Origin of the sequence: Kitasatospora sp. NPDC058048, assembly GCF_042885555.1 — a bacterium.
In the GTDB taxonomy this organism is placed as follows: domain Bacteria; phylum Actinomycetota; class Actinomycetes; order Streptomycetales; family Streptomycetaceae; genus Kitasatospora; species Kitasatospora lactacystinica.
Window position 1 is genome coordinate 1 of the sequence record NZ_JBHVRT010000001.1, and the last position, 224,425, is coordinate 224,425.

The 224,425-nt window shown below is 73.8% G+C and carries 184 protein-coding genes and 3 pseudogenes; 70 read left to right on the plus strand and 117 right to left on the minus strand.

The annotated features are described in order from the left end of the window. Nucleotides 1–228: 228 nt before the first annotated feature. From ACFVVA_RS00005 to ACFVVA_RS00020, 4 genes are all read right to left on the minus strand, one after another. Nucleotides 229–1,209 carry a hydroxyacid dehydrogenase gene (locus ACFVVA_RS00005; protein WP_387684773.1) on the minus strand — a complete coding sequence of 327 codons (981 nt, stop codon included), beginning with the start codon at nucleotides 1,207–1,209 and terminating at the stop codon, nucleotides 229–231. 122 nt (nucleotides 1,210–1,331) lie between these two features. Next, nucleotides 1,332–2,246 carry a carbohydrate ABC transporter permease gene (locus ACFVVA_RS00010; RefSeq protein WP_387684063.1) on the minus strand — a complete coding sequence of 305 codons (915 nt, stop codon included), beginning with the start codon at nucleotides 2,244–2,246 and terminating at the stop codon, nucleotides 1,332–1,334. Continuing rightward, nucleotides 2,243–3,202: a carbohydrate ABC transporter permease gene (locus ACFVVA_RS00015; RefSeq protein ID WP_387684065.1), complete on the minus strand. Its 960-nt coding sequence runs from the start codon at nucleotides 3,200–3,202 to the stop codon at nucleotides 2,243–2,245. The genes ACFVVA_RS00010 and ACFVVA_RS00015 overlap by 4 nt, the downstream gene beginning before the upstream one ends. After that, nucleotides 3,199–4,530, minus strand: a complete 1,332-nt coding sequence (locus tag ACFVVA_RS00020) for an ABC transporter substrate-binding protein (protein WP_387684067.1) — start codon at nucleotides 4,528–4,530, stop codon at nucleotides 3,199–3,201. The genes ACFVVA_RS00015 and ACFVVA_RS00020 overlap by 4 nt, the downstream gene beginning before the upstream one ends. A 253-nt stretch (nucleotides 4,531–4,783) precedes the next feature. Here ACFVVA_RS00020 and ACFVVA_RS00025 point away from each other — a divergent pair, with 253 nt between their 5' ends. Beyond that, complete coding sequence (locus ACFVVA_RS00025; RefSeq protein ID WP_387684069.1) at nucleotides 4,784–6,724, plus strand: DUF2264 domain-containing protein; 1,941 nt, start codon at nucleotides 4,784–4,786, stop codon at nucleotides 6,722–6,724. A 5-nt stretch (nucleotides 6,725–6,729) separates the two neighbouring features. Beyond that, a complete protein-coding gene (locus tag ACFVVA_RS00030) occupies nucleotides 6,730–7,509 on the plus strand; it encodes a sugar phosphate isomerase/epimerase family protein (RefSeq protein WP_387684071.1) in 780 nt (259 codons plus the stop codon). A gap of 88 nt (nucleotides 7,510–7,597) precedes the next feature. Here ACFVVA_RS00030 and ACFVVA_RS00035 read toward each other — a convergent pair whose 3' ends face one another. Both ACFVVA_RS00035 and ACFVVA_RS00040 read right to left on the minus strand, forming a co-directional pair. Continuing rightward, nucleotides 7,598–8,656, minus strand: a complete 1,059-nt coding sequence (locus tag ACFVVA_RS00035; protein WP_387684073.1) for a substrate-binding domain-containing protein — start codon at nucleotides 8,654–8,656, stop codon at nucleotides 7,598–7,600. A 249-nt stretch (nucleotides 8,657–8,905) separates the two neighbouring features. Then, on the minus strand, nucleotides 8,906–9,943 hold the full coding sequence (locus ACFVVA_RS00040; protein WP_387684075.1) for a LacI family DNA-binding transcriptional regulator: 1,038 nt from the start codon (nucleotides 9,941–9,943) through the stop codon (nucleotides 8,906–8,908). A 118-nt stretch (nucleotides 9,944–10,061) separates the two neighbouring features. On the opposite strand from ACFVVA_RS00040, the gene ACFVVA_RS00045 reads away from it, so the two are divergent. The 4 genes from ACFVVA_RS00045 to ACFVVA_RS00060 are packed head-to-tail and all read left to right on the plus strand — an operon-like array spanning nucleotide 10,062 to nucleotide 14,264. Further along, entirely contained in the window at nucleotides 10,062–11,228 is a 1,167-nt protein-coding gene (locus ACFVVA_RS00045) for a Gfo/Idh/MocA family protein (protein ID WP_387684077.1), read from the plus strand. Beyond that, entirely contained in the window at nucleotides 11,225–12,373 is a 1,149-nt protein-coding gene (locus tag ACFVVA_RS00050; RefSeq protein ID WP_387684079.1) for a dihydrodipicolinate synthase family protein, read from the plus strand. Before ACFVVA_RS00045 ends, ACFVVA_RS00050 begins: the two co-directional genes overlap by 4 nt. Beyond that, nucleotides 12,370–13,191 (plus strand): sugar phosphate isomerase/epimerase family protein, encoded by an 822-nt coding sequence (locus ACFVVA_RS00055; protein WP_387684081.1) that lies wholly within the window; start codon nucleotides 12,370–12,372, stop codon nucleotides 13,189–13,191. The genes ACFVVA_RS00050 and ACFVVA_RS00055 overlap by 4 nt, the downstream gene beginning before the upstream one ends. After that, nucleotides 13,188–14,264, plus strand: coding sequence for a glycerate kinase (locus ACFVVA_RS00060; protein WP_387684083.1), 1,077 nt, complete (start codon nucleotides 13,188–13,190; stop codon nucleotides 14,262–14,264). Before ACFVVA_RS00055 ends, ACFVVA_RS00060 begins: the two co-directional genes overlap by 4 nt. 57 nt (nucleotides 14,265–14,321) lie before the next feature. Here the strand turns inward: ACFVVA_RS00060 and ACFVVA_RS00065 are convergent, their stop codons facing one another. The 6 genes from ACFVVA_RS00065 to ACFVVA_RS00090 all read right to left on the minus strand — a co-directional run bounded on the left by ACFVVA_RS00065 (nucleotide 14,322) and on the right by ACFVVA_RS00090 (nucleotide 23,359). Beyond that, entirely contained in the window at nucleotides 14,322–15,389 is a 1,068-nt protein-coding gene (locus ACFVVA_RS00065) for a polyprenyl synthetase family protein (protein WP_387684775.1), read from the minus strand. A gap of 62 nt (nucleotides 15,390–15,451) precedes the next feature. Beyond that, nucleotides 15,452–17,836, minus strand: a complete 2,385-nt coding sequence (locus ACFVVA_RS00070) for a SpoIIE family protein phosphatase (RefSeq protein ID WP_387684085.1) — start codon at nucleotides 17,834–17,836, stop codon at nucleotides 15,452–15,454. A gap of 43 nt (nucleotides 17,837–17,879) precedes the next feature. Then, entirely contained in the window at nucleotides 17,880–21,737 is a 3,858-nt protein-coding gene (locus tag ACFVVA_RS00075; protein WP_387684087.1) for a HAMP domain-containing protein, read from the minus strand. A gap of 206 nt (nucleotides 21,738–21,943) precedes the next feature. After that, nucleotides 21,944–22,315, minus strand: coding sequence for an STAS domain-containing protein (locus ACFVVA_RS00080; protein ID WP_387684089.1), 372 nt, complete (start codon nucleotides 22,313–22,315; stop codon nucleotides 21,944–21,946). Between the two features lie 112 nt (nucleotides 22,316–22,427). Beyond that, nucleotides 22,428–22,913 (minus strand): ATP-binding protein, encoded by a 486-nt coding sequence (locus ACFVVA_RS00085; protein ID WP_387684091.1) that lies wholly within the window; start codon nucleotides 22,911–22,913, stop codon nucleotides 22,428–22,430. A gap of 11 nt (nucleotides 22,914–22,924) precedes the next feature. Beyond that, nucleotides 22,925–23,359, minus strand: coding sequence for an STAS domain-containing protein (locus ACFVVA_RS00090; RefSeq protein WP_387684093.1), 435 nt, complete (start codon nucleotides 23,357–23,359; stop codon nucleotides 22,925–22,927). Nucleotides 23,360–23,732: 373 nt separating this feature from the next. On the opposite strand from ACFVVA_RS00090, the gene ACFVVA_RS00095 reads away from it, so the two are divergent. The 7 genes from ACFVVA_RS00095 to ACFVVA_RS00125 all read left to right on the plus strand — a co-directional run bounded on the left by ACFVVA_RS00095 (nucleotide 23,733) and on the right by ACFVVA_RS00125 (nucleotide 29,933). Then, a complete protein-coding gene (locus tag ACFVVA_RS00095; protein WP_387684095.1) occupies nucleotides 23,733–24,404 on the plus strand; it encodes a phosphoribosyltransferase in 672 nt (223 codons plus the stop codon). 63 nt (nucleotides 24,405–24,467) lie between these two features. Beyond that, a complete protein-coding gene (locus ACFVVA_RS00100) occupies nucleotides 24,468–25,025 on the plus strand; it encodes a GNAT family N-acetyltransferase (protein ID WP_387684097.1) in 558 nt (185 codons plus the stop codon). Between the two features lie 329 nt (nucleotides 25,026–25,354). Then, complete coding sequence (locus tag ACFVVA_RS00105; RefSeq protein WP_387684099.1) at nucleotides 25,355–25,798, plus strand: hypothetical protein; 444 nt, start codon at nucleotides 25,355–25,357, stop codon at nucleotides 25,796–25,798. A 122-nt stretch (nucleotides 25,799–25,920) separates the two neighbouring features. Then, nucleotides 25,921–26,358, plus strand: a complete 438-nt coding sequence (locus ACFVVA_RS00110) for a hypothetical protein (protein WP_387684101.1) — start codon at nucleotides 25,921–25,923, stop codon at nucleotides 26,356–26,358. A gap of 60 nt (nucleotides 26,359–26,418) precedes the next feature. Continuing rightward, nucleotides 26,419–27,510 (plus strand): PLP-dependent cysteine synthase family protein, encoded by a 1,092-nt coding sequence (locus ACFVVA_RS00115; RefSeq protein ID WP_387684103.1) that lies wholly within the window; start codon nucleotides 26,419–26,421, stop codon nucleotides 27,508–27,510. Nucleotides 27,511–27,560: 50 nt separating this feature from the next. Beyond that, complete coding sequence (locus ACFVVA_RS00120; protein WP_387684777.1) at nucleotides 27,561–28,790, plus strand: MFS transporter; 1,230 nt, start codon at nucleotides 27,561–27,563, stop codon at nucleotides 28,788–28,790. A 240-nt stretch (nucleotides 28,791–29,030) separates the two neighbouring features. After that, nucleotides 29,031–29,933, plus strand: a complete 903-nt coding sequence (locus ACFVVA_RS00125) for a S1 family peptidase (protein ID WP_387684105.1) — start codon at nucleotides 29,031–29,033, stop codon at nucleotides 29,931–29,933. Nucleotides 29,934–30,010: 77 nt separating this feature from the next. Here ACFVVA_RS00125 and ACFVVA_RS00130 read toward each other — a convergent pair whose 3' ends face one another. Further along, nucleotides 30,011–33,217 (minus strand): bifunctional cytochrome P450/NADPH--P450 reductase, encoded by a 3,207-nt coding sequence (locus tag ACFVVA_RS00130; RefSeq protein ID WP_387684107.1) that lies wholly within the window; start codon nucleotides 33,215–33,217, stop codon nucleotides 30,011–30,013. 160 nt (nucleotides 33,218–33,377) lie between these two features. On the opposite strand from ACFVVA_RS00130, the gene ACFVVA_RS00135 reads away from it, so the two are divergent. Beyond that, nucleotides 33,378–34,043, plus strand: a complete 666-nt coding sequence (locus ACFVVA_RS00135) for a helix-turn-helix transcriptional regulator (RefSeq protein WP_387684109.1) — start codon at nucleotides 33,378–33,380, stop codon at nucleotides 34,041–34,043. Nucleotides 34,044–34,128: 85 nt separating this feature from the next. Here ACFVVA_RS00135 and ACFVVA_RS00140 read toward each other — a convergent pair whose 3' ends face one another. Then, nucleotides 34,129–34,941, minus strand: a complete 813-nt coding sequence (locus tag ACFVVA_RS00140) for an SAM-dependent methyltransferase (protein ID WP_387684111.1) — start codon at nucleotides 34,939–34,941, stop codon at nucleotides 34,129–34,131. A gap of 54 nt (nucleotides 34,942–34,995) precedes the next feature. On the opposite strand from ACFVVA_RS00140, the gene ACFVVA_RS00145 reads away from it, so the two are divergent. Together ACFVVA_RS00145 and ACFVVA_RS00150 are read left to right on the plus strand one after the other, a co-directional pair. Then, complete coding sequence (locus tag ACFVVA_RS00145; protein ID WP_380358054.1) at nucleotides 34,996–35,409, plus strand: MarR family winged helix-turn-helix transcriptional regulator; 414 nt, start codon at nucleotides 34,996–34,998, stop codon at nucleotides 35,407–35,409. Between the two features lie 157 nt (nucleotides 35,410–35,566). Continuing rightward, nucleotides 35,567–36,376 (plus strand): hypothetical protein, encoded by an 810-nt coding sequence (locus ACFVVA_RS00150; RefSeq protein ID WP_387684113.1) that lies wholly within the window; start codon nucleotides 35,567–35,569, stop codon nucleotides 36,374–36,376. A gap of 95 nt (nucleotides 36,377–36,471) precedes the next feature. Here the strand turns inward: ACFVVA_RS00150 and ACFVVA_RS00155 are convergent, their stop codons facing one another. From ACFVVA_RS00155 to ACFVVA_RS00170, 4 genes are all read right to left on the minus strand, one after another. After that, nucleotides 36,472–37,059, minus strand: coding sequence for a histidine phosphatase family protein (locus tag ACFVVA_RS00155; protein ID WP_387684115.1), 588 nt, complete (start codon nucleotides 37,057–37,059; stop codon nucleotides 36,472–36,474). A 127-nt stretch (nucleotides 37,060–37,186) separates the two neighbouring features. Beyond that, nucleotides 37,187–38,554, minus strand: a complete 1,368-nt coding sequence (locus tag ACFVVA_RS00160) for an aldehyde dehydrogenase family protein (protein WP_387684117.1) — start codon at nucleotides 38,552–38,554, stop codon at nucleotides 37,187–37,189. After that, entirely contained in the window at nucleotides 38,551–39,942 is a 1,392-nt protein-coding gene (locus ACFVVA_RS00165; protein ID WP_387684119.1) for a carotenoid oxygenase family protein, read from the minus strand. The genes ACFVVA_RS00160 and ACFVVA_RS00165 overlap by 4 nt, the downstream gene beginning before the upstream one ends. Before the next feature lie 134 nt (nucleotides 39,943–40,076). Next, nucleotides 40,077–40,280 carry a hypothetical protein gene (locus ACFVVA_RS00170; RefSeq protein WP_387684121.1) on the minus strand — a complete coding sequence of 68 codons (204 nt, stop codon included), beginning with the start codon at nucleotides 40,278–40,280 and terminating at the stop codon, nucleotides 40,077–40,079. Nucleotides 40,281–40,473: 193 nt separating this feature from the next. On the opposite strand from ACFVVA_RS00170, the gene ACFVVA_RS00175 reads away from it, so the two are divergent. The 4 genes from ACFVVA_RS00175 (at nucleotide 40,474) to ACFVVA_RS00190 (ending at nucleotide 42,915) form a co-directional block, all read left to right on the plus strand. Next, entirely contained in the window at nucleotides 40,474–41,844 is a 1,371-nt protein-coding gene (locus tag ACFVVA_RS00175; RefSeq protein ID WP_387684123.1) for an NUDIX domain-containing protein, read from the plus strand. Then, nucleotides 41,841–42,344, plus strand: coding sequence for an NUDIX domain-containing protein (locus ACFVVA_RS00180; RefSeq protein WP_387684125.1), 504 nt, complete (start codon nucleotides 41,841–41,843; stop codon nucleotides 42,342–42,344). Before ACFVVA_RS00175 ends, ACFVVA_RS00180 begins: the two co-directional genes overlap by 4 nt. A 77-nt stretch (nucleotides 42,345–42,421) precedes the next feature. Further along, entirely contained in the window at nucleotides 42,422–42,691 is a 270-nt protein-coding gene (locus ACFVVA_RS00185) for an NUDIX domain-containing protein (RefSeq protein ID WP_387684127.1), read from the plus strand. A gap of 5 nt (nucleotides 42,692–42,696) precedes the next feature. After that, nucleotides 42,697–42,915 (plus strand): hypothetical protein, encoded by a 219-nt coding sequence (locus ACFVVA_RS00190; protein ID WP_387684128.1) that lies wholly within the window; start codon nucleotides 42,697–42,699, stop codon nucleotides 42,913–42,915. A gap of 162 nt (nucleotides 42,916–43,077) precedes the next feature. Here the strand turns inward: ACFVVA_RS00190 and ACFVVA_RS00195 are convergent, their stop codons facing one another. From ACFVVA_RS00195 to ACFVVA_RS00210, 4 genes are all read right to left on the minus strand, one after another. Beyond that, on the minus strand, nucleotides 43,078–43,878 hold the full coding sequence (locus tag ACFVVA_RS00195) for an ADP-ribosyltransferase (RefSeq protein ID WP_387684130.1): 801 nt from the start codon (nucleotides 43,876–43,878) through the stop codon (nucleotides 43,078–43,080). A 144-nt stretch (nucleotides 43,879–44,022) separates the two neighbouring features. Next, on the minus strand, nucleotides 44,023–44,613 hold the full coding sequence (locus ACFVVA_RS00200) for an isochorismatase family protein (protein ID WP_387684132.1): 591 nt from the start codon (nucleotides 44,611–44,613) through the stop codon (nucleotides 44,023–44,025). A gap of 212 nt (nucleotides 44,614–44,825) precedes the next feature. After that, complete coding sequence (locus ACFVVA_RS00205; RefSeq protein WP_387684134.1) at nucleotides 44,826–44,996, minus strand: hypothetical protein; 171 nt, start codon at nucleotides 44,994–44,996, stop codon at nucleotides 44,826–44,828. Next, a complete protein-coding gene (locus tag ACFVVA_RS00210; RefSeq protein WP_387684136.1) occupies nucleotides 44,993–46,918 on the minus strand; it encodes an ABC transporter ATP-binding protein in 1,926 nt (641 codons plus the stop codon). The genes ACFVVA_RS00205 and ACFVVA_RS00210 overlap by 4 nt, the downstream gene beginning before the upstream one ends. 691 nt (nucleotides 46,919–47,609) lie before the next feature. Between ACFVVA_RS00210 and ACFVVA_RS00215 the strand changes: the two genes are divergently transcribed. Continuing rightward, a complete protein-coding gene (locus ACFVVA_RS00215) occupies nucleotides 47,610–47,777 on the plus strand; it encodes a hypothetical protein (protein ID WP_387684138.1) in 168 nt (55 codons plus the stop codon). Nucleotides 47,778–47,862: 85 nt separating this feature from the next. On the opposite strand, the gene ACFVVA_RS00220 is transcribed toward ACFVVA_RS00215, so the two are convergent. The 5 genes from ACFVVA_RS00220 to ACFVVA_RS00240 all read right to left on the minus strand — a co-directional run bounded on the left by ACFVVA_RS00220 (nucleotide 47,863) and on the right by ACFVVA_RS00240 (nucleotide 51,818). Beyond that, a complete protein-coding gene (locus tag ACFVVA_RS00220) occupies nucleotides 47,863–49,017 on the minus strand; it encodes a hypothetical protein (protein ID WP_387684140.1) in 1,155 nt (384 codons plus the stop codon). Nucleotides 49,018–49,451: 434 nt separating this feature from the next. Further along, a complete protein-coding gene (locus ACFVVA_RS00225; protein WP_387684142.1) occupies nucleotides 49,452–50,189 on the minus strand; it encodes a TNT domain-containing protein in 738 nt (245 codons plus the stop codon). Between the two features lie 464 nt (nucleotides 50,190–50,653). Further along, nucleotides 50,654–50,845: a hypothetical protein gene (locus tag ACFVVA_RS00230; protein WP_387684144.1), complete on the minus strand. Its 192-nt coding sequence runs from the start codon at nucleotides 50,843–50,845 to the stop codon at nucleotides 50,654–50,656. A 45-nt stretch (nucleotides 50,846–50,890) separates the two neighbouring features. Continuing rightward, nucleotides 50,891–51,226, minus strand: coding sequence for a hypothetical protein (locus ACFVVA_RS00235; protein ID WP_387684146.1), 336 nt, complete (start codon nucleotides 51,224–51,226; stop codon nucleotides 50,891–50,893). A gap of 175 nt (nucleotides 51,227–51,401) precedes the next feature. Next, complete coding sequence (locus tag ACFVVA_RS00240) at nucleotides 51,402–51,818, minus strand: hypothetical protein (protein WP_387684148.1); 417 nt, start codon at nucleotides 51,816–51,818, stop codon at nucleotides 51,402–51,404. A gap of 308 nt (nucleotides 51,819–52,126) precedes the next feature. Between ACFVVA_RS00240 and ACFVVA_RS00245 the strand changes: the two genes are divergently transcribed. Then, complete coding sequence (locus ACFVVA_RS00245; RefSeq protein WP_387684150.1) at nucleotides 52,127–52,993, plus strand: SAM-dependent methyltransferase; 867 nt, start codon at nucleotides 52,127–52,129, stop codon at nucleotides 52,991–52,993. Nucleotides 52,994–53,147: 154 nt separating this feature from the next. On the opposite strand, the gene ACFVVA_RS00250 is transcribed toward ACFVVA_RS00245, so the two are convergent. After that, nucleotides 53,148–53,879, minus strand: a complete 732-nt coding sequence (locus tag ACFVVA_RS00250) for a hypothetical protein (RefSeq protein WP_387684152.1) — start codon at nucleotides 53,877–53,879, stop codon at nucleotides 53,148–53,150. A 242-nt stretch (nucleotides 53,880–54,121) separates the two neighbouring features. On the opposite strand from ACFVVA_RS00250, the gene ACFVVA_RS00255 reads away from it, so the two are divergent. Continuing rightward, a complete protein-coding gene (locus ACFVVA_RS00255) occupies nucleotides 54,122–55,120 on the plus strand; it encodes a hypothetical protein (RefSeq protein ID WP_387684154.1) in 999 nt (332 codons plus the stop codon). Nucleotides 55,121–55,442: 322 nt separating this feature from the next. Here ACFVVA_RS00255 and ACFVVA_RS00260 read toward each other — a convergent pair whose 3' ends face one another. Beyond that, complete coding sequence (locus ACFVVA_RS00260; protein ID WP_387684156.1) at nucleotides 55,443–56,252, minus strand: alpha/beta fold hydrolase; 810 nt, start codon at nucleotides 56,250–56,252, stop codon at nucleotides 55,443–55,445. 396 nt (nucleotides 56,253–56,648) lie between these two features. Here ACFVVA_RS00260 and ACFVVA_RS00265 point away from each other — a divergent pair, with 396 nt between their 5' ends. The 3 genes from ACFVVA_RS00265 (at nucleotide 56,649) to ACFVVA_RS00275 (ending at nucleotide 59,814) form a co-directional block, all read left to right on the plus strand. Next, nucleotides 56,649–57,680, plus strand: a complete 1,032-nt coding sequence (locus ACFVVA_RS00265) for a YncE family protein (protein ID WP_387684158.1) — start codon at nucleotides 56,649–56,651, stop codon at nucleotides 57,678–57,680. 137 nt (nucleotides 57,681–57,817) lie between these two features. Next, entirely contained in the window at nucleotides 57,818–58,435 is a 618-nt protein-coding gene (locus tag ACFVVA_RS00270) for a hypothetical protein (protein WP_387684159.1), read from the plus strand. Between the two features lie 188 nt (nucleotides 58,436–58,623). Then, on the plus strand, nucleotides 58,624–59,814 hold the full coding sequence (locus tag ACFVVA_RS00275) for a CapA family protein (RefSeq protein ID WP_387684161.1): 1,191 nt from the start codon (nucleotides 58,624–58,626) through the stop codon (nucleotides 59,812–59,814). A gap of 129 nt (nucleotides 59,815–59,943) precedes the next feature. Here the strand turns inward: ACFVVA_RS00275 and ACFVVA_RS00280 are convergent, their stop codons facing one another. After that, the gene (locus ACFVVA_RS00280; protein ID WP_387684163.1) at nucleotides 59,944–62,709 is read right to left on the minus strand and encodes a SpoIIE family protein phosphatase; all 2,766 of its coding nucleotides are present in this window, start codon (nucleotides 62,707–62,709) and stop codon (nucleotides 59,944–59,946) included. A 418-nt stretch (nucleotides 62,710–63,127) separates the two neighbouring features. Here ACFVVA_RS00280 and ACFVVA_RS00285 point away from each other — a divergent pair, with 418 nt between their 5' ends. Beyond that, complete coding sequence (locus ACFVVA_RS00285; RefSeq protein WP_387684165.1) at nucleotides 63,128–64,288, plus strand: hypothetical protein; 1,161 nt, start codon at nucleotides 63,128–63,130, stop codon at nucleotides 64,286–64,288. Between the two features lie 176 nt (nucleotides 64,289–64,464). Here ACFVVA_RS00285 and ACFVVA_RS00290 read toward each other — a convergent pair whose 3' ends face one another. Beyond that, nucleotides 64,465–65,736: an alpha/beta hydrolase gene (locus ACFVVA_RS00290; RefSeq protein WP_387684166.1), complete on the minus strand. Its 1,272-nt coding sequence runs from the start codon at nucleotides 65,734–65,736 to the stop codon at nucleotides 64,465–64,467. A 111-nt stretch (nucleotides 65,737–65,847) separates the two neighbouring features. Between ACFVVA_RS00290 and ACFVVA_RS00295 the strand changes: the two genes are divergently transcribed. From ACFVVA_RS00295 to ACFVVA_RS00305, 3 genes are all read left to right on the plus strand, one after another. Beyond that, entirely contained in the window at nucleotides 65,848–66,306 is a 459-nt protein-coding gene (locus tag ACFVVA_RS00295) for a MarR family winged helix-turn-helix transcriptional regulator (RefSeq protein WP_387684168.1), read from the plus strand. A gap of 101 nt (nucleotides 66,307–66,407) precedes the next feature. After that, the gene (locus ACFVVA_RS00300) at nucleotides 66,408–66,836 is read left to right on the plus strand and encodes a hypothetical protein (RefSeq protein ID WP_387684170.1); all 429 of its coding nucleotides are present in this window, start codon (nucleotides 66,408–66,410) and stop codon (nucleotides 66,834–66,836) included. A 1-nt stretch (nucleotide 66,837) separates the two neighbouring features. Beyond that, on the plus strand, nucleotides 66,838–70,608 hold the full coding sequence (locus ACFVVA_RS00305) for a hypothetical protein (RefSeq protein ID WP_387684172.1): 3,771 nt from the start codon (nucleotides 66,838–66,840) through the stop codon (nucleotides 70,606–70,608). On the opposite strand, the gene ACFVVA_RS00310 is transcribed toward ACFVVA_RS00305, so the two are convergent. From ACFVVA_RS00310 to ACFVVA_RS00340, 7 genes are all read right to left on the minus strand, one after another. Beyond that, nucleotides 70,568–71,098 carry a hypothetical protein gene (locus ACFVVA_RS00310; protein WP_387684173.1) on the minus strand — a complete coding sequence of 177 codons (531 nt, stop codon included), beginning with the start codon at nucleotides 71,096–71,098 and terminating at the stop codon, nucleotides 70,568–70,570. The two genes, ACFVVA_RS00305 and ACFVVA_RS00310, sit on opposite strands and share 41 nt — an antisense overlap. A gap of 235 nt (nucleotides 71,099–71,333) precedes the next feature. Beyond that, nucleotides 71,334–73,436, minus strand: coding sequence for a hypothetical protein (locus ACFVVA_RS00315; RefSeq protein ID WP_387684175.1), 2,103 nt, complete (start codon nucleotides 73,434–73,436; stop codon nucleotides 71,334–71,336). Next, the gene (locus ACFVVA_RS00320; RefSeq protein WP_387684177.1) at nucleotides 73,423–74,520 is read right to left on the minus strand and encodes a hypothetical protein; all 1,098 of its coding nucleotides are present in this window, start codon (nucleotides 74,518–74,520) and stop codon (nucleotides 73,423–73,425) included. Before ACFVVA_RS00320 ends, ACFVVA_RS00315 begins: the two co-directional genes overlap by 14 nt. 188 nt (nucleotides 74,521–74,708) lie before the next feature. Then, nucleotides 74,709–75,545: a GntR family transcriptional regulator gene (locus ACFVVA_RS00325; protein ID WP_387684179.1), complete on the minus strand. Its 837-nt coding sequence runs from the start codon at nucleotides 75,543–75,545 to the stop codon at nucleotides 74,709–74,711. A gap of 138 nt (nucleotides 75,546–75,683) precedes the next feature. Then, nucleotides 75,684–76,559: a TSUP family transporter gene (locus tag ACFVVA_RS00330; protein ID WP_387684181.1), complete on the minus strand. Its 876-nt coding sequence runs from the start codon at nucleotides 76,557–76,559 to the stop codon at nucleotides 75,684–75,686. Further along, nucleotides 76,556–77,992 (minus strand): rhodanese-like domain-containing protein, encoded by a 1,437-nt coding sequence (locus ACFVVA_RS00335; RefSeq protein WP_387684183.1) that lies wholly within the window; start codon nucleotides 77,990–77,992, stop codon nucleotides 76,556–76,558. The genes ACFVVA_RS00330 and ACFVVA_RS00335 overlap by 4 nt, the downstream gene beginning before the upstream one ends. Nucleotides 77,993–78,215: 223 nt before the next feature. Next, nucleotides 78,216–79,415 carry an FAD/NAD(P)-binding oxidoreductase gene (locus ACFVVA_RS00340; protein ID WP_387684185.1) on the minus strand — a complete coding sequence of 400 codons (1,200 nt, stop codon included), beginning with the start codon at nucleotides 79,413–79,415 and terminating at the stop codon, nucleotides 78,216–78,218. 265 nt (nucleotides 79,416–79,680) lie between these two features. Between ACFVVA_RS00340 and ACFVVA_RS00345 the strand changes: the two genes are divergently transcribed. Both ACFVVA_RS00345 and ACFVVA_RS00350 read left to right on the plus strand, forming a co-directional pair. After that, a complete protein-coding gene (locus ACFVVA_RS00345) occupies nucleotides 79,681–80,595 on the plus strand; it encodes a hypothetical protein (RefSeq protein ID WP_387684187.1) in 915 nt (304 codons plus the stop codon). A gap of 156 nt (nucleotides 80,596–80,751) precedes the next feature. Next, nucleotides 80,752–84,039, plus strand: coding sequence for a BTAD domain-containing putative transcriptional regulator (locus tag ACFVVA_RS00350; protein WP_387684189.1), 3,288 nt, complete (start codon nucleotides 80,752–80,754; stop codon nucleotides 84,037–84,039). A gap of 92 nt (nucleotides 84,040–84,131) precedes the next feature. Here the strand turns inward: ACFVVA_RS00350 and ACFVVA_RS00355 are convergent, their stop codons facing one another. Further along, nucleotides 84,132–85,754: an alpha/beta hydrolase gene (locus ACFVVA_RS00355; RefSeq protein ID WP_387684191.1), complete on the minus strand. Its 1,623-nt coding sequence runs from the start codon at nucleotides 85,752–85,754 to the stop codon at nucleotides 84,132–84,134. 305 nt (nucleotides 85,755–86,059) lie between these two features. On the opposite strand from ACFVVA_RS00355, the gene ACFVVA_RS00360 reads away from it, so the two are divergent. Then, nucleotides 86,060–87,187 carry an NADH:flavin oxidoreductase gene (locus ACFVVA_RS00360; RefSeq protein ID WP_380549655.1) on the plus strand — a complete coding sequence of 376 codons (1,128 nt, stop codon included), beginning with the start codon at nucleotides 86,060–86,062 and terminating at the stop codon, nucleotides 87,185–87,187. A 340-nt stretch (nucleotides 87,188–87,527) separates the two neighbouring features. Then, nucleotides 87,528–91,091: a DNA polymerase III subunit alpha gene (dnaE, locus tag ACFVVA_RS00365; RefSeq protein ID WP_387684192.1), complete on the plus strand. Its 3,564-nt coding sequence runs from the start codon at nucleotides 87,528–87,530 to the stop codon at nucleotides 91,089–91,091. Nucleotides 91,092–91,174: 83 nt separating this feature from the next. Here dnaE and ACFVVA_RS00370 read toward each other — a convergent pair whose 3' ends face one another. The 6 genes and pseudogenes from ACFVVA_RS00370 to ACFVVA_RS00395 form a co-directional block, all read right to left on the minus strand. Further along, nucleotides 91,175–91,870 (minus strand): phosphatase PAP2 family protein, encoded by a 696-nt coding sequence (locus tag ACFVVA_RS00370; protein ID WP_387684779.1) that lies wholly within the window; start codon nucleotides 91,868–91,870, stop codon nucleotides 91,175–91,177. Between the two features lie 372 nt (nucleotides 91,871–92,242). Next, a pseudogene (locus ACFVVA_RS00375) lies at nucleotides 92,243–92,470 on the minus strand (IS3 family transposase); the annotation flags it as partial. Nucleotides 92,471–92,591: 121 nt separating this feature from the next. Further along, nucleotides 92,592–94,406 (minus strand): trypsin-like serine protease, encoded by a 1,815-nt coding sequence (locus tag ACFVVA_RS00380; protein ID WP_387684194.1) that lies wholly within the window; start codon nucleotides 94,404–94,406, stop codon nucleotides 92,592–92,594. Nucleotides 94,407–95,003: 597 nt separating this feature from the next. Beyond that, entirely contained in the window at nucleotides 95,004–95,546 is a 543-nt protein-coding gene (locus tag ACFVVA_RS00385) for a hypothetical protein (protein WP_387684196.1), read from the minus strand. Between the two features lie 267 nt (nucleotides 95,547–95,813). Then, nucleotides 95,814–96,200, minus strand: a complete 387-nt coding sequence (locus ACFVVA_RS00390) for a hypothetical protein (RefSeq protein WP_387684198.1) — start codon at nucleotides 96,198–96,200, stop codon at nucleotides 95,814–95,816. 113 nt (nucleotides 96,201–96,313) lie between these two features. After that, entirely contained in the window at nucleotides 96,314–99,628 is a 3,315-nt protein-coding gene (locus ACFVVA_RS00395; protein ID WP_387684200.1) for a hypothetical protein, read from the minus strand. 598 nt (nucleotides 99,629–100,226) lie between these two features. Between ACFVVA_RS00395 and ACFVVA_RS00400 the strand changes: the two genes are divergently transcribed. The 3 genes from ACFVVA_RS00400 to ACFVVA_RS00410 all read left to right on the plus strand — a co-directional run bounded on the left by ACFVVA_RS00400 (nucleotide 100,227) and on the right by ACFVVA_RS00410 (nucleotide 102,844). Next, nucleotides 100,227–100,574, plus strand: coding sequence for a hypothetical protein (locus ACFVVA_RS00400; RefSeq protein WP_387684202.1), 348 nt, complete (start codon nucleotides 100,227–100,229; stop codon nucleotides 100,572–100,574). Nucleotides 100,575–100,674: 100 nt separating this feature from the next. After that, nucleotides 100,675–101,982 (plus strand): aldehyde dehydrogenase family protein, encoded by a 1,308-nt coding sequence (locus tag ACFVVA_RS00405; protein ID WP_387684204.1) that lies wholly within the window; start codon nucleotides 100,675–100,677, stop codon nucleotides 101,980–101,982. Between the two features lie 88 nt (nucleotides 101,983–102,070). Continuing rightward, complete coding sequence (locus tag ACFVVA_RS00410; protein ID WP_387684206.1) at nucleotides 102,071–102,844, plus strand: maleylpyruvate isomerase family mycothiol-dependent enzyme; 774 nt, start codon at nucleotides 102,071–102,073, stop codon at nucleotides 102,842–102,844. Nucleotides 102,845–103,172: 328 nt separating this feature from the next. Here the strand turns inward: ACFVVA_RS00410 and ACFVVA_RS00415 are convergent, their stop codons facing one another. From ACFVVA_RS00415 to ACFVVA_RS00460, 10 genes are all read right to left on the minus strand, one after another. Continuing rightward, nucleotides 103,173–104,678, minus strand: coding sequence for a polymer-forming cytoskeletal protein (locus tag ACFVVA_RS00415; RefSeq protein ID WP_387684208.1), 1,506 nt, complete (start codon nucleotides 104,676–104,678; stop codon nucleotides 103,173–103,175). A gap of 27 nt (nucleotides 104,679–104,705) precedes the next feature. Further along, a complete protein-coding gene (locus ACFVVA_RS00420; protein WP_387684210.1) occupies nucleotides 104,706–108,188 on the minus strand; it encodes a hypothetical protein in 3,483 nt (1,160 codons plus the stop codon). 58 nt (nucleotides 108,189–108,246) lie between these two features. Continuing rightward, on the minus strand, nucleotides 108,247–110,520 hold the full coding sequence (locus ACFVVA_RS00425; protein WP_387684212.1) for a hypothetical protein: 2,274 nt from the start codon (nucleotides 110,518–110,520) through the stop codon (nucleotides 108,247–108,249). Nucleotides 110,521–110,527: 7 nt separating this feature from the next. Further along, a complete protein-coding gene (locus ACFVVA_RS00430; RefSeq protein ID WP_387684214.1) occupies nucleotides 110,528–113,716 on the minus strand; it encodes a DUF6603 domain-containing protein in 3,189 nt (1,062 codons plus the stop codon). Nucleotides 113,717–114,135: 419 nt separating this feature from the next. Next, nucleotides 114,136–114,651, minus strand: a complete 516-nt coding sequence (gene lspA, locus ACFVVA_RS00435; protein ID WP_387684216.1) for a signal peptidase II — start codon at nucleotides 114,649–114,651, stop codon at nucleotides 114,136–114,138. A gap of 242 nt (nucleotides 114,652–114,893) precedes the next feature. Beyond that, on the minus strand, nucleotides 114,894–116,618 hold the full coding sequence (locus ACFVVA_RS00440) for an ABC transporter ATP-binding protein (protein WP_387684781.1): 1,725 nt from the start codon (nucleotides 116,616–116,618) through the stop codon (nucleotides 114,894–114,896). Between the two features lie 101 nt (nucleotides 116,619–116,719). Next, entirely contained in the window at nucleotides 116,720–117,709 is a 990-nt protein-coding gene (locus tag ACFVVA_RS00445) for an ABC transporter permease (protein ID WP_387684218.1), read from the minus strand. After that, nucleotides 117,706–118,803, minus strand: coding sequence for an ABC transporter permease (locus ACFVVA_RS00450; protein WP_387684220.1), 1,098 nt, complete (start codon nucleotides 118,801–118,803; stop codon nucleotides 117,706–117,708). Before ACFVVA_RS00450 ends, ACFVVA_RS00445 begins: the two co-directional genes overlap by 4 nt. Before the next feature lie 32 nt (nucleotides 118,804–118,835). Next, on the minus strand, nucleotides 118,836–120,554 hold the full coding sequence (locus tag ACFVVA_RS00455; protein WP_387684222.1) for an ABC transporter substrate-binding protein: 1,719 nt from the start codon (nucleotides 120,552–120,554) through the stop codon (nucleotides 118,836–118,838). A gap of 162 nt (nucleotides 120,555–120,716) precedes the next feature. Continuing rightward, nucleotides 120,717–120,809, minus strand: coding sequence for an Ms4533A family Cys-rich leader peptide (locus ACFVVA_RS00460; RefSeq protein ID WP_317620150.1), 93 nt, complete (start codon nucleotides 120,807–120,809; stop codon nucleotides 120,717–120,719). A gap of 512 nt (nucleotides 120,810–121,321) precedes the next feature. On the opposite strand from ACFVVA_RS00460, the gene ACFVVA_RS00465 reads away from it, so the two are divergent. Next, nucleotides 121,322–124,969, plus strand: coding sequence for a hypothetical protein (locus tag ACFVVA_RS00465; RefSeq protein WP_387684224.1), 3,648 nt, complete (start codon nucleotides 121,322–121,324; stop codon nucleotides 124,967–124,969). 301 nt (nucleotides 124,970–125,270) lie between these two features. Next, nucleotides 125,271–125,651, plus strand: coding sequence for a hypothetical protein (locus tag ACFVVA_RS00470; RefSeq protein ID WP_387684226.1), 381 nt, complete (start codon nucleotides 125,271–125,273; stop codon nucleotides 125,649–125,651). A gap of 150 nt (nucleotides 125,652–125,801) precedes the next feature. Here the strand turns inward: ACFVVA_RS00470 and ACFVVA_RS00475 are convergent, their stop codons facing one another. Together ACFVVA_RS00475 and ACFVVA_RS00480 are read right to left on the minus strand one after the other, a co-directional pair. Further along, nucleotides 125,802–128,621 carry a hypothetical protein gene (locus ACFVVA_RS00475; protein ID WP_387684227.1) on the minus strand — a complete coding sequence of 940 codons (2,820 nt, stop codon included), beginning with the start codon at nucleotides 128,619–128,621 and terminating at the stop codon, nucleotides 125,802–125,804. Between the two features lie 165 nt (nucleotides 128,622–128,786). Then, nucleotides 128,787–130,136 carry a hypothetical protein gene (locus ACFVVA_RS00480; RefSeq protein WP_387684229.1) on the minus strand — a complete coding sequence of 450 codons (1,350 nt, stop codon included), beginning with the start codon at nucleotides 130,134–130,136 and terminating at the stop codon, nucleotides 128,787–128,789. Nucleotides 130,137–130,957: 821 nt separating this feature from the next. On the opposite strand from ACFVVA_RS00480, the gene ACFVVA_RS00485 reads away from it, so the two are divergent. Both ACFVVA_RS00485 and ACFVVA_RS00490 read left to right on the plus strand, forming a co-directional pair. Then, nucleotides 130,958–131,140 (plus strand): thiazolylpeptide-type bacteriocin, encoded by a 183-nt coding sequence (locus ACFVVA_RS00485; protein ID WP_387684231.1) that lies wholly within the window; start codon nucleotides 130,958–130,960, stop codon nucleotides 131,138–131,140. Nucleotides 131,141–131,623: 483 nt separating this feature from the next. Continuing rightward, complete coding sequence (locus ACFVVA_RS00490; protein ID WP_387684233.1) at nucleotides 131,624–132,823, plus strand: lantibiotic dehydratase C-terminal domain-containing protein; 1,200 nt, start codon at nucleotides 131,624–131,626, stop codon at nucleotides 132,821–132,823. Between the two features lie 71 nt (nucleotides 132,824–132,894). Here the strand turns inward: ACFVVA_RS00490 and ACFVVA_RS00495 are convergent, their stop codons facing one another. Together ACFVVA_RS00495 and ACFVVA_RS00500 are read right to left on the minus strand one after the other, a co-directional pair. Beyond that, the gene (locus tag ACFVVA_RS00495) at nucleotides 132,895–133,140 is read right to left on the minus strand and encodes a hypothetical protein (protein ID WP_387684235.1); all 246 of its coding nucleotides are present in this window, start codon (nucleotides 133,138–133,140) and stop codon (nucleotides 132,895–132,897) included. Beyond that, a complete protein-coding gene (locus tag ACFVVA_RS00500) occupies nucleotides 133,137–134,300 on the minus strand; it encodes an anion permease (protein ID WP_387684237.1) in 1,164 nt (387 codons plus the stop codon). Before ACFVVA_RS00500 ends, ACFVVA_RS00495 begins: the two co-directional genes overlap by 4 nt. 190 nt (nucleotides 134,301–134,490) lie before the next feature. On the opposite strand from ACFVVA_RS00500, the gene ACFVVA_RS00505 reads away from it, so the two are divergent. Next, nucleotides 134,491–135,222, plus strand: coding sequence for a hypothetical protein (locus tag ACFVVA_RS00505; protein ID WP_387684239.1), 732 nt, complete (start codon nucleotides 134,491–134,493; stop codon nucleotides 135,220–135,222). A 465-nt stretch (nucleotides 135,223–135,687) separates the two neighbouring features. On the opposite strand, the gene ACFVVA_RS00510 is transcribed toward ACFVVA_RS00505, so the two are convergent. Beyond that, complete coding sequence (locus ACFVVA_RS00510; RefSeq protein ID WP_387684241.1) at nucleotides 135,688–135,915, minus strand: hypothetical protein; 228 nt, start codon at nucleotides 135,913–135,915, stop codon at nucleotides 135,688–135,690. Nucleotides 135,916–136,032: 117 nt separating this feature from the next. Between ACFVVA_RS00510 and ACFVVA_RS00515 the strand changes: the two genes are divergently transcribed. Further along, nucleotides 136,033–137,124: a DUF5937 family protein gene (locus ACFVVA_RS00515; protein WP_387684242.1), complete on the plus strand. Its 1,092-nt coding sequence runs from the start codon at nucleotides 136,033–136,035 to the stop codon at nucleotides 137,122–137,124. A 120-nt stretch (nucleotides 137,125–137,244) separates the two neighbouring features. On the opposite strand, the gene ACFVVA_RS00520 is transcribed toward ACFVVA_RS00515, so the two are convergent. Further along, nucleotides 137,245–138,054: a hypothetical protein gene (locus ACFVVA_RS00520; RefSeq protein ID WP_387684244.1), complete on the minus strand. Its 810-nt coding sequence runs from the start codon at nucleotides 138,052–138,054 to the stop codon at nucleotides 137,245–137,247. 422 nt (nucleotides 138,055–138,476) lie between these two features. Between ACFVVA_RS00520 and ACFVVA_RS00525 the strand changes: the two genes are divergently transcribed. After that, nucleotides 138,477–138,641 carry a hypothetical protein gene (locus tag ACFVVA_RS00525; protein ID WP_387684246.1) on the plus strand — a complete coding sequence of 55 codons (165 nt, stop codon included), beginning with the start codon at nucleotides 138,477–138,479 and terminating at the stop codon, nucleotides 138,639–138,641. A 144-nt stretch (nucleotides 138,642–138,785) separates the two neighbouring features. Here ACFVVA_RS00525 and ACFVVA_RS00530 read toward each other — a convergent pair whose 3' ends face one another. The 3 genes from ACFVVA_RS00530 to ACFVVA_RS00540 all read right to left on the minus strand — a co-directional run bounded on the left by ACFVVA_RS00530 (nucleotide 138,786) and on the right by ACFVVA_RS00540 (nucleotide 141,048). Continuing rightward, nucleotides 138,786–140,411 carry a SulP family inorganic anion transporter gene (locus ACFVVA_RS00530; protein WP_387684783.1) on the minus strand — a complete coding sequence of 542 codons (1,626 nt, stop codon included), beginning with the start codon at nucleotides 140,409–140,411 and terminating at the stop codon, nucleotides 138,786–138,788. Between the two features lie 80 nt (nucleotides 140,412–140,491). Beyond that, nucleotides 140,492–140,848 carry an ArsR/SmtB family transcription factor gene (locus ACFVVA_RS00535; protein ID WP_387684248.1) on the minus strand — a complete coding sequence of 119 codons (357 nt, stop codon included), beginning with the start codon at nucleotides 140,846–140,848 and terminating at the stop codon, nucleotides 140,492–140,494. 2 nt (nucleotides 140,849–140,850) lie between these two features. Then, on the minus strand, nucleotides 140,851–141,048 hold the full coding sequence (locus tag ACFVVA_RS00540; RefSeq protein WP_387684250.1) for a hypothetical protein: 198 nt from the start codon (nucleotides 141,046–141,048) through the stop codon (nucleotides 140,851–140,853). 125 nt (nucleotides 141,049–141,173) lie between these two features. Between ACFVVA_RS00540 and ACFVVA_RS00545 the strand changes: the two genes are divergently transcribed. Further along, nucleotides 141,174–141,296 (plus strand): hypothetical protein, encoded by a 123-nt coding sequence (locus ACFVVA_RS00545; protein ID WP_387684785.1) that lies wholly within the window; start codon nucleotides 141,174–141,176, stop codon nucleotides 141,294–141,296. A gap of 51 nt (nucleotides 141,297–141,347) precedes the next feature. Here the strand turns inward: ACFVVA_RS00545 and ACFVVA_RS00550 are convergent, their stop codons facing one another. Beyond that, nucleotides 141,348–143,732 (minus strand): phosphoketolase, encoded by a 2,385-nt coding sequence (locus ACFVVA_RS00550; protein WP_387684252.1) that lies wholly within the window; start codon nucleotides 143,730–143,732, stop codon nucleotides 141,348–141,350. A 252-nt stretch (nucleotides 143,733–143,984) separates the two neighbouring features. On the opposite strand from ACFVVA_RS00550, the gene ACFVVA_RS00555 reads away from it, so the two are divergent. Continuing rightward, nucleotides 143,985–144,107: a hypothetical protein gene (locus ACFVVA_RS00555; protein ID WP_387684254.1), complete on the plus strand. Its 123-nt coding sequence runs from the start codon at nucleotides 143,985–143,987 to the stop codon at nucleotides 144,105–144,107. 46 nt (nucleotides 144,108–144,153) lie between these two features. Next, the gene (locus tag ACFVVA_RS00560; protein WP_387684256.1) at nucleotides 144,154–145,026 is read left to right on the plus strand and encodes a universal stress protein; all 873 of its coding nucleotides are present in this window, start codon (nucleotides 144,154–144,156) and stop codon (nucleotides 145,024–145,026) included. A gap of 284 nt (nucleotides 145,027–145,310) precedes the next feature. Here ACFVVA_RS00560 and ACFVVA_RS00565 read toward each other — a convergent pair whose 3' ends face one another. Further along, nucleotides 145,311–146,099, minus strand: coding sequence for an HPF/RaiA family ribosome-associated protein (locus tag ACFVVA_RS00565; RefSeq protein WP_387684258.1), 789 nt, complete (start codon nucleotides 146,097–146,099; stop codon nucleotides 145,311–145,313). Nucleotides 146,100–146,408: 309 nt separating this feature from the next. Here ACFVVA_RS00565 and ACFVVA_RS00570 point away from each other — a divergent pair, with 309 nt between their 5' ends. The 9 genes from ACFVVA_RS00570 to ACFVVA_RS00610 all read left to right on the plus strand — a co-directional run bounded on the left by ACFVVA_RS00570 (nucleotide 146,409) and on the right by ACFVVA_RS00610 (nucleotide 158,262). Next, nucleotides 146,409–147,056 (plus strand): hypothetical protein, encoded by a 648-nt coding sequence (locus tag ACFVVA_RS00570; protein ID WP_387684260.1) that lies wholly within the window; start codon nucleotides 146,409–146,411, stop codon nucleotides 147,054–147,056. A 176-nt stretch (nucleotides 147,057–147,232) separates the two neighbouring features. Further along, complete coding sequence (locus ACFVVA_RS00575; RefSeq protein ID WP_387684262.1) at nucleotides 147,233–147,604, plus strand: pyridoxamine 5'-phosphate oxidase family protein; 372 nt, start codon at nucleotides 147,233–147,235, stop codon at nucleotides 147,602–147,604. A gap of 406 nt (nucleotides 147,605–148,010) precedes the next feature. Further along, nucleotides 148,011–148,889, plus strand: a complete 879-nt coding sequence (locus ACFVVA_RS00580; RefSeq protein ID WP_387684264.1) for a universal stress protein — start codon at nucleotides 148,011–148,013, stop codon at nucleotides 148,887–148,889. Between the two features lie 179 nt (nucleotides 148,890–149,068). Then, on the plus strand, nucleotides 149,069–151,732 hold the full coding sequence (gene adhE, locus ACFVVA_RS00585; protein ID WP_387684266.1) for a bifunctional acetaldehyde-CoA/alcohol dehydrogenase: 2,664 nt from the start codon (nucleotides 149,069–149,071) through the stop codon (nucleotides 151,730–151,732). 12 nt (nucleotides 151,733–151,744) lie between these two features. Then, a complete protein-coding gene (gene pflB / locus ACFVVA_RS00590) occupies nucleotides 151,745–154,009 on the plus strand; it encodes a formate C-acetyltransferase (protein WP_387684267.1) in 2,265 nt (754 codons plus the stop codon). Nucleotides 154,010–154,115: 106 nt separating this feature from the next. Next, on the plus strand, nucleotides 154,116–154,868 hold the full coding sequence (pflA, locus tag ACFVVA_RS00595; protein ID WP_387684269.1) for a pyruvate formate-lyase-activating protein: 753 nt from the start codon (nucleotides 154,116–154,118) through the stop codon (nucleotides 154,866–154,868). A gap of 190 nt (nucleotides 154,869–155,058) precedes the next feature. Beyond that, on the plus strand, nucleotides 155,059–155,226 hold the full coding sequence (locus ACFVVA_RS00600) for a universal stress protein (protein ID WP_387684271.1): 168 nt from the start codon (nucleotides 155,059–155,061) through the stop codon (nucleotides 155,224–155,226). Beyond that, the gene (locus ACFVVA_RS00605; protein ID WP_387684273.1) at nucleotides 155,223–156,449 is read left to right on the plus strand and encodes a PP2C family protein-serine/threonine phosphatase; all 1,227 of its coding nucleotides are present in this window, start codon (nucleotides 155,223–155,225) and stop codon (nucleotides 156,447–156,449) included. The genes ACFVVA_RS00600 and ACFVVA_RS00605 overlap by 4 nt, the downstream gene beginning before the upstream one ends. Before the next feature lie 70 nt (nucleotides 156,450–156,519). Then, entirely contained in the window at nucleotides 156,520–158,262 is a 1,743-nt protein-coding gene (locus tag ACFVVA_RS00610) for a GAF domain-containing protein (RefSeq protein WP_387684275.1), read from the plus strand. 3 nt (nucleotides 158,263–158,265) lie between these two features. On the opposite strand, the gene ACFVVA_RS00615 is transcribed toward ACFVVA_RS00610, so the two are convergent. The 4 genes from ACFVVA_RS00615 to ACFVVA_RS00630 form a co-directional block, all read right to left on the minus strand. Beyond that, the gene (locus ACFVVA_RS00615; protein WP_387684277.1) at nucleotides 158,266–159,246 is read right to left on the minus strand and encodes an Acg family FMN-binding oxidoreductase; all 981 of its coding nucleotides are present in this window, start codon (nucleotides 159,244–159,246) and stop codon (nucleotides 158,266–158,268) included. A gap of 22 nt (nucleotides 159,247–159,268) precedes the next feature. Then, on the minus strand, nucleotides 159,269–159,556 hold the full coding sequence (locus ACFVVA_RS00620; RefSeq protein WP_387684279.1) for an SHOCT domain-containing protein: 288 nt from the start codon (nucleotides 159,554–159,556) through the stop codon (nucleotides 159,269–159,271). A gap of 195 nt (nucleotides 159,557–159,751) precedes the next feature. Beyond that, a complete protein-coding gene (locus ACFVVA_RS00625) occupies nucleotides 159,752–160,354 on the minus strand; it encodes a CBS domain-containing protein (RefSeq protein WP_387684281.1) in 603 nt (200 codons plus the stop codon). 9 nt (nucleotides 160,355–160,363) lie between these two features. Beyond that, nucleotides 160,364–161,059 (minus strand): CBS domain-containing protein, encoded by a 696-nt coding sequence (locus ACFVVA_RS00630; RefSeq protein WP_387684283.1) that lies wholly within the window; start codon nucleotides 161,057–161,059, stop codon nucleotides 160,364–160,366. A 630-nt stretch (nucleotides 161,060–161,689) separates the two neighbouring features. On the opposite strand from ACFVVA_RS00630, the gene ACFVVA_RS00635 reads away from it, so the two are divergent. The 5 genes from ACFVVA_RS00635 (at nucleotide 161,690) to ACFVVA_RS00655 (ending at nucleotide 164,817) form a co-directional block, all read left to right on the plus strand. Continuing rightward, nucleotides 161,690–161,932, plus strand: coding sequence for a DUF1918 domain-containing protein (locus tag ACFVVA_RS00635; protein WP_387684285.1), 243 nt, complete (start codon nucleotides 161,690–161,692; stop codon nucleotides 161,930–161,932). A gap of 12 nt (nucleotides 161,933–161,944) precedes the next feature. Further along, a complete protein-coding gene (locus ACFVVA_RS00640) occupies nucleotides 161,945–162,523 on the plus strand; it encodes a cation-transporting P-type ATPase (protein WP_387684286.1) in 579 nt (192 codons plus the stop codon). Then, the gene (locus tag ACFVVA_RS00645; protein WP_387684288.1) at nucleotides 162,520–163,398 is read left to right on the plus strand and encodes a universal stress protein; all 879 of its coding nucleotides are present in this window, start codon (nucleotides 162,520–162,522) and stop codon (nucleotides 163,396–163,398) included. The genes ACFVVA_RS00640 and ACFVVA_RS00645 overlap by 4 nt, the downstream gene beginning before the upstream one ends. Before the next feature lie 121 nt (nucleotides 163,399–163,519). Continuing rightward, nucleotides 163,520–164,053, plus strand: coding sequence for a flavodoxin family protein (locus tag ACFVVA_RS00650; RefSeq protein WP_387684290.1), 534 nt, complete (start codon nucleotides 163,520–163,522; stop codon nucleotides 164,051–164,053). Nucleotides 164,054–164,205: 152 nt separating this feature from the next. After that, entirely contained in the window at nucleotides 164,206–164,817 is a 612-nt protein-coding gene (locus ACFVVA_RS00655) for a hypothetical protein (protein WP_387684292.1), read from the plus strand. A 28-nt stretch (nucleotides 164,818–164,845) separates the two neighbouring features. On the opposite strand, the gene ACFVVA_RS00660 is transcribed toward ACFVVA_RS00655, so the two are convergent. Beyond that, nucleotides 164,846–166,000, minus strand: a complete 1,155-nt coding sequence (locus tag ACFVVA_RS00660) for an NAD(P) transhydrogenase subunit alpha (protein ID WP_387684294.1) — start codon at nucleotides 165,998–166,000, stop codon at nucleotides 164,846–164,848. Between the two features lie 139 nt (nucleotides 166,001–166,139). On the opposite strand from ACFVVA_RS00660, the gene ACFVVA_RS00665 reads away from it, so the two are divergent. The 3 genes from ACFVVA_RS00665 (at nucleotide 166,140) to ACFVVA_RS00675 (ending at nucleotide 170,831) form a co-directional block, all read left to right on the plus strand. Continuing rightward, nucleotides 166,140–169,694, plus strand: coding sequence for a hydantoinase B/oxoprolinase family protein (locus ACFVVA_RS00665; protein ID WP_387684296.1), 3,555 nt, complete (start codon nucleotides 166,140–166,142; stop codon nucleotides 169,692–169,694). Between the two features lie 63 nt (nucleotides 169,695–169,757). Next, nucleotides 169,758–169,892 carry a hypothetical protein gene (locus tag ACFVVA_RS00670; protein ID WP_387684298.1) on the plus strand — a complete coding sequence of 45 codons (135 nt, stop codon included), beginning with the start codon at nucleotides 169,758–169,760 and terminating at the stop codon, nucleotides 169,890–169,892. A gap of 114 nt (nucleotides 169,893–170,006) precedes the next feature. Further along, a complete protein-coding gene (locus tag ACFVVA_RS00675; protein WP_387684300.1) occupies nucleotides 170,007–170,831 on the plus strand; it encodes a hypothetical protein in 825 nt (274 codons plus the stop codon). A gap of 70 nt (nucleotides 170,832–170,901) precedes the next feature. On the opposite strand, the gene hypE is transcribed toward ACFVVA_RS00675, so the two are convergent. From hypE to ACFVVA_RS00750, 15 genes and pseudogenes are all read right to left on the minus strand, one after another. Then, entirely contained in the window at nucleotides 170,902–172,038 is a 1,137-nt protein-coding gene (gene hypE, locus ACFVVA_RS00680) for a hydrogenase expression/formation protein HypE (protein ID WP_387684302.1), read from the minus strand. Then, nucleotides 172,031–173,185 (minus strand): hydrogenase formation protein HypD, encoded by a 1,155-nt coding sequence (hypD, locus tag ACFVVA_RS00685; protein ID WP_387684304.1) that lies wholly within the window; start codon nucleotides 173,183–173,185, stop codon nucleotides 172,031–172,033. Before hypD ends, hypE begins: the two co-directional genes overlap by 8 nt. Continuing rightward, entirely contained in the window at nucleotides 173,182–173,508 is a 327-nt protein-coding gene (locus ACFVVA_RS00690; RefSeq protein ID WP_387684305.1) for a HypC/HybG/HupF family hydrogenase formation chaperone, read from the minus strand. Before ACFVVA_RS00690 ends, hypD begins: the two co-directional genes overlap by 4 nt. A gap of 6 nt (nucleotides 173,509–173,514) precedes the next feature. Continuing rightward, nucleotides 173,515–175,860, minus strand: coding sequence for a carbamoyltransferase HypF (gene hypF, locus ACFVVA_RS00695; RefSeq protein ID WP_387684307.1), 2,346 nt, complete (start codon nucleotides 175,858–175,860; stop codon nucleotides 173,515–173,517). Next, nucleotides 175,857–176,717, minus strand: coding sequence for a hydrogenase nickel incorporation protein HypB (gene hypB, locus ACFVVA_RS00700; RefSeq protein ID WP_387684309.1), 861 nt, complete (start codon nucleotides 176,715–176,717; stop codon nucleotides 175,857–175,859). Before hypB ends, hypF begins: the two co-directional genes overlap by 4 nt. Before the next feature lie 161 nt (nucleotides 176,718–176,878). After that, nucleotides 176,879–177,229, minus strand: a pseudogene (hypA, locus tag ACFVVA_RS00705) (hydrogenase maturation nickel metallochaperone HypA); the annotation flags it as partial. A gap of 146 nt (nucleotides 177,230–177,375) precedes the next feature. Then, a complete protein-coding gene (locus ACFVVA_RS00710; protein ID WP_387684311.1) occupies nucleotides 177,376–177,480 on the minus strand; it encodes a DUF6893 family small protein in 105 nt (34 codons plus the stop codon). Next, a complete protein-coding gene (locus ACFVVA_RS00715) occupies nucleotides 177,474–177,986 on the minus strand; it encodes a hydrogenase maturation protease (RefSeq protein ID WP_387684313.1) in 513 nt (170 codons plus the stop codon). The genes ACFVVA_RS00710 and ACFVVA_RS00715 overlap by 7 nt, the downstream gene beginning before the upstream one ends. Then, nucleotides 177,983–179,356 (minus strand): hypothetical protein, encoded by a 1,374-nt coding sequence (locus ACFVVA_RS00720; protein ID WP_387684315.1) that lies wholly within the window; start codon nucleotides 179,354–179,356, stop codon nucleotides 177,983–177,985. Before ACFVVA_RS00720 ends, ACFVVA_RS00715 begins: the two co-directional genes overlap by 4 nt. Then, nucleotides 179,353–179,997 carry a DUF6084 family protein gene (locus tag ACFVVA_RS00725; protein ID WP_387684317.1) on the minus strand — a complete coding sequence of 215 codons (645 nt, stop codon included), beginning with the start codon at nucleotides 179,995–179,997 and terminating at the stop codon, nucleotides 179,353–179,355. The genes ACFVVA_RS00720 and ACFVVA_RS00725 overlap by 4 nt, the downstream gene beginning before the upstream one ends. Beyond that, entirely contained in the window at nucleotides 179,994–180,641 is a 648-nt protein-coding gene (locus ACFVVA_RS00730) for a DUF5947 family protein (protein WP_380542586.1), read from the minus strand. Before ACFVVA_RS00730 ends, ACFVVA_RS00725 begins: the two co-directional genes overlap by 4 nt. Beyond that, entirely contained in the window at nucleotides 180,638–181,105 is a 468-nt protein-coding gene (locus ACFVVA_RS00735) for a thioredoxin (RefSeq protein WP_387684319.1), read from the minus strand. The genes ACFVVA_RS00730 and ACFVVA_RS00735 overlap by 4 nt, the downstream gene beginning before the upstream one ends. Further along, nucleotides 181,102–182,889, minus strand: a complete 1,788-nt coding sequence (locus ACFVVA_RS00740) for a nickel-dependent hydrogenase large subunit (protein WP_387684321.1) — start codon at nucleotides 182,887–182,889, stop codon at nucleotides 181,102–181,104. The genes ACFVVA_RS00735 and ACFVVA_RS00740 overlap by 4 nt, the downstream gene beginning before the upstream one ends. Before the next feature lie 115 nt (nucleotides 182,890–183,004). Further along, nucleotides 183,005–184,078, minus strand: a complete 1,074-nt coding sequence (locus tag ACFVVA_RS00745) for a hydrogenase expression protein HypE (protein ID WP_387684323.1) — start codon at nucleotides 184,076–184,078, stop codon at nucleotides 183,005–183,007. 132 nt (nucleotides 184,079–184,210) lie between these two features. Next, nucleotides 184,211–185,899 carry an enoyl-CoA hydratase-related protein gene (locus tag ACFVVA_RS00750; RefSeq protein WP_387684325.1) on the minus strand — a complete coding sequence of 563 codons (1,689 nt, stop codon included), beginning with the start codon at nucleotides 185,897–185,899 and terminating at the stop codon, nucleotides 184,211–184,213. A gap of 146 nt (nucleotides 185,900–186,045) precedes the next feature. On the opposite strand from ACFVVA_RS00750, the gene ACFVVA_RS00755 reads away from it, so the two are divergent. Both ACFVVA_RS00755 and ACFVVA_RS00760 read left to right on the plus strand, forming a co-directional pair. Next, nucleotides 186,046–186,477: a GNAT family N-acetyltransferase gene (locus ACFVVA_RS00755; protein ID WP_387684327.1), complete on the plus strand. Its 432-nt coding sequence runs from the start codon at nucleotides 186,046–186,048 to the stop codon at nucleotides 186,475–186,477. A gap of 82 nt (nucleotides 186,478–186,559) precedes the next feature. Beyond that, entirely contained in the window at nucleotides 186,560–187,018 is a 459-nt protein-coding gene (locus ACFVVA_RS00760; protein ID WP_387684329.1) for a hypothetical protein, read from the plus strand. An 89-nt stretch (nucleotides 187,019–187,107) separates the two neighbouring features. Here ACFVVA_RS00760 and ACFVVA_RS00765 read toward each other — a convergent pair whose 3' ends face one another. The 4 genes from ACFVVA_RS00765 to ACFVVA_RS00780 form a co-directional block, all read right to left on the minus strand. Continuing rightward, entirely contained in the window at nucleotides 187,108–189,063 is a 1,956-nt protein-coding gene (locus tag ACFVVA_RS00765; RefSeq protein WP_387684331.1) for a PIG-L family deacetylase, read from the minus strand. Nucleotides 189,064–189,189: 126 nt separating this feature from the next. Further along, a complete protein-coding gene (locus tag ACFVVA_RS00770; protein ID WP_387684333.1) occupies nucleotides 189,190–189,765 on the minus strand; it encodes a TetR/AcrR family transcriptional regulator in 576 nt (191 codons plus the stop codon). An 86-nt stretch (nucleotides 189,766–189,851) separates the two neighbouring features. Next, entirely contained in the window at nucleotides 189,852–191,243 is a 1,392-nt protein-coding gene (locus ACFVVA_RS00775; protein ID WP_387684335.1) for an amidase, read from the minus strand. Continuing rightward, complete coding sequence (locus tag ACFVVA_RS00780) at nucleotides 191,230–191,457, minus strand: hypothetical protein (RefSeq protein ID WP_387684337.1); 228 nt, start codon at nucleotides 191,455–191,457, stop codon at nucleotides 191,230–191,232. Before ACFVVA_RS00780 ends, ACFVVA_RS00775 begins: the two co-directional genes overlap by 14 nt. A gap of 148 nt (nucleotides 191,458–191,605) precedes the next feature. On the opposite strand from ACFVVA_RS00780, the gene ACFVVA_RS00785 reads away from it, so the two are divergent. Beyond that, nucleotides 191,606–192,496 carry an MBL fold metallo-hydrolase gene (locus ACFVVA_RS00785; RefSeq protein ID WP_387684339.1) on the plus strand — a complete coding sequence of 297 codons (891 nt, stop codon included), beginning with the start codon at nucleotides 191,606–191,608 and terminating at the stop codon, nucleotides 192,494–192,496. 73 nt (nucleotides 192,497–192,569) lie between these two features. On the opposite strand, the gene ACFVVA_RS00790 is transcribed toward ACFVVA_RS00785, so the two are convergent. Next, a complete protein-coding gene (locus ACFVVA_RS00790) occupies nucleotides 192,570–193,691 on the minus strand; it encodes a PP2C family protein-serine/threonine phosphatase (RefSeq protein ID WP_387684341.1) in 1,122 nt (373 codons plus the stop codon). Nucleotides 193,692–194,125: 434 nt separating this feature from the next. Here ACFVVA_RS00790 and ACFVVA_RS00795 point away from each other — a divergent pair, with 434 nt between their 5' ends. Then, the gene (locus ACFVVA_RS00795) at nucleotides 194,126–194,617 is read left to right on the plus strand and encodes a signal peptide protein (protein WP_387684343.1); all 492 of its coding nucleotides are present in this window, start codon (nucleotides 194,126–194,128) and stop codon (nucleotides 194,615–194,617) included. 84 nt (nucleotides 194,618–194,701) lie between these two features. Here ACFVVA_RS00795 and ACFVVA_RS00800 read toward each other — a convergent pair whose 3' ends face one another. From ACFVVA_RS00800 to ACFVVA_RS00925, 26 genes and pseudogenes are all read right to left on the minus strand, one after another. After that, nucleotides 194,702–196,756 (minus strand): transglycosylase domain-containing protein, encoded by a 2,055-nt coding sequence (locus ACFVVA_RS00800; RefSeq protein ID WP_387684344.1) that lies wholly within the window; start codon nucleotides 196,754–196,756, stop codon nucleotides 194,702–194,704. A gap of 98 nt (nucleotides 196,757–196,854) precedes the next feature. Beyond that, the gene (locus ACFVVA_RS00805) at nucleotides 196,855–197,166 is read right to left on the minus strand and encodes a hypothetical protein (RefSeq protein WP_387684346.1); all 312 of its coding nucleotides are present in this window, start codon (nucleotides 197,164–197,166) and stop codon (nucleotides 196,855–196,857) included. Between the two features lie 27 nt (nucleotides 197,167–197,193). Next, nucleotides 197,194–198,483, minus strand: coding sequence for an NADase-type glycan-binding domain-containing protein (locus ACFVVA_RS00810; RefSeq protein WP_387684348.1), 1,290 nt, complete (start codon nucleotides 198,481–198,483; stop codon nucleotides 197,194–197,196). A gap of 3 nt (nucleotides 198,484–198,486) precedes the next feature. After that, complete coding sequence (locus tag ACFVVA_RS00815) at nucleotides 198,487–199,050, minus strand: phage tail protein (RefSeq protein WP_387684350.1); 564 nt, start codon at nucleotides 199,048–199,050, stop codon at nucleotides 198,487–198,489. Between the two features lie 34 nt (nucleotides 199,051–199,084). Beyond that, on the minus strand, nucleotides 199,085–201,046 hold the full coding sequence (locus ACFVVA_RS00820) for a putative baseplate assembly protein (protein ID WP_387684352.1): 1,962 nt from the start codon (nucleotides 201,044–201,046) through the stop codon (nucleotides 199,085–199,087). Further along, a complete protein-coding gene (locus ACFVVA_RS00825) occupies nucleotides 201,046–201,483 on the minus strand; it encodes a GPW/gp25 family protein (protein ID WP_387684353.1) in 438 nt (145 codons plus the stop codon). The genes ACFVVA_RS00820 and ACFVVA_RS00825 overlap by 1 nt, the downstream gene beginning before the upstream one ends. Nucleotides 201,484–201,485: 2 nt before the next feature. After that, on the minus strand, nucleotides 201,486–201,797 hold the full coding sequence (locus tag ACFVVA_RS00830) for a PAAR domain-containing protein (protein WP_387684355.1): 312 nt from the start codon (nucleotides 201,795–201,797) through the stop codon (nucleotides 201,486–201,488). 112 nt (nucleotides 201,798–201,909) lie between these two features. Further along, complete coding sequence (locus ACFVVA_RS00835) at nucleotides 201,910–203,688, minus strand: VgrG-related protein (RefSeq protein WP_387684357.1); 1,779 nt, start codon at nucleotides 203,686–203,688, stop codon at nucleotides 201,910–201,912. Further along, nucleotides 203,685–204,443 carry a LysM peptidoglycan-binding domain-containing protein gene (locus tag ACFVVA_RS00840; RefSeq protein WP_387684359.1) on the minus strand — a complete coding sequence of 253 codons (759 nt, stop codon included), beginning with the start codon at nucleotides 204,441–204,443 and terminating at the stop codon, nucleotides 203,685–203,687. Before ACFVVA_RS00840 ends, ACFVVA_RS00835 begins: the two co-directional genes overlap by 4 nt. A 136-nt stretch (nucleotides 204,444–204,579) precedes the next feature. Then, a complete protein-coding gene (locus ACFVVA_RS00845) occupies nucleotides 204,580–205,005 on the minus strand; it encodes a phage tail protein (RefSeq protein ID WP_359897847.1) in 426 nt (141 codons plus the stop codon). A 105-nt stretch (nucleotides 205,006–205,110) separates the two neighbouring features. Next, entirely contained in the window at nucleotides 205,111–205,635 is a 525-nt protein-coding gene (locus tag ACFVVA_RS00850) for a hypothetical protein (protein WP_387684361.1), read from the minus strand. A gap of 3,026 nt (nucleotides 205,636–208,661) precedes the next feature. Next, entirely contained in the window at nucleotides 208,662–208,820 is a 159-nt protein-coding gene (locus ACFVVA_RS00855) for a DUF6760 family protein (protein WP_181970396.1), read from the minus strand. Next, nucleotides 208,817–209,299 carry a hypothetical protein gene (locus ACFVVA_RS00860; RefSeq protein ID WP_387684363.1) on the minus strand — a complete coding sequence of 161 codons (483 nt, stop codon included), beginning with the start codon at nucleotides 209,297–209,299 and terminating at the stop codon, nucleotides 208,817–208,819. The genes ACFVVA_RS00855 and ACFVVA_RS00860 overlap by 4 nt, the downstream gene beginning before the upstream one ends. Next, nucleotides 209,296–209,736: a phage tail protein gene (locus ACFVVA_RS00865; protein WP_030290301.1), complete on the minus strand. Its 441-nt coding sequence runs from the start codon at nucleotides 209,734–209,736 to the stop codon at nucleotides 209,296–209,298. Before ACFVVA_RS00865 ends, ACFVVA_RS00860 begins: the two co-directional genes overlap by 4 nt. Nucleotides 209,737–209,817: 81 nt before the next feature. Then, nucleotides 209,818–211,350 (minus strand): phage tail sheath family protein, encoded by a 1,533-nt coding sequence (locus ACFVVA_RS00870; protein ID WP_387684365.1) that lies wholly within the window; start codon nucleotides 211,348–211,350, stop codon nucleotides 209,818–209,820. Nucleotides 211,351–211,525: 175 nt separating this feature from the next. Further along, entirely contained in the window at nucleotides 211,526–213,757 is a 2,232-nt protein-coding gene (locus ACFVVA_RS00875; protein WP_387684367.1) for an ATP-binding protein, read from the minus strand. Beyond that, on the minus strand, nucleotides 213,754–214,518 hold the full coding sequence (locus tag ACFVVA_RS00880; RefSeq protein WP_387684369.1) for a DUF4255 domain-containing protein: 765 nt from the start codon (nucleotides 214,516–214,518) through the stop codon (nucleotides 213,754–213,756). The genes ACFVVA_RS00875 and ACFVVA_RS00880 overlap by 4 nt, the downstream gene beginning before the upstream one ends. Beyond that, nucleotides 214,515–217,793 (minus strand): hypothetical protein, encoded by a 3,279-nt coding sequence (locus ACFVVA_RS00885; RefSeq protein WP_387684371.1) that lies wholly within the window; start codon nucleotides 217,791–217,793, stop codon nucleotides 214,515–214,517. The genes ACFVVA_RS00880 and ACFVVA_RS00885 overlap by 4 nt, the downstream gene beginning before the upstream one ends. A gap of 166 nt (nucleotides 217,794–217,959) precedes the next feature. Continuing rightward, complete coding sequence (locus ACFVVA_RS00890) at nucleotides 217,960–218,592, minus strand: AAA family ATPase (protein WP_387684373.1); 633 nt, start codon at nucleotides 218,590–218,592, stop codon at nucleotides 217,960–217,962. A gap of 54 nt (nucleotides 218,593–218,646) precedes the next feature. Then, the gene (locus ACFVVA_RS00895) at nucleotides 218,647–219,408 is read right to left on the minus strand and encodes a hypothetical protein (RefSeq protein ID WP_387684375.1); all 762 of its coding nucleotides are present in this window, start codon (nucleotides 219,406–219,408) and stop codon (nucleotides 218,647–218,649) included. 567 nt (nucleotides 219,409–219,975) lie between these two features. Then, nucleotides 219,976–220,947, minus strand: a complete 972-nt coding sequence (locus tag ACFVVA_RS00900; RefSeq protein WP_387684377.1) for a ribosome-inactivating family protein — start codon at nucleotides 220,945–220,947, stop codon at nucleotides 219,976–219,978. Nucleotides 220,948–221,054: 107 nt separating this feature from the next. After that, nucleotides 221,055–221,281 (minus strand): annotated as a pseudogene (locus tag ACFVVA_RS00905) (IS5/IS1182 family transposase); the annotation flags it as partial. A 147-nt stretch (nucleotides 221,282–221,428) separates the two neighbouring features. Continuing rightward, nucleotides 221,429–221,872 carry a hypothetical protein gene (locus ACFVVA_RS00910; protein ID WP_387684379.1) on the minus strand — a complete coding sequence of 148 codons (444 nt, stop codon included), beginning with the start codon at nucleotides 221,870–221,872 and terminating at the stop codon, nucleotides 221,429–221,431. 274 nt (nucleotides 221,873–222,146) lie between these two features. Then, on the minus strand, nucleotides 222,147–222,329 hold the full coding sequence (locus ACFVVA_RS00915; RefSeq protein WP_387684380.1) for a hypothetical protein: 183 nt from the start codon (nucleotides 222,327–222,329) through the stop codon (nucleotides 222,147–222,149). Further along, nucleotides 222,317–222,577, minus strand: a complete 261-nt coding sequence (locus ACFVVA_RS00920) for a hypothetical protein (protein ID WP_380357261.1) — start codon at nucleotides 222,575–222,577, stop codon at nucleotides 222,317–222,319. The genes ACFVVA_RS00915 and ACFVVA_RS00920 overlap by 13 nt, the downstream gene beginning before the upstream one ends. Further along, complete coding sequence (locus ACFVVA_RS00925) at nucleotides 222,574–222,942, minus strand: ATP-binding protein (protein WP_387684381.1); 369 nt, start codon at nucleotides 222,940–222,942, stop codon at nucleotides 222,574–222,576. Before ACFVVA_RS00925 ends, ACFVVA_RS00920 begins: the two co-directional genes overlap by 4 nt. A gap of 288 nt (nucleotides 222,943–223,230) precedes the next feature. On the opposite strand from ACFVVA_RS00925, the gene ACFVVA_RS00930 reads away from it, so the two are divergent. Together ACFVVA_RS00930 and ACFVVA_RS00935 are read left to right on the plus strand one after the other, a co-directional pair. Further along, a complete protein-coding gene (locus ACFVVA_RS00930; RefSeq protein WP_387684382.1) occupies nucleotides 223,231–224,079 on the plus strand; it encodes a helix-turn-helix transcriptional regulator in 849 nt (282 codons plus the stop codon). Beyond that, nucleotides 224,076–224,297 carry a DUF397 domain-containing protein gene (locus ACFVVA_RS00935; RefSeq protein WP_387684384.1) on the plus strand — a complete coding sequence of 74 codons (222 nt, stop codon included), beginning with the start codon at nucleotides 224,076–224,078 and terminating at the stop codon, nucleotides 224,295–224,297. Before ACFVVA_RS00930 ends, ACFVVA_RS00935 begins: the two co-directional genes overlap by 4 nt. The last annotated feature ends 128 nt before the right edge of the window (nucleotides 224,298–224,425 follow it).

Sequence of the window (224,425 nt, forward strand, 5' to 3'; positions counted from 1 at the left end):
TTTACACCCCCCCCCCGGGGGCCGCCCCCCCCCCCCCCCCTCCGCCCCCCCCGCCCCCGGGGCCCCCCCCCCCCCCCCCCGGCCGGGGGGGGGCCGGCCCCCCGGGGCGGCCCCCCGCCCCCCGACTGCTGTTCCAGGCAGGGGAGTTGGCCACAGAACGCCGAGGGCCGCAGGAGTCGGGGACTCCTGCGGCCCTCGGCGCACGGCCGGACGGGGGTCGTCGCCCGGTCAGGCGGTGCGGTCCAGGTCGCCGCGCAGCACCGGGTGGGCGAAGGGGGTGCCGTCCGCGTAGCGGGCCAGCTCGTCCGCCGCCGCGGCCGCCATCCGCCGCAGTTCGCCGCCGAGCGAGCCGGCGACGTGCGGGGTGAGCAGGACGTTGGGCAGGTCGTAGAGCGGCGAGTCGGCGGGCAGCACCTCCGGGACGGTGACGTCCAGGACCGCGTGGAGGCGGCCCGAGACCAGCTCCTCGACCAGGGCGTCCTGGTCGATCAGCGAGCCGCGGGAGGTGTTCACCAGCGTCGCCCCGTCGCGCATCAGGGCGAGCCTGCGGCGGTCGATCATGTGCCGGGTGCCGGGCAGTTCGGGCGCGTGCACGCTCACCACGTCGCTGAGCCCGCACAGTTCGTCGAGCGTCACCGAGCGGGCGCCCAGCGCGGCCGCCTCGGCCTCGTCCACGTACGGGTCGTGGAGCAGCAGCTCCAGGTCGAAGGGGCGGAGCAGTTCGAGGACCCGCCGACCGATCCGGGAGGCGCCGACGATGCCCGTGGTGCGCCGGTAGTTGCCGGCTCCGGGGTAGGCGGCCTGCCAGTCGTGCGGGGCCCGCCGTTCGCGGTAGTCGGCGCTGAGCCTCAGCACCTGCTTGTTGGCGAACAGCACGTTGGCGACGGTGTACTCGGCGACGGGCAGGGCGTTGGCCCAGGCGGCCGAGGAGACCTTTATGCCGCGCTCCCAGCAGGCGTCGGTGACATGGTGCTTGACCGATCCGGCGGCGTGGACGACGGCGCGCAGCCGGGGCGCGGCGGCGAGGACGGCCTCGTCGAGCGGGGGGCAGCCCCAGCTGCTGACGATCACCTCGGTCTCGGCGAGGACGGCGGCCGCCTCGGGGCCGGTGAAGTCGTCGACGACGAACACCGGGTCGAGTCGGGCGAGGGTGGTGAGCCGCTCCATGGTCTCGTCGTCGACCAGCCGGTCGACGAGGTCCGGGGTCATGGCCAGCAGGGCGCGCGGGCGCCGGCGCGGCGCGTCGGGTGAACTCCCGTTCGCAGCGGTCGGGTTCGGCGGATTGGACACGTGGTTCTCCGGCGCGGTCGTGGAGTTGGCGGTCTGGTGGGTCACTTGACGCTTCCCGCGGTCAGTCCGGCCTTCCAGTGGCGCTGGAGGGCGACGAACGCGACGACCAGCGGCACGACGGCCAGCAGCGAACCGGTGACGACCAGCGGGTAGAACTCGGGGAACGCGTGGGTCTGGGTGTTCCACGCGTAGAGGCCGAGGCTGACCGGGAAGAGCCGGTTGTCGGAGAGCATCACCAGCGGCAGGAAGAAGTTGTTCCAGATCGCGGTGAACTGGAACAGGAACACCGTGACGAAGCCGGGCATGACCATCCTGAGCCCGATCGACCAGAAGGCGCGCAGTTCGCCCGCGCCGTCCGTGCGGGCGGCCTCCAGCACCTCGCCGGGGATGTAGCCGGCGCAGAACACCCGGGCGAGGTAGACGCCGAAGGGGTTCACCAGGGAGGGCAGGAAGACCGCCCAGAAGGTGTTGGCGAGGCCGAGTTCGGAGGCGAGCAGGTACATCGGCAGGGCCAGGGCCGTGGTCGGCACCAGCACGCCGAGCAGGACCAGCCCGAACAGCTTCTCCTTGCCGGGGAAGGCGTACACGTGGAAGGCGTAGCCGGCGCCGACGCAGACGAGGGCGCAGAGCAGGGCCCCGACGCCCGCGTAGAGCAGCGAGTTGAGGTACCAGCGGAAGTAGATGCCGTCGCCGGTGGTGGCGAGGGCGTGCAGGTTGGCGCCGAGGTTCCAGTTGGACGGGGTGAGGCCGTGGCCGCCGAGGAGGTCGCCGGTGTTCTTGGCGGCGGCGGTGAGCAGCCAGCCGAGCGGCAGCAGCGTGTAGGCGGACGCCAGCACGAGGGCGCCGTTGACGGCGGCCCTGGACAGCGTCCAGGGGGTGCGCGGGGTGCGGTCGCGGCCGGTCCGGGGGGCGCGCGGGCGCGGGCGGGTGTCGCGTTCGGGGGCGAGGGTGGTCATGCCGAGTCCTCCGTCCGGCGGGCGGGGCGGGTGCGGGTCGCCCAGGTGACGAGGAAGGACAGGACGGCCGCGGTGATGGCGAGCAGCACCGAGGAGGCGGCGGCGAGGCCGTAGTCGCCGCGGTCGAAGGCGGCGGTGTAGGCGTACATGTTGGGGGTCCAGGTGCTGATGACGCCGGGTGAGGCGCCGTGCAGGATCATCGGTTCGGTGAACAGTTGGAGGGATCCGATCACGGTGAACAGGCCGACCATCACGATCGAGGCGCGGATCAGCGGGATCTTGATGCTGAGGACGGTGCGCAGCGGGCCGGCGCCGTCCACGATCGCGGCCTCCAGCACCTCGCGGGGGACGGCCTGGAGCGCGGCGTAGAAGATGACGGTGTTGTAGCCGACCCACTCCCAGAGCGCGATGTTGACCACGGCGGGCAGCGGGTTGCCGAGCAGGTCGGGGCTGCTCCCGGCGGAGTTCAACACCTCGATGACCGGGCTGATGCCGGGGGTGTACAGGTACATCCAGATCAGGGCGGCGATGATGCCGGGCACCGCGTGCGGCAGGAACAGCGCGAGCTGGAAGAAGCGGCGGGCGCGGGCCAGCGTGGAGTCCAGGAGCAGCGCGAGCGCCAGGGACAGGCCGACCATCAGCGGGATGTACAGCAGGCAGTACAGGGCCGTGGTCCCGAAGCCGTCGAGGAAGGCCGGGTCGCCGAGGGCGCGGGTGTAGTTGCCGAGGCCGGTGAAGACCGTCTCGACGCCGCCGAAGCCGAGGCCGGAGCGGTGCTCCGTGTAGAGGCTGAGGTAGACGGCGTACCCGATCGGGACGAGCGTGCAGGCGGTGAAGAGGATCAGGAACGGCGCCAGGAGCACGGCCGGCGCGCCGTACCGGCCGGACCGGCGCCGCCCGCCGGTGGGGCGGGCGGGCGCGGTGCGGACGGCGCGGTCGGTCGGGGCGGTGGTCACTGGGCGACCTTGATTCCGCGGTTCTTCAGCTCGGCGACGGTGGCCTGCTGCGCGGCGTCCACGGCGGACTGGACGGTGCCGCCCTGGGTGAGCTTTCCGAAGGCGTCCTTGAGGGAGGTGTTGGTGGCGCCCATGGCCGGGCCCCACTGCCAGCCGGGCTTGATGGACTTGGCGGCGTCGGCGTAGATCGCGTAGACGTCCTGGCCGCCGTAGAAGTCCGTCTTGAAAGCGGCCTGGGCGACGGACACCAGGGCCGGGGCGGCCGGGTAGGCCGAGGAGGTGCCGGAGGCGATGCGGGCGTTGAAGCCCTCGGGCGTGCTGGTGGCCCAGGTGGCGAACTCCACCGCGGCCTTGGCCTTCTTGCTGTTCTTGGAGACCGCGAAGGTGGTGCCGCCGACCATGCCGCTGGCGGGGTTGCCGTCCCAGGTGGGGACGGGGGCGACGGCCCACTTGCCGGAGGCGTCGGGGACGGTGCCCTTGAGCACGCCGCCGCCCCAGGAGGCGCCGAGGTAGCCGGCCGTCTCGCCCTTCTGCAGGGAGGCCGTCCACTGCTGGCTGAAGGACGGCATGACCCGGACGAGGTCGTCGTTGATCAGCTGCTGCCAGTAGTCGCCGACCTTCCTGCTCTCCGGGCCGGTGGCGTCGACCTTCCAGGCGTCGCCCGAGCTCTTGAACCAGTGGGCGTCGGCCTGCCAGGCCATGGCCTCGAAGGTGGTCGGGTCGTCGGGGAAGAAGGTGGCGATCCGGGCGTCCGGCTGGGCCTCCTTCAGCTTCCGGGCGGCGGTGCGGAATTCGTCCCAGGTCTTCGGCGCGGTGATGCCGGCCTTGTCGAAGAGGTCCTTGCGGTAGTAGAAGGCCTGCGGGGAGGCGTCCAGCGGCAGGGCCCAGGTGGTGCCGCCGAGGGTGGTCAGCTCCAGGGCCTGGTTCAGGTACTTGGCCTTGACGCCGTCCGTGACGAGCTTGCCGATGTCCTGCACGGCGCCCTGGCTGACGAAGTCCGGCAGCTGCGAGTACTCGACGTTGAACACGTCGGGCGCGTTGCCCGCCTTGACCGCGTTGGAGATCTTGGCGTAGCCGCCGGCGACGCCGGAGGGGATCTCCTCGTAGGTCACCTGGATGTTCGGGTGGGTGGCGTTGAAGGCGGCCACGACCTCCTTGGTGCCCTTGGCCCAGCCCCAGAAGGTGAGGGCGACGGGCTTGCCGTCCTCGGCGCCACCGCTCGACGAGTCGCTGCCGCAGGCCGCGAGGGACGTCATGCCGAGGGCGGACGCGACGAGGGCGGCGGCCAGACGGGGGGCTCTGCGGACACGGGTGGGGGTGGTGGACATGGCTCGTCTCCCGGTGGAGGGGGTGTGCGGGGTGGGGCCATCCTGTGACCGCGCTTCGATCGAAGTCAAGGGTTCTGGATCAAATGATCCGCTTCGATCTGGCATACCTCGCAATGTTCGGGCTTCTTTACGGGAAAGCACCCTTTCCGTGATGTTTTCCCCTGTCATCTCGGATCATTTGATCAATATCATGGACGATCGATCTGGGTTCTGCCCGGATCCGATCCCCCGCCACCGACCGAGGAGCCCCGGCATGCCCCCGATCGAGCTACCCCCCGAAGACCGCTCGCTCAGCCCCCTCACCGGCTGGACCAGGGCCCACTGGGAGGCCGCCGCGGACGGCCTGCTGGCCGCCGTCCGCCGCCACGCGGGCCCCGAACACGCCCTGATCGCACTGCCCGGCGACCGCCCCAGCTGGTCGGGGCCCCGCTCGGACGGGCTGGAGGGGTACGCCCGGACGTTCCTGCTGGCCGCCCTCCGCGTCGCGGGCGCCCGAGGCGACGACCCCCACGGACTGCTCCCGGCCTACGCCGAAGGGCTCGCCGCCGGCACCCGCCGCCCCACCGCCGAACGCGACCTCACCGACGCCGACCCGGTCTCCTGGCCGGTGATCACCGACCGGGGCCAGGCCATGGTCGAGGCCGCCTCGATCGCCCTGGCCCTGCGGATCACCCGCCCCTGGCTCTGGGACCGCCTGGACGAGGACGTACGCGCCCGGGCCGGTGCCTGGCTGGCCCAGGCCCTCCACCGGGCCCCGGTGGACAACAACTGGTGGCTCTTCCCGCTGACCGTGGGCGGCTTCCTCGCCGAGGCGGGCATCGACACCGCGGCCGCGGAGCGGGCCGTGGAACGCGGCCTGGCGAGGATCGAGACCTGGTACCGGGGCGACGGCTGGTACACCGACGGACGCCCGCGCGCCTTCGACCACTACAACGGCTGGGCCTTCCACCTCTACCCCGTCCTCCACGCCCACCTGGGCGGCGACCGGCACCTGCTCGACCTGTACGGCGGCCGGCTCGCCGCCCACCTCGACGCCTGCGCGCACGCCTTCGGCGCCGACGGCGCCCCCGTCCACCAGGGCCGCTCGCTCACCTACCGCTTCGCCGCCGCGGCCCCGCTGTGGGCCGGAGCGCTCTGCGGGAACACCCCGCTGGCCGCGGGCACCACCCGCCGCCTCGCCTCCGGCGCCCTGCGGTACTTCCTCGACCGCGGCGCGCTCGACGCCGAGGGCCTGCTCACCTCCGGCTGGCACGGGCCGTACCCGCCGATGGTCCAGCCGTACTCCGGGCCCGCCTCCCCGTACTGGGCGGCCAAGGGCTTCCTCGGACTGCTGCTGCCGCCGGAGCACCCGGTCTGGACGGCCGTCGAACAGCCCGGACCCGCCGAACTCGGCGACGCCGTCCGGCCGCTCCCCCGGCCCGGCCTGCTGATCCAGTCCACCGCCGCCGACGGCCTCGTCCGGCTGCACAACCACGGCAGCGACGACCAGCCCGCGGACGAGGTGCTGCCCGACGACCCGCTCTACGCGCGCCTCGCCCACTCCACCGCGACCGGCCCGGTCCTGGACGGACCGCCGGACAACCACCTCGGCCTGGTGGTCGGCGGCACGCTCACCGAGCGCGGCCGGATCCGGCCGCTCGGCGCCGGCGACGGCTGGGCCGCCTCCGAGCACCGGCCCCGGGCGGGCGGCGCGGAACTCCCCGGGGTCGTCGTGACCTCGCTCGTCCTCGCCGCCGGGGCCGAGGAGGTGCACGCCCACCTGGTCTCCGGGGCCGAGCCGGGCACCGAGGTCCGGCACAGCGGCTGGGCGGTCGCCGGGGACTCCGTCGAGACCGCCGTGGACGGGCCGCTCGCCACCGCCACCGCCACCGGGCCGGACGGCCTGCCGCTCGTCTCGCTGCTGCGCTGCGCGAGCGGCTTCACCAGCGCCGGCACCGACCCGCTGCCCTCGGGCACCGCGTTCGGCGCCGTCGGCGCGGTACCCCGGGTCACCGGGCGGACCGCCGACGCGGCCGCGCTGTTCGTCAGCACCGCACGGCTCGCCCGGGGCCCGGTGCGGCCGCCCCGCGCGGCCGTCGAGGTCCGCACCGAACCGGCCCCGCGGGGCCACCTGCTCCACGTCCGCTGGCCGGACGGCGGGCGGCACACCGCCCTGCTCGCCACCGGCTCCGTCACCGTCCGCCGGGAGGACTGACCACCGTGCGACTCGCCCTCTCCACCCTGGGCCTGCCCGGCCGCCCGCTCACCGACGTCCTCCGGCTGGCCGCCGAACACCACTGGCAGGGACTCGAACTGCGGTGCGCGCCCGGCGAACCGGTGCACCCCGACCTGACGGCCGGGGAACGGCGAAGCGCCCGGCGGGAGTTCACCGCCCACGGGATCACCCCGCTCGCCGTGGCCTGCTACCTCGGCGTCGCCGCTCCGGGCGACGACGACCGGCTGGCCGCCGCCCTGGCCGACCACCTGCGGCTGACCGCCGACCTCGGGGCGCGCCATCTGCGCGTCTTCCCGCACGGCGCGCGGTCCGCGCCGGGCGAGGACGACCGGCGGGCCGCCCGGCGGCTGGCCGCCGCGGCCGACACCGCCCGCTCCCTCGGCGTCCGCATCCTGCTGGAGACCCACGACTCGCACCGCTCCGGGCGCGACGTGGCGCGCGTGCTCGACCTGGTCGGGCATCCGGCCGTCGGCGCGCTGTGGGACCTGCTGCACACCCGGCTGGCCGGCGAGAGCCCGGCGCAGAGCCTGGCCGCGCTCGCGCCCCACCTCGGCTACGTCCAGGTCAAGGACGTCGCGAGCGACGACGACCTCACGCCGCTCGCGCTCGGGGCGGGCGTGCTGCCGATCGCCGAGTGCGTGCGCGCCCTGCCGGCGGACTGCTGGGTGTCCTGGGAGTACGAGGCGCCCTGGTACCCGGCCGCCGCCCCGCTGCCCGGGCTGCTGGGCCCCGGCGCGGCCTACCTCGCCCGGCTCGCGGCCTGAGACCGGGGCGGGCCGGGCGGGCGCGGGCCGGGCGGGGGCGGGCCGGGCGGCGCGGCCGGGACGCCCCGGGGCACCGCCCGGCCGCGCCTCAGCCGGCCGAGCCCGCGCCCCCGCAGGAGGTGCGGATCTCCAGTGAGGGCAGCAGTTCGAGGCGGTGCACAGGCAGCGAGCCGCCGAGGTCCAGGCGGCGCAGCAGCAGCTCCACGGCGGCCGCGCCCACGGCCCGCTTCGGCGGCGCGACAGCGGTCAGCGGCGGCGCGGCGAGGGCCGCGAACACGTCGTCGTACGCGATCAGCGCCACGTCGTCCGGCACCTGGAGGCCCCGGGCCCGCAGCAGCGGCGGCAGCTGGATGGCGTCCTGGTCGTTGTGGACCAGCACGGCCCGCACGCCCCGGGCGGCGGCCTCGGCGATCCGCTCGGCGACGGCCTCGGAGTCGACGCCGGGGCGGCGGATGTCGATCACCGGCTGCGGCTCCAGCCCCAGCAGCGCCGTCCCCTCGGCGTAGCCGGCCCGGACCTGGTGCGCCGTCCAGGTGTCCTCCCGGGCGACCAGCAGCACCGAGCCGTGCCCGAGCGAGACCAGGTGGCGCAGCGCCAGCAGGACGCCGTGCCGGTGGTCCGAGCCGACGGAGTCCAGCGGCGCGCCCTCGCCGTCGGCGGGCGGGCGGCGCTCGACGAGCACGGCGGGCACCGGGAGCCCCCCGGTCCACAGCCGGTCCTCGCCGCCGGCCGGACGCCAGTTGGGGGTCAGGAGCAGGCCGTCCACCCCGGAGTCGAGCAGCTGCCCGACCTGGGCGCGGTCGTCGGCCGACTCGTACGGGGCGATGGCGAGCACCAGGCGCGCACCGGCGTCCGCGGCGGCCGAGCGGGCGCCGCCGACCACCTCGTCGAAGTACGAGCCGACGGTGGGGACGAGCATGCCCAGGACCCGGTCGGCGCCCTCGGCCGCGGTGGGTTTGGCACGCGGCAGCGAGACCGCGCCGTGCGAGCGCTGCAGCAGCCCGTCGTCGGCGAGCACCGCCACGTCGCGGCGGACGGTGACGGCCGAGAGGCCCATCCGGGCGGCGAGGTCCACCACGCGTACCGTCCTGAGGTCGCGCACGACCTCGAGGATCCGGGACCGACGCTCCTCGGCCGTGATGGTCATGGCTTCCTCCTGCGTGCCCCGTGCCCCGTGCCGCACGGCATCTGATCAATCTGGCTCGTTCAATCGAAATTCGATCGAACGAACACAGATGCGCCGAGTCGATCAGAACTACCGTACCGGTCGGCCGATCGGCCGGTCAGGCCATCCCGCGTTCCCGGCCTGCGAAAACCCCGACCGAACCGCCCGGACCGCCCGCACCGCCCGCTCACCGGGCGTCCGGCGCCGTCGCCCGGCCGGCCGCTCCCCCGGTCACCGGTCCCGCAAAGGCGCCGCCCCGGTACTCCCCCGCAGCACGACCTCGGTCGGCAGGGCCAGCCGGACCGGCCGCCCGCCCCCGTCGGACTCCAGCGCCAGGGTGACGGCACTCGCGCCGAGCCGCTCCAGCGGCATCCGCACCGTCGAGAGCGCCGGCGCCACGTCCGCGGCGAACGGGATGTCGTCGAAGCCGGCCACGGACATCCGGCCGGGCACGTCGACCCCCCGCGCGCGCAGTTCGCCCAGCGCACCGATCGCGCAGACGTCGGACAGCGCCAGCACGGCGGTCGGCCACTCGGCCTGCGGGCGGTCGAGCAGCCGCCGCACCGCTTCGCGTCCCCCGTCACGGGTGAACTCCACGTGCTGGACGGCCCCTTCGGCCGGCTCGACGCCCGCCTCGGCGAGCGCCTCGCGCACCCCGGCGAGCCGCTCCATCGGGACCCGCAGCCGCTCCGGCCCGGTGATCACCGCGAACTCGCGGTGCCCCAGGCCGAGCAGAGCCCGGGTCAGGTCGGCCGCGCCCCCGCGGTTGTCCGGCAGGACGGCGTCGTAGCCGGGGCCGTGGTCGGTGATGGTGGCGATCCGTCCGCCGTCCGCCCGGTAGTCGGCGAGCGCCGCGTCGACGGCCCGGACGGCGGCCGGGTCGGTGTGGGCGGAGCCGGCCAGGACGATGGCCCGCACGCGCTGGCCGTGCAGCATGCGGACGCCCCGCACCTGCGTCTCCGGCTCCCCGTCCGTGTTGATCACCAGCGGGAGCAGCCCGGCCCGCCCGGCGGCGTCGGAGACCCCGCGGGCGATGGCCGCGAAGTACGGGTCGGCCACGTCGTGCAGGAGCACGCCGACGTTGGCCGTGGCGGCCCGGGCGAGCGCCTGGGCGGGAGCGTTCGGCAGGTATCCGAGGGCGTCGGCGCTGGCCCGGACCTTCGCGGCCAGTTCCCCGCCGACCGTCCGGGCCGAGCCGTTGAGCGCCCGGGAGGCCGTCGCGAGCGAGACCCCTGCGTGACGGGCGACCTCACTGAGGGTGACACCCATCGACCGTTCCCCGCTTTCCTCCGCCACCTGCATTGACGTGCGAAGCATATCTCCATAACCTCCGGGAAAGCGCTTTCCCCTTGCCGGCACCGACCGCACAGGACGCAGAGGACCACGCATGACCCAGAGAGTGACGCAGCGAGTGATCGGCGTCGTGATGAACGGCGTCACCGGCCGGATGGGCTACCGCCAGCACCTGGTGCGCTCGATCCTGGCCATCCGCGAACAGGGCGGACTCGCCCTGGAGGGCGGCGACACGCTGTGGCCCGAGCCGATCCTGGTCGGCCGCGACGCCCGCAAGCTCAGGGAACTGGCGGACCGCCACGGCCTGACGCACTGGACCACCTCGCTGGACGAGGCACTGGCCCACCCGCTCGCCGAGATCTACTTCGACGCCCAGATCACCCGGGCCCGCGAGCCGGCCCTGCGCGCCGCCATCGCGGCCCGCAAGCACGTCTACACCGAGAAGCCGACCGCGGAGTCCCTCGACGCCGCACTCGAACTGGCCCGGCTGGCCCGGGAGGCCGGGGTGTGCAACGGCGCCGTGCAGGACAAGCTCTTCCTGCCCGGCCTGCTCAAGCTCAAGCGACTGGTGGACGGCGGCTTCTTCGGCCGCATCCTGTCGGTGCGCGGCGAGTTCGGCTACTGGGTGTTCGAGGGCGACTGGCAGGACGCGCAGCGCCCCTCCTGGAACTACCGCGCCCAGGACGGCGGCGGCATGATCCTCGACATGTTCCCGCACTGGCGGTACGTGCTGGACCAGATCGTCGCGCCCGTCCGCTCGGTGTACGCGCACACCGCCACCCACATTCCCGAGCGGGTCGACGAGCAGGGCCGGACCTACCCGGCGACGGCCGACGACGCCGCCTACGGCGTCTTCGAGCTGGAGGGCGGGATCACCGCCCAGATCAACTCCTCCTGGGCCGTCCGGGTCGACCGCGACGAGCTGGTGGAGTTCCAGGTCGACGGCACCGAGGGCAGCGCCGTCGCCGGGCTGCGCAACTGCCGGATCCAGCACCGGGCCACCACCCCGAAGCCGGTGTGGAACCCGGACCTGCCGGCCACCGAGCGGTTCCGCGAGCAGTGGCAGCAGGTCCCGGACAACGGCGAGTTCGACAACGGCTTCAAGGCCCAGTGGGAGCTCTTCCTGCGACACGTCGTCACCGGCTCCCCGTACACCTGGGACCTGCTGGAGGGCGCCAAGGGCGTCCAGCTGGCCGAACTCGGCCTGCGCTCCGCCCGCGAGGGCCGCCGCCTGAGCGTTCCCGAGCTGGAGATCCGATGACCGAGCTGAACCTTCCCGGCCACGGCCGCCACCGGCTGAGCACCCCCGAGCCGCTGGAGATCCCGGCGCACCCGCCGAAGGAGCGCACGGCCTTCGCCGCCGCGCACGTCGTCGCCGACCCGCTCGGCGGCAACGCCCCCGGCGCCCCGGCCGCCGTCGACTGGGACGCCACCCTCGCCTTCCGCCACCACCTCTGGTCCCTCGGCCTCGGCGTCGCCGACGCCATGGACACCGCCCAGCGCGGCATGGGCCTGGACTGGGCCGCCACCCGGGAGCTGATCCTCCGCTCCGGCGCGGAGGCCCGCGCCGTCGGCGGCCGGCTCGCCTGCGGCGTCGGCACGGACCAGCTCACCGGCCCGGCCGCGGGCCTCGCCGACATCACGGCCGCCTACGAGGAGCAGCTCGCGGTGGTCGAGGAGGCCGGTGCGCAGCCCGTGCTGATGGCCAGCCGCGCCCTGGCCGCGCGGGCCCGCGGGCCGGAGGACTACCTCCGGGTCTACGGCCGGCTGATCGCCCAGGCCGGTCGGCCGGTGATCCTGCACTGGCTCGGCGAGATGTTCGACCCGGCGCTGGCCGGCTACTGGGGCTCCGCCGACCTGGACACGGCCACCGGGACGGTGCTCGCGCTGATCCGGGAGCACCGCGCCGGCATCGACGGCATCAAGGTCTCCCTGCTCGACGCCGAGCGGGAGATCGCCCTGCGCCGCGCCCTGCCCGAGGGCGTCCGGCTCTACACCGGTGACGACTTCGACTACCCGCGGCTCGTCCGCGGCGACGAACTCGGCCACAGCCACGCGCTGCTGGGCGTCTTCGACCCGATCGCCACCCGCGCCGCGGCCGCGCTGCACGCCCTGGACGCCGGCGACCTCGACCGGTACGACGCACTGCTCGCCCCCACCCTCCCGCTGGCCCGCCACCTGTTCGCGGCGCCGACGTACCACTACAAGACGGGCATCGTGTTCCTCGCCTGGCTGGCCGGCCACCAGAGCCACTTCACCATGGTCGGCGGGGCGCAGAGCGGCCGTTCCGTCGTCCACCTGGTGGAGCTGTTCCGGCTGGCGGACGCCGCCGGGGTGCTGCCCGATCCGGAGCTGGCGGCGCACCGGATGCGGCGGTTCCTCGCGGTGGCGGGGGTGGAGGCGTGAACCGGCTCTCGCTGAACCAGATCACCACCAAGGGCTGGAGCCTGCCGGAGGCGGTGCGCGGCTGCGCGGCGGCCGGCGTCCCGGCGATCGGGCTCTGGCGCGACAAGGTGGAGGAGGTCGGCGTCGGGTCCGCGGCCAAGCTGGTCCGCGAGGCGGGACTGGCCGTCAGCAGCCTGTGCCGGGGCGGCTTCCTCACCGCCGAGGGGCCGGACGCCCACCGGGCGGCGCTCGCCGACAACCTCCGTGCCCTGGAGGAGGCGGCCGAACTCGGCACCGACACCCTGGTGATGGTCGTCGGCGGGGTGCCCGCGGGCAGCCGCGACCTGGCCGGAGCCCGGGAGCGGGTCGCCGAGCGGCTGGCCGAACTCGCCCCGTACGCCGGTGACCTGGGCGTACGGCTGGCGATCGAACCGCTGCACCCGATGTTCTGCGCCGACCGGGCCGTGGTCTCCACCCTCGGCCAGGCCCTCGACCTGGCCGAGCGCCACCCCGTCGAGCAGGTCGGCGTCGTCGTCGACAGCTACCACGTGTGGTGGGACCCGGACCTCGCCGCGCAGGTCGCCCGGGCGGGCGCCCGGATCGCCTCGTACCAGGTCTGCGACTGGACGCTTCCGCTGCCCGCCGACGCCCTGCTCGGCCGGGGCCACGTGGGCGACGGCCACATCGACTTCGGGGCGCTGACGGCCATGGTCACGGCCGCCGGCTACACCGGCTGGATCGAGACCGAGATCTTCAACCAGGAGATCTGGGACACCCCCGGGGAGCAGACCCTCGCGACGGTGGTCGAGCGCCACCGGGCCCACGTGGCGGGCGCATGAGGGTCGTTCTCGCCCCGGACTCCTTCAAGGGGACGGTCACGGCGACCGACGCCGCCCGGGCGCTGGCCGACGGCTGGCGCTCGGTGCGGCCGGGCGACGAGCTGATCGCGCGTCCGATGGCCGACGGCGGCGAGGGCACCATCGCCGCCGTCGCGGCCGCCCTGCCCGGCACCACCGAGCACGAGGTCCCCGGCTGCACCGGCCCCGACGGGCGGCCGGTCACCGGGCGGTACGCCCTCCTGCCCGACGGCACCGCGCTGGTGGAACTCGCCGTCGCCAGCGGACTGCCCCTGATGTCCCGCCCCGCACCGCTCACCGCGACCACGCGGGGCACCGGCGAGACCGTCGCGGCGGCCCTCGACGCGGGCGCGCGCCGGCTGGCGGTCGCCCTCGGCGGCTCCGCCTCCACCGACGGCGGCAGCGGCCTGCTCGCGGCGCTCGGCCTGCGGCTGACCGACGCGCGGGGCCGGGAGCTCCCCGACGGCGGCGGAGCCCTGCCGCGGGCCCACCGGGTCGACGTCACGGGCCTGCGCCCGGCGCCGCCCGGGGGTGTGGTGCTGCTCACCGATGTCACGAATCCGCTGCTCGGCCCGGACGGCGCCGCCGCCGTCTACGGCCCGCAGAAGGGCGCGGACCCGAGCGAGGTCGCCCTGCTCGACCAGGGCCTCACCCGGCTCGCCGCGCTCCTCGGCGCGGACCCGGCGCGGCCCGGCACCGGCGCGGCGGGCGGCACCGCCTACGGCCTCGCGGCCGCCTGGGGCGCCGTCATCCGCCCCGGCGCCGCCGCCGTCGCCGACCTCCTCCGCCTCGACCGGGACATCGCCGCGGCGGATCTGGTGATCACCGGTGAGGGCCGGTACGACGCGACCAGCCTGCGCGGCAAGGCGGTCGGCGAGGTCCTCGCCCGGGCCGCCCGGGCCGGCGTCCCCGCCCGGATCGTCGCGGGCGAGTCGGCCGACGACCGGGTGCTCACCCTCGCCGCGCTCGCGGGCGGCCCGGCCTCCGCCCGGGAGCACGCCCGCCTGTGGCTGGTCCGCGCCGGCGCCCGTCTCGCCCACAGCGCGGCGGGCTGAACTCCCGCCGTCCGGGGCCCGGTCCCCCCGCGCTCGGCGCGGACCGGGCCGCCCGGGTCACCCGCCCGGCACCACGTTCGCCGGCGGCAGGCCCTCGAAGAAGGCCACCGCCTCCGCCCGCCAGTGCGGGCGCCAGCTCTCGGCCTCGGCGCGGGCCGCCTCGGCGCAGCGGCGCATGTCGGAGCGGAGCTTCCGGTCCACGCCCAGCCGTCGGGCCAGCTCGCGGACCTGTTCGACCGCGTCGGCCGGGCAGTGCGGGTCGCCGAGCGCGGACTCCACCACGGCCCGCTGCGCCTCGTCCGCGCGGGCGAGCAGGGCGCTCACGGCGTAGCTGCGGCGTCCCGCGCGGAGGTCGGCGCCGGTGGACTTGCCGGTGGCGTCCTCGTCGCCGAACAGGTCGAGGTAGTCGTCGCGCAGCTGGCCGCCGATGCCGACCAGGCTCGCGTACCGGCGCAGCCGTGCGTCGTGGCCGGCCACGTCCTCGCCGGCGGCCAGCAGCCCAAGCCGCAGCGGGGCGAGCACGGAGTACCGGGTCGACTTGTACTCGCAGACGGTGTGCAGGAACTCCTCGTCCGGAAGCGGCAGGAAGTCGCGTTCGAGGTCGAGGATCTGGCCGGCGACCGTCTCGGCGCCGGCGTTCAGCTGCACCTCCAGCATCGCCTGGCGCAGCCCGGCGGGGACGTCCGCCTCCAGCAGGACCCGCATCGAGAGGAAGGCGGCGAGGTCTCCGGCCAGGACGGCCAGGCCGAGCGCGGTGCGGTCCGCCGCCGGGAACTCCCGGCGGTAGGCGTAGTAGGTGGAGGGGCCGCCGCGGCGTACGGGCGCGTCGTCGATGATGTCGTCGTGGACGAGGCCGTGCGTCTGGAGCAGCTCGATGCTCAGCGCGGCCTCCGCCAGGCCGGGCACGGGGTCGGTGGTCACCAGTCGGGCCGCCTCGTACAGCAGGGCGACCCGCAGCCGCTTGCCGCCGCGCAGGGAGAGGTCCCGCAGCAGCTCCAGGCAGCGCGGGGTGAAGCGGCTGAGCGACGGCGTGTCGAGGCGCTCCGGCAGGGCGGCGAAGTAGGCCTCGAAGCGGAGGTCGAACCGGCGCCGGTGTCCGGCGGCTCGTTCGCGGGCGGCTGCCATGATCGTCTCGTTCACGAGGCCCACCCTCGCATCCGGCGTACGGGGCCGCGCGGCCGCCCTGCCTACTCGGTCTGGACGGCGATCAGGCAGGTGTCGTCGTCGGTGTCGGCGGGGCTGAGTTCGAGCAGCCGGTCCAGGTACTGCTCCAGGTCCGGGCCGGGGGCGCCGGCCGCCCGGAGCAGCTGCTCCACCGACTCCTCCACCGGGCGGTCCCGGCGTTCGACCAGCCCGTCGGTGTAGAGCAGCAGGACGTCACCCGGGTCGAGCCGGGCGGTGCGTTCCTCGTACTCGGCGTCGTCCAGCGCGCCGAGCAGCACGCCGTGCGGCAGCGGCAGCACCTGGGCGCCGTCCGCGCCGAGCCGGATCGGCGGCAGGTGGCCGGCCCGGGCCCAGCGCAGTTCGCCGCCGACCGGGTCCAGCAGCACGCAGACGGCCGTCGCGGTGACCTGGCCCGGTTCGCGCAGGGCCACGGTGTTGGCCCACTCCAGTAGCCGGCCCGGGCCGGCCCCGGTGACGGCGAGGCCGCGCAGGGCGTGCCGCAGCGCGACCATCCCGGTGGCCGCGCCGACGCCGTGCCCGGCCACGTCGCCGACCGCGAGCAGCACCCGCCGGTCGGGCAGCACCAGCACGTCGTACCAGTCGCCACCGACCCGGTCGCGCTGGGCAGCGGGCCGGTAGCGGACGGCGGCGTGCAGGCCGGTGACGGCGAGCGGGGGCGGGGCGGCGGGCAGGATCGCCTGCTGCAGCCGCAGTGCCAGCTGCGCCCGTTCGGCCGACTCCTGCTCGCTGTCGGCCAGCCGCTCCCGGGTGGCGCCGAGCGCGACCTCCGTCCAATGCTGGGCGGAGACATCGTGGTAGGCGCCGCGGACGGCGACGAGCCGGCCGGTCTCGTCCACCACCGGCTCGGCGATCACCCGGGTGAAGCGGTGGGTGCCGTCCGGGCGGTCCAGCCGGACCACCGCGGAGGCGGTGCGGTGGTGGTGCCGGACGGTGTCCAGCAGCCGCCGGACCGCCGGCCGGTCGTCCGGGTGGGTGTGCCGCACGAGCCGGTCCAGCGGTACGGGCGGGGCGTCCGGCGGCAGCCCGTACAGCTCGCGCAGCCCGTCGCTCCAGCGGATCCGGCCCTCGGCGGGGCGCTCCTCGAACCCGGCCACCCGGGCCAGCCGCTGGGCCTGGCGCAGCAGGGCGGCGTGCTCGTCCTCCTCCCGCTCGTCGTCCAGCCGCCAGCAGACCAGCAGCCGGCCCCCGAGCGGGACGACCGAGAGCAGGACGGCCACCGGGACGGCGGGCCCCTGCTCCCGGAAGGCGAGCCGGACCCGCTCGGCGGTCGACGGCACGCCCGTCTCGTACGCGCGCAGCAGCCGGTCGAGCAGCCCGGCGGCCGAGGCGACCGGGTAGGTCTCCAGCAGCGAGGCGCCCTCCAGTGCCTCCCGGGGCCGGCCCAGCGGGTCACGGAACCGGGCGTTGACCCGAACCACCGTGAAGTCGGCGATCCGCTCGGCCCGCAGGACGGGGGCCAGCAGCAGCGCGGGGGTGAGCAGACCGTCCAGGAGGTCGTCGGCCCGCTCGGGGGGCACGGGCTCCGGGAGCGGGCCGAGGAGGGTCGCGCAGAGGTCGGCGAGGGCGTACAGCCCCCGGCGCCGGGCCGGGCCGAGCACCGGGGCGGAATCGGGGCCGGTGGCCGGCCAGAGCAGCTCCAGCGCGCCCGTGCGGCGGCGCCGGTCGAACAGCGGGACGACCGCCCGGGCGGCGGCGCCGCCCACCGAGGGACCGTCCGCCCCCGGTTCCCCGGGCCACAGCTCGGCTCCCCCGCCGACGACCAGCTGCGCCGGGGTGGGGACGCCGGGCGGCACCCGGGACCAGCCGGCCGCCTCCTCGGCGGAGAGCCCGGCCTGCGCGGCGAGGGCGAGCGCGCCGCCGGGCAGCCGCTGCCAGACGGCCACGGCGCGGACGCCGAGCGCCGCCGCGGCCTGGTCGAGCACGGCCCCGGCGGCGTGCTCCAGGTCGGGCGCGGAGGCGAGTGCGGGCGCGACGGGCGGGCCGGCCTCGGGCGGTTCGGCGGTGGGGAGGCCGAGGGCCGCCGGTCCGGGCGCGCCGTCCGGAGCCGGTGCGGGAGCTGATCCCGGTTCCCGGCCCGGCTCCGTTCCCGGCTCCGGGAGGCCCGCGATGTCCGTCGCCAGGACGAGCACCGGCACGCCCGACTCCCGGGCCAGCCGGGCGAGGTGCGCGGCGGCCTCGGCGACGGGCAGGCCGAGCCGCTCGGCCAGGATGCCGGTGGCGAGGTCGACGGCGGCCCTGGTCCGCGCCTCGGCGTGCGCGCGGGCGGCGGCCGCCCGGAGGCGACGGACGGTCTCGGCCAGGGCCCGGGCGGTGCGCTCCGCGGCCTCCTGCGCCGCGGACTCCTGCCCGGCGGAGTCCTGCCCGGCGGACTCCTGCTCGGCGGTCACGGCGCACCCCGGGGCCGGGGCGCGGCGCCCGCCCGAGGAGCCGTCATGACGCGTCCAGCCATTCCCGCATCCGCTCCAGCAGCCGGCCGGTGTCGACCGGCTTGGTGATGTGGTCGTCGGCCCCGGCGGCCAGGCTGCGGTCCCGGTCACCGGGCATGGCCTTGGCGGTGACGGCCACGACCGGCAGCCGCTCGAAGCGGGCGTCGGCGCGGATCTCCGCGATGGCGGCGTAGCCGTCCAGTTCGGGCATCATGACGTCCATCAGCACCAGGTCGGTCTCCGGGTGGGCGCGCAGCCGGTCGAGCCCGGCGCGGCCGTCGGCGGCGTGCAGGATGGTCAGCCCGTGCCGTTCCAGGGCTGCGGTGAGCGCGAAGACGTTGCGGATGTCGTCGTCGACGATCAGTACGGTCCGTCCGGCGAGCGGTCCCGCCACGGCCGGGGGCGGCTCGCTCTCCTCGGTCTCCTCCACCGCCGAGGGGCCCTCCACCGCCGAGGGGCCATCCACCGCCGAGGGGCCCTCGACCGCCTCGGGGGCCGCGTCGCCGCCCCCGCCCCCGCCCCCGGACCCGGGCACCGGCGTGCCGCCCGTCGCCACCGCCGCCGCCTGCTCGCCCAGCGGCAGGTACAGCGTGAACCGGCTGCCCTGCCCCGCCGCGGAGCGGACGGTGATGGTGCCGCCGAGCAGCCGGGCGAGCTCCCGGCTGATCGACAGGCCGAGGCCGGTGCCGCCGTAGCGCCGCGCGGTGGAGCCGTCGGCCTGCTGGAAGGCTCCGAAGATGGTGTCCAGGTGGGCCGGGTCGATGCCGATCCCGCTGTCGTCGACGTGGAAGGCCACCGCGGCGGGCGCGCGCCCGAGTCCGGGCGGCAGCTCGGCCTCCTCGACGCGTTCGATCCGCAGCTCGACCCGGCCGGTGTCGGTGAACTTGACGGCGTTGGAGAGCAGGTTGTGCAGCACCTGGCGCAGCCGCGCCTGATCGGTGACGATCCGTTCCGGCACGGCCCGGTCGACGGCCACCTCGAAGGCGAGCCCCTTCTGGTCGGCCAGCGGCCGGAAGCCGGACTCCACGTACTCCAGCAGTTCGCGCACCGCGAAGGGCTCGATGGACAGGTCCATCTTCCCGGCCTCCACCTTGGAGAGGTCCAGGATGTCGTTGATGAGCTGGAGCAGGTCGGTGCCGGCCGAGTGGATGACGCCCGCGTACTCGACCTGTTTGGGGGTGAGGTTGCCGCCGCTGTTCTCGGCGAGCAGCTGGGCGAGGATGAGCAGGCTGTTCAGCGGGGTGCGAAGCTCGTGGCTCATGTTGGCCAGGAACTCCGACTTGTACATCGAGGTCCGGGTCAACTCCTGTGCCCTTTCCTCCAGTTCCTGGCGGGCCTGCTCGATCTCCAGGTTCTTCGCCTCGATGTCCCGGTTGCGCTGGGCGAGCAGCGCGGCCTTGTCCTCCAGTTCGGCGTTGGAGCGGCGCAGTTCCTCCTGCCCTTCCTGCAACTCCTTGGACTGGGCCCGGAGTTCGGCGGTGAGCCGCTGGGACTCGCCGAGCAGCTCGTCGGTGCGCGCGTTGGCCAGCAGGTTGCCGAGGTTGACCCCGCAGGCCTCGGCGAACTGGGTCAGGAAGTCGCGGTGGACCTGGGTGAACGGGTGGACCGAGGCGAACTCCAGCACGCCGATCAGCCACTCCTCCAGGGCGATCGGCAGGACGACCAGTGAGCGGGCGTCGGCGCGGCCCGCGCCGGAGGAGACGGTGGCGTAGCCGGGCGGCAGGTCGTCCACGGCGACGGTCCGCCGGGTCCGGGCGGCCTGGCCGACCAGGGACTCCCCCAGCCGCAGCCGCCGCCGCTCCCCGGCCGGGCGGCCGTAGGCGCTGATCAGGGCGAGTTCGGTGCCGTCCGCGCCCTCCTCGGCGAGGAAGAACGCGCCGTACTGGGCGCCGACCAGCGGAGTCAGCTCGTCGGTGATCATCCCGGCGACGGCGCGGATGTCCCGCCGGGCCTGGATGGCGGCGGAGAAGCGGGCCAGGTTGCTCTTGAGCCAGTCCTGCTGCTGGTTGGCCAGGGTGGTCTCGCGCAGCGATCCGACCATCGCGTTGATGTTGTCCTTGAGGTCGGCGACCTCGCCGGAGGCGTCCACCCTGATCGAGCGGGTCAGGTCTCCGGCCGCGACGGCGCTGGTGACCTCGGCGATGGCGCGGACCTGCCGGGTGAGGTTGCCGGCCAGCTCGTTGACGTTCTCGGTGAGCCGCTTCCAGGTGCCGGAGACACCCTCCACCCGGGCCTGCCCGCCGAGCCGGCCCTCGCTGCCGACCTCCCGGGCGACCCTGGTCACCTCGGCGGCGAACGAGGACAGCTGGTCGACCATCGTGTTGACGGTGGTCTTGAGTTCCAGGATCTCGCCGCGCGCGTCCACGTCGATCTTGCGGGTCAGGTCGCCGTCCGCGACGGCGGTGGTGACCTGGGCGATGTTGCGCACCTGGCTGGTCAGGTTGTGCGCCATGAAGTTGACGTTGTCGGTGAGGTCCTTCCACGTCCCGGCGACGTTGGGCACCCGGGCCTGGCCGCCCAGGATGCCCTCGGTGCCGACCTCCCGGGCCACTCTGGTCACCTCGTCGGCGAAGGCGGACAGCGTGTCCACCATGGTGTTGATGGCGGCGGCGAGGGCCGCGACCTCGCCCTCGGCCTCGACGGTGATCTTCCGGGAGAGGTCGCCGCGGGCCACCGCGGTCGCCACCTCGGACATCGAGCGGACCTGGCCGGTCAGGTTGGAGGCCATCACGTTGACGTTGTCGGTGAGGTCCTTCCACGTCCCGGAGACCCCCCGGACGGTGGCCTGGCCGCCCAGGTTCCCGGCGGTGCCGACCTCCCGGGCGACCCTGGTGACCTCGTCCGCGAAGGAGGACAGCTGGTCGACCATCGTGTTGATGGTCTCCTTCAGCTCCAGGATCTCGCCGCGCGCGTCGACCCGGATCTTCTGGCTCAGGTCGCCCTCCGCGACGGCGGTGGTCACCTCGGCGATCGAGCGGACCTGGGCGGTGAGGTTGTCGGCCATGACGTTGACGGACTCGGTGAGCGCCCGCCAGGTGCCGGAGACGTCCCGGACGTCCGCCTGGCCGCCGAGCCGACCCTCGGTGCCCACCTCCCGGGCGACTCTGGTCACCTCGGCGGCGAACGAGGACAGCTGGTCGACCATCGTGTTGATGGTCGTCTTGAGTTCCAGGATCTCCCCGCGGGCGGCGACCGAGATCTTCTGGGTGAGGTCCCCCTCGGCCACGGCGGTCGCCACCTGGGCGATGTTGCGCACCTGCCAGGTCAGGTTGCCCGCCATCGCGTTCACCGAGTCGGTCAGGTCGCGCCACGTCCCGGCGACGCCCGGCACCTGCGCCTGGCCGCCGAGCCGGCCCTCGGTGCCGACCTCCCGGGCCACCCTGGTCACCTCGTCCGCGAACGAGGACAGGGTGTCCACCATGGTGTTGACGGTGCTCTTGAGCTCCAGGATCTCGCCGCGCGCGTCCACCTCGATCTTCTGGGTGAGGTCGCCGCGCGCCACCGCCGTGGTGACCTGGGCGATGTTGCGCACCTGCCAGGTCAGGTTGCCGGCCATCGCGTTCACCGAGTCGGTCAGCTCCAGCCAGGTCCCGGTCGCGTCCGGGACCTGCGCCTGGCCGCCCAGCCGCCCGTCGCTGCCGACCTCCCGGGCCACCCTGGTCACCTCGGAGGTCACCCGGGCCAGCTGGTCGGCCATGCCGTTGAAGACCTCGGCGATCTCCCCCAGCACCCCCGGCCGGTCCGGGGCGAGCCGGGTGCGGAAGTCCCCGTCGCGCACGGCCGTCAGCCCGGCGAGCAGCTGCCGCAGTGCCTGCTCGGCCGGGTCGGCCGCGGGGGCTGCGGCTACCGGGTGCTCGTCCATCCGCCCACCGTCCGGATCGCTCGCACGGCCTGGGTGCGCCGTCGTCCGGGCACCTCGGACCCGAGGGCGACGGGCTGCCGCCCTGCTCCCACTGTGCCACCGCGGGCCGGGGGCGACACTCGGGACGGACGGGCCCGGGGCAGGGGCGGACACTCGGGGCGGACGCGCCCGGGCGGGGGCGGCAGGCCCCAGCGGCCCCGGCGGCCTCAGCCCGGTACGGTCCCGCGGATCGGAAAGGCGTCGGTGGCGCCGGTGAGTTCGAGCATCCGCAGGATCAGCGGCCGGGGCCGGGCCAACTCGATCCGGCTGCCGTCCACCGCCGCCCGGGCCTTGGCCCGCAGCAGGGCGTTGAGCCCGGTGGAGTCGCAGAACTCCAGCCCGGCGCAGTCCACCACGACCACGCCGGCCGGCCCGGCGAAGGTCCGGTTCAGCGCGGCCCGCAGGTCGGCGCTGGAGTCGAGGTCCAGTTCGCCGAGCAGCACCAGGACGGTGCCCAGGGCCCACGGCCGGATCTCGACCGTCAGCCCGTCGCCCCGGTCGACGGCCGGACCGCCGCACTTCGACGGGCGCCGTGTCATGGCTCGGGCTCCTCTCGCTCGGTGAGGACCGGGCTCCGGTCGGTGCCGGCGCTCACATCCATGCGGCTGTCCGCTGCGGAGCGCGGGAAACCCCGGGCGGGGAAGCGGGCGATCAGTCGGGCCGCCGCGGCTCCCCGTCCGAACCGGCCGCCGTCAGGGCCGGCGGGCGCGGCACCTCCAGCCAGACCAGCTTCCCGCCGTCGTCGGGCCGGAAGCCCCAGGCGTCGGCGAGCCGGTCCACCACCCGCAGCCCGTGCCCGCCCGGTCGGCCGGCGCCGGCGAACGGGCGCAGCCGCGGCGGTACGGGGCTGGCGTCCGCGACCTCCACCCGCAGCCGGGCGCCGTCCCAGTGGAGCCGCAGTTCGCGCGGGCCGCCGGAGGCGTGCAGGCAGGCGTTGGTGACCAGCTCGGAGACCATCAGCAGGACGTCCTCGGCCGCGGCCCTCCGGTCCTCGTCGGGGGCCGGCAGCCAGTGCCAGGACACCAGCGCCCGCCGACTGAACTCCCGGCTGCGCTGCACCGCGCCGGCGCTGCCTTCCAGCACCAGCCGCCTGGTCTGCTCCCGACTCGGCGGCCCACCGTTCCCGGGGCGGTCCACGGTCTGCCTCCTCACCTCGGCTCGGGCGGTGCGGCGGGCCCGGCCGGGCCCTCGCCGGGCGCCTCCAGCGCGGTGCGGAGGTCGGGGTGGACCCGCAGCACGCCGTCGGCCCCGGTGATCGCGAGCAGCCGCAGCACCAGCGGGCCGGCGCCTGCCAGCTCCAGCCCCACGCCGTCCCCCTGGGCGTCCAGCCGGGCGCGCAGCAGGACGTTCAACCCGGTCGAGTCGCAGAACCGCAGGCCGGCGAGGTCGACGACGATCCGCTCGATGCCGGCCGCCGACGGCGGCCGGGCGAGGGCGGTCCGCAGGCCGTCCGCGGTGTCGTGGTCCAGTTCCCCGGTGACGGTGACGATCCGCACCGGCCCCCGGTCCCCGACCTCGACCCACAGGTCGCCGGACTCGTGCTCCCCGGTGGGCTCGCAGGGTTGCTCGGATGGCCGTGGCATGGCTCGCTCCCGGTCCGGTGGGGACGGCGGGGCGCCGTCCCGACCATCATCGCGCGCGCCGTGCCGGGCCGCGCGGACGGCCGTACCCGCGAGTATCCCGGGTACGGGCGGGAGCACCGTCCGTCGGTCGTCCATGCCCCGCGTCTGCCCGAACCCGGCCGGGACACACGTACCGCCGCCGGCCCGGGAGCACGTCCGGGTCGCACCCGCAGGCCGGCGCGCGGACGTTTCGCGCGAGGACGTTTCGCGCGTGGACGTTAGAGCCCGCCGTGGCGGGGAAGTCGCCTTGGTGGCGGGGCCGCGGGACGCTCGCCGGTTCGTGCCGCCCCGGGGCCCGGCAGGGGCACGAACGCAGGAGAACAAGGACGGACCCGTGAGATTCCTCGACCGCAGCACCGCCGGACACCAGCTGGCCCGCAGGCTCGCCCCGCTGCTGAGCGCGCGGGCCGGTACCGGGGTGGTGGTTCTCGGGCTCGCCCCCGGCGGGCTGCCGGTGGCGGCGGAGGTCGCCGAGGCCCTGGACGCCCCGCTCGACGCCACGGTGGTCCGGCCGCTGGCCGTCCGCGGCCACGACCGCCCGGTCGGCGCGATCGCCGACGGCGACGCGCCGCTGGTCGACCGGCACACCCTGAGGAGCCTCGGCGTCACCGCGGCCGAGCTGGGCGCGAGCGTCAAGCGGGAGCGGGTGGAGGTCCACCGCCGCGAGGCGCTCTACCGCCCGGGCCGGGACCGGCTGCCGTTGGACGGGCGCACCGTCGTCCTGGTCTCCGACGGCCTGACCGACGCCCTCACCGCCCGGGCGGCCGTCCACGCCCTCGCCGCCGACCACCCGGCGCGGCTGATCCTCGCGGCGCCGGTCTGCGACGCCCGGATCGCGGCCGACCTGCACCGGGACGTGGACGCGGTGGTCTGCCTCCACCTGCCCCGCTACGCGCACGCCGCCGGGCCCTGGTACGGCGAGTTCCACGAGGTCACCGACCGCGAGGCGGCCGTCCTGCTGCAGCGGCGCACCCCGGCGGGCCACACCGGGGCCGGCCGGGGCTGAGCCGCTTCCTGCCCCCGCCAAAACCCTTTGCCGGGCAGAGGGTGCACGGACCATCCTCCTGTCATGAACCATCCCCCGCACGTCATCGCCCTGGACGGGGCCGCCCTTCGCCGCTTCGACGGCGAGTCGGACCTGTCCGAGTTCTTCGCGGTCATCGAGGAGTCGTTGGAGCACTTGCGGCCCTGGATGCCCTGGGTGGCCGAGCACAGCCGGGCCAAGACCGCCGAGTTCCTCACCGGCCGGGCGGAACTCTGGGCGAGCGGGCAGGACTTCACGTACGCGGTCGTGCTCGACGGCGCGATCGTCGGCGCCTGCGGGCTGTTCCGGCGCGAGGACACTCCGGCCGGGGTCCGCGAGATCGGCTACTGGCTGCACCCCGCCGCCACCGGGCGCGGGCTGGCCACCCGGAGCGTGCGGGCCCTGGCCGGTGAGGCCTTCCGCCTCCCCGGGGTGGAGTACGTCGAGATCGTCCACGACCCGGCCAACCTGGCCAGCGGCGCCGTCCCGGCCCGCCTCGGCTTCACCGAGTACCTGCGCCGCCCCGCGGAGGCGCTCGCCCCGGCCGAGACCGGGGAGGAACTGGTCTGGCGGCTGCCCCGGGAGCAGGCCCCGGCCCGGTGAGCCCGGCGGTCCGCAGCCAGGGGGGAGAGCATGCGGACCGCCGGGTGCGTCGGCCGGGTCGCAACGATCCGGCCGACGCGTCGGGAGCGGACGCGGTCGGAGCCTTCCGGCTCCGCGCGCAGTGCCCCATCTCGAACTCCGCGGTCCCGCCGTGGACCTCACCCACGGCGTCGCGCGTTCGCTCCCGTGCCCAGGAGACCCTCCCCGTCCACGCCGATAACACTTTCTTCCGATTCTTCCGATCGCTTCCCCAGGACATTCGGTTGACGGCTCATCACATCAACCGAGGCACGCTATGGCGGAGCGGGAAGTCGGGCTAGGATCACGACATGGTCACCGCCCGGTCGCCGTTGCGTACACGACGCGCCCGCCCCCGAGGGGTGGTGGCGCGGCTGTTCTGGCTGGGCGCCCTGCTGGCGGCCGTGTTCGCGTCCCACGGGTTCAGTGCGGAGACCGGCGCCGGGCACACCGATCCGATCCGGATCACCTGGTCCACCCACGCCACCACGGCGGTCGACGGCCCCCGGGTCGCGCAGCCTGCGCAGCCCGAACAGCACCAGGAGCACGGCGAGGACGCCGACCACCCCGGCGGCGAGTGCCTGTCCGGGAAGCCCGAGGACGGGCCCGACGCGGGGGCCGACCGGTCGGCCCCCGCCGTCCTGCCCGCCGCCGCGGAGCCCGCACCGGCGCCCGTTCCGACGCGCCCGGCGGCCGGGAGCAGCGGAGCCGGAGCGCCCGAACTCCCGCACCGGATCGCGCATCTGAGGGTCTAGACCGGCCCGGGCCGCGCCCCGCCACGCCCGCCTCGCGGTGCGGGCCGGCGCCCACTGCCCGCGTCCGTTCCCCCGCCGTCACCGATCCGCTGCCGCCGTGTGCGGCCGCGCGGAGTCCCGTCATGCCCAACCGGCTCCTGGCCGCGCTGCTGCTCGGCCTGTTCTCCCTGCTGCCCGTCGGCTGCGCGGAGCGGCACCACGATGCCCGTCCGCACCGCTCCCCCGCGGCCACCGCCCCGGTCTCCACCCAGACCACCACCGCACCGACCACCGCACCGATCACCAGCGCGCCGACCACCAGAGCCCCGACCGAGCCGAGCGGCGCCCCCGCCGGTTCACCGGAGCGCTCCTGCCCGGAGGTCGACGACCTCGCGCCCGCGCAGCGCTCGGTCCGCACCCCCGCGGCGTCCCTTCCCTTTCCCACTCAGGTGCCCGTCGCCGACCCCGGCGCCGGGCGGGCGGAGCCTCCCGCGCCCCGCCCGGCGGCCGCCGTCGGTCGCGCCGCCCGTACGACCGGGCCGAGAGGCCCGCTGCTGGTCACCGGTCGGTGGCGGATATAGCGGCTCGGAGTCCGTCCGAACCGCCGTACCGTCCGCCAACCTGCCTACAGGAGACCAGACATGACGTCCCTCACCCATCGCACCGACGACCACGCGGCCCTCAGCGGCCTGGTCGGCAACACCCCGGTCCTGCGGATCGGCGAGCCGCTCGCCCCGGCGGGCCGCGGCTTCTGGGCCAAGCTGGAGGGCTTCAACCCCGGCGGCATCAAGGACCGACCGGCCCTGCACATGGTCCAGCGGGCCCGGGCCCGGGGCGAGTTGAGCCCGGGCGGCCGGATCGTCGAGTCCACCAGCGGCACGCTGGGCCTGGGCCTCGCGCTGGCCGGCATGGTGTACCGGCACCCGGTCACGCTGGTCACCGACCCGGGGCTGGAGCCGGCCATGGCCAGGCTGCTCACCGCCTACGGCGCCGAGGTGGAGACGGTCACCGGCCCGCACCCGCGGGGCGGCTGGCAGCAGGCCCGGCGCGACCGGGTGGCCGAGCTGCTGGCCCGCCGCCCCGGCTCGTGGTGCCCCGACCAGTACAACAACCCCGACAACACCACCGCCTACACCCCGCTGGCGCTCGAACTCGCCGCCCAGCTGGGCCACCTGGACGTGCTGGTGTGCAGCGTCGGTACCGGCGGGCACTCGGCCGGCACCTCCCGGGTGCTGCGCCAGCTCTACCCGGGACTGCGGGTGGTCGGGGTGGACACCGTCGGCTCCACGATCTTCGGCCAGCCCGACCGCGCCCGGCTGATGCGCGGCCTCGGCTCCAGCATCTATCCGCGCAACGTCGCCTACCGGACCTTCGACGAGGTCCACTGGGTCGCCCCGGCCGAGGCCGTCTGGACCTGCCGCCGACTGGCCGCCTCGCACTACGCCACCGGCGGCTGGAGCGTCGGCGCCGTCGCCCTGGTGGCCGGCTGGCTGGCCCGCACCCGGCCCGCCGGCACCCGGATCGCCGCGATCTTCCCGGACGGGCCGCAGCGCTACCTCGGCACCGTCTACGACGACGAGTACGGTGCCGCGCACGACCTGCTCGACCACCCGCCGGCGGACGCCCCGGACGAACTCGCCCGGCCGGACGAGCGGGAGGTCACCCGCTGGACCCGCTGCACCGAGGTGGTCGACCCGCTGACCCTCGCGGGCGCCCCCGGCGGTGCCGCGTGAGGGGGCTGACCGCCCAGTTCCGCGGCCACGAGCGCAGCGTGCGGCTGCTGATGGTCAACCAGTTCACCATCAACCTGGGCTTCTACATGCTGATGCCCTACCTGGCCGCGCACCTGTCCGGCGGCCTGGGCCTGGCCGGCTGGACGGTCGGGCTGGTGCTCGGGGTGCGCAACTTCACCCAGCAGGGCATGTTCCTGGTCGGCGGCACGCTGGCCGACCGGTTCGGCTACAAGCCGCTGATCGTGGCGGGCTGCCTGCTGCGCACCGTCGGCTTCGCCGCGCTCGGCCTCTCCTCCTCGCTGTCCGCCCTGGTGGCGGCCTCGGCGGCCACCGGCCTGGCCGGGGCGCTGTTCAACCCGGCCGTGCGGGCGTACCTCGCGCGCGACGCGGGCGAGCAGCGGGTGGCCGCGTTCGCGCTGTTCAACGTCTTCTACCAGGCGGGCATCCTGCTCGGCCCGCTGGTGGGCATGGCGCTGACCGCGGTGGACTTCCGCACCACCTGCCTGGTCGCGGCCGGGGTGTTCGCGGTGCTCAGCGCGGTGCAGATCCGTTCGCTGCCGGCCCGCCGGGGCGACGGGCCGGCCGGCGGCCCGGAGCGTACGGGTGTCCTCGCGCAGTGGCGCGGGGTGCTGGCCAACCGCCCGTTCCTGCTCTTCGCGGGCGCGATGACCGGCTCGTACGTGCTGTCCTTCCAGGTGTACCTGGCGCTGCCGCTGGAGGTCCGCCGGCTGGGCGGCGACGGCACGGGCGGGACGGTGGCGACGGCGCTGCTGTTCGTGGTGTCCGGGCTGGGCACGATCCTGCTCCAGACCGGGGTGACCGCGTGGTGCCGGGCCCGGATCGCGCCGGGCACCGCCCTGGTCGCGGGGGTGGCGGTGATGGGCGCGGCCTTCCTGCCGCTGCTCGCCGCCTCGGCCCTGCCCGTCCCGGGGGCGGGCCCCGGGCGCTGGGCGCTCGCCGCCGGGCCGCCGGCGCTGGCCGCGTTGCTGCTGGCCCTGGGCACGATGCTGGCCTACCCGTTCGAGATGGACACCGTGGTCAGGCTCTCCGGGGACCGCCTGGTCGCCACCCACTACGGGCTCTACAACACGGTCTGCGGGGTGGGCATCACGCTGGGGAACCTGCTGACCGGCGCGGCCCTGGACGCCGCCCGCGCGGCCGGGCTCGCCGCGCTCCCCTGGCTGGCGCTGTGCGCCCTCGGGGTGGTCTGCGCGTTCTCGCTGCACGCGCTCCACCGGGGCCGGCGCCTCATCGGGCCCGCTCCGGTGCCCGCCGGGTAGGAACCGCACGGCAACCGCCGAACGGCGGACCCGCAGGCTCACTCCCGGGCCTGCGGGTCCGCCGACACCCCCTCGGGAAGCTTGTACCGAACGGTCCGTTTCCTCATACTTCCGGTCAGCGCCGATCAGGAGCTGATCATCCGCCGTGCTTCCGGAGAGCAACGACCGGGGTCCGCCCATCCCCTGACCGCGCTTCACGGCCCCAACCCTCAGGGCCGTCACCCCCTCAGGAGGAGATCGGTGAGGACCACGCGCACCACGCCCCGCACCGGCAGCACGCCCCGCACCGGCAGCACGCGCCGCTTCCGCCTGCTCGCCGCGGCCCTCGGCCTGCTGACCGCGACCGCGGTCGCCGCGCCGGGCGCCGCCGCCGCTCCCACCCGCACCGCCGAACCGGAACAGCTCTCGGCGATCAGCGACGCCATTCTGAACGCCGAGGTCGACGGCACGGCCTGGTACGTCGACGAAGCCGCCGGACGCGTCGTGGTGACCGCCGACAGCACCGTCTCCCCGTCCTCGCTCGCCCGGCTGATGAAGGCCGCCGGCCCCGCCGCGCCCAGCCTCGACGTCCACCGCGTCCCCGGCGTGTTCACCCCGCTGCTCGCCGCCGGCGACGCCATCTACGGCGGCGAGTACCGCTGCTCGCTCGGCTTCAACGTGGTGAGCGGCAGCACCTACTACTTCCTCACCGCCGGGCACTGCGGCAACGTCGCCCCCGACTGGTACACCGACGTCGCCCACAGCACCCTGATCGGCCCCACCATCGGCTCGACCTTCCCCGGCCACGACTACGCGCTGGTCCGCTACGACAACAGCGCCCTCAGCCACCCGGGCGGCTTCACCTCCGCCCCGGACGCCGTCGTCGGCGAGGCGGTGAAGCGCACCGGCTCGACCACCGGCACCCACGGCGGCACCGTCACCGGCCTCAACGCCACCGTGCGCTACACCGACGGCAGCACCGTCCGCGGCCTGATCCAGACCAACGTCTGCGCCGAGGCCGGCGACTCTGGCGGCCCGCTGTACGACGGCGCCAAGGCGCTCGGCCTCACCTCGGGCGGCAGCGGCGACTGCACCTCCGGCGGGACGACCTTCTACCAGCCGGTCAACGCGGCGCTCTCCGCGTACAACGTCAGCGTGTACTGACCCGCGCCCTTCCGTCCCGTCCGTGGGCCCCGGCGCACCTGTGCGGCGGGCCCACGGCCGTCCCCGGCGCGGGAGGATCAGCCCGCGTACACGTCCTCGACGTACCGGCCGGCCTCGATCAGCCCCTGCAGCCAGGCCTGCGCCCGCTGCTCGTCGGCGCCCGGGGTGCCCTCCCGGTACAGTGCCCGGAAGGCCGCCCGGACGCCCGGCGCCATCCGGGCCCCGTCGCCGCACACGTACACCTCGGCGCCGGATTCCAGCAGCTCCCGGACCTCGGCGGCCTCGGCGGCGATCCGGTCCTGCACGTAGCGCCGCCCCTGCTGGGGCCGCTCGCTGAAGGCGGGCCGCAGCGAGACCGCGCCGGCCCGCTCGGCGGCCTCCAGCTCGCCGCGGTGCAGGTAGTCCGCCGCCTCGTCGTCGCAGCCGAAGTACAGCAGCGCCGGGGCCAGGTCGGCGCCCCGCGCGAGCAGCGCCCGGCGGTCGGCGACGGCGCCCCGGAACGGTGCCAGACCGGTGCCCGCCGCGATCATGACCACCGGGGTGCGGTGGCCGATCCGGAACGCCTCCCGGCAGGGCTGGACCCGGGCCAGCACGGTGTCGCCGACGGCGACCCGGTCGAGGTAGCCGGATCCGGCGCCCCGGAACGTCCCCCGGCCCGAGCGGGCCGGGGCGCTGAGCACCGAGACCATCAGCTCCACCTGGCCGGGGTCGCCGGTGGGCGAGGAGGAGATCGAGTAGTGCCGCGGCCTGATCGGCGGCAGCAGCTCCAGCAGCACCGGCCAGCTCAGCCGCTCCCGCAGCGCCGGGTGGTCCTCGATCAGGTCCAGCAGGGTGCGCGGGTCGTCGTCGGGCAGGGCCCGCAGGGCGGCCTGCTCGGGCGGGCAGGGATTGAGCGCCGCCAGCGCGGCGCGCTGCTCGGCGTTCGGGCGGTCCTGCAGCTCGACGTGACGGGTGAGCAGCTCGCGGACGGTCAGCGGGCGGTCGACGGCCAGTCCGGTGCGCCGGTGCGCCACGATGTTCAGCACCGTGTCCGGGTCGGCGCCGAACAGCTTGGCGGCACGCTCGACCAGCACCGGGTCGTTGGCCGGGAGCACGGTGAGGTGGTCGGCGGTCCGGTAGCCGGTGCCCTCCGGCAGGGCCAGCCGGACCAGCCGCTTGACCCGGTGGTAGGCCGGGTCGGTCAGGCTGCCGACGGCGGTGACGGTCAGCTCCGCCGTGTCGTGCCGGGCGGCGAGCGCGGCCAGCGGGCCGCCGGTCACCTCGGTCACCGTGTACGCGGCCTCCGACTGCTCCCCGGCAGGGGCGTCGGCGTCCCCGTAGCGCGCCAGCAGGGCCTCGCGCAGCGCCCCGGTGAACTGCCGCACGGTGCCCGCCAGGTCGCCGGAGGCGTCGGCCTCGGCGCGGGCCAGCAGCCGGGTGCCGCCGAGCTCGGCGAGCCGGTCGTCGATCAGCGCCGGGACGCGCTGGTAGGTCGCGGCGTAGGTGCGGTCGCCGATGCCGAGCACCGCGAACTCGACGCCCTCGGCCCCGTCGCCCTCCCGGGACTCCTGGAGCCGGCGGACGAACCGGGCCGCGTCGTCGGTCGGCTGCCCGTTGTACGAGGCGGCGGTGATCACCACCGGCCGGTCGGTGGGCAGGCCGTCCGCGTACGCGTCCAGCGGGGCGGTCGCGGTCTCGCAGCCGAGGTCGGCGGCGGCCTCCGCGAGCTGCCGGGTGAACTCCCGGCAGGCACCGTAGTTGGAGCCGTGCAGGAGCAGCAGCCCGGTGCCCTGCCGGACCCGTCCGGGCCGCCCGGCGGCCGGGCCGGCCTGCCGGTCGACCGCCGTCGGCGCGGCGGCGGCGAGGGAGTCCGCGCGGGAGGCGTCGAGGGCCGGGGCGGGCGTGCGCCGGGCGAGGCCGAGGGTGAACCCGTCGGGCTTGATGGTGAGCGTCTGCTTGATGGTCAGCCGGTAGTCGGCGTGGTCGATCAGCCGGTAGCGGTGCACCAGCATGCCGAGCAGCATGACGGCCTCGTGCAGCGCGAACTGCCGCCCGATGCACGCGCGTTCGCCGGTTCCGAAGGGCTTGAAGGCGTGCGGGGAACGGCTCTCCTCGTACTCCGGGTCGAACCGGGACGGGTCGAACAGCTCCGGGTTGTCGCCCCACGCCGGGTCGCGGTGCAGCAGCGGCGTGCTGACGAGGACGGTCTCCCCGGCGCGCAGCGGGATGCGTCCGCCGAGCAGGGTGTCCGCGCGCGCCTCCCGGCTGAACGCGGGCGCCGTCGGCCACAGTCGCAGCGCCTCGTTGAGCACCTGGCGGGTGTGGCGCAGCCGTCCGACGTCCTCGTAGGAGGGCTCGGGATCGGCCCGGTCGCCCCAGAGTGCGTCCACCTCCCGCTGCACCTCGCGCAGCGCGGCCGGGTGCTTGGCCAGGTAGTACAGCGCGAAGGAGAGCGCGCCGGAGGTGGTCTCGTGGCCGGCGATCAGGAAGGTGATCACCTGGTTGCGGATGTTCTCGGCGTCCAGCCGGGTGCCGTCCGCGGGGCGGACGGCACCGAGCATCAGACCGAGCAGGTCCTCGGCCGGGCCCTGGACGTCCTCCTCGGCGCGGGCGGCGATCACCTCGTCCACCACGGCGGCCAGGTAGTCGGAGTCGGCGCGGAAGGCCGCGTCGCGCTCGCGGTGGTCCGCCTCCGGGTCGCGGGTGAGGCTGGTCATCGCCCATTCCAGGCAGCGCACCATCGCCTCGACGAAGGGGTGCGGCTCGTCCCGCTCGAAGGAGCCGAAGTCGAAGCCGAAGCCGGCCAGGCCGATGGTGTCCAGGGTCATCCGGGTCATGTCGCCGGGCACGTCCACCGGCTGCCCGGCGGCCTCCCGGCGGTCCCAGGAGTCGACCAGCCGGCGGGCCACCCGCAGCATCACCGGGTGGTAGGTGCGCATCGAGCCGAGCGCGAAGGCGGGCATCAGGATGTCGTGCGCCCGGGCCCAGTTGGGCTCCTCGTTGTAGGCGGTGAACAGGCCGTCGCCGGTGAACTGCCGGACCTTCTCCAGGGCCAGGCCGATCGACTTGGTGAACCGGGTCTCGTCGGCCAGCTCGGTGACCAGCTCCAGGCCGCTGACGACCAGGGTGTCCCGGCCGTGCAGTCGCTGGACGAAGGCCGGGCCGTGCTCTCTGGCCAGTTCCATGATGCGCAGCACCGGGGCGGCGGCCGGCGGCATCGCCGAGATGTCCACCAGGGGGACGGCCCGGCTCTCGCCCTCGGCCGCCCGCTCGTCCTCGGTCGTGCGCTCCACGGTCTCGGTCATCGGTGTGCCCCTCCCACGGCAGGAAACATTCGTCTCCCACCACTGTGCGCCCACCGGGAGGGGGTGCGGGCCGCGGTCACTACATGATTGTGTAGTGCCCGGGTCGGTTACGGGCTTGCTACGGACCGTCAGCGTAGGCCCCGGGGAAGGAGAATCGCGGATGCGGACGACCGAGGGCTGCGGCCCGGTACCGGACAGCCCGCGGGAGGCGGCGGTGATCTGGCGCAACCGGGCGCTGCGGTTGCTGGACCACGTGCCGCTGCCGATCGCGGTGTGCGAGTTCGGCGGGCGCATCCTGATCGTCAACCGCGCCATGGCGGTCGAATTCGGCCGTTTGCCAGGTCAGTTGCACAACCGTAGGATCCTGGAGTTCTTCACCCTGCGGGACACCGGCACCCTTGAGGCGCTCACCGAGGCCGTCCGGCTGCACCGCCGCTCGCAGTACCCGGCGCGGGTCTCCTGGACGTCCGCCGACGGCCGCGATCGGCACGGCGAGATGACCGTCGACCTGGTCGGCGACACCCCGGAGCAGACCCCGAGCCTGCTGCTGTCGCTGCGGGCGGAGCAGCCAGCGGCCGCCGCCCCGGCTCCCGGCCCGCAGGTCGAGGTCAGCCCGGTCGAGGCCCGGATCCTGGCCGCGGCGGCCCGGGGCGACACCACGGCGCAGATCGCCCGGGAGATCGGCGTCACCCCGGACGGGGTCAACTACCACCTGGCCCGGCTCACCCGGCGCTGGCGCGTCCCCAACCGCACCGCCCTGGTCGCCCGGGCCTACGCCACCGGCGTCCTGGCCCCGGACGCCTGGCCGCCGCGGCCGGCCCGCTGAGCGGGCGAGGGCCCGGGGGCGCCCGGGCCGGTCCGCCGGGCGTGCTCGGGTGGTTTCCCGGGCACGGCCGCGCGGACCCGGGAGATCAGTCCGCCGGGCGCCGTACGGCCTCGATGAAGGCCGTCGTGGTGGAGGGGTCCGGCAGTGGGCGCCCGTAGGCCTCGCCGAGCCGGAGCAGGGTGGTGATGCCGGTGGTCCAGCCGTTCCGGTCGAGCCATCCGTCGGCGTCCGGGCCGAGGCCGCCGCGCCACAGCCCGGTCACGTGGACGAGCGCCGGGTCGTGCGGTGTGCGGCTCACGTCCCGGCCCTGCTCCAGCAGCAGTCGGCTGCCCGGGGCCGCCAGCCCGCCGACCGCCGTGAGCAGTCCGGCCGCCTCCTCGGCCGTGAGGTAGACCAGCAGCCCCTCGGCCAGCCAGACCGAGCGCCGCGCCGGGTCGAACCCGGCCGCGACCAGCCGCTCCGGCCAGCCCGGGTCCTGCAGGTCGGCGACCAGGGCGGTGCGCCCGGTCCGCGGCACGGCGCCGAGCCCGTCCAGGACCTGCTCCTTGAAGGCCAGCACCGGGCCCAGGTCGAGCTCGAACACCCGGGTGCCGGCCGGCCAGTCCAGCCGGTACGCCCGGGTGTCCAGGCCGGCCGCCAGCAGCACCACCTGGTCGGCGCCGGCGGCGGGCAGCCGGTCGTCGTAGAAGCGGGTGCGCAGGATGCCGTGGGTGACCAGGCCCCTGGCGAGGCTGCTGACCGGGCCGGACAGGGCCGGTTCGAGGCCGGCGGCGGTGACGAACGCCAGGGCGTAGGGGTCGACGAAGAGCGGGTCGGGGCGGGAGCTCTCGTAGGCCCGCACCCGGGCGACGGACAGGGCGGTGCGGGAGACCGGGCTGAGCGGTTCGGAGGTCGTCATGCCCGGCAATCTACATCGCCACCGATGCATCGGTGAAGATGTATTCTGTCGGACATGGACGGCGTGCAACTCCTCAGGCTCGGCAAGCGGTTGACCGAACTCGGCCGCGCCCTGATCACCGACCCGGCCTCCGAGCACCTCACCCCCGGGGAGATCGCCGTGATCGCCGACGTGTACCGGCACCCCGCCACCTCCGTCCAGGAGATTCGGGTCCGGACCGGGTTCGCCCAGAGCCACGTCTCGGTCTCCGTCGCCCGGCTGCGCGAACAGGGCCTGCTCGACGCCGCGCCCGACCCGGCCGACGGGCGCCGCACCCTGCTGACCGTCTCCGACCACGCCCGACGCGCCATCCGCGCCCATGTCGCCCGGCCCGCCGAACCGGTCATCGCCAAGGCCGTCCCGGACCCGGCGAAGGCCCGCAGGGTCGCCGAACTGCTGGACGAGCTCGCCGGCCTGCTGCTGCCCTGACCGTCCCCGCCCCCTTCCGTTCCCCCGGCCGCCGGCCCCTGACCGGCCGAGTTCGACAAGTCGGTGACAAACTCCTCCGGTTGCTCCCTCGCGACCGTCGAGCCCTGCCATCATCCGGCTGGACCCGGGAACCGCCCGGGAGGGCCGAGGGAGAGCGATGGACGCGCGGATCGAGGTCGCCGGCGGCGACGAGCCACAGGCGCCCGGCCCCGCCCCCGTCGACGGACCCCCGGCCGTGGCCGACCGCGTCCCGGCACCGCCCGTACGAACGTCACCACCCCGCCCCCACGGCCCCTCCCACCCGCGGAAGCGCCGTCCCGCCGCCCGCGTGATGGCCCGGGTCGTGGCCCGGGTCCTGCTCGTCCTGACCGGTCTGGCCTCCGTCGCCCTCGGCTTCTCCTGGTTCGTCGACGCCTTCGACGCGGCGACCGCCTACCGCGGCGCCCCGGCCTGTACCGCGCCCGTCGCCGCCGCCACGGACTGCACCACCCACGAGACCGGCCGGGTAACGGACAGAAGGGCCGGCTCGAACGAGGATTCCCCCCACTACGAGGTGACCGTCTCCCGCGAGGCGGCGCCCACCGACACCTACGCCGTCTCCGACGGCCTCTTCGGCAGCGTCCGGAGCGGCGACAACGTGGACCTCACCCTGTGGAACGGCCGCGTCGTGGAGATCTCCCACCAGGGCCACCGCTCCCCGGTCACCGAGGTCCCCTGGCTCACCTTCCTCGAACTGGCCCTGCTGGTCGGCGCGGGAACGCTGCTCGCCGTCCACACCCTGCTCCGGCGAGGCTGGGACGGCTGGTTCCTCCCCGCCGTCGCCTGCCTGTTCCTCTCCGTCTTCGCCTTCGCCGGCAGCGTCCTCCTGATCGCGCTGCAGTGGTCCTTCGCCTTCACCCTCACCGTCCCGATCGTCGGCTGGCTGGCCCTCACCACCGTGATCACCGCGATGTGCTGGGAGGACTGACGCCGTAACGGCAGAGGTTCGCCGGGCCGGGCGGGCCGGGCCGGGGCGGGCCGGGGCGGGACGCAGTACCGAGCGGGCGTGACGCCGGCCCGGCGTTACGGGACGTTCCAGGCGGAGATGACCGGCTGCCCGTGCTCAACGGCCAGGAAGCCGAGAGAGCCCGGGTGCGGGTGGCCGAGCAGGCGGGCGGCGGACGCATCGAGCCCGAGCCAGCGAACGGTGATCACTCGCGCCAGATGGCCGTGAGCGACCACGGCGACATCCCCCTGGTCCAGCAGCGGCCGAATCCGGTCCAGCACCGCGTCCGTGCGCGCGGCCACCTGCTGGAGCCGCTCGCCAGGATGGACGGCGTCCCCGGGAACGACGCCGTCGCGCCACAGGTCCCAGCCCGGCCTGGACTCCTGGATCTGCTCGGCGGTCATGCCCTCGTAGCCGCCGTAGTCCCACTCCACCAGGTCCGGATCGGGCCGGACACCGGTCAGACCCGCGAGCTCGGCCGTCCGCATCGCACGGCTCAGCGGGCTGCTGAACACGGCGACCGGACGACGTTCGGCCAGCCTCGGAGCGAGCGCCCTAGCAGCGGCCTCACCCGCATCGGTCAGCGCCACGTCGGTGCGCCCGGCGTGCCGGCCCGACAGGCTCCACTCGGTCTGACCGTGCCGGACAACTATCAGTGCTCCCATGGCCGTGCACGATATCCGATGGCCCGTCGGGTCCGCCCCGGTCGGTGCGCGAAGAACACGGCCCGGGACGGACGGAGTCCGAAACGGCCGGATCCGTCTCCGCCGGCCGACCGGACGGGAGGACTTCTCAGTCCAGCGGCACGTCCAGGCAGGCCCGGCGGTGGCTGAAGGTGTCGATCGACCAGCGGCCGTGGTACCGGCCGGAGCCGCTCTCCCCCACCCCGCCGAACGGGAGTTCCGGGATGCCCAGGTGGGCCACCGGGAGGCCGAAGTTCAGGCCGCCCGAGCTGGTCTCCTCCGCCAGGCGCCGACGGGCGTGCCCGTCCTCGGTGAAGGCGTAGAGCGCGAGGGGACGGTCCCGCTCGTTGATGAAGGCGATCGCCTCGTCCAGCCCGGTGACCTCCAGGACCGGCAGGACGGGGCCGAAGATCTCCTCCCGCATGACCGGGGCGTCCGGCCGCACCTCGGCGAGCAGGGTCGGCGCGATGTAGCGGTCCGCGCGGTCGTGCCGGCCGCCGAAGACCGTGCGGCCCGAGTCGAGGAGGGCGACGACCCGGTCGAAGTGCCGCTCGTCGACGAGGCGTCCGTACGCCCGCGACCGCGCCGGGTCGGGGCCGTACAGCTCGGTGACCGCCCGCTCCAGGGCGCCTTCCAGCGCCCGGGCCGTGGCCGGGTCGGCCAGCAGGTAGTCGGGGGCGACGCAGGTCTGCCCGGCGTTGGAGAACTTGGCGCGGGCCAGTCGGGCCGCGACCGTCCCGAGGTCGACGCCCCGGTCGACGAACACCGGGGACTTGCCGCCCAGTTCGAGGGTGACCGGGGTCAGGTGCTCGGCGGCGGCCCGCAGCACCGCCCGCCCGAAGCCGGCGTTGCCGGTGTAGAGGATGTGGTCGAAGCGCTCGGCCAGCAGGGCGGCGGCCGTCTCGCGGCCGCCCTCCAGCACGGCGATCGCCGCCGGGTCCACGTACTGCGGCAGCAGCCGCGCCAGCAGGGCCGAGCAGGCCGGCGCCAGCTCGCTCGGCTTGGCCAGCACCGTGTTGCCCGCGGCGATCGCACCCGCCACCGGCACCAGCAGCAGCTGCACCGGGTAGTTCCAGGGCGCGATGACCAGGACGGTCCCGAGCGGGTCGTGGCGGGTGTGGGCGCTCGTCCCCGGCGGCAGCCGGGTGAGCGCGGCGGCGGGCACCGGCTCGGGGTGCAGCCAGTCCTCCAGGTTCCGCAGGGTGTGGTCGATCTCCCGTACGGTGAAGTCGACTTCGGCGAGGTCGGCCTCGGCGCGCGGCTTGCGCAGGTCGGCGTGGAGGGCGGCGGCGATCTCCTCGCGGTGCCCGGTCAGCAGGGCGCGCAGCCCGGTCAGCTGCTCGGTGCGCCAGGCGAGCGGCCGGGTGCGGCCGGTGCGGAAGGTCGCGCGCAGCCTGGCGACGGCTCCGGCCGGCGTGTCCGGGAGCGGGCTGTCCGAGGGCCGGCCGTCCGGGGATGTGGCGGGCGGGGTGCTCATGCGGAGTCCTCCCGGGCGGGGTCGGGGATCCAGCTGCCGTGGAAGCCGGCCGGCACCCGTACCGGCAGGTGGACGGTGGCGATCGGGTCGCCGGTGAAGTCCTCGGCGGAGAGGACGACCAGGTCGCTCGCGCCCCGCTCGGGGTCGTGGACGTAGGCCAGCAGGTAGCCGTCGTCCTCGCCGCGGGCGCCCTGCCTCGGGACGAAGGAGGCCTCGCCGGTGTAGCGGCCGGCGCCGAACCGCCGCACGGTGCTGGACTGCCGGCTCAGGTCGTGCTTGATCAGGGCGTCCCCGGCGGCCTCCGGGGTCAGGGCTTCCAGGGCCCCCGCCGCCGCGAAGTGGCGCAGCAGGTCGCCGGCCACGGTGGAGTACCCGTAGCGGTGGGCGCCGCCGACCACCGCCGGGCTGACCGCCGGGAACTCCTGCGGCCGGTCGTCCAGGCGGGTCTCGGTGACCCTGCCGGAGACGGTGTCGACGGTCCAGCGGTCCAGGGTGGGGCTGCTCTGCCCGTCCAGCGCGCCGCCGGCGAACATCCGCGGGTAGCGCACCACGTCGATGACGACCCGGTGGCCGTCCTCGTGGGCGTTGAGCGTGTGGTAGACGAAGCAGGGCTCGACCTCGAACCAGGCGACCTCGGTGCCGTCGCGGGGCAGCAGCCCGATCCGTGCGCCGCCGGTCTCGTCCCAGACCGCCGGGTAGGTCTTGCGCGCGAGGTTGTCGGCCGTGCAGACGCGCGCCGTGAGGTCGAGGACGACGGCGAAGTTCCGGGTCAGCGCCATGTCGTGCACCACCGGCCGGTGCGCGACCGGGACGTCCACGGCCCGGACGACGGCTCCCCGCGGGGAGACCACCAGGTGCCGCAGGTTCTCGCTGTCCCGCTGCCAGGTGATCGCGTGCAGCTCGCCGGTGACCGGGTCGAGCTTCGGGTGGGCGGCGAACCCCTCGGGCAGCGTGCCGCAGAAGTCGCTGGCGCCCACCGTCTCGATCTCGTAGGAGAGTTCGTACGGGCGGAAGCCCCCCTCGACCAGCGCGAAGGTGCGGTCGGCGTGCCCGATGACGTGGGTGTTGGGCGCGACGTCGGTGATCCTCGGTGCGGCGCCGGGGCGCGGCCGCTCCCCCAGGGCCTCGGCCACGGCGGCGCTGCGCACCAGCCGGTTGCGGTACCACCGGGCCCGCCCGTCGAGCAGCCGCACCCCGTGCACCATGGCGTACCCGCCGAACAGGTGCCTCGGCCGGGGGTCCTCCGCCCGCATCCCGTTGGGCCCGTTGCGCAGGTACCGGCCGTTGAGCTCGGCCGGGATCGTGCCCGTGACCGGCAGGTCGAACGCGGTGACTTCCTCGCCCACCGGCGTGTAGGCACCCGTGAACGGATTGGTGACGGTGGACACCGCAGATTCCTCCAGGCCGCATTCCGACGTCCGCTGCGCCCTCGGGGCAGCGCGGACTGCCCAACGAGCGGACCGCCCGCCGGGTGACGGCCGGTGGCGCGTGGGGGTCACGCCCGCCGGAGGGCCGTCAGCCGTCATCCGGTCGACGGTTCCAGAGCGCCGACTTCGAAGACGTCCGCCACGACGACCGCCGTGACCTCACCCGCGTCGTCATGTCCCACCCAGACCGGGTGGACGCCGTCTCCGCCCAGCAGGAAGGTGACCAGCTCGGCCCCGCCGGCCTCGTCGGTCACCTTGCTGCAGCCGCCGTCGAGTTCGCCCGCTCCGAGATCGAGCACCCGTTCAGCGTCTCAACCCCCCGATCCGGGTCCACTTGCGAGCCGCATTCGAACAGCACCATCATCGGGACGCCCGGAACCGCCCACGAGCCATTCCCGAACCCGCCCTCCCAGGAGCAGACTTGACTGTCGAATCCCCCTGACCGGCAGTACCGCGCACCCGCCCACCGCCTTGCAGCGAGGAGCCCTCCCGGTGATCGACTTCAACGTGCTGACCGACCTGGCCCACCGCGAGGACGTCCAGCGGATCGGCGTCGGCGTGGTGGTCCGCGACACCTCCGGCCGGATCCTGATGATCCGCCGGGCCGCGCACGACACCCTGCCCGGCCGGTGGGAGTACCCGGGCGGCGGCCGGGCCGGCGACGAGACGGTGGAGGCCGGCGCGACACGGCGACTGGCCGAGGAGACCGGGCTCGCCGGCCTGCCACTGGAGTACGCGCGGCACCTGGACCTCACCGACCGGCGCGGCCTGCGCGTGCGCCAGTTCGTCTTCACCACGGTCGTGCCGGACGGCACCGCGATCCTCCTCTCGCCCGGCCACGACGACCACCGGTGGGCCGCCCCCGACCGGCTGCCGCCCACCAGCGACGGACAACACACCGTGATCGAGTGGCTCAGCCGCCGCCTGGCCCTCCCCGGCTGGCGGCCGGTCGGCGGCTACCTCACCACCATCGCCCGGCCCGGCTCCTACGGCTGTTTCCTCGTCACCGATCCGCAGGGGCGCGTCCTCGGGCTGCGCTCCACCGTCGACCCCGGCGTGTGGAACTTCCCCGGCGGCAACGTCGAGCACGGCGAGACACCGTTCACCACCGCCCTGCGCGAGGCCCGGGAGGAACTGGGCCTCGACCTCGCCGCGGAGAACCCGCAGGTGCTGCGGCGGCGCCTGGTCGCCGTCGTCCACGAGCAGGCCGGCAGCCTGTTCCCCGTCCCCGCCTGCGGATACGTCTTCGACGGCGGCGTCCTCACCGCCGAGCAGCAGGCCCGGATCCGCCTCGACCCCGCCGAGCACACCGAATGGCGCTTCGAGACCGCCCACGACTGGCAGGACCACATGGGCCCGGACCGCTACCGGCGGCTCCTGCAGGCCCTGCGCGCCCACCGCAGCGGCACCCCGCTCTACCTCGAACGCCCGGCCCCGGACGACGACTTCGAGGGCGTCATGGTCCTCGTCACCGACCCGGCCGGACGGCTGCTGATGCACCACCGCGACGACAAGCCCGGCATCGCCTGGCCCGGCTACTGGACCCCGATCGGCGGATGGCGCGAGGCCGACGAGACCCCCGAGGAGAACGCCGCCCGCGAGGTCCGCGAGGAGGCCGGAATCACCATCACACGGATGCGGCCGGTGCCCGGCCCGCAGCACGAGCTCGTCTCCCCGCTCGTCCGCGTCCTGCACGCCGCCTGGGACGGCTCCGACATCGACCTGCGGCTCGGCGACGAGGGCCTGGCCGTCCGCATGGTCCCCTTCGGCGAGGTCCTCGACCTCAAGGTCCCGCCCTACATGCGGCACTACCTGCCGCTGCTCGCCGCTGCGGCCGACCACCCCGCCGGCGGCACCTGGTGACCCGGCCCGCCCCCACCGGCCGCCCGGCCGACCACCCGGCGCCCCGCGCAACCGGCGCGGACCCGCTGACGCTGGTCGTCGGCGTCCACCTCGTCCTGGTCGCCGACGGCACGGTGCTCCTCGGGCGACGCCGCAACACCAGCTACGCCGAAGGCCTGTGGCACCTCCCCGCCGGCCACATGGAGCCCGGCGAACCGATCACCCGCAGCGTGGCACGCGAGGCCGAGGAGGAACTCGGCATCACCATCGCCGAGGACGACCTCGAACTCGTCCACACGCTGCACCACCTCGACGCCGACGACGGCCGCAGCCGCCTCCAGCTCTTCTTCCGCCCGGCCCGCCACACCGGCCAGGTGCGCAACGCGGAGCCGCACAAGTGCGAGGAGCTGCGGTGGTGGCCGCTGGACCACCTGCCTCCCGACACCGTGCCCTACACCGCGCACGCGCTCGGTGAGATCGGCCGCGGCAAGCCGCTGTCCGTCGTCGGCTGGCCGGACTGACCGCCGCCGCCCCGGCCGCGCCGGCCACCTGAAGCGCCCGCCCGCCCAACCGTCCTGGTCCTCCTGGAGGCAGCACCGTGGAAAGCTCTCGCCGGACCGTAGCCGTGATCGCCCCCGACCGTGACCGGGGCCAGGGCCGGGGCCGGGGCCGGGGCCGGGCCGCGACCGTCCGCTGCACCGCGAGCGGCCGGGGCACCACGCCGATGTGGACGATCCCCGGAGGCAAGGTCGAGGTCGACGAGCGCCTCGACGAGGCCGCCGCCCGCGAACTGCGGGAGCGGACGGGGCTTCTCCGCCCACGGCTGGGGAACGAACGTTTCGACCCGCGCACGCTGATCGGCGCGTGACACCGATGGGCCGACACCGCCGACCGCCCTCCCCCCGGCTGCCGGAGGACACCGACGCCCGGCTGCGCGCCATCGCCGGCGGGCAGCCCGTCGTGGAGGAGGGCGTCGTCGTCTTCCTCGGCAGCACTGTCCCGTACGTCTATCGGACCGTACACCGGCCCGACGGCACGACCGACCGGCACCTCGTCCGCCTGGACCCCCCGCCACCACGACCGCTTCACTGACCGTCAGGCCCTCCGCCGGCGGTGCGGGGCTCGCAGGGGGCGGGGAACGGCACGATCACGGTCCCTGCCCACCGGACGCGGGAGCGCGCTCTCCGTGGTGGGGTGTCACGCTCCCGTCCGTCGGCCGACCCGCCAGGCCGGCCGACGGCGGACGGCCTGCGGTCAGTGCAGCCAGGGCTGGTAGTTCGGGTTGTCCACGCAGCCGGACTCGACCAGGGAGGCGGTGGCCCGGTCGACCGGGCAGGCCCGGCGGATGAAGTGCCGGTCCACGCCGCCGGGGAACGCGACTTCGACCTGGTCGGCGTACTGGTGCTGGTCGCCGATGGTCGCGTTGACGTCGATGCCGCCGGGGGCGTCGATGAAGTAGTCCCAGGGCACCTTCTTCCACTTCTTGTACAGCTCGGGGTCGTAGGTGGTGCTGACGAACGGCGAGGGCTGGTTCTGCAGCACGTAGCTGGTGATGTCGTACTGGCCGTTGACGGTGTCCTTCGGGCCGAAGCCCTCTTCGAAGATGACGGACGGATCGCGGCCGTCCGAGCGGAAGAGCGGGTGGCAGTTCTTGCGCCAGTGCGGTTCGGGGGTGATGCGGGGTACGTCCACCCGGCGGTCCACGGCGGCGTACAGCGGGTCCGGGCCCTTGGGGAGGTTCTCGAAGGTGCTGGCGGGGAGGGTGACGGCGGGCCGGACGGCGCAGTCGTCGGCGCGCAGTTCGGCCTCGTCGGCGAAGTCGATCCGGCGGCCGTCCAGGAGGATGGCGACGGCCTCGGTGCCGAGTTCGCGGACGATGACGCCGTCGCACTGGGGGCCGCTCCAGAGCGCCTCCCCGCTGGGGTCGAGGCAGCTGAACGGGGCGGGTTCGGTCGCGGCCGCAGGGGCGGCGGCGGCCGGGATCTCGGGGATGAGTACGACGGCGCAGGCGAGGGCGACTGCGCCGGCGGCCGTGCGGATGCGGATGTTGATCACGACCGTTACCCTGGCCGCCCCCGGGCCCGGAGATACCGCACCTCACCCGATCAGGGGCGTGTCCTCGTCGCCGATTGACGCTCTCGGCCGTCCCGGTCCGCTCGGACCCACAGTGTGCGCGAGGCGGCGGCCCGCCGCCTCGCGTCAGACGTGGACGACCGGCACACCGGTCAACTCCACTCCCGCCTGGCCGAGTTCGGCGAGGGCCCGGGCGGTGGTGTCGGCGGCGACGCCCGCGGTGTAGTCGAGCAGAACGCGGACGTCGAAGTCGGCCCGCACGCCGTCGAGCGCGGTCGCCTTCACGCAGTGGTCGGTGGCGATGCCGACTACGTCCACCTCGGTGACCTCCCGCGCGCGCAACCAGTCCGCGAGCCCGGTCCCGTCCGCGGTGAAGCCCTCGAAGCCGCTCTTGGAGGCGGAGTGCGCGCCCTTGTAGAAGACCTCGTCCACCTTCGTCCCGACCGTGGGGGCGAACTCGGGGTGGAACTCGCTCCCCTCGGTGCCGGCGACGCAGTGCACGGGGAAGGAGTCCTTGAAGTCCGGGTGCTCGGAGAAGTGGCTGCCCGGGTCGAGGTGGTGGTCGCGGGTGGCGACGACGTGGGTGTACTCGCTGCCGGCGGTGCGCCCGACGAGATCGGCGATGGCCCGGGCCCGCCCGGCGCCTCCCCCGACCGGAACGGCTCCGCCCTCGCAGAAGTCCCTCTGTACGTCGACCACGATCAGTGCACGCCCCACGGCACGGCCTTTCTCACGGGATCCTCGGTCCCCCACCCGTGCCCTGCCGGACCGCGGAACGCGCGTTCCACCCGCGATGTTCACCCGGGCCGAGCACACGCCGCGGCGGCGTGCGGTGCGGCGCTCCGGGCCGCCCGGCCCCGGCCCCGGCCGGAGCCGCCCGGGCCGTGCCCGTCGGGGACACGGCCCGGGGACGACGGGGACCCCGCCCGCTATCCACCCGCCCCCTTCTCCTCGGCGCGGACACCCACGAGGCCGCCGTGGAGGGCCGGGTCGCTCGGCACGTCGAGGCCGAGGCCGAGGTCGAGGTCGAGGTCGAGGTCGAGGTCGAGGTCGAGGTCGAGGTCGAGGTCGAGGTCGAGGTCGAGGTCGAGGTCGATCACCGCCCGGTCCCCTCGTCCTCCCGGACCGGCAGGGTCCGCTGGGCCGGGAGGCCGGTGCGTTCGTTCTGCAGGTCCCACAGTTCCCTGAACCGGCCGCCCTCCTCGGCCACCAGCTCGGCGAACGTGCCCTCCTGGAGGACCTTTCCGTCCTCGAGCACCACGATCCGGTCGGCGACGGCCACGTTGGTGAGCCGGTGGGTGACCAGGACGACGGCCCGTTCCCGCGCGACCGCCCGCAGGTTCTGGAAGATCCGGTGCTCGGCGCGCGGGTCGAGGGCGGCGGTCGGCTCGTCCAGGACGAGCAGCCCGGCCTCGCGGTGGAACGCCCGGGCGATGGCCAGGCGCTGCCACTGGCCGCCGGACAGCTCCTCGCCGCCCATCCACTCCACCGCCAGCAGGGTGGACAGCCCCCGGCGGAGCTTGGCGACGACGTCGGCCGCCCCGGAGGCGTCGGCGGCGCGCAGCACCGCCGCGTCGCCCTCGGCGGTGGGCTGGCCCAGCGTGATGTTCTCGCGGCAGGTCAGCGGCCAGCGCGCGTAGTCCTGCGGGACGACGGCGACCTGGCTCCACAGGGCGTGCGGGTCGAGGTCGCGGGTGTCGCGCCCGTCCCACCGCACCGATCCGGCATCGGGCAGGTAGAGCCCGGCCAGGAGCTTGGAGAGGGTGGTCTTGCCGGAGCCGTTCTCCCCCACCAGGGCGAGGATCTCGCCCCGCTCGACGTGCAGGTTCACCCCGTCCAGTGCCTTGCGCTCGGAGGCCGGGTAGGCGTAGCGGAGGTTCTCCACCGCGATCCGGCGCGGCGGCTCGGGGACCTCGGTGCCGCGCCGGGGCCGGTGACCGCCGGCGGTGTCGAGGAAGCTCGACCAGTCGTCCAGGTACATGCCGGTGCGGAAGAGGTCCGCGCCGTAGCCGACGATGCCGCGCAGGCTGGTGCCGACCGCGGTCAGGGCGAACACGGCCGCGCCGCCGCGCGGCAGGCTCATCCGGCCGGTGCTGACCAGCCACAGCATCGCCGCCCACACCACCGCGCTGCCGAGGCCGGAGGCGGCTGCCCCGATCACCGACACCCGGGCGCTCTGCATCGCCGCCCGCCGCGAAGTGGCATCCAGCCTCCGGCCGACCTGGTCGTACTTGACGAGCAGGAACTCGCCCATGGTGTCGGAGCGGACCTGGTCGGCGTTGCGCTTGAGGTGGATGTACCAGCGCAGGTTGGCCATGATCCGGCGGTCGCCGACCGCGGCCCGGTTCGCCAGGAACTGCACCCGGGCGGCGTGCACCGACGCGATCCCCTGGGGCAGCGCGGCGAGCACCAGCAACGGCAGGAGGGCGGGGTGGAGCACCGTCAGCACGCCGGCCGCGCCCAGGAGCGAGGCGAGGGAGGCGAGCAGGTTCTGCGCCTCCCCGACGATGTCCACACAGACCTCGGCGCCGCGGTCCGCGGCTTCCAGCTCGTCGTTGTAGCCGGCGTGATCGTAGGCGGTCAGTTCGGCCGCCACCGTGGCGCGCAGCACCGCGGCTTCGGCCTCGCGGGAGATCCGCGGCGACAGGTGGATGGTGATGGTGCGGATCGTGATGCCCAGCAGGGAGCGGGCGCCGGCTGCCGCCGCGATCACGAGGATCGACGGCGCCGCGTGGGCGAGCTTGTCCTCGACCCGGCCGGGGCCGAACAGCGCCGAGATGGTGCCGGTGGTCGCGAACAGGCCGGCCGCGCCGAGCACCGCGGACACGGCCTGGCAGACCAGGAGCAGCGTGACGGAGGCACGGTCGATGCGCCAGCCGAGGCGGAACGCGCGGACGACGAGCACGGGCAGGCGGCGGGCCATCGCGTTGACGCCGATCGCCTCGATCGCCTCGATGCGGCGCCCGTCGGCGAGCCACCGCAGTTCCTCGTCGGCGGCCTCCGCCGGGGTCGCGGCGGTCACGCGATCGCCCCCTTGCTCGAAGCACGGGCCACCAGGGCCGCCGTGACGGGTGGGACGTGGATCGCCGGGGTGGGGTGACAGGCCACAGATCCTCCAGACGCAGAGCGGTGCGCGGACGCGCGGAAGCACCGGCACCGGCGCGGACGAGAAGCTCAAGTCTGCTTCTCTCAGGCCGAGTTGACGGTATTGACGGAGTCGTTACGGATGGATGGCGTCCGATGATGGTGCTGTTCGAGCGCGGCGTTCAAGTGGATTTGCCTCCGGGCGAGCCCGGGTCGAACGGGGACTTTTCGAGCATGTTCCGCGTGCGGTCCGGACCGCACGCCACTCGGTCGTCCACGGGACCGGGAGGGCGGCGGAGCCCAGTGCGCAGGCGGCGAGAGCGTGTTCGAACGCGGCCTTCCGGGCCGGTCCGAGGGGGCCGCGGACACCCCGGCGGGCGAGGAGGCCGCACAGGGCGGGGCCGCCGCCGGATTCACCCGTTCGGGGAGTCCGGCGGAGTCGGGCGCCCGAGCGGGTTTCGGGCGCCGGGCGCACCCGCGCCGGCCGCGCGCCGAGCAGCGCGCGACCCTTCGCATCGGGGGAAAGCGTTCGGAGCGGCGCCCGTCCCCAGCGTTCGATCCACCCCACCACGGGCCGGGCCGGACTGCCCGACCCGGCACTGTCAGTGCCCCCCGGTAGGTTGCCGAGCATGACCACTGTGACGAGCGCGACCGCGTTCCCCACGACCACCGGACAGCCCACCACGGCCGGGCGCACCCCCGGCACCCCCGCCCACGGCTCCGCCGCCACCATCGAGGTGATCCCGCTGTGGGCCGCCCCCTGGTCCCCCGCCGCACAGGCCGCCGCGCGGCGCTGAGTCGACCGGCAGCTCGCCGGTCGCCCTGCTGCCGCGGCCGGACCGTGGTTCCCACCAGCCCGTCACGCCGGTTCCGGCAGTGCGGTCAGTCCAGGTAGCCGGCCGTGCGGTAGCCGCCGCGGGCCGTGCGCTCCACCTCCGAGGCGCCCCAGGTGTGCGGCACGGCGAGATTCCAGCGGGACCGCAGGACCGCGTGCTCCTCCCGGTTCCGGGTCACGTACCACTGCCCCATCCGGCACCACGCCAGCGGCTCATCGGCCTCGGTGGCCACCGCCCGCACCAGTTGCGCCGCCTGCCGGGCGACCTGGTTCTCCAGCGCGGCAGCCTGCGCCTCCAGGTACTGGTTCATCCGGTAGGTGGCCTGGTCGCCGTGCTGAAACATGGCGTACTCGGAGTCGGCGGCCATGTGCAGGGTGCCGTTCCCCATGGTCACCGTGCCGCTGCGCACCACCTCCTCCTGGGAGTTCCGTGCGATCCCGCTGTTGAGGCGGTTGAGCAGCTTGGCCTTCTCGGGGGTGGCCTCCGGGATCTGGCCGCCACCGGTGCCGCCCTGCGCGGAGTAGACCTCGTGGAGGTCGTAGTCCCCGGTGTAGAGGTACTGCTTCCACCGCGGGTCGGTCTTCAGCTGGGCCAGCTGCGGTCCGCCGTCCGTCTTGGTCATGTCGATCGGCACGTACTTCTCGCCCCTGGGGCCGGTCCGGACGATCTCCGGGTCCGTCATCGTGTCGGGCAGGCGGGCGATCCGGACGCCGGCCAGGCCGTCCGCGTTCCAGTGGCCGACGAAGCCGCTCAGGTCGTGCTGCTCCAGCAACTCCAGTACGCGTTCCGGCTCGCCCGGCGTCTGTCCGGGTCCGGGGCCGTACTTCTTGCGCACGGACGCGGGCTTGATGGACTTCTCCAGGATGGTGTGCGGTTTGGGTTTGGCTCCTTCCGCGATGCGCCGGATGGAGTGTTCGCCGGTCTCACGGACGGCGATGGTGTACTTGTGCTTCCTGCACACCTCGGAGATGGCGGCCCAGTGGTCCTCCCACACGATGTTCCGCAGCTCGGACGACCGTCCGCCGGGCGTGACGGTCTCCCCGTCGTACGTGGCGGCCCCGCAGATCCGCAGCACGTTGTTCGGGTCCATCCGCGTCTGCGGCCTTCGCGGTGCTGCCGCCTGGTCGCCCGTCACGCGTTGGAGGGCCGGCGCCGTCCGGCGGTCGTCCGGGCCGGCGCCGTCCCGCTGCTCCGCGATCATGCGTGCCGTCGTCGAGTTGCCGACGGTGCGCTGCAGGGCCTCGGCACCCCTCGGAAACGCGTCCTCCGCCGCGGGTCCTGTGCCCCTGGCGGACCGTCGGGCGGTGGCCGCGTCGCGATGAGGACGCCCGGCCTTCTGCGGATGTTCCCTTGAGTGCATGCTGAACCCCCTCGGTCCCCTCCGCCCCTTTATACCGGGGGTGTCGGCGAGCGTGGAGGGCAGTTGCGGCCGGGCGCACGGAAGTTGGCCCCTCAGGGCATCGGTTCTGCACTGCGGGGCCGCGAGCCCGGGCCCCCTCCCGGCCGGGGCTGCGGCAGAGATCCACCGAGCCGACCCCGGGACTCCGCCGACCTCCCCGCCGGAATCGTGGACACGACCGCGGCGCGGACGGCAGCATCGTGTGCCGCCGTCCGCGCCGCCGGTGCGATCGGCCGTCAGGCCCCGGTGGGTGTCACCGCGCACTGGTCGTCGTTGACGACGGCGAGGTACTGCTCGGCGACGAGGACATCGATCTTGTAGTCCTTCTCGCCGAGTTCCTTGGGCTTGAGGGCCTTGTCGAGCCACTCCTGGATTCCGCCGCCGGGCATCCCGTAGAAGGCCGCGACGTGTCCTCGCCGGACGTCGAACGGCTTCAGCACGGACAGGCAGTGGTAGACCTCGCCGTCGTCCGGGTCGGGGTTGAGCGAGTCCGGCGTCAGCGAGCGCTGGGTGAACGGTGTGCCGGGGTCGGAGAGGTAGCCGCCGTGGAGCGCGCCGAAGCGGTCGAGCCTGGTGCCGACCGGCACCGTCCACAGCGTCTCGTCGACCACGCCGTTGATCTGCTGGAAGCCGCGGTCGGGAGCGAAGGCCCAGTCGCCGCTCTGCTTCGGGTCGGTGTTGGCGTACAGCGTCACGAAGTGCGGGGCGCTGAGCCCGCCGAAGCGCTGGTAGCCCCTCAGCAGGGTGGCGGTCGGCTCCGTGTTCGGCAGAGCGGCGGGGCCGAGGCGGGACTGCCCGCAGTAGTACAACTCCGGGTGGGGGTCCGCGGGGCCGTCCGGGCATTCGGCGGAGCGGACGACTCCGGCACCCGCCGACCGGCCTGCGGCGTCCTCCGCGACCGCCGCTCCGGCGAGCGGCAGGGCGCAGGCGAGGGAGAGGGAAAGGGAGAGGGCGAACATCGGGCGAAGGCGCACGGCGTGCTCCGTTCCTTGAGGTGTGGGCTGTCGTGGGGTGCGGTGGGGCACGAGGATTCGTCCGCTGCCCGTCGACGCTGCCGGGGGCTCTTCCCGTCGCCATGGGCGTCCTTGGCCGCGGTGGAGCCGACCGAGGTCCCGTGGGGGGAGACTTCGGCCTCCGGCCCGGCACGGACATCACGCCGTCTCCCCGAAGCCCGTCATTCGCCCACGGACGATAGGGTCGGCCGGCTGCCTCGGCGGCAAGCCACGCCGGGCTCGCGGCGCGGGCCAGCCGACCAGCCCTGCGGACTCGGCCGATGGCGGCGCTCCCGTCCCCGGACGCCGGGAGTTCCACCAGGGGACCCGCGTCCGAGCAGCCGGACGTGCCCCCGGACGTGCCCGTGGGCGGCGAGGCGAAGAGCCGGCCGGGCGCCGCGGGAACGCGGTGCCCGGCCGGCTCACGGCCGCCGGTCTCCCCGGTGCTACGGCGCCGGGCTGAGCTTCTTCCACGGCCGGCCGCCGTTCGCCTCCGCCGTGCCGGGGGCGACCGTGGTGTACCACTGGGCGTACCAGTAGGAGCCCTGGTACTTCACGAACGCGGCCGTCGAGGCGGCCGGGTCGCCGGTGAGCAGGTGGGTCTCCCGGGCGGTGGCGCCGCCTGCGAGTCCCGGCACCGCGCTCCGGGCCTACTCAGCGGAGCCGTCACGACGTGTGCTGGTTCACGGCGGAGGAATCGGGCCCGGAAATGGCCCGCAGACCCCTCGGGGAGGCCAGAGCCCGGAGGGGAGGTCCTGCTGGGCCCCGAGGAAGTAGTCCACCCCCTCCTCGAACAGAGCCGTCTCGACGACTGCCCGCAGCGGACCCTGAGCCTCGATGGGAACCGGGTACACGCCGGCCATCATCCACTCGTCATCGCCGAGCTCGAACAGGCCCCTCACCCGGAGGAACTGCTCTCGCGTCACCGTGACGGACGAGCAGAGCCACTCATCGGGGCCGAATCCCTCCAGCACCCACCTGAGATTGCGGCCGTCCTCGAACGGATACTCCTCATTCATCGGCCGATCCTACGGCGCTCACGCCGTCGGCCGCCCGCCCCGTCGAACTCGTGCGGCCCGGCGCATCCCTCGCTGCCGGGCCGCACAAGCACCCGCTGCCGGCCTGTGCGCCGCGCCGGACCCGGCGTCAGGGCCGGGTCCGGTGCGGCATGCCGGGTGGGCCGTGCGCCGTGGGTCAGCGCACGGTGACGGTGAACACGGGCGAGGCGGCGCTTCCGCTGATGATGCGCAGCTCGTTCAGGCCCTTGATGCCGAGCTTCACGCCGAGGGAGTAGGAGCCGGTGCTGGTCGTGGTGACGGAGGCGGGCAGGGTGACCCACGCGCCGTGCTGCTTCTGCTGCAGGGTCACCGTGCTTCCCGCCTTGAGGCCGGTGGTCGTGCCGGTGACGCGGAACAGCTGCCACGCCTGGACGGTGGAGACCGACGGCTTGGCGGTGATGCCGGCCTGCGCGGTGGCGGCCGCGGGCTGGGTGGCGGGCACGGGCTGGGAGACGGGGGCGGCCGCCATGGCGGTGCCCGCCACGGCGAGGGAGGCCGCGGCCAGGGTGGTCACGGCGGCCAGGCGCAGGGAGTTCCGCTTGGAGACGATCACGGTGTGTCCTTTCCAAGGTGGATCCGGCCCGAAGGCACGATCGGTGCGACTCGGGCCCTGTCATCTGTGGAGACGCCCCGCACCCCACTCGGGTTGTGGACGAAACGTCACCACCTTGTAACAGTAAGCGATTTCGCGCGGAGGCGGATGGTCCGGCGGCTCGACCGCGCCGGTTCCGCCGGCAACTCCGTTGGCCCGTCGTCGTCGCCGTCCTGCGGCCGGGGGGATGCGGCGGACTTCCCGCGCACCGCAGGCGAGTTGGCTAGACTGCGGCGGGCCTGGCATGATCACCAATGAAGGGGCAGGGAATGACCACCGACGAGACCGTGGCGACGGCCGCCGAGTTCGGATCCGATGAATCGGCCGCCCTGCACATACGCCAGGACGTTCCGCACAGCGCCCGGATGTACGACTACTTCCTCGGCGGCAAGGACAACTTCGCGGTCGACCGCGAGGCGGCCGAACGCGTCCTGACCGTCTTCCCCACCATGCGCACCGCGGTCCACGCCAACCGCGCCTTCATGCACCGCGCCACCCGGGCGCTGGCCCGGCGCGGTCTGCGCCAGTGGCTGGACATCGGCACCGGCATCCCCACCTCGCCGAACCTCCACGAGGTCGCCCAGGCCGTGGAGCCGGCGGCCCGCGTGGTCTACGCCGACAACGACCCCGTCGTGCTGGCCCACTCCCGCGCCCTGATGACCAGCACCCCCCAGGGCCGCACCGCCTACGTCCACGGCGATGTCCACGACCCGGCCGCCATCCTGGCCACTCCCCAGGTCGCCACGACCCTCGACCTCACGCAGCCCGTGGTTCTGTCGATGGTGGCCCTGCTCCACTTCGTCCCGGACCTCGGCGACGCCCACGCCATCGTCAAGCACCTCCTGGACCCGCTGCCGTCCGGCTCCGCGCTCGTCCTCTCCCACGCCACGGCCGAACTCGACCCGTCCGGCGCCTCCAAGGTGCAGGAGATCTACAACCAGGCCGGCACCTCCCTGCGGCTGCGCCACAAGGACGAGTTCGCCACCTTCTTCTCCGGCCTGGACCTCCTCGACCCCGGTATCGTCCCCGCCCACCGCTGGCACGGCGACGACACCGACGTCGCCACGGACGCTCTGCCCGCGACCGTCACCGACGCCCAGGTCTCCTTCTACGCGGCCGTCGCCATCAAGCCCTGATGCCCGCGGAGTCGGGAGCATGACGATCCGTGGCGTGAGCACCGGCAGGTGGTCACGCCACGGCCCCGGCCACGCGGGCCTGGACGCGCCACGAGAACCGGGCGCGCCGCTCCGTCAGGGCCGGGCAGCGCGCGCTCAGGGCCGGGCAACGCGGTCAGGTCGAGCCGGGCGGCCGGCTCGGCGTCGGTGCGGGCGGCCGTCCGAGCCAGCGGGCCGGACGGCAGGAGGCGGTGTCGGCCGGACCGGTCCCTGACGGGCACACCTGCGCCCGGGCGGAGGGAATCGATTTCTCGGACTCCGGGCCCTCGGGGAGGTACGCGTATTCCACGATCGTGAGTTCCCGGCCGCCGCCGAAGTCCACGAACCGCTGGTGAAGCGGCCCGAAGACGTGGTCGTCGTCGCCCTTGATCACGACCTTCCTCGCATCACCGGGAAAGACGGTGAAGATCGCCCACCCGCCGAGCCAGATCGGGACCGGCTGGTCCGCCAGGGAGTCGAGCGAGGTACCGATGACGACCTTGGTGACGCCGTCGCCCTTCCTGATCGTGGCGAGACACTCCACCTCGCCGCCTCCGAGCCACACCGCGGCCGCGTGGCTGCGTCCGATTCCGTTGTCCAGGACCACCATGTCCGTCAGGGCGGGCACCGGACAGGCCTCCGGGCTCGCACCCGGTAGGGCCAGACTGCCGACGATCCACTGCGCCGACGCCGGGGCGGCCGGCGACAGCACGACCCCGTGCCCGGCCGGCGCCGGCCGCACGACGACGGTCGGCGAGGGCAGCCCGCCGTCGCCCCAGTCGCCGCCGCCCTGGCCCGTACAGGCCGCGGCCCCCAGCACCAGCGCCAGCACCGCCGCCCGCCCCGTCGCCCCCGCCGTCCGTCCCACTGTGCCTCCCCCGCGCCGTACTCTCCTCCCAGTCTTCCCGCCGCGGTGGCCCGGAAGCGTCCGTGAACAGCAACAACCGGGCATCGAAGGCCAGTTGAATGGACGCGACCGCCACAGGGCGGGAACGGGGCACCTGACGTCCCGCTCGGGGAGAGCTCCGACACAGGGGAACCGATCACCGAGTGCGCGCCGGGAGGCGGCCCGCCCCTGGGATGTCAGTGACTTCACCTATCCTCTTGATCATGAGCCGCACCACCCCGCCCCGCCCGGTCGACGTGACCGCGCACTTCCCCGAACTCGCGCCGATGGCCCGCACCGCCGTACGACTTCACCCCCGCGCCGGCGAACCGACCGCGGCGGAGAGTTCGATCGGCGGGCCCCTGCTCTGGCCCGAGCGGGAGCCGTGGCCCACCTGCCCGGAGCACGGTGGCCCCTCGCAGTTCGGCGCCACCCCCGAGGACGTACGGCTGAAGCGCCGGATCATCGCCGAGATGTGGCGCCGGCCCGACACCGGCGGGGGCGACCCGCTGAGCCCGGAGGAGCGCGCGACGGTGGAGCGCGTCCACCGGGGCTCGGAGATCGCCCAGAGCGGACCGGTCCCGATGGTGCCGGTGGCCCAGCTGTACGCCGCCGACGTCCCCGGCCTGCCGTGCCCGGACGGCACCGACCTGCTGCAGGTGCTCTGGTGCCCGTTCGACCACGACGACGAGGACTGCCTGCCCCGTACCGAACTGCGCTGGCGGGCCGCCGCCGAGGTGACCGACCCGCTCGAAACGGCCCCGCAGCCATCGGTGATCGGCAACGAGGAATACCTCCCCGCGGCGTGCGTCCTGCACCCCGAAACGGCCACCGAGTACCCGGCCCCGCACGAACTGCCGAAGGAACTGCGGGAACGGATCCACGCGTGGGAGGACCGGCACGACCTCGTCTACCAGTACGACCTCGCCGTCGCCCCGGGCTGCAAGGCGGGCGGCCACGCCCCGTGGAGCTTCTCCGACCCGGGCCACCCGATGGCCTGTGCCGAGTGCGGCTCCGGCCTGCGCCCGCTGCTGACCCTCAACGGCAATGAGTGGGACGGCGGCAGCGGAGGCTGGCGACCGGAGGAGGAGTCCGGCTACACCGGCCCGCACTCCCTCGGCCCGGCCACTGCCACCCAGCTCGGCATCGGCCGCAGCGGAAGCCTTCAGGTGTACGTGTGCACGACCTCCTCCGAGCACCCGCACCTGCAGAACAACCAGTGACACGCGCTGTGCGGAAAGCCCGGACGGCCCGGCGTCCGGTCGAGGCCGGTCGCGGCCGGTCGCGGCCGGTCGAGGCCGGTCGCGGCCGGTCGCGGCCGGTCGCGGCCGGTCGCGGCCGGTCGCGGCCGGATCGGACGACGAGGACGGTCCGAAGCGGTAGCCGGTTCCCCGACGGTACCCGGGTTTTCAGTTCCGGCTGCCGGGCCGGCTGTCCCCTCGCTGGTACGACGCTGAGCCCGGACTACGACGCTTGGGCTCGAACGTCGGGGCCCGGTCCGGTGAGCACCGGACCGGGCCCCGACGTCCGCCCGCACTGCCGCTGTCAGCGCAGCGAGTCCGCGAACTCGACCAGCAGCTCGTTGACCGCCTCCGGCTCGTCCACGTGGGCCGGGTGCCCCGCCCCCGGCACGACGGCCGCCCGGGCGAGCGGGCTGAGGGCAGCGGTGGCGTGGGCGTGCTCGGCGGGCCAGAACTGGCTCTGCTCCCCCGCGACGATCAGCGCGGGCACGGTGATCCGGGAGACGACGTCCCGCCAGTCCTGGCACGCGTGGTCGAACATCAGCGGGAAGGTGTCCGGCGTGATGTCCCGTACCGCGCCCCTGCCTCCGGCCGCACGGATCTTCGCGTCGACCTCCTCCTCGCTCTGCCAGGCCCGGCCGCGCCCGGTCCCGAGGACGTTCGCGGGGTCGAGGAAGAAGGTCCCGAGGTTCTCCATCGTCAGCCCGTAGAAGCCGTGCTCCCAGCCCGGGTCGTTGACCATCTTCGGGCTCTGGTCGATCGAGACGATCCCGGCCAGCCGCTCGCACCCGAAGAGGCTCGCGTACGCCCAGGCGTGGCTGGCGCCCATCGACTGGCCGACCAGCAGCACGCCGTCCAGTTCCAGGTGCGCCAGCAGCTCCTGGACGTCCTTGCCGCCGCGCGACATCCGCAGACCGTACGGCGGCCGGTCCGAGCCGCCCGCCCAGCGGCGGTCCAGCGAGACCACCCGGTACCCGGCCCCGCGCAGCGCGCCCCACTGCAGCGCCCAGTCGTCGGCGGGCTGCCCGTAGCCCGAGACCAGGACGACCGGACGGCCCTCGCCCTCGTCGTAGTAGTGCAGCGTGACGTCGTCCGTTGTGACAAAGCGCGGCATGGGCCGACCTCCGGATCGCGGTGGGAACAGGGACGGAAGCGTCCCGCGCCCGACCGTAGACGCTGTGCGTTTGTCGGCGGCGACAGTTTTCGACATCCGGATCCTGGTCCGCCCGCCATGGTCCCGAGGTCCGCCGGGAGAGACCGTGGACTGCGACGGCCCGGCCCACCCACGACCTGCCGCCGCAGCGAGTGTGGATCACAACCGAGGAGCCCGCCGTGCGCCGCGACCAGGTGCCGCAGCACGCGACCACCCCGTTGACCGCGAGCCCGCGAGTTTTGGACTAGACCAATGCCGATCCGGTCAACTCCTTCACACCTTCTCCATCCACCCCGCCCCTCCTCGTAGCGTGTCCACGCCTCGCACAACGCGCGGCCACCGTCCGGGGAGAGATCTGTGAACTCGCTTACGGTCAAGGCTCGTTGGACCATCGCCCTTGCGGCGTCCACCGCACTCCTGTGCGCCGTTCCGGTCGGCGCCGCCACCGCCGACACCGCCGTCGGGTGGCGGGCGTTCGGCATCGCCGTCAGTGCCGACGGCAACCGCGCCTACGTCGCCGCCGAGGACCACGTCGGCGCCGAACACCCCGGCTTCCTGCGCACCGTCGACACCCGCACCGGCACGGTCCTGACCCAGACCCCGCTCAGCCAGGACGGCCCCGTCGGCCGGCCCGCCCTCAGCCCCGACGGCAACCGGATCTACGTCCTCGCGGCCGACCACCTGCTCACCGTCGACCTCGCCACCAGCACCGTGCTCTCCCGCACGCCCGTCGACGCCCCGCGCGCGATCGCCGTCAGCGCCGACGGGTCCCGGGTGTTGGTCACCCAGCAGGGTTCCTCCGGCCCCGGCCGGGTGCTGGTCTTCGACACCGTCACCCGCTCCTTCACCGGCGCCGTCACGCTCGGTGACCCGGACGTCGACGGGATCGCCCTCCACAACGGCGGCGCCGCCGCCTACGTCGCCACCGGCGCGGGCGTCGTCCACCTCGACCTGACCACTCCCGTCCCGACCGTCACCGGCACCGTCCAGCCGCTCGCCGCCGCGACCGAGGTCACCGCCTCCCGCGAGGGCACCCGCCTCTACGCCCTCGGCAGCCGCTCCGCCCAGGGCTCCGGCTACGAGCTCAACCCCTTCACCGACACCTCCCGCACCGCCTTCACCCTCGGCGGCCCGTCCACCTCCGCCGACACCCACCTGGTGTCGGTCTCCCCGGACGGCGGACGCCTGTTCGTCCTCAAGGACGGCTGGAAGCCCTCCGCCACCGTCCTGGTCTACGACACCGCCACCAACACCGCCCTCCCCGACGCCAACCTCACCGGCTTCGGCCTCGACGGCGTGGGCGCCACCGCCCTCGGCCCCGACGGGCACACCCTCTACCTGGCCGGCTCGCGCGGCGAGACCAGCTACCTGAAGGCCGTCGTCCTCTGACCGTCCGACGGGCGGGTGTGCGGGCCCTGCGCCGCCCGCGCACCCGCCCGCCCGCACACAGGCCCGTTCACACCGGCCTGTTCACACCCACCCGTTCACGCCCGCCGATGTCGGTGCCCCCCGCTACGGTCCTCCCCATGAACACCGAATCCGCCACCCGGTACGAGCCGTTGCCCGGACGGGTCGGCCACGTCGCCGCCGTCGAGTCGCTCACGCTCGACGGGCGCCGCCACTTCTTCGGCTTCGACCACCGCAGCGACCTGGTCGTCTCGCCCCTCATCGAGGACCCGGACGCCATGGCCGCGTTCGCCGCCGCCCACCTGCGCCAGACCGACGGCCCGCACGATCCGGCGTACTGGGCCGTGCTGGTCGCCGACGCCGTCGACGGCTCCGACCTGGTCGGCGACAACGCCGACCGGACGTTCACCACCGACGGCCTGCGCACCGAGCTCCCGGAGCCGGGCGGCCATCTGCTCTACCTCCTCGACGCCGTCACCGACCTCGACGTGGAAACGGGCCTGTCCGCCGACGTCGACCGGGCCTGCGGGCGCCTGGGCCAGGCCGGACCGCAGGACGACGACTTCGCCGACACCGTCGACCACTGCCTGGAGACCGTCATCGCCCACGGCCCGCTCCACCGTCCCGACGAGTGGACGGTCGTCCGCGGCCATCTCACCGCCGCGATCGCCGCCCTCCCCGGCAACTGGGGCCTGCTGTTCGGTCCCCTCGCCGAGGGCCTGGCCCGCACCGACTGAGCCGCCGCACCGACCGAGCCATCGCCCCGGGCTGCCGCCCGCACACCGCCCCGCCGGGGGAGCCGGTCCCCCGGGGTACGGCCTCGTTGAGTCCCGTCGGGTGATCTCAGGGCGCGGGTTCCGCATCGGCCGGTCGATTGCTCGCATAGTCGGACCGTCATACCCGCCGATGACGGGACGGTCCGACGATGCGATTTCCGCGCCGAGAGTTTCTCACCGCCGCCACCGCCCTGCTGCTCGCCCTCACGGGGTGCGGGGCACCGCAGGCCCGGCAGACCGCGCCGTCGCCGCTGCGCGACCCGAGCGCCGCGGCCACGCCGACCCCGCCGGGGCCACGGGCGTTCACCCTGGTCGCGACGGGGGACGTCCTGCCGCACACCGAGATCATCCGGCAGGCCGCGGAGGACGCCGGGGGCAACGGCTACGACTTCACCCCGATGCTCGCCGGCGTCAAGCCGGTCATCAGTGCCGCCGATCTCGCCATCTGCCACATGGAGACGGTGTACGGCCCCGACGGTGGGCCCTTCACCGGCTACCCGTCGTTCAAGTCGCCCCCGCAGATCGCCCGGGCGCTCAAGGACGCCGGATACAGCTCCTGCGACACCGCCTCCAACCACACGCTCGATGACGGACCCGCCGGCATCCGGCGCACGCTCGACGCCTTGGACGCCGTCGGCCTCAAACACACGGGCTCCGCCCGCGACGCCGACGAGGCGGGCAGCCCCGCGCTGCTCACGGCGGGCGGCGCCACGGTGGCCCAGCTCGCCTACACCTACGGCACCAACGGCATCCCGCTGCCGCAGGGGCAGCCCTGGGCGGTCAACCTCATCGACCGGGAGCGGATCCTCACCGACGCCAGGACCGTCCGGGAGCAGGGGGCGGACATCGTGGTGGTCAGCCTCCACTGGGGCACCGAGTGGCAGGACGCCCCGAACGACCAGCAGCTCGCACTCGCCCGCGACCTGGCCGCCGAGCAGAGCCCCGGCCGGCCCGACATCGATCTGATCCTCGGCACCCACGCCCACATCCCGCAGGCGTACGAGAAGATCGGCGACACCTGGACGGTCTACGGCCTGGGCGACCAGCTCGCCGGGCACATGTTCAACTACACCGGCGCTGAGGACCCGCGCGGAAACTGGAGCTCGATCGCCCGGTTCACCTTCTCGCCGCCCGCCCGGCCCGGGCAACGATGGGCCGTCACCAAGGCCGAGTTCGTCCCGCAGCTGACGGACCTCGGTCCGCCCTACCGGGTCCTCGACCTGACCGAGGCCGTCCACCACGCACCCGGCCGCGGCGACTACGCCCGGGCCCTGGAGCACATCCGGACGGTCGTGCTGAGCCGCGGCGGCGCCTCGGCAGGACTGACCTCGGCCCCCTGAGCGGACGGCCCCCGAGCGGTCCGGCGTGCACGGGCGGCACCGGAACCGTCCTGCACCCACGGACGGTACCCGAACCGCGCTGCACCCGCGGACAGCACCGGAACCGTCCGACGCGCACCACTCCCGGTGTCACGCCAACAGCGCCTCGAACCGGTACTCGGGCGCGGTCAGGGGCTGCTCGGACCAGATGACCTTGCCCCGGGCCGTGTACCTGGTGCCCCACCGCTCGGCCAGCTGCGCCACCAGGAACAGGCCGCGGCCGCCCTCGTCCGTGGTGGCGGCGTAGCGCAGATGGGGGGCGGTGCTGCTGCCGTCGGAGACCTCGCAGACCAGGCTGCTGTCCTTCAGCAGCCGCACCCGGATCGGCTCGGCGCCGTAGCGGATGGCATTGGTGATCAGCTCGCTGAGGATCAGCTCGGCCGTGAAGGTCAGCTCCTCCAGTCCCCAGGCCGTCAGCCGCTCGACGCACTCGTTGCGGACGCGGGACACCGCGGCGAAGTCGAACGGCACGTCCCAGACCGCCACCCGGTCGGGATCGAGCAGCCGGGTGCGCGCGACGAGGAGGGCGATGTCGTCGCTGCGCCGCGGTGGGACCAGCGCGTCGAACACCGCCCGGCAGGTGTCCTCCGGGGACCGGTGGTCCTGGGCGCCGGTCAGCGACCGGCGCAGCTCGTCGAGCCCGGTGCCGAGGTCGCGGTCGCGGTTCTCGACCAGCCCGTCGGTGTAGAGGACGAGCGCGGTTCCGGGTTCCAGCCGCAGTTCGGTGGTCTCGAAGGGCAGTCCGCCCACGCCGAGCGGCGGGCCGGCCGGCAGGTCGGCGAACTCCACACTGCCGTCGGGGCGGACCAGCGCGGGCGGAGGGTGCCCCGCCCGCGCCATGCTGCACTGGCCGGAGACCGGATCGTAGATCGCGTACAGGCAGGTCGCCCCGGTGACGGGCACGTTCTTGCCCTCCTCCGCCGTCCCGGTCTCCTCGTCCTGGTCGAGTCGGGTGACCAGTTCGTCGAGGCGGGCGATCAGTTCGTCCGGGGGCAGGTCGAGGGCGGAGAAGTTGAGCACCGCGGTGCGCAGCCGGCCCATGGTGGCGGCGGCGTGCAGGCCGTGGCCGACGACGTCGCCGACGACCAGGGCCACCCGGAAGCCGGGCAGCGGGATGACGTCGAACCAGTCCCCGCCGACCCCGCGCAGCGCGGGCAGGTAGCGGTAGGCCACCTCCATGGCGCTCTGCTCGGGCAGTCCCCGGGGCAGCAGGCTGCGCTGCAGGGTCTCGGCCATCCTGTGCTCACGGGTATAGCGGCGGGCGTTGTCCACGCAGATCGCCGTGCGGGCCACCAGTTCCTCGACGACGGAGAGGTCCTCGTCGTCGAACGGCGCGGATTCACCGGCCCGCCAGAAGTTGACCGTGCCCAGGGTCAGGCCGCGCGCCCGCAGCGGCGAGGTGATCAGCGAGTGCGTCCCGTGCGGGAGCACCGGGTCGGCGGCCTCCGGGGCGTCCGCCCGCCGGGCCTGCTCATGGCGCAGGTCCTCGGCCAGCGCGGCGGGCCCGGTCTTCAGGACGGTCTCGTGCGGGGCACCGGGGAGCGGGCTGAGCTCCGTGCCCACGGGCATGAACGGCCAGTCCTCGCCGCGGCCGGCGGTGGCCGCGCGGTGGAGTCGCGGGCCGTGCTCGATGCCGAGGTCCGGGTACAGCTCCTCGCCGCGCAGCACGGGCTCGGCGAGGTCGACCGTCGTGAAGTCCGCGAACCGCGGAACGACCACGTCGGCCAGCTCCTGCGCGGTCCGTGTCACGTCCAGGGTGGTGCCGACGCGCAGCCCCGCGTCGTAGAGCAGCTGCAGCCGGGCCCGGGCCGCCTCGGCCTGCCCGGCCAGTGCCCGCAGGTCGGTGGTGTCCCGGACGGTCGCGACGCTGCCGGACCCGCCGCCGTACGGTGCGGTGGGGCGGTTGTTGACGGCGAGCAGCCGGTCCCCGGCCCGGTGCACCTCGTCGGTCGCGGTGCGCCCGGAGGCCAGCAGCCCGGCCAGTCCCGGGTCGAGCCCGAGTTCGTCGACCGGCCGCCCCTCCACCCGGGGCGGCAGCTCCAGCAGTCGCCGGGCCTCGTCGTTCGCCAGCAGAACCCGTCCGTCCCCGCCGACGATCAGCACGCCCTCGCGGACCGCGTGCAGCACCGCGTCGTGGTGCTCGTACATCCGCGTCATCTCGGCCGGGCCCAGGCCGTGTGTCTGGCGCCGCAGCCGCCGCCGCACCAGCAGCGCCCCGCCCATGCCGACGGCGAGCGCTACCGCCGCGCCGCCGAACAGCACCGGCAGCTGCCGGGTCACCGCCGTGCCCACGTGCGCGACGGTGATTCCGACCCCGACCGCTCCGGCGACCGAGCCGTCCGGTCGGGTGACCGGCGCTCCGGACTCCACCACCCGCCCGACGGGCGTCTGGAAGCTGTCGGTGGTCGGGCCCATGAGGGAGCGCGCGAACGGCCCGATCACATGCTTCCCGATCAGGTCGGGGGTCTGGGCCGTGTAGCGGATCCCCTCCGGGTTGGCGAACACGACGTAGTCGAAGCCGCCCTGCATCACGATCTTGTCGGCCAGCGGCTGCAGCACCGCGGTCGGATCGGGCCCGTCCATCGCGCTCACCACACCGGGGGCCTGCGCCAGGGCGACGGCCGCGGCACGGGTACGGCCCGCGGCCACGCCCGTGGCGTAGCTCCGGGCCTGCAGGACGAGCGTCGTCAGCGCGGCTCCGACCAGCAGCGCCACCACGACCAGCAGACACACGAACACCTGGCCGGCGACGCTGCGCACGCGCAGCCGCGAGCGCAGGCCGCCCCGGGGCGGCCGCTCCTTCCCGGGTCCGCCCGGGTCCGCACCCGCGGCGTCATGGCCGTCCGCTGCGCGCATCGGCCCGGATCAGCTTTCGACGCGGTCGTTCATGCCGGTCTCCCGTCGTCCGACGGCTGAGAGGAGTTCCGAGGCAGTGGCACCATCCTCGGCCGGACGCCGCCTCGGCTTTCAGCCTAGTACCGGGCCCTCGGCCGTGCCTCCACAGCCGCCGGGGCCGAGGGCCGCACGGGCGGCGCGGGGCCGAGGGCGGCGCGGGGCCCGGCTGCCGCCTGCGGTCGTCCGAATCGCCGGGGAGCGGGCAGGCGCCGCGCGGGTCCGCCGGAACGGGCCGTCCTGCTCCTCGTACCGCGACCGGCCCGGGCGGGTGCCGAATCACCAGCGAGCGGCTTCGACCTCACCTCTCCCGCCCCCTGGAAGCATGGCCGATGTCCTGCCAAACTGCCTGCCTCACAGCCTACTTGGAGAGGAACGAGCCATGACGAACGGCGAAGCGCAGAGACCGCCGGCGCACCGGCTACGGGCACTGCTCGGCCTGCTGGTCCTGGCCGCGGCCGCGCTGCTGGCGGGTCCGGTGCCGTCCGCCGCGGCGGCGGGCGGCGAGGCGGAGGCGTACTACATCGGGGACGACGGGGGCCTGTGGAGCTACCAGTACTCGGACACCGCCGGCAGCTGGAGCACGGCCGCTCGGCGCGGGCCGGCCGCGCTCGCCCCGCCGGGCGCGCGGGTGGCGGCGGTACGGACCCCCGGTCACCGGCCCGCGGTCTACTTCACCGCGACGGACGGCTCACTGTACGAGTACTGCGCGGACAACCCGGGCTCGGCGCCGTTCTCGATCAGCGGCCCGGCCACGGCCGAGCCCGGCGGGCGGATCACCGCCGCGTGGGCGGGCACCCGGCTGACCCTGGTCACCAGTATCTGGACGGGCGCCACAGCGGCGGCGGCACCGGCGGTCCCGCAGTTCAACGACGCGTGCCTCCCGATGACCGTGGACTGGCGCCAGCTCCCCGCCCCCGCCCTTCCGTCCTCGGAGGCGGCCTCCTTCGCCGTCACCGGCCGCGCCGGGATCTTCACGGTCGGCGACAGCGGCGTGGTGACCGTCGGCTGGACGTCGCAGGCCACCGGCGGGCTGACCAGCTACGCCATCGCCCCGGCGGGCAGCGCCCGACCGGGCGGCGGCATCGCGGTGGCCCCCGGCACCACCTCCGGCACCGTGTCGGTGTTCTTCGCCGGCCGTGACGGACGGCTCAACCTGGCGACGGTCGGCGCGGGATCCGGGCGCATCGGCTCCCTCCAGGCGAACACCACCGCCCCGACGGGCAGCGTCCCGGACGGCGCCGTCGTCTCGGCGGCCAGGAACGCGGCCGGCACCGCCGTCGGCTACGTCGCCGCCGACGGTTCCATCACCCTCGCCCGCCTGTCCTCCGCGGGCCTGTGGCAGAGCACCGAGGCGATCAGCGCCACCGGCTTCTCCAGCCCCGGCAGCTCGGTGGCCGTCTCGGACGTCGACGGCTACCCGGCCTGCGGTACCAACGGCCCCCGGGTCGTCCACTTCGGGCCCGTCCGCGGCCCGTCCCCCGATCCGTGGGTCACGGCCGGCCTGAACGCGACCGTCGGCGCCGCCATGACCTTCGTGTAGGCGCGACACGGCGGATCCGACGAATCGGGCCGGTTCGGCGCGAGGGGCCCGGCCGTGCGGGGACGCGTGATGCGGTGTGCGGACGTTCTCGGGCGCACCGCGGGGCGCCCGGGGGTGCCGGCGGCTGAGCGTCGGCACCCCCGGGCGGCGCCCCGTGGCGGCGGCGTCCGCGGGGCTCAGCCCCGGCGGGCCCGGGCGTGCCGGATGTCGGTGAGCGCGGCCGGGGCGCCGCCGAGCCACCAGGTGGGGTCGGCGCTGCCGTCGGTGGTGCGGCCGTCGCGGTGGACGTAGTGGCGGACGTCCCGTCCGGGGTCGGCGAACTCGCCGGCGAGGGCCCGCTGCAGCCACTCCGCCCCGAACCGGAAGACCTCGGCCGCCACTCCCCCGAGCGGGTGGAACTCGTCCTCGTAGACCCGCAGCTCCTTCGGCGCCCGGACGCGCTCGAAGCTCTCCAGCGCCTGGCCGAGGTCGGTGAGCTCGTCGAACTCGCCGATCCCGTACAGCACCGGGCAGGTGATGTCAGCCACCAGGTCGCCCAGCGGCATCCGCCGGGCCAGGTCGCGGTCGAAGGCCTCCTCGTCGGTGTACCCGGCCATGAACATGTAGTTGTTCTTGAAGGTCGGCTGGGCGCGCTCGAAGATCGTGGCGAAGTCCCCGGTGACGGCCTCGAAGGCGGCGAGCGCGGCCAGCCGACGGTCGGTGGCGGCGGCCCGGGATCCCCAGTAGCCGCTCATCGAGATGCCGAACATGCCGATCCGCTCGGCGTCGACCTCCGGGAGCGCGGCCAGGTGGTCGAGGTAACGGCCGATCGCCCGCTCGTAGTTGCCGAGGTCGACGGTCAGCCCGCCGGCGCGGCTCTCGCCCTGGCCCGGCCCCTCGATGGACAGCGCGACCATGCCGCGCGAGGTGTAGTAGCGCTCGGCCGCCCAGATGTAGTCCTCCTTGATCATGTCCATCCCGGGGCCGAGGATGACGGCCGGCGCGTTCTCGACGGGCCCGGCCGGCAGGTGCAGCAGGGCGAAGATCCGCGAGCCCTCGAAGTCCAGCTCCACCCGCCGCACCCGGCCGTCGCGCAGCGCGCCCAGGCGCTCCACGCAGTGGTTGGCGCGCCGGCGCATGGCCGTCTTGCGCGGGTCGGCCGCGTCGAAGATCGAGTACTGCGCCCGGCCCCACATCACCGCCGCCCGCAGGTAGAGGTCGGCGGCGGTCTGGGCGAACCCGCCGCGCTCGTGGTGGGCGGCGCGCTCCTCGGCCTGGCCGGCCACCGTCGCCCACGCCTTGGGCAGCATCGCGCCGCTCCTGACCAGCGCGAAGACCTTGTCGAAGTCGGTGTGGTCGTGGCCCAGCTGCTCCATGGTCCCGACGGCCTCGGGGTGGAGCGCGTCGAAGCCGCCCTGGGCGAGGGCGGTGTCCAGGGCCCAGCTCTGGCCGGTCGATCGGATGGTCATGGGTGTCCTCCTGGGGATCCGCTCAGCATTTGGCTAAGCACTTAATGAGTAAGTACTTAGCTATTAAGTACTGAGGCTAGGCTGCTGTCAACCCGCCGAGGAGGACCGACCATGACCGAGACGCCACCCACCGACGACCGCGCCCGGGCACTCGACCGCCTGGCCCGCGCCGCCTACCGCCTCAGCGCCGCCGACGCCCGGCTGCGCGGACGCGCCACCCGCACCCCGGGCGCGCTCTCTCTCACCCACGCCCGGGCCCTGCGCACCCTCGCCGAACAGGGGCCCCTCACCATCAGCGGGCTCGCCGCCGCCACCGAGACCACCGGCGCCGCCACCACCCAGCTGGTCAACGGCCTGGTCACGGCCGGTTACGTCACCCGCACCCGCCAGCCCGAGGACAAGCGCTCCGTCCTGGTCGCCCTCACCGACACCGGCCGGGCCCGGCACGACCAGCGCCAGAACGCGCTGGCCGAGGCCCTGCACGCCGATCTGGACGACTACGACGACGAGGCCCTCGACCGGGCCGCCGAGGTGCTGCGGCGACTGTCCGCCGTCTACGACCGGCTGTGAGGCCGCGGGCCGGTCCGATCACGGCAACCGGGGCGTCCGGTTCCCCTTGCCGCAAACGGCTTTGACGATTCATCAGAAATCCGCACGGGTACCGTTGGGGGATGGACCTCAGTGCCGAACTGACGACCCTGGCCGCCGCCGGAGCCGCCCGGCTGGTGGAGGCGATCGTGACCGACACCTGGCCGGCGGTCAGGTCCGGCGTCCTGTCCCTGTGGCGCCGCGCGCACCCCGAGCGGGTGGCCGCCGACCTCGACGACACCCGCGAGGAACTGCTCACCGCCCAGGAGACCGGTGCCCCGGGCGATCTGCAGGCCCTGCTGGTGAACGAGTGGCAGGCCAAACTGGCCCGACTGCTGCACTCCCACCCCGACCTCGCCGACGAGCTGCGGGAGTTGATCGCCGGCGTGCTCACCGATCGCCGCCCCGACGCCCCGCCGGCCGGCTCCGTCACGATCACCACCCGGGTGACCGACGGCGACGCCTACGTGGCCGGCCGCGACCTCACCGTCCACCGCCCCGCCGCCGAATGACGTGACCGACGAAGCGGAACCGCCCCGGCACCTGGAGGTCACCGTTTCCGGCGGCAACGCCTACGTCGCCGGCCGGGACCTGCACCTCACGACCGCCGAGGCCGCGGTCCGACCGCCCCGGGGGCGCGACGAAGCATGCCCCTACCCCGGCTTGGAACCCTTCGACGCGGCCTCCGCCACCTGGTTCCACGGCCGCGAGCAGGCCGTCACCGACCTGTGCCGGCGGCTGGACGACCGGCTTCGCACGGGCGGGCCGCTCGTCGTGCTCGGGCCCTCCGGCGCCGGCAAGTCCTCGCTGCTCGCCGCCGGGGTGCTGCCCGCGATCGCGGACGGCGCACTGCCCGCGCGCGGCTCCACCCGGTGGCGCCGGGTCCTGCTGACGCCCACCGCCCACCCCGCCGCCGCGCTCGCGGCCGCGCTCGGCGCTCCCCCGCCGCACGGCGGCCCGGCCGCGTACGCGGCCGCCGTGTTCGACGCCGTCCGCGGCACCGGCCTGGTCCTCGTCGTGGACCAGTTCGAGGAGGTCTTCACCCTCGGCGCCGACGAGGCCGAACGGCGCCGCTTCGTCGAGGTGCTGGACCTCCTGGCCCGCCCGCCGGACCGCAACGTGCTGGTCGTGCTCGGCGTCCGCGCCGACTTCTACGCCCGGTGCGCGGCCGACGACCGGCTGCGGGACGCGCTGCGGGCCGACCCGGTCCTGCTGGACCCGCTGACCGACGAGGAGCTCGAACAGGCGATCCGCCGCCCGGCCGCGGCAGCCGGCCTGACGATCCGGGACGGCCTGGTCGACCTGCTGCTCGCCGACCTGGCCGGCCCCGACCGGACCGGCACCCTGCCGCTGCTCGCCCACGCCCTGCGGGCGACCTGGCAGGAGCGCGAGGACGGCGCGCTGACCCCTGCCGCCTACCGCCGCACCGGCGGCATCCACGACGCCGTCGCCCGCACCGCCGAGTCCGCGTACGCGGCCCTCGCGCCCGAGGGCCGGGCCGCCGCGCGCGCCGTCTTCCTCCGGCTGGTGGTCATCGGCCGGGACACCGAGGACACCCGCCGCCACGTCGCGCCCGACGACCTGCTGCGCGGCCTTCCCGAGGAACGCGCGGCCCGGTCCGTCGTCGACACCTTCACCGCGCGCCGACTGCTGCTGCGGGAGCGGGAGACCGTGACCCTCGTCCACGAGGCGCTGATCAGGGAGTGGCCCCGACTGCGCGAGTGGATCGACCGGGACCGGCCCGGCCAACTGCTCCGCCAGGAGCTGGACCAGGCCGCCGCCGGATGGGAACGGAGCCAGGACCAGTCCGCGCTGTACCGGGGAGCCCGACTGGAGGCCGCGTCCGACTGGGCGGCCGCCCACCCGGACGAACTGACCGCCACCGCCCGGGCCTTCCTCACCGCCGCCGCCCGCCAGCGGCAGCGCTCCCGGCGCAACCGCCGCGCCGCCGTCGCCGTCGTCACCGCGCTCGCCGTCCTGGCCACGGCCGCCGCCGGGTTCGCCCTCGTCCAGCGCGACCGCGCCCGGGCCTCGGCCGCCACCGCCGTCACCAATCAGATCTCCTCGCTGGCCGCCCAGTTGGCGCCGACCGACCCCGCGCTCGCCGCCCAACTCGCGCTGGTCGCCCACCGGCGCGAGCAGACGGACGACACCGCCTCGCGGCTGATCGGCTTCGAGAACACCCCGGTCCCCAGCCGGCTCGGCGGCCCGGAGTCCGGCACCCGGGCGATGGCCCTCTCCCCCGACGGGCACACCCTGGCGACGTACGACACCACCGGCGCCCTCCGGCTCTGGGACGTCCGCGACCCGCACCGCGCCACCGAAGCCGGCCGGCTGGACCCGGAGTCCGGCGGCCGGGCCCCGGCCCTGGCCTTCGGTCCGGACGGCTCCCTGCTCGCCACCACCGGCACCGCCGGCGTGCGGCTGTGGCAGGTGGCCGACCCCGCCCACCCCCGGCCGGCCGGCCCGCCGCTGGACGTCGCGGGCGGCACCGTCAACCGGCTGCTGTTCGGCCGCGACGGCCGGACCCTGCTCGCCCTCGGCGGCACCCCCGACAGCGGCGACGGCGGCGAAGGCCTGGTCCTCGGCTGGAGCACCGACGACCCGGCCCGCCCCGTCCCGCTCACCCTGCCCGCCGTCCGGCCGAAGTATCCGGTGGAGACGGCCCTGCTCGGCCCGGACGGGCGGACCCTGGCCACCCAGGACGGCGCCGACGTCCAGCTGTGGGACCTCGCCGGGACGGCCGGGACGGCGGCGCCCGTCTCCCGGTTCCAGGTCCGTGGTCCGATCCTGGCGCTCAGCCCCGAGCGCGGCTTCCTCGTCACGGGCGGCGAGAACAACCAACTGGAGTTCTGGAACATCCAGGACCCGCACCACCCGAACAACCTGCTGACCGCGCAGCCGCTGTCCGGGCGGACCAGTACGATCCGGTCGGCGGCCTTCGACGGCAGCGGGCAACTGCTGGCCGTCGCCCACGGCAACGGCGCCGTCAGCCTGTGGAACCTGTCGAACCCGTACTACCCCTCGCTCGTCACCGAGCTGCCGACCGTCTCCTCCTACCCGGCCGACCGGGTGTTCTTCACGCCCGACGGCCACACCCTCGCGGCCCGGGACGACTCCGGGGCCGTCGTGCTGTGGAGCGTGCCACCGACCCTGCTGCCCGGCGGCGGACCGGTCGCGTTCAGCGCGGACGGACGCCGGCTGGCGACCTCCAACGGCATCTCGAACTCCCTGCTCTGGGACCTCGCCGACCCCCGCCGGCCGACCCGGCTCGGCAGCCCCCGGACCGGCGCGCCGCAGCCCGCCTCCGCCCTGGCGTTCAGCCCCGACGGCCGCACCCTCGCACTCGGCTCCCCGGCCGCCGGCGGCACCGGCGGGGCGCTCTGGCTGACGGACGTCACCGATCCCGGCCGGCCGGTGCCGCTCGGCCGGCCGCTGGGCGGCCCGGCGACCTCCGTCTCGGCGCTGGCCTACGGCCCCGACGGCCGTTTCCTCGTGGCCCTGGGCGACGAGGGCCGGCTGTTCCTCTGGGACGTGGCCGACCCCCTCGCGCCGGCACCGCTCGGGCCCCCGTTGGCGGTGCCGTCACGCACCCTGACCGGCCTCGCGCTCAGCCGGGACGGGCACACGCTCGCGGCCGGCGACACCACCGGCGGCGTCCACCGCTGGGACGTCACCGACCCCCGGCGCCCCGTGGCCCTCGGTGCGCCGCTCACCGGTCCGGCCTCGGCCGTCAACGGCCTCGCCTTCAGTCCCGACGGGCGGAGGCTGGCGGCCGCGCACCAGGACGGGTCCGTCCGACTCTGGGCCACGGGCGGTACAGCAGCAGCGGACGGCGCGGCAGGCGCGGGCAACGCGGGCAACGCGGGCGGCGATTCGGCGGGCGAGACCCTGACCGAACCGCAGGGCGCCGCCACCTCGGTCGCCTTCGGCCCGGACGGCCGGCTGCTCGCCGTGGGCGGCGGGGACGGCACCGCCCGGCTCTGGCGGCTCGCCCCCCGGCAGCCCCCGGTGGCCGTCGGCCGGCCGCTCACCGGCCCGGTGGGGTCCGTGGACTCCGTCGCCTTCGGCCCCGACGGCCGGACCCTCGCGGTCTCCGGCGTCGATGCCACCGTCCGGCTCTGGGATCTCGACGCGACGGCGGCCGTCGAGCGGATCTGCGCGACCACCGACGGCGCGCTGGACGAGGCCCGGTGGAAGCTCCTCGTCCCCGGGAGCGACCCGCCGCCGCGGCCCTGCCCGGTCAGCGCTGCACGATCAGCGGCCCCTGATCGTCGACGGTGAAGTCGATCGAACGGTCGGGCGCCGTCGGCGCGTCGATGTGCAGGGTGGAGTAGCCGCCCGCGGTCAGGCCGCCGACCGTCACCGTCGCCCGGAAGGGGACCGCGCCGCCCTGCGCGCAGTTGGGCACGCAGCGCTTCTGCCACAACTGCCCGGTGGCGGTGGCGGTCGGGCCGCCCCAGCCCGCCCAGCTGAGCTGGTCGAGGGACATCCCACCGTCCCCGCAGAGGAGGACAACGTACGCCGGCTCGGTGGCGGGCAGCCCACCGCAGCCGATCAGGACCGCCCTCTGATCGGTCGGCCAGGTCCGCCCGGCCGGGGGGCTCGACGCCGTGGTCCGGCCCGCCGGCGCCGGCACGGTCGTCGTCGCGACCGGCGACGGGCCCGGCGGCGAGGGCGTGGCGGCGGGGCCCGCGCTGCTGCATCCGCCGATCACCAACGGGAGCGCGGCGGCCAGTCCGCCCAGCGCGTGCACGAGCACCCGGTTCCTCATGGCGCCTCCCCGGTGTGTGCCGCCGTCCGCACTCGGCGGGTCACTCCAGGCTACCGTTCCGGGCCTCCGCCCAGAACGGTTCCGCCAATCCTCGACCGCCCCAACACCCCCATACGTCAAGCGAGTTGAACTGGATCCCGCCCGTCGACAGGGAGTCGGCGGCCCTCCGGTGCGCGTCGAGCGGCGGATCTCCTCCTCGGACCACAGGATCGGTCGTCGGACACGCCTCGGCAGGTCAACCGGGTATCTTGGCGATGGCTTCCAGGAACATCGCGCAGAAGTCGGGGAATGCCATGCCTTCGCGGTCGTTGTTCGGATCCGGGTCCACAGGTTGTCCCCACAGGCCTCGAAATCCCGTCACGTTGTCGAGGGAGGGCCACCAGATCTGGTGCGGCCGGTCGACCACGAAACCGTACGTACGCGAGTTCAGGGTCACGTCGTCCGCCTGCCAGTCGGTCAGGTTCCGGCCGGGCGGGATCTGGAGTCCCCTGGGGCGGATCACCGTTCCGGTCGTTCCGGCCGAGGGAACGATGTCGGGCGCCACCGGGTCCACGAAAGCGACATCCGGGATGGGTTCGACCGCAGCCTCCAGGAGCGCCCACAGGAAACCGAAGGGAATGAGGAAGACCTTGACCCACCAGGCCACCGGGTAGTCGGTATCGGTGCCCGGGTTGTAACCGCCGCAGTTGGTCGAGGGCACGGGGTAGGGGTCGACCTCGATCCTGCCGGATTCGGGGCCGGGCTCCAGATAGAGTCCGTGCGTCCCCTTCGCGACGAACAGCCGCGGATGGTCGCCGCCGTCATTGGTCGTCACATCGCTCCATGGAGCGGCTTTCATGACCAGGTGCCGGGAGTCGTCGAAGGCGTGCGGCGGGTACACGGGGTTGTCCGGGGTGCCGCCGGTGGGGGCGGGTCGGCGTCCTGTGGATCCGATGAATTTCGGAGTCGCGGTCCCGTTGCCGTCCTCGCTCGCCAGAACGGCCACACAGGCCCATTCCCCGACGAAGTTGCGGAACTGGGACGCCAGAACACTGTCGCAGCCTCCCCCCAGGGCTTCCTCATGGGTCGGGAAGAACAGGTAGTAGCAGAGGGCGAAGGGTCTTTCCAGTTGGGAGAACACACCGGAGGTGTCGGGGCGGGGATTCTTCTTCTTCGTGCCCTCCGACGACACCGATCCGAGTCCGTCCAGGTCGAAGTGCTCGGCCCAGTACCAGAAGCGGCTCCCGCGCAGTGCGTCCACGCTGTCGTACCGGTCCCTGACCGCCTGCTGGTCGGCGAACTCGTTACTGCTCGCGGACGTCACATCCGGCTCGGACGCACCCGCGGTGTCCCGCCATCCCGCCAGTTGCAGGAAGCGTGTCTCGCTCGGACTCTCGGTGATGAACGCCTCACCGGGTTCGCCCAGGAAGCTCTGCCCGGGCCCCGCTTCGCTCTGCGTCGCGGCGATCCCTCCGCGCGCGATGAGGGGTGCTCGGGGGAAGGGTCCTCCGGTACCGCCCCACGAGTCCTTCTTGTTGTGCGGGTTGCTCGCCTTCCACAGTGCACAGTGCTCCAGGTACCGCTTGGGGTCGCTCGGGACGTCCTTCTCCTGTTCGTGGAGGAACAGGATGGGTTCGAAGGCGCGTATGCGGTCTGCGGGTGTCGGTGCGGGTGTCACCGCCGCCGGGTTGGTGTTGACCTCGACGGCTATGGCGGCCGCCCGGGTGTTGCCGCTCCACGCCCAGTGGGCCGCCGTGTTCTGGCCGGAACGGTCGTGGGTGTGGAGGGAGGCGTCCGCACCGCCGGCCGGTTGGTTCGCGATCTCCACGTCGTCGATGGCCGTGAAGCCGGGTGCGGTGACGGAGGGTACCGCGCTCGCCAGTGCGAGCGCCGTGACCGTTGTGTCACGGGCATCGGCGATCGGGTCGAGGTTCAATCCGAGGTCGGTTCCGCTGCCGTCGGCCGTCTTGGCCTGCAGGATCACCTGCGGCCGGGTGGTGCCTCTGAACTCGTCGTACTCGAAGACGGACCAGGCGACGACCTGTTGCGGATTGTCGAAGAAGTTCATGGACAGTGGCCCCGGTTGGGCCGGTACGGCGCCGGTTCCCTTGGCCCAGTAGCACGTGAGACGCCGTCCGGGCCCGCCCGCGACACCGAATTCGACCGACACAACGCTTTCCCACGCGACCGCCAAGCCGCTCACCGCGGGCTCGGGCGCCGGATTCTGCCCCGATCCGACGCTGAGGACCATGGCCAGCACGCACCCCTGAGGGCTCGGATGCATGGCTCCGGTCGCCAGGTCGAACGGCCTGAAGTCGCCGCCGACATGTTGTCCGTGGGTGAGGTCAAGACGCGTCACTGTCGTCTCCTCGATGCAGATCTCCCGGGAGCGAGGACAGGGAAGCCATCAACGCGGTGAGTTCGGGGTCGCACTTCGGCAGGCCGATCTCGCTGCGGACGATCTTCATGCACTCGGAGTCGTGAACCTGCTGGAGCTGGGGGCCGGCCACGACACCGACGGACTGGAGCAGCGTCGACAGGTCCACCAGGATCTGCGTGAACGCGGCGCTGTCGATGTCGTTGGCGCGCCAGGAGGACTGGTAGGCCTCGGCCAGTTGCCGCAGCCGTTCGCGCGTCGCAGGGTCCTTCGACAACGCTTCGCGCCGCATCCGCTCGATTCCGTCCGTCACCGCGCCCTGGAGCAGTTGCACGCAGTCGGGATGACGTTCGAGCGCCTCCTCGAAACGTCGGACATAGGAACGGAGGCACGTCAGCGTTTTACCGTCGACGGGGCGACCGAAGAACTGATTGATGTTTCGGTCCGGGTCGGGACGCCAGACCTTGATGTCATCGATCAATCCTTTGAGTGCACCACCGTACCCTTCGCCCATCCCTCCGCCGATGATGATCGGCTGGGCCGGGGGCCTCAGCGGACCGATGCCCGCGGCGTCGAACTTCTCGGCAACGGTCCGGTCGTCGATGACGATCCGGGTCCGGCCCGAGCCGTCGTAGTGAAATCCGAGGGTCGTCCACTTCTCGTGCGGGAACAGGTCGGGGTCCTCGACTTCCAGGCCGACCTGGTAGGCGGCGCCCGGGGAGAAAACGGCCTGCAGTCGGCATTCCTCGGTCATGAGGATCTCGAACGAGTCGCACTTCATCAGCGTGACCCAGAGCGGGTCCGGGCCGGGGTCAAGACGCAGGAGGAACTCCACCTTCACCGCGTCGAGGGTTGCCCAGGCATCAGTGGGGTGGATTTCGATGAACGATGCGAGGTCGTTGAGCGCTACCGCGCCCGAGCCGGGGGCGGCACCGTCCCGATGGAAGTCGCCGGCCGTCATCCCGTGGGCCACGCCATGGCTGTGCCCTTGCGGCGAGTAGTCGGAAATGATGCCGGGCTGGCCGATGTAGCTGTGATGGCATATGAGTTCCCATTGGCCGTCCACAATGCGCTCCGCGTTTTCGGTCGCGTCCGATCGGGGCCCCAGCCGATGGCTGTTCTCAGATTCCCTCAGGGCCGTGGGGTACGCAACCGGAGCTGTGATCTCAAGTTCGCGCCTTGTCCCGGCCGGCGCGAGCACCACCCGGCGACCCGGCCGCCCGGCCGCCCGGTCCCGTCAGGGCGCCCGGCCCGTCAGGGCGTCTGGACCGAGGCGCCCAGCCGGTAGTCGTGCGCGGTGAACGCGGCGGCGACGGCGAAGCGGTCCGCCCGGACGAGCGTCTGCCGCCACTCGATCGGACGCCCGTCGGTGTCGCGGCCGAGCCGGTCGATCGCGAGCAGCGCGGTGGTCGCGGGGCAGTCGAGCAGGATGCGCTCCCCCCGGCCGGGGACCACCGCGCGGATGCGTTCCCAGCCGCCGCGGATGCTGCGACCGCAGTGGCGTTCGAGCTCGTCGTAGAGCGAGGTGTGGGTGAAGTCGACGTCCAGCAGCGGGTGGGCCACGTCCGCGGGGAGCCAGATCCGGTCGACGGCCAGCGGTTCCTCGTCCGCCAGGCGGACACGTTCGAGGTAGACCAGCGGCGTGGACTCCTCCAGTCCCAGCCGGGCGGCGATGACGCCGTCGGCGCGCCGGTCGAGCGCGCGCACGACGCTGCGCTGGACGGCACCGACCTCCTCGACGGAGCGGAACAGGCTGTACGCCTCACCGATGTCCTGCTCCAGGGGGCGGCTCGCGGTGAACCGCGAGGCCCTGCCGCGCTGAGCGGTGACCAGGCCCTCCTCGCGGAGCTTGCGCAGGGCCTCGCGCACCGTGTGCCGGCTGACCCGGTACTCGGCGACGAGGTCGTGCTCGCCGGGGAAGACGTCGTGGAACTCGCCCTCGTCGAGCCGGCGCAGCAGGTCGGCGCGCAGCTGCGCCCAGAGCGGACTGCCCGCGGCCCGGGTGAGGGGCCGGGGACCGGGGCCGGGACCGGGCGCGGAGGTCACGGCGCCCTCCTGGGAGTCAGGGGTCGGGTGGGTGGTGCGGGACACGAGGTGAATGTACGTACCTTCGGGGGGACAGCACAAAATCGGTGCCTGCCGGGCATGGCCGGGTGGCGACCGGCGGGGGCGACCGCCGCCCGGACCCAAGGTGTCCGGGCAGCGGTCGCCGCGCTCACGCGGAAGCCGTCAGGCGAGGGCTGCGATCAGCATGAAGGCGGCCACCGCGAGCAGGAGGACGGCGAAGGCCCGCTGCAGTGCCGCGCCGGAGAGTTTGGCCGCCAGCCGCTTGCCGTCCCAGGCGCCGAGGACGGCGGCGCCCACGAACGGCCCGAAGACCGCCGGGTCGACGGAGATGTCCGTGACCGTCAGGCGGGTGCCGAGGGAGACCACCGAGTTGACGACGATGACGACCAGGCTGGTACCGACGGCCTTGCGCATCGGCAGCCGGAGCACCGACACCAGCGCGGGCACCGCGAGGAAGCCGCCGCCGACTCCCAGCAGGCCGGTCACCGCCCCGAGGCCCGCGCCGGCCGCGACCGTGCCCAGGTGCCCGTCCCGGCCGGCCGGTTTCGCGGACGCAGCGACGGCATCGCCGCCGTCCCCGGCCTTCCCGCCTTCCGCGGTGCCCCCGCCTTCCCCGCCTTCCGCGGTCTCCCCGGCCGGCACGTTCCGCGCGGTTCGGGTGCCGCCTCGGGCGCCACCTCGGGCGCCGCGCAGCATCACCGCGGCAGCCAGCGCGGCCAGGACGGCGAACGCGGAGGTCAGCACCGGCTGCGGGATGCGGTGGGCGAGCATGGACGCCCCGATGGCGGGGAGCACCCCGGCCGCGGCGAACAGTGCGCCGGTGCGCCACTGGACGGCGCCGGTGCCGGCGTGGCGGGCGAGCGCGGTGACGGAGGTGGCGGTGACGATGACCAGGCTGGTGGTCCCGGCGTCGGAGGGCGACAGGCCCAGCAGGTACACCAGGGCCGGGACCGCGAGCACTCCCCCGCCGCCGCCCAGCGCGCCGAGGGCCACGCCGACCACGGCTCCACAGAGCAGAGCGGTGATCAGGACGCTCACGCCGTGACGCCGTCCGCGGCCCGGTCGGCGGGGCGCACGACCTCGCCGTGCCAGGCGGCGAAGCCGCCGCGCAGGTCGACGGCCTCGAAGCCGCGGGCGCGCAGCACGGACGCGGCCACCGAGGAGCGGTTGCCGCCCGCGCAGATGACGGTCAGCGGCCGATCGGTCGGCAGTTCGCCCAGGCGGGCGAGCAGTTCGGGCAACGGGAGGAGCCGGGCGCCGGGGAGGGTGCCCATGTCCTGTGTCTCGCCCGGGCCGCGTACGTCCAGCAGCGTGAAGTCGGCTTCGCCCTCGACGAGTTGGCCGGCGAGGTCGCGGGCGAGGTCGTCGGCGTCCACGCGCGCGACCGAGGTCAGGTGCGCGGCATCGATCGCCTCGACGGCGGTGCCCAGGGCGCCCAGGACGCGGTCGAAGCCGATCCGGGCCAGGCGGGTCCGGGCCTCGGTCGCCGTGTCCGGGTCGCCGCACAGGATGACGGCGTCCTGGGCGTCGAGCACCTGGCCGGCGAGTTCGGCGAACCGGCCGCCGAGCGGGATGTTGACCGCGCCGTGCAGGTGGGCGGCGGCGAACGCCTCCGGATCCCGGGTGTCCAGCACGGTGGCGCCGCCCGCCCGGGCCCGGAGGAACGCCTCCGGGGTGAGCGGCGGGACGGGGGTGTCCTCATCCAGGACCGGACGGGCCTGGCGGTTGCGCACCGAAGTGAACGCGAAGTAGGCGGGCGCGGCGGGCTGGCCGGCGGTCACCACCGCGACGAACTCGTCCTCGGTCATGTCGGCCAGGGCGTAGTTGCCGCGGCGCTGGTTGCCGATCGTGCAGCTCAGCTCGGCGGAGAGGTTCTTGCCGCAGGCCGAGCCGGCGCCGTGCGCCGGGTGGACGCGCGTGTCGTCGGGGAGGGTCAGCAGGGCCCGGGTGGAGCGGTACAGCAGGCGGGCCATCTCCTCGGCGGACCGGCCGCGCGAACTGAGCAGGTCGGGGCGGCCGACGTCGCCGATGAACAGCGTGTCGCCGGTGAGCACACCGAACGGGACGGCGTCACCGGCGTGTTCGCGCACGACGACGCAGATCGACTCGGGGGTGTGGCCCGGGGTGTGCAGGATCTCCAGCTCGACCTCGCCGAGGCCGAGCCGCTCGCCGTCGCCCAGGGGGTCGGTGTCGAAGTCCAGCACGGCGGCGGAGCCGTAGGAGATGCGCGCGCCGGTGCGCTCGGCGAGTTCCAGGTGGCCGGAGAGGAAGTCCGCGTGGATGTGGGTCTCGATGACCCGCTCGATGGTCAGTCCGTGCTGTTCGGCGGTGGCGAGGTACTCGCGGACGTCGCGCTGGGGGTCGACCACGACGGCCCGGCCGGTGGTGCGGTCACCGACGAGGTACGAGGCATGGGAGAGACAGTCGAGGTAGAACTGCACGAAGACCAGTGATCCGGCGGGCGTCGTCATCCGGGGCTCCTGAGGGTGGAGGGTGGTTGCGCCCCGCGGCCTTGAGGGCGGGGCGTGGGTACGGGCGGGTGTGAGTACGGGCGGGCGGATGCGGGCGCGGGCGGGATGTCACCCGGCGGCACGCCGCGGGCGCGCGAAGGGCCGCGACGGCGGGAGGCCCGAGTGGTGGGCCGTACGGGAGATCCGGGGCGCGCGGGCGCCCGGGGGTGCGTGACCGCGAGGGTCAGGCAAGCCCGCGGAGCATGAGGTTCCAGTAGAGGAAGGGCAGCCCGCGCCGCTTGAGGTACCACATGTCGGTCCGCTCGCGGACGGTGTCGATCACCGGGATCGACGGGGCGGGCCGCCCGCTGTAGTCGAACTCGGCGAGCAGCATCTTGTTGCGGGCGGTGGTCAGCGGGCAGGAGGCGTAGCCGTCGTACGCGGCCTCGGGCTCCCGGCCGTCGAGGGTGGCGAGGAGGTTCTCGACGAGCACCGGGGCCTGCTTGCGCACCGCGGCGCCGGTCTTGGAGTTCGGGGAGGATCCGGCGTCACCGAGCGCCCACACGTTGGGGTAACGGACGTGCCGCATGGTGTACTTGTCGATCTCGACGTAGCCGGCCGGGTCGTCCGCACCGGCGAGCGGGCCGCGCTTGATCCAGTCCGGGGCGCTCTGCGGCGGCACCAGGTGGGCGACGTCGTACGGCAGGGTCGTCCTGCCCCCGGTCCCCAGATCGGTGACGACGACCTCGCGGGCCTCCGGGCGCACCTCGGTGACCTCGCTCCCGTAATGGACCTTGATGCCGTACCGGCGCACCACGCCTTCGAGAACGCGGGCGAACTCGGGGACGCCGAAGATGGCGGTGCCGGGAATCACCAGGTGGACGTCGATCCGGCCGAGCACGCCTTCCCTGCGCCAGTGGTCGGCTGCCAGGTAGGCGATCTTCTGCGGGGCGCCGCCGCACTTGATGGCTCCCGCGGGCATGCTGAACACCGCGCTGCCGGAGCGGGTCCCGCGGATGAAGCGCCAGGTCGCGGGGGCGTGCTGCGGCAGGTAGTTGCTGGACAGTCCGTCCTGGCCGAGCCCGGCCTCCAGGCCCGGTATCCGGTCCCAGTCCAGCTGGATGCCGGGGCAGACGACGAGGTGGTCGTAGGAGACCGTGCCGCCGTCGTCCAGCGTCACCTCCCGGGCCTCGGGGTCGACGGCGACCGCGGCGCGGCGTATCCACTGCACGCCCTTCGGCATGACGGACGCCTGGGGCCGGATGCTCTCCGCCAGCGGCGCCCGGCCTCCGCCGACCAACGTCCACAGCGGCTGGTAGTAGTGATGACCGCTCGGATCGAGCACCGCGACGTCCCGCTGGCCGGCGCGGCGCAGCCGGGCCGCTACCGAGATCCCCGCGGTCCCGCCGCCGATGATCACGATCCGGTGATGCCTGGTTATCAAGTGGACCCTCCCTGGCGAAATGTACGGACATTAAGCTAGGTCGGACCCGCCATGGGCCGCAAGCCATTGTCCGTACATTTGCCTCCAGGGCATGGCGCCGCCCTGATCGACCGCCCCGGGCGGCGTCCGGCCGATGTGCCGAACGGGACTTGCGCGGATTCCCCGACACCCGGCAGAGCGTGATGACACGATGAACGGGCCATGGTCGGGCCCGACTTGGAGGTCGTCGTTGCCGGGTGACAAGCGGAGCGTCCAGGAGAGAGCCGTGCCCACCGCACGGATCACCCCCGGCGACTTCCCCACCAGCCCGCTCGCCCTGCGCTTCGCCGACCCCGCCGGACAGGCCGCGGCCCGCGCCTTCGCCACCGAGCAGGCGGATGCCGCCACCGAAGCAGCCGGCCGGCTGGCCCGGATGTGGGAGAGCGCCGCGGACCGGCCCGCCCGGGCCGCCGCGCTGGCCACCGTCCACGCGCGGCTGGTCGACTGGCGCTACCGCCTCGCCGTCACGATGGGCCCGCCTCCCGGCATCGCCGGCACCGCCTTCAACCCGGAGCGTTTCCGAACGCCGATCCGGGAGGGCGACACCAACTACGACCGCCTCGGCGAGGTCGGCCGTCTTCGCGAGGGCGCTCGATGGAACCGGACCACCCGCACCTTCACCGGCGGCCGCGCGACACCGGCCTGGGAAGCCATGCTCCGCTACGGCCGTCTCGCCGAGCAGCGCTTCGCAGCCGAGGGCGTCACGGGCGACATCCTCCAGAACCGGGTGCTCCTGCCGGACGGACGGCGGATCGCCGGCAACCGCCTCCTGCGGGGCGACGCCGCCCGCCGCACCGACGCCGAACTCGTCGCCCGGTACGCGGCCCGGGGCCTGGACACCTCCTGGATCGAGAGCGGCGGCACGCCGATCTACACCGCCACCCCCGCGCCCCGGGACGGCGCCGTCCTGCACGCCGCCGCCCTGGACCTCCTGGCCCGCCCCCGCCTCACCACCGAGGACTACCTGCTGGCCCGCTACCTGCTCTTCCAGGCCCCGCGGACCAAGAAGGGGAGCGACGCCGTGACCAGGACGTTCGTCGTCGCGGTCGGCGCCGTCGCCCTCCCCGGCACCGCGCCCGCCCTGCCCGAGGACATCGACCTGCGCAGCTACGTCCTCGGCCAGCCCCGCGTCCGCCTGTAGCCGAGTGGCGCCTGCACGGCTCGCCGGCGGTCCCCGGTCGGCCCCGGCCGAACTCGCCCCCGGGCCCGACCTGCCCCGGGACCCGGGACCCGACCTACCTCCGGCCCCAGGATAATGATCTTGTTTGTCGGGCGGGGCCGAGCGAGGACGGGCGGCATGCGGATCAAGGTTCTGGGGCCTCTCCAGGTCGTACGAGGAGCGGACGGGCGCACCGTCGAGGTCGGCGGGGCCCGGCTGCGGCTGCTGCTGGTCCGACTGGCCCTCGATCCCGGGCGGGTGGTCACCCGCGAGCGGCTGGTCGACGACCTCTGGGGGGACACGCCACCGGACGAGCCCGCCGGCGCCGTGCAGTCCCTGGTCTCCCGGCTCCGCCGGGCGCTGGGGGCGGACCGGACGGTGATCGGCTCGCATCCCGCCGGGTACCTGCTCGACCTGCCCCGGGCGAGCGTGGACGCCTGGGACTTCGAGCAGCGCGTGACGGCCGGGCGGGCGGCGCTGGCAGCGGGCGGGTTCGCCGAGGCGGCCGCCGTGCTGGGCGAGGCGGTGAAGCTGTGGCGCGGGGCACCGTTCACGGACGCCGAGGGCGCCGGATTCGCCGCCGCACCGGCGGCCCGGCTGGCCGAACTGCGGCTGTCGGCGGCCGAGGACCACGCGGACGCGGTCCTCGCGCTCGGCGCGGCCGACCGGGTACCGGGACTGGTCGCGGAGCTCACCGAACTCTGCGCGGCGAACCCGCTGCGCGAGCGGGCCGCGGCCCGTCTGATGCGCGCGCTGGAGACGAACGGGCAGCAGGCCGCGGCGCTGGAGGTGTTCGAGCGCACCCGGCGGGCGCTGGCCGGGGAACTGGGCGCCGACCCGTCCGCCGAACTGCGGGACGTCCACCTGCGGGTGCTGTCCGGCGCCGAGCCGCCGAGGTCAGGACCTGCCCCGGCGCCCGTCGGCAGCCCGGCCGGACGCGCCGCGCTGCCCACCTGGCTGACCGGCCTGATCGGCCGCGACGACGCGGTGACGGCGGTCCGGGACCGGCTCGGCCGCTCGCGCCTGGTGACGCTCACCGGGCCGGGCGGCGTCGGCAAGACCCGGCTGGCGGTCGCGGCCGCGGCCGCCGCTCCTGTCGGAACCGACGTACGGCTGGCGGAACTGGCCGATGTCAGCACCCCCGGCGTCAACGCCCCCGACGCCAGCGCCCCCGACGCGGTGGCCCGGGCCGTCCTGACGGCGGTCCGTCCGCCGCAGGACTCCGGAGTGCCGGCGGACGGACTGCCCGCAGGCACCCCGGCCGGCGATCCGGTCGACCACATCGTCCGCGCGTTGGAGGGCCGCGAGACCCTGCTCGTCCTGGACAACTGCGAACACGTGGCCGAGGCCGCGGCCCGGCTGGCCCACCGACTGCTGACCGCCGTACCGGACCTCACCGTGCTGGCCACCAGCCGGGAACCGCTCGGGCTGACCGGCGAGACCCTCTGGCCGGTACCCCCGCTCGCCGTCCCCCCGCCGGGCACCACCGCGGAGGAGGCACTCGCCCACCCCGCCGTCGCCCTGTTCGCCGAACGGGCCGCCGCGGCGGCCCCTGACTTCACCCTCGACCGGCACACCGTCGAGCCCGTCGTCCGGATCTGCCGGGAACTGGACGGCCTCCCGCTCGCCCTGGAGCTGGCGGCGGCACGACTGCGCTCCCTCGGCCCCGGGCACCTCGCGGCGCGGCTGCACGACCGGCTCCGGCTGCTGGACCGGGGCCCCCGCACCGCCCCCGGCCGGCATCGCACGCTGCGCGCCGTCATCGGCTGGAGCTGGGACCTGCTCGACGAGGACGAACGCGTCCTGCTGCGGCGGCTGTCGGTGTTCGCCGGCGGGGCGCTCCTGTCCGACGCCCACCGGGTCTGCTCCGGCCGTTGGCCGGGCGGTCCGGCACCGGACGTGGTGGCCGTGGAGGACCTGCTGGCGTCCCTGGTCGAGAAATCCCTGGTGGTGACCACCGGACGGGGCGGCGGGCCGCTGCGGTTCCGGCTGCTGGAGACCATTCGCGAGTACGCCGCCGAACAGCTCGTCGCGGCCGGGGAGGCGGACCGGACCGGCGCCGAGCACCTGGGCCGCTACCTCGCCCTCGCCGAGACCGCCGAACCCCGGTTGCGCACGCACGACCAGCTGAACCGGCTGGCCCGACTGGACGCCGAGCACCTCAACCTGGACGCGGCGCTGCGCCGGGCGGTCGCCGTCGGCCCGCCGGAGCACGCGCTGCGGTTGGCGGCCGCCCGGGTCTGGCCGTGGCTGATGCGCGGTCAGGGACACGAGGCCGGTGAGTGGACGACGGCCGTCCTCGCGGCTCACGGCCGCACCCCGCCGCCCGGCCTGGAGCAGGCGCACGCGCTGTGCGTGATCCTCTCCGGGCTCACCGCGCCACTGCGGGATCCGGACGGGACGGCGGTCCCGGCCGAGGCGATGGGGCAGGCGCTGGTCACGGCGCTGGAGGCCGACCACCCGGTCGCGCTCGGGGCGGCGCTCCTGCTGGCCCTGGGCGGGCCGCCCGGGGCCACGAGCGCGGCGGCGGAGCGGTTCCTCGGGCATCCCGACGCCTGGGTCCGGGCCGGCGCCCATCTGGCGCTCGGCCGCATCGAGCTGGGCGCCGGCCGGATCGCGGAGGCCGAACACGGTCTGCGGACCGCGGTGGACGGCTTCCGGGCGCTCGGTGACCGCTGGGGCCTGGCGATGGCCCTGGTCACGCTGGCCGCGCTGCTGTCCGTCACCGGCGCGGCCGACGAGGCGCTGACCGCGCTCCTCCAGGCCCGCGACTGCGACGCCCGGATGGGCGGCGCCGGCGATGCCCCGCTGCCGCTGCTGCTGTCCGGCCGGCTGCGGACCCGCAACGGCGAGCCGGACGCGGCCCGGGCCGACCTGGACCGCGCGCTGGCCGCCGCGGTTCGGGCGCGGGACCCCCACCTCCAGGCCGCGGCCCGCTACGCACTCGGTGAACTCGCCAGAAGGACCGGCGACTTGACGGCGGCGCTGCGCGACCAGCAGGAGACGGTACGGAGGCTGGAGCGCCTCTCCCCGGCCGACGCCGCGGCTCCCACCCGGCGGCACCTGCTCGCCCTGCTGCACACCAGCCTGGGCCGCATCCGGCTTCGCCTCCGCACGCCCGAGCAGGCCGGCCCGCTGCACCGCCGGGCGCTGGAGCTGGCCGCGGACAGCGGTGACCGGCCGGTCCGCGCCGACGTGCTGGAGGGCTTCGCCGAGTACTGCCTGGCCCAGGGCGAGCCGACCCGGGGCGCGGCCGCACTGGGCGCGGCGTACGCGCTGCGCGGAGCCCATGACGCGGGCGACCCGGAGCTGCGCGCCGTCCTGGACGGCTGCGCCGAGGCGCTCGGTGAGGACGGCTTCCGCAGCGCCTGGGAGCGCGGCCGGGCGCTGTCGCGACCGGAGTCGCTGGCCCGGGAGGCAGGCTGACGGTTCCGCCAGGACGGTCGGCGGGGGAACGCCCGACGGTCGGCGGGGGAACGCCCGACGGCCCGCACGGCCCGCACGGCGGACCGGTCGGCTCAGCCCGCGAAGGGCTGCCGGTCAGGTGCGCAGACCGTCCCGCGCGCCGGGAGCACGCCGTCGATCAGGTAGCGCGTCTCGTACCCGGCCGCGCAGCCGCTGGGGTTGGCCAGGACCGTGTGGCCGTAGCCGTCGACGGTCAGCAGTTCGGCGCGGGCGAGCGACCGGGCCATGGCGCGGGACCCCTCGTACGGCATGCCCGGGTCCCCGGTGTTGGCGACGACCAGGATCGGCCGGGCGGTCCGGTGCTTCCACGGGCCGTCGTAGCGGTCGCGGTCCCGGACGGGCCAGTCGGCGCAGCGCTCCGCGGCCCAGGCGAAGTACGGGCCGACCTCGCCGGACCGGGAGCGGGCGAATGCCGCCTGGGCCGGGTAGTCGGCACCGGCCGGCGGGTTGGCGCTGTCCGAGCACATCACCGCGAGCGCCTGGTCGGGGGACGCGTGGGAGACGGGCGGCAGCGGCGCGGCGGGTGCCTCGGTGGCGGTCCACAGGGCCTGGAGCGTGCCGCCGAGCCGGGACCAGCCCGTGCCGGGCAGGCCGGGGACGGGGTTCGCCGCGTAGAGCGAGAGGACCGTCGTCTCCAGGGCCGAACCGGCGGTGAAGGTCGTGCCGGGGACGGCGACCGGCCGGGTCCGCAGCCGCTGGAGCAGCTCGGCGAACCGGGCACGCGTGGCGGTGGGCGTCCCGGCGGAGAAGGCGCACGCCTGCGGGCCGACCTGACCGCACCGGTCGAGGAAGGCGTCGAGGATCCGGCCGGCGGCCAGGTCGTTGCCGTTGCGCAGGAGGGTGCCTTCGGTCGCGGCCTGCCCGTCCCGGCCGGTGGACCAGGCCACCGGGTCCATGGCGCTGTCCAGGACCATGGCGCGGACCCGGCCGGGGAACAGGTTGGCGTAGGTGGCGCCCAGGTAGCTGCCGTACGAGGTGCCCAGGTAGCTGAGCTGCCGGTCGCCGACCGCGCGGCGCAGCAGGTCCATGTCCCGGGCGACGTTCGCGGTGGAGATGTGGGACAGCAGGGCGGCCTCACGGGCCCCGCACTGCCGGCCGAGGCTCCGGTAGGCGTCGGTCCACGCCCGCTGCTGGACGGTGTCCTCGGGGTGGCCGGCCGCGGTGCCGGCCAGCAGGGCCTGCTCGTCCGCCGGGTTCTCGAAGCACTGGACGCCGGCGCTGCCGCCGGTGCCCCGCGGGTCGAAGCCGATGATGTCGAAGCGCGCGCGGACCTCCTCGGGGAAGAGGCCGAGCATCGCGGGCAGGGCCGCGGTGCCGGGCACGGCCGGGCCGCCGGGGTTGTAGAACAGCGAGCCGATCCGGTGGGCCGGGTCGCTCGCCGGGTGCCGGACGACGGAGAGGTCCAGGCCCGCCCCGCGCGGGTCGTGGTGGTCGAGCGGAACGCGGGCGCTCGCGCACTCGAAGCCGTCCCCGCAGCTCGCCCAGTCGAGCCGCGGCACCGGGGCGGTGTCCGCGGCGGCGGCAGCGGGTGTGGGGGCCGTCGCGGCCAGCAGGGCGGCGGCCACCGCGCCCGCGCCCAGACGCCAGGCGGTCGCCACGCGGTGCCCCGCCGTGCGGGACGCCCTCGGCCGGCGGCGGCCCTCGACGGGGCCGGTGGGACGGGATGTGCGAGTCATGCGGGAGTCCTTTCGTCCGTGGCCGGGCAGTCGCGCGCCCCTCGGTCTCGGCGCTCCTCCCGACGCGTCCCACCGTTCCGCACCTCGCTGGCAGACCCCTGGCAGACCGCTGGCAGCCTCCCCGGCCGGCCTGCGGCTCACCCGTCCCCGGGGGGGGCACGGCCCCGCCGCGGGCGGCGCGCAGTGGCGCGGATCACAGCGGGTCGGGCGGGGTCGGCGAAATGCGGGGGCCGCCGGGGTGGTTGGCACGGGCGACCGCTTCCGCCCCGGCGCACGCCATCGCTGCCGCTACCGCGAGGAATCCCATGACCGTCACCGAGAACCCGGCCTCCCGCGCGGCCGGGATCCTGTCCCGGCCCGTCACGATCAACGGGCTGACCGTGCCCAACCGCATCGCGATGGCGCCGATGACGCGCAGGTTCTCCCCTGGCGGCGTACCCGGCGAGGACGTGCGCTCGTACTACGCCCGCCGTGCCGCCGCCGGCGTGGGCCTGATCGTCACCGAGGGCACGTACGTCGGCCACGAGTCGGCCGGCCAGAGCGACGACATCCCGCGCTTCCACGGCGAGGAGCAGCTGGCCGGGTGGGCCCGCGTCGCCGAGGACGTCCACGCGGCGGGCGGCACCATCGTGCCGCAGCTCTGGCACATCGGCATGGTGCGCAAGCAGGGCGACCCGCCGTTCGCGGACGCCCCCGCCGTCGGCCCGTCCGGGATCCGGCTGGACGGGACCGAGGGAACCGGGCGGGCGATGACCCGGGCCGACCTGGACGCCGTCATCGGCGCGTTCGCCGAGGCCGCCGCGGCCGCCGAGCGGATCGGCTTCGACGGCGTGGAACTGCACGGCGCGCACGGCTACCTGCTCGACCAGTTCCTGTGGGCGGGCACCAACCGCCGCACCGACGCCTACGGGGGCGACGCGGTCGCCCGGACGGCGTTCACGGCCGAGCTCGTCGCCGCGGTGCGCGAGGCCGTCTCCCCGGAGTTCCCGGTGATCTTCCGCTACTCGCAGTGGAAGTCGGAGAACTACGAGGCCCGTCTCGCCGAGACGCCCCAGGAGCTGGAGGCGATCCTCGCCCCGCTCGCCGCGGCCGGCGTCGACGCCTTCCACGCCTCGACCCGCCGCTACTGGGTCCCCGAGTTCGAGGACTCGGACCTCAACCTCGCCGGCTGGACCAGGAAGCTCACCGGCCGCCCCGCCATCACCGTCGGCTCGGTCGGCCTCGACGGCGACTTCGTCCGCGCGTTCGCGGGCGAGGGCTCCCCGGTCCGGGGCATCGACAACCTGCTCGACCGGCTGGAGCGCGACGAGTTCGACCTGGTCGCCGTCGGCCGCGCCCTGCTCCAGGACCCGCAGTGGGCCGCCAAGGTCCTCTCCGGCCGCTTCGACGACCTGCGCCCCTACGACGCCGCCGCGATCCGCACCCTGAGCTGACCACCGCGCCCGAGGGGCCGGCCGCACCGCGCGTGCGGCCGGGTCCGGCGGGCCGGGCCCGACCCCGGGCCCACTGCTCCCCAACCCGACTGCCCGGCAGCCGAGTCGGCGGGCCGGCCCTCGCGTCGGCGCGCCTCCGTCACGACCCTCCGCACCGCGCCCCCCGCGCCGCGCCCCCGGGCAAACGGGCCACCCTACCCGGACGTGCGGTCGCCCGTCGGGGAACCGGGGAGGATGTGTCAAGGTCCCGGCAACGGGACCCCGGCCAGGCGCGTCGCCGCCGCCGATCCGCTAGCGTGGGACGCTCCCCGACCGACACCCCTTCCTGGAGCACAGCGCCGTGTCCGACAGCTTCGCGCACCTGCACGTCCACACCGAGTACTCGATGCTGGACGGGGCGGCGAAGAACGGCAAGCTCTTCGCCGAGGCGGAGAGACAGGGTATGCCCGCCATCGCGATGAGCGACCACGGCAATATGTTCGGCGCCTACGAGTTCTTCCACTCCGCCGCGAAGACCGGGGTGAAGCCGATCATCGGCATCGAGGCGTACGTCGCCCCGGCCTCCCGCTTCCTGAAGAAGCAGGTGTTCTGGTCGCCGGGCGGCCAGCGCCCGTCCGGCGCCGACGGCGAGGGCGGCAAGGACGTCTCCGGCGGCGGCCGCTACACCCACATGACCATGTGGGCACAGAACGCCACCGGTCTGCGGAACCTCTTCAAGCTCTCCTCGCTCGCGTCGATGGAGGGCTACTACATGAAGCCCCGGATGGACCGCGAGCTGATCGCCGCCAACGCGACCGGCATCATCGCCACCACCGGCTGCCCCTCCGGCGAGGTGCAGACCCGGCTGCGGCTCGGGCAGTACGAGGAGGCCGTGAAGGCGGCCGGCGCGTACCAGGACATCTTCGGCAAGGAGAACTACTTCCTGGAGCTGATGGACCACGGCCTGTCCATCGAGAAGGACGTCCGCGACGACCTGCTGCGCCTGGCCAAGGAACTGAACATCCCGCTGCTGGCCACCAACGACTCGCACTACGTGACCGCCGACCAGGCCGACGCCCACGACAGCCTGCTCTGCGTCGGCGTGGGCAAGAACAAGGACGACCCGAACCGCTTCAAGTTCAACGGCAGCGGCTACTACGTGAAGACCGCCGAGGAGATGCGCGAGCTCTTCCGCGAACTGCCGGAGGCCTGCGACAACACGCTCGCGATCGCCGAGCGGGTCGAGTCGTACGACGAGGTCTTCAACTACGTCGACCGGATGCCGCAGTTCGACGTGCCGGAGGGCGAGACCCAGGCCTCGTTCCTGCGCCAGAAGATCGCCGCCGGCCTCCAGCACCGCTACGGCGACAACCCGAGCCAGGAGGTGCTGGACCGGGTCGAACTGGAGATGGGCGTCATCTCCCCGATGGGTTTCGACGCCTACTTCCTCGTGGTCGCCGACATCTGCCAGTACGCCCGGGACAACGGCATTCCGGTCGGCCCGGGCCGAGGCTCGGCGGCCGGCTCGATGGTCTCCTACCTGACCCGGATCACCGAGCTGGACCCGCTGGAGCACGACCTGCTGTTCGAGCGGTTCCTGAACCCCGAGCGCATCAACCCCCCGGACGTCGACATCGACTTCGACGACCGCCAGCGCGACCAGATGGTGCGCTACGTCACCGAGAAGTACGGCTCCGCCTACACCGCCCAGGTCAACACCTTCGGCACGATCAAGGCCAAGGCCGCCGTCAAGGACGCCAACCGCATCCTCGGCTACCCGTTCGCGATGGGCGACCGGATCACCAAGGCGATGCCGCCGGACGTCATGGGCAAGGGCGTCCCGCTGGCGGACCTCTTCAACGAGAAGCACCCGCGGTACAACGAGGGCACCGAGATCCGCTCGCTGTACGAGAACGAGTCCGACGTCAAGAAGATCATCGACACCGGACTGGGCATCGAGGGCCTGATCCGCGGCACCGGTGTGCACGCCGCCGCCGTGATCCTCTCCTCGACGCCGCTGCTCGACCTCATCCCGCTGCACATGCGGGACAAGGACGGCGTGATCATCACCGGCTTCGACTACCCGTCGTGCGAAGCCATGGGCCTGATCAAGATGGACTTCCTGGGGCTGCGGAACCTGGGCATCATCGATCACTGCATCAAGATCGTCAAGGCCAACCGGGGCGTGGACGTCGACATCGAGAAGATCCCGATCGACGACCCCACCACCTACCAGCTGCTGGCCCGCGGCGACACCCTCGGCGTGTTCCAGCTCGACGGCGGCCCCATGCGCGCCCTGCTCAAGCTGATGAAGCCCACCGAGTTCGCCGACATCTCCGCCGTCTCCGCGCTCTACCGGCCCGGCCCGATGGGCATGAACTCCCACACCAACTACGCGCTCCGCAAGAACGCCCAGCAGGAGATCATCCCGATCCACCCCGAGCTGGAGGAGCCGCTGAAGGACGTCCTCGGCCCCACCTACGGCCTCATCGTCTACCAGGAGCAGGTCCAGCGCGCCGCCCAGGTGCTCGCCGGCTACTCGCTCGGCCAGGCCGACCTGCTCCGCCGGGCGATGGGCAAGAAGAAGAAGGAGGTGCTGGAGAAGGAGTTCGTCCCCTTCCACGCCGGCTGCAAGGAGCGCGGCTACTCCGACGAGGCCATCCAGGCGGTCTGGGACGTCCTGGTCCCGTTCGCCGGCTACGCGTTCAACAAATCGCACTCCGCCGCGTACGGCCTGGTCTCCTACCAGACCGCCTACCTCAAGGCCAACTACCCCGCGGAGTACATGGCCGCGCTGCTCACCTCGGTCGCCGACGACAAGGACAAGATGGCGGTCTACCTGGCCGAGTGCCGGCAGATGGGCATCAAGATCCTCTCCCCCGACGTCAACGAGTCCGTGGTCGACTTCACCGCCGTCGGCAGCGACGTCCGGTTCGGCCTCAAGGCCGTGCGCAACGTCGGCGTACCCGTGATCGAGTCCCTGGTGCGCACCCGCGGCGAGCAGGGCAAGTACACCTCCTTCGCCGACTTCCTGGACAAGGTCGAACTGGTGGTGTGCAACAAGCGCACCGTCGACTCCCTCGTCAAGGCGGGCGCCTTCGACTCCCTCGGCCACACCCGGCTCTCGCTCAGCACCGTGCACGAGAGCGCGATCGACGCCGTCACCGGGCTGAAGAAGCAACAGGCCATCGGCCAGGACGACCTCTTCGGCGCCCTCGACACCGGCAACGACGGACCCGGCATCGGGCTGGACTTCCAGCTCACCGAGAACGAATGGCCCCGCCGCCAACTCCTCGCCCTGGAACGCGAGATGCTCGGCCTCTACGTCTCCAGCCACCCGCTCGACGGCGCCGAGCACATCCTCTCCCAGAGCCGCGACACCTCGATCGCCGAACTCCTCGGCTCCGGCCGCTCCGAGGGCGAGGTGCGCCTCTCCGGCCTGATCACCGGCGTCGACCGGCGGATCAACAAGGCCGGCAACGCGTGGGCCATCATCACCCTCGCCGACCGCGACGGCTCCGTCGAGGTGCTGTTCTTCCCCGCGACCTACAACCTGATGGCCGAGCAGATGATCGAGGACAACGTCATCTCGATCCGCGGCCGGCTCAACGAACGCGACGGGTCCCTGAGCGTCTTCGGCCAGGAGATCACCACCCTCGACGTCTCCTCCGCCGAGCTCGGCACCAAGCCGCCGGTGCACATCACCGTCCCGGCCGCCCGGATCAACCCCCAGGTGGTCGCCGAACTCAAGCTCGCCCTGCAGGCCCACCCCGGGGACGTCCCGGTCCGGCTGCGCACCACCAACTGGGACAAGGACACCCTCTACGAGCTCGGATACCGGGTGAACCCGGACAACGGGCTCGCCTCGGACGTCAAGACCCTCCTCGGCAACCGCGCCTGGGTGGGCGCAGCCGTCCGGTCCTGACCGGCGGCGGGCCCGCCGCTTCCGGTCGGGACGGAAGCGGCGGGCCCGGCGGTCCGGGTGCACGGCCCGGCGACGCGGTCCGGTTACGCGGTCCTCGTCGCGCCGGACCGCTTCGCGCACTCCGGCAGGTACGAGGAGCCCGCGGCGCCGGCCGCCAGCCAGCCGACGGCCAGCAGCCAGCCGGCGAGAACGTCCAGCGGCCAGTGCACGCCGAGGTAGACGCGGCTCAGGCCGATCGTGCCCGCGAACAGCACGGCGCCGACGACGGCCGTGCGGGCGGCGGCCGGGCGCGTACGGGCGACGGCGAGCGCGAGCAGGCCGGCGCTGAGGGCGGACGTGAAGGCGTGCCCGGAGGGGAAGGCGAAACCGGAGGCGGTGAACGCCCAGTCCGTCACGGGCGGCCGGGGCCGGCCGAAGGCGTGCATCAGGCCCTGGCGCAGCAGCTGCCCCAACGCCAGCCACACCACGGGCAGGAGCAGCGCCCGTACCGTCGTCCACCGGCGCCTCGGCGAGCCGGTGGTCCCGACGGCGGTGAGGACGCCCGCGGACAGGGCGAGGAGGTAGGGGACCACGCCGGTACCGAGCGAGGTGACGGCCATGGCCACGGCTCGGGCGAGCTCCGGGCGATGCGCGGTGCACCAGTCGATGGCGGCCTGCTCGAAGGCGAACGGCGCCCAGCCGTGCGCGGCCACCACGGCCGCGACCACCGCGAAGGCCGACCACGCACCGACGAGCACCACCACCCACCGCCGACGCTCCGTCATCCGGTCAGCCGTCATCCCAGCCCTCCTGCCAGCACCGCCCGGGCCACCGGAACGCGGCCCCGCGCGGCCAGGGTAGCGAGCCCGCGCCCGGCGGCACCGACCAGCGCCCCCACCACGCCCTCGCGCGGGTCGTGACATCCGGCACCCGGCCGGAGCCGGGCCGTCTCGAAGAGCGGCACGGAGCGTCTCGGCCGCACGGCCCGAGTGGACGTGAGCAGCTGGCTCCGCCCCGACGCCCCGACCAGCGAGGATCGGCTGTTCTGCCACCTCTGCGGGCGCGGCGACCCGGCAGCGGTTCGGCGCGGTGGCGACGAACTGGCGGTCCACCAGGTCCACGGCGCGTTCGGCTCCCGGGTCGGCGATGGTGGTGATCACCTTCCTGCCTCGCACCGCGCCGGCGATGCCGAGTTCGCGCATCAGGCGCTCGACGGTGCACCGGGCCACCGGATGGCCCTGCCGACCCAGCTCCCGCCAGACCTTCCGAGCCCCGTGGACACCTGCGTGACCTCGGTGATCCCCAAGCCGGAACACAACCGCCCGACGCCCTCCGGGGGCACAACTTCCGGTGCGTGCGGGCGCGGCGGACGTCAGCCCGGCGAACACGGTGAGTGCCACGGCGGCTGACGCCGCCGTGGCACCGGGACCATGACACCTGTGACGTGTCTCGTATCCCGCCGTCCGGGGCCCGCCGCGCGCAGTCCGCCGGCGGGCCCCGGACGGTGAAGTCGGCCCGGGATCAGGCGAAGGTGTTGGTGGACCAGATCGCGCCGCCGATGCCTTCGCCGCCGTCGGCCTTGTAGACGACGAGGTTGCCGTCGTCCTGAAGCTTCAGGAAGGCGCCCGTCGACCAGAAGGTGCCGGAGGCCCAGAGGCCGCGGCTGCCGTCCGCGGTGTAGACGACGGCGTTGCCGTCGGGCTGGATCCGGAGGAAGGCGTTGCCGTTGCCGGCGGTGTTGCTGTGCCACAGGACCGCGTTGTCGCTGAGGCGGTAGAGGACGAGGTCACCGTCCCACTGCATCGCCAGGCGGGTGGTCTTCGCGTACACCTGCTGACCGGCCACGAGCTGGGTGCCGGAGCGGAAGGTCGTGGCGCTCCAGACGGAGTTGGCGACCGTCTCGGCGGCGTTCTTCTTGTAGAGCGCGAAGGTGCCGTCGTCCTGGAGCTTGAGGAACGCGCCGTTCTGGCCCCAGGTGTTGGAGCCCCACAGGGCGCCGGTGCCGGCGGCCGGGTTGCCGTCGCTCTTGTAGAGGACGAAGTTGCCGTCCGTCTGCACGTACGCCCACGCCCCCTTGTTCCCGGCGGTGTTGGTGTTCCAGGTGGGCTCGGCGTCGGCGCGGCGGTAGCGGACCAGGTTGCCGTCCGCCTGCATCTCGACCACGGCGGTCTGCGACTGGAACCACTGACCGGGCTTGATCTTGGTGTCGCTGTTCAGCTTCTGGTCCAGACGGGTGGTGCCGGCGGACCACACGGTGGAACTGCCGTCGGCCTTGACCATGGCCACGTTGCCGTCGTTCCGGAGCTTGAGGAACGCGCCGCTCTGGCCCCAGGTGCCGGAGGCCCACAGGGCGCCGGTGCCGGCGGCCGGGTTGCCGTCGCTCTTGTAGACGACGAGGTTGCCGTCCGGCTGGACGTACGCCCAGGCGCCGTTGTTGCCCGAGGTCCCGCTCTCCCACAGGATCCCGTTGTCGACCTGCCGGTGGGTGACGACCAGGTCGCCGTCCGGCCGCATGGTCAGCTTCAGGTCCGCGCCGACGACCGACTGCCCGGAGGTCAGCTTGGTGTCCGACTTGACCGACACGCCACCGGCGGCCACGGTCGAGGAGATCCATCCGCCGAGGTCGTCGATGCGGGTGGCGGTCGCGCCGGTGCGGGTCTCGGTGGCGGGGGTGTCGAGGCAGCCGCCCTGCCAGGAGCGGGAGGCGACGGCGACGAGTTCGGTCTTGCCGCCCGTCTCGCGGATCGTGGGGGCGCCGGTGTCGCCCTTGCAGACCGCCGCGCCGCCGGTGCCGGTGACGCTGATGCCGGTCGCGTTCACGGCGCCGAGGGTGAAGGAGCCGGTGTGGGGCTTCAGCGGGGCCCACTCGTCCTTGGTGCGGCCGTATCCGGCCACCCGCAGGGTCTCTCCCGAGGTGGGGGCGGTCGTGGCGAACGCCGGCGGGGTGACGCCGTCCACGGCGGTGGCCAGGCGGGCCATCACCAGGTCACGCTCCTGCCGCGGCACCAGCTCGGCCACGTCGGCGGACTTGGCGCCCACCGTGACGGTCGTCTTCCACTTCGGCGCGCCGGCCGCCAGCGTCTGCGGCTGTGCGGGGTCGTCGGAGAAGCAGGACGCGGCGGTCAGCACCCAGTAGTGGTCCACCAGCGTGCCGGTGCAGCCGCGCAGGGCGTCACCGACGACGATCCGGGCGGTGTAGGCGTACGAGCCGTCGGCGGCGGCGTCGCCGGTCACTGCGCCGGCCGGGGTGAAGGAGGTCATCGTGCCGGCGGCCGCGGCCGCGGCCGCTATCAGCACGCCCGCTCGTCGGGAGCGGAGCGAGGAGTTGTGAGGCATGAACAGGGTTCCCAACGTAAGAGGTGAATTCGGGTAGCGATCGGTCCGACGTGGTCCGGCGGGTTTCCCGCCGGCGCCTTCGCCGACGATCGCGAAGCGCTGCCTTGGAGCGCGGAGGGGCTGCGGGGCACGTCAGCGGTGAGGCTGACCCGGCAGTTCGGGCCCGTCGTCGCCAGGGCGGGGGACGAGTGAGCCGCCCGCGTCCGACGGAGTCCGCGATCGTGCGGCCTCTGACGGGCCGCCAGGCCCTCACTCTGCACCCGCGCAGCCGCCTGGAGCGGTACAAGCGGCACGCCTGCACCCAGCTCACCGGCCTGTGCGGCCGGTGGCCCACTGCCGAGCGACGGCAGTCGGCCGCCGAGGAACTCGAAGCGCCGGCCCGGCCGCTCGGCATCCTGGCGGTCGGAGTCCCGCTGTGCGGCCCCGTTGGGCTTCGTGGAGTCGGCCGCCGTCTTTGCGGGGTAGGCGCGCAGGGCGTTCGCACCACCGCTCGCGGTCCGCGGCGATGCGGGCCGCTCGGACGGTCCCGGTCCCGCCGCTCACGCGGCGGGGCCGGGACCGGGGATCAGACGTGCGTCGAACCGCCTGATCGGAGCCTCACTTGGAGGTGGTGAGCTCCATCAGGGTGAACGGACGCTGCTGCGGGTCGGTGAGCTCTCCGACCTTGTTCCAGGTGTTCGGCTTCAGGTCGTGGATCTTGGTCTCGGTGCCGTTCACCATGACCACGTGGACGGAGTAGTCGGAGGTGGAGACGGCGTAGGTCGACGGCAGCTCCAGGCTGAGCCGACCGGACGTGCCGGTGGTGGTGAAGCAGAAGCGGCCGCCGCCGACCTTGTCGGTCTCCGCCATGTTCCGGGCGTCGACCTCCAGCAGACCCGGAGCGCAGGGCGCGAGGACGATGTGGCCGTCACCGCTCTTCAGCCGGATGCCACGGTCCGCGAAGATCTGGTCCGCGCCGGGGTAGGCGAAGTCCTCCACGGCCGGCGGCGGAGTGTCGTCGGCCGTCAGGGCCTTCGGAGCGGCGGCGGTGCCGCCAGGCGCGGCGGCGCTGCGGTCAGCCGCGACGGCGCCCACGACGCCGGACACGGCGACCGTACCGGCGACCGCGCCGACGATGACCATCTTGGTGATGGAACGCATGAATAAAACCCCCTGGTTAGCCGTCAATTGCTGTTGGTTCGCAGCAGACCTGCCGAGTCGGTGCACGTACCGGCAACCTGGTCGAATGGCGTTTCGGCCACCCCCGGCCACCCCCGGCCCCGACCGGCACCATTGCTATCACGAGCGGGTCGACTTCCGGAAGATCGTTTCCCGCTTCGGAAGCATCTGGAATTCCGTCATGTTCGTATGCATCTCATATGTCCGGGAAGGAGGTCGTCGCAGGCGGGTGAGCCGCGGACCGAGCCGCTACCGGGTGGTCCAGATCGCCGCGGTCCCGAATACCACAAAGGACACGAAGACCTGCGCCATCATGGCGGGAGGCCACGTGTTCTCCTCCGACTCGCCCCTCTGCTTCGCCTCCATCAGGCGCTGCGCGAACTTCCTGCGGTGGCCGACCATTCCCACCGGGAAGGCCACCACCGCGAACGAGTACATGGCGAGCACTGCGGCCGCGTCCATGTGCTTCGCGTAGTAGCTGCCGAGGCCGAAGACCGCCATCACGGCCGGCGCCAGCGCCATGCTGATCCGATGCGTGCGCGTGGGCATTCCCGGTACCAGGACCGCCCAGAACACCGCGGTCGCCAGGATCGCGAGCCACCACCACGACACGGCACCAAGGCCCAACGGATACACCGCACACCCCCTCGTTCCGGCTGTGGAGCCCGCGTCGGACGCGGGCTCCACAGCGCTGTTCCGTCACGGCCATTCGAACACGGCCGATCACTCACAGCCTAGTGATGACCTGATCAGTCGCTCGTGAACCAGCCGACGACGGACGAGACGGCACTGTGTCCGGCCTTCACCAGCCTCTCGCCGACCTTCTCGGTCACCTTCACGCCGAACTTGGCCGCTTCCGCCGCGCCCTTCTCGATCGCGCCGACCACTCGGCCACCGATCAGGGAGAGGCCGACGGTTGCCACCGAGCCGATGAACTTGTCGCTGCTGAAGCCGTAGCCGATCCCGGTGTACAGGGCCGAAGCCACACCCGTCACCAGCGAGAACGTGCCGACGGCAGCCGCGAAGGGCTGACCACCCGGAATGAGCATCAGGCCGGCCGCGACGAACCCGCTATAGGTGCTGACACTGCTCAGGAAGTCTCCGTACTCCCGGAACAGCTGCTTGTCGTCCTTCGGCGGAGAGCCCGGAGCCGGCTTCTCGGGAGCCGGAGCCGGAGTGGTCACCTTGTCGTTGGCCGGCGTGTTCACCGGGTCGACGTGGTTGGCCTCATTGGCCTTCGCCTGGGCCGCCGCGGCGGCGGCGGCAGCGGCCTGCTCCTGCGCGCGCTTCTGGGCGGCGATGGCGTGGGCGTCGCTCGCGGCCTGCGACGCCGTGGCGGCGTCCTTGCCCGCCGCGCTCGCGCTGGCCGCGGCCTGCGCCGCCGAGGCCCTCGCGCTCGCCGCCGAGTTCACGGCCTGGTTCGCGGAGGCGGTCGCCTGGGTGGCCGAGTAGTTGGCCTGCCGGTTGGCCGTCTGCGCGGTCGCCGCCGCACTCTTGGCCTTCTGCGCCGAAGCGGCGGCGGCTGCCGCGGAGGCGTCGGCGGCGCTGGACTTGGCCTTGGCCTCCTCCGAGTACCCCTTCGCCTCCTGGGCCGACTGCCCTGCCAGGTTCGCCCAGTGAGCGGCCTCTTCCGACGCGTGGCGCGCGTCCGCAGCGATCTGGTACGCCCGCTGGGCGCTCTCGCTCGCGGTGGCCGCGTCCTTCGCAGCGTTGGCGATCATGCTCAGCACGGACGACACGTGCGCGTCGGTGTCCGCGTCCTTCTGTGCCGCCGTGTACTGGGTCTTGCGGACGAACTCGTGCTGCATCCAGGCCGGGCCGGCCAGGGCGACCGCGCCCGCGGCCTTCACGTTGGGCCCGCCGCCGTCGACGGCGACCACCACGGCCACCCGGTCGTCCTCGGCCAGGGCCTTGGCGTAACCGTTGGACAGGAAGGCGGCCAGGACCGACACCCGGCCGTCGGCCAGTGCGGCGCCGCCGTCCCGCTGGACGGCCTTGCCGCCGTCCGAGATCAGGGAGACGGTCCGCACCCGCAGGTCCTCGGCCTGGGCCTGGAGCGCCCCGCCGCTGAGGAACTTCTCGACCGCGGTCGGGTCGGTGCTCTCCAGCGTCTTCTGCGCCTCGGTCGCCAGCTTGGCGTTCGCGATGTTCGTGACGGCCAGGATCTTCTCCCGGTCGTCGAGCTGCAGGCTGCGCTGGTAGTCCGACTTGGCCCAGGACACCACGGCCTCGTCGGTGCCGGAGAGCGCGGCCTGCGCCGACGCCCGGGTCCAGGAACCGGTGGACTTCAGCAGGTTGACCGCGGCCTTGCGGCCGGCCTGGGCGGCCGTCGCCGTGGCGGTTCCGGTCGCCGCGGCCTGCTTGACCAGGTCCTTCGTCGCGGCGTCCTGCGAGGCGGCCTCGGTCTGCTGCTGGTTGAAGTCCGCCTGGGTGGCCTGATCGTCCTTCAGCAGCAGGTCGGCCTGGGTGACACCGAGCTGCTTGTCCGACTCCAGCTGCACGGCCTCGGCGTCACGGGCCAGCTTCTCGAGCGTCTGGGCCTTCGCCACCGCCGAGGCCGCGGTCTGGGCGGCGACAGCGGCGGCGTCCGCGTGCTGCCCCGCGATCTTCGCCCAGTCCTGGGCCTGGCCCGCGGCGGCGGCCGCGGCGTCGGCCGCTGCGGCGGCCTTCTCCGCGTGGTCGGCGGTCCGGTTGGCCAGGTCCTTGGCCTCGGCCGCCGCGGCGGCGGCCGAGGTGGCGAGGTTCTGGGCACGGGTCGCGGCCGCGCCGGCCGCGTTGGCCGCGTTGCGGGCGGTGGTGGCCGCGTTGCGGGCGCGGGCCGCCTGCTCGGTGGCCTGGCCCGCGGAACCGGCTGCCTGGGCGCTCGCCTCGGCGGCAGCGGCGGCGTTGTTGGCGGCGCGGGCCGCGGCGGAGCCGGCCTGGCCCGCCCGGGTACTCGCGTCGGCGGCGGACGAAGCGGCCGACGCCGCGTCACGCGCACCGGCGGCAGCGTTGCGCGCAAGCACAGCGGCGTCGCTCGCCGCCTTGGCCTGGGACCGGTCGCCCGCGGCGGCGGCAGCGGCGTTGTACGCGCGGCTGGCGGCCTGGCCGGCGGCGGCGGCGGCCGAAGCGGCCGAACGTGCCGCCGTGGCAGCCGTCTTGGCCGCCGCCACCGCCGTGTTGGAGGCGTCGATCGCGGTCTTCGCGGCCTCGGCCGCGCCCTGGGCGGCCTCGGCGGCCCTGTTGGCGGCGGCGCCCGTCTTCTCGGCGTCGTCCTTGGTCTTGGCAGCCTCGTCCGCGGCCGTCAGCGCGGCCTGCTTGGCCGTCTCGGCGGCCTTCTCGGCCCGGGCGCCCGCCTCCTGGGCGGCGGCCGTCTCCTCCAGGGCCCGCTTGGTGGCGTCCTTCGCGGTCTGGGCGAGCTGCTTGACGTCGAGCGTCTCCTGGTCCCTGGCCTGGGCGAGGAGCTGGCCGTTCTCCAGGAACTCGCGGACGTCGGCGGGCGTGCCGCTGAGCGCCCGACCGGCCTGCTTGGTGAACTCCGGGCCGGTGTAGACATCCATCAGCCGCAGGACGGCGACCCGGTCGTCCTCCTCCTGCGCCTTGAACCGGCCGGAGGTCAGGAAGGCGTCCATGGCCTCGGCGGTGCCATCGCTGAGCGCCTTGGTCCCGGCCGTGCGGACGGCGACGTCGGCACCGTCGACGATAGTGACGATCGCCGCCCGGCGATCGTCCATCATCGGGTTCTGCCAGCCGTTGGTGACGAACGCGTGGAGGTCGGCGTCCGACCCACTCAGCGCCTTCGTCGCGGCGTCGCGCACGCCCTTGCCGGTGTTGCTCAGCATCTTGATGACGGCGAAGCGCTCGTCCGACGCCTGAGCACGGCTCAGCGTGTTGGTCAAGAACGTGGTGATGTCGGCGTCCGAGCCGACCAGTGCCCGTGCGGCCGCGTCCTTCACCGCCGTGCCGCCGCCCTGCCAGGCTTCGACCACCTGCGCGCGGTAGTTGGCCGGCAGCGGCTCCGGGGCCGTGTCGGACGGGAGTGCTTGGGCGACCGTCGTCCCCATGACGGTCGCGGCCAGCATCATGGCCGTGGCGGACAGGATCCTGGCGCGTGAGCGCCGTGCCGACCCTGCCCTCATTGGCGAGTTCGCCATTTCCCCCTCTTCCTCCCCAATCTCCTGACCCATCAGGGCCAGTGTCCACCAGGACAGTTGCCCTGATGCCGCAGGAATCCTAGTGCCGGAAAAGGCAGATCGACGGGGCGGAATGACTTTGGCTGGATCGCATGCCAACTGGCTGAATCCCCGTCGGCTTTCGGTCACCGACCGCATAGACCTGCAATAGATCCACCCAAACGGCGATAAAAGACCGGTTCGTCACCCTCGTCCGGTTCGCGCACATCCCCCCCTGTGCCCCGGATGTCAGAGTGACCGACCGTCAGCATGCTGACGGTCGGTCACTGAAAGTACTGGCGGAACAGGGATTTACGAAACGAGGAAGAACACAGGAAGAGCACCTTGCTTCACGTCAGTTATCGCCAGAGGAAGGAAGGTTGGATGCGATCTGACACCCGCATCGAACGCGGGCGGCAACCGATGGGCGGCGGGTGGGTCTGCGGCGGTGGTGCGCCACCGATTTCAGTGGCTGGATGGTGATTGCTGCTGGTCAGCGCCTTGTGTCGGTATGGCGATCACCGCCGAGCTCTACCAGGCCGTCGGCGGCACGCCGCGCCGGCCCTCCCCCACCGACCGGGTGTTCCTCAATGAGGTCCGCCGGCACACCACGGCGGTGGTCCGCCACCGCGACATGGTGGTGCAGAACTCCACGCGACGGATCCGCGCGTACGGGGTGGTGGGCACCGCGCGCTGGTACCCGGAACGCGGGGCCGGGCCGCGCCCCGTCGACGTCCGCCGAGCCGGCATCCAGACACCCGGACACCCAGGCATCCGTCGGACCGGCCGGCGGCCGCCCTGGACCGCCGACCTCTGCCCGGGCCGGGGGATGCCGGGAGAATCGCAGGAGGATGCTTGACAAACTCAACCTTTCATCCCTAGGGTCGCCATTGCTTCAGGTAGTGAAAAATTTCTACCCGCAAGCACCGGCTCCCCACCTCAAGACCGCGAGACCCCTCATGACTGACGCCATCCCCACCGTGGTCGCCCGCCTGCGGGCCGAATTCTCCACCGGCCGGACCAGGCCGCTCACCTGGCGCCTGGACAGGCTGGCCGCCCTGCGCGCCCTGCTCACCGAACAGGCCGAGGTGTTCCAGCAGGCCCTGCACACCGACCTCGGCAAGAGCGCCGCCGAGGCGTACCGGACCGAGATCGGCTTCACGCTCAACGAGCTCGACCACACCGTCGCCCACCTGGCCGAGTGGCTGGACCCGAAGCCGGCCGCCGTGCCGGAGGTCTTCCGCCCCGCCGAGGCCCGGGTCGTCCGCGACCCCCTGGGCGTGGTGCTGATCATCGCCCCCTGGAACTACCCGCTCCAGCTCGCCCTGGCCCCGCTCGTCGGCGCCCTGGCCGCCGGGAACACCGCCGTCCTCAAGCCCAGCGAACTCGCCCCCGCGACCTCCGCGGCCATCGCCGAACTGCTGCCGCGCTACCTCGGCGAGGAGACCGTCGCGGTCGTCGAAGGCGCCGTCCCGGAGACCACCGCCCTGCTGGAGCAGCGCTTCGACCACATCTTCTACACCGGCAACGGCGCCGTCGGACGGATCGTCATGGCCGCCGCCGCCAAGCACCTGACCCCGGTCACCCTGGAACTCGGCGGCAAGAGCCCGGTCGTGGTCGACCCCGGCACCGACCTCGCCGTCACCGCCCGGCGGATCGCCCGCGGCAAGTTCCTCAACGCCGGACAGACCTGCGTCGCCCCCGACTACGTCCTCGCCGTCGGCGGCACCGCGGCCGGCCTGGAACGCGAACTGGCCGACGCCGTAAGGGAACTGTTCGGCGAGGACCCGGCCACGAGCACGGAGTACGGGCGCATCGTCAACGAGCGCCACTTCGACCGGCTCACCGCCCTGCTCGACGACGGGCGCACCGTCACCGGCGGCGGGCACGACCGCGCCACGCGCTACCTCGCCCCGACCGTCCTCGCCGACGTGCCCGCGACCGCCCCCGTGATGCGGGCCGAGATCTTCGGCCCGATCCTGCCCGTCCTCACCGTCCCCGACCTCGACGCGGCGATCGCCTTCATCAACGAGCGCGACAAGCCGCTCGCCCTCTACGCCTTCACCGAATCCGCGGACACCAAGCGGCGACTGACCGAGGAGACCTCCTCCGGCGCGCTCACCTTCGGACTCCCGGTCTCGCACCTCGCGATGCCCGACCTGCCCTTCGGCGGCGTCGGCGAGAGCGGCATGGGCCGCTACCACGGCGAGTACTCGATCGACACGTTCAGCCACACCAAGGCCGTCGTCGACAAGCCCCTCGGCTGATCCCGACCCTGCCCTCCCCCTCCACCCTCACCCTCGCCACCGGACCGGTGGTCCCGCCGGCCCCCGAATCCCTCCGGAGCAACCGTCCATGACCCCGAACGAGCACGTCGACGCCGTGGCCGCCGAGACCCACCGGTTCGCCACCGCCGTACGCTCCGCCGACCCGGCCACCCCCGTCCCCACCTGCCCCGACTGGACCCTCGCCGACCTCCTCCGCCACGCCGGCAGCGTCCAGCGCTGGTTCACCGTCCTGCTGCGGCAACGCATCCAGACACCGCCCACCAGCCGGGACGTCGACCTCAAGCTCCCCGAACGGGCCGAGGACTACCCGGCGTGGCTCACCGAGGCCGGCGCGGAAGCGGCCGCGACGTTCGCGGAGACCGACCTCGACGCCCCCATGTGGGCCTGGGGCGCCGACCAGCACGCCCGCTTCTGGGTGCGCCGGATGCTCTTCGAGACCCTCGTCCACCGCGTCGACGCCGAACTCGCCCTGGGGCTCGGGCCCGAGATCGACCCGGACCTCGCCGCGGACGGTGTGGCCGAATTCCTCACCAACCTGCCGCACGCCACCCTCTTCGCCCCGCACACCGCCAAGCTCCGCGCCGCCGACCGCACCCTCCGCTTCACCCGCACCGACGGCGACGGCGACTGGCTGATCCACCTGCGCCCCGACGGCTTCGGCTTGGCCCCCGCCGACGCGACCGCCACCACCGCCGACGCGGACGCCGACGCCACAGTCTCGGCCACCGCCGCCGACCTCCTGCTCCTCCTCTACGGCCGCACCGACCGCTCGGCGCCCGGGATCACCGCCTCCGGGGACGAAGACCTGCTGGACCTCTGGTTCACCAACTCCGCCTTCTAGGCGGGACCCGAACCCCCGGCACGACCGCCCGCGCCGACGCCCCCGGCGCGGGCCGCGCAGGCGAACTGCGATCCCCCGGGTCGGTCAGTCCTCGTCGGCGAACTCGTGCGTCTGGCGGCGGTAGGGCCCCGAGACGGTGGCGAGGCGGTCCGGCGGCCAGAGGTCGGACCGCTCGCCGAGGCACCTTCTCCGCCGCCGAGGGGCTGACCCGGCCCGGCTCCCCGCCCGCCGGGCCCGGCCCGATGCGGAGCCGGGCCGGGCCGGGCCGAAGGCGCGCCGGATCCGCGCGGCCGTGGCACCGGCCGCACGTTCACTGCGCCAAGGGCACTCAGCCGTCGGCAAGTTCGAGGGACTTGCCGATCGGGAACCAGTGCAGTGTTGTCGTCATTTTGTCCATGTCCACGTCGCCGTCGACATTCGCCAACGTGCCGGAGATCGTCTGCCCCTTGCGGACAAGGACGCTCATCGGGTGGCGCTGGCCGGATTTACCGGACTGGCGCAGGATCGGCGCGTCAACCAAGTATGTGTCGTTGCCGACCTGCAGCGTGAGACGAGCGAGAAGGCCGATGTTCTGATCCTTACCCGTGTTGTCCTCGATGAGCAGAAGAACCGTGAGGAGTCCGTCCGTAGGGGCGGTCCTGCTGAATGACGCCGCCTTCGGGTAGGGGTACGTGTAGTGGTTGGCGAGCATGTCCGTCACCGCTCCGACGTACAGCGACTCGTTGATGGTAGCCCCTCCGTCGGCGGTGAGGCCGCCCTTGACCGTCACGGCGCTGTTCGCGGTGAGGTCGCCCGCGACCGTCGCGGTGCCGCCGGCGGTGAGGGCCTCGCTGACGGTGAGGCCGCCGGTGGTGGCGAGGTCCTTGCCGAACGTGCCGGCGCCGGTGGCGTTGAGGTCGCCGTCGACGGTGAGGCCGCTGGTGACATGGGCGCCGTACAGGGTGACGGGTTCGGTGTGGTCGCCGCCGTACACGGTCCCCGCGACGTGGATCTCACCGCCGACCTCCAGCGTCTGCGCGCAGTGCAGGCCCTGGACGTCGGTCTGCCCGGAGACCTGCACGTCCCCGTCCACGGCCAGGGTCTGGAGTGCGAGGTCGGGCTTGTCCACGGTGACGCTGGTGTGCTGGTAGTGGGTGACGGTGTGGCCGTCGGTGGTGAGGCTGGCCCGCAGGTGGAAGGTGGCGTCGCGGTGGAGCGGGGCGGGCGTGGTCCAGGTGCGGACGTTGGTGACGTCGTGGGACGTGTTCTCGTGGAGCATGGTGTAGGTGGCGCCGTGCGAGGCGGTCCAGGTCAGGGTGACCGTCTGGCCGTTGGTCACGGTGGTGCGGCCGTCGTCGAGGAACGCGGGCAGCAGGTCGCCGAACTGGAAGGCGGGGAGGCATTTGCCGAGGTCGAACTCGGTCTTGCCGTGGCCGCTGGCGGTCTTCTCCGCGATGTCGAGGGTGGTGACGCCGAGTTCGCCGTTGACCGCGATGTCGGTGAGCTCGAACAGCAGGCCCTTGTCGGTGACTTCGACGTATCCGGCGTCACTGGTGGGCGTGGCGGTGAAGGTGCCGTCCTTCCGGTTGGTGAAGGTCCAGTCCGCGCTGGGGCTCGCGGTGGTGGCGATCTGCTCGGGGTGCTGGGTGAGTTGGCCGGCGTCACCGCCCACGAGCAGGGTGAACGTGAGGGAGGTGATGCGGATCGGGTCCGTGGGGTCCGGGTTGGCGGCGGTGATGGAGATCTTGGCGGGTGTCGGTGTGCCACCGTCCGGGGTGATCTCCAGCGGGGACGGGGTGGTGGTGACGAGGTAGATCAGGGCGGTGGTGGGTGAGCCCACGGCGCGGACGAACACGGGTGCTCCTGGATCTGGCGGGTGCGGTTACTGGTTGTCGGTGACGGCGCCGCGAAGGCGCAGTCGGCCGGTGCGGGCACTCAGCGGGGTGGCCGGGATGTGGCCGGGGGTGCCGACGGGTGCCAGCGGGCTTTCCTGCCAGCCGGTGGGGCTTGTGGGTTCGGTCCAGCTCCAGTCGCCGTGGCGGACGGAGGGGCGGGGCAGGGCCCAGGCGGTGGCGGTGCTTCCGTCGGCGCCGGTGACGTTCTGTGGGCCGGTCAGGACCGGGCCGAGGCGGAAGGAGACTTCCATCCGGGCGAGCGCGGCGGTGATGAACTCGGCGGGGACGGTGAGGACGGAGACCGGCAGGATGTCGCTGACCGCGTGGACGGTGCCCCGGGGGTCGGCGAGCAGGGTGAGGTACTGCGGGGTGCCGGCGGCGGTGAGCGGGAAGCCGGCGCCGATGCCGGTCAGGTAGGACGGGGCGTCCGGCGGCAGGTGGACGGCGTGCAGGGTGGTGCTGTCGTCGCCGCTGGTGTAGCCGATCAGGCCGTCGGCGAGGTTCTCCAGCGCGCCGAGCCGCACGCCCCACTGGTCGTCCAGCCAGGCGGGCCGGGGCGGATCGGTGCTCGGGTCCAGGACGTACTGCCACTGTTCCCAGCTGGGGTCCATGATGGGCGGGCCGTCGAGTTCGATGGCGAGTCGGGTGCGCAGCAGGGCCAGCGGCCGTCCGGCGAGGACGGTCATGGTGGTGTCGTCCCAGCCGCCGAGGGGGTTGACGGTGTACAGGGTCTCGTCGATCGCGGCCAGGGTGGCGGCGAGGGCTTCGGGGCCGGCGGTGGCCAGGCCGGTCAGGAAGCCGGCCAGGTGCGGGAGTTCGGGGGCGAGGCTGTCCAGGGTGGGGTAGGCCGAGCCCGGCGCCGGGTCCCAGACGACCTGCTGCTGGTCGCCGTCCGTGCGGACGGTTCGGCACTCGCCGAGCGCGCCGCCGTCGGGGTCGAAGGCGGCGAGGGCGGTGTCCAGGTGGTTGGGCAGCAGCCAGCCGCAGACCGGGTTGACGCCCGCGTTCAGGTCGAGCACCTGGCTGTCGTCGGTGGCGCTGACGGCGTCGAAGCGCAGCCGGGCACCCTGCAGGAGGCGGGGGCGCAGTTCGGCGTAGCGGTAGGGGAATTCCGGCAGGACGGTGGCGTCGTCGTCCGGTCGTACGCTGTCGGCGAGGACCAGGGGCTTCTTGTCGTTGTCGGTGGAGCTGCCGCTGCCCTGCGGGTTGATGGGGTCGGTGACCTGGCCGAACTGGTCGACGACGGCGATGCGGTTGAAGTAGAACTGGCCGGCGCGCAGTTGGGGGAACCGCGAGGCGGGCCACTTGCCGCTGCGGGAGGGCCGGCCGCCGGGGACGGGGGCGGTCCGGTACTGGGGGCCGATCAGGGTGGCCAGGCCCTGCTCGTCGGTCGGATGGGCGGCGAGGTCCGGCTCGCGCAGCGCGATGCGCGAGGCGAGCCCGTCGGTGGCCTGGCTGAGCAGGTCCCAGCCGGCCACCTGGTCGGCGAGTTGCTGGAGTTCGTCCTGCGGCGCGTCGGGGTGGGTGGCCCGGTACTGCCTGATCCGGGCGGCCAGGTTGAAGGTGGCGTGCGGGGTGAGGAACATCCGTCCCGTGTAGGACTGGTAGTCGCCGGGCGTGCCGGTGCCGTCCCAGTGGTAGCGGGTGCCGTCGAACGTCCAACTTCCCTGTGGGAGCTGGTAGTAGAACAGTTCGTAGAGCAGGTACAGCGGCTTCCAGGGCTGCCGCCAGCCGCTGGTGCCGAGGGCGGGGAGGACGCCGGTGACCTTCTGCTCCGGGTGGGCGACCGCGTCGTCGAGGGTGCCGGCGGCCTGGGCCCGGTCGAGCAGCCAGAACTCGCCGAGCAGTGCGCCAATGGTGGCGGCCTCGGCCAGCCGAGTCAGCGGCGGCCCCGGGACGGTGGCCGGGGCGGGGGCGAGGCCGCTGCCCAGATCGATGCCGGTGAGCAGCTGGCCGGGGGTGCGGCAGGGCAGTGCGGCACCGAGGTCGGCCGGGGTCGGCTTCTTGATCCCGTTGAGCAGCACCACCGGGTCCTGGGCGTGGTGGAACTCTCCCAGCGGGGAGCGTTTGAGTGTGCGGGCCGCGGGGTCCGCGCCGTGCGCGGCCAGGTAGGCCTGGGCGGCGGTGGCGAGGTCCTCGTCGGTGGCGCCCCAGGGAATCGCTTGCGGGTGCCCGGCGGCGGGGTCGCGGCGGGCGGCGATGTCGGACGCCAGCGCCGCTACCCTGGCGGCGAGGCCGTCCTGCTCGGTCGGGTTCAGGGTGGCGGGCAGCGCGTCGGTGTAGGCGTCGGGGATCTCGTCGGCGTTGTTGAGCCACCAGGCGCCGTACAACTTCCACTGGGTGTCGGCCAGTTGCCGGACCAGGGCGTCGTGGGCGGCCTGGTCGGTGTTGAGCTTGGCCCGCAGTTCGGCGAGTGCGCCGCCGGTGCCGGTGCCGGTGCCGTCGTCCACGAGGTCCCAGACGAATCCGCCGTGGGTGGAGCCGAACCAGGCGCGGTGGATGGACTGGTCGACGGACTCGGTGCCCGAGTCGTCCAGTCCGTCGAGCAGGCCGTGCGCCAGCGCCTCCAGTCGGGCGGCGTCGGCGGCGTCGGTGCCCTTGGCCACCAGCAGGGCGGTGAGCGCGTCGATGGAGCTGTTGCCCACGGCCACGTCCACGTCCACGCCCTGGGGGCGGTCCGAGGCGGGCACACTGCCGGTCCTGTCCCAACTCAGGCCCAGCACCTGGCCAGTGCAGAGGGTGCGGTCGGTGGGCGGGGTGTCGGCATCGGGTTCGGCGGCCAGGGCCCAGCCGAGGGAGGCCAGGCTGGTCGCCTCGTGCAGCGGGTCGGCGCCGGGTGCGGAGTACCAGCCGGCGACCAGGTAAGCGAGGGTGTCCTGGTCCGCGACGCCCGCGAGGTCGTCGTGCAGGGAGAGCACGTTCTCGTTGAACGGCTGGAAGGCGGAGAAGGTGAGCAGCCCGGGCCCGGCGGCGGTGACGAACGGGCTCTGCCCGCCGCTCTCGCCCGGCCATTCGGACGCGGCGGTGCGCCGTCCGATGTGGACGCTCCTGGAGGTGCCGGGCCGCAGGTAGGGGCTGGTGCCGGTCTCACCGTCACCGGGCAGCCAGTCGCTCTCGATCACCCAGGAGTCGGCGGTGCGGTCGTCGGTGGGGCCGCTGTAGCGGACGACCAGCCAGCGGTTGGGTACCAGCGGGAAGGTGGTGTCCCCGGTCTCCGGGTCGTGCACGCCGTTGCGCAGGGCCTGGGGCAGCTGCCACTGCAGGTAGACGCCGCCCGCCGTGGTGTCGGTGTCCCAGTGGGCGGCCCGGTTGTTGTCGAAGGGCCCGCCCTCGGGCGGGAGGTTGTCCGCCAGCAGGTTGAAGTCGGCCTGCCAGCGCATGAACGGCACGCCGGAGCGGACCTCGTCGTTGACCGCCAGGGCGTCGACCTGGACCGGGACGATCAGCGGTCCGTTGTCGTCGTTCGGCATGGTGCTCGCTTTCGTCAGGATCGCTGGTAGGTCATCGCTGGAAGGTCATCGCTCGCGGTCATCGCTGGAAGGTCATCTGCTGGGCCGCCTTGACCATCTGGATCGCCCAGCCGGCCGCGCTGAGGCCGCCCTCCTGCGCGTGGTCGCCGAGGGCCGCGGTGATCGCCTCGCCGATCCCGGCGACGTCCAGCACCCGGGTGTCCGGGCGCAGGTAGCCGCTGCTGACGTTCGTCAGCTGGACGCCCGGCAACGTGGTGCCGATGGTGTCGCCCTTGAGGTTGCGCAGGTGCAGGACGTCGCCGTCCTGGATGCCGAAGTGCAGGCCCTGGGGCGGCTCCGCCACCACGAGCCGGTCCACGACGCCGTCGACGAGCACCAGCAGCACGTCCTCCCCCAGCGTGTCGGCACGCAGCACCGTCAGTTCGTCCTCGCCGGCGTACAGGTGCATGCGCAGCGCGGGCCAGCCGGGCACCAGGGAGGAGCGGACCAGGAAGCCCGAGAGGCGGGCGGGCAGGTCGGTGAGGACGTCGTGCAGCAGTGTGGTGAGATCGCTGTCCAGGCCGCTCGCGATGCCGATGCTCAACGCCCCGTCGACCAGCGCCTCCTGCCAGGCACGGTCGACGTAGAAGAAGCGCAGGCTCTCGGTGGGCAGCAGCTCCTGACGCGGCACCAGCTGCTCCAGCGGCACCGGATGGAGCAGGGCCAGACGGTCCAGCCAGTCCAGCACCGGGTTCGCGGCATCGGCGGTCACCGCCCGCAGTGCCTCGCGTGCCTCGGGCTGCGCCAACTGGCCGCGCAGCCACGGAGCGGCGGCCCGCGGGGGCGGGGTGGGCCGCGCCCGGGCCGGCCGCCGGTCGGCGGCGGTGCGGTCCGGCGGGTTCGCCAGCGCGGTGGTGAGGGTGTCGGACAGGCCGCCCCGGACGCTGGTCTCGAAGGCCTGCCGGGCCGGGCGGGCGCCGATCGCGGCGGCCGCGCCCAGGCGGTCGGTGGCGGCCCGGGTACCGGTGAGGCTGCCGCTGCCGGCCCGGCCGCGCGCGGCGAGCATCCGGCCCGCGCCGGCCCGGGCCACTGCGCGCCAGGCCATCAGCGCGGGCGGGAACTGCGGGTCCGCGAGTGCCAGGGACCGGCCCAGGTTCCACGCGGCGGCGTAGCTGACGTCGAAGAGGCCGTGCTCCTCCAGGTACACCAGCCGGGCGTCCGCGTTGGCGCTGTGCTCCACGCTCTGCGGGAGAGCCTGGGTGGGCAGCGGGGTGAGCGGGCCCCGGTACCAGGCGTAGCTCTGCTCGCCCGAGTCGAGCCGGTGGGCCAGCGGCGTGTAGCCCTGGGCGAGCCGGTCGCCGGCCTCGCCGGTGGCGCCGTTGAGCGGCAGCCGCAGTCCCAGCGCGGCGGCGTCCTGCCTGCCGGGTGCGGCCAGGTTCTCGACGAGGGTGCCGAAGTGCGCCCCGGAGTCCGGCAGGGAGCGGAACGACCAGGACCGCAGCGAGACCAGGCGCAGGGGCGCGCTCGCCACCGTGCTGCCGTCGAGGTACTTGGCGAAGCCCTCCAGCGAGACCAGGTGGGCCGTGTACTGGCCGCCGGTGGTGGCGGGGAAGCGGTTGCCCACCACCACCGCGTGCAGTCCCTCGTAGGACGCGTCGTCGCGCAGCGTGTGCCACCAGCGGGGCGGCGCGGCGCGGTGGACGCCGCGCAGCGAGCGGGCCCGGGTGCGGTCGCCGCGTGAGCGCACTCCGCTGGGCTCGTCCTCACCGCGCCGCAGGTGGACGAGCCGGCCCAGCTCCTCGGTTCGCGGCGCGATCGCGGCGAACAGCTGGGCGGGCACGTCGACCGTCCGGCACCCGGTGGCCCGGTCCGCCGGCTCGACGTCGGTCAGCGCGGGGGCGATGGCCTCGCTGGCGGGGGTGGCCAGCAGGTCGGCGACGGTCATCTGCTCGGTGCGGCCGAGGGCGGACGGATCTCCCGGCAACTCTCCCTCGGCGAACAGGAGGACCGCCAGCCAGGGTACAGCCGGCTGCCCGAGTACGGGCGGCGCGCCGGTCAGGGTGCGCTCCCAGGGCAGCGGCGGGGTGTCCAGGGTGATGTGCGGCAGCAGCTGGTCGAAGGTGCCGGTGGCGCCGTCGACGGGGTACACCCCGTGCACCGCGCCGCCGGGCAGTGCAAACCGGGCGGCCTGCACCTCCAGGGTGCGCACCACCGGGGTGTCGAAGTAGTCGCCGGTGTCCACGCCGTCGATGGCGTGCCCGGTGGTGATCCGGTAGGTGCCCGCTTCCAGGGCGGGGACCAGGCTGTCGTGGAACTCCAGGCCGCCGGCGGTTCCGGGGTCTTGACTCAGCATCGGTTGATCACTTTCCGGTCGGGACGAGGAGCGGCTCGGCGGCCAGGTCGCCGCGGGCGAGGTCGGCGTAGCCGCTCAGCGGGCCGACGGGGTCGAGCGGGTACCCGAGGTCGGCGAGCTGTGCGCGCAGGGCTTCGCGGGTCGCGGCGGTCGACGGGGCGGCGATGCCGGTGCCGGCGGCGGTGATGGCCGCCACGGTCTCCGTGCTCGCCTGCGCCACGGGGCCGACCAGGGCGGCTCCCGCGTCCAGTGGGAGGTCGCCCCGGGGCACCAGCGGGTCGAGGTCGAGGACGCCCGGTGCGACCGTCAGCCGTCCGCCGAAGGCCGGTGCCGGGACGGTGACCTTCAGGCCGGTCAGCCGGCCGGGCAGCAGTCCGGTGCCGCTCAGCGAGCTCTCGCCCGGGCCCCACAGCGACTCCGGCACGTTGGAGCGGACCGGTTCGACGGTCCAGGTGGAGTGGTCGACCTGCCGGCCATCCTTGGTGATCGTGACGGTGTGGGTGGATGTCAGGTCGCCCTGCTGCATGGGCCGGATGTGCAGCGGGCCCTCGTCCGGTGTCACGGGGGTGCCGCCGAATACCACCGTGCCGGCGGGCACCGCCGAGGAGGTGACGAAGCTGAACCCGTGGGTGGAGGCGTACCAGGGGCCGCTGTCCGTTCCGTCGTCACGCACCCGGGCGAGGGCGGAGGGCCCGGTGGGCTTCCAGGACAGCCCGTCCACCGGATTGGCCTGCACGCACTGCGCCTTGGGCGGCAGCTGGGACTGGAAGTCGGTCCAGGGGACGGGCGGCAGGTGGTCCGGGCGGCTCTTGCCGAAGCCGATGTGGAAACTGATGAACCACAGGTGGACGGTGGCGTTGCCGCCGATGGGCGGGCCCCACAGCTCCACGTCCACCCCGAGTTCCAGGCTGATCGTGATGTGGACGAACCAGACCTTGAGGGAGAACCGCACCCCGATGCTGACGCCCATGGCGACGTCGAAGAAGAACGGCGACCACTGGATCAGCGCGTCCAGGTGGGCGGTGAACCAGGCGCGGAGCGGACCGGTGTCGAAGACCAGCGCCAGCGAACCGCCCAGCATCGCCGCGTGCGGGGTGACGGCCGCGTACGCCTGGGCCGTCAGCGTGAGGGTGTTGCTGATCGACCACTTGATCCCCAGCCGGGGTACGGCGGGGTAGTGGCCGGGCTTGACGAACGCCGGGTGGTAGCCGCCCACGGAGACCACGAAGTCCCCGGCGTGCGGGCTCGGGGGCACCCAGACGCAGAGCGCGAGTCCGCCGGTGGGTTTGCAGTTCTTGTCCAGGATGTAGGACTTGTCGGTCAGTTGGGCCGTCAGGGAGAGCAGGCCCTCGCTCTGCCGGTACAGCGCCTCGGCCGCGATCTGGATCCGTGCCACCTTCGGATCCTTGCCCGCCTTCTGCTCCTCCGCCGTCAGCTTGGGAAAGTCGAACTCCCCGAGCCCCAGCAGCGCGATCACCAGGGACTCGCCGAACTCGACCAGCGCCATGGAGCGGAAGTCGGCCAGTTCGAACATCGTCCAGTGCAGGCCCGCCGCCACCCAGGTCTCGCCGTCCTTGGGCGCGACCCAGGGCTTGAGCCCGCCGGTCAGCGTGTCCAGCACCTTCATCGGGGTCGAGTCGGCGCCGCCGGTCAGGTTGAGCAGGGGGAAGCCGTCCATCTCGGTCAGCGCCGGGACTCGGACCTCACTGTGGTGGCCGAAGCCCAGGGAGACGTCCTTGACCCGGAAGGGCGGCGGGCCGAAGCCGGCCTCCGGGTTGGTGCCGGTGCCGAGTTGGCCGAAGAGGAAGAGCGAGAGCGTACCGTCCGCCTTGCGCGCGTAGGAGCCGGCGATCCCGACGCTGATCACGGGTGCCGTCAGCATGCCGTCGCCGTCGTACCGCACCGGCCAGTCCGCGCTCGGATTCGAGCGCAGGGCGCCGCCCAGCTTGATCGGGTCCGCCTTCGCGCTGATGCCCAGGCCCTTGAGCACGGGGGTGGCGGTGCCAGGGTCGGCCAGCGGCACACTGACCCCGAAACCGCTCGCCTCGAACGTCAACGCGCGGGCGTTGACGCTGAAGTCCGCGGAGACCTGCATCGCACCCTTGGTGTAGCCGAGGTTGAGCCTGCCCAGCCGGAACGGGCCGCTCGACTCCGCCTTCGCCGGCTTGTCGGCCTTGCCGCTGGGCCCCTTGTCCTGCGGCAGGGCGGCCCAGGTGCGCGAGGCCTCGCCGAGCCGGACCTTCACGGCTTCGCGGGGCGTGCCGCCGAGGTCGTAGGCCAGGGACGCCGTCACCCCGCTGTCCAGCGGGCCGGCCGGGAGCTCCGGCACGTTCCCCACCGGGAAGTCGGCCTTGACTCCCTTGAGGACCTTGTTGAGGTCCGCCACCTCGGTCTCGTCCAGCCCCTCCGTGCTGAACAGCAGGGCCGCGTGCTGCATGACCAGGTCGTTCGCCGGCGGCACCAGCGCCTTGAGGATCGGCACTCCGGACAACGACAGCCTGACGGCCGCCTGCACCACGCCGAGGTAACGCCTGCCCGCGTCGCCCCGGTCCTGGATCAGCAGCACCCAGGCCGCGCTGGAGGCGGGGGCTCCGCCGCTCAGGGCGACGCTCCCGGACAGCACCAGGGTCTGCTGGCCCGGGTCGTAGCGGAGCCAGACGTCGGTGAGACGGATGCCCAGGTCCCCGGGCAGCGCGCAGCCGAAGGACCGGGTGACGTCCGGCAGCTCACCGCCGCCGTCGCCGTCCGGCACCAACGGGCCGTCGGTGTCGATCGGCAGCCGGTAGGCGGCGCCGTCGAGCGTGCAGCCCAGGACGGCGCCGACGTCGCCGCCGCGCAGGACGAACCTGGGTCGGGTGAAGCCGAACTTCGACAGGTAGCCGTAGTCCTCGCTCGCCCCCGCCGTGGTGAAGGTCCAGAGGCTCAGGGTGAACGCGATGTCGAATCCGGCCAGTTGCTTGCCGTCCGCGTCGGCGGTGAAGGCCACCGTGACCAACAGGCCGGCCGCGTTCCCCAGCGCGGCGGTGCCCTTGACCGTCAAGTCGTCGGCGTTGGCGGTCGCCTTGCCGACTCTCAGCGCCTCACCGAGATGGCGCGAGACCAGCTCGGCGGCGCCGAGTTCCTCGCCGGTGATCTCGAACGTCCCGCCCTGGCTGTCCGTCAGCCGCTGCCGCAGTTCGTCGATGCTCAGTGCCATCAGCTGGTCGGCCTCCCCTGGTCGTGTTCCGTCTCGTCCCGGCCCCCGGCCTGCCCCGGACCGGTCCCCGGTACAAGGCCGAATGCCCCCGCCGCCGACCCAGTCCGGTTCCGGGCATGACAATCGAGCGGGTCGGCCGGTGCGTCCATGGCCGCGCGCGCCGACGCCCCTGCCCCGGCGGCCCCGGGGCGCGCGTCCGGCACGGGGCTGTCGCAGCGTATCCGGAGCGTGCACGGATGGTGACGCAGCGATGCGAGTTTGGCCAATATGCGTCGTCCACGGCCGAGTTCGACAGGTACCCCGAGACATGTTCGGGTTGCCGCCGGTGGCGGCGCCGTACGTGGCGCCGCCACCGGTGGACCGGCCGTCCGAGGTCGAGGTGACGGGCTGCTTACGGCCGGGCCGGAAGGCCCACTGCCCTACTGGCCCCTCGCCTCGGCCGTCTGCTCCGTTCCGCCCGCCTCGGCCGGCGCGTCGGACTCGCGCGTGCCGTTCAGGCGGATACCGCGTATCGAGGCCCACATCACCAGGGCGCTACCGCACACCACGCCACAGTCGGCGAGATTGAAGACCGGCCAGTGCGGCAGTTGGATCCAGTCCACGACGCGCCCCTGCCACGGGGACGGGGCCCGGAACAACCGGTCGACGAGATTTCCGGCTGCTCCGGCGATGACCAGCCCAAAGGAGACCGCCCAGACGGGGGTACGGATTCGCGGCGACACCACCAGCATGGCGACGACGACCACGATCTTCACCGTGGTGAAGAGCCATGCCTCCCCCTCGCCGATGGAGAACGCTCCACCCGAATTGAAGACCAGCGTGAAGTTCAGAAGCCCACCGAGGGCCTCTGTCGGATCGCTCCCCGAGAAATGTGTCAGCGCTATCTGTTTGGTGACGAAATCCGCCGCCAGCAGCACGAGTGCTACGGCTGTCATGATTCCCGACCGTCGAGGCATGTCACCGGGCGAGGAAGCTCCTCGCGCAACCCATAGGCGTAGTAAGCCAGTCATGGCCGCAGTGTAGGTGACGGCGGCTTGCGCCCCGGCGGGCCTGAGTTCCGCCGGAGCGTCCGTCCCACCGGACCCGAACGGGCGGTGCCGTGGCGTGTGCCGAGTGCTCCGGCAACGCGGCCGGCCCGCACCCCGTGGGGTGCGGGCCGGTCCGGGGCCGGGGTCGGTCAGGCGCCGGCGGTTGCCAGTCGGGCGTGGCGTCGGGCGGTCGCCTCGACCGGGTCGAGCACGGGCACGGCGGCCAGCAGGCCCTTGGTGTAGGCGTGCTGGGGCGAGTCGTACACGGCGTCGGCGTCGCCCTGCTCCACGATCCGTCCGGCCCGCATCACGGCGACCCGGTCGCTGACCTGCCGGACCACCGCGAGGTCGTGGGCGATGAAGACCAGGGCGAGGCCGAGGTCGCGCTGCAACTCGCCCAGCAGCTCGACCACTTGGGCCTGGGTGGTGACGTCCAGCGCGGAGACCGGTTCGTCGCAGACGATCAGTCGCGGCTGGGGCGCGAGCGCCCGGGCGATGCCGACCCGCTGCCGCTGCCCGCCGGAGAACTCGTGCGGATAGCGGTGGTACCAGTCGGGGTCGAGCCCCACGCGTTCGAGGAGTTCGCCGACCCGGGCGCGGATGCGGCGTTCGTCGCTCTCGCCGGCGATGCGCAGCGGGTCGGCGACGGACTCCCCGATGGAGCGGCGCGGGTTGAGCGAGGACACCGGGTCCTGGAAGACCATCTGCAGTTCCCGCCGGAGCGGGCGCAGTTCCTTCTCCCCGAGCGCGCCGATGTCGCGGCCGCGGTAGTGGAGCCGGCCGCCGGTCGGTTCCAGCAGCCGGACGAGCATCCGCCCGAGCGTGGTCTTTCCGGAGCCGGACTCGCCGACGATGCCCAGGGTCTCGCCGGCCCGCACGGTGAGCGAGACACCGTCCACGGCGGTGACGGGGGCGGCGCGCCGAGTGAGGCCGCCGCGGGTGGCGAACTCCCGGCGCAGGTCGGTGGCTTCGAGCAGGACCTCTCCCCCGGCCGGCTCGGCCATCCCGGCCGTCCCGGCCGTCCCGGCCGAAACGGCCGAAACGGCCGAAACGGCCGAAACGGCCGAGGCAGTCGAGACACCCGGAGCACCGGGCGCGTCGACCCGGGGCACCGCCGACAGCAGCGCGCGGGTGTACGGCTCGCGCGGAGCGCCCAGCACCTCGATGACCGGGCCGTGTTCCACCGCCCGGCCGTCCTTCATCACCAGTACCCGGTCGACGCTTCCGGCGACCACGCCCAGGTCGTGGGTGACCAGGACCAGCCCGGCCCCGGTCTCCGCGCGCAACTCGTGGAGCAGGTCGAGGATCTGGGCCTGGACGGTGACGTCCAGCGCGGTCGTCGGCTCGTCGGCGACCAGCAGCCGCGGCTCGCAGGCCAGAGCCATCGCGATCAGCACGCGCTGGCGCATGCCGCCGCTGAACTCGTGCGGGCGCGAGCGCGAGCGGCGGGCCGCGTCGGCGATGCCGACGCGGTCGAGCACCTCGACGGCCCGGGCCCTGGCGTCCCGGCGGGAGACGTCCCGGTGGACCCGGACGACCTCGGCGATCTGGTCGCCCACCGCGTAGTAGGGGTCGAGCGCGGAGAGCGGGTCCTGGAACACCATGGCGGCCAGTCCGCCGCGCAGGCGCCGGAGTTCCGCGCCCTCGGCGGTGACGGCGTCCACGCCGGCGACCCGGACGGTGCCGCCGATCCGGGCTCCGGTCCCGCGGTGCAGGCCGAGCAGTCCGTAGGCGACGGTGCTCTTTCCGGAGCCGGACTCGCCGACGATGCCGAGCGCCTGTCCGGCCTCCAGGGTGAAGCCCACGCCGTCGACGGCGCGCACGTGGCCGTCGCCGACCGGGAAGTCGACGACCAGGTCCCGGACATCGACCAGGGGTTCGGCACCCGGTGACTCGACGCCCCGTGCCTCGGTACCCGGAGCCTCGGCACTCGGAGCCTTGGCGACCAGGCGCTCGGCGCCCAGCGGTTCGGCGCTCACGTCAGGACCACCCTTCGGTCGGACACCGCGTAGAGCACGTCCGCGATGACGTTGGCGAGGACCACGCAGAACCCGGTGACGAGGGTGAGGCCGACGACGGTCGGCAGGTCGATCAGGCCGACCGAGGTGACCAGCAGCTTGCCGAGCCCCGGGAGGCCGAAGAGCGACTCGGTCAGCACGGCGGACCCGAACATCGTCCCGAGGTCGATGGCGGTGAGCGCGATCACCGGGGTGAGCGCGCCGCGCAGCGCGTGCCGGGTCACCAGGCGCCGCTCGCTGACGCCGTACGCCCGGAAGGTCCGGATGTGGTCGTCGGCGAGGGCCTCCAGCATGGACGAGCGGGTCAGCCGGGCGTACTTGGCGGACTCGATCAGGGCGAGCGAGACCCAGGGCAGCAGCAGGCCCCAGAACCACTGCTGGGGGTCCTCTGTGAGCGGTACGTAGCTCGGGAACGGCAGCCACTGGAGCTGGGCGCACAGGACGATGAGCAGCACCAGCCCGATGATGAACACCGGGATGGAGCTGCCGGCCAGGGTCAGGCCGGTCAGCAGGCGCTCGCTGAGCCGGCCCCGGCGCAGCGCGGAGACCAGCCCGGTGCCGACCCCGAGGATGAGCCAGAGCACCATCGCGCCGAGCGCGAGCGAGGCCGTGACCGGGAGCCGGGCGGTGATCATGTCGGTGACCTGCTCGCCGCTGCGGTAGGAGACGCCCAGGCAGGGCGCCGGGCAGTGCAGCAGGCCCGTGCCGGCGCTGAAGTCGCGGCCGGCGACGATGCCCTGGAGGAAGTGGGCGTACTGCAGGTAGACGGGGGCGTCGAGGCCGAGCCGTTCGCGCACCTGGGCGACCTGGGCGGGGCTGCACTTCTCGCCGCAGGCCAGCTGGGCGGGGTCGCCGGGGGCGATGTAGAAGACCGCGTAGACGATCAGGGAGAGGGCGAGCAGGACGCCGAGCATGCCGACGGCCTTGCGGAGCAGGAAGCGGGTCATGCGGTGGCCTCCTCGGCGCCGCTCGAAGAACCGGCGGTCGAGGAACCGGCAGGCGAAGGACCACCGCTCGAAGGACCGGCAGGCGAAGCACCGCCGCCCGAAGGACCGCCGCTCGCCGCACCGGCGCCGCCCCGCGCCGTGCCGACCCGCAGCCGGGAGGCCGCGCGGGGGTCGAGCTCGGTGCGGACGGCGTCGCCGAGCACGGTGAAGGCGAGCACGGTGACGAACAGCAGCGCCGACGGCAGCAGCACGTACGTCGGGTCCGCGCGGAACCAGGTGGTCGCGCCGGAGAGCATCTGGCCCCAGGAGGAGGTCGGCGGCTTGACGCCCACGCCGAGGAAGGAGAGCCCGGCCTCGGCGATCACGTTGGACGGGAGCAGCACCGCCGCGTAGGTGATGACCGGCGCCGCCAGGGAGGGCAGCAGTTCCCGGCGGGCGATGCGCCACCGGGTGGCGCCGGCGAGCCGGGCCGCGGCGACGTAGTCGAGCTGCCGGAGGCTGAGTGTCTGCGCCCGGACGATCCGCGAGGTGCCGGCCCAGCCCAGCAGCCCGATGACCAGGGTCAGCAGGAGCGGGCGGGGGAATCCGGAGGGCACGACCGCCATCAGCGAGATGGCGAAGACCAGCGAGGGCAGCGCGAGCATCACCTCGGTGGTGTTGCCGATCAGCTGGTCGAGCAGCCGGTTGCCGAGGCCGGCGGTGAGGCCGAGCAGGACGCCGATCGCGACCTGGACGAGGGTGGCGCCGACGGCGACGAGCAGCGAGATCCGGGCGCCGTGGACGAGCCGGGCGAACACGTCGCGCCCGGTGCCCGGTTCGACGCCCAGCCAGTGCTCGGCGCTGACGCCGCCGAAGGAGCCGGTGGGCACCCCGCCGGCCGCCGAGTCGAGCAGGTCGTTGTGGTAGCTGGTGGGGTCCTGGCCTTCGAGCGCGCTGAGCAGCGGTGCCGCCGCCGCGACGAGGGCGAGCAGGACGATGACGAGGCCGGCGGCGAGGGCGGCGCGCCGCGCGAGCAGCCGCCGCCACACCTGCCGTCCCCCGGCGGCCGGGGAGGCCGCGCGGGCCTCCCCGGCGCTGGGTTCCTGTGGAGCCATGGTTGTCCGATCGATCCGTCCGTTCCCGACCGCTACTTGACCGCGACCTGGGAGATGTCGAGCACGCCGGTCCAGTCGCTGATGACGATGTTGCGGACGTCCTTGCCGGACAGCCGCTTGTAGACGGGGTGGAACAGCGGGACGGTGAGGGCCTGGTCACCGATGCGCTGGTCCAGGGCGCCCCAGCGCTTGGCGGCCTCGGCGTGGTCGGTGATCTTGTTGATCTGGTCGATCTCGTCGTTCACCGACGGGTCGTCCAGCTGCGCGGAGTTGAAGTTGTAGCCGTCGGTGACGATCTGCCGGCCGTCGAAGATGGGCGCGAGGAACGGGCCGCCGGACGGCCAGTCGGCGCCCCAGCCGGAGAGGAAGAGGCCGGGCTCGGTGTCGACGGTGTGGATCGTCTTGGAGTACCTGGTGGAGTCCAGGGCCTCCAGCTGGACGGTGATCCCGGCGGCCTTCAGGCCGTCCTGGACGGCGGTGGCCAGGTCCGGGCCGTAGCCCTTGCCGACGGCGCTGGAGTGGGTGAGCGTGATGGTCAGGCCGTCCGGGTAACCGGCGTCCTTCAGCAGCTCCTTGGCCTTCGCCGGGTTTCCGGTGGTACCGGCCGGGAACGGGTCGTAGGGGGTGTACCCGAAGGTCTCCTGGGTGGGCAGGTAGGTGGTGGCGGCCTCGGCGAGCGAGGAGCCGCCGGCGGCGTTGACGACCGAGGTGCGGTTGATCGCGTAGGCGACGGCCTGCCGGACCTTGGGGTTGTCGAAGGGCTTGACCTTGGGGTTGAACGCCAGGTAGTTGACGTAGCCGAAGTGGCCGGTGCCGACGCGTGCGGCGAGGGCCTTGTCGTCCTTCACCTGGGCGAGTTCGGAGGGGCCGAGGTTGGTGTCGGTGGTGACGGCGGCCGCGTCGGCGCCGGTGCCGGCGGAGAGCCGCTGGTTGATCACCGCCGGGTCGAGGCCGGACTGCACGTCGACGGTGTCGGGGTACGCCTTGCGCTGGTCGTCCGTCGCCGCCGACCAGTTGGGGTTGCGCTTGAGGACGAGGTGCGCGCCGTCGTTCTCGTTCTTGACGACCTGGTAGGGGCCGGAGGAGACGGGGTGGTCCTGGTACTTCGTCCCGGTGTCCTTGGCCTTCGGGACGGGTGCGAACTGCGTCTGGGTGGCCAGGTACGGGAAGTCGCCCTCGGGCTTGTTGAGGCGGAAGACGATGGTCTTCTCGTCCGGCGTCTCGATGGCGTCCAGGGTGCGGCCGTCCTTGTACGGGCCCTGGTAGTCGGCGGCGCCGACCAGCCAGTCCCTCAGGAACGGTGCGCCGCCGGAGAGTTCGGGAGCGAATGACCTTTCGATGCCGTACTTGATATCGGCGGTGGTGATCGGCGAGCCGTCCTCGAACTTCAGGCCGTCCTTGAGGTGGTACGTCCAGACGGTGGCGCCCTCGGAGGGGGTGCCGGTGTCGGTGGCGAGGTCCGGGACGACCTTGGTGCCGGCCGCGCCGTCGGCCCGGTTGCGGGTGGTGAGGGTGCGGAAGACGAGCGAGGGGACGTTGCCGCCGCCGGAGGTGTAGAGCCGTGCGGGGTCGAACTGGTCCTGTGGGTTCTGGTTGAGGACGGTGAGGGTGCCGCCCTGCTGCGGCGCGGCGTCCTTGCCGGTGCCACCACCGCCGTCGGCCTTCGGTCCGCACGCCGCCAGTCCGACGACGAGCGCGACGGTGACGGTCGCCGTGGCGAGGCGGCGAGGGGTGAGGGTGGTTCGAGACATCGGAAAGGGAGCCTTTCGCTACCGATGGTGTACGGAGGAAGGCGGGCGACAGTGAGGCTTCGGGAAGAGTGAGCGGCACCGCGCCCGCAGGGAGGGGCGACGCCCCGATGCGGCGATCACCGCTGCGGCGATCACCGCAAAACGCGTCGGGGCAGGGCGGATTCAGCGACAGAGATTGTCGGAAACGCAGTGCGCGGCCACGCCGATCAGCGCCAGCTCAATGGCGGCGCACTCGATCGGGTGACGGTCAGACATGCCGAGAAGACTGTATGAAGTTAAGCGGAATGTCAAAACTCCACTTACGACCTGCCCACCAGGTGGACACCGAAATGGATACCCCCGAACCTCCGGAGATTCCGGAGGATCCCCGGGCCCGCGCGGAGACAGACCGGAGTCGCACCGCGCCGCCGCCCGGCGGAGCTCGAACGCCTCGGCGATCGGAGCGGTCGGAGCGGCGCGAGGATCATGAGCACCTCGTCGCGGGTGTCGCGGGGAGCGAGCCGGGGGGCTTCGGACCGGCGTCCGATCTCGCGCCGGCCGGGCCGAGCGATGAACACCCGTCAGGCCCGTTTCCGTCGCACACGCCTGGGTGAATACGTCCCCATTCGGCAGCATTGAAGCTATTTATCCGATTTTAAGACGGGATACTGCATCCATACGGTCACCAAAAGTAGCGACCCCCTTACCGCGTGCACAGGCTCTGCCCCGTCACCACCACCGTCCGGCGCACCGTCAGACACCGGACCGTCCGATCGAAGGGAATCGTCATGAGGCGCTGTCCACCCACCAACGGACGCGAGCGAAGACGCCATGGACCGGTCGGGCTCCGCGGCCGCCTCACCCGGACCGCGCTGCCCCTCCTCCTCGCGTTCGCGACGGCGTCCGCCTCCTTCGCCGCGCCCGCAGCGGCACAGGCCACCCACCGCACCGCGCCCGCCACGACCGCCGACGGCCCGGTCGGTGGCACCCCGGTCGACGGCGGTCGGAGCCCGCGCAGCGGCCGTCAGCAGCCCGTCACCCTCGCGAAGACCGGCACCGACCTCGCCACCGGCAGCACCACCCGGACCGCCCACGGCGACACCGTCCGCTGGGTGGTCTCCGCCACCAACCCGGACGGCGCACCGGTCAGCACCACGGTCACCGACAAGATCCAGGGCGGCCCGGGCAGCACACCGCAGACCCAGTCCTACGTGCCCGGTTCGCTCCAGGTGCCCCCCGGCTTCAACAAGCAGTGGTCCACCGACGGCGGTACGACCTTCTCCGGCACCGACCAGGGCGCCGCCACCAATGCCGTCCAGGCGACCAACCCGATGCTCGCCTCCCCCGCGACCGGTCAGGTGGTCCAGATCCCGCCGCCGTTCACCCCGATCAACACAGCCACCGGCGGCGACGGCTTCACCCCCATCCTCTACACCGCCACGATCAACGGCGTCCCCACGCCCGAGATCTGGAACATCTACCACCACGGGTTCTCCAACACGGCCAGCGTGGTCTGCACCGACCAGCTCACCAACGGCCCCTGTCCGACGCCGGGCGGGGCCCCCGCCACCTGGCCCCAGGCACTGAACTCCTCCGTGGCCGGAGCGACCACCGGTGACCTCGGCAGCACCCGCACCCCGACCTACGTCCTGCTCGGTTCCAAGCTCTACTACGCCGCGATCAGCCGGACCACCCTCGGGGTGATCGGCGTCGGCTGCATCGACCTCCAGGCCCAGTCCAGCTGCGGCTTCACCGCCCTCCAGACCGGCACCGGGCTGGTCGTCGGCGGTGTCGTCCAGGCACCGAACCAGCTGATCTACGCCGTCTCCGGCACCGGCGAGATCCTCTGCTACAACCCCGTCGCCAACGCCTCCTGCGGGACCTTCGGCATCGGCCTGCCGCCCAACGAGGGACAGGTCGCCTTCAGCGGCGACTACGCCGGCATCATGCGGGTCGTCAACGGCAAGATCTACGTCACCGACAACACCCTGGCCCCGCTGCCGACCGTGATGTCCTGCTTCGACCCGTCGACGAACGCCGCCTGCACCGGCTGGGCCACCCCCAAAACCGTGGTCACCCCGGTCGGCGGCGCCCCCGCCCGGGCCGACAACGTCTTCGAGATGTACGACCCGACGGGCACCGTCACCGGCGTCTGCACGGCGGTCGGCGGCGTCTACCAGGAGGTCAACCCGCCGGTCGGCACCGTCGTCTGCTTCGACCTGACGGGCAACCCCGTCGCCGCGCCCCCCGGCCTCCAGACCCTGCTCAGCACCAACGTCGCCCCCGGCGAGGCCAACTTCCAGGTGCCGCTGACCATCACCGCCCCCAACGGACACCTTGAAACCGAGTTCCCGCTCTGGATCTACCAGGGCACCACACCGACCCTCAACAGCACCGAGTACTGCTACGACTGGAACACCCAGGCCCCCTGCACCCAGTACGGCACCGACGGCGTCGTCAACGGCCCGCCCAACGTCAACGGCGGCAACACCAGCCCGTACGGCTTCGCCTACGACGGCCAGTGCAAGTACAGCCTCGGCGACACCGGCTACCTGTTCTCGATCGACCCGGTCACCGGAGCCTCGCCCTGCCTGAAGACCAAGGCCCAGGGCACCATCAACCCCTCCGCGTACTACTGCGACGGAGCCACCGGGCACATCAGGTCCTACGGAACGGTCAGCCTCCTCGGAATCGATCCCACGACCGTCGACTTCGCCCACTCCTCGGTGACCGTGCTCGCGGCCGACGGAACGACCATCGGCACCTTCCCGTTCGACCCCGCCACCGGAACGGCGGACATCTCGTCCGTCCCGACCGCCGACTCGCCGATCCAGGTGATCGCCAACCTCACCCTGATCAACGGATCGTCCTTCACCCCCGACAACCACCCGCGGATGCAGGTGACCTTCGTCGGCGACGCACCGCAGATCTGCTTCGAGACCACGGTCGCGACCGACTGCTCCGTCACCGCCGTCTCCAACCAGGCGTCCGCCGTCACCAACGGCCAGCCGCCCGTCACCTCCAACACCGTCACCCTCCAGGTGACCCCCGGCGCCCAGTGCACGCCGATGCTGACGATCGACAAGGAGGTCTGCACCTCCACGAACGCCGCCGACTGCGTGAACGGCGGCAGCGGGCCGTGGGCCACCAGTACGACGATTCCGTCCGGGAGCACGGCGTACTGGCGCATCACCGTGACCAACACCGGCACGGTACCGGTCACCGGGATCACCCTGACGGACAGCGTGTCACCGTCCTGCGTGACCGCGGCGGGGACGTTCGACCTGGCAGCCGGCGCCTCGCACCAGGTCTTCTGCGACCTGACCAACGTCACCCAGCACACCGTGAACACCGTGACGGCCACCTTCCCCGGCCCCGGCGGCACCCCGATCACCACACCTCCGTCCGAGGCGACGGTGGACGTGACGCCGCCGGCCGTGCCGTCGCTCAGCATCAACAAGGAGGTCTGCACCTCCACCGACCCGGCCGACTGCGGCCAGAACGGTCCCGGCCCGTGGGCCAAAACCGCCAGTGTCGCGCAGGGTGCCACCGCCTACTGGCGCATCACCGTCACCAACACCGGCACCGTCAACATCACCGGAATCACCCTCACCGACCCCGTCACCCCCTCCTGCGCCACCACCGCCGGCAGCTTCGACCTCGCGGCCGGCGCCACCCAGCACTTCTCCTGCAACCTCCCCGGCATCACCCGGACCACCACCAACGCCGTCACCGCCACCTTCCCCGGCCCCGGCGGCACCCCCGTCACCACGCCCCCGTCCGAGGCGACGGTGAACGTCAGCGGCACCGGCGTCCCGTCGCTGAGCGTGGACAAGGAGGTCTGCCAGTCCGACAACGCCGCCGACTGCGGCGCGGGCGGCGCCGGGCCGTGGGGCAAGGAGGCGACCCTGCACAAGGGGAACGCACCCGAGGAACTCTGCGCCCCGGACAAGTGCCAGGCCTTCTGGCGGATCACGGTCACCAACACCGGCACCGTGGACCTGACCGGCATCACCCTGAACGACTCCCAGGAGCCGGCCTGCGTGGTGGCGGCCGGCACGTTCGACCTGGCGGCAGGGCAGACCAGGACGTTCTACTGCTACAGCCTGATCAGCGAGGACACCGTCAACACGGTCACCGCCTCCTACATCCCGCCGGGCTCCCCGGCGGGGACCGCGCCGGTGACCACTCCACCGTCCTCCGCCCTCGCCCGCTGCGAACCGCCGTGCGAGAAGGACAAGTGCCACCACCCCAAACCCGGCCACGGCCACGGCCACGGGTCGCACGACGGCAAGCCCTGGATCGGCAACCCGTACCTCCAGCCCGACATCGGGACCTGGCCGTCCGCCCTCCCCTACCTCACCACCGACCCGTCGATGACCGACCTCGACTGGCTGCTGCCCATCCTGGTCGAGGCGGGCGGGGCAATGCGGTGACCCCGAACCGGCCCTGACGGGCCGAAGGGCGGTGGCCGGGGAAGGACCTCCTCCCCGGCCACCACCGTGCCGGCCCCCAGCCGGGTGCTCGGCGACGAAGTCGGTGGTAGCGTCCTGCAGCTGCCGAAGGCCGGGCACAGCCGCCGTACCGGCCCGGCGCACGCCGGTACGGTGAGCTCCGGAGGGTTGCTCGTCTCGGCACACCGCCGCCGGCACCGGAATGCCCGCGTGAACCCGGGACCTCCCGCGCCCGCCGCCCGGGGCCCCGAAGCCCGCACCACCGAGAGGAACGAGCACCCCCGTGGGATCCAGCTTCTACATCAGCCCCGACCGTGCTCAGGCCGGACCATGGGCCTTCACCGGCGAGCAGGTGGAGGACTGCGTCCTACGGCACTGGCCGCACGCCGCGGTGAGCCGCGCGTTCGAGAACTTCCTGGAGATCGACGCGGAGATCCAACCCGGCCGCCGGACGGAGCTGTCGTTCAACCTGCGGCACGGCGCGTTCTCCTTCGAGGACCGGGGGCCTCTCTCCGGGCCCCTGACCGTCATCCACACGGTGCTGCACACCCTCGCGCTCCAGGTCCCCGTCGTCCGGTGGATCGACTACGACACGGATCTCCGGCCCCTCGACCCGGCCGGAAGCCTCGAAGCGTTCATCGACAGCTTCCCGGCCCAGCCGTAGGAGGCCGGTCAGGTGGCCGTGCGGGTCGCACAGCCACCTGACCGATGAGCTCCTCGCGCGGCGGGTGCGTCCGGCAGAACGAGCACGGCGAGGCGGACATCGGGCGCGGCGTCGGGGGCGGGCCGCCGCTTCAGCCGCCGCCCGTCGTGCTCACAGCTGCTGCCCGGTGCGGGGGTCGTAGCGGACCGCGACGGCCGCGACCTGGTCGGTGGGCATGACCTCGATCCACTGGTCGAAGATCTGGTACGGGTCGTCCGGCTGGCGGAACCCGCCCTCCAGCGGGTCGAACCCCGTCTCGAAGACCTTCTCCGAGGCCAGCGTGTTGTCCAGCGCGGTATTGGCAGTCTGGAGCTTGGTCGCGAGGAGCTGCAGGACGTCGCCGTACGTCTTGTTCTGGTACTCCTGCGGGTCGCCGGGCTGGACGGGGTAGGGCAGGCCGAGTCCCGCCACGCCCTCGACGCCCAGGAGCCAGGCGAGCGCGGCGACCTCCTGTCCGGGTCTGACGGGCATGACGGCCTTGGCCCAGGCGGCGTTGAGGAACTCGTTGCGGCGCTCGTCGCCGTCGATCTGGATCAGCCAGCCCAGCGAGCTGCCGAGCGGCGCCGGCTGGGTCTCCTCGGTGATGAGGTAGTCGACCCGCCATTCGGGGGCGGGCGCGCCCGCCGCGCCCGAGGTGCGGTACTCGTCCGCGCGGGAGTACCAGCCGGCCACCGTCTGCCCGGCGAGCGGCAGTTCGACGGTGCCATCGGGGAGGGGCGGCTGCTTCTCGGGCGGCACCGGGTAGCGGCCGGCGCTGTTCCGGTCGGGGGCGGGCGGGGCCACCGGGCCGGGCCGCCAGAAGTCCGGGGCGACGAAGTAGAGCATCTCCTCGACGTCGAAGAGCTGGTTGATCTGCTCCGACTCCGCGAACGGGGGGTGGTCCGGTTCCTGGGGGTAGTGACCGCTGTTCTCCAGGCGCCGCAGGATGTCGCGGAACACCACGCGCCGTTCCTCACTGCGCAGCACCTCCGAGCGGCGCGGGGTCAACGCGCTGACCAGGCGCAGCCGTTCGCGCACCGCCTTGCCGTAGGCCTCGTGCTCCAGCCGGTCGACCGCCGCCTGGTATTCGGCCTGCGCGGCGTCCCGCCGCTTCTGGAGGTCGGCCTTGGCGGCGTCGGTGGGCGTGTAGGTCAGTACGGCGTCGAACGGCATGGACTTGCGGCCCTGCCAGTTGGCGTAGATCAGGCGGATCTTGAGCGTGTTCTTCACCGGATCGGGGTCGGGTACCAGGTCGGGCGCGTCGAACGGGGCGAAGTCGGCCTGGGCACCGTGGCGGTCGATCGAGGCGACCCCGGTCAGGCGGTAGCCGGGTGGGGCGGGCGGGAGCGGGAATTCGAAGCAGAACTGGACGATGTCGTCGTGTCCGGTGGTGCTGCTGTTGATGCCGCGGCAGGCGTTGCCGCCCTCCGGCAGGTAGGTCAGTTTGGCGTCGTCGTCCGGGCCCTGGTCGTGCAGGAACGGCACCTCGAAGTGGAAGGGCACCTGTTTGTCGTCGAGGTCGGGGATGTCCGCGGGCTTGGGGATCGCCGTGAGGTCGGGCGCGTCGACGACGTGGACCATGTCGCCGAGGCCCAGGTCCCGGCCCGGGTCGGGGAGGTAGACCTGCCAGCACAGCCGGGTGCCGATGTGCTGCAGTTGCACGCCGACCTTGCGCATCTTGCGCCGGAACTCGTAGTTGACCAGGTCGGTGGTGCTGGCGTTCTGCAGCACGTAGCGGCGGCTGGAGGTGTCGGTGGTCTCGGTCACCGTCTTGAAGGTCGTCTTGAAGTTGCGCCTGATCTCCGTGTTGACCTTGGAGGTCTGCGTACGGGTGTGCTTGTGGGTCTCCTCCGCCCCCCGCTTGACGGTGTTCTGGGTGGCGAAGCTGGCGCTGACGTCGGCGTGGTAGATCTTGGCGTTCACTCCGCCGGTGGCGCTCACGCCGAGCTTGGTGTCGGTGGAGTTGTCCTCCTTGACGGCGTCGGCCACGTCGTCCTGGTCGGTCTGGCTCTCCTCGGTCTTGCGGGTGGTCTCCTCCTCCACCGTGGTCGTCTTCTCGACCAGGGTGCGCAGGGTGCTGGTCTCGACGACCTCGACGGTTCCGCCCGGGCTCACCCAGATGTGTCCGGACGGCGCGCCGAGGAAGGTGTCGAACTCGAAGAAGTACTGGCGGAAGAGGTTCACCAGCCCGACGGGCGTGAGCGGGGCCGTGCCGGAGGCCGACGCGGCGGCGAGGCCGGTGACGTAGTCGGGCGGGGAGCCGGCGGCTGCCGAGTCGGGGGCGGCGGAGGTGCGGTAGTACTCGGCCAGCGCGGCCAGGGCCGGGTCGCGCAGCACCCGGGCGTTGTCGCCGCGGAAGCTTTCGGAGGCGAGTGCCGCGAACCGGGATTCGGGGTGCACGGCGGCAGCCGCGGTGCCGGCCTGCGAGCCGAGCCATCCGAGCAACGGCTGGTAGACGCCGAAGACCTCGGTGGCGTACGGGAGGGCCCCTTCGAAGTCGGTGACCGGACGCCCGGTGAACGTCGGCACGCCGGGGGCGGGCAGGACCATGGTCTGCCCGTCGGCGGCCGCGCCGCTGCCGGCGACGGTGAACACGACCGCGCTCCACGGCGCGCCGCTCGGGGACTTGAACAGGCGCACCGACGCGGTGGCGGTGCGGGCCGGTGCGACGAAGGTGATCGTCACCGTGGTCGGCGAGGTCGCGGTGCGCCCGGCGAAGTTGAGCCCGGTGACCGGGTCGCGCCACAGGAACGTACCGTCCAGCGCGGTGACGTCGGGGTAGGCGCTGGGGTCCTGCACACTGACGTCGTCCGGCAGGGCGAGGGCCATCCGCTGGCCGGTGGGGATGTCGGCGCCCGTGCCGTCCACGCGGTACGACCAGAGCTTGAAGGCGGTTCCGGAGCCCGCCGTGGGGATGGGGGCCGTGCCGAGGAAGGTGACGGCGAATGCCATGGCGGACTCCTGGAAGGCGGGGAGGGTCCCCTTGGTGTCCCACCGCGGTCCGGCTCCCTCACCACGGCCGCGGACGTGCCGCCCGAAGGATGCACACGTTCGTTCGAACGATGCACGTCCTGTGGCGCCCGCCCCGGCACGGGGCTCTCCATGTCACCGGCGGGCTCAGTTCCGTACGGGCCTCGGCTGGACCACCGGCCCCGCCGCCTTGAAGCCGCGCTGCTCGCCGAACCACTCGGGCGTGGCGTTGGACAGGGCGTGGGACAGCAGGGAGCGCAGGAACCAGCCGTGGCCGTGGCCGTTGTCCCGGGCGCTCTGGTCCCAACCGGCCGGGTTGTCCAGCGCGGGCTCCAGCCAGTGCCGGAAGAAGGAGGGCGGCAGGTGGACCACCCCCACGCTGCGGTCGTGGTTGTAGGCCTCGACCCCGGTGCCCCTGGGGTGCGCGCCCGCTGTCCTGCGCAGGGCGGCCTTCGCGGACGGGCCGCCCTCCCACTCCACGGTGTCCAGGTTGACGGTGGTGGGGCTCTGCAGCCCCAGGCCGCTGCCGAGCATCGCCCGCTGGTGGTCGTCGTAGGAGGTGTAGACGAAGACGCGGGCGTCGCGGTTGACCCGGCCCTTCCAGAACGACGCCCTCTCCAGCAGTGCCTGGAAGCGCTCCAGACGGGCCTTGGGGTCCCCCACGACGAGGTTCGGGTCGAAGAGGTTGATCTGGGACAGGTGGCGGCGGAAGAACGGCGTGTCCGTCACCGTCTTGATCAGCTTCTCGACGCGGTCGCCGCTGTGGCTGTAGCCGGAGAGCATCACCTGCCCGAACTCGGGGAAGCCGTCCTGGACGGGACGGCCCGTGATCTTCCCGGTGGCGAAGAGGAGCACCTCCTGGACCGCCCGGGTCAGGCCCTGCTCCGTCAGCAGGTCGTCGAAGTTGCCTCCTGCGACGGATGCCACGGGGACGACGTAGAGAACGTTCGGCTCGAAGCGGTCCGAGGCCAGCAGGTGCTGGGCGACCGCCCGGAAGTCCGTGCACAGGTAGCGCTCGCCGAGTTTGACGTAGGGCTGCTGTCCCTTGAGTCCGCCGGTGACGCAGCCGCGGTCCTTCCCGTCGATGCCGCAGGCGCCCGTCCAGTAGGTGGTGTCGGCGTAGCAGTCCCGGTCGGTCGGGGGGTGGAAGAGGAAGTGGACGTTGACGTTCTGGGTGGCCCCGGCCTTCAGGTGCAGCGCCGCGGTCCTGGACACCCACATCAGGAACAGCTGCGTGGCCTGGTCCCGCTCCGCGACGAGGACGGTCCCGTGCTCGTCCGCCAGGCCGCCGGCGACGTCCGCGTACTGGACCATCCGGACGTTGAGGCCGTCCGGTCGGGCGGCGTCCAGGACTCGGCGCCCCGGCACGTCGATCCCGCGGTCGCGGTGGAGCACCAGCGGGAGCAGCAGATCGGTGTCCGCGGTGCCGTCGCTCTGGAGGAGTTTGAGGCCGGGGTCCTGGAGCGACTGGAACCGGCTGAATACGTCGGTCATCATGGGTCGGCACCTCGTTCGCCGCACGGCCTGGGACTCCCCGGGACTTCCCGGTGCTCCCCGGCACTCCTCGGAGCGGCCATCCTCGTGCACCGCGCCGCCGCCTCCCGCCGCGACGGGCCGGACGCGGGCGCCCTCGGCCGGCCCACCACCCGAACGGAGCGCACGGCCGCCCTGCCCTGGCCGGATCCCGATGGTCCCGCTCCGGCTTCTCCCCCGCCGGGGCACGGGCACGACGAGCGGAGCGGGCGGGGCAGACGGCGTGAAGGCGGGGTGAAGGATCCGTCGGCAGTCGCCGGGGGCGCGGAGCTGCCCTCTTCACGGGGGCGGGGACGAACCGCTCCCCCCGTCGCACCGCATCGCGGGCGGCGCGTCGGCCGGGCCCGGCGAGGTTTCAGGGGCGTGCGCATGGGGGCGAACCGGGCACCGCGGCGCCCCGGCGGGGTGCGGCCGGCGCCGCGGGCCGCAGCGGATTACCGGCCAATGTGACCGGAGCGACCTCTCGGCGGAGCAGGCGTCGACCTAGACTCGGCAGAACGGTGGCGCCCGGCCGGTATCGATCCGGTCCGAGCCGCGCGCCCACGGGGGACCAGGCGCATCCGCACCATCCCGCTTGAGCACGCGTGTGCACTCGAGCACGCATGTGGCACCTCTGCGCGGCCCTGTCGCACTGGCGCGGCACCGTCGCGCTGCCGGAGGACGGCGACTCCCGGGGATCGTGTTCCTGCCAAGGGTCGTCGTCAGGCATCCGGCCCACGTTTCGGCACGGACCCGGTCCGGCGATCCACCGGGCCGACCCCTTCGACACTCTTCGGGAGACCTCCATGTCCGACCCCCTGCAGGACGTCCTCGCGCTCGACGACCTCGACCTCGACCTGGGCGAACTGACCGTCACCGCGCTGCGTGACAGCATCGCGCTGCCGGAGGGCGGCGCGTCCACCAACTCCACCTCCTGCAACTCCTCCTCCAACTCCAGCATCGTGCACCCGACGACGACGTGGTTCTGACGCTCCGCGCTGCCGAGCGTCCTGAGCGGCGCAGGGCCCTGCCGAGCCCTGCCGAGCTGAGCAAGCCCTACTGAACGGCGCCGAAACACCACGGAACCCGGCGCGTTCCGCTGCGAACCCGCCGGGTTCCTCCGCCGTCCCGCCCGCCCTTCGGAGGTCGCCCGCCGTGCCCGACCCTGCCCCGTCCCGGGTCCCCTCCCCGGCCGCGCCGGTACCGGTGCCCGCGCCGCCCGTCCGCGCCTCCACCTCCGCGTCCACGTTCGGCACCTGGGCCGGTGGCTCGCCCGCCACCCGCACGGCGCCCTGCTGGAGGAGGCCCTGCCCCTCGTCGGCGGGCAGTCGGAACCGACGCGGACGGTCGAACTCGTCCTGGAGACCTACCGCCCGGCCCGGCCCCACCGCGCCCCGCCCCGCTGCCCGCACCTCCGCCCGACCCCTGTCCGCGCCGCCGGTGCCGCCGGTGCCGCACCGAGGAGTCGCCCGATGAGCGAGCCGACGACTGGGTTGACGGGTGAGCCGGCGAGCGGCCCGGCCGGCCGTCCCGCGCCCGGGACCGCCCTCGATGTGATCCTCTACCACTACCAGCCCGTCAAGGCGCCCGCCCTGCGCGAGGCCGTCCTGCCGCTCGCGCGCCGGGCGACGGAGCAGGGGCTGCGCGCCCACGTCGAACGGCACTGGCGGTTCGGGCCGCACCTGCGGCTGCGACTGGAGGGGCCGGCCGAGCGGGTGGCCACCGTGGCGGAGGAGTCCGCCCGGGAGCTGCGGACGTGGGCGGCCGCGCACCCGTCCGTCGCCGACCGCACGCGGGAACAGCTGCTCGCCGAGGCCGCTGTCGCCGGGCGGGCCGAGCTGATCGCCCCGCCGTACGGCCCGCTGGTGCCGGACAACACCGTCCGGGTGGCGCCCGTCGACCCGGCCGCGACGGCCGACCTGCACGCGCTGCTCGGGGCCGAACCCGCGGCGCTCCGCGACGAGTTGATGCGCGCCGGGCTGCCCGCGATCACCTCGGCCTGCGCGTTTCTCGGGGAGCACGGCGACACCGCGCAGGCCCGGGTGCGGCTGGTGCTCACGGCGCTGGCGGCGCACGCGAGCACGCATCCGGACGGGCTGGTCGGCGGGCACTACTCCTTCCTCTCCCACCTGGAGGACTTCCTCGTCCACGAGGACCCGGACGGCCGGGTACGAGCGGCCTTCGACCAGCGCTGGGAACGCGGCGGCCCCACCACCACGGAGCTGGTCCGCCGGGTGGCGGCCGGGGACACCCGGGGCTGGGAGCAGGACTGGGCGCGCTGGTCGGCCACGGCCTGGGTCCGGGCCGAGCGGCTGCTGGCGGCCGGGGCCGACCTCTCCGGCCGCGGCGAGGAGTACCGGGCCCGCGCGACCGCCCTCGGCGACCCGGCCACCGCCGAACGGTGGGACTTCGAACTGCGCACCCGCTACAGCGAGTTCCACCGGATGCTGACCCGCAGCGACCCCGACGGCACGCTGTTCGACCGCACCCACTACCTGATCTACCGGACCGGCACCAACGCCCTGTACCGGCTCTTCGCGATCTGCGACGTCCGGCCAGTGGAGCGCTACCTGGCCGCCCACCTCCTCGTGCGCAGCGTCCCCGAACTCACCGGACACCGGTGGCAGGACTACATCGCCGGGGTGATCGCCATGGTCGAGGGGCCGGTGTGACGGCCCTTCCACCTCGCAGTCACCGCCCGCGCCCCGCCGGCGCGCCACCGCGGCGACCACCGCCTCCGCACTCAGCGGTGGTCGACGATGATGAAGATGCCCCAGCCGATCGCGGCGAGGACCACCGCGAAGCACACCACGGCAACGGTCCAGCCGAGCGCCCCGGCGGCGCGGCGGGAGACCCCGGCCCCGTCGATCCCGACCGGCGGGTAGAGGGCGCGCACACCGACGGCGAACAGTGCGGGCAGACCGGCGCCGGCGAGGAATCCGACGACGACGATCTTCCAGAGCGCGTCCAGATCGATCCAGGAGTTCACGGGGCCACCTCGTCGGCGGGCACGGGCTCCGGGTCGGGGATGACCGACCCGGTCCACGCGGCGTTGACGTTCTCCGGGGTGACCGCCGGGTGGCGGGACGCGACGAAGAAGGCGATCGAGGCCAGCACCAGAACGGCGAAGATGGTCACGACGCCCCCGGTGCCGCCGATCCCGTCGGCGACCCAGTAGGCGAGCGCCCCGACCAATGCCGCCGCCGGGAGGGTGAGCACCCAGGCCACCACCATGCGGCGGGCGATGTTCCACCGTACGACGGCGCCCTTCTTGCCGACCCCCGATCCGAGGATCGACCCGGTGGCGACGTGGGTGGTGGAGAGCGAGTAGCCGAAGTCCGTGGAGGAGAGGATGACCGCGGCCGAGGCCGACTCGCTGGCCATCCCCTGCGGCGGTTCGATCTCCACCAGGCCCTTGCCCAGTGCCCTGATGACCCGCCAGCCGCCGATGTAGGTGCCCAGCGCAATGGCCGTGGCGCAGGAGGCGATCACCCAGTCCGGCGCCTTCGCCCCGGCGCTCAGGGTGCCGCTGGCGATCAGGGCCAGTGTGATGACGCCCATGGTCTTCTGGGCGTCGTTGGTGCCGTGGGCGAGCGAGACCATGCAGGCCGACCCGACCTGGCCGCTCCGGAAGCCCTGGGTGCGGGGGCCCTCGGAGACGTCGCGGGTGACGCGGTAGACGAGGTAGGTGCCGAGCGCGGCGACCGAGCCCGCGATGAACGGCGACAGGGCGGCCGGAACGATCACCTTGGCGACGAGGCCCTGCCACTTGACGGCGGAGGCCCCGGCGGCCGCCATGGTCGCCCCGACCACGCCGCCGATCAGCGCGTGCGAGGAACTCGACGGGATCCCGACGTACCAGGTCGTGAGGTTCCACAGGATGCTGCCCGTCAGGCCCGCCATGACCACGGTCAGCGTCACGTCCTGGCTCTGCACCAGACCGCTGGCGATCGTCGCGGCGACCGCGGTCGACAGGAACGCGCCCACCAGGTTCAGCACCGCCGAGACGCCGACCGCGACACGCGGCGGGAGGGCGCCGGTGACGATCGAGGTCGCCATGGCGTTGCCGGTGTCGTGAAACCCGTTGGTGAAGTCGAAACCGAGCGCGGTGACCACCACCAGCGCCAGAACCACGTCATTGCCGGTCACACGTCCGAACCTAACCCGCCGACCGCCGCCGCCCCCGTCCCCCGCCACCCGTACGGGGCCGGGCGGTGGAGGACACCATCCGATCGGACCAGCACGCCGTGGAGTCCGGAGCGGAGCGCCCAGGACAGAACCACTACTCGGTCAATAATTGGGTGTCGCCGACCACTTTGGGACTGGTAGCGTCCCGGACGTGGCAAAGCTGAACCAGATCATCGCCGTTGAAAAGGGCGTCAAGTCCAAGTCCTTCCAGGAGCTGACGCAGGCCCACCAGGACCTCCAGAAGCCCGCACTGCTGGCCGGGATCTCCCGCGTCTACCAGCCCAAGGACGAGGAGGGCGAGCAGCTGCCGCCGGAGTCGACCCGTGTGCAGCTGAAGGCCGAGGACATCCTGCGGTCCACCGCGCAGACCCTCACCCGGCTCTTCGACGTGACGGCCACCAAGGACTGGGCCAACATCGGGGCCAGTGCCGATGTGATGGTCGACGGCCAGGTGCTCCTCCCCCGGGTGCCGGTGCCGTACCTGCTCTTCCTGGAGAAGCAGCTCACCGACCTGTTCACCTTCGTGAAGAAGCTCCCGGTGCTGGACGCCTCCGAGTCCTGGAACCTCGACCCGTCCACCGACGCCTGGAAGACCGAGCCGGTGCGCACCATCCGGACCAAGAAGGTGCCGCGCAACCACGTCAAGGCCGAGGCCACCGAGAAGCATCCGGCCCAGGTCGAGGTCTACTACGAGGACATCGCGGTCGGCTACTGGACCACGGTCAAGTTCTCCGGCGCGCTGCCGGCCCGGCGGGTCAACGAGCTCGCCGAGCGGGTGGAGAAGCTCCAGCAGGCGGTCAAGTTCGCCCGCGAGGAGGCCAACGCGGTCGAGGTCACCGACCAGCGGGTCGGCGACGCCGTCTTCGGCTACCTCTTCCGGTAGCCCCATGATCGCCCGCCCGGGGAGCCGGGCGGGTGCACCGAGCGCGAACACTCTGTCCGGGAGACCGGGCGGGTGCGCTGCACGGTGCGAAAAGCTGACACTGACGTTGAAGCTGACCAGGGGTCCCAGTGGAGGTTCGAGTCCTCCCCCCGGCGCCACCGGCCGGGGTAGCCCAAGCAGGCAGAGGCAGACCCCGTGAATCTCAGACTCTCGCTCCAGTCTCAGCATTCGCCGCCGAACACCGGATCGACCGGGTGCGGACGAATATCGACGAATGCAGGTTCAAGTCCTGTCTGTGCCGCTCCGTGGCACGGTAGTTCAAAGGTAGAACGCGTCGATTTCAACCTGATCCGCGACCCTTAAACGTGCCGGTGTGCGCAATTGGGCGGCAAACAGGGGCCCGGGAGCTGGCTACGCTCCCGGGTCCTCTCGCGTTCCCGGGGCGCCGCCCCGGCAGGACCACCACTACGGCCGGCACACTCCGGCCCGCCGGCGGCGGCGGAGGAGGGCCGCGCGGAGGGCCAGGCGGAGGCGGCCGGTGGTCGGGCGGCCGGCGAGGACGGCCTCGAAGCGGCGGTGATCGCGGACCGCACGGAGCACCGCGATGTCGTGGGTACCGGGGGCCGGCGGGGCCGGCTCGGCGTGCTGGGCGGCCCGGTAGCTGTCGAAGAGGTGCTGCTGCAGTGCGTTCATGCGTCCACCGTGCACCCCGGCGGCCCCACAAGTCCCGTCGATTGACGGCCCCCGTCAAATGACGGGAGGGCTCCCCCCGCCCGACCCGGCGCCGCGGCGGCCAGGCACCATGGAGGGGTGAGCGTGACCATTGACATCACCGGGCTGCCGCACGAGCGGATCACCTTCTGCCCCTCGCCCCTGGCCGAACTGAGCAACGCGCTGCACGCGCTGGCCGAGCCCGCTCACCACTCCCGGCTGCACGCGTGGACGACGACGACCTCCGCCGCACTCAAGCCGGAACTGGCCGACCGGCTGCTCGAAGCCGACTTCATGTGGCGGTCGACGCGCTCCGACTTCCTGATGCCGGCCCGTCCCCGGGAGACCCTCACCGAGGAACTGGACGACCTCGACCGCATGGACGACGAGAAGTTCGTCGGCGCGGCCCTGGAGATCTCGTGCAGCATCAGCCACTACCCCAAGGGCCTGCCGTCGCCCCTGGTCGACGCGTGGTCGCGGCGCCGCGCGCTCGACCTGGCGGCGGCGCGCGGCCCGCGCCAGGCGGCCTTCGTCGAGCGGATGCTCGCCGAACCCACCGCCACGCGCGCATGGATCCGGCGCCTCCTGGAGGACTGCGACCAGGCGTTCTTCGCCGACACCTGGCGCCGGGTCCGCGTCCAGCTCGCCGCCGACGCCCAGCACAAGACCGAGCTGCTGCGCCGCAAGGGCCTGGCGGAGGCGCTCACCGCCGCGTCACCGGCGCTGAGCCTGGAGGAGGACGAGCACGGCAGCCGCATCGTCGTCGACAAGCTCGTCCACGGCCGCACCGAGGCCCGCGGCGCCTCCCTCACCCTGATACCGACCGTCTTCGGCTGGCCGCACCTCTTCACCCTGTACGGGCCGGGCTGGCAGCCCGTGATCCAGTACCCGGCGGCCGCCCACGAGGTCGGCGGCGCCGAGCCGGTGGAGACGGTCAAGCTGCGCCTGGACGCGCTGACCCACCCCCTGCGGATGAGCCTGTGCCGCAACCTCGCGCGCGGCGCGTACTCGACCAGCGAGCTGGCCGACGCCTACGGCATCACCGCCCCGGAGGTCTCCCGTCATCTCACCGTGCTGAAGAAGGCCGGGCTGGTCATCACCCAGCGCCGGGGGCGCTACGTCCTCCACCAGCTCGACATCTCGGTCGTGGCCCGGCTCGGCAGCGACTTCCTGGAGTCCGTGCTGCGGTGAGGACGGCCGGGCGACCGGACAGCCGGACGCCGGGCGGGGCGGGGGCGGGGCGCCGCGACGGGCGGATCGGCCCGGCACCCCCGCACCGCCACCATCCGCCCCCGCCCGTCCGCCCGCGCGTCAGGCCCAGGGCTCCCCCGGACGGGGTCCACCGCCGAGGACGAGCAGCGCCTCCCCTGTGGGCAGGTCGCCCGGCCGCCGTGCCGACCTGCCGTAGGCACTCGCCGCGTTGCCGAGCGCAAGGAGGGCCTCCGCACTCGGCAGCGCGGCCCGGTCGGGACGGAGACGGTCGGCCGCCAGCCGGGAGAGCCGGGCGATCGTCTCGCACGCGCGGACCGACACGTTGCGGAGGAACTCCGCGACGCGCCGGTCGTCGAGGAGACGGCCCGCGGACTCGCCGGCCCGTTCGGCGAGCGTGTCCCAGACCCAGGAGACGGCGTCACGCACGGTGCGAAGCTGCTGCCACTCGGGGACGGCGCGAAGGGCGAGGGCGTGCCGGTCGACGGCGCGAAGGGCGGCGTTCACCGCCATCGCCGCGCTCCTCGTACCCACGTGCCCCGTCCCGTCGGCGGCCGGCGCTTCCGATGCGTCGGGGAGCGCGGCGACGTGCTGCCAGTGGACCTGGAGCGCCTCCACATCGGCCTCGAGAACCGCTCGCAGATCCCCGGCGGTGCTCCGCCCCTCGGGCACGGCCTCCTTCCAGGCCTCCGCCACCTCGTACAGCTGCGCTCTGAGGTCCGGCAGGTCGGCGCTTTCCGGGGCCTGCCGGTCCTCCGTCCGCGCCAGGGGCAACTCGGTTCCCCACAGGGGGAGTTCATCCCCGGCGGGCGTTTCGTCGACGGCTTCGACCGAGCCCTGGTCCGCACGGGCGACCGACTCGCCGCGACCCGCTCCAGGACCGGCGGCGACGGTGTTCTCCGGTGAATTCACTGAGTGCATTCTCCAACTTCCGGACGACGAAGGATCATGGCTGCCTCTCTGCCCTCGCACAGGAAGGAGTGTTCGACACGAGCAGCACTCCCGAGGCGCTGAACTCACCTGGTGTAACAGCTCTGTTGAGGGTTGTCGACCGATGCGACCGACGTGCCTGCGACTCCCGGTCCAAACCGCCCGCGGGGGTGTGATTCCGGCGTTTCCAGCCAGGCGGTTGCCGCCGGGCCGCTTTACCGACCATATGCCCGGGTGGATCCCGTGACCGTGGGTGATGACCCTACTCGGCTCAGCGGGGATTGCCGGGCACCACCGGGCCCGGAAGGCTGGGGGGGGCGGCGCGCAGGCGCTGCACGGCGGCGGTCTGCTGGACAGCAGAGGCCCGATCCACCGTGCGGGCCCTCGACCCCGGAGGCACGACCGTGCCGACCGACCACTCACGCACCACCGCCCAGCAGCTGATGCACACCGCCTCGGGGCACACCGTGGCGGTGTCCCGCTTCACCCCGGGGGTCCTGCCGGACACCGGCCGTGTCGCGCTCGACACCGCCTGCGAACCGCAGGACCGCCCGGCCCGCGCGGGCTGAGCAGGCCGGTCGAGTTCGCGACGTTCCGCGAACCGTGGCAGCCCGAGATCATGCGGCAGGTGGGCGACTACGTCCTGTCGGGCCGCTCGCCGCCGTCCCTCCTCCGCCGGGGCTCCCGGAGTGCGGTCATCGGTCGGTTCCGTTTCATGGCGTGGCGTCGGCCAGGACGCCGGTGGTGTGCAGTTCGGCGCGAGCGTAGGCGATGGCCTCGGGGGTGTGGCCGAAGACCCGCCCCGCGGTGTTCAGGCCGTCCAGGACGCCGAGGGCGTCCAGAGTGTGCCGATGGCCCTCCTTCACGCCGGAAACCAGAACGAGGATGCCACGGCGCTCCAGCTTGCCTATCGCATCACCCAGCACCAAGGCACCGGTGGAGTCGATGGCGGTGACCTGGGACAGGCGCAGGATGACGGCCTTGACATCGGTGGTCTCGGCGAGTTGGAGCAGGAAGCGGTGGGCGGCGGCGAAGAACACCGGGCCGTCTATCCGGTACGCGGCTATGTGCTCGGCGAGCAGTGCCTGCTCCTCCGCGTGGTGGTCGGCGGGCGGCAGACCGTCGTGCAGCGGCACCTGCTGGAGCCTCGCGGAGCGGGCGACCTGACGCAGGGCCAGGATCCCGGCCACGGCCAGGCCGACGACGACGGCGGTGACCAGGTCGAAGGCGAGGGTGGCGGCGGCGGTGAGGACCAGGACGGCGGCCTCGCCGCGGCCGCTGCGGGCGAGCGCCCGCAGCGAGGCGACCTCGACCATCCGCACCGCCGTGGCGATCAGGACACCGGCGAGGGCGGCCAACGGGATGTCCTCCACGAGGGGTGCGGCGGCGAAGACGACCACGGCGAGCACGACGGCGTGGACCAGGGCGGCGAGCCGGGAAGCCGCGCCGGAGCGGACGTTGACAGCGGTGCGGGCGATCGCGCCGGTGGCGGCGACACCACCGAACAGCGGAGCGACCAGATTCGCCACTCCCTGGCCGAACAACTCCCGGTCGCTGTCGTGGCGTTCGCGGACACTCATCGCGTCGGCGGCGGTCGCCGACATCAGCGACTCCAGCGCCGCCAGGGCGGCGACCGCGAGGGCGGCGGTCAGCAGGTGCGGAACGGTACCAAGGTCGAGGAAGCCCAGGGACGGCAGCGGCAGCCCGGCCGGGAGGTGGCCGATGGTCGCCACGTCCAGATGGACGGAGCGGGCCGCCAGGGTCGCGGCGGCGACGGCGATCAGCGAGAACGGGATGCCGGGGCGCACCCGGGCTCCGACCAGCATCACGGCGGCGACGCCGAGCGCCAGCGCGAGCGCCGCCGGGTGCGGGTGGCGGACAAAGTCGGCGACGGCCCGGGCCGCGACCACCACGATGTTCTCCGCGTCGCTCTTCTCCACGCCGAGGGCGGCGGGCACTTGCTGGAGACCGATCACTCCGGCAATGCCGAGGGTGAAGCCCTCCACCACCGGGGCGGGGACGTAGGCCATGAAGCGGCCCGCCCCACCGATGGCAAGGACGATCAGCAGCAGACCTGCGATCAGGCCGACGGTCAGCACGCCGGAAGTGCCGTACTGGTGGACGATCGGGACCAGGACGACGGTCATGGCCCCGGTGGGTCCGCTCACCTGGAGGTTGGAGCCGCCGAATATCGCGGCCAGCGCCCCGGCGACCACTGCGGTGGCCAACCCGGCCTCGGCACCGGCGCCGGAGGCGACGCCGAAGCCGAGCGCGAGCGGCAGGGCCACGATCGCCACGGTCAGGCCGGCCAGAAGATCCTTGCGGGGCGAGCGGCCCATGGTGGCGAGGGTCGCGCGGTCCGGCAGGACGGCCCGGACGCGATCAGCGGCCCGGCCTGTCAGGGTGCTCTGCGTGGCACTCACGCGGTCTTCTCCTGAGTGCCCCGCACCGCGGCCTCACGCAACTCGGCGAGCAGCGTCTCCTGGTCGGTGATCATCTCGGTGAGGATGCGGCGCGCGGCGCGCAGCAGTTCGGCGACGTCCGGGGTGCTCAATGCGTAGACCACCGTGTTGCCCTCGCGGCTGGCCGTGACCAGGTTGCTGCGGCGCAGAACACCGAGCTGCTGGGAGAGGCTGGACGGCTCGATCTCGATCGCGGCGAGCAGCTCGCGCACCGGGAGCGGCCCGTCCTGGAGCAGTTCCAGCACGCGGATGCGCGCCGGGTGGCCGAGCGTGCGGAAGAACTCCGCCTTGGCCTGGTAGAGCGGGACGACCATGTTCAGTCCTCCTCCTCTTCCTCTTCCCCGGCGGCGCGCTCGACCTCGATGCCGTGGTGGGCGGCGATCCGCAGGAGCTGCCTGACGCGTCCGGCATACGCCTGGGCACCGTCCTCGTCACCGGCCGCCCGAACGCTTGCCCGCTGCCGGCGGGCCTCGGCGAGCTGCTCGCGAAGCTCCTGGTCGAAAACGTCGCTCATACGCCCCTCCTTGCCGCAGGCGCTGCCGCGCGCGGCCACACCACTGCTGGATACAGCACAACATAATCTATTGACTTGAAGAATTCTTCAAGTTGCGATCGCTGAGGATCGGCGTCCACCCGGAGGTGTTCGGGCTCCTCGGTCCCAAGGGAGCCGGGAAGACCACCACCATCCGCTGCCTGACGGGCCTGCTGCGCCCCGGTCGGCGGCCGCCAGGCTCGCCTCGGAGATGTCGATACCGACGGTGACGGGAAGGTCCACGGTGGTTGTCTCCTCAATGGCAGCCCCCTGATCCTCGGTCAGGAACCCCAGGTCCAGTCTGTTACCTCGGGCAGGTCGGTGCCGTGTTCACGGATCCAGTCGTGGTGTCGGGCGCGCTGGTCGGCCATCCGCTGCCGGACGGCGGCCGCCCGGACGGCGAGGCCGGGGGTGCGGTCGATGACGTCCATGACCAGGCGGTAGCGGTCGAGGTCGTTGCGGACCACCATGTCGAAGGGCGTGGTGGTGGTGCCGGACTCCTTGTACCCGCGCACGTGCAGCTGGGGGTGGACGGCACGGCGGTAGGCCAGGCGGTGGATCAGCCACGGGTAGCCGTGGTACGCGAAGACGACCGGCCGGTCGCGGGTGAACAGGGCGTCGAACTCGGCGTCGGGCATGCCGTGCGGGTGCTCCTCGGCGGGCATCAGCCGGGCCAGGTCGACCACGTTGACCACCCGTACCGCCAGGTCCGGCAGATGGCGGCGGAGCAGGTCGGCCGCGGCGATCACCTCCTGGGTGGGGACGTCACCGGCGCAGGCGAGGACGACGTCCGGTTCGCGGGTGCCGTCGTCGGTGCCGGCCCACTCCCAGACGCCGGCGCCGCGGGCGCAGTGGGCTCGGGCCTGCTCCAGGGTGAGCCAGTCGAAGCAGGGCTGTTTGCCCGCGACCACGACGTTGACGTAGTCGCGGCTGCGCAGGACGTGGTCGGCGGTGGCGAGCAGGGTGTTGGCGTCCGGTGGGAAGTAGACCCGCACGGCCTCGGGGCTCTTGTTGAGGACGTGGTCGACGAAGCCGGGGTCCTGGTGGGAGAAGCCGTTGTGGTCCTGGCGCCAGACGTGGGAGGTGAGCAGGTAGTTGAGCGAGGCGATGGGGGCGCGCCAGGGGATCCGCCGAGTGGTGCGCAGCCACTTGATGTGCTGGTTGACCATCGAGTCGACGATGTGGACGAATGCCTCGTAGCAGGAGAAGAGGCCGTGCCGTCCGGTGAGGAGGTAACCCTCCAGCCAGCCCTGGCAGGTGTGTTCGGAGAGGATCTCCATCACCCGGCCGTCGGACGCGAGGTGTTCGTCGGTGGGCACGGTAGCGGCCTGCCAGGCCTTGCCGGTGGCCGCGTAGACGGCCTGGAGGCGGTTGGAGGCGGTCTCGTCGGGGCCGACGAGACGGAAGTCGCGGCGTTCGGCGGTGTCGGCCATCACCTGTTCGAGAAGGTCTCCGAGGATCCGGGTGGGCTCGTGCAGCGTGGTACCGGGTTTGTCCACGGGGACGGCGTAGCGCTCCAACGGAGGCAGCGGCAGGTCGCGCAGCAGGAGGCCGCCGTTGGTGTGCGGGTTGGCACCCAGGCGGCGGATTCCGTCGGGAACGCAGGCGAGCACCTCGGGCACCGGGCGGCCGGCGGTGTCGAACAACTCCTCGGGCCGGTAGGAGCGCAGCCAGGCTTCCAGTTGGGCGAGGTGGGCGGGGTTGTCGCGGACCTGGTCCAGCGGCACCTGGTGGGCACGCCAGGTGCCCTCGACGGGGACGCCGTCGACCTGGGCCGGTCCGGTCCAGCCCTTGGGGGTGCGCAGCACGATCATCGGCCAGGCGGGTCGCCCGGTGACGCCGTCGTCCCGGGCGCCCCGCTGGATCGCGGCGATCTTCTCCACCGCGGTGTCCAGGGCCGCGGCCATGGCCTGGTGGACCGCCAGCGGGTCGTGCCCGGACACGTACAGGGGGTCGTGCCCGTACCCGCGCAGCAGGGCGTCGAGTTCGTCCTCGGGCAGGCGGGCGAGGACGGTCGGGTTGGCGATCTTGTAGCCGTTCAGGTGCAGGATCGGCAGGACTGCGCCGTCGTGGACGGGGTCGAGGAACTTGTTGCCGTGCCAGGACGCGGCGAGCGGGCCTGTCTCGGCCTCGCCGTCGCCGATCACGCAGGCCACCAGCAGGCCGGGGTTGTCCAGGGCCGCGCCGTAGGCGTGGGAGAGCGCGTAGCCGAGTTCGCCGCCTTCGTGGATCGAGCCCGGGGTCTCGGGGGCGACGTGGCTGGGTACGCCGCCGGGGAAGGAGAACTGCCCGAACAGCTTCGCCATGCCCTCGGCGTCCCGGGCGATGTCGGGGTAGGTCTCGGTGTAGCTGCCCTCCAGCCAGGAGTTGGCGAGGACGGCGGGCCCGCCGTGGCCCGGGCCCCAGACGCAGATCGTGTCCAGGCCGCGCTGCTTGACGATCCGGTTGAGGTGGGTGTGCACCAGGTTGAGGCCGGGTGAGGTGCCCCAGTGGCCGAGCAGGCGGGGCTTGATGTGCTCGGGCCGCAGCGGCTCGCGCAGCAGCGGGTTGGCCATCAGGTAGATCTGGCCGACCGCCAGGTAGTTGGCGGCCCGCCAGTGCGCGTCCAGCTCCTGGAGCTCCTGGCCGGAGAGGGCTGCGGGCGCCGGAGTCGGGGTGACGGACATGGCTGAGGTCTCCTTCGGATCGTCGGGCGCGGCACCCGGCAGCCGCGCTCGGCCCCATCGTCACCGCCGGGACGCGAGGGCGCAAAGGGCCGGTCGGGGCATGCCGGGACCGGACAGCCGGGACCTGTGGCCCTGCGTTCCGGGGCTGCCCGGCCCTGGGCCGGTGCCCGCCGAGGGCAGAGGCTGGCGGAGCCTGCCGATCGGTGCAGGCGCGCCGTACGACGCGGCTCCCCCGGGATCGTCGAGTACTCGGTGCGCGGCGCCGTGCACGCCGTCTACCGGCTGCTCGGCCTCGACAGGCCCGTCCCGCCGGTGCACCACGCCCTGCTCGATCCGAAGACGGCCTTCCAGGCCCTGAGGACCGCCTTCGGCTGAGCCCGTCCCATACCCGCCAGCACACGAGAAACCGGAGCATTCCCCCATGAGCACATACGTACTGGCCGGCGTCGACGGCTCGCCCGAGAGCACCACCGCGGCCCGCTGGGCTGCCGCCGAGGCCGTCCGACGCGGTCTCACCCTGCGCCTGGTCCACGCCCAGACCTGGCTGGACTACATCAACGCCGGCCCCGGCGAGCCCGCCGACGTCCTCGCACTGACCACCCGGATGCTCTCGGACGCCCGGCAGGCGGTCCTGGACCCGTACCCCGGTCTGGAGGTCCGGGCCGAGCTGATCGGGGGCGCGGAGCCGGTCAATGCGCTGGCCGAGGCCGCCTCCGACGCGGAACTGCTGGTCCTCGGTTCGCGGGGGCTCGGGGGCTTCGCGGGCCTGCTGGTCGGATCGGTCGGCCTCGCCGTCGCCGGCCGGTGCGAGGTTCCGGCGGTCTTCGTCCGCGCCGGCGAGTCCGAGCGGCCCGGCGGCCCCGATCGGCCCGAGGTGGTCGTCGGCGTCGACTCCCGTGACCCCTCCCCGGAGGTCGTCGAGTTCGCCTTCCACGAGGCCGCCCGGCGCGGAGCCGTCCTGCGCGCCGTCCACGGCTGGGAGCCACCGCCGGTCTGGGGCTACGCCGGGTGGGTGCCCCCGCTGGCCGAGGCGGAGCAGTTCCGGGCGATCGAGGGCGAACTGCTCACCGAGGCGCTGACCGGCTGGCGGGAGAAGTTCCCGGAGGTCGAGGTGGTCGAGGACAGCCGGATCGGCACCGGTGCCTCGGCGCTGGTGGACGCCTCCACCGACGCCTGCGTCGTGGTGGTCGGCCGCCGGCGGCGCCCGCACCACGCCGGCATGCGGCTCGGCCCGGTCGCCCACGCCGTACTGCACCACGCGCAGGCACCGGTCGCGGTCGTGCCGCACGACTGACCGGACAACCCGCAGGCGGTGGGCCCCACGAAGGCGTGGGGCCCACCGGCTTTTCTCCTGCCCCCGCACGCTCCGGCGAAGTGCCCGCGGCGATGGGGGTGCCTGTGGTGCGGATGCCTGTGCCGGGGGTGCCCGGTGAGGGCCCGGCCGCCGACCGCGGCGCCTGCCCGGGACGAGCAGTCCCTGTGGTCGGCGCCGGCTCCTTGCTCCGGGTCCCGAAACGGCGCGAACCGGGGACGGTGTCACCCGTCCCCGGTTCCGCGTCCCGGCCGTTCCCGCGCCGGCTACCGCGCGGGTGTGATGAGGCCGTAGTGGCCGTCGTAGCGGTGGTAGAGCACGTTGCCCCGCCCGGTGGCGGTGTCGGTGAAGAAGACGAACGGCAACCCGGTGAGGTCGAGCCTCGACACCGCCTCGGCCACCGCCAGCTCCGGCACCCCGGCGGTGCTCACGGCGAGCCCCGGTTCCGGGTCGCCGGCGGGCCCGGCGGTGGCCAGACGGTGCCCCTCGACGTGCCCGTCGCGGTAGACGACGCTGTCGCAGCCGGTGGCGGTGTCGGTGAACAGGTGGAAGTCGTAGTCCATGGCCTCCATCTCGAATACGGCGGCCCGGGCGCTCTGGCTGGGCAGGCTGTACGTCTTGTGCCGCACGATGCGCCGTTCCTCCGGTGCCAGGCCGCGCCGGTGCGGGCGGTGCTCGCGGGCCGCGTCGTCGTCCCAGGCTCCTCGGCCGGCCGGGGCGTGGTGGCGGTGGGAGTCGCGGTGCCGGTGCACCCGTGCCAGCCGGGCGGTCAGCCGGTCCTGGAGCAGGTCGACGGCCTCCTGCATGGTCGCGGCCGCCACGTGGGCGCGGACGGGGCGGCCGTTGAGGTCCACCACGGCCTGGGCGACGGCGGGCTTGACGACGGCGTGGTTGCTCTCCTGGGTGAGCTTCACCCGGGTCGCGAGCACCGGCTCGTGCTGCCGCTCGACGACGGCCAGCAGCTTCGCCCTGGCGTAGTCCGGCGCGGCGAGGGACACCTCGCCCCGGGTCTCGACCTGGATGTCGTGGGCGATCGGCGTGTGCGGACGGTTCATCGGGAGTCCTGCCTTTCGGATGTGGATTCAGACTGCCGGGTGCCGGGCGGCACCGTCGTCGGCCGGACGTCCCGCCGGCAGGGCCCTATGGCCCCTGTCCCCGCCGTCCAGCGCGGTGCCGGGCCCCGGTGCACGGCCCGCCGCTCTCGCGACCGGGACCACCGGCCCGGCAGCCGGTCCCTTCGGTCCCTTCTCCCGCCCGGCGCCCGGGCGGGAGATTCGATGGCATACCGGGCGACGGTCGTCCGGGCCCGATGCCTTGATCTCACCTCGCCATCGCCCACCTGAGCAGCGACAAGGAGCACCACCGTGGCCGGCACCCACCGCCCCGCCCGGCCCGACGGCCCGCCCGCACCACGGTGCGGCCACCTGCGCCGGGCTCTCGGCCGGGAGCGCAATCCGCTCGGCCGCGCCCTCGACCGGGCCCGGAGCCGGGCGGTGGTGCTCACCGTCCTCGGGATCGCGCTCGCGGCACTCCTCGGCACCGGGGCCGCCGTCACCCTCCTCGCGGACGGCCGGCGGCAGGCCGAGGCCACTGCCGCCCGCCTGCACCGCGTCGAAGCCTCGGTCCAGGGCTCCGTCCGGCAGGCGGAGAGCACCGTCGCCGGAGGGAAGGCCGTCTACCGCGCCGACGCGGCCTGGACCTACCCCGGCAACCAGCGCAACACCGGCAGCATCGACGTCCCCCGGACCACCGGGCCCGGCGCCACCGTCGGGATCTGGGTCGACCGGGACGGACATCCGGCCGCCGCACCCCCGAGCACCGCCGGCCTCGTGTTCGACGCCGTGTTCCCGGGCCTGTTCCTCTTCGGCCTGCTCAGCGTTCTCGCCGCCGCCGGACTCTGCGCGAGGCTGACCGCCATCGACCGTCGTGCCGACCTGGCGTGGACGCGGTCCTGGGCCCGGCTGGAGCCTGCGTGGAGCGGTCGTACCCGGCGCGGCAACCACCACGGCTGACCGGACACGACAGCACGGTTCCTCTCCCCAGTCGGCTCCGCCCCGATAAGGAATGCTGTTGCCCCGCACCCCCACGAACCGGCGACACCGGCCCCACCGACCGGGTCCGGTCGGCGGCCTCGCCGGGGACCAACGACCCCTCCTCCGGCACCCGCCGCGGCGACACCATCGATGCCATGACACCTGACACCACGCCGCTGGACGGCCGAGAGTGCCGACGGCTCCTCGCCGGCCTGTCGGTCGGCCGGGTCGTCTACACGCTCGGCGCCCTGCCCGCCGTCCAACCCGCCCAGTACCGGCTCGGCGCCGACGGCAGCGTACTGCTGAGCGCCGTCGCCGGGTCCGAGCTGGTCCGAGCGGTCTCCGGCGCGCTGGTGGCCTTCGAGGCCGGGGAGCTCGACGCGGCGGACGGCACCGGTTGGAGCGTGACCGTCCTCGGCCGCGCCGACGTCACACCCGACGTCACACCCGACGGGACGGCGACCGGTCCGACCGACACGGTCACCGTCCGCATCCTTCCCGAGCTGGTGAGCGGCCGCCTGCTCTAGCCGACCCGCCCGGTCCGGACGCCGACCGGAGCACCGCCTCCGGACGGCGGACGGCGGACGGCACGACGAACGCGCTGCCGTGAGGCCGGGTCAGTGTTGCAGCGGCGCCAGGCCGCCGCCGGCCTCCGGAGAGGCGCGGTACGCCGCGCCTGGAGCTCCTCCAGCAGCTCGTCCAACCGCAGTTGCGGCAGCCGTGACCGCACCGTCTCGCCGCTCACGGGCCCCTCCTCGTCGCCGAAGTCGCGGCCGATTCTCGCAGAAGGCCACCGGATCCCGGGACCTTCGGTACCGAGGTGGGGCTGCTCGGCCCCTGTGGCCGACCGGCGGCCCGGCGGGAGTCTGGTCGCCGGACGGGACCGCGCCCACGGGGTGTCGCGGCCCGCCGCCGACCAGGGAGGTCACAGAGATGTCGCACAGCGTGCTGGTGGGGATCGACGGCTCGGCACAGAGCGCGGCGGCGGCCGAGTGGGCCGCCCGCGAGGCCCACCGGAACGGGCTCGCGCTGCGGATGGTCCTCGTCGCCGGCGGCGAGGTGGACGCGCTCGACCGCGACCTTGGCGGCGGCAGCGCGCTGCCGGGCCCGGTGGCCGCGGTCCGGGACCGGATCTCGGCCGAGCTGCCCGGCCTGGCGGTCTCTTGCGAGGTCATCCCCGGGAACCCGGCCCACGCACTGGCCGCCACCGCCCGGCGGGCCGCGGTGATGGTGCTGGGCTCGCGCGGCCTGGGCGGTTTCGCGGGCCTCCTGGTCGGTTCGGTCGGGTTGCGCGCCGCCGCCCTGACACACTGCCCGGTGGTGCTGGTCCGGGCCGACTCGGACGCAGGAATCGGGACGGACGGACCGGCCGGGGCGCCCGGACCCGTCGTCGTGGGCGTCGAGGGCGACCGGCCGTGCGACGCGGTGCTCGCCTTCGCCTTCCGGCACGCGGCCGGCACCGGCGCCGCCCTGCGGGTGATGGAGAGCCGGGACACCTTCCGGGGCCCGTACGCGACGGCGGCGCCGGTGGGCCGGTGGGAGATCGGGGAGTCCCTGGCTGCCGCCGAACAGGTGCGGCTGCAGGACGCCCTGGCGCGCTGGCAGGACAAGTTCCCCACGGTCCGTACCGAGGCGGAGGTGTGCGCCTGGAGCGCGAGCAGGATGCTCGTGGAAGCCTCCCGCACCGCCTCGCTGGTCGTCCTCGGCCGGCGCGCTCCCAAGCACCCGATAGCCGGACCCCGACTGGGGCCGGTGGCCCAGTCCGTGCTCCACCACGCCCACGGCCCGGTCGCCGTCGTACCGCACGACTGAACCGTCCACCGGGTTCCGGCCACGGGACCAACCGTGCGCCGGGCCCGGGACCTTCGGCCGCAAGCGGGTCCCATTGGTCGGATCCCCCGGAGCGCGGCACGAGGAAGCCTTGAGGGGAAGGCGCACGGCACCCGCCCGGCGCCCTGAGCTCGGACGCTGATCCGGAGAGGTAGTCCACCATGGCACGTCGCCCGCACCACGAGTCGAAGGCGGCTCCCGCGAGCAACAGCCTTCGCAGCGTCACGCCCCAGCCGCCGACCGCCGTCGACGCGCTGGTCGCCTCCGCCCTGGAGTCCCTCCGGGACTACGCCGACTTCACCCAGGAGCAGGTCGACCACATCGTCAGGAAGGCCTCGCTGGCAGCGCTGGCCGAGCACACCGGGCTCGCCGTTCTGGCCGTGGAGGAGACCGGGCGCGGCGTGTTCGAGGACAAGGCGGTGAAGAACGTCTTCGCGTGCGAGAACGTCACCCACGTGATGGCCCGGACGAAGACGGTCGGGGTGGTGCACCGCGACGAACTCGACGGCATCGTGGAGATCGCCGAGCCGGTCGGCGTGGTCGCCGGCATCACCCCGGTGACCAACCCGACCTCCACCACGATCTTCAAGTGCCTGCTCGCGCTCAAGACCCGCAACCCGATCGTGTTCGCCTTCCACCCCGCGGCCCAGCGCTGCTCGGCCGAGGCGGCCCGGATCGTGCGGGACGCGGCGGTGGCGGCCGGCGCCCCCGCGCACTGCATCCAGTGGATCGCGGAACCGTCGATGGACGCCACCCACGCCCTGATGAACCACCCGGACGTCGCCACCATCCTGGCCACCGGCGGCAACGCGATGGTGCGGGCCGCGTACTCCTGTGGCAAGCCGGCGCTGGGCGTCGGCGCGGGCAACGTCCCCGCGTACGTGGAGAGGAGCGCGGACCTGAAGCGGGCGGTGAACGACATCGTGCTGTCGAAGTCCTTCGACAACGGCATGATCTGCGCCTCCGAGCAGGCCGTCGTCCTGGACGCGGAGATCCGGGAGGCGGCGCTCGCCGAGTTCCGGAAGCTGAAGGCGCACCACGCGAGCGCCGAGGAGAAGGCGCTTCTGGAGCGGTACCTGTTCGGGGCCGGGGACGGTACGGCGTGCGCCGGCGACCGTTTGAACGCCGAGGTGGTGGGCCGCTCGGCGGCGCAGGTCGCGCAGGCGGCGGGCTTCGAGGTACCGGCCGACACCTCGGTGATCCTCGTCGACTGCGAGCGGGTCGGCCCCTCGGAGCCGCTGACCCGCGAGAAGCTCTGCCCGGTCCTGGCCGTACTCACCGCCCGCTCCCGCCCGGAAGGCGTCGAACTGGCCTCCGCCATGGTGGAGTTCAACGGCCTCGGGCACTCGGCGGCGGTGCACACCGAGGACGAGGCGTTCGTCGAGGAGTTCGGGCACGCGGTCAAGGCCTGCCGGATCATCTGGAACGCGCCGAGTTCGCAGGGCGGCATCGGCGACGTCTACAACGCCTTCACACCCTCGTTGACCCTGGGCTGCGGCAGCTACGGGCACAACTCGGTCTCCGGGAACGTGTCGGCGCTGAACCTCGTCAACATCAAGCGGATCGGGCGGCGCAACACCAACATGCAGTGGTTCAAGGTCCCGCCGAAGATCTTCTTCGAGCGCAACTCGGTCAAGTACCTGGCGAGCATGCCCCGTGCGCACCGCATCGTCGTCGTGACCGACCGGACCATGGTGGACATCGGCCACCTGGAGCGGATCCGCGGTGTGCTCGACCGCCGCCGCGACCCGGTCGAGGTACGGGTCGTCGACTCCGTCGAGCCGAACCCGAGCATCGACACCGTCCGCAAGGGCGCCGCCCTGATGCGCGAGTTCGAGCCGGACACCATCATCGCCCTGGGCGGTGGCTCGCCGATGGACGCGGCCAAGGTGATGTGGCTGATGTACGAGCACCCCGAGGTGGAGTTCGCGGACCTGAAGGAGAAGTTCTTCGACATCCGCAAGCGTGCCTTCACCTTCCCCGACCTCGGCGAGAAGGCCAAACTGGTCTGCATCCCCACCACCTCGGGCACCGGCAGTGAGGTCACCCCCTTCGCCGTCATCACCGACACCGCCACCGGCCAGAAGTACCCGCTCGCGGACTACGCGCTCACCCCGAGCGTGGCCATCGTCGACCCGGCCCTGACCACCGGCCTGCCGAAGCACGTCACCGCCGACACCGGCTTCGACGCCCTCACCCACTGCATCGAGACCTACGTCTCCGTCTACGCCAACGACTTCACCGACGGACTCGCGCTCCAGGGCATCCGGCTGATCTTCGACAATTTGGAGCGCGCGGTGCTGAACGGACCGGACGACCCCTTCGCCCGCGAGCGGATGCACAACGCCGGCACGATCGCCGGAATGGCCTTCGGCTCCGCCTTCCTCGGCGCCGTACACGCCATGGCCCACACCCTCGGCGCGACATTCCACATCGCCCACGGCCGCACCAACGCCCTGCTGCTGCCGCACGTGATCCGCTGGAACGGCTCCGCCCCGGCCAAGGTCACCGGCTGGCCCAAGTACCGGAGCTACACCGCCCCCGAGCGCTACCAGGCGATCGCCCGGATGCTCGGCCTGCCGGCCGGCACTCCCGAACAGGGCGTCGAATCCCTCGCCGCGGCGGTCGAGGACCTGCGGGACAGGGCCGGCATCCCGCGCTCCTTCAAGGCTGCCGGAGTCGACGAGGCCGCGTTCCTGGCGGCCCTCCCCCAGCAGGCCATGAACGCCTACGAGGACCAGTGCGCCCCCGCCAACCCCCGGATGCCGATGCTCGCCGACATGCAGCAGCTGATGCGCCGCGCCTACTACGGCGACCAGGCCTGAGAGGACACCGAGATGACCACCTCGCAGCACGAGCGGACCGCCCTCGCCTGGGACGGCTTCCGGGGCGGACCATGGCGGGACACCATCGACGTCCGCGACTTCATCCAGCGCAACTACACCCCGTACGAGGGCGAGGCCGACTTCCTCACCGGCCCCACCGAACGGACAACCGACGTGTGGCGGCAGATCACCGACCGCTTCCCCGAGGAACGCGCCAAGGGCGTGTACGACGTCGCGTACGACGTCCCGGCCGGCATCACGGCGCACGCGCCCGGATACATCGACCGCGAGAAGGAGCTGATCGTCGGCCTGCAGACCGACGCCCCGCTGAAGCGGGCGATCATGCCGTACGGCGGCTGGCGGATGGTGGCGGGCGCGCTGCGGACCTACGGGTACCCGGTCGACCCGGAGCTGGAGAAGGTCTTCACCCGGTACCGCAAGACCCACAACGACGGCGTGTTCGACGCCTACACGCCCGAGATCCTCGCGGCCCGCAGGGCCGGCGTCATCACCGGGCTCCCGGACGCCTACGGCCGCGGCCGGATCATCGGCGACTACCGGCGCGTCGCCCTGTACGGCGTGGACCGGCTGGTCGAGGCCAAGCTCGCCGAGAAGACCGAGCTGGACGCGCCGCCCACCGACCCGGCGCGGCTGGAGGAGACCATCCGCGAGCGCGAGGAGCTCGCCGAACAGATCCGCGCACTGGGCGAGCTCAAGGAGATGGCCTCGGCGTACGGGTACGACGCCTCCGGCCCCGCCGCGACCGCCCGCGAGGCGATCCAGTGGCTGTACTTCGGCTACCTCGCGGCCGTCAAGGAGCAGAACGGCGCGGCCATGTCGCTCGGCCGCACCTCGACATTCCTCGACGTCTACCTCCAACGTGACCTCGCGGCCGGGCTCCTGACCGAACAGCAGGCCCAGGAACTGGTGGACGACTTCGTCATCAAACTGCGGATCGTCCGCTTCCTGCGCACCCCCGAGTACGACGAACTGTTCTCCGGCGACCCGACCTGGGTCACCGAATCGATCGGCGGCATCGGCACCGACGGCCGCACCCTCGTCACCCGGACCTCCTTCCGCTACCTTCAGACCCTCTACAACCTGGGCCCGGCGCCCGAGCCCAACATGACGGTCCTCTGGTCACCGCGACTCCCCGAGGGTTTCAAGGAGTTCTGCGCCCGCGTGTCCATCGACACCTCCTCGCTCCAGTACGAGTCCGACGACCTCATGCGCCCCCGCTTCGGCGACGACACCGCCATCGCCTGCTGCGTCTCCGCCATGGAGGTCGGCAAGCAGATGCAGTTCTTCGGCGCCCGGGTCAACCTCGCCAAGACCCTCCTCTACGCGATCAACGGCGGCCGGGACGAACTGACCGGCGCCCAGGTCGGGCCCCCGACCGCCCCGGTGGGCGGCGCGGTGCTCGACTACGACGAGGTGCTGGCCCGCTTCGACGAGCAGCTGGAGTGGCTCGCCGGGACGTACGTCCACGCGCTCGACGTCATCCACTACATGCACGACAGGTACGCCTACGAGCGGATCGAGATGGCCCTGCACGACCGGGCCGTACGGCGCACCATGGCCTGCGGCATCGCCGGGCTCGCGGTGGCCGCCGACTCGCTGTCCGCGATCAGGTACACCAAGGTCCGTCCGGTGCGCGACGAGACCGGACTCGTCACCGACTACCTGGTCGAGGGCGACTACCCGGCGTACGGCAACAACGACGACCGGGCCGACGCGATCGCCGTCCGACTGGTCGAGGACTTCATGGCCAAGGTGCGCAAGCACCCCGCCTACCGGGGCGCCGAACACACCCAGTCCGTCCTGACCATCACCTCGAACGTCGTCTACGGCAGGAAGACCGGAAACACCCCGGACGGGCGGCGGGCCGGCGAGCCGTTCTCCCCGGGCGCCAACCCGATGAACGGGCGCGACGCCCACGGCTACGTGGCCGCCGCGCTCTCGGTCGCGAAGCTCCCCTACGCGCACGCCGAGGACGGCATCTCGCTCACCAACACCGTCACCCCGGACGCGCTCGGCCGCACCCCCGAGGAGCGGGTCCGCAACCTGGTCGGCGTGCTGGACGGCTACACCACGTGCCACGGCTTCCACATGAACGTCAACGTCCTCGACCGGGACACCCTGCTGGACGCCATGGACCACCCGGAGAAGTACCCGCAGCTCACCATCCGGGTCAGCGGCTACGCGGTCAACTTCGTCCGGCTCACCCGCGAGCAGCAACTCGACGTGATCGGCCGCACGTTCCACGACGCACTGTAGCCTCGCCACCCGCTCGCGGTGCCGGCGCCTCCCGACCACCGGCGCCGGCACCGCGCCGCGCCGACCCGCGCCGCCCTGCCCCCGCCCCGCAGAAGGAGCACACCCCATGGCCACGGCCGCCCCGCAACCGGTCACCGGCATGCTGCACTCCTGGGACCTGTCCACCGGAGTCGACGGCCCCGGCACCCGCTTCGTCACCTTCCTGGCCGGCTGCCCGCTGCGCTGCCTGTACTGCCACAACCCCGACACCCGCTCCATGCGCCACGGCCGCCCCTGCTCGGCCCAGGAGATCGTGCGCGAGGCCGCCAAGTACACCGAATTCATCCGCGCCTCCGGCGGCGGCGCCACCGTCAGCGGCGGTGAGCCGCTCCTCCAACCCGCCCTCACCGGCGAGTTGCTGCACCGGTTCAAGCACGAACTGGGCCTGCACACCGCACTGGACACCTCCGGCTTCCTCGGCGCCCGCGCCGACGAAGCGCTGCTCGCCGACACCGACCTCGTGCTGCTCGACATCAAGTCCTGGGACCGCGCCCTCTACCGACGCCTGACCGGACAGCGGCTCGACCCCACGCTCGACTTCGCCCGCCGCCTGGCCGACCTGGGCAGGGAGGTCTGGCTGCGCTTCGTCCTCGTGCCGCACCTGACCGACCCCGCCGCGAACATCGAGGGCGTCGCCGCCTTCGCCGCCTCGCTCGGCAACGTCACCCGGGTCGACGTCCTGCCCTTCCACAAACTCGGCGCCGCCAAGTGGCGCGCCCTCGGGCTCGACTTCCCCCTCGCCGACACCCCGGTGCCCACACCGGACCAGATCGCCCGGGCCCGGGCGGTCTTCGCCGCGCAGGGCCTGCACACGGTCTGAACCCGGACGGGTTCTCCGGCAGGTCCGCGGCTGCGGTGCCGCTGCTCGGCACCGGCGCCCGGACCACCGCTTTCCCCTCTGCCCCAGCCCCACCCGTCGGCTTTCCGGCACAGCCTCCTCCCGGCTGGCATGGTGGCCGCGGATCGCCGATGGTGGCGGTGAAGGACGGCACAACTCTCGGAGGCGTGTGATGGGCGAGGAACCCCGCCGCTCGGCTCGGATCGTCGTGGGTGATCGCGGGCACGGCGGACTCACCGAGGCCCTGCTGGGCTCGGTCGGCCAGCACTGCGTCCACCACGCTCGCTGCCCGGTCGTCGTCGTACGCGCCGCACAGCACCAGCCGCAGGCGGAACCGTGACCGACGAGGCGATCGACTACCGGGCGGTGTTCCGTGCCCTGCCCGGCATGGTCGCGCTGCTCACCCCGGACCTGGTGTACGCCGACGCCAACGAGGATTTCCTCAGCCTGTCCGGGCGCACCCGCGAGCAACTCGTCGGCCGGTACCTCTTCGACATCTTCCCCGACAACCCGAACGACCCCGCCGCCACCGGAGCCCACAACCTGGAGGTATCCCTGCGCAGGGTCCTGGCATCCGGCGAGCGCGACACCATGGCCCTGCAGCGCTACGACGTCGAGTCGACCGCCCGGCCCGGCGAGTGGGAGGAGCGGTACTGGAGTCCGGTCAACGCCCCCGTGCTCGACGGCGAGGGCCGTACGGTGCTGCTCGTCCACCGCGTCGAGGAGATCACCCAGCTCATCCGCGCCCACGGCCTGCCCGAGGGCAACCGCGCCCGCGTCCTGGAAGCCGAGCTCTACACCCGCGCCCGCGAACTCCAGGAGGTCAATGAGCGCCTGCGCGAGTCCCACGCGCGCGAACGCGAGGTCGCACTCGCGCTCCAGGGGGCCATGCTGCCCGCACCCAGACCACTCGAACGCCACCGTGCCGCGGTCCGTTACCGACCCGCCATGGGCGCCCTCAACGTCTGCGGCGACTGGTACGACCTCGTCGAACTGCCGGACGACCGCGTCGCGGTCGCCGTCGGCGACGTGGTCGGCCACGGCCTCGCCGCCGCCGGTGTCATGGGCCAGCTCCGCAGTGCCCTCAGCGCCGCCTCCCGGGTTGCCGGCGGCCCCGCCCAGGCCCTGGAGGTGCTCGGTCTGTACGCCCGTTCCGTCGAGGGCGCCGAATCCACTACCGCCGCGACCGCCTTCATCGACTCCGGCGCCCACACCATCACCTACAGCAGCGCCGGCCATCCCCCGCCCGCTCTGCTGCACGGCGACGGCACCGTCGAATTCCTCGACCAGGCCACCGACCCTCCGCTCGGCGCCCGTCCCGAGCACCGGACACGGCCCGAGGCCGTCACCCGATTCGCCGAAGGGGACACGCTCGCCCTCTACACCGACGGCCTGGTCGAACGCCGCCGCGAGGACATCGACACCGGCCTGGACCGCCTCGCGCACGTCCTCACCACGCACCGCTCCGCCGACCCCGATGTCCTCGCCGACACCGTCCTCACCGAACTGATCCCCCCGGGCGGCGCCACCGACGACACCGCGCTCGTCGTCATCCGGCTCTGACAGCAGCTCCCGGCCTGCTGACGGGTCCCGGGGCGCCCGCCGGGGCGCCGCGAGCACGCCTACGCTGGTCATGGGCATCGGGGGCGAGCCACGGAGGATTTCCTTGGGCAACGCGTCGGAGGGCCCCGCTCCCGTACCGGACCCGCGGCTGGACGAGCTCCTGGAGGAGCTCCGGGCCCGGCTGAACACCGCCCGCGGCACCCGGGACCGGGTGCACAGCCTGCTGGAGGCCGTGCTGGCGGTCGGACGCGACCTGGAGCTGACCCAGGCGCTCCGGCACATCGTGGAGGCCGCCGTCACCCTGGTGGACGCCGAGTACGGCGCACTCGGTGTGATCGGCGAGGACCAGCGACTGTCCCAGTTCATCCCGGTCGGGGTCACGGACGAACAGGTCGAGCTGATCGGCGCCCTGCCCTCCGGACACGGAATCCTCGGCGAGCTGATCCGCCACCCCGAACCGCTGCGGCTCACCCGGCTCTCCCACCACCCCGCCTCCTACGGCTTCCCGGCCGACCACCCGCCGATGCGCAGCTTCCTGGGGGTGCCGATCCGGATCCGGGACAAGGTGTTCGGCAACCTCTACCTGACCGAGAAGCGCGGCGGGGGCGACTTCGACGCCGAGGACGAGTCGGTGCTCGCCACCCTCGCCGTCGCCGCCGGGGTGGCCATCGACAACGCCCGGCTCTACGCCCGGGCCCGCCAGCGGCAGCGCTGGCTGGAGGCGAGTGCGGAGGTGACCAGCAGCCTGCTGTCGGGCAGCGGGGACCAGGAGGTGCAGGACCTGCTGCTCACCCGGGCGACCGAGCTCGTCGGAGCGGACCTCGCGGTCGTCGCCGTGCCACGGCCGGGGACCGCCGAGCTGGAGGTCCGGATCGCCGTCGGCCTCGGCGAGCGGGAGCACCGCGGCCTGGTGCTGCCGATCGAGGGCTCGTTCATGGGCGCGGCCTTCCGCACCGGCGGGCTCGTGGTGAGCCCCGACGTCCGGAAGGATCCGCGGGTCACGGCGGGGCCGCCGCGCTGGCAGGGGCTGGGCCCGGCGGTCGCGGTGCCCGTCGGCACCGCCGAGCGCGGGATCCGGGGCGTGCTGCTGCTGGCCCGGGCCGCCGGTGCGCCGCTGTTCGAGGAGGACCAGTCCGCTCCCCTGCTCGGCTTCGCCGGCCAGGCCGCGGTGGCGCTCGAACTCGCCGAGCGCCGCCGGGACTCGGAGCAGATGGCCCTGCTACGGGAACGCGACCGGATCGCCCGCGATCTGCACGACCTGGCCGTCCAGCGGCTCTTCGCCACCGGCATGACCCTCCAGGGCGCCACCCGCTTCATCGACCACCCCGAGGCGACCGAGCGCGTCCTGCGGGCGATCGACGACCTGGACGAGACAGCCAGGACGATCCGCGCCACCATCTTCGGCCTGCGCCTGCGGGAAAGGGGCCCGGCGGCGACCGGACTGCGCGCCCGCATCGCCGAGGTGGCCGAGCGCGCCACCCGGTCCCTCGGTTTCGCCCCGGCCCTGCGGACGGCCGGCCTGCTCGACGTCGCCGTACCTCCCGAGGTCGCGGACGCGGCCGTCGCCGTCCTGGAGGAGGCCCTGTCCAACGCCGCCCGCCACGCTCGGGCCGGCGCCGTGGACGTCACGGTGGCCGCCGGCGACGAGCTGACCGTGACGGTCACGGACAACGGGGTCGGTCTGCCCGGGACCGGCCGCCGCGGCGGGCTCGCCAACCTCACCGACCGGGCCTCCGGACTGGGCGGTACCTTCACGGCCCGGACCCGGGCGGAGGGCGGCACCGAGCTGGTCTGGCAGGTGCCCCTGGGGTAGGTCTCAGCCCTGGTCCAGGACCTCGCCGGGGCTCAGGCGGGGTGTCGGGGCGCCCTCGGGGCCGTAGCCGAGGCGGATCAGCATCTGAACGTGGCCGGGGCGGTCGTGCGGGTCCCGGGCCTCCCAGCGCAGGTAGGACCACTCCATGGCCTGGTGCAGCAGGGAGGCACGGACACCGTGGACGGTGGCGGCGAGCAGAACGTGTTCCAGGGCGAGGCCGGCCCGCAGCCAGTCCGCCGGGCCGTCGCGGTCGGTGGTGAGCACGGCGATCCGAGGTTCGTGCTCGAAGAGGGCGGGAGCCCGGTGCTCGGTCGCGTGGATGGCGGAGAAGTCGCGCATCGGCAGTTGACCGGCCGCGTCCTGGGGGCCGAGCGCACCGACCGGGATGCCGTAGCGCGGTACCTCGCCGGTACGGATCCAGCTGCGGCTCTCGGTGCGCTGGGCCTCGTCGGTGGTGTTGCGGCGCTCGGCCTCGGCGGTGAGGTGGAGCAGCCGGGCGGTCTCCGTGCGGTCGGGCAGGTGGAGCGCGGCGTCCTCGGTTCGGGCAGCGGCGGTCAGTTCGTCGAGTACGGCCGGTGGGACCGGTACGGCGGTGAACGGCGTACGGATGGAATGCCGGTGCCAGATCGCCTCGTAGAGCTTCTCGGTGCCTGGGGCCGGCGCGGTGGCCGGGGTGTCGAGCCGGAGCGCCGCGAGCAGGTCGGGCTCGGCCGGATCGGGCAGCAGGCGGGCCTCGGGTGCCCAGCCGAGGTGGCGGGCGGCGACCCGGAGGTTGAGAACGGCCGCGCCGACGGAGATGTGCAGCGCCCGGCCCTCCGGGTCGGCGGCCGGGACGGCCCGGCTGCGGTCGGCCCGGACTTCCAGGGTCGAGGTGTCCGGCTGGAGCCGGAAGCGCCACGGCTGGCTGTTGTGGATCGAAGGTGCCGCGACCGCCGCGGAGACGAGCTTCTCCAGTGCGGGGGCGTCGAGGGCGAGGGTGGACATGACCGTCTCCAGGAATGCGCCGTCAGCCGGAATCGGGCGGGTCGCCGGCGGCGCCGCGCAGGGTGGCGTGTCGGGCCCGGTACTCGTCGGGGTCGATCTCGCCGCGGGCGAGGCGCTCCGCGAGCAGTTGCTCCGGGGTGGGCCGGGCCGGCGGCGCTACCGGGGGCGTCGGGCCATGCGGGGCCGGCCGGCCGAGGTGCCGGACCAGGGCGATCACACCGAGGACCACCAGTGCCCAGAAGAGCAGCATGCTCACGGTCATCAGGCCGATGCCCCAACCGTTCATGCCCCCGTCGTTCCAGTACATCATCGCCGTCTCCTCGGGCCGTAACGGGAGGTCGATCACCTCCAGCTTGCGACCGAGGAGCGGCGTGCCGCTTGGGCCGTTTCGGCTCCCCCCGCGGGCCCGCCGGGCCCCGCCGGGGCCCGGGCATCCGGTCCCGCAGGTCCCGGCAGACGGTCACTCCGTCGACAGCGGCGAACGCGACCGTCCCCACGCCTCCGCTCAGGCCGGCGCGCCGAGCCGGAGTTCCACGTCGACCACGCCGGGCACGGAGCGCAGCAGCCTTTCCAGGAGGGGTCCGGAGAGGGTGCCCGGCAGTTCGCCCGTCAGGGTGATCCGGCCGTTCTCCGAGCGGATGTCGCTCTCGACGGCGGCATCCGGGCCGAGGGTGGCGACCAGCTCGAAGCGGACCCGGTCGGCGAGCTCGCGGTCGTCCTCGAGGTAGACCTTCAGCAGGTCGCCCCGGCTGACGATGCCGACCAGGTAGTCCTCCTCGTCGACCACCGGGAGCCGTTTGAGGTGGCCGCGGGCCATCGCCCGGGCCGCCTCGTTGAGCGGGCTGCCGGGGTGCACGGTGACCGCCGGGACGGACATCATCCGCCCGGCCGTCAGGGCGTCGGCGCGCACGCCGTCGCGGTCCCGGGCGGTGAGCAGGTCGGCCTCGGAGACCACCCCGATCACCCGGCCGTCACCGGTCAGCACGGGGACGGCGCTGACCCGCCAGCGCTGGAGGGTGTCGGCGACCTCGCGGAAGTCCGCGTCGCGGCCGACGGCCACCACCGCATGGGTCATGACGTCGGCGACGGTGCTCGGTGTGCGGGTCATGGCGGCCTCCTACGATGCCGCGCGGTAGGCGCGGGGGTGTTCCAGGGACCGGTCGGTGTCGTCCTCGGTCCAGTCCAGGGTGGCGTGGACGGCGACCACACCGTCCACGGCGCGGCAGAGCTGTTCGGCGACCGGGACCAGGCTGCGAAACCTCAGCCGCCCGCTCAGGGTGACCACGCCGTCCTGCACCGCGACCCGGACGTCTCCGGGCGCGACCCAGAGGGCCTGCCCCAGCACGTCGTGGTTGATCTCGTCCCGGAGCGCCGCGTCGTGGCGCAGGAAGACCTGCAGCAGGTCCCGGCGGCTGACGATGCCGACCAGGCGGCCGGCCTCGTCGACCACGGGCAGTCGCTTGACCTTGTGCTTGTCCATGGCACGGGCGGCCTCGGGGATCGACCATCCGGGGCGTGCGGTGACGGCGGGACTGGTCATCAGGCCGCCGGCGGTCTCCGCCTCGGCGCGGGCGCGGTCCTTCTCGGCCAGCCAGCGGCCCGGGTAGCGGCCCTCCGGGTCCGGCAGGACGGCCTCCTTGCGGATCAGGTCGGCCTCGGACACCATGCCGATCGGGCGGCCCTGGTCGTCGACGACGGGGATCGCGGTGATGTCGTTGCGGTGGAACAGCGCCGCAACCTCCTTGGCCGGCGTGTCGGGCCGGGCGGTGACGACCTCGTTGGTCATCACGTCGTTGACGCTGCGGTGCTGCATCGTCCTCACTCCTCCTCCGGTGGTCCCGTCTTCACTGTCCGCGCGTCCGGAGCCGCCGGACAGGGCCGGTCGGTCCATGGCGTCGGGCCGCTCCGGCCCAGGACGGCACGGCCGGTCGGTCGGACGATGGCGGAACCTCAGGTCGGCGATGCGGGTGAGGCCGTCGAGGCGGGCGGCAGAGCGGTTGCGGTCCCGGCCGACGGCCCGACGAACGTGCCCGCGCAGAGACGTGTGCGAGGCCGGATGCCTGTGCGTGGTGGCTGCGACGGACATGACGTGCCTCCTCGGTGCCGGGCGGCAGGTGCTGTCACGGTTCAGTCTTCCGGGGCCGTGCCCTTCCCAGGAGGGCCTGACGGCCCCGTTCCACGGGTCCCGACGACCTCCTCCTGGGCCATCCGCGCCCGCGGTGCTGCGGGGCCAGGTCGACCGGGTCGATCCGGTCGGCGGCCCGGACCGCCTCGTCCGGATCCCGGCGTCCAGCAGCTCCCGACGGAGACGTGCGGGTACCGGGGCGAACGGCCGCGCGACCAGGGCCGGCCGGCCCCTGCCGGAGCCCGCGTTCGGTGGTGCCATGGAAGTACCGACGGCCGGGCGTGTCCCCGGCCCCCGCACCGAGCCAGGGAGGCCGGCATGAGAGCCGCCGTGGGAGACCGCATCATCGTCCAGGGCACCCGGCCGGGCGCCGCCCGCCGGGACGGCGAGATCGTCGGGCTGCACCACCCGGACGGCAGCCCGCCGTACGACGTCCGCTGGTCGGACGAGGACCGGGTCACCGAGTACTTCCCCGGGCCGGACGCCCGGATCCACCACTTCGACCACGAGCCGTCGCCCACCCGAACCGCCCCGCCGCAACCGCACCTCTTCGCCGACTGACGGGCCTCCGCCGTGACCGTCTCCGCCAACCCGCGGGCCCGCGGACTGACCGGCTCCGAGGCCGCACGACTGCTCGCCGAACACGGCCGCAACGAGGTCGCCGCCGACCGCCGGGTGCCGCTGTGGGCCCGGGTGGCCGCCCAGCTGCGCGACCCCCTGATCACCGTGCTGCACGCGGCCGTCGCGCTGACGGTGGCGATCGGCGACCATCCGGACGCGGCCGCCCTGCGGCAGGCGGACATCGGCGTGGCCATGGGCGCGGAACCCGCCTCGCCCGGCGCGATGACCCGGCCGCCGCGCCCACCGGACCAGCACATCCTGGGCTCCGGCGTGTGGCAGCGGGTCCTGCTGCTCGCCGCAGTGGTCGCGGCCTGCTCGACACCGTGCCGCTCGGCCGGTCCGACCTGGCCGCGCCCGTCCTCGCCGGAGCCGTCGGCTTCACGACGGCCCGGCTGCTCAAGCACGGGATCTGACGGCCGGGCCGGTCGGCCCTCGCGGCGCAAGGAGGGGCTGCCTAGCGTGGGAACAGGGTCAGCGTCATCGACCTCACCGAAGTCACCGGGACCACCGGACCGAGGAGGACCATCATGACGTCCGCAAGCCCCGACGGCCCCGGCCGTCCCGTCGTCCTCGGCGTCGACGCCCACGACACCGGATCGATGCCCGCCGCCTGGGCGGCCGACGAGGCCGCCCGCAGGGGCCTTCCGCTGCGATTGGTGCACGCCGTGCCGTCGTTGTACCGCGAGTTCCGGCCCTTCGACGAGGGCCGCTACCACAAGGCCCTGCGCGAGCGGGCCGACCGGGCACTCGACCGGGCCGCCACGCTGGCCCGGGAGCGCCACCCCGAGCTGGGCGTGACGACCGTGGTGGCCGAGGACGTCCCGGCGCCCGCACTGTGCCGGGAGTCCCGCAACGCCGCGCTCGTCGTCCTCGGCTCCCGCCGGCTGAGCCGGGTCGAGGAGGCGCTGAGTACCTACTCGGTGGCCGTCCCGGTCAGCGCCCAGGCGCACTGCCCGGTGGTCGTGGTCCGCGACCCCGAGCACACCACCCAGGACCCGCCGTACGTCGTGCTCGGCGTGGACGGCAGCCCGTCCTCGGAGCCTGCCGTCGACTTCGCCTTCGCGTACGCGGACGAGCGCCGGGCCGCGCTGCGCGTCCTGTGGGTCTGGCAGCGCCCGCCGGTGGGCAACCCGGACGAACCCGCCACCGAGCGGATGCTGCGCCGGATGCTCTTCGAGTCCACCGCGGGTCACCACGAACACCACCCCGACGTGACCGTGACCCACGAACTCGTGCACGGCCACCCGGTCGAGGAGCTCGCCCTGGCCTCCGAACACGCCCTCGCGGTGGTCGTCGGCCGCCGCGGCAACGGCGGCTTCACCGGCATGCGCCTCGGCTCCGTACCCCACGGCCTGCTCCGCCGAGCCCACTGCCCCGTCGTGACGGTGCCATCCGCTCCGCGCTGAACCGGGAACCGAAGCCCACTCACGTGCGGACATGCCCGCCCGGCGGTCCGATCCGGGCCGAACGGCCCACTCCGGTACGGGCGTTCCGGAGCGAGCCTGGACGTGACGAAAGGCGGAGACCATGCACACCGTGATCGTGTACGAGAGCATGTACGGCAACACCCGGGAGGTCGCCGAGGCCATCGCCGAAGGTGTCCGCCGGACCGACCCCGGGGCGGCCGTCGACTGCCTCCCGGTGTCCGAGGCGAACGCGGACACCACCCGGTCCGCGGACCTGCTGGTCGTCGGCGGACCGACCCACATGCACGGCATGTCCTCCGGGCTCAGCCGCCGGATGGCCGCCGCGGCCGAGGGACACAAGGAGGGCCACGAGGCGGCCGCCGCCGAAGCACAAAAGACCGCCGAGGGCCCGGGCCTGCGCGCCTGGTTCCACGACCTTCCGACCACCGGGTCCGGCACCCACGCCGCCGCCTTCGACACCCGGGTCGACATGCCCAGGTCCGGCGGCGCGGCCAACGGCATCGCCCACCGCCTCTCCCACCACCACTACGACGTGGTCGCCGAACCCGAGGGCTTCATCGTGGAGGGCAACGACGGACCGCTGCGCGCCGGCGAACTCGACCGCGCCCGCGCATGGGGCGCCGGCCTGGTCTGAGCACGGGTGACCGGGAGCAGGGCCCGACGCAGGGCCGGGCCCTGGAGCAGCGGTCCGAGCACCAGGTCGCCCCGCCCTCGCCCCGGGCACCGAGGCACGTCCGCTGCGGCGGGGCGAGACTGGTCGGGGGACCGGGAACAGGAGTGAACGGGATGTCTGACGGTGGCGACGGCGGGTACCGCGCCCTCATCGGCGAGTCGGCCGCGCTGGTGCGGCTGGCACACACCGCTCTGCGCGGCGCGACGGCCGTACTGACCGATCCGGCCGACAGCGGGGCTGGGGTCCCGGTTGCGGAGAAGGCCCTCGCGGAACTGCTGACACGGATCGAGGAGGACGCCGCCACGGCTCCCGGCGGACGGGCCGGGGTCGTCCTGGGCGTCCACGTGGGGTGCCAGGTCGAGGCCCTGGCGGACCTGGCGCAGCGGCTGCTGGAGGCCGCCTGGGCGCGCCAGGAGAGGCAACCGTTCGTCGAACGGCTACGGGCTCCGCTGCACGGGATAGCCGACGCGGCGCTGGACTCACTCGAACGGTCCGCCCACGCCCTGGAATCCGGCGCCCCCGAGGACGTCGCGGACGTCCTGGCGAAGCTGCACGAAGTCGGCCAACGGCAGCGACTCCTGTACGAGCTGCTGCTCCATGCCGAGCGGACGGATCCGGTGGACGCCACCGACCTTGTGCTGCTCTCCTGCTGCTACCAGCAGTGCGCCGACCGTGCGGGAGCGATTGCCCGCCACACAGCGCTCTTCTCCCACCCTGGGCCCTGAAACCACGCGCGGGCCGGGGTCCGGGATCTCACGGCAGGCCCGCGACGGCGGTCGCCTCCATGAGCAGCCTGCTGGTGGGCTCGTGCCGCACCGCACCCCGGTCGGTCACCAGCATCGGGCCGAGCACCGGGTCCTCCGTGCCGGGGCCGCCCCGCAGCAGGCGTTCCAGCAGCGCCAGCACGTTGTGGGAGTACGCGCGCGAGGCGGTCCCGGGCACCTGCGCGGCGAGCTCGCCGGCACCGATCACCGTGGTCCCGTCACCGACCAGCGTGGTGGTGTCCGGCAGGACACCCTCGATGTTGCCGCCCTCCGGGCGCGCCGCCAGGTCCACCAGCACCGAGCCGGGCCGGAGCCGGGCCACCGTCTCCGTGTGGAGCAGGACCGGGGGCGTCCGGCCCGGCCGGGCAAGGGTCGTCACCACGAGGTCGTACCGCACCGAGGCCTCGGCCAGGCCCGCCACCCACGCCGCACGGTCCCGGTCGAGGGACTGCCACAGCTCCCGCTCGTCCATCGCCGGGTGAACACCGGACAGGCACAGCAGGTCGGCTCCCAGCGCGGCGGCGGCCGCACGCTCGCGATGGCGCGGTTCGACCGCGCCGACCGGAGCGCCCAGCCGGCGGGCGGTGTCGATCGCCTGCAGACCGGCATGCCCGGCGCCGACCACGAGTACCCGAAGCGGGTCGAAGAGCCCGTCCGTGGTGCCCCAGGGCGGCAGGCAGCGGTCCAGGTGCTCGGCGGCGAGCAGCACGGCCCGGTACCCCGCCACCCTGGCCTGCGAGGCCCCGGCGTCCAGCGGGTACCCGGCCGGCAGGTCGGGCGCCAGGTCGAGGCCGATCGCGGTCACGCCCCGGTCCGCCCACTGCCGGACCAGGAACGGGATCCGCTGCGGCCGCAGCAGAGCGGCCAGTACCTGCCCCGGGCGCAGTTCGTGCACCGGGTCGGTGCTCGGCGGACGGATGCCGAGCAGCACGTCCGCACGGCGCAGCACCTCGCCGCGTCCGGCCAGGACGGCACCCGCAGCCTCGTAGTCGTCGTCGTGGTGACCAGCGCGGAGGCCTGCGCCCGGCTCCGCCAGGACCGTCACACCGAGGCGGCGGACGGCCGGCACCAGATCGGGCACGAAGGCCACCCGGCGCTCGCCCGGTACGGTCTCCCGCAGCACTCCCACCGCCGTGATCGCCATCGCTACGTCCCGCTTCCTCCGGGATCGGCCTTTCAGGCCCAGTATGTTCCGTTTGCCCGCCCGGTTCGCCCGGTCGGATACTCGTGCGCAGGGCCACTCGGGCACGGGGCGCCACGCGGCACGGCGGAGGGAGCCGGTGATGGCAGCCAGGGGCTGGCAGTTCTGGGTGGACCGGGGCGGGACCTTCACCGACGTGGTCGCGCTCGACCCGGACGGCCGGCTGCTCACCCACAAGCTGCTCTCCCACGACCCGGCCCGCTACCAGGACCCGGCCGTGGCCGGTATCCGGGCCCTGCTGCCGCCCGGGGCGACCATCGCTTCCGTACGGATGGGCACCACGGTCGCCACCAATGCCCTGCTGGAACGCACCGGCGAGCGGACCGCGCTGGTCATCACCCGTGGCTTCGCGGACGCCTTGCGGATCGGCTACCAGAACCGGCCGCAGATCTTCGCCCGCGAGATCGTGCTGCCCGAGCCGCTGTACACCCGGGTGGTCGAGGTGGACGAGCGGATCACCGCCGACGGCGAGGTACTACGACCGCCCGACCTCGACCGGCTCGCCGACGACCTGCGCGTCTGCCTGAACGACGGCATCCGCTCAGTCGCCGTGGTCTGCCTGCACAGCTACCTGCACCCCGCCCACGAGCGGGAGATCGGCCGGCTCGCCGAGCGGCTCGGCTTCGACCAGGTGTCCCTGTCCAGCGAGGTGAGCCCGCTGATGAAGCTGGTGCCGCGCGGAGACACCGCCGTGGTGGATGCCTATCTCCATCCCGGGCTGCGCCGCTACGTCCGGCAGGTGGCCGACCGACTCGCCGGTGTCCGGCTGCTGTTCATGCAGTCCAACGGCGGCCTCGCCGAGGCCGGGCACTTCCGCGGCAAGGACGCCATCCTGTCCGGCCCGGCCGGCGGCATCGTCGGCATGGTGCGGATGTCCGCGCTGGCCGGCCACGAGCGGGTGATCGGCTTCGACATGGGCGGTACCTCCACGGACGTCTCGCACTTCGCGGGCGCGTACGAGCGGGTGGTCACCACCCAGGTCGCCGGGGTACGGCTGCGGGCACCGATGCTGGCCATCCACACCGTCGCGGCGGGCGGCGGCTCGGTGCTGCGCTTCGACGGCGGACGCCTGCGCGTCGGTCCGGACTCGGCCGGCGCCGACCCCGGACCGGCCTGCTACCGCAGCGGCGGGCCGCTGACCATCACCGACGCCAACCTGCTGCTCGGCCGCATCCAGGCCGAGCACTTCCCGCAGGTCTTCGGCCCGAAGCGCGACCAAGCGCTCGACTCCCGGCTGACGCGACGCCGATTCGTCGAACTCGCCGAACGGATCGGCGACCTGTCGGCCGAGGAGGCGGCCGAGGGCTTCCTGCGGATCGCGGTGGGCAACATCGCCAACGCGATCAAGCGCATCTCCGTCCAGCGAGGTCACGACGTCACCCGCTACGCCCTGACCACCTTCGGCGGCGCGGGCGGCCAGGTTGCCTGCCCCGTGGCCGAGGCACTGGGAATCCGCACCGTCCTCGTCCCGCCGATGGCCGGGGTGCTGTCCGCCCTCGGTATCGGTCTGGCCGACACCACCGTCCTGCGCGAGCAGGCGGTCGAACGGCCCCTGGCGGAGGAGGAGATGGAAGCGGTACTGGGGCTCGCCGACGAACTGGCGCGCGCCGCCACCGCCGAGCTGCGCGATCAGGACGTCCCGCAGGGACGGATCCGACTGGCCCGCCGGGTCCGGCTGGGCTACCAGGGCACCGACACCACGATCACCGTACCGTTGGGAGAACCGGCCGCCATGCGGGCCGAGTTCGAGGAGCGGCACCGCTCCACCTACTCCTTCCTGATGGACCGCCCACTGGTGATCGAGGCCCTCGCCGTCGAGGGCACCGGCCTCACCGAGCAGCCCGAACTCGGCGCCCTCTCCCCCGCGGCCACTCCGGCCGAGCCCGTCACCGTCGGGATGTACACCGGCGGCGGGTGGCGGCAGGTCCCGCTGCTGGGACGCGAGTCGCTGAGCGCGGACGACACCGTCACCGGACCCGCCGTGATCGCCGAGGCCAACGCCACCACCGTGGTGGACACCGGCTGGAGGGCCACCGTCACCGCCGCCGGACACCTCCTGGTCGAGCAGGTCGGGGCCGCCGCCGAGGAGGCCGTCCCGACCGCCGCCGACCCGGTGCTGCTGGAGGTCTTCAACAACCTCTTCATGGCGATCGCCCAACAGATGGGCGCCCGGCTGGAATCCACCGCCCAGTCGGTCAACATCAAGGAGCGGCTCGACTTCTCCTGCGCGCTCTTCGACCCGGACGGCAACCTCGTCGCCAACGCCCCCCACATCCCCGTCCACCTCGGCTCGATGGGCACCACCGTCAAGGAGGTGCTGCGCCGTCTCGGCCCGAAGCTGCGCCCGGGCGACGCCTACGCCGTCAACGACCCGTACCACGGCGGCACCCACCTGCCCGACATCACCGTGGTCACCCCTGTCTTCGACCCGACCGGCAGCGAGATGCTGTTCTTCGTCGCATCCCGCGGCCACCACGCCGAGATCGGCGGCATCACCCCCGGTTCGATGCCCGCCGGGAGCCGCGAGATCCACCAGGAGGGCGTGCTCTTCGACACCTGGCCGCTGGTGGTGGACGGGCGGCTGCGCGAGGAGGAGACCCTCCGGCTGCTCACCGGCGCGCCGTACCCGTCCCGCGACCCGAACACCAACCTCGCCGACCTGCGCGCCCAGATCGCCGCCAACCGCAAGGGCGTCGACGAGGTCAACGCGATGATCGGGCACTTCGGCCTCGACGTCGTCCAGGCCTACATGCGGCACGTCCAGGACAACGCCGAGCAGGCGGTGCGCCGCGCCGTGGACGGGCTGAGCGACGGCTCGTACCGCTACGAGACCGACTCCGGCGCCGTGATCGCCGTCTCCGTGCGCGTCGACCGCCGGGACCGCAGCGCCACCATCGACTTCACCGGCACCTCGCCCCAGCTCGACGGCAATCTCAACGCCCCCTCCGCCGTCGTCACCGCCGCCGTCCTGTACGTCTTCCGCACCCTCGTCGCCGACGACATCCCGCTCAACGACGGCTGCCTTCGCCCGCTGCGGATCGTCGTGCCACCCGGCTCGATGCTCGCCCCGGAGTATCCGGCCGCCGTCGCCGCCGGGAACGTCGAGACCTCGCAGGCCATCGTCGGCGCGCTCTACGCCGCGCTCGGCGTGCAGGCGGAGGGATCCGGCACGATGAACAACCTGAGTTTCGGCAATGCCGAGCACCAGTACTACGAGACCATCGCCTCCGGTTCCGGCGCCGGCCCGGGCTTCGACGGCGCGGACGCCGTCCAGACCCACATGACCAACTCCCGCCTCACCGACCCGGAGGTCCTGGAATGGCGGCTCCCGGTCCTGGTCGAGGAGTTCGCCGTCCGCCCGGACAGCGGCGGCAACGGGCGCCACCACGGCGGCAACGGCGTCCTGCGGCGGCTGCGCTTCCGCGAACCGATGACGGTCAGCCTGCTCACCAGCCACCGCCGCGTCCCACCGTACGGCCTCGCCGGCGGCCTCCCGGGCACCCTCGGCGCCAACCTCGTCCTGCGCGCCGACGGCACCGTCGAGGAGTTGCCAGGCTGCGGCAGCGCCGAGGTCGCTGCCGGGGACGCCTTGGAGATCCGCACCCCCGGCGGAGGCGGCCACGGCGGCTCCGCCTGACACGGTCCGGCCGGTCGGCCGTCGCCGCCGGCGGCCGACCGGGCCCCGCTGCGGGCGATCGGCGTGTTCAGCAACCGCCACCTGCTCGGCGGCATCGGCTTCTCGCTCGCGTTCGCCGCCGCGATCGGCTACCTCCCGGTGCAGCAGAGGGTGTTCGGCACCAGCGAGCGTTGGAGGAGCGGCTGGACGCCTCCGTGACGGCCCTGATGGACGCGCGGGGCCGGGCCGGGGCGGCCCCGACGTCCTCGCGCACAACCCGTCCGGGGCGGGCCGGGTAGATTCACTCCCCCACCACCGACCGAGGGAGCACCCGTGCCCGACCGGCCCAGCCTGCTGTACGTGACCGACCTGGCCTACCCGGCGCGCGGGCGGCGGTACGGCGACGAGGACGTCTTCCTCACCTCCCGGCTGCGGGAGTGGTTCGACCTGGCCCTGTGCCACCCGCTGGACGCCCGGGCGCTGATGGGGCGCTTCGACGCGGTCGTGGTGCGCAACAGCGGTCCGGTGCTGCACTACCGGGAGGAGTACGCCCGGTTCCGCGACCGGGCCCTGGCCGACGGCGTACGGGTCTACAACCCGCTGACCGGGCGGGGCGACATGGCCGGGAAGGGGTACCTGCTGGACCTGACCGAGGCGGGCCGCCCCGTCATCCCCACCGTCGACCGGCCGCAGGACCTCGGCCGGCTGCCCGCCGCCGACCGCTACGCGGTCAAGCCCAGGGAGGGCGCGGACAGCATAGGCCTGCGCTTCCTCACCCGCGACGAGTTGGACGGGCTCGACGCGTGGGGCGAGGTGCTGGTCCAGCCGCGGATCGACTTCCGCTACGAGGTCTCCTTCTACTTCGTGGACGACGCCTTCCAGTACGCCCTCCACGCGCCGGATCCGGACCGGCGCTGGGTGCTGGAGCCGTACGAGCCGAACGCGGCGGACCTCGCGTTCGCGCGGAGCTTCGTCGACTGGAACACGCTCGCCCACGGGATCCAGCGGGTGGACGCCTGCCGCGCGCCGGACGGGAGCCTGCTCCTGGTCGAGCTGGAGGACCTCAACCCGTACCTGTCCCTCGACCTGGTCGCCGCGGAGGTCCGGGACGGCTTCGTCGAGGCCCTGGCGGATTCACTGCACCGCTTCCTGGGCTGACCGGCCGGGACGGAACGACGGACCGCCGCCCCGGGAGGCGTCTCCCGGGGCGGCGGCGGCGTACGCGCCGTCAGCAGATCCGCGGCAGCTGCTCGCCCATCGGCAGGTCGACCACCCGGGTGCCGCCGAAGCCGGTGCGGGCCACGACCATCCCCGGGTGCTCCTCGACGCACTCGCCGATCACCACCGCCTCCGCACCGAGCGGGTGGGCGCGCATGGCGGCGAGCACGGCGTCCGCCGAACCGCGCGGGACGAAGGCGACGAGCCGGCCCTCGTTGGCGATGTACATCGGGTCCAGGCCCAGCACCGCGCAGGCGTTGGCCACCGGCTCCGGGACGGGGACGGCGGCCTCGCTGAGCACGACGCCCACCCCGGCGGCGGTCGCGATCTCGTTGAGCGCCGCCGCCAGGCCGCCCCGGGTGGGGTCGCGCAGCACGTGCAGGTCGGCGGTGGCCGCGAGCATCGCCTCGACCAGGCCGCCGAGCGCCGCGCTGTCGCTGCGCACGTCGACGCCGAACTCCAGTCCCTCCCGGACGCTCATGATCGCCACTCCGTGCAGCCCGATCGGCCCGCTGACGATCACCACGTCGCCGGGCCGGGCGCGCTGCGGGCGGATGTCGACCCCGGCCGGGACGATCCCGATGCCCGCGGTGTTCAGGTAGACGCCGTCCCCGTGCCCGGCCTCGACCACCTTGGTGTCCCCGGTGGCGATCTCGACCCCGGCGGTGCGGGCGGCGGCGCCGATCGCCCTGGCGACCCGGTCCACCACGGCCATCTCCACCCCCTCCTCCAGGATGAAGCCACAGGACAGGTAGGCGGCCCGGGCCCCGCTCATGGCGAGGTCGTTGACCGTGCCGTTGACGGCGAGGTCGCCGATGCAGCCGCCGGGGAAGAACAGCGGCCGCACCACGTAGGAGTCGGTGGAGAAGGCGAGCCGGGCACCGCCGAGCTCCAGCACGGCGGAGTCGCCGAGCCCGGCGAGCACCGGGCCGCCGAAGGCCGGCGCGAAGAGGTTCTGCACCAGTTCCGCGGACAGCGCCCCGCCGCCGCCGTGGCCCATCACCACCCGGGGGTGGTCGCGCAGCGGCAGCGGGCAGCTCCAGCCGGAGAAGTCGGGCCGCCCGGCGTCCGGTTCGACGGACGGTGCGGCGGACGGTGCGGCGGGCGGTCCGGCAAGCGCTTCGGTGAGCAGTTCGGTGTCAGCCAACGCGGCTCGCCTCCTGGGTCTCCTGAAGGCCCTGGACCCGGACGGACGTCGTTCCCGGCACGCCGAGCCGCCGGTACAGGTAGTACGCCGCGCACGCCCCCTCGCTGGACACCATCGTGGCGCCGAGCGGCGTACGCGGTGTGCAGACGGTGCCGAAGGCCTCGCACTGGTGGGGCTTCAGCAGGCCCTGCAGCACCTCGCCGCTGCGGCACTCGGCGGGTTCGCGGGTGGTGATCCCCGAGACGTCGAAGCGGTGTTCGGCATCGTGGTCCCGGTACCGGGGCGAGAGCCGCCAGCCGCTGCGCGGGATCACCCCGATGCCCCGCCAGGCACGGTCAGCCACCTCGAAGACGTCCTCCAGCATGGCGCGGGCCGCCGGGTTGCCCTCGGGGCGGACGGCCCGCGGGTAGGCGTTGTCTACGCTGTGCTCCCCGCGCTCCAGCTGCCGTACGGTGCGCCGGATGCCTTCCAGGATGTCCAGGGGTTCGAAGCCGGTGACGACGATCGGCACCCCGTGGCGCTCCGCGAGCGCCGGGTACTCGGCGGTGCCCATCACGCTGCAGACGTGCCCGGCGGCGAGGAAGCCCTGGACCCGGCAGTCCGGCGAGTCCATGATCGCCTCGATCGCGGGGGGCACCCGGACGTGGGAGACCAGCATGCTGAAATTGCGCAGCCCCTGCTTCCTGGCCAGGTGGACGGCCATGGCGTTGGGCGGGGCGGTGGTCTCGAAGCCGATGCCGAAGAAGACCACCTCCTTGTCCGGGTTCTCCCGGGCGATCCGCAGGGCGTCGAGCGGCGAGTACACCACCCGGACGTCGCCGCCCTCACTGCGGACCCGGAACAGGTCCCGGTCGGTGCCGGGCACCCGCAGCATGTCCCCGAAGGAACAGAACACCACCCCCGGCCGGGCGGCGATCGCCAGTGCCCGGTCGATCATCTCCAACGGGGTGACGCACACCGGGCAGCCCGGCCCGTGGATCAATTCGACTTCGTCCGGCAGGAGTTGGTCGATGGCGTGCCGGATGATGCTGTGCGTCTGGCCGCCGCAGACCTCCATCAGCGCCCACGGCCGGGTGACCGTCGCCCTGATGTCGGCGAGCAGCCCGGCCGCCAGCTCGGGGTTGCGGAACTCCTCCAGGTACTTCACCGTCCGGCCTCCTCGGTCTCGTCCACCGCTCCGGCCGCACCGGCCGCCGCACCCGCCGCCGCCCCGGCGGCCTCCCACGGGTCGCCGAACTCCTCCTGCAACAGCCCGAGTTCCTCGAAGAGGGCGAGGGTGCGCCGGGCCGACTCCTCGTCCAGTCGCTGCAGCGCGAAGCCCACGTGGACGATCGCGTAGTCCCCCACCGCCAGGTCGGGCAGGTACTCCAGGCAGACGTCCTTGATCACGCCGCCGAAGTCCATCACCGCCATCCTGGTCCCGTCCCGCTCCCCGATCTCCTTCACCCTGCCGGGCACCGCCAGGCACATCCGCACTCACTCCTCCCGGGTGGCCGCCGACCGGGCGGCCACCATCAGCTGGCCCAGCGCCAGCCCTCCGTCGTTGGGCGGCACCCGGCGGTGCCGAAGTACGGTGAAGCCGTCCTCCCCGAGCCCGCTCGCGCAGGCGGAGGAGAGCAGCGCGTTGGCGAAGACCCCGCCGCTGAGGGCCACGGTGGTGGTGCCGTGCCGTTCCCGGACGGCGGCGCAGATCCGCCGGACCAGCTCGGCCACGGCGCCGTGGAAGCGGGCGGCGACCAGCCCCGCGGGCGCGCCCGCGGTGACGTCGGCCACCACCGCGGCCAGCACCGGCCCGGGGTCGGCGATCCAGCCGTCCGCCCGCGCCGACAGGCCGAACGCGTAGCCGCCCGCCCGCTGCGCCGTCCCGCACACGGGACCGTCCTCGCGGCCGAACTCGCAGGCTGCCGCCTCCAGTTCGATCGCCGCCTGGGCCTCGTACCCGGCCCGCTGGCAGATCCCGGCGAGCGAGGAGACCGCGTCGAACAGCCGGCCCATGCTGGAGGTCGGCGCGCAGTTCAGCTCCCGCTCCAACTGGCGTTCCAGCAGCCGTAGTTCCTCACCCTCGCAGGCCAGGACCGGAGGCAGCTGCGGCAGCCGGGGCAGCCCGGCCGCGCGCAGGTGGGCGAGTGCCGTCCGGTAGGGGCGCTCGACGGCCGCATCCCCGCCGGGCAGCGGCACGTACCGGAGGTGGGCGAGGCGGCGGAACCCGTCGTAGTCCGCCAGCAGAACCTCGCCGCCCCAGATCGCGCCGTCCTCGCCGTAGCCGGTGCCGTCGAAGGCCACCCCGAGCACCGGCCGGCCGCCGTCCAGGCCGTGTTCGGCCATCACCGCGGCGATGTGGGCGTGGTGGTGCTGGACCCGGTGCACCGGCCGGCCGGCGGCGGTCCGCTCGGCGTGCCGCAGCGAGCGGTAGCCGGGGTGGCGGTCGGCGGCCAGCAGTTCGGGCCGTACGCCGCTGACCGTGCCGAGCTGCTCGACCGCCCGCTCGAAGGCCCGCAGGGTGGCCAGGTCGTCCATGTCGCCGATGTGGCCGGACAGCCAGGCGTAGCCGTCCCGGGCCAGCGCGAAGGTGTTCTTGAGGTCGCCGCCGACGGCCAGGACGGGGCGGACGGGCACCGGCAGCGGGATCGGGAGCGGCGCGTACCCGCGCGAACGGCGCAGCGGCAGCTGTTCGCCGTCCACCACCCGCACCACGGAGTCCTCGCAGGGGACGTGGATCGGCCGGTCGTGGGTGAGCCAGCCGTCGACCAGCGGGGCGAGCCGCTCCAGCGCCTCCCGGTCCTCGGTGACGATCGGCTCGCCGGAGAGGTTGGCGCTGGTCATCACCAGCAGGTCCGGCCCGGGGGCGGCGAGCAGCAGGTGGTGCAGCGGCGTGTACGGGAGCATCACCCCGAGGTCGGGGCTGCCCGGGGCGACCGCCTCGGGCACCGGCAGGCCCGTGCGGCGGAGCAGGACGATCGGCCTCACGGGCCCGGTGAGCAGTTCCCGCTCGACCGGGTCGACGGGCAGCAGGCGTTCGACGGTGGCGAGGTCGCGGGCCATCACGGCGAAGGGCTTGTCGCCGCGCCGCTTGCGCCGGCGCAGCAGGGCGACGGCCGCGGTGTCGCGCGCGTCGCAGGCGAGGTGGTAGCCGCCGATGCCCTTGACGGCGAGGACCGCGCCCTCGGCGAGCAGCCGCCGGGCCTCCGTGAGGGCCTGTTCCCCGACGAGTTCGGGGCGTCCGGGCACGGTCAGCGCGAGTGCGGGCCCGCAGGCGTGGCAGGCGACGGGCTGGGCGTGGAAGCGGCGGTCGGCCGGGTCGGTGTACTCCCGGGCGCAGTCCGGGCACATCGGGAAGCCGGCCATGGTGGTGTTGGCCCGGTCGTACGGGAGGCCGGTGACGATGGTGTGCCGGGGGCCGCAGTTGGTGCAGCTGATGAAGGGGTGCCGGTGGCGGCGGTCGGCCGGGTCGGCGAGTTCGGCCAGGCAGTCGGCGCAGACGGCGGTGTCGGGCGGGATCAGGGTGGTGCGGGGGCCGTCGGGGCTGGACGGGACGATGCGGAAGCCGGTGGCGCCGGTGGTGGCGAGCGGCGCGTGTTCCACCGAGTGCACCTGGGCGAGCGGCGGCGCGTCGCCGGCCACGCGCCGGCAGAAGGCGTCCAGGGCGTCCGGACTGCCCTCGACCTCGGCCAGGACGCCCTCGCCGGTGTTGGTGACGGTGCCGGCCAGGCCGAGTTCACCGGCCAGCGTGTGGACGAACGGGCGGAAGCCGACCCCCTGCACCAGGCCGCGGACGGCGACCCGCCGCCGCTCGCGGTCGAGCCCGGGGTGACCGGCCGTCACGCGCGCTCCCCCACGGCGGAGCGGCCGTGGTGGTGCCCGTGCCCGTGTCCCTGATCGTGGTCGTGCCCCTGGCCGTGGTCGTGGTCGTGCCTGTCCCCGCGGTCGTGTCCGTCCCCGTGCCCGTCCCTGTGCTCATCCGCGTCGTCGTGCGCGTGCCCGTGGTCGTGCGGCGCCGCCGACATCACCGGCCAGTGCGGCTCGGCCCCCTCCAGCACGGCCAGCGCCCGGTCCAGCAGCGCCCCGACGCCCTCGCCCGTCCGGGCGGAGGTGTTCAGCACCGTCACCCCGGGGTTGACCCGCTGGACGTTGGCCAGGAACGCCGCCTCGTCGAACTCGGCCGCCGCGGCGAGGTCCGTCTTGGTCACCAGCACCAGGTTGGCCAGCCCGAAGGCCGTCGGGTACTTGAGCGGCTTGTCCTCACCCTCGGTCACCGAGGCCAGCACCACCCTCAGCGTCTCGCCGAGGTCGTAGGAGGCCGGGCAGACCAGGTTGCCGACGTTCTCCACGAACAGCAGCCGGCACTCGGCCGGCAGCCAGCCGTCCAGGTGCCCGGCGAGCATCCGCGCCTCCAGGTGGCAGAGCCCGTCGGTGAGCACCTGCTTCACCGGGGCACCCGAGCGGGCCAGCCGGCGGGCGTCGTTCTCGGTGGCGAGGTCGGCGGTCAGCGCGGCGACCTCCACCCTGCGCCGCCGGGCCAGCCCCAGCTCGGCCTCCAGCAGCGCGGTCTTTCCACTGCCGGGGCTGGACAGCAGGTTCACCGCGACCGTCCCGCGCGCCTCCAGCGCCTCCCGCAGCCGGCGGGCGCTGTCGTCGTTGCGGGCGAGGACCGCCTGACGGAGGTCGACCGTGCGGCACATCGGCATCAGCCTTTCTGTTCGGCCCGGACGTCCCGGACCTCGGCCCGGACGTCCCGGACCTCGGCCCGGACGTCCCGGGTTTCAGCCCGGACGTCCCGGGTTTCAGCCCGGACGTCCCGGGTTTCAGCCCGGACGTCCCGGGTTTCAGCCCGGACGTCCCGGGTTTCGGCCCATTGGACGTCGAGGATCTGCAGCTCACGGCCGGACAGCAGCTCGACGCCGCCACCGCCGGAGCAGCTCGGGCAGCCGAGGTCCGGCGGCATGCCGACCGCCCACTCGACCGCGCAGGGGGTGCAGCGGGCCCGGGCCGCGACGGATTCGGTGTCCAGCACGGCGCCCGCCACCAGCGTTCCGGTGCAGGCGAGTTCGAAGCAGAAGTCCAGGGCCTCGGGCACCACGCCGGCCAGCTCCCCGACCCGCAGGCGCACCCGCGCCACCCCGGGTGCCCCGTGTTCGCGCGCAGCCGTGTCCACCTGCTCGACGACGGCTTCGGCGATCGACATCTCGTGCATGGGTCCCTTCCCGGAGCGGGCGGCAACGCGCCCCATTACAGGGCGCGGTGGCGGCGTCGGCCCGCAGCCGCGCCGCCACCGCACGCGGGGCTGCGCCGTTCGCAGCAATCCGCGCCCTGCCTCGGGTCGCATCCGGTCACATCGGCTCACATCCGGGAGATGTGCAGGTACCGCTTGATGTCCGGCAGGCTCAGCCAGACCAGTGCGCCGATGCCCGCCAGCAGGGCGACGCAGAACAGTTTCCTCAGCATGGTGTTCTCTCCTTCTCCGGCTGCGCGGCCTCGTCCACGACCCGCAGGACCAATCGGACCGCCTCCTCCACGGCGGCGGCGACGGGCTCGCTCAGCCCGATGCCCTCCTCCAGCGAGGCCGGCTCGCAGCCGACCACCAGCACCCGTTCCGGCGGCTCGCCACCGGTGCCGGCGGCGAGCGTGGCCAGCAGTGCCAGTACGGCGTCCGGCCCCATCCGGTGCCCGTCCAGGACGGGCACCTCCAGCGGCTCTCCGGTGTCCGCCTCGATCAGGTAGACGGTGCCGGGCGCCCCGCCCCGGCAGGTGGCGTCCACCAGGACGGCGGTGCGGTAGCCGTCGAGCAGTCGGTAGGCGAGGTCCACGCCGCGCACGCCGACGTCGGCCAGCTCGACGCCGGCCGGCAGCGGGTGGGCGGACAGCCGCCGGACGGTCTCGACGCCGAAGCCGTCGTCGCCGAGGAAGATGTTGCCCACCCCGGCGACCAGCACCGTCGGGCCCGTCGTCACGATCCCTCCAGCGGTGTGACCTCGTCGGGCTGGAAGTAGCGGAACCGTCCCTGGGCCCGCCACAGGTCGGCGCCCGGGTCGTCCTCCACGGTGACGGCCAGGTGCACCGAGCCGTCGAGGTCGTGCAGCACGGCCTCCACGACGCCGGTCCGCCCGTCCAGGAAGAGGTCCTGGGCGTCGGTGCGCCGCCGGCCGGGCCGCAGCAGGACCCGGCTGCCGGCGCCGACCTCGTGGCCGTCGACCAGCACCCGGTCCCGCTCGGGGTCGACCGCCGGGTCATTGCCCGGGTCCCACCAGGGCTGTTCGCCGCCGTCGACGGCGCCGCCGCCGGTGACCTCGCGCAGCCCGCGGATCGCCCCGTGCAGCCGCTCCAGCACCTCGGGGGGCATGGACTCGGCCAGGTCGATCACCGCGCCGGCCCGCTCGTCGGTGCCGCGGGCCTCCCGCTTCTCCTCCTCGGTCAGGGCGGCCGTCCGCAGCGCCAGGATCTCGTCGATCTCGGTGGCGTCGTACAGCGTGCCGAGGCTCTCCGGGGCGATCCGCGGGTGGTCCTCCAGGATGATCGGCGAGGACAGCACCACCGAGCGGTCGCCGTCCGGCCCCGCCAGCACCGGCCAGGTGCGCTCGTTGCGGCACCGCTCGACGGCCGGGCGGGCCCACTCGGGCGGGTCGGTGACGGACAGGAAGCGTCCGTGCTCCAGCCCGAGCAGCAGGTGGGCGGAGACCAGCGAGTGCGGCAGGGCCTGGTCGCGGGTGGCCCCCTGCGGCGGCCTCCAGGGGGAGGTGTTCTCCACCTCCACGGTCAGCCGCTGCGCCCGGTAGGGGCCGGGCAGTTCCTCGGCCCGCAGCCAGACCAGGCCGTCGACCTGTTCGCGCCGTCGCACCACCCGGCCGACGACGGCGCCGTCCTCGTGCACCAGAGCGGTTTCGCCGACGCCCGGCAGCCGGAACGGCCGCTGCACCCCTTCGCCGTCCACCTCCTCGACCGGGACCAGGAGTTCGATCCTTTCCTCGGCGCCCTCGTCCCACTCGACGAGGTCCCGGTCGGCCAGCTCCAGGCGCTCCACCGACTCGAAGCCGGCGGCGGTGGCCCGTTCGACGGTGCGCCGCTGGACCCGCAGGAAGCGCAGTTCGACCGCCAGCAGGTCCCCGCCGCGCGCCTCCATCAGGCACTCGGTGCGCTGGTGGGAGTGCTCGCCGCCGACCGCGGTGTACTCGGGCGGCACCAGGACGCCGAACTGCCAGCGCAGCCGGTTCTTGGCCGCCGAGGCGCGGTACGGGTAGAGCACGTAGCCCTCCAGCAGCACCGCGTCGGCGACCTGCCGGGCGGCCGCGAAGCCGCGCTCGATCCGCTCCGGGAAGTCGCTCACCGGACCGTCCCCCCGATCGCGGCCGCCGCGAGCAGCTCGCGCACCGTCGCCTCCCAGGAGGGCAGGGCCCGCCGGGAGCGGTAGGCCAGCAGCTCGTCCATGACGTCCTCCGGCAGCCGCAGCCAGCCGCTGCCGGGGAAGTGCCGGTCGATCGCCTCCCGCCAGACCCGCACCGGCATCCGCACCCGGGCCTCCCGGTCCCAGGGCACCGGGCTGACCTGGAAGCCGCCGGGGCCGGAGAAGGCGGTGCCGGAGAAGAGCAGCAGCAGCGGCACCTCGCCGCCGTCCAGCGCCCGGAAGTAGCGGGCCGAGGCGACCTCCTGGTCGTAGGTGCAGGGCACCGAGAGGTCGATCTCCGTGCCGCCGGTGAAGCCGGGCACCAGCAGCGGCACGGTGGCGAACTGGACCGGGTTGAGCGTGGTGGCCCAGCGCTGCCGCTCGCCGAACAGGTCGGTCAGCCGCCCGCCCTCGGCGTCGCCGTACGGCCGGCGGCCCGGTTCGATCCGCAGCTGGCACTGGAGGGCGAGGGCGTGCACCCGGGTGTCGGCCGGGGCCGTGATGCGCAGCCGGAACACCAGGGTCGGCCCGGCCGTGTACGGGTCGGACCGCACGCCGGTACAGGCGAAGGCGAGGGCCGTCACGCCGTCACCTCCGCGGGCAGCGGGCGGGCCCGGTCGGCCAGCCGCGCGAAGAACGCGTCGAGTTCGGCCCGTGCCTCGGCGCCGCCGTCGAAGCCGTGCCAGCACCGCCGCAACCGGCCGACCAGCTCGTAGCAGACGTCGATCGGCACCAGGAAGCACGTCACGCGTTCCTCGGTGCGGCGCAGCAGCAGCGCCTCCACGTCCGGTTCCAGGGCGTCGGCCAGCCGGCTGCCACCGAGGGCGCGCTGCCAGGTCGCCTCGTCCAGCTCGCTCTCGGTGGCGCCGGCCGGGCCGGGGTAGAAGGCGAGCAGCTGGTCCATCACCGTGTTGCGGAACAGGAAGGCGGTGCCGACCGGGATGCCCAGCACCGACCAGGCCTGCTGGTCCAACTCGCGTGCCGGGTCGGCGAGGTAGCGGTCCGGCACGGTGCGGTAGCGGCCGCCGGCCGCGCCCGGCTGCTGGAACAGCAGGCTGCAGGCGGTGCAGGCGCAGGCCAGGGCGCGCTCCTCGACGTCCACCAGGTGGCGGTGGCCGGCGGGCAGGTCCCGGCCGCAGAACGCGCACTGCTCGGGGCGCGGCGGGGCCGGTTCGCGCAGCCGGTGCAGCAGGGCGGTCCCGTCGCGGGAGATCCGGCGGGTGTTCATCGGGCCTCCGCGGGCTGCGGCGGGCGGGTGCCGATCTGGAGCAGTTGCGGGGCGCGTTCCAGTTCCACGGCGGTCACCTCGGGCGCGTGGCAGGCGAGCACGGCCTCCACCTCCTGTTCGCCGCAGCCGCAGCCGGTGGCCGTGCGGCGCAGCCGCAGGACGCCGGTGGCCGGGTCGAAGCCGGCCACCTCGACCCGCTCGGACAGGGCGGCCAGCGCCCGGTCGATCCGGGCGGGGAGGTCCTCGGGGTGCAGGTCGTGCAGGAGCAGCAGCCCGGCGACGGCCGGGTCGTCCAGCATCCGCTCCAGTGCGGGCGGGGGCAGCGCCGGGACCATCCTGGCCAGGCCCTGGCCGTAGAACTCCATGAGTTCCCGGACCAGTTGCTCGCCCGCCTGCTCGGCTCCGCTGCCGGCCAGGGCGTCCAGGGCCTCGTGGATCCGCTGCCCGGTCCGCTCGGCCGTCATGCGGTGAGCCCGCTCAGGCCGGTGGGGACGTGCATGGTCTGCACGGTGCGCCCGCCGCCGACGTACATGTGCACGCCGCAGGGCAGACAGGGGTCGAAGCTGCGTACCGCGCGCATGATGTCGATGCCCTTGAAGGTGTCCGGGGGGTTCTCCTCGAAGATCGGGGTGTTCTGCACCGCGTCCTCGTACGGGCCGGGCGTGCCGTAGCTGTCCCGGACGCTGGCGTTCCACGGGGTGGGCGGGTACGGGTGGTAGTTGGCGATCTTGCCGTCGCGGATCACCATGTGGTGCGAGAGCACGCCGCGCACGGCCTCGGTGAAGCCGCAGCCGATCGACTCGTCCGGCACCTCGAAGCGCTCCCAGGTCTGGCTGCGCCCGGCGCGGACCTCGTCGAGCGCCTTCTCGGCGAAGTGCAGGGCGGCGGCGGCCGCGTACGCCTGGAAGTAGGTGCGGGCGCGGTTGCGCTCGATGGCGTTGCTCCACTGCGGGATCTTCCACTCGAAGGTGACCTCGGGCTTGGTCATCGAGCGGGGCAGGTTGATCTGCACGCTGTGGCCGGTGGCCTTGATGTAGCCGATGTCGACCAGCCCGGACAGGGCGGTGGACCACAGGCGTGCGATCGGGCCGCCGCCGGTGTCGAGGGCGAGGTGGTCCTTGCCGTCGAACCAGCGCGGGGACATCACCCAGCTGTACTTGTCGTCGAAGTTCCGCTTCTGCGGGGCGGGGATGGTGTGCTGGTTCCACGGGTGGCGGGGGTCGACGGGGTTGCCCAGCGGGTCGTGGGTGACGAACAGGTCCTTGCCCTGCCAGTCCTCGTAGTAGGAGCTGCCGAGCAGGATGCGGATGCCCAGGTTGATCTGCGTCAGGTCGTTGGTGACGAGCTTGCCGTCCACCACGACGCCGGGGGTGACGAACATCCGCCGGCCCCAGTCCGTCATGTTGCGGTAGGTGAAGTCGCAGTGGTCCGGGTCGTTGAGGCTGCCCCAGCAGCCGAGCAGGACCCGGCGCCGGCCGACCTCCTCGTAGCCGGGCAGGGCCTGGTAGAAGAAGTCGAAGAGGTCGTCGTGCAGCGGCACGACCTTCTTCATGAACTCGACGTAGCGCATCAGCCGGGTCAGGTAGTCGGTGAACAGCTGCACCGTGGCGACGGTGCCGACGCCGCCCGGGTAGAGCGTGGAGGGGTGCACGTGGCGGCCCTCCATCAGGCAGAACATCTCCCGGGTGTAGCGGCTGACCTGGAGCGCCTCGCGGTAGAAGTCGCCCTCGATGGGGTTGAGCGAGCGCATGATGTCGGCGATCGTCCGGTAGCCGTGGTCGCCGGCGTGCGGGGCCTCGGTGCGCTCGGCCTGCTCCAGGACGCCGGGGTTGGTCTCGCGGACCATCTTCTCGCAGTAGTCGACCCCGACCAGGTTCTCCTGGAAGATGTTGTGGTCGAACATGTACTCGGCGGCCTCACCGAGGTTGATGATCCACTCGCCCAGGTGCGGGGGCTTCACCCCGTACGCCATGTTCTGCGTGTAGACGGAGCAGGTGGCGTGGTTGTCGCCGCAGATCCCGCAGATCCGGCTGGTGATGAAGTGGGCGTCGCGCGGGTCCTTGCCGCGCATGAAGACGCTGTAGCCGCGGAAGACCGAGGAGGTGCTGTAGCACTCCGCGACCCGCTTCTGCTTGAAGTCGATCTTCGTGTGGATGCCCAGGCTGCCCACGATGCGGGTGATCGGGTCCCAGGACATCTCGGTCAGGCCGCTGCCGTCGCCGGCCGCCCTGGTGGTCGGTGTTGCCATCGTTGCTGTCGTGTCCTTGTCTCTGGGAGCGGGCCCCGGCGAGCGGGCGGGGGGTCGTCGAGCGGGCGTGGGCCGCCGGCGGCCGCACACCGGTCGGTGTGCGGCCCTGCGGCGGTCACCAGGGCGGGCGGTAGCCCGTGGTCAGGTGGCGGCCGGAGTGACGCCACTTCGGTTCCTTGTCCAGGGTGTTCAGCGTGACCGCGCGCAGCCGGCGGATCAGCGCGCCGTACGCGCTGCTGGCGTTGGAGGAGACCCGTGAGCCGGGGGGCGGGTCCATGAAGGGCATGAACTTGTCCGGGAAGCCCGGCATGGTGCAGGCGATGCAGATGCCGCCCACGTTCGGGCAGCCGCCGATGCCGTTGGTCCAGCCGCGCTTGGCGACGTTGCACTTCACGACCGGGCCCCAGCAGCCGAGCCGCACCAGGCACTCGGGCGTGCCGTAGTCGGTGGCGAACTGCCCCTGCTCGTAGTAGCCGCCGCGGTCGCAGCCCTCGTGCACGGTGGCGCCGAACAGCCAGGCGGGACGCAGCTTGTCGTCCAGCGGGATCATCGGCGCGGAGCCGGCCAGCTGGTACAGCAGGTAGGTGAGCGTCTCGGCGAAGTTGTCGGGCTGGATCGGGCAGCCCGGCACGCAGACGATGGGCAGTCCGGCCTTGGACTTCCAGTCCCAGCCGAGGTAGTCCGGCACGCCCATGGCGCCGGTCGGGTTGCCGGCCATCGCGTGGATGCCGCCGTACGTGGCGCAGGTGCCGATCGCCACCACGGCGGTCGCCTTCGGGGCGAGCCGGTCCAGCCACTCGCTGGTGGTGATGGGCTGACCGGTGGCGGGGTCGTCGCCGAAGCCGCACCAGTAGCCCTCCTTCTTGATCTTCTCGTTGGGGATGGACCCCTCGACGACCAGCACGAACGGCTCGATCTCGCCGCGGTCGGCCTTGAAGAACCACTCGACGAAGTTGTCCGCGCCCTGGACCGGGCCGCACTCGAAGTCGATCAGCGGCCAGTGCACCGCGACCTTGGGCAGGCCGGGCAGTGCGCCGGTGACGATCTCCTCGATGCTGGGCTGCATCGCGGCGGTCAGCGAGACGGAGTCGCCGTCGCAGCTGAGGCCCGCGTTGATCCAGAGAATGTGCACCACGTCGGTGTCGGTGGTTGCAGCTGTTGCAGTCGTTGCAGCTGTTGCAGCACCCATGAGGATGCCTCCTCGGGGATGGGAGCCTGAGGGAATGGCTCGAAGCCAGTCATAGCAACGGTCCGGGCTAGGCGCCGGTCCGCGCGGCGCGCGCCGGGGCCCGGGGAGGCAAGCCGGGCGGGGCCGTTCGGGTCACGGTCGCGCGGCGGGCCCCGTCGGCACCGGGCGCTTGTGGACGAACGCGGAACGCAGCGCGTGATACGGCGATTCGGGTGTGAAGAACTGCCGGTGCATCACCGCGAGCTCCTCCTCCCGGTAGGCGTCGAGCGGTTTCGTCCGCTCGTCGGCCTCGCGCGCGGCCTTCTTCGCCGCGATCCGCTGGTGGGCGGTGGGCGAGGCGGCGAGCAGCCCGGCCAGCCGGGCCGTGGACGGCCCGAACTCCTCCGGCCCGCAGGCGAGCACCCGGTCGACCAGGCCGATCCGCTCGGCGGTGGCCGCGGAGACGGGCAGCGCCTGGCGGGTCAGCCGTTCGGCCGCCGCCGCGCCGAGGCGGCGCGGGAGGCTGTACGTCCAGTACTCCGACCCGTACAGCCCCATCAGCCGGTAGTGCGGGTTGAGGACGGAGCCGGCGCGGCACCACACCTCGTCCGCCGCCAGCGCCAGCATCACCCCGCCGGCCGCCGCGTTGCCCCCGACGGCGGCGACCACCAGCCGGTCGGTGGTGGTGAGCACCGCGTCGACCAGTTCGTCCATCGCGGTGATGTTGTCCCAGGACTCGACGGCCGGGTCCGCCGCGGCCTCGATCACGTTGAGGTGGATGCCGTTGGAGAAGAAGTCGCGGCCGCCGCCGAGCACCAGCACCGAGGTCGGGCGGGCGACGGCGAAGCGGTAGGCCGCCAGCAGGCGGCGGCAGTGGCCGGTGGACATCGCGCCGCCCGGGAAGGAGAAGCGCAGGAAGCCCACCGGGCCGTCCTCCTGGTAGCGGACGTCCGACCAGACGGGGCCGTCCTGCTCGCCCGGCATCAGGGGCGCCGCCAGCTCCGGCAGGGCGGGGAGCAGGCCGCCGAGCGCCGTCACGGCGGGGAGCTTGACGCCCGCGGGGCCGCCGGGGGTGCGGCGGCGCAGTTCGGGGATCCACACGGCACCGTCCGTGGTGGCCCGGCACAGGGCCCCGGCCCGGGTGGCGAGCAGGTCGCCGGGGCAGCCGCGCAGCACCGGTTCGCGGTGCCCGCCGTGCAGGTACCAGGTGCCACCGCACAGTTCGTCGAGCACCCCGGGCCGGGAGTCCGCGGCGCGGAGCCTGCGCAGCACCGCCTCGGTGCTGTCGGCCGCCCAGTCGATCCGACGCTCCTCCTGGCGCAGGACGGGCCGGGTGCGCACGGCGCCGCTCCAGCCCGGGCCGGACTGCGGCTGCGGCGCGTACGTGCCCGAGGCGACGCGCTCCACGGCGAGCAGCGCGGCCTCCACAGCCGCGTCGGCGACCTCGTTGCGGTAGAGGTCGCTCTTGCCGTACTCCGGCAGCCGGCAGGGCGCCGAGGCCCAGACCGGCCCGGCGTCCAGCTCCGCCTCGGCCTGGAGCACGGTGACGGCCCATTCGGTGCGGCCGTCCTGGATCGCCCGGTCGAGGGAGGAGGGGCCGCGGTCGCCCGGCGGGCCGGGGTGGACGATCAGGCAGGTGAGCTGCGACCAGAGCTCCTGCGGGATCGCGGTGCGCAGTATCGGGGCGAGCACCAGGTCGGGCTTGAGCCGGCGCGCCGCGTCGATCAACTCCTCCTCGTCACCGGCCAGTTGGAGGTCCACAGTGTGGAGTCGGTCGCGCAGTTCGGCGTGCAGCCGCTGGCTGAGGCTGTTGAACGCGCTGGCGAGGAGAAGAATCCGCATGTCCGCCTCCGACGGGGGGTGCTCCGGGAACCCGGTGATCATCGCTTCCGCCCTCGCGGCCCCCTGCCGCGTCCGGCATGTCGCGCCGCGCGTTCACCCGAGCGGCCGGGGCCGGGCGACGGCGCCGAGCGGGTAGCATGTAAGCTATGAATTCCGAGAGTGACCCTTACGAGCTTCGCCCCGGCGTGCCCGGCGTCGAGGTCTTCCGCCGTCTGCGCACCGACGCCGGCCTCTCCGACAAGGCCCCGGAGGCGGTCGCGCTCGCCCTCCCCAACACCTGGTACGGCGTGGTCCTCCACCACGAGGGCGAGCCCGTCGGCATGGGGCGGATCATCGGCGACGGCGGCACCGCGTTCCAGATCACCGACATCTGCGTCCACCCCGCGCACCAGGGCCACGGCCTCGGCAAGCGGATCATGGCGGCCCTCACCGAGGAACTGGAGCGCCGGGCCCCCGCCACCGCGTACGTCTCACTGATCGCGGACGGGCCCGCGCGCTTCCTCTACGAGAAGTTCGGCTTCGCGGACACCGCCACCCACGACTCGATCGGCATGTACCGGCTGATGGGCGGCCGCTGACGGCCCCCCGGTCCGCGCTGTCGGCGGTCCGGTGTGTACTGGCACCCGATCACTGTCCCCGTGCGACCCCGGAGGTGCCACGATGGCCCGTCTCCACGTCCGTTCCGGCCTCGACCCCGACGAGCCGGACACCCCGGCCGCCGTACTGGTCGCCGACCCCGACGGAACCCCCGGGGAGCGGGCGCTGGCCCGGCTCGGCACGAACTGCTACGAGGGCGACGGGGTCCTCTACCTGGTGCAGACCGACGGCTGGGCCGAGCACGCGTACGACGGCGACCGGCTGACGGTCGCCGTCGCCGCCCACCCTGCCGTGCTGGAACGGACGGAGAGCGACCCGGCGGACTTCCCGGCCCGCTCCGCCGCCGACCCCTCGGCCGTCATCGTGCTGAGCGTCGAGGCCGTCGTCGATCCGGCCACGGCCGGACGGCTCGCCGAAGGAGCCGCCGTCCTCGTCGCGGCCCCGGACACGCCGCTCGACGAACTCCTCGGCTCCGGCGACGACTGGCCGATGCTCCTCGCGCCGCCGCCCGAGCGGCCGTAGTCGCGCGGCCGGAGGCGGTGGGTCCGGTTCGACGGCCCGAGCCCGGCGGCCGACGGGGCGTGCCCCCGGTCGGCCGCCGGGCGGGGGGGTCACAGCGGCAGGACCTGCCAGTCGCCGAAGGCGGTGGCCGTCGTGCCGGTGCGGAAGCGGACGCGGCCGTCCGTGCCGATGGCGAACACGTGGAGCACCCCGCCGCCGTCGACGATCGCGGCCGGGAAGTCGAGGACGGTGCCGCCGAGGTCCTGCCAGCTGTCGTAGCCGGAGTTCGGGGCGGTCTGCGCGGTGGTGCTCACCCCACCGCCGCCGTTGCGCTCGAACAGCACGACCCGTCCGCCGAGGGTGGCCGCGGCCGGCTCGCCCACTCCCCCGTGTCCGCCGAGGGGGGCCGGTGTCCGGCTCCACGAACCGCCGCCGGGTTGGGTCTGGTAGCTGACCAGCATCGCGCCGGTGCCCGCCTCCCGGTAGGCGAGTTCGATGCGGCCGTCCTGGTCGAGCGCGGCCCTGGGCGGGCTCGCCGGCCGGGCGTCCGGGATCGGAGACGGGCCGTTGACGACGCCGTTCGGGGCGCTCTGCCACCAGCCGAGGATGCCGGTGCGGGTGGCGGCGAACACCTCGATCCTCCCGGCGCCGTTGCGGATCGCGGCGACCGGGTCCTGGAGGTCGGTGCCGCCCAGGTCCGTCCAGTCGCGCGTCCACACGCCGCCCGGGCTGGTCTGCCAGATGGTGCTGAGGCCGCCGCCGCCGTTCTTGACGAAGATCTCCAGCCGCCCGTCCTGGGAGTTGGCGACCACGGGCACGCCGACCTGGGACTCGTTGCCGTACCCGGTGTTGGGGTTGCCGTGGTCGGCCCAGGAGTTCCACCACCAGCCGTTGGGCGTGCCCTGCGGCAGGGAGACGATGTGGTGGTCGGTGAGGCGGCGGGCGAAGACCTCCAGCCGGCCGTCGGCGTTGGTGCCGACCGCGATGCCCGGCCCCAGCCGCCCGCCCGGGTCGGCCATCCGCACCGGACCGCCCCAGCTGCCGTCCGCCTGGCGCCAGTAGGTGTAGAGGGCGCCGGCCCGGACGAGGAAGACCTGCGGCCGGCCGTCCTGGTTCAGTCCGGCCCAGGAGGTGCCCCGCGACCAGCGGTAGTACATCCGGGAGAACCAGTCGCTCGAGTAGTTCGGCGAGTGGTCGTGGCTCGCGTACTCGGAGACGAACACGCCCTTGGCGCCGGTCGTCGCCGGGTCGAGGTTCACCGGGGAGTCGCTGATGTTGTAGTCCCGGTAGTTCACCTGGATCAGCGCGCCGCCGTACAGCCGGGCCGCCTCGCCGGCGAACTTCGCGGCGGTGACGTGGTCCGCGTGGTCGCCCGAGTAGCGGCTGTCCGGCAGTTCGTCCTGGGCCCGGAGCACGGTCGGCCGGTACGTCACCATCACCTGCCGCAGGACCTCGACGACGTCCGCGGCCGTGTAGGTCGACGGCCCGGACAGCTTGCTGCCGACCGGGACGACGGTGGTGTCGGTGCCGCCGGCCAGGACGCCGGCGAGCCCGCCGTCGTGCAGGTTGAGGAAGATCAGGTGCACCGGCCGGTCCTTGAGGACGTACCGTTCGACCTGCTTGCCCGCGACCGTCCAGGCCTCGGCCGTCCAGTGCCCGACCTCGTCGGTCCCCGGGTCGCCGTCGCCGACCCCGGCCATCCGGGAGTAGGCGTTGACGGCGCCCATCTGCCGGTTCCAGGTGCGCGGCGGATCGCCCGCCGGGTCCCAGCAGGCCGTGGCGCACGGGTCGCCGGTGATGTTCCCCGCGGTGACGAACACCGTGACGGACGGCGTGCCGTTGGCGAGCGCGTTGGACAGGTCCGGGTTCATGAACAGGATGTCGTCGTCCTCGTGCGCGACGACCTGCAGGAACAGTGCTCCGTCGCCGGCGGCCGCCGGCATGCCCGCGGCCGTACCCGTGCCCTCGGCCGCGACCGCGCGGGTCGCGCTCCCCCTGGCCAGGACGGGTGCGGCGAGGGCGGCGAGCGCGACGGAGGTGAGAAGTTGCCGTCGTCCGATTGCCATGCGATTCCCCCCACTTCGAGATCGGCGTGTGATCACGCCACGAGGAGGCTAACCCACGACCGGACGGACGGTGCCATCAGCCGCATTCCGCGCATTTGCCCCAGGGGCAAGGTGATTGACGGATCGTCAGGCCGACTCGGAGGGCGGGTCGCCGAGCAGGTCGGCGACCAGGTGGCGGGCGTAGTCGGGGCCGAGGCCGGCGGGGCGGAAGAGGATCCGGTACATCAGGGGGGCGACGAGGCGGTCCATGGCGGCCTCGACCCCGGGGGCCTCCTCGCCGCGCGCACGGCCGCGGGCGAGGACCAGGGCGAGCTGGTCGGCGGCGTAGGCCGAGCACTGGCCGGCGTTGCCGCCGTCCGGGTCGCCGAGCAGGGCGTCGCGGACGTAGGCGCGACCGGAGGCGGAGGCCATCTCGTCGAGGAACTGCTCGGCCCAGGCGGTGAGGTCGGCGCGCAGGCCGCCGCGGTCCGCCGGCTCGGTGTCGGGGCGCAGCCGCTCCACCGCGACGTCGGACAGCAGCTCGGCCAGGTCGCCCCAGCGGCGGTACACCGTGGACGGGGTGACACCGGCCCGCTGGGCGACCATCGGCACGGTGAGCGCCTCGCGGCCCACCTCCGCGAGCAGCTCGCGCACCGCGGTGTGCACCGCCTCCTGGACCCGGGCGCTGCGCCCGCCCGGGCGGACCATCTGCCGAGGACTCATACCTCCATCCTAAAGCGCGGCCTTTGCGTTAAGGCGGGGGCGGGCGCGACCCCGGGACTCCGGACCGCTTCGGGGGCCGGCCCGCCTCAGACCACCGGCGCGAGCGCCCGCGCGGGCTGCGTCCGCTCGAAGGCGTGGCCGACCCGCAGCAGCATCCGCTCGCCGAGCGGCCGCCCGAGCAGCTGCAGGCCGATCGGCAGGCCCGCCGCGTCGTGGCCGGCCGGGACGGACAGCGCGGGCACGCCGGTGACGTTGGCCGGGGCGGAGAGCCGGACGTAGGCGTCCGAGACGCTCTCGGTGGCGCCGTCCGGCCAGCCGACCGTCTCCTGGCCGACCCGCACCGCCGTCGTCGGCACGGTCGGGGCGGCGATCACGTCGACCTCCGCCAGGACCCGCGCCCACGCGTCCCGGATCAGCGTCCGGGCGCGCTGGGCGCGCAGGTAGTCGCCCGCGCCGATCAGTTCGCCGGCCTCCAGCAGGACCCTGACGTCGGCCTGGTACAGCTCGGGGACGGTGCGCAGCGTGCGCGCGTGGTAGGCGGCGGCCTCGGGCGCCGTCAGGCCCCACAGGGTGGGCACCAGGTAGCGGGCCATCGGGATCTCCACCTCGACGGGCCGGGCGCCGAGCGCCTCCAGCTGCTCGACGGCACGGTGGACGGCGGCGGCGACCTCCTCGTCGACGTGGTCGACGTAGTAGGCGTTCGGCACGCCGACCCGCACGCCGGTCAGGTCCGGCTCCCGCTCGGGCCGGTAGTCGACGGCGGGGGCGGCCAGCGAGGCGGGGTCGCGCGGGTCGTGCCCGGCGAGGGCGGCCAGGACCAGCGCCGCGTCCTCGACGGTGCGGGTGATCGGGCCCACGTGGTCGAGCGACCAGGACAGCGAGGTGACGCCGTGGCGGGGCACCAGCCCGTAGGTGGGCTTGAGGCCGACCACCCCGTTCAGTGCGGCGGGCACCCGGATCGAGCCGCCGGTGTCGGTGCCAAGGGCGAAGGTCGCCGCCCCGGCGGCCACCGCGGCGGCGGACCCGCCGCTGGATCCTCCGGCGACCCGGTCGCGGTCCCAGGCGTTGCATGTCTGCGGGGTGGTCAGGCCGTAGGCGAACTCGTGGGTGTGGGTCTTGCCGGCCAGGACCGCGCCGGCGGCCCGCAGCCGGGCGGCGACCGTGCTGTCGGCGGTCGCGCGGTGGCCGTCCCGGACCCGGGAGCCGGCGCCGGTGGGCGTGCCGGCGACGTCGATCAGGTCCTTGAGTCCGACCGGGATGCCGTGCAGCGGCCCCCGGTACCGGCCCTGGGCGATCTCCCGCTCGGCCCGGCGCGCCGCGTCGCGGGCCTGCTCGGCGGCGACGGTTACGTAGGCGCCGAGGTTCGGCTCCACCCGGTCGATGCGGCCGAGGACGGAGTCGACCAGTTCCACGGGGGACAGCCGCCGCTCCCGGATCCGCGTCGCGGCGGCGGCGAGGCTCAGTTCATACGGCTGCATCGGGCCGCTCCTCCGCGTCGAGGTGCTCCGCTTCCGCGCGGTAGGCGGCGCCGGGCGGGGTGTCCCCGAAGTCCAGTTCCCGCAGGAGGGCGACGACAGACTGGATGTGTTCGGCGGTGGCCGCCACCGCGGCGTGGCGCTCGGGCGGCAGGTCGAGTCCGGCCCGGGCGGCCCGGTGGGCGGCCTCGGACGGGGTGAGTTCGGCGGAGGACATGGGCGCGCTCCTGATCGTGGGCGGCGGGGCGGGTTCGCGCAGGCGAGGCGCCCCGCACCAAAAGCTAAGGGTTTGCGTTAACGCGACTGTAGGTTCTAGGGTCCCACTAACGCAAACGAATGGCTTTTACAGCGGAGGAGCCGGCCCCATGCCCAGTACCCCTACCCCCTCCTGGACGGTCGGCGACGTCACCGTCCACCGCATCGACGAGATCCCGCTGCCGCCCGCGACCGGACAGTGGCTGCTGCCCGACGCCACCCCCGGGACGGTGGCCGGCCAGGACTGGCTGCACCCCGACTTCGCCGACGCCGACGGCGCGCTGCGCCTGGACAGCCACAGCTTCGCCTTCGACCTGGACGGGCTGCGGGTACTCGTCGACACCGGCATCGGCAACGGCAAGCAGCGCGCCAACCCGGCCTGGCACGACCTGCGCACCGACTACCCGCGGCGCCTCGCCGCCGCCGGGTTCCCGCCGGACTCCGTCGACCTGGTGGTCCTCACCCACCTGCACGCCGACCACGTCGGCTGGAACACCCGGGAGGTGGACGGCGCCTGGGTGCCCACCTTCCCCCGCGCGCGCTACCTCACCACCCGCGCCGAACGGGAGTTCTGGGCCGGCTACGCCATGGACGAGGCGCGCGCCCAGATGTTCCGGGACTCGGTGCTCCCGGTCGAGCGGGCCGGCCGGCTGGACCTCGTCGACGTCCCCGCCGAGGGCCTGGCGATCGCCCCGGGCCTGCGCCTGCTCCCCACCCCCGGCCACACCCCGGGGCACGTCGCCGTCGAACTGACCAGCCGGGGCCGCACGGCGGTGATCACCGGGGACTGCCTCCACCACCCGGTCCAGCTCGCCCACCCCGCCATCGGCGCCTGCGTCGACATCGACCCGCAGCGCTCCGAGGCCACCCGCCGCGCGCTGCTCGGCTCCCTCGCCGGCACCGACACCCTGCTGCTCGGCACCCACTTCGCCCCGCCCACCGCCGGCCACGTCGTCGCCCACGGGGACGCCTACCGGCTGCGGCCCGTCCCCCCGGCCTGAGCCGGCGGAGCGCGACGGCCGGGGTGCGGCCCGACGCCACCGGCGAGCGGCCCCGGCGTCCTGGCCTGCGCGATCAGCCACGCCGAGGACTGAGGCCGGCTCCGTCCGCCGGCTCCACCGGGGGCGTCCGGACGGCGAGCAGGGCGGTGTCGTCCGTCAGCCGGCCGCCGGTGTGCCGGACGACCGCGGCGGCCACCTCGTCGACCAGGCGCCCGGGGTCGACCACCCCCGGGGCGTCGGCCAGCCGGTCCAGGTGGGCGCGCAGCGAGAAGAAGGCGCCCGTGCGGTCGCGGGCCTCGGTCACCCCGTCCGAGACGATCAGGACCGTCTCGCCCGGGCCCAGGCGCAGCCGCCGCACCCGCGGCAGCCCGCCGGCCAGCTCGGCCAGCCCGATCGGGGCCCCGTCGCCCGGCGGCAGCTGCCGCACGCCCGCCGGGCCGAGGACGTGCGGGCTGTCGTGGCCGAAGTTGACCACCTCCACCTCCCCCGGCGCGTCGGAGGGAAACCAGAGGACCACCGCCGTGGCGAACCGCTCCTCCCGCTCCCCCAGCCGCTCCGCCAGCGCGTTCTGCCGGTACAGCCGTTCCTCCATCCACCCCGCCACGGTGGCCAGGTCGCGCTCGTGGAAGGCGGCCTCCCGGAAGCAGCCCACCAGGGCCGCCGCCGCGGAGACGGCCGGCAGGCCCTTGCCCTGGACGTCGCCGAGGATGACCCGCGCCCCGAACGGGGTGGCCAGCACGTCGTAGAAGTCGCCGCCCACCCGGGCCTCGACGTCCGCGGCCAGGTAGCGCGCCGCCGAGTCCACCCCGCCCCATCCCGGGGGCACCGGGCGCAGCACCACCTGCCGGGTGGTCTCGGCCGCGCCCTGCAGATGGCGGACGTAGGCGGCGGCCCGGGCGCGGAAGACGCTGATCGGCACCGAGAGGACGGCCCCCGCGATCACCAGCAGGAAGTCCTCGATCCCCTGGGACTTGCCCCAGATGCTGTCCAGGGCGGGGTAGGCGGCGATCGCGAGGAGGGCGAACAGCCCGGTGGCCGCCGGCCCGCAGAGCCCGGCCGCCACCACGGGGACCATCACCAGCCAGCTCACCGACGCGAACGTCGCGGGCGTGGCCGCGTCCACGCCCACCACGAACGCGAGGACCGCCAGGGGCACCAGCCAGGAGCGGTGGCCGTACCGGATCAGGATCGGCATCCGCTGCCCCGGCTCCTCCACCGAACGTGCCCGCAAGCCACCCTCCCCTTCCCGGGACCTCCCCCGACCTTCGGGCACTCCGCCCGGCGCGCGGGCGCCGGGCGGGAGGTTGCGCCCAAAGTAAGGGGCCCCGTCCCGGCACGGGCGGTGCCCCGGCCCCACCGCCGCGGCGGTCGCACGTTCGGCCCAGTCCCCGGCACCGCTCCCGGCCCGCCGCTCGGGCCCGGCACCGGCTCTCGGCGGGCGGCTCACGGCGGGCGGGTCGCGGCGGGCGGCTCACCCGGTGCGGCTTCGGCGTGCGGCTTCCGCGTGCGGCTTCCGCGTGCGGCTTCCGCGTGCGGCTTTCCGGGTGAAGGGGCAGGGTGGTGCCGTACGGACCTGCCCGGACCAGTCGGCGCACCCGCGTGCCCTGGCCACCGGCCGAAGGAGGCGCCATGCGCACCCGGAAGATCCCCCGTCGGAGCCTGGCGCTGGCCGCGGCCCTCGCCGCCGTGCCGACCGCCCTGCTCACCGCCCCGTCCCAGGCGGCGACCGGCACCCCGACCGCGGCCGGTGCCCCGCCGACCGGCTTCGTCGAGCTGCCCAGCTCCTCGCTGCCGCCCGACCACGCGCAGCGGGTGTTCACCGTCTCCTACCGCAACGACTCCTCGGCCGACCGCACGGTGGCCCCGCAGGTCCTCATCGAGTCCCCCGTGAACGGGCCCTTCCTCGATCCGGCGAGCGTCCGGCTCGAAGTGCTCTCCTCCGACGGCCACTGGCGCACCCTGCCGCTCGCCAGCCAGACCGGCACCCTGTACACCCGGCTCGGCTCGGCCAAGCTCGTCCTGCACGGCCACCACACCCTGACCGAGCGCTACCGGGTCACCGTCGTCGGGACGGCCCCGGCGCAGGGGACGGTCGAGCCGCGGGTGGCGCTCTACGGCTGACGCACGGGCAACGGGCCGCCGGGCACTGGGCACCGGCGGCCCGGGGCCACGGCCGCCGGGTCACCGGGTCACCGGGTCACCGGGTCAGGGCAGCTGCACCGGGGTGAAGGTTCCGGCCGGGGTGCCGGCCAGGGCGCCGTCCATGGCGTCGCGCCAGATCGGGCCGGCCAGGGTGCCGCCGAAGGCCTGGCCGACCACCGTGCCGCCGATCCGCTGACCGTCCAGCGGCTCGGGATCGTCGGTGTCGCTGACCACCGTCGCGCCCGCCATCTCCGGGGTGTAGCCGACGAACCAGACCTGGCGGCTGTCGTTGGTGGTGCCGGTCTTGCCGGCGCTGTCCCGGCCGGTGAGGCCGGCCGTCCGGCCGGTGCCGTCCTCGACCACGCCCTTGAGCATCGCGCTGACCGTGTCCGCGGTGCCGGCCGACATCGCCGCCGAGCAGTTCGCCTGCGGCACCGCGAGCTGCTTGCCGTCGGGGCCGGTCACCGAGGTGATCGCGGTGGGCGCGCAGTACGTGCCGTGGGCGGCGAAGGCCGCGTAGACGGCCGCCGTCCCCAGCGGGGTCAGGTCGTTGCTGCCGAGCGTCATCGACGGGACCACCTGGAGCTTCTCGCCGCCCGCCTGCTGGGTGATGCCCAGCCTATTGGTCATCTGCGCGACCGAGCACAGGCCGGTGTCGGCCTCCAGCTTCGCGAAGTAGGTGTTGACGGACTGCGCCATGGCCGACTTCATGTCGAACCGGCCGGTGAGGCTCTGGCTGTCGTTGTGCACCTGCCCGGCGGAGGGGAACCGGCCGCCCGAACAGTCCGTCATGGCCGGCCACGGCATGCTGTAGTCGGTGGTGTAGCTCCGGTCCGCCGGGATGCCGCCCTCCAGGGCCGCCGCCGCGACGATCGGCTTGAAGGTCGAACCGGTCGGGAACCCCAGCCCGCCGCCCATGGCCTTGGGGACGTTGTAGTTGATCTGGGTCTGGTGCTGCTTGTCGTCCACGCCGTACGGCCGGCTCTGGCCCATCGCCAGGATCTCCCCGGTGCCCGGCCGGACGATGCTCATCGCGGTCGCCGCCCGGTCGCCCGCGTCGACGTGGCCGGTGACGGAGGCCTGCAGCGCCGCCTGCGCCCCGGGGTCGAGCGTGGTGCGGATCTGCAGGCCGCCGCGCTTCCACACCGCCTGCCGCTCGGCCGCCGACTTCCCGAAGACCGGGTCCGTGAGGACCACGTCGCGCACGTAGTCGCAGAAGAAGCCCTCGCCCTGCTTGGCCAGGATGCACCCCTGCTGCGGCGCCTGGACGTTCAGCCCGAGCGGGGAGCCGATCGCCTGCCGGGCCTGCTCCTGGGTGATGTGCCCGTACGCGGCCATCTTGCGCAGCACGGTGTCCCGCCGCTCCTTCGCCACCGTCGGGTTGACCACCGGGTCGTAGCCCGTCGGCGACTGCACCAGGCCGGCCAGCAGCGCGGCCTGCGGCAGGGTGAGGTCCGCGGCGTGCACGCCGAAGTAGCGCCGGGCGGCCGCCTCGACGCCGTACGCCTTCTCGCCGAAGAAGGTGATGTTCAGGTAGTTGGTGAGGATCTGGTCCTTGCTCAGGGTCTCCTCGACCTTGATCGCGTACTTCAGCTCCTGGATCTTGCGGCCCACGGTCTGCCGCTGCGCCTCGGCGACCTTCTGCGGGTCGTCGCCCGCCTCCTCCACGAAGACGTTCTTCACGTACTGCTGGGTCAGCGTGGACGCCCCCTGGGCGGTGGTGCCCGAGGAGGCGTTCTTGTCGAGGGCGCGCAGCACGCCCTTGAGGTCGATCGCGCCGTGCTCGTAGAAGCGGTTGTCCTCGATGTCCACCAGCGCGGTCTTCACCAGCGGGGAGATCCGCTCCGCCGGGACGACCGTGCGGTCCCGGTCGTACACGGTGGCGATGGTGCCGCCCCGGGCGTCGAGGACGGTCGAGGCCTGGGACAGCGGCGGGGTCCTGAAGTCGTCGGGCAGGCTCTCGAAGTCGTCCGCCGCCGACTGCGCGCCGAGCCCGACCGCCGCCACCGCGGGGAGCACCATGCCCGCCGCCACCACCCCGGCGATCACGCTCACCGCCGCCAGCCGCGTCCCGTGCCCCAGCTTCCCCATGCCCGCCACCACCCGCCGTTGTGCCATGACGGGTGACCGTACGCGGCGCAGATGAGGAACTCCTTGGAGGCCGGCCTGCTGCCGGACGCGCACGGCGCACCCGGCAGCAGGCCCGCGGGGCGGGGTCAGCAGGCCTTGACGTACCAGACCGGGGCCCAGTCGGCGTTGGGGTCGCCGTAGGGTGCGCCGGGAGTGGTGTGGACGAGGTTCTTGGACTTGCCGTACGGCCCCCAGCCGTCCGCGGGGACCAGGGACAGCGCCAGGCGAGCCCGCTCGGGCAGGCCGGCCAGGGCTCTGTGTCGCCACGGATCCAGTCGCGCCGCGTGGCTGCGCGACTGCAACGCCCTCGCCGCCGCCATGAGTTCGGTCAACGGCATGGGGTCGGTTGGCCGGGTCCTGGCCAGGTCCCCCGCCGTGAAGTGGATCCGGTACACCATCGTTTCCTCCGGTGGCGGGCCGCGTGGTCAGGTGCGTTTGAAGAACTCCACCTCCGAGAGCGCGATGGCGCGGTCGGGGCCGGTGCCGGCGGCCTCCCGGACGGTGAGCTTCACCTGGGTGACGTCGCTGATCCCGGTCTGCACGGTCTGCGGGCCGGGCTGGTCGTTGAGCGGGACCTGCTGGGTGTGCACCGTGCCGTCCTTCTCGGTGACCTCCAGGGCGAGGACGATGGGGCGCGCCTGCTGCCGGAAGTGCTCCGGATCCACCGAGTCGCCGGTGTGGATGATCAGGTCCACCAGCCGGAACGGGGTGCGGAAGGAGAAGGTGACGGAGTCCCCGACCGCGGGCGCCCCCCAGTAGGTGTTGCTCAGGCCGTCGTCGGCCAAGGTGGCCGGATGGCCCTCGACGGCGGCGCTCGCCGAGGTGGCGGCGGGGGTGATCGGCGCGGTCTTGCGGAGCTTGTCCAGCACGTCCTGGAAGGCGACCTTGCCCGCCGGGTACAGCAGGATCCCGGCGACCACCACCGCGATCAGCACCAGCAGCGCGATGGTGCGGCGCAGCGCGTTGCCCGAACCGCCGATCCGCACCCGGCGCCGGAACGGCCAGCGGGTGCGCCACCAGGGCAGCTTCGGCGCGGCCTCGGTCGGAGTGAGCGGCGCGGCGCAGCGGCGGCAGAACTTCCGCTCGGGCAGGTTCGGCGTGCCGCACCGGGGGCACGGCGGGCCGTCCTGGGCCTCGGCGGTCTCGGCGGGCCGGCTGACGGGGCGCGGTGCGACGGGCTTGGCGGGCTGGACGGCCACCGGGTCGGCCGACGCCCTCGGGGCGGGGGCCGGGGTCTGCGCGGGAGCCGGCCGTACGGGGGCGGTGCTCGGGCGCGGGGCCTGGGCGGCGGGCGGGGGTTCGGTCGCCGGGGGCTCGGTCACGGGGGGCTGGGCGGGCCGGGCGGGTGGCTGCTCCGCCCCGGGCTCCTCCTTGACCTCTGCTTCGGGTTCCGCCTTGGACTCCGCCTTGGGCTCCGGCTTGGGCTCCGCCTTGGGCTCCCGCTTGGGCTCCGGCTTGGTGCGCGCGGTCCGGCGCGGGGCGCTCCGCCGGGTGGATTCGACGGGCGCGGGCGCGGGCTCCGGGACGGGTACCGGCGCGGGCTCGGGCTCGGGCTCGGCCCGCGCGGGGGCGGGCACCACGACAGGCGCGGCCGTCGGCGCCGCCGTCGCAGCGGCGGCGGCGGCGCCGCGCGACCAGCCGAGGTAGGCGCCGCAGTTGCCACAGAAGTCGTCCCCCTCCCCGTTGGCCGTTCCGCATTCGGGGCACACCGGCATCCGTCAGCCCTCCGTTCGCCCGGGTGGGCCGGGCAGGATCTCCACCCGGCAGGTCAGATGGACCGGACAGCCCGCCCTCACGACGGACCGCACCTGGTCCTCGTCCGGTGCCGGTCCGCGCAGCGGCCAGACCCGGACCAGTACGTCGCCGCCCGGTGCTGACGGCAACGGAGCGTCCGGGTCGGTGGACCAGGAGGCGCCGCCGCCGTCGACGATCTCGGCTCCGGCGCCGAGCACCAGGCGCAGCCGTTCGGTGAGGCCGCGCCGGGTGCCGCGCCAGCGGTGCAGCTCCACGGCGCGCTCGACCACCGCTCGGCGCACCTCCACCGGCCAGGCCGGGTCCACCTCCACCGCGACCCAGGAGGCCAGCCAGTCGAGGAAGTCGGCCGGCGCGAGGCCGGGTCGGAAGTAGGCCGGCAGGTTGTCCAGGGTCGCGAAGACCGGGGCGAGGACGGTGTCCAGGCCGGCCGTGAACCGCTGGGCGAAGTCGTCGTCGGCGAACAGCGCGGGCAGCAGTTCGCCGATCGGGTGCGGGCTGGGCAGTCCGGGGACCGCCGCGCGGCTCATCCGCGCCTCCCGGTTCCCGGCGCGCGGCACTCGCTCATGACGTCCCGTCCTCGGCGGCCGGGGTGACCACGACCTGGTGCTGGTGGGAGAAGACCAGGGCGTCCGCCGGGACCTCGACCCGCTCAGCGGGCGCGCCCCGGCGTCCGCTGATCGGGTCGGCCGGGAACAGCCGCACCTCCTCGACGCCCGAGACCGCGGCGACCCGCTGGAGCACCGCGAACACCTCCCCGTACTGCACGGCCCGGCCGAACGGCCAGCCCTCGCCGTCGGCGCCGCCGCGCAGCGGGTTGAGGTAGCGGTACAGCGCGGCGAGCACCTCCTCGCGGACCCGGTCGGGGTCGGCGGAGCGGGTGGTGAGCCGGGCGACGACCGTCACGCCCTGGTAGGCGGGGGGCTGGACGACCAGCCGGGTGCCGATCAGCCGGCGCTCGTCGAGGGCGGTCGCGACGGCGGCCAGCACCTGCTCGTCGGGGATCAGCTGCTCGAAGCGCAGCCGGTCGCCCTCGTCCGCGACGGCGTCGGGGACCACCAGCACCCGTACCGCCCCCGCCTCCCCGCCGCCGGCGGGCACGCAGCTGATCCGGGCGGCGGACGGCGCGGCCTGCCGGGCGATCAGCTCGAAGTCCCCGGCGGTGACGGCACGTTCCTGCAGGCGCAGCTGGTGCGGGGCACGGGCCTTGGCGTTCTCCACGGTCTCGCCGTCGACCCCGCCGCGCGCCGCCTCCCGGTTGTCGACCCGGGCGATGTACGGGACGGAGCTGCGCAGCACGGTGACGGTGCCGCGGGCGACGTTGCCCGCGATCCCGCCGCCGGTGCGGTAGCGCGGGACGCGCAGCCGGGCGCCCTTGGGCGGCACGGCGCCGAAGGCCCGCAGGCCGCCGTCCGGCTCCCGGACCGCGGGCGGGAAGAGGAACTCGCCGGTGGTCGCGTCCAGCACCACGTGCCGGTCGGCGGGCGAGGACTCGCCGAAGTGCTCGACGAGCGTCCAGCGTTCCCAGCCCTCGCCGGCCGCGACCTCGACCACCGGGGGCTCGCCGTCGAGCAGCACCGGCGGCCGGGCCAGCCGGAAGCGCTGGCCCGCGACGCCCTCCGAGGTGCCGAGCTGCGCGTCGGTGACGGTCTGCGCGTGGACGGCGGTGGCGGTGCCGCCGACCGTGAACACCTCGGCCCGCCGGACGGTGGGGGACTCGGAGTAGAACGGCTGGCCCGGCTGCGGCTCGGTGACCCGGCAGCGCAGCCAGCCGGCCCGGCGCCCGGCGACCACCGAGGCGGTGTGCCCGGCGGGCACGAAGACGACCACCTCGCCGGGCCGGTTGAGGCCGCCGGTGGTGTCGCTGCCGGTCTCGCAGGCGATCCAGCGCGCGCCGTCCCAGACCTCCCAGACCAGCGGCGGCTGGCGCGGGTCGACGCCGACGCCCTCCACCCGGCTGTCCAGCCGGACGATCAGGATGCAGCGCGGCACGACGGCGGGCAGGGCGAACAACATGGCGTCCCCGGCCGCCGGGCGCGGCTGGAAGCAGGGCACGTCCGCGCCGTCGGCCAGCCGGGCCGTGCCGTCGGACTGCTCGCCGGAGGCGGAGACGGTGACCAGCCGCTCCAGCGAGCTGGGGACGATCGGCAGGTCCTCGGCGGTGGAGAAGACCACCGCGTCGTCGGTCTCGGTGCGCAGCGTGGAGACCTCGGTGCCGGCCCGCAGCAGGACCGTCTCGGACTGCGGGGCGGAGAGCCAGAAGTCGACCTCGGCCCGGGCCGCGGCGGGCGGGAAGAGCCGGATGCCGAGCAGGTCGAGGAAGGCCGCGTAGTTCTTCTCCGGGACCCGGTTCATCCGGTAGAGCAGCTGGTCCACCAGGTAGGCGAAGGTCTCGATCAGGGTGACGCCCGGGTCGGAGACGTTGTGGTCGGTCCACTCCGGGGCGCGCTGCTGGACGTAGCGCTTGGCCTCGTCGACGAGCTGCTGGAAGCGGCGGTCGTCCAGGTTCGGGGAGGGCAGGGCCATCAGCGCGCACCCCCGCCGACCGTGTCGAGGGCGTCCGCGCCCGGGTGCTCCGGGATGGTGTAGAACGGGAAGACCAGGTTGCGGCGGTCGTTGGTGGCCCGCACGGTGTAGTGGACGTCGATGTAGAGGGTGCCCTCCTCGGCGCTGTCGAAGGCGATCACCACGTCGTCGACCTCGATCCGCGGCTCCCAGCGCTCCAGGGCGATGCGCACCTCGCGGGCGATCCGCCCGGCCGTGGTGCTGTCGCCCGGGGCGAAGACGTACTCGTGGATGCCGCAGCCGAATTCGGGGCGCATCGGCCGCTCCCCCGGGGCGGTGCCGAGGATCAGCCGGATCGCCTCCGCGAGCTCCCGGTCGCGCTCCACCATGGCGATGCCGCCGGTGGCGTTCACCCGCAGCGGGAAGGCCCAGCCGCGTCCTATGAAGCTGCCACTCATGCTCAGCCCCCGATCAGCACGTTGAACGCGCCGGTGGTGACGGTGGCGCCGCAGGTGGTCTTGTCGCCCATGCGGGCCGCAGGCAGGCCGCCGATCAGCACCACTCCCCTGGTCACCGCGCCCAGGGAGGGCAGCACCAGGTTGCCGGGGCCCAGGGCCAGGTGCGGGGGGACGACGCAGGCGTGGACGGTGCCGACGACGGCGGCGGGGCGGCCGCCGATCAGCACGGTCGCCACCTTGAGGGCGCCCGGCGGCGGGGTGGTGAGGGCACCGCCGTGGTCGGTCAGGTCGCCGGTCCGGGCTGCGGGGGGCATCTGCGGTCTCCGTTTCCTGCGGTGCCCGGTGTTCGCGGGCACTCGCCATACTGCCATTGGTTCTTGACGTTCCGTCAGTCGATCGCCGGTCTGTCGCCGGTCGATCGGCGGCTCAGTTGATCCGGACGAAGGCCCCCTTGAGCACCGCCTCGGCGCCACCGTCCACGGTGACCGACGTCGTGCCCCGGACGGTGACCGATCCGCCGCGCACGTTCACCGCGCCGGTGCCCGCGTCCAGGGTGATGCCGGAGGAGGAGAGCCGTACCGTGCTGCCGGCCGCGCCGCCGAGGCCGTGGACGGTCAGCACGATCTCGCCGCGCTGCTGGTCCAGGCTGACCTCCAGCTTCCCGTCACCGCTCGCCAGGTGGACGCCGGACTTGCCGCCCGGCACGTCCAGCAGCTCCATCCGGTGGCCCGAACGGGACACCACCGAGCGGCGGTTGACCTTGCCGGAGGCCCCGTCGACCAGTGGCACGTCGTGCGGGGAGGGCCGGTCCACGCCGTTGTAGAGCCCGCCCAGCACGTACGGACTGTCCAGGTCGCCCTGCTCGAAGCCGACCAGCACCTCGTCGTTGACCTCGGGGCTGACCACGCCGCCGCCCCCGGCGCCGCCCCACTGCACGGTGCGCACCCAGTCGGAGACGTAGGTGTCGTCCAGCCAGGGGAACTTGAGCTTCACCCAGCCGCGCTGCCCGCCACCCGGCTCCCGGACGTCGGTGACCACGGCGACGGCCAGTCCGGGCATCCGGGGCCCGCGCGGCGGGGCGTTGCCGCCGCTGGTCAGCCCGGCCAGCGAGCGGTCGGGCGCCGCGCTGACCACGACGGTGGTGCGGTAGCCGCGGAACGGTTCGAGCAGGTGGCGCACCCCGGTGGCGGTGTAGCGGCCGGAGAAGGCGGCGCCGACGTTGCCCAGCGCGACCGCGGTGCCCGCCCGCAGCCGCGGGTTGCCCTCGGCGACGACCTCCAGCTCGCCGAAGCCGGCCGCCACCGAGGCGGCCAGCGACCGGGCCACCGAGGCGGTCTCCGCCTGGGTGCGGTACGGGGTGTCGGCGACGGTCAGCCGGGACTGGCCGGGAAAGGCGGAGGCCACCACCGAGGGGCTCATCCCCGGCTGCACGGTGCGGGAGGTCACCGCCGGCTCGGTGGCGACCAGGGCGCTCTTGGTGGTGACGTTCCAGCCGCGCGCCTCGACCGTGTCCGCTCCTCCGGCACCGGTCAGCACGCCGCGCAGCTCCAGCAGGTTGCGGCCGTACTCCAGCACCAGCGGGTTCTGCGGCGCGGGGGTGGAGGGGGCCGGCGCGCCGGAGGCGGGATCGGGCCGGACGAACTCCAGCCTCCCGTCGTCGTCCACCCGCACCTGGGCGCCGCTCTCCTGCGCCAGGAACTGGAGGAACTCCCAGTCCGGCACGTTCGCCTGCGAGAGCTGCTGGTGGACGACGGGGAAGGAGTCGACCTTGCCGCAGGTCAGACCCGCGCCCGAGGCGACCTGGCGGACGATGTCGGCGGTGGTCATGTTCCGGAAGGCCTTCACCCGGCGCCCGCGCATCAGCCGGTGGGTGACCGCCGAGGCCCGCACCACGGTGTACGAGCCGGTGGTGTCCACCTCCAGCTCCAGCGCGGTCACCTCGCCGGTGAACAGCCGCGCCCGGGTGTTGCCCTGCACGGTCACCACGGACACCTTCAGCGGGGTGCCGATGGTGATCCCGGTGGCGGAGAGGAAGGTGTGGTCGGCGTCCCGGAAGGACAGCACCGCGGTGTCGGACAGGCCGACGCTCTCCTCGATGTCACAGGAGACCAGTTGGGTCACCCAGATCGGCGGCAGCGGGCCCGGCGCCTCGACGACGGGGTCTGCGGCGAAGGAGCGGCCGCCGCGGGCCTCGGGAGTGGTCATGACCGTCCGCCCTGGGTGGGTTCCTGGTTCCTGGTGTGGGTGTGGCTCTGGGTGAGTTCCTCGATGCCCGGCACGATCAGCTCCGCGCCGGGGACCAGCGCCAGCGGATCGTCGATGTCGTTGGCCTCCGCGATGGCGCGCCACGCGGTGGCGTCCCCGTAGGCCCGCCAGGCGAGCATCGGCAGGCTGTCGCCGGCGATCACCCGGTGGGTGCTGCGGGCCTCCGGCGAGCCGGAGGTGGGGTTCTGTCCGGCCGGGTCGACGCTCGCCTCGTCGATGGTCAGCGAGCAGACCGCCCGCAGCGGCTTCCCGTCGACGTCGAAGAGCGAGTAGGTGACCGAGAGGCCGGTCAGCACCCCGTTGAACGACGTGGTCTTCAGGGTGCCCCAGTCCAGCCGGATCCACGGGCTGGCCGGCGTCTTGCGCGCCAGGCTGGCCGCGGTGGGCACGCACGCCGTCATCAGCTGCTCCACCGCCCGCTCCACCGAGTTGTCGTGGGTCGCCGTGGAGTCCAGGAACACGTCGAGGGAGAGCGAGCGCGGACCGCTGCCGACGAACTCGGGCAGCGCGGACTCGCCCGCCATCCGGGACGGGGTGCGCCGCCACTCGGTGGTCTTGCTCAGCACCAGGGTCGCCGGGTTGAACTGGAGCCGGAGCTGCGCGAGCGTGCCGCCGGGCTGGGCGCCGACCGTGGACGGTGGCTCCATGATGGTCAGTTGGGCCCGGGTGACGCTGGCGGGGACCGCCGGGGACATCCTGGTGCTCCTTCCGTGGGTCGGGCTGCGGGGTGGGTTCCGTGGATCGGGTCGGCCGGGTGGACCGGGTGGGCCCGAGTGGGCCCGGGTGGGCCGAGCGGGCCGAGCGGGCCGAGCGGGCCGAGCGTGCGGTGGGTCAGGAGGGGCGCAGGCCCGCGTGGGCGATCTCCAGGGTCTCCATCGCCGCCTGGGAGTTGGCGGGATCGAAGGACGGCCCCTCCCAGCGCACCGGGACGATCCCGAGCACCTGCCAGCCGACGATCCGGCTCAGGTCGGGCCGCAGCGCCACGATCTCGCCGTCCTTCGGCTCGACCTTGCGGACGATCTCGGACAGCCAGCGGGCGATCTTCGTGGTGTCGGCGGTGACCGCGCGGGTCAGCGTGATGTTCGACCAGGTGATGCGGCCCGGCAGCTGCCAGGCGAAGCCGTTGTTGCCGCCCTCCGCGTACTGCTCGATCTCGACCTGGGCGCCGAGTCCCGAGCAGGTGGTGAAGTCGCCCAGGTCGTTGCCGCCGATGGTCAGGCTGAAGAACACACTGGACGCGAAGATGTTGTCGGTCATCGCTTCTGCTCCCTGCTTCCGGTCACGTCGCTGCTGCGGCCTGCTGTCGGCCGTCCGCCTGGTCCACGCTCTGGTCCGCGGTCCGGCCCGCGGTCCGGGCCGGGCTCAGCGGCGCATGTCGTACGGTTTGCCGCTGCGCTCCCGGCCCCTGCGCAACTCGGTGCGCAGCAGCCGGCCGACCGGTTCGACCAGGCGGCGGGCCAGTTCGTCGAGGTCGGCGGGGTCGGCGCGCCGCTCGGCGCCCGGTCCGGCGGGGGCCTTCCCCGGGGTGCTCCCGGCGGACGGGGTACCGGGGGTGGCGGTTCGGGCCGGCCCGGCGAGCTGCACGGTGGTGGGTGTGCGCGCGGGCACGGCGGTCAGCGGCACCCCCGTCAGTCCCGTCTGCTCGGCCACCCGCTGCAGCAGCCGGGCCGTGGCGGGCGACGGCGGTGCGGACGGCGCGGGCGAGGCGGAAAGCACGGACGAGGCGGACGGGGCGCTGGTGGCGTGCCCGGCGGGCAGGGCCCGGGCCACAACGAGCGCGGGGGCGGGCGCGGGGACGGACGTGGGCGCGGGCGCGAGTGCCGTGGCGGGCTGCGGGCCCGGTGCCCGGCTCGTGCCCGCCGGGGCCGCGCCAGTGGGCGGCGGCACCGGGGACGGCTGCGGAGGCCGGGGCGTGGCCGACAGGCGCTGGACCGACGGCGCCGCCACGGGCCTGAGCCGGACGACCGGCGGGCGCGGGGCGCTCGCCGTGGCGGACGGCGAACCGGGGGCGCCGGGGTTCGCCTGCCCACCGGAGCTCGGCGTGGCGGACCGCTGCACGGCCGGGAGGCCCGCGCCCGTGGCACCGGGTCGCGGCGGCGCCGGGACACCGGGGTTCAGGACTGCCGCACGGGGCCGACCGGGCAGGACGCGCGGTGGGCCCGCCGGTGCGGGCGCGAGCGGGGCGGTGGCAGGTGCCGCCGGGCCTCCGGCCGCTGACGGGTGATCGACGACGGTCGGGTGATCGGCCGCCGTCCGTCGGACCGGCCGTGCCGACGGGCGGCGGGAGAACACCCGTTGCACCGCGGCCACGACCCCGCGCGGCGCGGCCGCCCCCGGGGTGGAGGGGCGCCCCGAACTCCCCGGAGAGGCCGACTCCCCGGCCGCGGCACCGCCGCCTCCGGCACCGGAACCCGGCGAGCGCCGCACCTGCGCACCCGAGCGGCGCGGAGCGGCAGCGGCCGGTGCGACCGACCCGGCCGGCGCCTCGCCGTCCGGACGGGACACGAGCGCGTGGGGAAAGGCGGCCCGGACCACGGGCGGCGTCGGCGCCGGCCCGGCGCCTCCGCCGGAGGGAGCGGCGGCAACGGGCGCGAAGGGCGCCGGCACAGTGGCGAGGGCGACCGTCATCCGGCGGTCGCCGAGCAGCCCGCGCCGCTGACCGATGAGTCGAACGGCCCGCTGCACGCCCAGGCCGCCGGAGGACCGGCGCGCCGGAACCGTCACGGGCACCACCGGACCGTTGCCGCCTCCGAGCGGAGCGCCCGCCGGGCGCGTCCCGGAGACGGCCGGCTGCGCGGCGGCTCCCGACCGCCGCTCCGGGCCGCTGCCGGAGGCACCCGCCCTGCCCTGCGGGGCGTCGGAGGGCGCCGGGCGTCCGGCCGCCGGACCTCGAAGGCCGCGATCCGCACCGGGGTGCGCGCTGCGGGCACCGGCAGTCGGGGTACTCGGGCCGGCGGGGAGGGTCGGAATGGTCGGGACGGTCGGGGTGGTAGGGATACTCCGGGTGGCCGGGACGGCCGCACCGGCCGATCGCCCGTCACCACCGGTCCGGACGGAGGACGTCGCCTCGGCCGGGCCGTCGCCGGGGCTCCGGGGGGCGCGCTGCACGGGCAGCCCCTCGCCGGCCACCGGCGAGGCGGCGGCAGGGACTACGGCGGGAGCGGCGGCAGAGGCCGCGTCGCCGGTCGCCGGGGCCGCGATCCGCCGGACCGGTCGGCGCCCGCCGAGCAGCGGAGCGGTGCCCCCGGCCACGGCCGCCGTCGGCGGCAGCGCGTCGAGCGGCGCGCCCAGGCCTCCGCGCGTACGGGCGGGGGTCGGGTCGGGCGGGAGCGGTGCGGCGCGGTCGGGGGTCGGCGTCGAGGACGGTGCGGGCGTACCGGCCCCGGAGCGGGCGCGCTGAACGGGCGTGCCCTCGGCGGGTCCGCTCCGGCCGACAAGGGCCGGATCGGGCCGGCCCGGCAGGGCGCGATCGGAGGACGGTGTCGAGGACGGTACGGGTGTACCGGCCCCGGACCGCGCGCGCTGAACGGGCGCGCCCGCGGCGGACCCGTGCTCGGGGCGGGCGGGCGCCGGGCGGGCGGGCTCGCCGGCCGTGGCGGTGCGTCGGGCGGCGCCGGCGTCCCGGCCTCCGCCCCCGCCCCCGCCCCCGGACGGCCGGGCATCGGCCGAGCTGCCCGTCTCGCCACGGGTGGACCCCGCGTCGGCGGGGACGACCGGCATGGCCGGCCCGGCCGAGGTGGCACCGGAGGCCCGGGGGCCGTCGACGGCCAGAGGTGTGGCGTTCGCGGGCAGCGCGGTCAGCGGCGCGCCGAGAACCGGGCGGGCGGGCGCGGCGCTTCCGGGCGCGGCGGCGCGCTGGACGGGGGTGCCGTCGGCCGGCCCGTTCCGCGTGGGCGCGGGGTTGTCGGCCGGGCCGGGCACCGGCCGTTCGGCGGCTCCGCCGCTCGCGGACGGGCGGCGCGTGCCCTCGGCCGGCTCTTCCGTCGTCGCCGCGGGCCGCGGCGCGTCCGTGCCCCGGCTCGCCGGTCCGGTGACGGCGGCCGGTGCCCTGACCTGCCCCGGGACGACCGCCACGGGGCGCGCGGTCAGCTGGCCGGGCCGCCGGGCCACGACCAGCGGGGCCCCGACGGGACGCGGCCGCACCGGCCGGTCGGCCCGGACCGCCGAGTCGTTCGGGCGCGGGGAGGCGGCGGCCGCTTCGGGCGTCGCCGCACCGAGCGGGCCACTGGCGGCCTGCGGCCCTTCGGGCTTCGGTGAACTTCCCCTCACCGCAGCAGACTTCGGCCCGCCGGGTACGGACGCACCGGGCGCCGCCGTGCCGGGTGTCTCCGCGGCGGGCCTCGGCCCACCGCCGTCGGCGCGCTCGGCGGTCGCGCGCGAGTCGGCCGCACCCGCGCGGCCCGGGCGGGGCCCGGACCGCACCGGAAGCCGTCGCAGCCGGACGGACCGCTGGACCGGACGCGCCTGACGCGCCGACCGCGCCGCGCCCGACGGCCCGTCCTCCGAAGGCACTTCGGCCCCGGTCTCGCTCGGGAGGACCGGCACGACCGGCACGACCAACTCGTCCCCGCCCGTGCGGACGGGGGTCGGGGCGGTCGGCCTCGCCACCGCCCGCAGGATGCCGACCGGGGCGGTCGGCAGGACCGCGTGGCCGAGCGGACCGCAGAGCGAGGGGTCCTGCCAGGCGGTGAGCCGGGAGCGGAACCTCAGGCCGTCGCTGACGCCGTGGGCCGGCCCGGCCAGGGTCGGGACCAGCGGCGCGACCGCGCGCCAGCCCCCGTCCCCGGCCGCCGGGCGCCGCCGAGCGGCCTCGCCCGTGCCCCGGGCCGCCTCCGTGCCACCGGAGCCGGCACCGGAAACGGCGCCCTCGCCGCCCCTGCGGCGGCCGATCCAGTCCCGAAGCCCCACCCGGCTCACCCGCCTTCGCTGATGCGGGTGTTGAGCCGCGCGATCTCCCTGACCCACTGCCCGCGTTCACGGTGGGTCAGGTCGAGGATGTCCTCCCGCTGCCAGTGGAAGTGGTACGCGATGTACGCGATCTCCTCGTACAGCCGAGCAGGCGCGTACGTCACGATTCCCCCAGGCGCCCACCGGCGAGGTCGACCTCGAAGGCGCCGTCGCAGTGCGGGCAGGTCACCGCGGCGCGCGTGTGGCCTTCGCTGTTGATCCGCTGGTAGAGGTCCTGGAGGAAGGCCACGTCGGTGGCGTACATCCGCTCGACGACCCCGGCGTGCACGTCGGTGATGTCGCCCAGCCTGGTGATCACGTGGCTGAGCAGCACCACGCTGAGGTACGCCGGGTTCTCCTTGACCCTCAGGTCGATCTGCGGCATCAGCTCGTCGCGGGCGGTGGCCAGGCGCATGGCACCGTGCCGGTGCACGGTGCCCTCGTCGTCGACGTAGCCGAGCGGCAGCTCGAACTCGAACTCGGTGTGCGGCGCCCGCGCCCGGGGCTGCGCCGCCGCTGCCGCCGGGGCCTGCTGCGGCGGCGCGGTGTTCTGCGTGGCCGGAGCCCGCTCCAGCAGCTCCTCCAGGCCGATCTTGCGCCTCACTCGACCGAGATCTCCTCGAACACGATGGTCACGGTCTCGGTGGCGGCGCTGGACTCGCCGGCGCTGAGGGTGGGGCCCTCCCAGCGGCTCGCCCAGGCGTTGGTCAGCTGGATGCGCCGCAGGGTGGCACCGGTGGTGTCCTTGACCTCGATGGTGAGGTTCTGCCGCGCGGTGTTGATCGCCCCGTTGTTGAGGGTCTCCTTGATCCAGTCCGTGAACGCGCCGCTCTTGTCCAGGCCGCGGGTGATGGTCACCTCGCCGGGGAGCCGGGCGCCGGGCTGCTTGCGGACGATCAGTTTGCCCTCTTGGGTCACCTGCTTGTACTCGACGACGTCCTGTTCGACCGTCAGGTTGCTGATCTCCTTGACGGACTCGACGTTGTAGCCGCCGAGTTGGACGCCGAAGATATGTGTGGAGAGCGGATCGCCTTCAGCCATGGGTTTGTGTCACCTTCCGATGCGAGGGGTACCGAGGGTGCCGAGGAGTGGCGCCGACGGATGTGGTGCCGACCGGGCCGGTCACTCGTTGACGAGGCTCGTGCTGTCGGAGAACTGGGACAGCCGGAACACCACGAACTCCGCGGGCTTCACCGGGGAGACGCCGATCTCGCAGATCACCTGGCCGAGGTCGATGGACTCCGGCGGGTTGTTGTCGCGGTCGCACTTGACGTAGAAGGCCTCGGCCGCGGTCTGCCCGAACAGGGCCCCGCGCCGCCACTCCTCGGTGAGGAACGCCGTGATGTTCCGGCGGATGCTGGACCACAGCCGGTCGTCGTTGGGTTCGAAGACCACCCACTGGGTCCCCAGGAGGATGGACTCCTCCAGGTAGTTGAAGAGCCGGCGCACGTTCAGGTAGCGCCACGCCGGGTCGGAGGAGAGGGTGCGCGCGCCCCAGATCCGGATGCCGCGCCCGGGGAAGGCCCGGACGCAGTTGACACCGATCGGGTTCAGCAGGTCCTGCTCGCCCTTGCTCAGGCGCAGCTCCAGGTCCACCGCGCCGCGGATGACCTCGTTGGCGGGCGCCTTGTGCACGCCGCGCTCGGCGTCGCTGCGCGCCCACACCCCGGCGACGTGCCCGCTCGGCGGGACCAGCACGTTGCGGCCGCTCGCCGGGTCGAACACCTTGATCCACGGGTAGTAGAGCGCGGCGTAGCGGGAGTCGAAGCCCGCCTCGTCGTTGCGCCAGGTGCGCATCCGCTGGGCGTTGAGGCCGGGCGGCGGGTCCAGGACGGCGATCCGGTCGCCCATCTGCTCGCAGTGCGACATCACCGCCAGCTGGACGGTGCGCAGGCCCTCGTCGTCGAGGTCGCCGCGCTGGTAGGCGCTCATCAGGTCGGGCACCGCGACCATGGTGATCTCGTCGATCGCCTCCAGGCCGCCGAAGCCGGTCCGGGCGGCGGCGTCGCCGACGTACTCGGCGGGGTCGAGCCGGCCCACCGGGACCGCGGCCGGCGCGGGCGCGGCGGCCAGGGCGTGGGTGCGGCGCTCGGGGCGGCTCGGCGCGGTGCCGGGCTGTTCGGCGACGGCGACCAGCTTCGACTCGCGCAGCTGGGTGACGACGTAGCCCTTGGTGCTCTTGCGGGTCGAGACGTCGTAGGTCTCGGCGACCTCCGCGCCCCGGCGCACCAGCAGCCGGAAGCGGTCCTCGGGGACGTTCTCCCCCTCCGGGTCGGCGACCTCGACGGACACCTCGGCGCCCGCGCCCGGCAGGGCGGAGAAGAGGAACCCGGCGATCTCGACGGGCGGGGCCGCGGTGACGGCGGGGGCGGCGCCGGGCGCCCGGCGGGCCGGGTCGCCGACCCGCACCACGTAGGCGGAGCCGCCGCCGTTGGCGAAGAAGCCGTACACCGAGTGCGCCAGGTAGGTGCCCTCGGTGAAACCGCCGAACCGCTGGACGTACTGGTCCCAGTTGGTCACCAGTGTGGGCTCGTGGAAGGGCCCGGTCTCGGCGAAGCCGACGAACGCGGCGACGGCCGTGCCGACGCCCTCGATCGGCCGGGCACCGGACTGGACCTCCTCCACGTACACGCCCGGGGTGAGGTACGACGGCATACGCGCTCCTTCGGCTGGTCAAGCATTGCGCCGGTCATTCGCCCCCGAGTCTGCTGCCCGGACGTCACCCGGAAACATGTCCGCAGGTCCCGGACCGGGGGCAGGAACCGCTGCCCCCGGCGGACACCGCCGGACGTCCCGGACTGCCCCCGCCGCCCCCCCCCCCCCGGGGGGGTCAGCCGTGCCCGGTGTCCCCGAGCGCGCCCAGCCACGGCCCGAACTCGCTCGCCAGCACCAGCCGGCCGAGCTTGCGGTACTCGCCGACCACCGCGGAGACCAGCTGCGCCATGCCCAGCGGGGCGCCCGTCCCGGCGGCCAGATACGCCGCGGAGACCGCGCAGGCCCGGATGGAGCCGCCGGTGAGCTCGAAGTTCCGGGCGCAGAAGTCCAGGTCGAGGTCGTCGCCGCGGGGCACCAGCGGCCCCAGGCAGCGGTCCCAGAGCAGGCGTCGCTGCGCCTCGTCCGGCAGCGGGAACTCGGCGATGACGTCCAGCCGCCGGGTGAACGCCTCGTCGAGGTTGGCCCGCAGATTGGACGTCAGCACGGCGATCCCGTCGAAGGACTCCATCCGCTGGAGCAGGTAGGCCGTCTCCACGTTGGCGTGGCGGTCCCGGGAGTCCTTGACCTCCGAACGCTTGCCGAACAGCGCGTCCGCCTCGTCGAACAGCAGGACGCCGTTCACCTGCGCGGCCTCGGTGAAGATCCGTTCCAGGTTCTTCTCGGTCTCGCCGATGTACTTGTCCACCACGGTGGAGAGGTCCACCACGTACAGCTCCATGCCGAGTTCGGCGGCGACCACCTCGGCCGACATCGTCTTGCCGGTGCCGGACTCCCCCGCGAACAGGGCGATCACGCCGTTGCCCCGGCCGCCGCCCGGGCGCATCCGCCACTGTCCGAGCACCTGGTCGCGGTGCCGGGCCCGCAGCACGAGCTCGCGCAGCCGGCCCGCGGTGGGGGCGGGCAGGACGAGGTCGGACCAGCCGACCGCGGGCTCGATCCGGCGGGCGAGCCGGGCCAGCCCGGCGGCGTTCTGCGCCCGTACCGCCGTGCGCAGGTCCTCGGCCCGGACCGGGCGCCGCTCGGCGGCCGCCGTCCGGGCCGCGACCGAGGCGGCGCGGGCCAGCTGCTCCTGGTCCAGCCGGTAGGCGGCCACCGCCTCGGCCAGTTCCTCCGGCAACTCCTCGCACGGCTCCTCGCCCAGCTCGTCGCCCGACTCCACGCCCGACTTCTGACTCGGCTCCGAAACACCCGGCTCCGAAGCACCCTGCTCCGCACCCAGCGCGCGGGCCCACTGCCCGGCCCGGTCGCGCGCGTCCGGCGGCCGGACGGTGAGCACCACCGGGCTCCGCGCCGCCCAGACCGGGTCCCAGACCTGCGGGCCGTGCACCACCAGCGGGACCCCGGCGAGTTCCGCGCACAGCTCGCGCAGCAGCGCGGCCCGCTCGGGCCGTTCGGGTTCGAACCGGTCCAGCGGCCCGAGCACCACGCCGCCCCCGCCCAGCCGCGCCTCGCGGGCGAGCACCCGTACGGTGGCCTCCGGCGGGCGGGCGGCGAGCGCGGCGGCGTCGACCACCAGGGGCGGCGGGCCGTCGGCCGCGAGGGCCGCCACCGCGAGCCGGCCGGCGTGCCCGCCCCGGTCCAGCAGGTGCACCAGGCCGCCGTCCGCGGCCAGGAAGCGCAACTGTTCGAGGGACTGGTGGGAGCGGCCCAAGGGTCCGGCGCGGCGGGCCAGCCCGGCGAGGATGCCGTCCGGCTCGTCGTCGCCGAGCAGATGGGCCGTCACCCGGTCCGGGACGCGCAGGGTACGGGAGAGCAGCGGACGGTCCGGCTCGGTGATCTCCAGCAGGCCGCCGGCGATCAGCGGGGCCCGGACGGAGAACCGGAAGCGGCCGGCGCCCGCCCCGGGCAGTCCGCACAGGTCGAGGGCCAGACCGATGGTCGCCCGGCGGCGGGTCAGGTCGTCGTTGAGGTAGCCGTAGAGCTGCTCGAAGCGGGAGTCGAGGTCCGGGGCGAGCGCCACCAGCAGCAGGTCGAGGTCGACCGGGAGCAGCCCGAAGGCGGCGCTGAGCCGCCCGAGCCGGGAGCCGGGCGACGGCACGGGGCCGTCGCCGGGGTCCGCGGCGGCCCGGTGCACCGTGGCGGAGGCCGCCAGGATGCGCTCCACCGCCTCCGGGCCGAGGTACTGGCCGCGGTACGGGTCGTCCGGATCCGGGTCGTCGGCCCGGCGCTCGCGCACCGCGGCGCGGACCCGCCGTTCGACCCGCTGCAGCCGCTCCCAGAGCTGGTCGGGGGCCTGACCGAACGGTGCGCTGTCGTCCGGTCCTGACGGCCCGTCGTGCACCGGCCCGGGCGGTGCGCCGTCGGCCGCCGAGGCGGCCTCCGGGGCCCGGTCGAGGTCGAGGCTCATCGCGCCCTGCCCCGGGCCCGGCGGCCGGGCGGCAGCCCGCGTTCCCGGGGCGCGGCGAAGCCGTCCGGCCCGGGGTCCCCGGCGCCCTGGTAGCGCAGCCGGCGGCCGGGACCGTCGGCGGGCGGCGGGCCGGCCGGGGTGGTGTCCCCGGCGTTGGTGATGCCTCCGACGGTGGTGGTGTCCCCGGCGTCGGTGGTGTCGCCTGCGTGCAGCACCAGCCCCTCGGTGACCGGCGGCCCTGCCGGGCTGCGCCCGCCGGGCAGCGGGGCGAGCACCCGGAGGTCGACCGAGGGCCGCAGTTCCCCGCCGAGCGAGGACCAGACGTCGGACACCGACGGCAGGCCGGTGTCGCGCCCCGCGATGTCCAGCCCGACGGTCAGTCCGAGCTCGGCGAGCGTGCCGGTGAGCAGCCGGGCGGGCAGCGTGTCGGTGGTCGTCAGGCACTGCAGCACCTCGGCCAGCAGCCGGTGCTCGTCCTGCGGCCGGTTGGTCCAGGCGGTGACCAGGTAGGCCAGCTCGAACCAGCGGGGCGCGGGGCGGTGGCCGGTCACCAGGCCGTCCGCGTCGTACTCCGCGACGGTGCCGGCCTGCCGGCGGCCGGTGTCCTCGCGCAGCCCGTACAGGTAGACGCTGACCGTGGGCGCGTTGCGCCGGGCCGCGAAGTCCCGGGTGGGCGCGTCGAAGACCACGTCGATCCCGCGCTCGGGCAGACCGGTCTCGGCGAGCAGCTGTCGCAGCGCCTCGTCGACCTCGTGGATCACCGCCGCTCCACCTCCCCGGGCGGGCCGATGCTGCCCTCCACCACCAGGAAGGGGCAGGTCACCGGGGAGAATCCGGGGCCCTCGGCGGTGATGGTGCGCGGGCCGGTCTCGTCCTTGGGGAGGATGAGCAGCTGGCCGGCGAAGGTCCCGTCGCCCTTCGGGCGGGTGGGCGCGGCGGCGGCGGTGATGCCGGGTTTCCAGGTGAACCGGACCGGCGCGCCGGGCGGGAAGTCCACGCCGCGCACCGAGGTCACGAAGCCGGGCTTGCCGATCGGCGGCACCGCGACGATGCGGGGCTGGAGGATGCGCAGCGGGGTGCTCGCCCGGTGCGGTCCCGGGGTGGCATCGGTGCCGGTGGTGGCGAGTTCCGCGGTGATGGTGGTGTCCAGCGCCGCCACGGGCGAGAGCACCACCCGGACCACCGCGCTGCGGCCCGGGGCCAGGTCGCTCACCGTGCAGGTGCCGTTCCGGCAGCCGGGGGGCAGGGCCTCGGTGGGCACTCCGGCGGGCAGGCCGAGGGTCAGGCGCAGGCCGGTGGCGAGGGCCTGGCCGGTGTTGCGCACCGTGTAGCTGACGGTCACGTGGCCGCCGACGTAGCCGGGGTTCGGCTGGGCGTCGACCGCGACCGCGGGGCCGGCCTGGGGCGGCGGGGCGGGCGCCGGGGGCGGCGGCGGTACGGGGGTGGAGGTCGGCGTGGGTGTCGGGCTGGGCGCGGCGGTCGGGCTGGGCGTGGGTGTCGGGCTCGGACTCGGGCTCGGCGAGGCGGTCGGCGACGGGGTGGGGGTCGGCGACGGGGTCGGCGGTTCCAGCACCGGGAGGAAGGTCCGGGCGAAGTCGTCGTCGGGGTTCGGGTCGACGACCGTCCCGGTGACGCTCCAGCCGAAGTCCGGGACGCCGGGCCGGGTGCCGGTCAGGGTGGCCTTGATCCGGACCACCTGGCGCGGGTTCAGGGTGCCGAGTTCGCAGCGCAGCGCGGCGGCGTCGCACGATCCGGTCGGGGTGGTCAGCTTGTCGAGCCGGGCGCCGGTCGGCACCGAGACGGTGAGGGCGGTGCCGGGCGAGGGCGCGGGGCCCTTGTTGGTGACGGTGACGGTCACCTCGGTGCTGCCGTCGACGGGGACGGCCGGGGTCCGCTCGGGCACGCTGACCGCCAGGTCGACGGACTGCTGGACGGCCGGCTCCTTCTGGCGCCCCGGCAGCCGCCAGTCCAGCTCGGTGAGCTGGGCGGTCGCGAAGTCGTAGACCTTGAGCCCCTCCGGTGCGCTCGGCGGCGCGGCGCGGCGGGAGGTCAGCACCAGCTGGGCGCTGTTCGCCGTCCAGGCGACGTCCCGGGGCTGGAAGGGCCCGGTGGTGGGGCGGTCGGGCAGCGGCCGGGTGCAGGCACCCTGGCCGAGCCCGGTGGGCACGACCACCGTGCAGCCCTCGCCGGTCGGCGTGGTGACCACCACGCCGTCCTGCTGGTTGTTCCCGCCGTCACCGGCCTTGCGGTTGAAGGCGATGCGGCGGCCGTCGGGGGCGAAGGCGGGGCTGTCGTCGATGACGTTGCAGCTGCCCGGGCAGGCCGTCCGGCTGAGGTCGGTCTGCCGGGTGAGGTCGTCGGCGGCGACGGTCCAGACGTGCAGGTTGCCGGCGTTCTCGTTGACCACCGCCGTCCGGGAGAAGGCGATCAGCTTGCCGTCGGGGGACCAGAACGGCTGGCCGTCGGAGGCGCCGCGCTGGCCGGCCGGCGGCTGGACGGTGCCGACGATCCGCCCCGTGGCCATCTCGGCGATCAGGACCCGCCCGGGCCGGGCCGGCTGCTCGCCGGCGGCCGGGACGCTGCGGCTGAACACGATCAGCCTGCCGTCCGGGGAGATCGACGGGTCGGTGTCCCGGTCGTTCGGGCCGCGCCCGGCGAGGTTCATCGGCTGCGGGTTCGCCCCGTCGGCGTCGGCGAGCCAGATCCGCTGGATCCGTCCGGCGGGGCCGTCCTCGTAGCGGGTCACCACGATCTGCCGCCCGTCGGGCGTGTAGGTCTGGCGCTCGAACCACGGGTCGAAGCCGGGGCGGGGGTGGAAGAGCGGGTCGGCGCCGGGGTCGGTGCTGGTGTTGCTGCCGGCGGCCGGGTCCTCCCGGAGCACGCTGATGCCGAGGTCGCGCGGGTCGCCCCCGTCGGGGCGGACGTCCTGGACGTCGGCGACGTTGGCGCCGGCGGCGCTGGTCTGCTCGACGACGGGGCCGCCCTCGTTCTGGGTTCCCAGCCAGGTCGGTGCGGCGATCAGCCGGTTGGCGCGGTAGAGCAGTCGGGGCGCGTCGCAGTTGCAGGTGAGCGCGCGGTAGAGGTTCACCACCGGCGGCTGGGACGGGTCGGGCTGCGGGCTCGGATTGTTCGGGTCGAGCAGGTCGGCGCTGAGGAAGAGCACACCGGTGCCGTCGGCCATCCAGGCGGCGGAGCCGGTCTTCCAGGTGGAGCCGGTGCCGGGGAAGAAGGCCTTGTCGCCGCCCGTGGGCGAGGTGAGCATCAGGGTCCGGCCCTGGGCGCCCTGGTCCCAGGTGTAGACGATCTCGTTGCGGTGGGCGTCGTCGTTCAGCGGGTTCCAGGTCGGGTCGACCGCGTCCCCGCTGGTCACGTTGGTGACCTTGACCGGGGCGCCGCCCTCGAACGGCCGCAGGTAGATCTGCCGGTGCTCCGGTTCGCCGGTGCAGGAGTACGCGATCCACTTACCGTCGGGCGAGACCGTCGGGTGGGTCTCGTCGGCCGCGCCGTCGGTGATCCGGCGCAGCCCGCTGCCGTCCCGGCCGACCGCCCACAGGACCTTCTGGGGACTGCCGCCTCCGGCGCGGGGCTCCAGCGACTCGAAGACGACGCCCTTGCCGTCCGGGGCCAGCGCGGGGTGGGCGGTGTCCATGCCGGTGGTGAGCCGGCGCACCGCGCCGGACGCGTCGCGCAGGTACACCTGGGGCAGCGGGCCGTCCCGCAGGCTGGTGAAGACCAGTTCGTCGCCGCGGGCCGACGGGTCCTGGTCGAAGTGGACCGGGCCGGGCCCGAACAGCGGGGTACTGGACTCCGCGCCGGTCACCTTGCCGAGGCCGCGGTGGTTGGTGCCGGCGAAGACGATCCGCCCGGCCGCCGGGTCGACCGCGGCCACCGGGGCGGCGGCGACCTTCCCGCCGGGGGCGGCGCCGGCCAGGGTCACCAGGGCCGCCGCGAGCGCGAGCAGCACCGCGACGGCGGCCCTGGCCGGCCGCCGGACGGAGCGGGGGGTGGCGGTGGCGCCGATCACGCTCGACCTCACAGGTTGCAGGGGCGGTCTGCCCGCAGTCTCCCCGCCGTCGACGCGCCGCGGGAGAGCCCGGGCACCCTCGGCGGGGGAAACAACCGGTGTCCCCGAAGGGCAGCCCGCCCGCACCTCGCGTGAGAAGTCGGCCCGGCCGACTTCCCGTGCGCCCCTCCGCCGCAGCTCAGTCGAACCGGATGTGCCGGACCCCTGTCCAGGCCCGGCGGACGCGCCCCCGGAGAACGCCCTCGGTGTTCGGAGCGAGCGTCAGCCCCGAAGCGGCGGCGATGCGGTCGGCCACCTGGGCGACCGTCAGCCGGTCGGTCCACACGTGCTCGGCGAACTCCTCCTCGCGCAAACGCTCCAGACACAGGTCCAGCTTCGACACGGCGAAGCTCTCCCGGCGCAGCGGGGCGTCCTTCCCGGCCACGAACCGCACCACGTGCCCGAAACCGCGCTCACGCAGCCGTCGCAGCACCGTGGCGCGCTCGGCCAGCAAGGTGAAGTGGCGGACGTCATGGCCGCGTTCCCGCAGCCGACCGACGGTCTCCCGGAAGTACACCGGCTCCACGACCGTCATCGGCGCGATCACCACACCGTTCTGATCGGTGAGAACGCGGTCCAGCACGTCGACGACACCTTGCCGCCAGGCGGGAAGGTCCTGGAAGTCCCCGCGCAGCGACGGCGGCATCATCCGGTGCAGGCCGAAACCCACGTGCTCGGGGTCGCAGATGACACTGCTGGGAAGGCGCCACCGGATCTCGTGCGCGGTCTGAGTCTTGCCGGCGCCGAACGGGCCGTTGATCCACAGGAGCATACGGAGACCCTAGCTCCGCCCTGCAACGCTCGGCCCGGGAGAGCCGGCCCGTGGTCAGTAGCTGTAGTGGGGCCAATGCGGATCGTCCCAGCGGTCGGGCCCGGTGAGGCCGATCAGCCTCAGACGGTGGAGCAGGTCCTCCGGTGCGTTGTGCGCCCTCAGCCGGGCGGGGGCGTGGCGGGTGAGCCAGGCGGTGAGCACGGCCACCATGGCGTCCTTGTCGTGCCAGGTGCTCCAGGGGAGCTGGTCGACGAGCAGGTCGTAGTCCCACGCGTCGACGGCCTCCGCGAGGTTCCGGTCGGCCGCCGGATGCTCCAGCGCCTCCCAGACGTCGAGCCAGGGGCTCAGTTCACCGGACGCCTCGACGCACAGGACGAGGGTCCCGTGCACGTTCGCGAGGGGATCGGAGGTGACGAGGCTGTAGGCCCAGAACGCGTGCAGGAACTCCCGCACGGCCGCGGCCTGCTCCCGGGGCCACTCCTGCCAGCGCCCGCGGGCGAGCGAGAGACCGATCTCGTCCTGGTACCGGAACGACTCGGACCGGCTGTCGACGACGGCGCACGCGAGCTGAGGCAGGACACGGCGGAGCACCGAGCCGTGGTCGCTCCAGTCGGGGGCCTGCCAGCTCCGCCGGAGGAGGTCGGGATCGAGCCGCACACCCGGCACCTTGAGGAGGGCGAGCTCTTCGGCACTGCCCCAATGGCACTCGCAGTTGTGCTCCTCCGGGCGCGCGGTCGCCCCGCGGAGGACGAGAGCGAGGCCCTCCAGGGCCGCGTCGAGGCGCAGCTCCGCACGTCGGACGTACACGTCGGTCATCGGCGTTCACCTTCAGGACTCCGCCGACCTGCCCCCGGCGAAGATCACTACGCTACCGGTCCGCCGGTCGGCCTGACCAGCCCAGGAATGCCTCCTTCCAGCCCATGCGCCACCTCGTCCGAGTGACTGTGCAGCAAAGTCGGTGCGGTGACCGGTTGTTGACCGTGAGCCCGCTGTAGTCCGCTCGGGCGGCAGGGAGCCGCCGCGGAGGCATCACCACCTGCTACGAGAAGACCGCAACCATCCACATGGCCGGGCTCCACATCGCGGGCATCTTCACTCCGGCACCTCAGGATCGCTTGCGGCGGCGTGGACCGACCGGACGAAGACGGGGTCCGCTTCGTCCGAGTCGAATCCCTCAAGAACCTCCAGCAGCACCAGTACACCCGTACCTCGACAGTGCTCGGAACGACTGGAGACCGCACACTGAGAACCCTCCGAGTGGGGCCACCGGACGCGCGGCCCGGTGGTCCCACTCAACCCTGTCCGGCCGATCTTGCCGGGCAGCGCCCAACGGCCCGCCGGGCGGGTCGCGGCCGGCTTCGGTTCCTCCCTGTGTGGCCCAGGTCAGGCCACAGAACCCAGCCCGAGGAAGTAGTCCATCCTGCGGTCGTTATTCCTGAACAACATGTCATGGGGGTTGCGGTAGGGGTCAACGCCGTCGACCCAGTGCCAGGACGGGTTCGAGTTGCTGTCACGGACCCAACGGGTCATAGCGCTCCAATCGTTCTCCATGTCCATGCCGAACCCGCCCAATGTCGTCTGAGGGACGCCGTTGTTGTCGTAATCCGCGCCGACGGCGAGGATCTGACGGACGCGGTGAGAGATCCAGCCGAAGCGGGATGCCTCCGAGGCGGCGGCGATGACGGTGGTCAGATCGTTACGCACCTGCTCGGTGTTGCTGGTGCTGGCCAGTCGGCCGAGCCGACGGAGGGAACCGGCGATGGTGGGCATGTCCATCCGCAGGTTCCCCCGGGTCGCGCTCGGGTCCAGGCCGTTCCGTCCGCTGTACCGGCCGGTGAAGGCGAACGGCTGGAACTGCGCGAAGTTCCGGGTCCACGGCTGGTTCCGCATGATCCGCTCGGCACTGCGAAGTTCACTGTCCGGGACGTCGCTGAAGGCGTAGTTGCGGCCCTCCGAGCTAATCCCGATCAGGTAGAGGTTGTGCGCCCAGAAGAACAGGGACAGCCGGTGCGGATTCGCCAGGTCCCCACGGTCCTCGACCTCAACCTCGATGAGGCGGTTCGGGGTGTTCGTGGTTCGCTGGATCAGATCGCCCTCCCTGGCCGCGGGCCAGTCCCCGCCGGCGATGGTACGGATTCCGTTGACCATATCCTGGTAGCGCGAACCAGCGAGCTGGCTCACCTCGGTCCAGCCTGTAACGTTCCAGTACACCCGGTTGTATTCGAGGTTCGACACCGCATGGGCTGACTGTGCGGGAGCCAGCCCGAGAACGGATGCAAGGACGGTCGCCAAAACGGCCGCGAGCCTGAATACATTGGATAGCCGCACCCGGTTCCGGTCTATTTGATAACGCACAAAATCTCCTCCCCAGTACGTCGGCTCTCCGTCAGGAACCGACTCTCGCAGTGGACGAAACAAGCCATCCGTAACGACGGAACGGGTCGACCATCCGTCACGGTTCATCAGACCGAACCGGGCAGTTTCGTTTGGATCATCGGGCGGACCATGAGGAAGATGCCCGCGATGTGGAGCCCGGCCATGTGGATGGAGCGGTCTTCTCGTAGCGGGTGGCGATGCCTCGCCACTGCTTGAGGCGGTTGATGCACCGCTCGACGGTGTTCCGCTGCTTGCAGGCCTCGCGGTCGAAGGTGGGTGGCCTGCCTGCGCGGCTGCCGCATCGCAGCCGGCGGGCCCCGCCACCGACCGCCCCGCTTCGGCGTCCGGTCCGGCAGCCGTGGCTCGATCCGCGCCCACTGCGCGTCGGTCAAAGACACATCCAGACCAACGAGCAGGTGATCCAGACGAAGCGGCCCAGCCGTCGAGCGGCTTCAGCCCGTCACCGGAGTACGGAGGCCGCATCGTCGCTCTGGGCCTGGTAAACGGTCACGACAGCGGCGACAGCATCGACTTCGACAGGCCCCGCGATCCTCAGCCAGACCAGTTCGGGCAGACCCTCGGAGCGATCGAGCCGGCCGACCGCCTCGGCGGGCCAGGGCGCCGGCGGCTTCGGCAGGTGCACGAGGGAGATTCCGTCGATGAGGGAGGGACACAGGCCGGGCTCCCATCGGCGGACCGAGTGGAGATCCGACAGCGAGATCACCGCATCGGGCTTCCACGGTCCCTCGCGCAGCCATACGTCCAGCGTGTGGTCCTTGCGGTCCTCGTTGGACTCGTCCAGGGAGATGCGCTCGATGAAGTAGCCGACGCAGGATTCCAGCGTCCGCGCCGCATTCGCGCACCGGTTCTTGAAGGCGTCGGTTGCCCCATGTTCGTCGACCACGGCACGAGACTACGGTGAGCGGAACGGTCCGTCGCCGACACCGAGCGCTCCGGCGGGCGTTCGTCGTCAGGTCGAAGCGCTCGCGTCGCTCACATGCCGCGGTCCGGGCCGTGGACCGGGGTGGGGCGGTCATCGGGTGACATCGGCAACGGTTCGAGCAGTACCGGGCCGGGGTGGGAGAAGTCTGTTGCGCAGGAAGTCGGCGGGGTCGGCTTCCTGCGCATGCCTGCGCCGCCCGGCGGGTCCGGCCGGGCGGCGTGGGCGGGGTGGGGCTTCAGGCCACGGGTTGACGGTCCTCGTTGCGGTCCCGGTCGGGGGCGGGGGTGGGGGTGGGAGCGGGGGTCGCGATGGGGTCCGGGCGGTGGGGCATCCGCAGGACCGCGACCGCGCCGAGTCCGACGACGGCGATGGCGAGGAGCAGGAGGACGGGAAGGACGAGGTCGATCAGGAGTCGCACGGGGCCTCGGCCTTGTCGTAGTGGCGGAGGATCGCGAGGAGGTTGAGGACGGTGCTGGCCGGAGCGGCGCCGAAGCGGACCAGGACGCGGCCGTCGACCACCCGGTCCGTGGCCAGCGCGGGCCAGATCAGACCGAACTTGCGACCGCGGGAGTGGAGTTCGTCGAGCAACGAGGCGACCTCGGGCTCGGTGTAGGTGCGCATGATCGCGTCGGCCGGCCCGGTCGGGCGGCGGTGGTCGGCGGTCACGCGGCGGCGTCCAGCTCGAACCAGCAGGACTTCCCGGACTTCCGGGGCTCCGTACCGAACCGGTCGGTGAGGGAGCGGACGAGGCGCAGGCCCCGGCCGGAGACCGCGAGGAGGTCGGAACCGTCGTGCCGGATCGGGACGGCGGGGCTCCCATCGCTGACGGAGACCCGCAGCACGTGGTCGAGCACCGCGATGACGACGAGCGGCGCCGCGCTGCCGCCGTGGCGCCAGGCATTGACGAACAGTTCGAGCAGCGCGAGTTCGGCATCGGCGACCAGGTCGGGCTTCCACCCGGCGCGCGCCGTGGCCTCGCGCAACTCCTCGCGCGCGGCCGACCAGTCAGGGGGGATTTCGTGGGGGAACACGATGAAACCTCCGCGGGGCTTCAGATATGACCATCAATCGATCAGACGCGCGATCGAAGCGATGGAATGACGGAAAAACGCAGCCGCATCACAACCGTAGTCACGCAGAGCATGCGGCCAGCTACACTCAGCATGACGTGAGGGCCATCACACATGCAAGCTGGCTCAACTAATCTGCAAAATCTCATATCGAACCCGAATTCGGTGCCACTCTCTGCCAGTTGTCGGTAGCGCCTGTGCAATCAGCAAGGGCAGACTGGTCCACCGAGAGATCAGGAGGGGCATCGCATGGCGGTATCAACCGTTCGCCGTCGTCGGCTGGGCGAGGAGCTGCGAAGGCTCCGCGAGCAAGCGATGATCTCCGCGGACACGGCGGCCGATGCCACCGGCATGAGCCTGGCCAAACTGAACCGGATCGAGAACGCCCGCACGGCGGCCAAGATCGAGGATGTCAACAAGCTCCTCGACCACTACGGTTGCGACGACGAAGACTTCCGTGCCGGCTTGATCGCCATCACGAAGGACGGCAGCAAGCGCGGCTGGTGGCTGAGCTACCGCGACGTGATCAACGTGTCCGCAACGGACCTGATCATGCTCGAAACCGAGGCTTCCACCTTCAAGACCTACGAACCCGCCTTCATTCCAGGACTCTTCCAAACGGCCGAATACGCTCGACTGGTCATCGGCCGACTCCGGACCACGAAGACCGGCACAGTCGACGACCTGGTACAGGTCCGCATGGCACGGCAGTCCATCCTGACCCGCCCGAATCCCGTCGAGGTCTGGGCTGTCATCCATGAAACCGCGCTCCGGGCCATCGCGAATCGCCCCGACATCATGGGCCCGCAACTCGACAAGCTGCTGACGTTAAGCCGGTTGGCGAACGTGAACATTCAGGTGATGCCAGTAGGTGCGGCGATCCACCCGGGCATGAGCGGCCCGTTCGCATTGCTCGGATTCCCTCAGCGGAAGGACCTCGACGTCGTCTTCGTCGAAGGCATGCTCGCCGGATTCTGGATCGAGGACCCGACCGATGTCGAGTTGTACCGGGCGAAGTTCCAGGAGATCACGGCAGAAGCCCTGTCCGTCGACTCCTCGCTCGAGTTCATCACCGCACAGAGAGAACTGATCAAGTGACCCACTATCCCGACGCCGAGGCGACCGGCTTCGCCTTCCGGAAGTCGAGTTACAGCGGCGGCAACGAGAACTGTGTCGAATACGCACTCCTCCCCGAGGCGGTCGCAGTCCGAGACAGCAAGGACCCTTCCGGGCCCGCGCTGGCCTTCGACGGCGCGGCCCACTCTTCCTTCCTCGCCGCCGTCGCCGGCGGGGAGTTCGACTTCGGGCTCCTCTGAGCACTCCCCCGCTCCACGTGGTGGGGGGGCCCCCCCCGGCGCGGGCCCCCCCCCCAGCCCCCCCGGCCCCACCCCAATGAACCCCCCCCCGGAGAACTCAGACGTGACAAACAAAAAGACAAAAAATA

Bases quoted from the DNA above. Each gene is read 5' to 3' on its own strand.
- ACFVVA_RS00075 (WP_387684087.1), bottom strand. From the start codon at position 21,737: ATGGACGAGCACCCGGTAGCCGCAGCCCCCGCGGCCGACCCGGCCGAG.
- ACFVVA_RS00080 (WP_387684089.1), bottom strand. From the start codon at position 22,315: ATGACACGGCGCCCGTCGAAGTGCGGCGGTCCGGCCGTCGACCGGGGC.
- ACFVVA_RS00160 (WP_387684117.1), bottom strand. From the start codon at position 38,554: ATGAGCACCCCGCCCGCCACATCCCCGGACGGCCGGCCCTCGGACAGC.
- ACFVVA_RS00235 (WP_387684146.1), bottom strand. From the start codon at position 51,226: ATGAATGAGGAGTATCCGTTCGAGGACGGCCGCAATCTCAGGTGGGTG.
- ACFVVA_RS00890 (WP_387684373.1), bottom strand. From the start codon at position 218,592: ATGCTCCTGTGGATCAACGGCCCGTTCGGCGCCGGCAAGACTCAGACC.
- ACFVVA_RS00805 (WP_387684346.1), bottom strand. From the start codon at position 197,166: ATGGTGTACCGGATCCACTTCACGGCGGGGGACCTGGCCAGGACCCGG.
- ACFVVA_RS00020 (WP_387684067.1), bottom strand. From the start codon at position 4,530: ATGTCCACCACCCCCACCCGTGTCCGCAGAGCCCCCCGTCTGGCCGCC.
- ACFVVA_RS00870 (WP_387684365.1), bottom strand. From the start codon at position 211,350: ATGCCGTCGTACCTCACCCCGGGCGTGTACGTGGAGGAGGTCCAGTCC.
- ACFVVA_RS00635 (WP_387684285.1), top strand. From the start codon at position 161,690: ATGAGAGCCGCCGTGGGAGACCGCATCATCGTCCAGGGCACCCGGCCG.
- hypB (WP_387684309.1), bottom strand. From the start codon at position 176,717: ATGTGCCGCACGGTCGACCTCCGTCAGGCGGTCCTCGCCCGCAACGAC.
- ACFVVA_RS00560 (WP_387684256.1), top strand. From the start codon at position 144,154: ATGAGCACATACGTACTGGCCGGCGTCGACGGCTCGCCCGAGAGCACC.
- ACFVVA_RS00060 (WP_387684083.1), top strand. From the start codon at position 13,188: ATGAGGGTCGTTCTCGCCCCGGACTCCTTCAAGGGGACGGTCACGGCG.
- ACFVVA_RS00710 (WP_387684311.1), bottom strand. From the start codon at position 177,480: ATGCTGAGGAAACTGTTCTGCGTCGCCCTGCTGGCGGGCATCGGCGCA.
- ACFVVA_RS00690 (WP_387684305.1), bottom strand. From the start codon at position 173,508: ATGTGCCTGGCGGTGCCCGGCAGGGTGAAGGAGATCGGGGAGCGGGAC.
- ACFVVA_RS00845 (WP_359897847.1), bottom strand. From the start codon at position 205,005: ATGACCGACAACATCTTCGCGTCCAGTGTGTTCTTCAGCCTGACCATC.
- ACFVVA_RS00745 (WP_387684323.1), bottom strand. From the start codon at position 184,078: ATGGGTGCTGCAACAGCTGCAACGACTGCAACAGCTGCAACCACCGAC.
- ACFVVA_RS00510 (WP_387684241.1), bottom strand. From the start codon at position 135,915: ATGAACGCACTGCAGCAGCACCTCTTCGACAGCTACCGGGCCGCCCAG.
- ACFVVA_RS00535 (WP_387684248.1), bottom strand. From the start codon at position 140,848: ATGGTCGTCCCGCTCTACCAGGCCAAGGCGGAGTTCTTCCGCACGCTC.
- ACFVVA_RS00275 (WP_387684161.1), top strand. From the start codon at position 58,624: ATGCGATTTCCGCGCCGAGAGTTTCTCACCGCCGCCACCGCCCTGCTG.
- ACFVVA_RS00135 (WP_387684109.1), top strand. From the start codon at position 33,378: ATGCGGACGACCGAGGGCTGCGGCCCGGTACCGGACAGCCCGCGGGAG.
- ACFVVA_RS00455 (WP_387684222.1), bottom strand. From the start codon at position 120,554: ATGTCTCGAACCACCCTCACCCCTCGCCGCCTCGCCACGGCGACCGTC.
- ACFVVA_RS00770 (WP_387684333.1), bottom strand. From the start codon at position 189,765: ATGAGTCCTCGGCAGATGGTCCGCCCGGGCGGGCGCAGCGCCCGGGTC.
- ACFVVA_RS00310 (WP_387684173.1), bottom strand. From the start codon at position 71,098: ATGAGGAACCGGGTGCTCGTGCACGCGCTGGGCGGACTGGCCGCCGCG.
- ACFVVA_RS00815 (WP_387684350.1), bottom strand. From the start codon at position 199,050: ATGAGCCGCGCGGCGGTCCCCGGACTGCCCAGCCCGCACCCGATCGGC.
- ACFVVA_RS00475 (WP_387684227.1), bottom strand. From the start codon at position 128,621: ATGGCATTCGCCGTCACCTTCCTCGGCACGGCCCCCATCCCCACGGCG.
- pflA (WP_387684269.1), top strand. From the start codon at position 154,116: ATGGCCACGGCCGCCCCGCAACCGGTCACCGGCATGCTGCACTCCTGG.
- ACFVVA_RS00335 (WP_387684183.1), bottom strand. From the start codon at position 77,992: ATGACGACGCCCGCCGGATCACTGGTCTTCGTGCAGTTCTACCTCGAC.
- ACFVVA_RS00400 (WP_387684202.1), top strand. From the start codon at position 100,227: ATGGCGATCACCGCCGAGCTCTACCAGGCCGTCGGCGGCACGCCGCGC.
- ACFVVA_RS00550 (WP_387684252.1), bottom strand. From the start codon at position 143,732: ATGTCCGTCACCCCGACTCCGGCGCCCGCAGCCCTCTCCGGCCAGGAG.
- ACFVVA_RS00035 (WP_387684073.1), bottom strand. From the start codon at position 8,656: ATGACCATCACGGCCGAGGAGCGTCGGTCCCGGATCCTCGAGGTCGTG.
- ACFVVA_RS00360 (WP_380549655.1), top strand. From the start codon at position 86,060: ATGACCGTCACCGAGAACCCGGCCTCCCGCGCGGCCGGGATCCTGTCC.
- ACFVVA_RS00010 (WP_387684063.1), bottom strand. From the start codon at position 2,246: ATGACCACCCTCGCCCCCGAACGCGACACCCGCCCGCGCCCGCGCGCC.
- ACFVVA_RS00140 (WP_387684111.1), bottom strand. From the start codon at position 34,941: ATGACGACCTCCGAACCGCTCAGCCCGGTCTCCCGCACCGCCCTGTCC.
- ACFVVA_RS00355 (WP_387684191.1), bottom strand. From the start codon at position 85,754: ATGACTCGCACATCCCGTCCCACCGGCCCCGTCGAGGGCCGCCGCCGG.
- ACFVVA_RS00130 (WP_387684107.1), bottom strand. From the start codon at position 33,217: ATGACCGAGACCGTGGAGCGCACGACCGAGGACGAGCGGGCGGCCGAG.
- ACFVVA_RS00835 (WP_387684357.1), bottom strand. From the start codon at position 203,688: ATGACCACTCCCGAGGCCCGCGGCGGCCGCTCCTTCGCCGCAGACCCC.
- ACFVVA_RS00620 (WP_387684279.1), bottom strand. From the start codon at position 159,556: ATGATGTACTGGAACGACGGGGGCATGAACGGTTGGGGCATCGGCCTG.
- ACFVVA_RS00785 (WP_387684339.1), top strand. From the start codon at position 191,606: ATGCCCAGTACCCCTACCCCCTCCTGGACGGTCGGCGACGTCACCGTC.
- ACFVVA_RS00750 (WP_387684325.1), bottom strand. From the start codon at position 185,899: ATGCGGATTCTTCTCCTCGCCAGCGCGTTCAACAGCCTCAGCCAGCGG.
- ACFVVA_RS00540 (WP_387684250.1), bottom strand. From the start codon at position 141,048: ATGAGCGACGTTTTCGACCAGGAGCTTCGCGAGCAGCTCGCCGAGGCC.
- ACFVVA_RS00930 (WP_387684382.1), top strand. From the start codon at position 223,231: ATGGCGGTATCAACCGTTCGCCGTCGTCGGCTGGGCGAGGAGCTGCGA.
- ACFVVA_RS00825 (WP_387684353.1), bottom strand. From the start codon at position 201,483: ATGAGTGGCAGCTTCATAGGACGCGGCTGGGCCTTCCCGCTGCGGGTG.
- ACFVVA_RS00630 (WP_387684283.1), bottom strand. From the start codon at position 161,059: ATGCAGCACCGCAGCGTCAACGACGTGATGACCAACGAGGTCGTCACC.
- ACFVVA_RS00445 (WP_387684218.1), bottom strand. From the start codon at position 117,709: ATGACCCGCTTCCTGCTCCGCAAGGCCGTCGGCATGCTCGGCGTCCTG.
- ACFVVA_RS00575 (WP_387684262.1), top strand. From the start codon at position 147,233: ATGACACCTGACACCACGCCGCTGGACGGCCGAGAGTGCCGACGGCTC.
- ACFVVA_RS00430 (WP_387684214.1), bottom strand. From the start codon at position 113,716: ATGGCACTGAGCATCGACGAACTGCGGCAGCGGCTGACGGACAGCCAG.
- ACFVVA_RS00220 (WP_387684140.1), bottom strand. From the start codon at position 49,017: ATGATCGCGGAGCAGCGGGACGGCGCCGGCCCGGACGACCGCCGGACG.
- ACFVVA_RS00045 (WP_387684077.1), top strand. From the start codon at position 10,062: ATGACCCAGAGAGTGACGCAGCGAGTGATCGGCGTCGTGATGAACGGC.
- ACFVVA_RS00065 (WP_387684775.1), bottom strand. From the start codon at position 15,389: ATGGCAGCCGCCCGCGAACGAGCCGCCGGACACCGGCGCCGGTTCGAC.
- ACFVVA_RS00395 (WP_387684200.1), bottom strand. From the start codon at position 99,628: ATGATGCTGGCCGCGACCGTCATGGGGACGACGGTCGCCCAAGCACTC.
- ACFVVA_RS00150 (WP_387684113.1), top strand. From the start codon at position 35,567: ATGGACGCGCGGATCGAGGTCGCCGGCGGCGACGAGCCACAGGCGCCC.
- ACFVVA_RS00740 (WP_387684321.1), bottom strand. From the start codon at position 182,889: ATGGCAACACCGACCACCAGGGCGGCCGGCGACGGCAGCGGCCTGACC.
- ACFVVA_RS00050 (WP_387684079.1), top strand. From the start codon at position 11,225: ATGACCGAGCTGAACCTTCCCGGCCACGGCCGCCACCGGCTGAGCACC.
- ACFVVA_RS00350 (WP_387684189.1), top strand. From the start codon at position 80,752: ATGCGGATCAAGGTTCTGGGGCCTCTCCAGGTCGTACGAGGAGCGGAC.
- ACFVVA_RS00820 (WP_387684352.1), bottom strand. From the start codon at position 201,046: ATGGCCCTGCCCTCCCCGAACCTGGACGACCGCCGCTTCCAGCAGCTC.
- ACFVVA_RS00245 (WP_387684150.1), top strand. From the start codon at position 52,127: ATGACCACCGACGAGACCGTGGCGACGGCCGCCGAGTTCGGATCCGAT.
- ACFVVA_RS00830 (WP_387684355.1), bottom strand. From the start codon at position 201,797: ATGCCCCCCGCAGCCCGGACCGGCGACCTGACCGACCACGGCGGTGCC.
- ACFVVA_RS00865 (WP_030290301.1), bottom strand. From the start codon at position 209,736: ATGGCTGAAGGCGATCCGCTCTCCACACATATCTTCGGCGTCCAACTC.
- ACFVVA_RS00645 (WP_387684288.1), top strand. From the start codon at position 162,520: ATGACGTCCGCAAGCCCCGACGGCCCCGGCCGTCCCGTCGTCCTCGGC.
- ACFVVA_RS00735 (WP_387684319.1), bottom strand. From the start codon at position 181,105: ATGACGGCCGAGCGGACCGGGCAGCGGATCCACGAGGCCCTGGACGCC.
- ACFVVA_RS00300 (WP_387684170.1), top strand. From the start codon at position 66,408: ATGGACCTCAGTGCCGAACTGACGACCCTGGCCGCCGCCGGAGCCGCC.
- ACFVVA_RS00450 (WP_387684220.1), bottom strand. From the start codon at position 118,803: ATGGCTCCACAGGAACCCAGCGCCGGGGAGGCCCGCGCGGCCTCCCCG.
- pflB (WP_387684267.1), top strand. From the start codon at position 151,745: ATGACCACCTCGCAGCACGAGCGGACCGCCCTCGCCTGGGACGGCTTC.
- ACFVVA_RS00380 (WP_387684194.1), bottom strand. From the start codon at position 94,406: ATGCCTCACAACTCCTCGCTCCGCTCCCGACGAGCGGGCGTGCTGATA.
- ACFVVA_RS00480 (WP_387684229.1), bottom strand. From the start codon at position 130,136: ATGATGACCGACGTATTCAGCCGGTTCCAGTCGCTCCAGGACCCCGGC.
- ACFVVA_RS00460 (WP_317620150.1), bottom strand. From the start codon at position 120,809: ATGTCTGACCGTCACCCGATCGAGTGCGCCGCCATTGAGCTGGCGCTG.
- ACFVVA_RS00615 (WP_387684277.1), bottom strand. From the start codon at position 159,246: ATGTCCACCCTCGCCCTCGACGCCCCCGCACTGGAGAAGCTCGTCTCC.
- ACFVVA_RS00895 (WP_387684375.1), bottom strand. From the start codon at position 219,408: ATGACCGACGTGTACGTCCGACGTGCGGAGCTGCGCCTCGACGCGGCC.
- ACFVVA_RS00155 (WP_387684115.1), bottom strand. From the start codon at position 37,059: ATGGGAGCACTGATAGTTGTCCGGCACGGTCAGACCGAGTGGAGCCTG.
- ACFVVA_RS00005 (WP_387684773.1), bottom strand. From the start codon at position 1,209: ATGACCCCGGACCTCGTCGACCGGCTGGTCGACGACGAGACCATGGAG.
- ACFVVA_RS00100 (WP_387684097.1), top strand. From the start codon at position 24,468: ATGAACCATCCCCCGCACGTCATCGCCCTGGACGGGGCCGCCCTTCGC.
- ACFVVA_RS00780 (WP_387684337.1), bottom strand. From the start codon at position 191,457: ATGTCCTCCGCCGAACTCACCCCGTCCGAGGCCGCCCACCGGGCCGCC.
- ACFVVA_RS00110 (WP_387684101.1), top strand. From the start codon at position 25,921: ATGCCCAACCGGCTCCTGGCCGCGCTGCTGCTCGGCCTGTTCTCCCTG.
- ACFVVA_RS00190 (WP_387684128.1), top strand. From the start codon at position 42,697: ATGGGCCGACACCGCCGACCGCCCTCCCCCCGGCTGCCGGAGGACACC.
- ACFVVA_RS00840 (WP_387684359.1), bottom strand. From the start codon at position 204,443: ATGTCCCCGGCGGTCCCCGCCAGCGTCACCCGGGCCCAACTGACCATC.
- ACFVVA_RS00650 (WP_387684290.1), top strand. From the start codon at position 163,520: ATGCACACCGTGATCGTGTACGAGAGCATGTACGGCAACACCCGGGAG.
- ACFVVA_RS00600 (WP_387684271.1), top strand. From the start codon at position 155,059: ATGGGCGAGGAACCCCGCCGCTCGGCTCGGATCGTCGTGGGTGATCGC.
- ACFVVA_RS00410 (WP_387684206.1), top strand. From the start codon at position 102,071: ATGACCCCGAACGAGCACGTCGACGCCGTGGCCGCCGAGACCCACCGG.
- ACFVVA_RS00530 (WP_387684783.1), bottom strand. From the start codon at position 140,411: ATGGGCCGCTCGCCCCGCAAGGATCTTCTGGCCGGCCTGACCGTGGCG.
- ACFVVA_RS00755 (WP_387684327.1), top strand. From the start codon at position 186,046: ATGAATTCCGAGAGTGACCCTTACGAGCTTCGCCCCGGCGTGCCCGGC.
- ACFVVA_RS00425 (WP_387684212.1), bottom strand. From the start codon at position 110,520: ATGCTGAGTCAAGACCCCGGAACCGCCGGCGGCCTGGAGTTCCACGAC.
- adhE (WP_387684266.1), top strand. From the start codon at position 149,069: ATGGCACGTCGCCCGCACCACGAGTCGAAGGCGGCTCCCGCGAGCAAC.
- ACFVVA_RS00775 (WP_387684335.1), bottom strand. From the start codon at position 191,243: ATGCAGCCGTATGAACTGAGCCTCGCCGCCGCCGCGACGCGGATCCGG.
- ACFVVA_RS00270 (WP_387684159.1), top strand. From the start codon at position 57,818: ATGAACACCGAATCCGCCACCCGGTACGAGCCGTTGCCCGGACGGGTC.
- ACFVVA_RS00420 (WP_387684210.1), bottom strand. From the start codon at position 108,188: ATGCCGAACGACGACAACGGACCGCTGATCGTCCCGGTCCAGGTCGAC.
- ACFVVA_RS00810 (WP_387684348.1), bottom strand. From the start codon at position 198,483: ATGCCGGTGTGCCCCGAATGCGGAACGGCCAACGGGGAGGGGGACGAC.
- ACFVVA_RS00625 (WP_387684281.1), bottom strand. From the start codon at position 160,354: ATGACCCGCACACCGAGCACCGTCGCCGACGTCATGACCCATGCGGTG.
- ACFVVA_RS00485 (WP_387684231.1), top strand. From the start codon at position 130,958: ATGTCCGACCCCCTGCAGGACGTCCTCGCGCTCGACGACCTCGACCTC.
- ACFVVA_RS00795 (WP_387684343.1), top strand. From the start codon at position 194,126: ATGCGCACCCGGAAGATCCCCCGTCGGAGCCTGGCGCTGGCCGCGGCC.
- ACFVVA_RS00145 (WP_380358054.1), top strand. From the start codon at position 34,996: ATGGACGGCGTGCAACTCCTCAGGCTCGGCAAGCGGTTGACCGAACTC.
- ACFVVA_RS00295 (WP_387684168.1), top strand. From the start codon at position 65,848: ATGACCGAGACGCCACCCACCGACGACCGCGCCCGGGCACTCGACCGC.
- ACFVVA_RS00215 (WP_387684138.1), top strand. From the start codon at position 47,610: ATGACCACTGTGACGAGCGCGACCGCGTTCCCCACGACCACCGGACAG.
- ACFVVA_RS00655 (WP_387684292.1), top strand. From the start codon at position 164,206: ATGTCTGACGGTGGCGACGGCGGGTACCGCGCCCTCATCGGCGAGTCG.
- ACFVVA_RS00660 (WP_387684294.1), bottom strand. From the start codon at position 166,000: ATGGCGATCACGGCGGTGGGAGTGCTGCGGGAGACCGTACCGGGCGAG.
- ACFVVA_RS00290 (WP_387684166.1), bottom strand. From the start codon at position 65,736: ATGACCATCCGATCGACCGGCCAGAGCTGGGCCCTGGACACCGCCCTC.
- lspA (WP_387684216.1), bottom strand. From the start codon at position 114,651: ATGACAGCCGTAGCACTCGTGCTGCTGGCGGCGGATTTCGTCACCAAA.
- ACFVVA_RS00800 (WP_387684344.1), bottom strand. From the start codon at position 196,756: ATGGCACAACGGCGGGTGGTGGCGGGCATGGGGAAGCTGGGGCACGGG.
- ACFVVA_RS00405 (WP_387684204.1), top strand. From the start codon at position 100,675: ATGACTGACGCCATCCCCACCGTGGTCGCCCGCCTGCGGGCCGAATTC.
- ACFVVA_RS00760 (WP_387684329.1), top strand. From the start codon at position 186,560: ATGGCCCGTCTCCACGTCCGTTCCGGCCTCGACCCCGACGAGCCGGAC.
- ACFVVA_RS00370 (WP_387684779.1), bottom strand. From the start codon at position 91,870: ATGACGGCTGACCGGATGACGGAGCGTCGGCGGTGGGTGGTGGTGCTC.
- ACFVVA_RS00090 (WP_387684093.1), bottom strand. From the start codon at position 23,359: ATGCCACGGCCATCCGAGCAACCCTGCGAGCCCACCGGGGAGCACGAG.
- ACFVVA_RS00285 (WP_387684165.1), top strand. From the start codon at position 63,128: ATGACGAACGGCGAAGCGCAGAGACCGCCGGCGCACCGGCTACGGGCA.
- ACFVVA_RS00730 (WP_380542586.1), bottom strand. From the start codon at position 180,641: ATGAACACCCGCCGGATCTCCCGCGACGGGACCGCCCTGCTGCACCGG.
- ACFVVA_RS00120 (WP_387684777.1), top strand. From the start codon at position 27,561: ATGGTCAACCAGTTCACCATCAACCTGGGCTTCTACATGCTGATGCCC.
- ACFVVA_RS00790 (WP_387684341.1), bottom strand. From the start codon at position 193,691: ATGCCGATCCTGATCCGGTACGGCCACCGCTCCTGGCTGGTGCCCCTG.
- ACFVVA_RS00765 (WP_387684331.1), bottom strand. From the start codon at position 189,063: ATGGCAATCGGACGACGGCAACTTCTCACCTCCGTCGCGCTCGCCGCC.
- ACFVVA_RS00875 (WP_387684367.1), bottom strand. From the start codon at position 213,757: ATGAGCCTCGACCTCGACCGGGCCCCGGAGGCCGCCTCGGCGGCCGAC.
- ACFVVA_RS00260 (WP_387684156.1), bottom strand. From the start codon at position 56,252: ATGCCGCGCTTTGTCACAACGGACGACGTCACGCTGCACTACTACGAC.
- ACFVVA_RS00565 (WP_387684258.1), bottom strand. From the start codon at position 146,099: ATGAACCGTCCGCACACGCCGATCGCCCACGACATCCAGGTCGAGACC.
- ACFVVA_RS00490 (WP_387684233.1), top strand. From the start codon at position 131,624: ATGAGCGAGCCGACGACTGGGTTGACGGGTGAGCCGGCGAGCGGCCCG.
- ACFVVA_RS00385 (WP_387684196.1), bottom strand. From the start codon at position 95,546: ATGCGTTCCATCACCAAGATGGTCATCGTCGGCGCGGTCGCCGGTACG.
- ACFVVA_RS00255 (WP_387684154.1), top strand. From the start codon at position 54,122: ATGAGCCGCACCACCCCGCCCCGCCCGGTCGACGTGACCGCGCACTTC.
- ACFVVA_RS00465 (WP_387684224.1), top strand. From the start codon at position 121,322: ATGAGGCGCTGTCCACCCACCAACGGACGCGAGCGAAGACGCCATGGA.
- ACFVVA_RS00280 (WP_387684163.1), bottom strand. From the start codon at position 62,709: ATGCGCGCAGCGGACGGCCATGACGCCGCGGGTGCGGACCCGGGCGGA.
- ACFVVA_RS00040 (WP_387684075.1), bottom strand. From the start codon at position 9,943: ATGGGTGTCACCCTCAGTGAGGTCGCCCGTCACGCAGGGGTCTCGCTC.
- ACFVVA_RS00025 (WP_387684069.1), top strand. From the start codon at position 4,784: ATGCCCCCGATCGAGCTACCCCCCGAAGACCGCTCGCTCAGCCCCCTC.
- ACFVVA_RS00610 (WP_387684275.1), top strand. From the start codon at position 156,520: ATGGGCATCGGGGGCGAGCCACGGAGGATTTCCTTGGGCAACGCGTCG.
- ACFVVA_RS00115 (WP_387684103.1), top strand. From the start codon at position 26,419: ATGACGTCCCTCACCCATCGCACCGACGACCACGCGGCCCTCAGCGGC.
- ACFVVA_RS00665 (WP_387684296.1), top strand. From the start codon at position 166,140: ATGGCAGCCAGGGGCTGGCAGTTCTGGGTGGACCGGGGCGGGACCTTC.
- ACFVVA_RS00105 (WP_387684099.1), top strand. From the start codon at position 25,355: ATGGTCACCGCCCGGTCGCCGTTGCGTACACGACGCGCCCGCCCCCGA.
- ACFVVA_RS00580 (WP_387684264.1), top strand. From the start codon at position 148,011: ATGTCGCACAGCGTGCTGGTGGGGATCGACGGCTCGGCACAGAGCGCG.